Here is a 226,168-nt window from a genome sequence, read left to right as displayed (position 1 = left end):
TGCACACGAACTTGCCGCAGCGCTGCGGCCCGAAGGTCGAGTGGACCGGCCGGGTCCACAACTGTTTTCCGGTACGTGCCTCGCGCGCCATCAGCGTCGCGTTCCACTTGCCCCGCTTGGCCGGGTCGAGCGCGACCACGACGCCCTGATCGGGGGCGGTCTCGACCGTCGCGGGGGCCTGCACCCCCATGCCGGGCAGCCGCCCGGCCATCGTCGCGGGCTGGGCCCAGAGCTTCTTTCCGCTGGTCAGATCGATGGCCACGGTCTCCAGGGCGCCGTCGGCCCGCATCGACGTCAGAGCGGCCACCCCGGCCCCGACGGTGGTTCGGCTGACCAGGTTGACCTGGGTGTTGCTCCAGGTCGGGAAGTTCTCAGGGGCGATGGCCGCGTCACTGCCCGAGCAGGCGGCCAGGGCTCCACAGGTGAGCAGGGCGAGCGCGAGGGCATGGGGCCGTTTCAAGATCACTCCTCCAGGGGGTGACGGCCCGGACGCCGAGGGTGACCGGAATCAGGTGTGCGGAGACACCGCGTCACGCCTGCGGCGGAGCAGCATGGCCCACCGTCCGTGGGGACCGACCGCCCGGCCTGCGACGCGGGTCGCGGTGACCTCGGTTCCGGGTTCCTCAACGGCCATCGCCGCCAGAAGGTATTGCGAGCCTTCGACGCGCTCGGGGGAGGGCTCAGGCCACAAATCGAGCGCGGCGCATACAGAAGGTAGCACTGTGTAAGCAGCCTGTAGGTAGCCTCGGGCACTTGGATGGAATCGATCCGGTCCGAACATTTCTGCCGGATTTGTCATGAACGTGGGTCCGAGCAGGTCGGCGAAGCTGACCGTCCGCCCGCCGGCCTCGATCACCGCGATCGTCTGGGCCGCGGCGAGCTGACGGCTCCACCGGCGCGTCACCCAGCGCAACGGCTGGGCGATCGGCCGGACGGTGCCGAGATCGGGGCAGGTGCCCACCACGACCTGCGCCCCCGATTCGCGCAGGCGCCGCACCGCGTCGGCGAGATGGCCGACCGCCGTGGCCGGGCGGGTCTGGGTGGTGACGTCGTTGGCGCCGATGAAGATGACCGCCAGATCCGGACGGGCCTCGACGGCCCGGTCGACCTGCGCGTCGAGATCGCGGGAGATCGCGCCGGAACGGCCCACGACGGTCAGCCGCACCGGGCGTTCGGCCAGGGACGCCAGGCCCAGGGCGAGGTTCACGCCCGGGGTGTCCTTCGGATCGGTCATGCCGAGCCCGACCGAGGTCGAGTCGCCGAGCACGACCAGGGAAATCGGCTCACCGGGATCGTCGCCGTACGTCCCGTTGGAAGGCGGGCCGTCATCGGAGACCGGGCGGCCGACGATGCGGCGGGCCACCGCGGCCTCGGCCAGCAGGAGCGCGTAGGTCGCCGCGCCCAGGGCGGTCATGCCGCCCCCGCCCAGTGCCGCCGCGGTCGCGATCCGCCTGGCGGCGCGTGCCGCGCCCGGTGTCCAGATCACCGACGTCAAACCCCCTATACGGTGTGAGGTGAAAACTAGCTCAGCCCCGGCCACCCCCTTGGGGCTGTGGCTGCCGTCCGGCCGACAAAGCTTCGGCAAAGAACGCAAGGTGGTTCTCGCTGTGCGCGTACACGACTCGCTGATCGAGCTGATGGGGAACACCCCGCTTGTGAGGCTCCGCAAGGTGACGGCGGGCGCGCCGGCGCAGGTGCTGGCGAAGGTCGAATACTTCAACCCCGGCGGGTCGGTCAAAGACCGCATCGCCGTCCGGATGGTGGAGGCGGCCGAGCGCAGCGGCGCGCTCCAGCCGGGCGGCACGATCGTCGAGCCGACCTCGGGCAACACCGGCGTCGGGCTGGCCATCGTGGCGCAGGAGAAGGGCTACAAGTGCCTCTTCGTCGTGCCCGACAAGGTCGCCAACGACAAGATCGCCGTGCTGCGGGCCTACGGGGCCGAGGTCGTGGTCTGCCCGACGGCCGTCTCGCCCGACCATCCCAACTCCTACTACTCGGTGTCCGACCGGCTGGCGCGGGAGACCCCGAACGCCTGGAAGCCCGACCAGTACACCAACGCGGAGAACCCGGCCAGCCACTACCACTCGACCGGTCCCGAGATCTGGGACCAGACCGAGGGCCGGATCACCCACTTCGTCGCGGGTGTCGGCACCGGCGGCACGATCAGCGGCACCGGTAAGTACCTGAAGGAAGTCTCCGGCGGCCGAGTGAAGATCATCGGCGCCGACCCCGAGGGCTCGGTCTACTCCGGTGGCACCGGCCGTCCCTACCTGGTCGAGGGCGTCGGCGAGGACATCTGGCCGGCCACCTACGACACCACGATCTGCGACGAGATCATCGCCGTCTCCGACCGCGACTCGTTCGGCATGACCCGGCGGCTGGCCCGCGAAGAGGCGCTGCTGGTCGGCGGCTCCTGCGGGATGGCCACGGTCGCGGCCCTGCGGGTGGCCCGCAACGCCGGCCCCGACGACGTCGTGGTGGTGCTGCTGCCCGACAGCGGGCGTGGCTACCTGTCGAAGATCTTCAACGACGAGTGGATGGCCGACTACGGCTTCCTGTCCACGGCGGCCAACGAGCACGCCGTCGGCGAGGTGCTCGTGCGCAAGGGTGGGGTGCTGCCGCAGTTCGTCCATGTGCATCCTCATGAGACTGTGTCCACGGCGATCTCGATCATGCGTGAATACGGTGTCTCGCAGTTGCCCGTGATGAAGGAGGAGCCTCCGGTCATGGCGGCCGAGGTGGTCGGCTCGATCGTGGAGCGCGACCTGCTCGACGGTCTCTACCGGGGCAAGGTCAGCCCCGAAGACCCGCTGGGCGACCACATGTCCGCGCCGCTGCCGATGATCGGCTCCGGCGAGGCGGTGGCCCGTGCGATCGAGGCGCTGGAGAAGGCCGACGCGGCGGTCGTCCTCGACGACGGCAAGCCCGCCGGTCTCGTGACCAGGCAAGACCTGCTGGCGTTCCTAGCCGGCCGGTAGCGGCACCTCGGCGGCCACCTCCCACTGATGCCCGGCCACCGGGCCGGCGATGAGGTGGCCGCCCATGGTCTCCACGCGTTCGGCCATGCCCACCAGGCCGAAGCCGCCGCCGAGCCGGGACAGCCGGGGGTCGGCGGCGGAGAGCGGGTTGGCGACGCGGAGCCTCACCGCGTCGCCGAAGGTGGTCAGCCGCACCTCGACCCACGGCGCGTGCGGCGCGTGGCGGCGCACGTTGGTGAGCGACTCGGTCAGCACCCGGTGCAGTGTGGTCAGCACCTCCGGGGCCAGGGTCAGCGACGAGACGCCCGGACCGAGGTCGAAGGTGGCCGACGGCGAGAACTGGTCGACCATCTTCCGCAGGTCGTCGAGGGTGACGCCGACGTTGCGCGGGGCGTGCTGGTCGGCGCGGAGCACCCCGACGAGGCGGCGCATCGAGGTCAGCGCCTCACTGCCGGCCCCGGCGATGGCGTCGAGGGCCGGGACCACCGCCTCCGGGTGGGTCTCGGCGACGGTCCGGGCTGCCTGGGCCTGCACGACGATGCCGGTGATGTGGTGGGCGACCAGGTCGTGGAGCTCCCTGGCCAGATCGAGGCGCTCGCCCCGCCTGACCCGCTCCTCGCCGATCTTGCGGCGCTCCTGCTGGACCCTCAGGTAACCGCCGATCCCGGCCGCGACGCCCCAGCCGAGGATGAACACGACCGTGGCCCCCGCCGTGGCCGCCGACGAGTAGATGTCGTTCGCGGTATCCGGCCCCTCGAACCGGAATCCCGCGAGCGTGGCGAGCACCACCAGAGTCACGACCGCCAGCACGATCGCGCGCCGGATCGGCTCCACCCGGCGCAGCACGGTGATCGTCAGCACCATGAACGCGCCCGCCTCGGTGAACCCGGTCGCGTGCAAGTTGGAGACGCGGAGCACTGACAACGACAGGGCCACCGACACCACCAGCATCGCGGTGGCGACCATCCAGGTTCTCCGCTTGCGCAGCACCACCGCCAGGATGCCGAGCGCGCCCCCGAACAGGCGGACGGCCAGACCGGGGCCGTTGTCCCCCGCCGGGATCAGGCCGTCGAACAGGAAGCACAGCCCGAGTGTGCCGAGCAGCAGAATCTCGCCCACCCGTTGGGTCCAGGTGCTCAGTCGTTCCCACACGATGGCCGAGGCTACGACGAAAGGGGTAGATCGGGCATCGGCCGATCGGCCGATCCGATCGGTCCGAACCGTTCGCGCGGGCGAGATGGAGAGAGGGGTCTTTCTTGTTCCATAGGTAGTGGAGGTGGTTGTCGTGACCGTCGTCGCGATCGTCCTGGTGGCCTTAGGAATGGTGCTCGTCGCCGCGCTGGCGTTCGCCGACCCGGTCTTCCTCTCGTGGTTCGAGCGGGAGAAGAAAGCCGAGGTCGTGGAGTTGCCCGAGTTCAGGGCGAAGGAAAAGCAGAGGGCGGCCTAGCCGATACCCTCGTCTTCATGACTGAAGGCTTCGAAACCCTGGCCATCCACGCCGGGCAGGAACCCGACTCGCTGACCGGGGCAGTGGTCCCGCCCATCTACGCCGTCTCGACGTACAAGCAAGACGGCGTGGGCGGCCTTCGGGGCGGATATGAATACAGCAGGTCGGCCAATCCGACCCGGACCGCCCTCGAATCGTGCCTGGCCGCCCTCGAAGGAGGGGTGCGCGGGCTGGCGTTCGCCTCCGGCCTCGCCGCCGAGGACACGCTGCTGCGCGCGGTCTGCCGGCCCGGCGACCACGTGATCATCCCGGACGACGCCTACGGCGGCACCTACCGGCTGTTCGCCAAGGTGCTGGAGCGCTGGGGCCTGGCCTACGACCCGGTTCCGCTGGGCGACGCCGACGCGGTGCGCGCGGCCATGCGGCCGGAGACCAAGGTCATCTGGGTGGAGACGCCGACGAACCCGCTGCTCGGCATCGCCGACATCGAGAAGCTCGCGTCGATCGCCCACGACGGCGGCGCGCTGCTCGTGGTCGACAACACCTTCGCCTCGCCCTACCTGCAGCAGCCGCTGGCGCTCGGCGCCGACGTGGTGGTCCACTCGACGACCAAGTATGTCGGCGGCCACTCCGACGTCATCGGGGGTGCGCTGGTCGCCCGCGACACCACGATCGGTGAGGAGCTCACCTACCACCAGAACGCCATGGGCGCGGTGGCCGGTCCGTTCGACGCGTGGCTCACGCTGCGCGGGGTGAAGACCCTCGGGGTGCGCATGGACCGCCACTGCGACAACACCGAGCGCGTCGTCGACCTGCTGGTCTCCCACCCGAAGGTGGTCGAGGTGTTCTACCCGGGGCTGGAGCGTCACCCCGGCCACGAGATCGCCGCCAAGCAGATGAAGCGGTTCGGCGGCATGGTGTCGTTCCGCGTCGCGGGCGGCGAGCAGGCGGCCGTCGACGTGTGCGACCGGGCCCGCCTGTTCACCCTCGGCGAGTCGCTCGGCGGGGTCGAGTCACTGATCGAGCACCCCGGCCGGATGACCCACGCGAGCGCGGCGGGCTCACCGCTCGAGGTGCCGGCCGACCTGGTGCGTCTGTCGGTCGGCATCGAGACCGTCGGGGATCTCCTCGACGATCTCTCCCAGGCCCTCGGCTGACCCCGCTCAGGGGTTGAAGAAGACCATCAGAACGAGGATCACCAGCCAGATCAGGGCGACGATGCCGCCCAGTGCGGCGATCTTGGCGGTCTGGACCTTCCCGTCGTCCGACGGGTCGTCGTTCTCCAGAGCCGTGATCGCCTTCTTCGTGTCGCGGTCGATGATGACGAGCATCACGGCCGCGACTATGAACAGCGTCATGGATACGGTGAGGTAGACCGCTCCGAGCCCGCTGCCCCCGAGCAGCACGCCGAAGAGGAAGACCCCCAGAGTCAGCAGGCCGAACACCCGGCCCATCCGGCTCAGGTAGCGCAGAACGCTCAGATCCTGGTTGCGGATGTAGCGCGGGATCGAGCTCGTGACGACGGTCAGCGGGCCGATCGTGAAGATGGCGAAGGCGATGTGAAGCCAGAGCAGCAGCTTGTCGAGAAACGACATGCGCCGAAGGCTATCGCGATCACGACTCAGACGGTGAGAGTGTCGTCGACCTTCGCGCACGTCCGGCAGGCCTGCTCGGGGTGGATCACACAAGCCGTGTGGTCCACGTTGAGTCCGAGCATGCGCCGCGACATCGACGAAAGGGCACTCTGGGGGCTGAGGGTGAGGCTGCGCCGGCGGTCTTCCCGCTTGATGCTGAGCACCACGAGGGCGAAGCTCGCCACGGCGCCGAAGGCGAGCAGGAGAGAGACGACGAGGATGAGGCTGGACAACATGTGCGCGACTCCAATCGCTGCGGTGAATCGCACACTATGAGTCGCGGCACATGGTCAGATGTGAGGTGCGAGGAAGGCTGCTCTCACCCGTTGTTAGACCGATATCACCCTGTCTATCAGGCAGATTCGCTACGCGAGCCACGACCGGCCTCCGGCCGTCCGCGTCTCGCTTTGTCTATTTTCGCCGCCGTGCTCGCAGGAAATCGCTGACGACGTACTCACCGAGCTTGTCGACGTTGGGGGCGAACACCCGGCCGCCGTTGCGCCGCGCGACCTCGTCGATGAAGGCGCGGAGGCGGTCGTCGGCGGCCAGCATGAAGACGTTCAGTGTCGCCCGGCGCCGGGTCATCTTGTCGACCTCGGCCAATGTCAGTTCGAGGGTCTCCTTCGAGGGGGGCCACTCGAAGCGGGGGCTGCCGTCGCGCATCAGGTGGGCGGTCGGCTCGCCGTCGGTCACTACCAAAACGACCGGCTCGAAGTCGGGGTGCCGGTCGAGGTGGCGGCCCGCGATCAGCAGGGCGTGGTGCAGGTTGGTGCCCTGGACCATGTCCCATTCGAGGCCGGCCAGCTCGTCGGGCTGCAGCACCCGGGCGTAGTTGGAGAAGCCGATGATCTGCACCGCGTCCTGCGGGAACTTCGAGGCCACCAGCGCCTGGAGGGCCAGCGCGGTCTGTTTGGCCGCCGCCCAGGTGCCGCGCAGGGCCATCGAGTAGGACAGGTCGACCAGCAGGCAGACGGCCGCGGCCGAGCGCCTTTCGGTTTCGGCCACCTCGAAATCGTCCACGCTCAATCTCACGGGAGAGCCGCCGCCGCGCTGCACGCCGTTGATCACGGTGCGGACGACGTCGATCGGCTGCTCGTCGCCGAAGCGCCACTGGCGGGTCGAGCCGGTCAGCTCCCCGGCGGCGCCCGCGTCGTGCTGGTCGTGGTCGCCCCGGCGGGTGCTCTCCAGCGAGTTGAAGACCCGGCGCAGCGCGGTCTCGCCGAGGCGGCGGACGGCTTTGGCGGTGAGCTCCAGCTTGCCCCGGTTGCGGCGCAGGTAGCCCTGCTGCTCCAGTTCGCGTTCGATCTGCTTGAGCGACTGCAGGTCGTCGACGGCCGACCGGCCGAGGGCGCGGCGGATCGCCTCCTCGTCGACGTCGGACAGGCGCGCGCCCGGATAGTCCTGGCGCAGCGACGACTCCAGGTCGTTGAGGTCGGCGAGCTCCTGGAGGGCGCTGACCGAGTCGCCCATGCTCATCGGCGACTCGCCGCTAACCCGTTCGGCGGAGTTCCAGGCCAGGTCGGGGCGGCGGGCGTAGAGGGAGTCGCCGAGGCGGCGCATCTGGTCGGCCAGGCCGCTCTGCTGGAGGCTCTGCTCCATCAGTCCGGCGAGCTCGGCGCGCTGCTGCGGGGTCATCGAGGCCAGCATCCGCTGGGCCGCCGCGGCCCTTCGCGCGAGCTGGTCGACGAGTTCGTCGAGGTTGCGCGGGTTCTCGGGGAACATGTCCCCGTATTCGCGCATGAAGTCGTCGAAGTCCTGCTGGGTGTGCTCGCCCCGGGCGTCGCGGTCGAGCATCTCGTTCAGCCCGGCCATCATCTGCCGGACCCGCTCCATCGCGGCCGGGTCGGGGTTGGCCAGGGCGTCTTTCATGCCCTTGAACTGGCTGTCGAGGACTTCCCGCCGCAGCAGGTCGCGCAGCTCCTCGAAGGACTGGCGCGCCTGCGGCGACCGCCAGTCATAGTCCGAGAGTTCCTGTACGGCCCTCGCGGTGTCCCCCGGCAGGTTGTCGAGCTGGGCCTCACGGAACCGGGCGTCGTCGGCCGGGTCGGGGAACAGCGCGGTGCGCTCCTGCTCGACGGCCCGTTCGAGCAGCTCCCTGGCCTGCTCCAGGATCCCGTCGAGCCGGGTGTTCTGCCGCAGGTCCCTTCTGCGCTTGCGGACCTGGCGGAGCAGCTCTTCGAGGCCCCGTCGGTCAGGGGCGTTGGGCAGACCGCGTTTCAGCAGGTCACGCAGCGCGTCGAGGGGCGTCGAGCCCGACAGGATGGCGTCACCCATCTCGTCGAGCGCGCCCCTGACGTCGTAGGGCGCCGCCAGGGGGTCGGGGCCGTCCTGGTATTCGCCGTACCGATAGGAGGTCACGTGCGGTAGACCGCGGCGCCTGCGATGTCGTCCTTCGACAGGCGGCGCATCAGGTAGAGGCCTTCCAGCGCGAACTCCAGCGCGGCGGCGGCGTGGCCGGGGGACTCGTCGCCCTCGCCCATGCCGATCCGCGACATGATCTTGGCCAGCCCCTCGACCCGCCCGATCCGGCGCAGCAGCTCGGTGGCGCCGACCATCTCGCCCGACTCGATCTGGGCACCTTCGGCGAACTTGTCGAGCAGGGGGGCGAGGTCGGCGCCGCCCAGGGTGCCGCGGAAGGTCTCGGCGGTCGCCCTTCTGAGCAGGTGGGAGAGCACCTCGATCTCCCGGCCCTCCTCGCTGACCTCGAACTCGACCTTGCCGCGCAGGGTGTGGACGATGCCCGGCAGGTCGCAGACCCGCGCGACCGGCAGATCTTCCCCGGTCAGGGCGGCCCGGCGAACGGCGGAGGCGGCGGCGGTCTCGGCGGCGGCGATGGAGAACCGGGCCGACACCCCCGAGCGCGTGTCGACGGCGGAGGACTCGCGCACCAGCCGGGTGAACCTGGCGATGATCTCGACCAGGTGGTCGGGCACGTCGGCGCCGATGTCGGCCAGCGCCTCCTGCCGGATCAGCACGAGCTCGTCGTCGATCGACTTCGGATAGTGGGTGCGGACCTCGGCACCGAAGCGGTCTTTCAGGGGCGTGATGATGCGTCCCCGGTTGGTGTAGTCCTCGGGGTTGGCGGAGGCGATGAGCAGGACGTCCAGAGGAAGCCTGAGGTTGTAGCCCCGGACTTGGATGTCACGCTCCTCCAGCACGTTGAGCAGCGCGACCTGGATGCGTTCGGCCAGGTCGGGGAGCTCGTTGACGGAGAAGACGCCCCGGTTGGTGCGGGGCACCAGACCGTAGTGGACGGTCTCGGGGTCGCCGAGGGTGCGGCCTTCGGCGATCTTGATGGGGTCGACGTCGCCGATCAGGTCGCCGACCGAGGTGTCGGGGGTGGCGAGCTTCTCGCCGTAGCGTTCGCTCCGGTGCTTCCAGGCGACGACGATCTCGTCTTCGCCGAGCGCGCGGCAGCGTCCGCAGACGGGGGCGTAGGGGTGGTCGTTGATCTCGCAACCCGCGATGACCGGAGTCCACTCGTCGAGCAGTCCGACGACCGTGCGGATCAGCCGGGTCTTGCCCTGGCCGCGTTCCCCGAGCAGTACGACGTCGTGTCCGGCGATCAGCGCGCGCTCGAGATGGGGCAGCACCGAGTCGTCGAAGCCGACGATGCCCGGGAACCTGGGCTCACCGGCACGCAGCCTGGCCAGCAGATTCTCTCGGATTTCGGCTTTGACTGACCGGTGGACATGTCCGCTCTCGCGCAGTTCGCGCAGAGTGCTCAATGTCGGAGCAGGTGCTGGCGATTTGTGCACGAGATCGAGACTACGTCGCGATTGGAGTTCCGGCACCCGATTGAGGTGTTGGATCTTGACCATCGCGTGACGATCCGTGCGCGTCTGCTACGTGGGTCTGGGGAGAAACGGGGCATGAAGCCTATGCAAGACGTCTACCTGAGATAGCGCGACTTGTCCGTAAAAGAGGGGGCGAGACGATGGCGGTAATCACGAGCCGGTTCGCCGACGGTCTCGCCGTCGGCCCCAATCTCGTCGAGAGTGCGGAGTCGGCCGTCCGGCAGGCGGTCGAAGGCCTCTCCGGGCCCGCCGACCTGGTCTGTTTCTTCATCTGCGGGGAGGACCCCGACGACGTCGCCAGAGCCGGGCAGCGGGCCATGCAGCTCGTGCCCGACGCGGCCGTGATCGGCTGCAGCGCCACCGGCGTGATCGGCGACGCCCAGGGGGTCGAGCTGTCGCCTGCGGTGTCGGCGTGGGCGGCCAGCCTGGGCGAGGCGCGGGTGTCGACGTTCGCCCTGGAGTCGTTGCGGGCCGAAGACAAGTTCGTGGTGATAGGCCTGCCGGAGCGCGACCCGGACGACCGGGTGGCGATCATGCTGGCCGATCCGTACACCTTCCCGACCGACGCCTTCATCGAGCACTCGGGCGAGGTGCTGGGGGCGCTGCCGATCATCGGCGGCCTGGCCAACGGGCTGCGCGGGCGGGGCTCGGTCCGGCTGTTCGCCGACGGCGAGGTCTACAACGAGGGCGCGATCGGGGTGCTGCTGAGCGGCCCCATACAGGTCAGCACGGTGGTCAGCCAGGGTTGCCGGCCCATCGGCCCGACGATGATCGTGACCGCGGCCGAGGACAACCTGCTGCTGGAACTGGCCGGCCAGCCCGCGCTGGCGCGTCTGGAAGACATCGTGAGTTCGCTCGACGAGGACGACCGCGACCTGGTGGCCAGCGGCCTGCAGATCGGCGTGGCCATGGACGAGTACGCCGAACGGCACGAGCGGGGCGACTTCCTCATCAGGGGCGTGCTGGGCATCGACCCCGAACGGGAGGCGGTGGCCATCGGGGACGTCGTGGAGATCGGCCGTACGGTCCGGTTCCAGGTCCGCGACGCGGAGACGGCCGACGAAGACCTCTATGAGCTCCTGGACGCCCACGTCGAGGCCGGCCACCGGGTCGACGGCGCGCTGCTGTTCTCGTGCAACGGGCGGGGCTCGGCGATGTTCGGCACCCCCGACCACGACGCCCTCGCACTCCGCGACACGTTGGGGCCCATCGGGATCGCCGGCTTCTTCGCGGCCGGAGAGGTGGGGCCGGTGGGCGGAGTGAACCACGTACATGGATTCACGGCTTCTGTCCTGGTCTTCTCGTCTTCGTCGTGAGAAAGTCACGCCGTGGCGGTTCTGGCGATCGACATCGGCGGTACGAAGTGCGCGGTCGCCCTGACCGACGCGTCCGGAAAAATCGTGACCTCGGAAGTGGCGCCCACCCCACCTGACGACGACGCCGAGACGCAGTGGCGCGCCCTGCTCTCCTTGATCGACTCCACGGTCGGCGCCGAGCAGGTCGAAGGCGTCGGCGTGGGCTGCGGCGGCCCGATGACCTGGCCCGACGGGGTGGTCGCGCCCCTCAACATGCCGGGTTGGCGTGACGGCTTCCCGGTGGTGGCCAGGCTCCGGGAGAGGTTTCCCGGCGTTCCGGTACGCATCCACAACGACGCCATCGCCCTGGCGGTGGCCGAACACTGGAAGGGCGCCGGCCAGGGCGTCTCGAACATGATCGGGATGGTCGTGTCGACGGGCGTCGGCGGCGGCCTGATCCTGGACGGCCGCCTGATCAACGGCGGAACCGGGAACGCCGGCCACATCGGCCACATCGTCGTCGACCCGAACGGCCCGCCCTGCGGCTGCGGCGGCCACGGCTGCCTGGAGGCCGTCGCCCGAGGTCCAGCGCTCGCGGCTTGGGCGGTCGACCAGGGCTGGGTGCCCGGCACACCCGCCGCCGGCCCCATTGACCCCGAACTCACCGAACGGGAATCGGCTGCCCTCTACCGCGAGAACGCGACGGCGACCGGCCGTCAACTGGCCGTCGACGCGGCCGCGGGCGACCAGATCGCGGTCGCGGCCATGAACCGCGCGGGCTGGGCCCTCGGCCTGGCCATCGCCTCCGCGACCCACCTGTGCGACGTCGACCTGGTGACCATCGGCGGCGGCCTCTCGCAGGCGGGACCCCTGCTCTTCGAGCCCCTGGAAGAGACCTTGCGGGCCCATGCGCGGATGGGGTTCTCGTCGAGGGTGCGGGTCGTCCCGGCGGCGTTGGGACAGGAAGCGGGGTTGATCGGGGCGGCGGGACTGATCCTGGGTGGGGACCGCTACTGGTCACCGTGAGCTCGGCTGGTGTCCCCGGCGGCGATTGAGTATCTGCGGGAGTGGCCCCGCGCTGCGGGTGCCGCGTGTACTTTGGCCATCGCTTGTGCCGGGATTCACGCTGTTTGGGAGGAATATTCGCTCTTTGAGACAAGCTGCACTCGTTCATGGAGTTGGGTGCGCTGCTCGGGATCGCCGTCGTTTCGCTGGGGATGGTGTTGACCCCCGGTCCGAACATGATCTATCTCGCCTCGCGGGCGATCTCCCAGGGCCGTAGGGCCGGGCTGGTCTCCCTGATGGGCACGTTCGTCGGGTTCATCGTCTACCTGACCGCCACCTGCCTGGGCCTGACCGCCATCTTCGCGCTGGTCCCGGCCGCCTACACCGCGATCAAGCTCATCGGGGCCGCCTACCTGCTCTGGCTGGCCTGGAAGACGCTCAAGCCCGGTGGCCAGGCCGTCTTCTCGCCGAAGGAGCTCCCGCAGGACTCCAACGGACGTCTCTTCGTCATGGGCATGGTCACCAACCTGCTCAATCCGAAGGTCGCGATCCTCTACATGTCACTGCTGCCGCAGTTCATCGAGCCCGCCCACGGTCATGTGATCCTGCAGAGTTTCGTGCTGGGCAGCGTTCAGATCAGCATCAGCATCCTGGTCAACGGGATGATCATCATGGGCGCGGGCGCGTTGGCCGCCTATCTCTCGACCCGGCCCGCCGCCGTGCGGGTCCAGCGCTTTGTGACCGGGAGCGTTCTGGGGGCGTTCGCGGTGCATCTGGCCGCCGACCGGTCCAAAGCCGTGCTGGCGACGCCGTAGTGGCAGGATGGCGCGCATGGCTGTAGAGCAGGTGACCTACGACGACGTGCTCGCCGCCCGCGAACTCCTCAAAGGCGTGATCGCGCACACTCCGATGGTGCACTCCCGGGTGCTGTCAGAGACGATCGGCGGGCCCGTCTACCTGAAGGCCGAGAACCTCCAGCGGGCCGGGTCGTTCAAGGTGCGCGGCGCCTACGTGCGCATCGCCCGGCTGACCGAGGAGGAACGAGCCAGGGGCGTCGTCGCGGCCAGCGCGGGCAACCACGCCCAGGGGGTCGCCTTCGGCTCGGGCCTGCTGGGCGCCAAATCGACCGTCTACATGCCCGAGGGCGCGCCGCTGCCCAAGATCGAGGCGACCCGGGGCTACGGCGCCGAGGTCATCTTCGCCGGTCACACCGTCGACCACGCCCTCCACGCCGCCAAGCACCACGCCGACGAGACCGGTGCGATCTTCATCCACCCCTTCGACCACCCCGACGTCATCGCCGGTCAGGCCACGATCGGGCTGGAGATCATCGAACAGCTCCCCGAGACGGGGACCATCGTGGTCGCCATCGGCGGCGGGGGCCTCGCGGCCGGGGTGGCCCTGGCGGCCAAGCACCTCCGTCCGGGTGTACGGGTGGTCGGCGTCCAGGCCGAACGCGCCGCGGCCTATCCCGAGTCGCTCGCGGCGGGCCACCCGGTGATGGTCGAACCCCAGTTCACGATGGCCGACGGAATCGCCGTCGGGCGGCCAGGGGATCTCCCCTTCGAGATGATCCACTACCTGGTCGACCAGGTGGTGACCGTCTCGGAGGAGTCCCTCTCCCGCGCCCTGCTGCTCTGCCTCGAACGCGGCAAGATGGTCGTCGAACCGGCGGGCGTGGCGGGAGTGGCGGCGCTGCTCGACAAGCCGCACGCCTTCGAACCCCCGGTCGTCGCGGTGCTGTCGGGAGGCAACATCGACCCGCTGCTGCTGGCCCGCGTCCTGCGCCACGGCCTGGCCGCCGCCGGACGCTACCTCGCCTTCCGCATCCGCCTCCCCGACCGCCCGGGAGCGCTGGCGGCCCTGCTCAGACGGCTGGCGGAACTGAGGGCCAACATCCTCGACGTCGTCCACGAACGGGTCGGCGCCCGCCTCCACCTCGACGAGGCCGAAGTGCTGCTCCAACTGGAGACCCGAGGCCCCGACCACTGCGACGACCTGCTGGCGGCCCTCAGACGAGACGGCTACAAGCTGATCTTCTCCTGAGCTGTGACAGAGGGGCCGGTCCCAGCACCCTGCGTCGGCGGGTCCGCAGGTCAGGTTGCCGTCTGCGGGCGGCCCTTCTCGAAGAGCCAGGGGTTGAAGAGGTCGCCCAGTTTCTGGCCCGAGGTCTTCTCCGCCAGGGCGATGAACTGTTCGGTGGTGGCGTTGCCGTAGCGGTGATCGCTTGCCCACTGGCGGATCAGCTTGAAGAACGTGTCGTCGCCGACCCGCTTGCGCAGGGCGTGGAGGGCCATCGCGCCACGGGTGTAGACCGAGTTGTTGAACAGGTCGCCCTTCTGCGCCGCGCCCGGCGGGTAGTTCCACATCGGGTCGTTGGCGTTGAGGTAGTGGCGGTCGAAGATCTGCTGGGCGGTGCCCTGGCCCTGGTGCTCGCTCCACAGCCACTCCGCGTAGGTCGCGAAGCCCTCGTTGAGCCACAGGTCCTTCCAGCGGGAGATGCTCACGCTGTCGCCGAACCACTGGTGGGCCAGCTCGTGGGAGATGATGCCCTCGTCGGGCTCGAAGCCGCCGTAGATCGGCTTGGTCTGGTTCTCCAGGGCGTAGCCCGAGGGGAAGTCGTCGACGACCCCGCCGGTCGACTTGAAGGGGTAGGGCCCGAAGACCGACACCCAGTAGTCGGTGATCCGGCCGGACACCTCGTAGAGCCGGTTGAGCTGCGACTGGTAGCGGGGGTCGACGGCGGCGTAGATGGGGATGCCGCCCTCGGAGTCGCCGGTCTTCACGAGGAAGTTCCCGGTCGTCATCGTCGCCAGGTAGGTCGTCATCGGGTGGGTCTCGCGCCACACGAAGGTGGTCTTGCCGCCCGCCGAGGTCGGCTGACCGGCCAGTTCGCCGTTGGCGATGGCGGTCACGCCGTCGGGCACGGTCAGCCGGAAGTCGTAGGTCGCCTTGTCTGCCGGGTGGTCGTTGGCGGGGAACCAGGTCTTGGCCCCGTTGGGCTCCGCCGTCACGAACGAGCCGTCCTTGGTCGGGACGAAGCCGTAGGTGCCCAGGTTGGGTGAGTCGCGCACGGGCTTCGGCTCGCCCTGGTAGGTCACCACCGTCTGGAACGGGGTGCCGCCGGCGAGGCCTGCGGTGACGGTCATCTCGTCGCCCGAGCGGGTGAACGCCGCCGGATGGCCGCCCACGGTCACCGAGCTCACCGTGAAGGCGTGGAGGTCGAGGTTGAAGCTCGACAGGTTCTGGGTCGCGGTGGCGTCGATGGTCGCGGTCCCGGCCAGGTGCCGGGACTGCGGGTCGTAGCCGAGCGTCAGGGCGTAGTGGCTGACGTCGTAGCCGCCGTTGCCGTCGGCGGGGAAGTCGGGGTCGCCGATGCCGGCCGCCCCGGCCGTGCCTGAGCCGGCCGGATCGACCTGATCAGACGCTCCCGACGGTGAACAACCCGCGAGTGTGATGACGACGAGAACGCTGGAAAGCGCCTTGGTCAACATGGGTGCCCCTCCCCGAACCGACCCTGCCGGGACACCTTATGCGAGCCTGCGGACACGCTCAGGCATCAACAACGAGCGTTGATGCCGCTTTGTCGTGCAGTGCCTGCTTTCTTCGGTCGAACAAAATCCAGATCAGGTCGATGAAGCCGAGACAGCAGGTGGCGGTGAGGACGACGAACACGATGGCTCTGACCGCGGCCTGGCCGACACCGATGCGGGCGCCGTTCTCGCGGACCACGCGCATGTGGAAGATCTTCTTGCCGGGCGTCTGGCCGTTCCAGTAGGCGTGGAAGAGCCAGTAGTACAGGAACCCGATGAGGAAACCCCAGAACCAGTGGGTGACCTGCTCGGTGTGCCACACGCCGGTGCGCTCGTCGTACACATCCGTCCACGACGAGTAGGTGAACGGCGTGGACAGGATGCCGACGATGATCGCGTCCACGATGCCGGCGAGAAGTCGCCGCCACCGGCCGGCGAGGGGTTGGCCGGCCGGTGGCGGGGCGCCGTGACCGGGCGTCCCGTACGGGGGACGCCCGCCCGGCGCGGGCGGCGGTGTCCAGGGCTGGGACGGGTCCTGGCCCGGGAGATCACCCGGCGGCGGAGTCGGAGAAGCCATACCGGGAGTGATCACCCGCTGCGGACCAGGACAAATCCGCCGCGATGTAAAGAAAAGGATCTACAGATTGCCGCGCAGCTCCTGCTCGCGCTCGATCGCCTCGAACAGGGCCTTGAAGTTGCCCTTGCCGAAGCCGAGCGAGCCGTGCCGCTCGATGAACTCGAAGAACACCGTCGGGCGGTCCTGCACGGTCTTGGTGAAGATCTGCAGCAGGTAGCCGTCTTCGTCGCGGTCGACCAGGATGCGCCGCTTCTTCAGCTCCTCGACCGGCACCCGCACGTTGCCGATGCGCTCACGCAGGGCGGGGTCGTCGTAGTAGGAGTCGGGCGTGTCCAGGAACTCCACCCCGGCGGCCCGCATGCGGTCGACGGTGTCCAGGATGTCGCCCGTGGCCAGCGCGATGTGCTGCACGCCGGGGCCGCCGTAGAACTCCAGGTACTCGTCGATCTGCGACTTCTTCTTGCCGGCCGCGGGCTCGTTCAGCGGGAACTTGACCTTGCGGGTGCCGTCGGCGACGACCTTGGACATCAGCGCCGAATATTCGGTCGCGATGTCGTCGCCGATGAACTCGGCCATCCGGGTGAAGCCCATGACCCGCTCGTAGAACTCGACCCATTCCTCCATGCGCTCGACGTTGCCGACGCAGTGGTCGACCGCCTGGAACATCCGCTTGCCGGGTTCCACGATGGGCTTGGCCTCGACGTACCCGGGCAGGTAGGGGCCGCTGTAGTTCGACCGGTCGACCAGCGTGTGGCGGGTCTCGCCGTAGGTGGCGATGGCCGCGAGGGTCACCTTGCCGTGATCGTCCTCGATCACGTACGGCTCCTCGATGCCCGTCGCGCCCTGAGCCAGCGCGTGCCGGTAGGCCGCGTCGACGTTCGGCACCTCGATGGCCAGATCGATCACGCCGTCACTGTGCGCGGCCACATGGCGGGCAAGATCGGAGTCGGGCCGGATCGCCCCGCGCAACTCGAACCGGGCACCGCCCGACTTGAGCACATAGGCGACCTCGTCGCGACTGCCGGTTTCAGGACCCTTGTACGCGATCAGGGTCATCCCGTAAGCCGTCGAGTAATAGTGGGCGGCCTGCTTCGCGTTGCCTACCGCGAACACGACCGCGTCCATGCCGTGGACAGGGAACACGTCATCGCTCATGGGGCCACTCTGTGGTGAAGTGTCCAACCTGTGCAACTGTGTCCGAAAACAGTGGACAATGTGTCTAGCCGTGGACGGACCGGGAAGTGAAAAGTTGTGAGCGTTGACCAGCTTGATATCCGACTTGTGGCATTGCTGAATGAGGAGCCCAGAATCGGGGTACTCGAGTGCAGCCGCCGCCTCAACGTCGCCCGGGGCACCGTCCAGGCCCGGCTCGACCGGCTGGTCGCGCGGGGTGTGATCATCGGCTTCGGCCCCGAGATCGACCCGGCCGCCCTCGGCTACGACGTGACGGCCTTCGTGACCCTCCAGATCCGCCAGATCTCCGGCCACGAGCCACTGGCCGACCGGCTCGGCCGCATCCCCGAGGTGCTGGAAGTCCACACGATCACCGGCAGCGGCGACATGCTGTGCCGTATCGTCGCCCGGAGCAACGCCGACCTGCAGCGGGTCATCGACCTGATCGTCGAGCTCCATGGGGTCATGCGCACCGAATCAGTGATCGCTCTGGACACACCCGTCCCTTACCGCACACTTCCGCTGGTCAGGGCGGCACAGCGCTAAGTGCACGGAGCAACGCGACGTATCGTTTACGGTGATGGTTCATCGTCGGCCGGGGGGTACGCGTGGGGATCGGCAGGAAGATCGCGGGGTTGTGGCCGCGTCGGAGGTTCCTGCGCATCGCCCTCATCGGGTTCGGCGTGGTCGCCGTGGCCATGATCGGTGGATTCGCGGTGGTCTGGATACTCACCCCCATCCCCGACACGACCCAGGAGGGGGCCACCGCCCAGGGGTCGGTGATCTACTACCGCGACGGTAAGACCGTCCTGGCCAACCGTGGTGTCGACCGCAAGGCCGTGCCTCTTTCCGCGGTGCCGAAAGAGGTCAGGGAAGCCGTCATCGCCGCCGAGAACCGCACGTTCTACCAGGATCAGGGAGTTTCTCTCTCCGGTACGGCCAGAGCCATGTGGTCGACCCTCACCGGCAGCCAGATCCAGGGCGGCTCGACGATCACCCAGCAGTTGGTGCGCAACTATTACAGCGGCCTCAGCCAGGAACGGTCCATCGGCCGCAAGCTCAAAGAGATCATGATCTCCCTGAAGGTGGATCGCTCCAAGTCGAAAGACTGGGTCCTGGAGCAGTATCTGAACACGATCTACTTCGGCCGGGGCGCCCACGGCATCCAGGCCGCCGCCCAGGCCTACTTCCGGGTGGACGTCGGCAAGCTCACCCCCGCACAGGGCGCCTACCTGGCCGCGGTGATCCAGCAGCCGTCCAACTTCGCCACCCCGACCGGCCCCATGCTCACCGCCGCCCAGGCCCGCTGGAAGTCGGTCGTCGACGGCATGGTCAAGATCAACGCCGTCACCGCCGGGCAGGCCGCCCAGATGACCTTCCCCGAGCTGAAGAAGCAGAAGAAGGCGCTGTCGCTGTCCGGCCAGAACGGTTACATGCTGGCCCAGGTGTCCAACGAGCTGAACCGCATGGGCTACAGCGACGAGGACATCTTCCAAGACGGCCTCAAGGTCACCACGACCTTCGACAAGAAGCTGATGGCCGCCGCCTCCGACGCGGTCACCGACGTGCTGCCCGAGGGCACCCCGAAGAAGGTCCGCGCCGGCCTGGCCGCCGTCGACCCCGCCAACGGCGAGGTGGTCGCCTTCTACGGCGGCCGCAACTGGTCGGAGAGCGAGTGGAACAGCGCCTTCGACGCGAAGGTCCAGGCGGGTTCGACGTTCAAGGCCTACGCTTTGGCCGCCGCCCTGCAAGACGGGCTGCCGCTGACCGACCGCTTCTACGGCAACTCGCCTCTGTACGTGAACGGGGCCGCGATCCCCAACTCGTCCGGCTCGTCCTACGGGTCGGTCAACCTGGTGCAGGCCACCCAGTATTCGGTGAACACCGCCTTCGTCGACCTCGGCCAGAAGATCGGCCTCGACAAGATCGCCGCCGCCGCCGAGGCGGCCGGGATCCCCGCCGCCCAGCTCGCGCAGCACAAGAAGGCGGCCACCTTCCCGCTGGGGGTGGCGTCGGTGAGCGCCGTACAGCAGGCCGGGGCCTACGCGACCTTCGCGTCCGGTGGCGTACACCAAGACCCCCACGTGATCAGGTCGGTGACCGACGCGACCGGCAAGACCCGCAAGACCGACACCACCGGCCGCCGCGTCTTCACCGAAGACACCGCGGCCGACGCCACCTACGCCATGGAACAGGTCGTCACCGCCGGCACCGGCACGGGAGCCCGCCTCTACGACCGCCCGGTGGCCGGCAAGACCGGCACCACCGACGCCTCGGCCGCGGTGTGGTTCAACGGCTACACCCCGCAACTGTCGGTGGCGGTCGACATGTTCCGCGACGACAACCTGCCGGTGACCATCCCCGGCTACGGCGAGCTCTACGGCGGGGCGCTGCCGGCGCAGATCTGGAAGGCGTTCATGACGACCGCCATGGAGGGGAAACCGGTCAAGGAGTTCCCCGACCCGGTGACGTACTACCGCTGGGACAACGACTACTACCGCCCGACCGACGACGAAGAGCGGACGTACGAACCCGACAGGCCGAGCCCCGGCCCGACCCCGACGGGGCCCGGCGACGAGTGGAACTCACCCCCGCCCAGCGACGACGACGGAGGCCCGTCCGACCCGACCCCGCCCCCGTCAGACGGCGGCGGCCCGAACGACGAGCCGCCGGTGACCGAACAACCAGATCAGCAGCCTCCGGACGAACCGGCTGACAACGGCGGCCCACCCGACATCCCGGTGGGCACGCGCTAGACGGAGAGGCCGGCGCTCAGGGCGTTCGGGCTGCTGCAAGTACCTGTTCGCCGGCCGGGTTGGTGCGGGTGACGGCGCCTGATTCGGCGGCGTCGAGGCAGTCGCCCGTCAGGTCGGCGCGGGTGATGGCGCCTGATTCGGCGGTGTCGGGGCGGTCGCCGGTCAGGTCGGTGCGGGTGATGGTGCCCAATTCGGCCGGGCAGTCGGGTGGCCTGGGTTGGCACATAGTGTCCGGGCCGTTAATCGGCCAGGTGGGCGTGTATCGGCGGGATTTGGCATCCGAGTTGGCCGGTGCTGTCTCTATCGGCCAACTCGGTGTGCGGGGCGTTCGGGTTGTTGTCGGCATCGTTTGCTGATCAGGGCAGCCGAAACGACCGGTGTCGCTAACCGGCCAGTTCGGCTCGCAGGTCGGCGGGCGTGGTCACCGGCAGGCGGCAGGTGAAGTTGCGGCATACGTACGCGGCCGGTTCGCCATTCACCAGGCCGCGTTCCGCCATGAGCGGGACGTCGCCTGCGCCCAGGGCGATGACCATGCCGGGGGCGCCGGACATGAGGGCGGCGCGGTGGAGTGCCCTGGTCCGGTCGTCGGAGGGGGAGCCGGTGATGGCCACCTCGATCGGCCCCGCCAGGGCGGCGGTCGCCACGGCCAGGCCCCAGCCGGCGAAGCGGGCGTAGCGGTCGGCCAGGGTGGAGACCGGGCCCAGCGCTCCTTCGGCCGCCTCGCGGTGCCTCGCCGAACCGGAGAGGGCCGCGTAGGACAGCAGCGCTCCGGCGGCCGCGAACTGGCCCGACGGGGTGGCGTTGTCGGTGGGGTCCTGCGGGCGCTGGAAGAGGCGTTCGCCGTCGTCGGCGGTGTCGTAGAAGCCGCCCTCGCCGTCGGGGAAGCGGTCGAGGAGGGTGTCGAGCAGGGCTTCGGCCTGGGTGTACCAGTGCTGGTCGCCGGTGATGCCGTAGAGCGTGAGGAGCCCCTCGGCGACGTCGGCGTAGTCTTCGAGCACGCCGGCGTTGGCCCCCGCGTGGCCGTCGCGGGAGGTCCGCAGCAGGCGTCCGCCGTCGATGTGGACGGAATCGAGGAGCTCCGCGGCCTTCGTCGCCGCCTCGACCAGCGCCGGGCGGTCGAAGAGAGCGCCTGTTTCGGCCAGGGCGGCGATGGCCAGGCCGTTCCAGGCGGCGACCACCTTGTCGTCGCGGCCGGGGCGGACCCGGAGTTCCCGTGCCGTCCGCAACCGGGCGCGGACCGATTCGTAGCGGTCGTGGTCGTCGGGGTCGTCGAGGAGCTGCAGGACCGAGGTGCCGTGCTCGAACGTGCCGGTGACCTCGAAGAGCTCGGCCGCCCAGGCGGCGTCGGCCTGGCCGAGGACCTCCTGGAGCTGGTCGGGCGTCCAGACGTAGAAGCGGCCCTCCTCGCCCTCGCTGTCGGCGTCGAGCGCCGAGGCGAAGCCACCTTCCGGGGTGCGGAGTTCGGCGATCATCCACGCGGCGGTTTCGAGGGCGACGCGCTTGGCCAGCGGGGAGCCCGTGTCGCGCCACCAGTGGGCGTAGACGCGCAGCAGCAGGGCGTTGTCGTAGAGCATCTTCTCGAAGTGGGGGACGATCCAGGAGTCGTCGACGCTGTAGCGGGCGAAACCGCCTGCGAGCTGGTCGTAGAGGCCGCCTCTGGCCATCGACTCCAGGGTCTTGTCGGCCATGGTGCGGGCTTGCTGAGTTCGTACACGCAGCAGGAATTCCAGCACCATCGACGGCGGGAACTTCGGCGCGGTGCCGAACCCGCCGCGCTCCTCGTCGAAGGTGTCCTGGAGGCTGCCGACCGCCGCTTCGACGGTCTCCCTGGTCGGGAGGGGGCCCGACGGAAGGGCGGCCCGCTCGTTGAGGGCCTCGACGACCTTGCTTCCCTGGTCGAGCACGGCATCACGGTCGGTGGTCCAGGCGTCGTGGATGCCCATCAGGAGCCGCTGGAAGTTCTGGCGGGGGAAGTAGGTGCCGGCGTAGAAGGGGTGGCCGTCGGGGGTGGCGAAGACGGTCATCGGCCAGCCGCCCTGGCCGGTCATGGCCTGCGTGGCGGCCATGTAGACGGCGTCGACGTCGGGACGTTCCTCGCGGTCGACCTTGATGTTGACGAAACGGGCGTTCATGATCGCGGCGGTGCCCGTGTCCTCGAAGGACTCATGGGCCATGACGTGACACCAGTGGCAGGCGGAGTAGCCGACGGAGATCAGCAGGGGGACGTCACGCCGCCGGGCCTCGGCGAAGGCGTCGTCACCCCACTCGAACCAGTCGACGGGATTGTCGGCATGCTGCAACAGGTAGGGGCTCGTGGCCCCGGCCAGCCGGTTCATAAGGCCAAGCCTAGGTGAGCAACTCCGACAGCTCGGCCCGCCGCAGGCCGTTGAGGGGAGCCCGGGTCAGGCTGGCCCGTTCTGCCCGGTCGAGCGTCGACTTCGGCCGCCGCCAGCTCACCGGCGCGATGTGGGCGATCTCGTCGGGCTGGGCGGCCTGGGTGAGGTTGCCGTCTTTGAAGAACCGGGCCCGGGCCCGGGGGACGAACGTGCAGATCAGCCCCATGGTGATCAGGACGGCCAGCATGACGTGGATCGAGGTGCGCTGGCCGGCCGACTCGGCCAGGACGCCGCCGACGAGAGGGCCGACGGCGACGGCCCCGAAGCCGAACAGGCGGGTGACGCCGACGACCCGGCCCAGCTTCTCGGGCGCGACGTAGAGGCCGCTGAACTCGCGGATGGTGACGTTGCTGCGGCCTCCCGCCAGGCCCATGATCAGCAGCGCGACCAGGAACGCCCACGACTCCTGGTTGAGCGCCAGGACGACCGTCGCCGCGACCCACATCCACAGGTGCACCAGCAGCATCGAGATCGGCCGGGGGTGCTCACGGCCCGCGTCGAGACGGCGGGCGAGCCGCCGGGAGGGCTCGGTGGCGGCGGAGCCGATCAGACCGCCCACTCCGGTGGCCGCCATGATCACGCCGACGAGGAAGGCGGAGTCGTTCCTGTCGGAGTTGGCCAGAAAGATGATCAGGACCGCGCTGCAGACGATGTTGGTCACCGTGGTCAGCAGCGTCGCGGTGACCAGGTAGCGCAGCCGGCGCAGCTCCCTGACGCCCTCCCGCGTCTCGGCGAAGATGCTCCGGCGGGGTGGTCTCGGGTAGCGCGCCGGCAGTCGTTTCCTGGCCAGGCCGACCGCGACGAGTGAGACGAAGCAGAGCAGGAAGTTGACGATGAACGGGCCGATGATGGTGGCGCCGAAGAGTGCTCCGGCCATCGGCCGGCCGACCATCACGGCGAGGTGCGCGGCGCCTTCGCTGCGGGCCACGGCTTTGGTGAGTGCGGCTTCGCCATGCACCAGTTGTGGTATTCGGGTGGTTTCTGATACGGCATAAAAAACGGACAGACTGCCTTCGATTGCCGCAACCAGCACTAGATGGTGAAATTCAAGGGCATCGAGGCCGAGGGCGATGAATGTCACGGTGATGAGGGCAAATCTCAGTGCCTCGCTTATCACCATGATGCGGCGGTGGTCCCACCGGTCGACAATCGCGCCTGCGGGCAAATGGAACAGAAGATTGGGTAGCAACCACGCGAAGCTCACCCAAGCCACCGAAACCGGCGAATGTCCCATTTGGAGTGCCAGAAGGGGATACGCCACGCCGACCATCTGGATGCCGAACGTCGCGGAGGCCGAGCCGAGCCACGTGTAGGTGAAGACCTGGGGAAGGGCTCGCGGCTTCTCACCCGTCACCGGGCTCGTCGGAGGTTTCGGCTGCTCAAGAGGGGGGTGTACGGGCTCGGGAGCCGTGGGCGCCGGGCTCGGCGAAGGACTCCCATGTACCAGGCGGCGCGCACCGTCTTCCTCCGTTTTTCGATCTCCGGAGTCAGATGCCCGAGGCTCTCGTAGGGAAGACGTCCCTTGCCCAATCGTGTCCAACACTTGAGGAAGCGAACCCTTGCCCGTTTTGCCCTACCGCTAGGCGGGAGTTGATCAGAGGCTGTAGAGCATATCCCGGGCTCGCATAAAGGCGTGTGGGAACAACTGCGGATCGGTGGCGTCTATGGCTTGCCGGGCGAGTTCGGCCATTTGTACCTGATCGCCCATCCGCTTCGCGACTTCGGCCGCGGCAAGGAGGGCGGGGCCATTGTTCGGGCCGGTCGCGACCGCGATCTCCGCCTCTTTCCCGGCGTCTTCGAACCGCCCGAGACCGGCGAGAGCCACCGCTTTCGCCGCTCGTATGTTCGGATTCTCGAGAAGGGAGGGTCTGATTTCGGTTGCGCGCTTCAAGTCATCGAGTGCTGACCGAAAATCCCTTTTCTCGGCGCTGAGCTGACCCCGTCCGGCCAGCGCGGCGGCGTCTCCGGGGCTGACCGCGATCACCGACGTGTAGAGGGCGATGGCCGAGTTGAGCTGACCGTCGGCCCAGAACGCCTCGGCGAGATCCCGCTTCAGGGAGGGCTGGCTGGGATGGCGGGTGATGGCCGACTGCAACTCGGTGATCGCGGACCCGAAGTCGCGCGCCTTGATGAGGAGACGGGCCACCGCCGACAGCAGCCGGGCCACCGCCGTGGGCACCTGGAGCCGTTCGAAGACCATGGCCGCCTGGCGGAACCGGGACAGCGCGGTGTCGCCGTCGTCCTGGTAGAGCGCCAGGTTGCCGAGCAGCGACAGGGCCTCGGCGCGGACCCGCAGGGCGTTGTCACCGGGGTTCTCGCCGGTGGCCCTGAGCGCGTCGTTGGCGTGCCGCTCGGCGGGCACGAACTCGCCGGTGGCCAGGGCGGTCTCGGCGGCGGCCAGATAGTCGGCCGCCGTGGGGGTCGACGGCCGGATTGTCTCCTCGGCCTCCTCGACGTCCAGTTGCGGGGACGACTCGAAGAGGCGGCGGATGGGGTCGATCAGGCGGTCGTGCTGGAGTTCGTACCAGCGGGAGCCGTGGCGGTCTTCGCCGCGCAGGATCCGGCGGTGTTCCAGGGCGCGGGGGATGTCGTTGGGCATGCCCGCGGTCTCGTTGGTGCCCTCATAGGCCATGCCGCGGGTGCCGTGTTCGGTGACGAACTTCTCGTAGATCCACTTGCGCAGGACGTCTTCGGGAACCCCGAAGTCGTCGGCGACGGAGGTGATCATCCGCAGGCAGAACGCGGTGAGGGCCTCCTGCACGTCGCCGAAGTCGCGGAGATGATCGAAGGTGATCTCATCGGTGTCCGGCGGCAGCCGGTCCCAGAGCTGGGTGCAGACCACCTGGATCTGCCACGGTTCGACGTCGTCGAGTTCGATCTTCCGGCGTTCGTGCAGCTTGTCGGTCACCTCGACGGTGCACAGCTCACGGACCAGGGTCTCGGCGACGTCGGGGGCGAAGTGACGCTCGGTCGCGTCGACCGGATCTCGCACCGCGTGCAACGCGTCGGGGGCGCTGAGCGGGGAGAGCCGCACCCGGGCCCGGGAGTGACCGGCGATGTCGGACTCCCTCGGCAGCAGTTCGGCGATGGCGTCTTCGCGGATCGAGACCAGGAGGCGCAGATGCGGGATCTCCTTGGTCGCGTCGCCGAGCTGCCGCAGAAACGCCTCGCGATGAATGCGCCATGGGGGCGGTGAGTTGAGCACCTCTTCAAACTGATCGATCGCCGCGAAAATGGGGACGTCGTCTCCGAAGCGGTCGGTCCGTTTCGGCCTATTGTGCAGGAACTGGGCGACCGTCAGATCGGCGAGCCGGGCCGGCGAATCGGCCGGCGACCACGACGACAGCAGGCAGAAAGTGTAGGGATTGTGGTCGGACGGGGTGGGAAACGGCCCGCCCGCCGAGGCCCGGCCCACCGGCAGCACGTCGAGTTTCTCGTCGTAGAGCAGCGGCACCGCGCCGGCGTGGAGCAGCGACGATTTCCCGATGCCGGACGGCCCGTAAAGCACCACCAGCCGATTGCTCCGCCACAGGTCGGTGACGTTGCGAGACTCCCGGAAGCGACCGAAGAAAAGATCACGGTCGCGGTTCTCGAATGCGCGCAGACCGACGTATGGGTTGTCCCTGACCGGTGTCATGCGCTCCACCCCATACGGGCGCCCAACTCTTGGCAGAAGTCTTCGACTTTACCCCAGTATACGGTTATGTTCCATCGATCAAAGGTTCTGGTCAGGTACTCCTCGGCGATTCTTTCCGATCCTCGCCGGGCGCTGGGCGGTGTCAGTTGAATGCTTATGTGCCGCCGCTGCTGCAACGAGGAGATGGTCTGGAGCAACCCCTGGAACAGGACGGCGAACGACCAGTCCTGGAGGCTGTATCCGATGAACAGCAAAGGCCGTTCCGTGAGCGACGTGAGCAGCGGGCCGGGGATGAAGGAATGGTCGGGGCTCGCGGTGTTCATCGAAAGGTTGATCAGGAACCGGATGTAGTCGCTGCGGCTGAGCACGAGCGAGGCCGGATCGGCGGCCGAACCGTGCAGGTGGAAGACCGCCGGCTGCTCGGGGGTCGGCCGGTTCGGCAGGTCAGGGGCGGTGCCGCCGCCGTCCTCGTACCAGGGGCAGGTGAGCGCGAACGGCTCCTTGCCCGCCTCGGTGAGGGCGCGCACCATGAAGTCGTCGTAGTTGGTGGTGAAGAAGACCGGTAACGGGAACCTGGCCAGCACGTTGTGGGGCTCGTGCACGGAGGAGAAGTCGGGCAGTTTGGGCCTGCCCCTCTTCTTGCCGTTCTTCTTGTAGAGCAGATCTTCGACGACCCGTTCTTTGACGTAGACCGCGTCGTTGCCGTGCATGGTCACCACGAAGTCCATGACGTCGGGCAACGATCGCCCGTTCGTGAACGGATAACCTTCTTTTTGGGCCCAGCGCGAACTCAGCTGTCCGCCGGTCGGGAGCGTGCCTGAACACACCCCCGCGCCGAGAAACGGTGTGCAGTAGCCTGACTCGAGCCCGTAGATGAGACGGTCCCAGTCCTTTTTCTCCATTGTTTCCCCACCGTTCCGGATCACCGGTCCCCGGTGGAGAAATCTAACCCCACGAACCCCGTTCTGCCCAGGAAGGCCCCGGCTAGATGCTGGCCTGGAACCGGGCCAGCGGGGTGTCGATCTCCCACGCCTCGCGCAGGATCTGACCGGCTACCTCGGCCAGAATGTGGTGGTCCATGTTCGCGATATCGGCCAGCGTCTTGTCCCCGATATCCAGGAGCTTTGCCTCGCGGTCGGCGCCCATGCGCAGTCCTCCCCGGATCGTCTTCCTCTTTGATAGATGAGAAAGGTGCCGGAGTCCATACTTTTCTGACCGGTCCTGAGCCAGCCCTATTAACGGTCGTCCGAATCGAATCGGCCTCCCACCACCTCACACTTGGTGCGTTAGCATCACAGAGGTATCGCCTAATCACCCGGAGGCGTTTGTGGTCGATTCCGGTGCACCAGCCAAAGGCGCGGATACTTTCGCTGCTCCGGAGGTCTGGGGAAACGTCCCTCAGCGGTTGACCAACTTCACGGGTCGCACCGAGTTGCTCGACCAGCTGCGCAAACACCTCACCGAACAGAACGACGCGGTCGTTCTCCATGCCCTGCAGGGCACGGGTGGTGTCGGCAAGACCCAGCTCGCGATCGAATACATCTACCGGCACGCGCGCGACTACCAGGTGATCTGGTGGGTGCCGTGTGAGCAGCAGCCGCTGATGCGAAGCGCTCTGGCCGCCCTGGCGCCGCGCCTCGACATCACCGGCCTGCCCCCCGAGAAACTCGACGACGCGATCAACGCGGTCCGCGACGCGCTGCGCCGTGGCCGTCCCTTCGACCGCTGGCTCCTCGTCTTCGACAACGCCGACCAGCCGGAAGACCTCCGCGAGGTCATCCCGCACGGTAACGGCCACGTCCTGGTCACCTCGCGGAACAACCGCTGGGTGCAATACGCCAAGGCGCTCGAGGTCGATGTCTTCCTGCCCGAGGAGAGCCTCGACTTCCTCCGGCGCCGGGTGCCCGGCCTCTCGGCCGGCGAGGCGAATCTGCTGGCCGACGAGCTCGGCCACCTGCCGCTGGCGCTGGAGCAGGCGGGCGCGCTCATGTTCGAGACGGCCATGACCGTCGACACGTACATCAGCCGTCTCCGCGAGGAGGCGAGCAAGGTGCTCGCCCAGGGCACCGTGCTCGACTATCCCGTCCCGATGGCCGCCGCGTGGAGCATCTCGCTCGAACGGGTGCGCCGCCAGATGCCCTCGGCGATGGCGCTGCTCCACCGCATCGCCTACTTCGGCCCGGAGCCCATCTCGCTCGACCTGATCAACAAGGGCCGCCACGTGCTCGGTCCGTCGAATCTCCGCGACACGATCCGTGACCCCTACAAGATGTCCGACGTGGTCCGTGAGATCGGCCGATACGCGCTGGCCCGCCTCGACAACCTGCGCCGCACCCTCCAGATGCACCGCATCATCCAGACCCTCATCCGAGAGGATCTCGATGACGACGAGAAGAGCGCCGCGCGCCACGACGTCCACCTGCTCCTCGGCGGCGCCGACCCCGACCGTCCCGACGACCTCGAGGTATGGCCCATCTACGACGACCTGCTGGCCCACGTCGGCCCGTCGTCGATCATCGATTGCGATGACGGTGACGTGCGGCGGCTGGCCACCAACATGGGCCGCTTCCTCATGCAGAAGGGCGACTTCCAGGCCGCGCAGGAGTGGCTGGCCAGGGGCGCCGACGCGTGGGCCGCGAAGTTCCCCGACAACGACCTCCACCTGCTGATCATGCGACGGCTGCTCTCCAACCACCTGCTCAACGTCGGCAGGATCGACGAGGCCTTCGACCTCGGCAAGGACACGCTGGCCAAACTGCGGGCCGAACACGGTGAAGACCACGACGAGACGTTGCTGATGCTCAACGTGTTCGGCGGCATCCTGCGCGCCCAGGGCAAGTTCGCGGCCGCGCTGGATTCCGACACCGACTCGGTGCCGCGCCACCAGCGGGTCTTCACCAGCGAACACCCGAACACCTTCCGAGCCCGCAACAACCAGGCCATCGACCACGCTCTCGTCGCCGACTACGAAGAGGCGCTGCGCCTCGACCAGTCCAACTACGAAGACCGGCTCAACCACTACGGCAGCGACACCCACCCGCAGGTCCTCTACACCCGTAACGCCATCGCCCGCGACCTGCGTCTGCTCGGCCGCTACCACCAGGCCCGGCAGGAGGGCGAGCGCACCTATCTCGCCTACCAGGACCTGGTGATCCAGCAGAAGCGGCTCATCGCGAACCACACCGACGTGCTGCTCCAGGCGCGTGAGCTGTCGGTGGCCCGGCGCAAGGCCGGTGCGTTTGACGAGGCCTACGAGCTGGCCCGTGACGTGTTCCACCGCCACCGCGACACCTACGGCCGCGAACACCCCGGCACCCTCGCCGCGGGCGTCACGCTGGCCAACGGCCTGCGACTGATCGGCAACCACGTCCAGTCGGCCTCGTTCTCCCGTGACACGGCCTCGCTCTACCGGGCCACTCGCGGCGAGGACTATCCGTTCACCTACGGATGCGCCCTGAACACCGCCATCGCGTTGCGCCTGACCGGAGAGCCGGGTCAGGCGAAGAGCCTTCTCGAGGTCGCGCAGGCCGGCTTGAGCGAGACCCTGGGCGAAGATCACCACTACACCCTGACCTGCGCGACCAACCTGGCCAGCACGGCGGCCGAGCTCGGTGAGCACAAGGTGGCCAGGCGGATCGGTGAGGAGATCCTGGAGCGCTTCCGCGAGGTGCTCGGCCCCGACCACCCCCACACGCTGGCCTGTGCGGCCAACCTCGGCGCCGACATGATCTCCACGGGTGACGTCGCCAAGGGCCAGGCCCTGCGCGCCGACGTCGTCGAGCGGTTCGGCGCCACCCTCGGCGCCGACTACCACGACGTACAGGCGATGGAGGAAGGCCGCCGGATCGACTTCGACTTCGAGCCGCCCGTCGTCTAACTCCGGTCGTACCTCTTCTTGTGGTCGTGGGCCGCTTCCCGGGCCCTCTTGGCCGCCGTGTACGGCACCTCGTCGTCACGCCACCCCGCCAGCGTGCTGGCCATGCCCTCGACGAACGCGTCTCCCGCCTCGGTCAGCATCCCGCACATCCGCAGCGTGTCGATCACCTGGTCGGTCAGCTGCCGCCACCGGGCGTACTCCGCGTGCGCGCGGAGCGCGTCCTCGCCCTGGTCGAGAAACCGCTGCACCCGCCAGAAGGCCGCCACCGCCAAGTGGGCGTAGGCGCCCTGCAGCAGCGCCACCAGCGGGCGCGGGTCCTCGCGCCACGGGGCGTACCAGAGAGGGCGGTCGCCCTCCTTGACCGGCTTGGTGAGCTGGACCAGGTCGAGCAGCGCCCACAGCTTGGCGTGCTGGATCTCGTGGGACATCAGCGAGGCGAGCATCCGGCCGTCGGGCGGCAGCGAGACGGCGAAGGCGCCGAACGAGTTACGACTGGTCGCGCTGGTGGGGCGGCCGTAGGGCCGGGCCATCGGGACGAAGGTCGTGATGCCGCTGACCACCTCGTCGGCGTACCAGGGGTGGTGGTCCTTGAGCAGGACCCAGGCGTCGGCGAAGGCCCGCTGCCACTGCTTGAGCGCGGCCGGGCGCTGGCGGCCGGCGGGCCAGTCCTCCGGGAGGCGGAACGGGTCGACGTCGTCGATCCAGACCTCGAAACGGGTGTCCTGATAGACGGTGGCCAGCCGCCGGAGCGGCAGCCAGCCCTCTGCGAACCGCTCCGGTTCTCTCGGCACGTACGTGGTCATCCCGCCCAGCCGCAGTTCCGCGCCGTCGGCGTGGACACGTACCGGAACCCTCTCCACCGCGTGCCGGGAGGCGCCGAACATCCGGGCCACCCCGAGCGAGGGCAGCGCCATCCGGCCGCCGGGCACGGCCACGTCGAGTTCCACCGGCACCCCCGCCCGGACCGCCGCCGCCACCGCCATCCCCGGCAGGTACGCGAACGCCACCGGCCCCCCGGACTTGTTCGGCAGCACCTTCGACAGCATCCGCATGGCCCAGGTGCCGACCGAGGGCCAGCGCAGCACCGTCTCGACCGCGTCGGGGTGGTCGTGCTGCAGCCCGGCCAGCAGGTCCCACGCCTCGGCGAGTTCCCCGGCCCGCTCGTGGCCGATGCGCCCGGCGGCCGTCACGACCATGCGGATGAGCAGCAGGTTCTTGCTGTGCTGGGTGTCAGCGAGGAAACGCATGGCTCGCTGGCCGCCCGCGCCGGTGGCGAGTTCCGTGAAGACGTCACCGGGAAGGGTGTATCGGCGGGTCAACGTCCTGGCCCCCTCAGGAGATGTCGCGCGTGAGCCGCGCCTGAACGTGGCTGATGAGCCGATAGAGGTCGGTGCAGTACACCGACGGGTTGAGGTGACCGGTCCCCTGCCGGTACCGATGGGCGTAGAGGCCGCCGCCGCACGTCTCGGCGAAGCGGCAGGCGCGGCAGTCGTCCGACAGCCCGGCGAGGCCGAGCTGGCGGGCGGCCACGCCCGGATGGTGCAGCACACGGTCGAAGGGGTGGTCGGCGATCCGCAGGCCCGTCGTCGCCGCCCCGGGCGCGACGACCTTGAGGAAGTCCGACTGTTCGATGGTCCCGTCGGTCTCGACGACGACCAGCGTCGAAGGGGTCAGTCCGACGCTTTCGAAGCCCGACCTCCCGCCCAGCAGTAACCCGATGATCTCCTGAAATATCCGGATCCATGTCGCGGGTCGCCCCGGCTGGTACCAGTGGTCGAACAAGGTGATCAGCCAGTCGGCGTACGCCCCGATCCCCGGCGGCGGTTCCGCCCAGGTCCCGTGGGGGAGCAGCATGTCGATCCGGGGCGGCCGGAAGACCGCCAGCGCCTCATAGGTCTCCACCGGGTCGTTGGCCAGGTCGATGGTGCACAGGATCCCGCCGTAGATCGGCCGGAACTCCTCCCGTCCGAGCAGGTCGAGGGCGCGGGCCACCGACGCATAGGAACCGCGACCGCCCAGGGTCAGGCGGTGGCGGTCGTTGGCCTCCTCGCCCCCGTCCAGGCTCACCCCGATGCGGATCCCGAGTTCGAGGAAGGTCTGGAGAAAGGACTCGGTGAGCAGGACCCCGTTCGTCTGGACGCTGAACGACACCGCCACTTCGGGGGCGCACGCGGCACGTACGGAATGAACGAGGGCGGTCAGCCGGTCGAGCCCGGCAAGCAGCGGTTCACCGCCGTGCAGGATCACCTCGACAGAGGGGAGCGCGTGCGCCCGCGCGTGTTCGGCGATCCGGAACGCCGCCGCGGCGACCACTTCGGGTGACATCACCCGGGGCTGGCTCTCCCAGCTCTGGTCCGCGAGTGTGTAGACATAGCAGTACGTACACGCGAGATTGCATCTGCTGTGTACTTTCAGGATGAATTGCCGGAACGCTTCAGGTCGCCACCCGCCGGCGAGGAGCGCTCCGACGTCGAGCGTGGCCGGCCATTCTGCCTCGGTGCTCACGCTGGGACACTCCCGGACCAGCCTGGCATTCGCTACGACATTGGTAGTTAACCACGAAAAACGTTCGCGCTTATTTCTTTACTGACCATAATTCCTAATTGGGGGCGCATGGCGCTCCATCAGATATTCGTCCCGCCAGGCCCCATCCAGGAAGACGTGGCGGCGGGCGATCCCGATCGTCGAGAAGCCGTTCTTCTCCAGCACCCGCTTCGACCGGGGATTGTCCACCCGCACCGACGCCTCGATCCGGTGTAAGCCCAGTTCGCAGAACGCCACGTCGAGCACGATCCCCAGCGCTCTGGTCGCGACGCCGCGGCCGCCGTCCTTCTCCGCCACCCAGTAACCCACCCTCGCCGACTGCAGCGCGCCCCGGAGAATGGTGTTGAGCGTGATGAAGCCACACGGGCGGTCGCCCAGGTAGATCATGGCGGGCCAGCGGTCGCCGGCGCGCATCGCCGTGACCATCGTGCGGATGTTGTCGCGCTGGCCGCCGGCGGTGAAGAAGGCGTCGGCGCGGACCGGCTCGTAGGGCTGCAGGAAATCGCGGTTCTCCTGGTAGACGGCGGCCAGGTCGGTCGCCATGGTCAGCCCTATCGGCCGTATTTCCAGGTCCATTCAGCGAATGCTACGTAGCCGACGTCGGCAGGTTGAAGACCAGATCGAGTGCGGTGACCTCGAACAGATGGGCTATGTACGGCGTCATCCCCACGAACCGCATCTCCGCCGGATGTTCCTCCGCCGCGTGATAAAGGTGAATCAGCGTCGCCAGCCCCGACGAGTCGATGAAGCTCACCCCCGTCAGGTCGATCTCCAGCGTCCTCAGGTCGCTGTTCATCAACGTGGGTGACAGGGTCGCCAGGTCGCCCGACGTCGTGTAGTCGAAGTCGCCCGACAACGTGAGCCGGGTGGTCCCGGGCTCGGGGTTCTCGATCTCAACCAGGAAAGGCGCGGTGTCCATCAGGCTCCATCTGCGGCGAGCGTGCCCCGGGCCAGCAGGTGGCGGGCGCGCGGGAAATCGTGGAGTTCGTCGTGGAGGAGGCGCAGGGCCAGCGCCACCGATCTCGCGGGCACGCCGCGGGCGCGCAGGAGGTCGCAGGTCCACTGGACGAAGTCGGTGAACAGTCTCGTGTCGTCGATGTAGAGGGCGGCGGCCAGGAAGTCGGCGATGTGGCCGAGGTCGTCGGCGGTGTGGTCGACCTGGGCCTGGGTGTAGTCGGTCATCGGCGGGTAGCGGCGCGGGAGTTCGGCCATCACGCCGGCCAGGATCTCGCCGCGGCGCTTGACGAAGAGGGTGTACTCCTCGTCTGCCAGGTGGGACAGCGTCTCGCCGGCGGGGGTGGGGAACGACGGGAGCCTGCCCTCGTCGAGCAGGTCGGCGGCGGCGTCTGCCGTGGGGGCCCAGCCGTCGGCGCCGAGCTTGACGGCGAAGCGGCCGTCGGCGCCGAAGCCCGCGCCGCCGGCCAGGACCGGGATGCCGACGGCCTGGCAGGCCGTCAGGGTCGCGTGGGCGCGGGGCAGGCGGGTGGCCAGGGCGCAGCCGATCGCGACCGCGTCGGGGCCGGTCTGGTGCAGGTGGGTGATCAGATGAGGGCCCGGCACGTTGGCGCCGAGGAAGTCGACGTGCCAGCCGCGCAGCCGCAGGACCTCGGCCAGCAGGCGGGTCGGCAGGGCGTGATATTCGCCGTCGGTGCAGGCCACGGTGATGCGGCTTCTGGTCGGGCGGGGTCGGACGGTGGTGGCGATGGCGGCCACGGCGCGTTCGCTGATCGCGGTGGCGCCGTGCTCGCGGGCCACCGACCACGAGCCGGCCGCCCACAGTTCGCCGACCCGGCGCTGCGCGGGGGCGATCACGTCGAGGAGCAGCGACTCGGCCGGCATGCCGCCGTCGAGCAGGCCGAGCACCAGGTCGATGGCGCCGAACTCGTCGGCCGAGCCGAGCCGCTCCAGGTAGTCGTCGACCGCGGTCATCGCGACCGCCGGATGGCCAGCAGGGCCCGGTCGTCGAAGACCCCTCCGGCCAGCCAGTCGCTGTTGAGCTGCTCCAGCCGTTCGACGACCGCGGTCGCGGGCAGGCCGGCGCAGGTGGCGAGGGCGGTCTTGAGGCGGGTGGCGCCGTACATCTCGCGGCCGGTGGGGCCGCCGAAGGCCTCGGTGATGCCGTCGCTGTAGAGGAGCAGCAGGTCGCCGGAGTCCAGGTCGATCGTGGCGATGCGCAGGGTGAGCACGCCCGACTTGATCGCGCCGAGCAGGGAGCCGCGCGCGTCGACCTCTTCCACCACGCCGTCGGCGCGCAGCAGCAGCGGGGCCGGGTGGCCCGCGACCGCGATGTCGATCGCGCCCCCCTTGACCGCCGCCAGCACCAGCGTCACGTGGGAACCCGGCGTCGGGGAGCTCAGCAGCGCCCTGTTGAGCAGGCGCATGAGCTGTTCGGGGTCGCGTTCGAGCAGCAGCAGGGCGCGCAGGCTGTGGCGGACCTGACCGGCCAGCACGGCCGCGCGCGGGCCCTTGCCGCACACGTCGCCGAGGGTCACCAGCGGGCCGTCGGGGGTGGGCAGCACGTCGTAGAAGTCGCCGCCGATCAGGGCGGTCTGCTGGGCGGCGCGCAGCGAACCGGCCAGCTCCAGGCCCTCGATCACCGGCAGCGCCGGCGGCAGCAGGTCGCCCGCCAGGATCGCGTTGGTGGCGCTCTGCTCCTGGTAGAGCACCGCCGCCGAGATCGCGGCGCCGGCGCGGGCGGCGAACACCCGGACCAGGGTCTCGGTGTCCTCGTCGTAGCTCGGGCCGCCCTCGCGGCGGGCCAGCACCAGCGCCCCGGCGGGCACGCCGTTGCCGGGCAGCGGGGTCACCAGGAGGTGGCCGACCGGGCCGAAGCCGGCGGGTAGCAGCCAGTCGGGCGCCTGCTGGGGGTCGAGCCAGCGGCTGGGCACCGGCGGGAACCCGGCCAGCGCCTCGGCCAGGCCCGGCACCTGGTCGGCCGCGGTGACCGGGATCTCACCCTCTTCCAGCCCGGCGGCGGAAGTTCGAAGCCATGCGGTACGGCGCATGCCCTGCGGCGGCAGCACGACCATCGCCGCGTCGGCCAGCGGACCGGCCGCGAGTTCGGTGGCGGCGCGGGCGCAGCGCCGCGTGTTGAGCGAGGCCGACAGCCGCCGCCCGGCCTCGACGAGGAACCGGGCGCGCTCGCGCTCGGCCCGCAGCGCGTCGGCGCGGGCCGCCTCGGCCGTGACGTCACGGAGATACCAGGCCTGGTGGACGATCCCGAAGATCTCCCGGCGGACCCGCAGCAGCCGGTCGCCGGCCGCCGTCTCATAGGTCTCCCCGGGCTCGCGGCGCAGGTCGAGAAGGCTGGCCACATCGCCCGGCACCATCTCGCGGGCGGCGGCGTTGACCAGCACGATCGCCCCGTCGGCATCGCACAGCACGACGCCGTCGGAGGCCGCATCGACGATCGCCCGCAGCACTTCTGTGGAGGGGGCATGCGTTACAGCGTCCATCACGGTTCACGATAGTGCCCGGAAAGATGGCAATCATGCGGCTTACGAATTGACCGGCGAGTGCCGGGTAGTTAGCGTGCGACGAGCTATCACAGGGGGACGGAGTGAACACCGACCAGCATCTCCGGTGGGCGATCACCACCGACCTGATCGAGCTGCGCGGCAGGGTCGCCACTCTGGCCACCGAGGCGGGGCTGGGCGGCCACCGTCTCAACGACCTGGTCACGGTGGTCAACGAGGCCGTGATCAACGTGCTCGAACACGGCGGAGGCGAAGGCGTCGTCGAGATCTGGTACGACAGCGAGGGTCTCACCGTCGAGGTCACCGACTCGGCGGGCACCCTCCAGCCACAGGACATCCACCGAAGCCGCCCCTCGGCGACCACGCCGCGCGGGTTCGGCCTGTGGCTGATGGGTCAGCTGTGCGACGAGTTCAGCATCTCCCAGATGGTCGGCCGATCCCGCATCCGATTGCGTATGAGCCTTGCCCAAGCGCCCCGCTAGCCGCGTCAGACCGGCGGGCGTAGGCTCACGACACGTGAGCGAGCGAGACGTCAGGCACAGAAGTCGGAAGCACCTGCCGACGGAGGAGAACGCGTGAGCGTCGATCTGGACTTCGCGGCTCGCCACGCGGGCCGGCCCGCCCAAGCCCTGAGCCGCCGTGACGTGGCCCGCGCGCTGCTGGCCGTCCAGTCGGGGCAGGCCCTGGTGTCGCTGCCCGAGCTGCGCCGCGATCTGATGGCGGCCGGGAACCCGCTGACGGTGGTGTTCTGGGAGTCGGCCAAGTCGACCCTGACCCGCATCGAGTCGGGCGTGGCCACCGTCGGCGACGTGCAGCGCTGGCTGGAGTCGACCGGCACCGAGCCGATCCTGCTGACCCGCAGCTACTTCGTCTGGCCCGACGAGAGCGAGCGCGGCCCGGTGGCCACCGAGATGTACGAACGCCTCGTGGCCCACCTCGAAGAGCTCGTCACGGCCGGGGTCATCGATCCCGACGCCCTCGCCCAGGGGGATGTGACCTCCCGGCAGGCCTACGAGGAACTGCAGGAGCGCTGGCTGACCACGGGACTGCCCGACGGGCGGGTGCCGGGAGTGTCGGTGAGCGAGGAGCAGGACGCCGAGCTCTACGCCGCCTGGGACGAAGAAGAGGCCTACGCGCTCCAGGAGCTCAGAAGGGCCCTCGACGACCTGCCCGAGCCGCCCTTCCCAGCGGCCGACCTGAAGGCGGCGACCGAACGGCTGCGGCGTTCGCTGGTGTCGCCCGGGTTCCCCGGCAACGTGCTGCGCGCCTGCGCCGGCATCGACGAGGCCCTGCTGCCCGACACCGACGAAGATCTGTGGCTCACGGTGGCGGCGGGCCTCGCGGCGCCGATATCCGATCTGCCCGACGAGGCCGACGCGGCCCGCTTCTTCGACCTCGACGGCGAGCTCAGCCACGAGGACTCGGTGCTGGCGTCGCTGTGCGCGATCCACCACGCCGACTGGCTGGCCGCGATCGTCGCGCTGACCCGCTACGGCCCGGGGGTGCTGGCCTCGCCCGAGCGGATCGCCCGGTTCATCGCCGACTCAGAAGACCTGGTGAGCGAGCCCGACGACCCCGAGGAGCTGGAGGCGACCGAGATGCTCTTCACCTCGGTCACCCCGCTCTGGGCCCATCTCGGCATCGTCGACAAGGCCGAGGTGCTCACCCCTCTGGGCTGGTGGGGGCTGCCCAAGGCGCTGGAAAGAGCCTGGTCAGGCGACTAGATCGGCATATTCGGGGTGGCGGTCGATGTAGCCCTTGATGAACGGGCACATCGGCACCACCTCAAGGCCTCGCTCGCGGGCCGAGTCGAGCACCGCCCGCGCGAGCTTCGAGCCGAGGCCCTTGCCCTCGAAGGCCGGATCGATCTCGGTGTGCACGAACACGATCCGGCCGGGACGCGGCAGACGATATTTCACGAAGCCCGCGACGGCGCCGTCGACGCTGATCTCGAAGCGCCCTGATTCGGCGTTGTCGGCGACGTCAGTCACTTTTGGGATTCCCCTCGTGGGGCACCTCGATCTTCGCGATCTGCCGGTTCATCGACTTGATCAGGAAGAACAGGGCCACACCGATGGCGGCGACGACCAGGAAGCCGAGCAGGCCGGGCCCGATTGCCGTCGGGTCGGTGGCGGGAGTGGCGATCGAAATCACGGTATGCAGTCTACGAGCAGGGGGCGGCGCCGGTTCCGGCGGGGACCTGGATGCCCGCGAACAGGTCGTCCTCCGGCAGGGTGACGTCGACCAGGGAACGGCTCAGGTGGTAGTCCTCCGTCGGCCAGATCTCCTGCTGGATCTCGCGCGGGCAGGCGAACCAGAAGCCGTCGGGGTCGACCTGGGTGGCGTGGGCCATCAGGGCCCTGTCACGGGTCTCGAACCAGTCGGCGCAGGGGATGCGGGTGGTCGTCTCCCACTTCTGCGGGCGGTCCTCCCAGCGGGCGATCCAGTCGGCGTAGGGGGAGCCGAGGCCGCGGCTGTTCATGGCCTCGTGGAGCGCCTCGAAGCGGGCCTTGGTGAAGCCCCCGTGGAAGTACATCTTGAGCGGCTGCCAGGGCTCGCCCGTGCCCGGATAGCGGTCGGGGTCGCCGGCCGCCTCGAAGGCCTCCACCGACACCCGGTTGGTCTTGATGTGGTCGGGGTGGGGGTAACCGCCGTCGTCGTCGTAGGTGAGGATCACGTGGGGGCGGAACTCGCGCACGGCCGCCACGAGGGGCGCCGAGGCGACCTCGATCGGCTGCAGGGCGAAGCAGCCCTCGGGCAGGGGCTCGTTCTCGTCTTCGGGCAGGCCCGAGTCGACGAAGCCGAGGAACCGCTGGTCCACGCCGAGGATCTCCCTCGCGCGCTCCATCTCCAGGCGGCGGACCTCGCCCATGTTCTCCAGGATGTCTGGACGGTCCATCTTGGGGTTCAGGATCGAACCACGTTCCCCGCCGGTGCAGGTCACGACGAGGACTTCGACGCCCTCGGCGGCGTATCGGGCCATCGTGGCCGCACCCTTGCTCGACTCGTCGTCGGGGTGCGCGTGCACGGCCATCAGCCTGAGCGCGTTCGTCACGGCTCTCCTTGTCACGTGGATCCAATAGCGTTGAAGAGAATTGTCTCGGACAACGCCGGGGAAGCGCAGGGAGATTCCTTTCATGTCGTCACCAGCTCCTCGACCCATCCTGGGCACCCCCGACGAGTTCCCGCCCAAGCCGCCCCTGGGCAAAAGCCGGTTCCTCGTGTACGTGATCATGGCCGTCGTCGTGGCGATCGTGGCCGGCGGGTGGGGTTATGTGATCCTGTCGGCCCGGGGTAACCCCGATGTGCGGGCGACCGTCGTAACCTTCGACACCAGCCGCCCCGACACCGCCGAGGTCACCTTCGTGGTGAACAAGCCCGGCGACCGCGCGGCGACGTGCCGCCTGCGGGCCGTCGACGTCCACCACGTCGAGGTCGGGACCCGGGAGATCACCATTCCCCCGGGCAGTGGTGACGTCGCCCTCACCGAACAGGTGAGGATCAGCGCGCAAGCCACAAGCGTAGACGTTCAGGGCTGCTCCCTCGTATAGACTGGAATCTTTGGGGAAGCGTTCGAAGGCGTTAACTTGTTAGCCCTTCGATTCACCTAGGGAAGCAAGGAGAACCCGCGTGGCCGTCTCCCACAACGAAAACGTCACCTGGCTGACGCAGGAGGCGTACGACCGCCTCAAAGAGGAGCACGACCGCCTTTCTGGCCCGGGTCGGATCGAGATCGCGAAGAAGATCGAGGCCGCCCGCGAAGAGGGCGACCTGAAGGAGAACGGCGGCTACCACGCCGCCAAAGACGAGCAGGGCAAGATGGAGGCCAGGATCTTCCACCTCCATTCGATCCTCGACTCCGCGAGAGTGGGCGAGGCGCCCCGCACCGAAGGCGTGGTCGGCCCCGGCATGACCGTGACCATCCGGTTCGAGGGTGACGACGAAGAGGTCACCTTCCTGCTCGCCTCGCGCGAGGAGAGCGGTTCGCCGATCGACGTCTACTCGCCGAAGTCGCCGCTGGGGGCTGCGATCAACGGCAAGAAGATCGGGGAGAAGGCGAAGTACTCGATGCCCAACGGCCGCTCGATCACCGTCGAGGTGCTGGAGGCCGTTCCCTACATCGGGAGCTAGACCGACCCACGGATATTCGAATCCGCCGGAGAAGCGCGCTCCGGCGGATTTTGACTTCTCGGATCTCATTGGGCAATCTCGTGGAACGGGACAGCCCAATGAGTCTGCGGAGGGAGTGGTGGCGTGCCCGACGGGCGACTGCGGGTCGGACACCTCCTCAAGGAGGCCCGCCAGGATCTCGCCTTCCGGCCCCGCCTCCGCCGCCCTCAGTTCGCCAGGAGGGCGATCCCGGTCATCGGCGTCGCGCTCGCGGTGGTGCTGATCACCGATTTACTCGTGCTGGCCGGGCTCGACGTGGTGCAGGAACGGGCCGCCCTCGACGTCCGAATCCCGCCTGTCGCCGGTGACTACGTCGCGGCCAGTGGGCAACTTCCCACCAACGCGGTCGCGCCGCTGGGCAAGCTGTCCCGCCCCCACCTCTTCGTCGTCGCCCCCAAGACGCTCACCCCCGGCCAGGTCGGCAAGGTCCGCGGCCAGAAGGGCGTGCGGAGCGTCGAGATCGCCGACGCGGCCGACGTGAACCTGGGCGGCTGGCGGGTGCCGACGATGGGCGTCGACCCCTCGACGTTCCGGAAGTTCACCCCGAAGACCACCGCCGCCTCCGACGAGCTGTGGACCAACGTGGCCGCCGGCGACGTCGTGGTCTCCTACGAACTCGGCCAGGAGGGCGGCCTCAAGCTCGGCGACGACGTCCGCAGCCCCGGGGCGGAGCTGCGGGTGGGCGCCTACGCGACGGTCGGCATGGGGTCGATCCACGCCGTGGTCTCCCACGACACCGCGACCAGGCTCGGCCTGCCCCACGGCAACGCCATGGTGGTGAGCGCGCCCAGCGTCGACTCGGCCAAGCTGCGCAAGGCGCTGCTGAAGGTGCTGCCGGGCAGTCAGATCGCCACCATCAACCCGGTCGTGATCGCGCCGCCGCGGCAGCGCGGCATCGCCCGGCCGCAGCAGGTCGTGCAGTGGCCGGCGTCGGCGCTCATGACGAGCCCGCAGACCCAGACCGCGCTGCAGGCGGCGGCCTCGAAGCTCGGCAGTCCCTATGTATGGGGCGCCGAAGGCCCCAACACGTTCGACTGCTCCGGCCTGGTGCAGTGGGCATTCGCCCAGGCCGGCATCAAGATGCCGCGGGTGACCAACCAGCAGTGGGCGACCGGCCCGCAGGTCTCGCTCGCCCAGGCCCAGCCGGGCGACCTGCTGTTCTGGCGCAGCGACCCGACCAACCCGGGTTACATCTCCCACGTGGCCATCTATTGGGGCGACGGCAAGATGCTCCACTCGCCGCGTACCGGCGACGTCGTGAAGATCGTGCCGATCAACATGCGCAACCTCGCCGGAGTCGTGCGGGTCAGCCCTCAGGTCGCGGCGCGGGTTCGATAGGCAGCCCCGCCTCCAGCAGCGCGAACGCCTCGTCGATCATCTCGGCGAAGCCCAGGTCCTCCTCGGACGTCGCCCAGGTCTGCAGCACCGGGATGATCGTGCCCATGACGGCGCCGATGAGGACGCGCACCTGGAACGAGCCGGGGTCGGCGCCGGTGCGCCGGGCGATGCCCTCGGCGAGCAGGTCCATCGTGTCGAGCATGTTCTGGAAGATCCGGGCGCGGATGGCCGGGATGCTCATCTGGAGGCGGGATCGGGCCCTGATCTGGCCGAGTTCGTTGTCGGGGATGCCCCGCATGGCCTCGCCGAAGGCGTTGCGCAGGGCCCTGACGGGGGGCACCTCCGGCGGCTGGGCGGCCAGCCGGTCGAACAGCAGCGGGTCGTAGTCGTCTTGGATGACGATGTCTTCCTTGGTGGGGAAGTAGCGGAACAGGGTGCTGGGCGAGACCTCGGCGGCGTCGGCGATCTGCTCGATCGTGGTCGCCTCGTAGCCCTGCTCGGCGAACAACCGCAGGGCGTGTTCCTGGATCGTCCGCCGAGTCTTCTCCTTTTTGCGTTCACGCAGTCCCGGCGAGTTCATGGGTCGATTCTCCCGCCGGTTCAGCTGTGGCGGAACGCATGAAGGTGACGATCAGCAGCGCGGCGAGGGCCATCAGGCCGCCGCAGGTCCACAGCACCGCGTCCATGGCGTCGCCGAAGGCCGCGCGCCCGGCCCCGGCCCACTCCGGGACGCGGACCGCCGTCGCCACCGAGTCGCGCACGGCGGCGGGGGCGGTGGCCGGGAGCGCATGGGCGTACACAGAGGAGAGAATGCTGCCCAGCCCCGCCACACCGAAGGCGCCGCCGGTCTGGCGCAGGGCCTGGAGGACGCCGCTGCCCATGCCGGTACGCTCGGGCGGCAGCAGCGCGAGCAGGCCGTCCATGGCTGGGACCATCGTCAGGCCCACTCCTGCGCCGGTGATGACGAGCCAGGTCGCCGTGTACGGATAGTCGCCCGGCAGCACCGCCCCGGCCATCAGGCCCAGCGCCAGCAGGGACAGGCCCGCGCCCATGATGACCCGCAGGCTGAGGCGCTTGATCAGGCGTTCGCCGATCAGGCCGCCGGCCATCAGCCCGGCGACCATGGGCACGATGCGCAGGCCGGTGCCCATGGCGTCGAACCCCTGCACCGCCTGGAGGTAGAGCGGCGCGACGAACAGCACGCCCATCATGCCGAGAGAGACCACGGTCGCGCCGAAGGCGCCCCAGACGAAGGTGCGGTCGCGGAACAGCCCCAGGTCCATCATCGGGGCCTTGGCGCGGGCCTCTACTCGTACGAACAAGAAGAGGAGCAGGAGCCCGGCGGCGATGGTGCCGAGCACCATCGGTGAGCTCCAGCCCCTGGTCGGCGCTTCGATGACGCCGTAGACGAGTGCGGCGAGGCCGGCGACCGACAGCAGCGTGCCGGGCACGTCGGTCCTGCGGGCGGTGGCGTCGCGTGACTCGGGCACCAGGAACACCACCGCGACCAGCGCGATCGCCACCGCGGGCAGGTTTATCAGGAAGATCGAGCCCCACCAGAAGTGGTCGAGCAGGTAGCCGCCGACGATCGGGCCGAGCGGCAGGCCCACGGCCATGCCGCCGGTCCAGACGGCGATGGCCCTGGCCCGTTCGGCGGGCGGGAAGATCGTCGGCAGGATCGACGTGGACAGCGGCATGATCAGCGCGGCCCCGGCGCCCATGAGCGCCCGCCCGGCGATCAGCCAGCCGACCGAGTCGGCCAGCATCGCGATCGCCGACGCGACGCCGAACGCCGCCAGGCCCGCGAGCAGCAGTTTCTTGCGGCCGAGCCGGTCGCCGAAGACCCCGGCGGGCAGCAGCAGGGCGGCGAACACGACGAGGTAGGCGTCGACGATCCACTGGAGATCGCCGGTGGTGGCGCCGAGGTCGACGGCGAGGGTGGGCAGCGCGACGTTGAGCACGGTCGCGTCGAGCCCGATCACGAGGACGGAGAGAACGAGGGCTGAGAGCGCCCACCATCTGGAAGTCACCATAATTTGATAGTAGCTCTCAAAAAGTTGTGACTGTCAATATCGACCTGAGTCGAACGCAACGATGTAATATTGATTACATGACTGCAGAAGCCGAGTGGTTCGCCCACCGCCTCCCCGAGAACTGGTTCACCGAGCGCCCCGAGGTCGTCGTCGACCGCGAGGAGATCACCGTCGTCGGCGCGCTGCCGCCGCTGACCGTCACCGAGGGCCTGCCCGACGCCGAGCGGGCCGCCGCCGAAGACGGCTACGTCGACCGGTTCCGCGAGGAGACCCGCGAGCGCCGCATCGAGATCGCCCGGCAGGCCGAGCACAAGTTCCGGCGCAAGGTGGCCTGGGGCGTGAAGATCGGTGGCGAGACCGTGATGTTCACCACACTTTCCGTTCCGGTCATGACCCGGCTGCGGCAGAGCGAGCGGCAGGTGCTCGACACACTCGTCGCCGCGGGGGTCGCCCGCAGCCGCTCCGACGCCCTCGCGTGGTGCGTCCGGCTGGTTGGCCGCCACACCGACACCTGGCTCGCTGACCTGCGAGATGCCCTCCAGGCCGTCGACCGGGTGCGCGCCGAGGGCCCCGGCGGAGTGGACTGAACCAATTCACCGAATGGTCTGGACCATTCACTTTGGCCTATACCAATGTTTAGTACGACAACGATGGGTTAGGGGTGGTCGGCACAAATTTGAAATGGTTCGTCATGGGTACGCTTCTCTCATCACCCAGCTCGCTGACCTGCGGTTGTGGTGACGAATATCGCGCGTTTAACAGTGCAGAAACGTACTGGTCTACGCCAATTGGATTTACCGGGTATTCGTCGCGGATGATGAATTGGCCCCGACGTACATTAAGGAGCCGCCCTCGTGTCCGTGTCACTGCAGCTTTCGCATCCGACCACTCACTCCGAGCTGGCCGCCTGGGTCAGCGAGATCGCGGAACTCACCGAGCCCGACCGGATCGAATGGTGTGACGGCTCCGAGGCCGAATGGACCCGGCTCACCAACATGCTCGTCAGGAAGGGCACCCTGACCCGGCTCGCGGCCCGGCCGAACAGCTTCCACGCCGCCTCCGACCCGTCGGACGTCGCCCGCGTGGAAGACCGCACCTTCATCTGCTCGGAGCAGGAGGAGGACGCCGGCCCCACCAACAACTGGATCGCGCCCGGCGAGATGCGGCGGACCTTCGGCGAGGTCTTCAAGGGCTCGATGCGCGGCCGGACGATGTACGTCGTCCCGTTCTGCATGGGCCCCCTCGGCGGCTCGATCTCCCAGTTGGGCGTGGAGATCACCGACTCGGCCTACGTGGCCGTCTCGATGAAGGTGATGACCCGCATGGGCGAGGAGGCCCTGCGGCTCATCGAGGAGCGCGGCGACTTCGTGAAGTGCGTCCACTCGGTGGGCGCCCCGCTGTCGTCAGGTCAGCAGGACGTCGCCTGGCCGTGCAGCGACACCAAATACATCAGCCACTTCCCGGAGACCCGCGAGATCTGGTCGTACGGCTCCGGCTACGGCGGCAACGCCCTGCTCGGCAAGAAGTGCTACGCCCTGCGGATCGCCAGCACGATGGCCCGCGACGAGGGCTGGCTGGCCGAGCACATGCTGATCCTCAAGCTCACCCCGCCCAACGGGAAGACCCGCTACATCGCGGCGGCCTTCCCGTCGGCGTGCGGCAAGACCAACCTGGCCATGCTCCAGCCGACCATCCCGGGCTGGAAGGTCGAGACGATCGGCGACGACATCGCCTGGATGCGCTTCGGCGACGACGGACGCCTCTACGCGATCAACCCGGAGGCGGGCTTCTTCGGGGTCGCGCCCGGCACCGGCCAGACCACCAACGCCAACGCGATCAAGACGCTGTGGGGCAACAGCATCTTCACCAACGTCGCGCTGACCGACGACGGCGACGTCTGGTGGGAGGGCCTGACCGACGAGCCGCCCGCCCACCTGACCGACTGGCGCGGCGAGTCCTGGACGCCCGACTCCGGCGAACCAGCGGCCCATCCGAACGCCCGCTTCACCACGCCGGCCCACCAGTGCCCGACGATCGCCCGCGAGTGGCAGGACCCGAAGGGCGTGCCGATCTCGGCGATCCTCTTCGGGGGCCGCCGGGCCACCGCGGTGCCGCTGGTCACCGAGGCCCGCAGCTGGCAGCACGGCGTCTTCATGGGCGCCAACGTCGCCTCGGAGAAGACCGCCGCCGCCGAGGGCAAGGTCGGCGAACTGCGCCGCGACCCGTTCGCGATGCTGCCGTTCTGCGGCTACAACATGGGCGACTACTTCGCCCACTGGCTCGGCGTCGGCGAGACCAAGGGCGCGAAGCTGCCCCGGATCTACTACGTCAACTGGTTCCGCAAGGACGCGGAGGGCCGCTTCGTCTGGCCCGGCTTCGGCGAGAACAGCCGGGTGCTGAAGTGGATCGTCGAACGCCTCAACGGCCAGGCCGAAGCGGTCGACACCCCGATCGGACGGCTGCCCGTCAAGATCGACACCGAGGGCCTGGACATCGCGGAACAGGACATGGAACTGCTGCTCAGCGTCGACCGCGAGGTCTGGCGCGAGGAGGCCGCCCTGATCCCGGGCCACTTCGAGACCTTCGGCGACCACCTGCCCGAAGGACTCTGGGAGGAATACCGGGCCCTGGTCGCCAGACTGGGTTGACCCACGAGCAGGAGTCCCGCCAACGGCGTCGGGATTCCCCCCTTTCACGCGGGCGGCCCGCGCCTCGGCGGAGGTGCGGGCCGTCTCGTGCTGAAGGTGGAGAAAGCCGCCCGTATTTAGGCTGATGCGCGAACCAGGACGCCCGTGGGATCGTCTAATCGGACGAAACTCTGGAGTCTCCCCTGGAGGCGGCATGGGCTCCCTTTTGCTCTTCATCTCCGCGATCCTCGCGACGGTGCTGGTCTCTCGTCAGGCGCGACGGGTGAAGAAGGAACAGCGCCGGGTCAAGTTCGGCGGGCACCCCATTCAGCATTCGCTGGATCCCTACTCCCTGGCCTTCCTGGCGGGCGGCCCGCGCCGGGTCGTGAACACCGCGGTCGCCGTGCTCGTCTCCCAGGGGCGGGTGCGCATCTCCCGCGACGGCACCGTGACGGCGGTCCGGGGAATGTCCGGCGCCCCCGCCGAGCGGGTCGAGCAGGAGGTACTCGACCTGGCCGCCGGGGTCAACGGCCGTCCGCTGGCCGACATCCGGCGGACCGTCGCCGTGGGCCCGGCCCTCACCGGCATCGACTACGGGCTGCGCGGCCAGGGCCTCGTGGTGGCCGACTCGGCGCTCAACTCCGCCCGGCGGGCCAACACCAGGCTGCGCTGGCTGATCGCGATCCCCGGGCTGCTCGTGCCGGTCAGCATCGTGACGATGGCGCTGGGCTGGTTCGACTTCGTGGTCTGGAACGTGCTGACCCTCGTCCTGTCGCTGCTGACCTGGATCATCGCGATGGCGTCGGCGGCCGGCAACGCCAAGGAGAACCGCAGCGTGCTGACCCAGGCCGGGCACGCCGCGCTCAGGGCGGCCCAGGCGCGCCACCCGCGCACCCGTGAGCTCGCCTACGCCCACAACGGCGGGAACGACAGCACCATCGCCCTCTACGGGCTGGCGATCTACACCGGGCCCGGCCACGCCGAGATACAGCATGGCGGTGGCGGCGGCTGCGGCGCGGGCGCCTGCGGCGGCGCGGTGGGCTCCGACTCCGGATGGGGCTCCGGCTCCGACTTCGGCGGCGGCGATTTCGGCGGCGGTGGCGGCAGCGACTCCGGTGGTGGTGGCGGCGACTCCGGCGGCGGGTCGAGCTGCGGCGGCGGAGGCTGTGGTGGTGGCTGCGGTGGCAGCTGATCCTCCGGCCGATCGTCTGGGCGTGGGGATCGGCTGGCGGTCGGAGATCGACCTGACCGTCGAGCACCTGCCCGGGGTCGAGTTCACCGAGGTCGTCGCCGAGCAGGTCAACCCGGAGCGGGTGCCCGAGTCGCTGCGGCTGATGCGTGAGCGGGGGATCCCGGTGATCCCCCACGGGGTCGCGCTCGGTCTCGGCGGCGCCGAACGGCCCGACCTGGCCCGGCTCGACCACCTGGCCGCGGCCGCCCAGGCCCTCGGGTCGCCGCTGGTCAGCGAACATCTCGCGTACGTCAGGTCGGGAGACCTCGAAGCCGGGCACCTGCTGCCGGTGCCGCGCACCCGCGACGCGCTCAGCGTGATCGTGGAGAACGTGCGCATCGCCCTCGACTGCCTGCCGGTGCCGCTGGCCCTGGAGAACGTCGCGGCCCTGTTCGGCTGGCCCGGCGACGAGCTGACCGAGGCCCAGTTCCTCGGCGAGCTGGTCGAACGCACCGGGGTGAAGCTGCTGATCGACGTGGCCAACCTCTACACCAACCAGGTCAACCTGGGGTTCGACGCGGTCAAGGCCCTCGACGCGCTGCCGCTGGAACACGTCGCGTACGTCCACGTCGCCGGCGGCCACGGCCACGGCGACGTGTGGCACGACACCCACACGGCCTCCCCGCCGGAAGAGGTGCTCGACCTGCTGGCCGAGCTCTGCGCCCGGCACCGGCCGCCGGGGGTGCTGCTGGAGTGGGACGCCGACTACCCCAGCGACGCCGTCCTGTCGGAGGAACTCGACCGGATCAGGGCGGCGATGAACCGTGGCTGACACTCACGCCCGACCGGCCGGCCGCACGCCCCGGCCGGCGGGCTTCAAGGCGGCCGTGAACCGTGGCTGACTCCTGCGCGCTGATGTGGAAGCCGCGGTCGACCGGCCTGACCGTGGTGCTGAGTCATGTCTGACCCGCGTGCCCAGCTCGCCGACCAGCAACGGGCCCTGCTGGCCGCCCTCGTGGCCGGGGCCGCGCCGCCCGAGGGGTTCGACGCCGAACGGCTGCGCATCCAGGCGGGCAGTCTGATCGCCAAACGACGCGGGCTGGTCGCCGTCGCCCGGCCCGACGTCGTCCAGGCGCTCGGGTCCTCCTTCGGCCGGGAGTTCCAGGGGTACGCTTCCGGCCGCCCGAAACCCCAGGGCGGTTCGCGAGCCGACGCGGCGGCTTTCGCCGAGTGGGTGCGGTCGAGAGGGCTGCTGCCCGAACCGCCGGAAGCGCCGCAAGAACAAAAGCGGCACTGGTGGCGACTTACCCCAAAGAGGGATCAATCCCGGTAGGACCGGTTTGGCGAGGTGTGCCCGGGATACCCTCTGTGGCGTGGGTGGACTACGGTGCGTTGATGGGTCATACCTGACGGTTGATCCCGTGGCATGCCGCGACAGCGCCGGAGTGCCCTACGAGGTCACGCTGGAGCTGTTCCGCGACGGGGTGGCCTACGGCTCGGTCGGGGAGCGCTGCGGCTGGTTCCTGGCCCGGCTGGCCCGGTCGGTGGCCGAGGCCCGGGAGTCCCAGGTGGCCTGGGACGACCCCGACGACCGGTTCCCCGGTGACGGCGACGAGGGGGAGCTGTTCGGGTTCCGCTATCGCAGCCGTACCGACATCGTGGGCGGCGGAGAACTCCGCTGCCAGGTCAGGCTCATCCCGATCTGGGTGCCCGCCAAGGGCGTCAAAGGACGGTGGCGGCTGATCAGGCGGGCATATGTCGAGGCGTGGGGCGCCTCGGGCGCCGGGTTGCGGGCGATAGTCACTTCGGGAGAACTCCTGATGTTTCTGAGTTCTGTGGTGACTGAGGCAGAAGTCCGGCTTGGCACCCAATATGGGATGGAACGTAACAGCTCCCTCATTTCGGGAGCGGGGACCGCATCGCGCCCCCGATAATTGTTTGACCATGCCTGTCATGCGACAGCGGGCTCAAGCGAATCACCGGGGGGCGTCATGGGCGTGCGGGATCTTGTTTACAAGGTGTACGAACGCCGGCTCGAACGAAAGCTCACCTCGGTACAGGCGCCCCGCCATGTCGGCGTGATCGTCGACGGCAACCGCCGCTGGGCCCGCTCGAACGGCCACGAGGACGTCCGCCACGGCCACCAGAAGGGCGCGGACAAGATTTCCGAGCTCCTCGCCTGGTGCAAGGAGGCCGGCGTCGAATACGTCACCCTCTGGCTGCTCTCCACCGACAACCTCTCCCGGGACAAGGGAGAGCTCGAACCTCTCCTCCAGGTGATCGAGAATCTGGTCGGTGACCTGGTCGAACAGGGTTGGCACGTCAAGCCGATGGGGTCCCTGGACCTGCTGCCCGACCACACCGCCCATGTCCTGAAAAATGCTAAAGAAGCAACATCACACCGACCTGGGCTGATTGTGAACGTTGCCGTTGGGTATGGAGGAAGACGTGAGATCGCTGATGCGGTGCGCTCCCTCCTCCAGGAGCACGCGAGCAAGGGCGCGAGCATCGAAGACCTCGTGGAGGTCCTCGATGTGGAGCACATCGCCGAGCATCTCTACACGCGTGGCCTGCCCGATCCGGATCTCGTCATCCGGACCTCGGGAGAGCAGCGACTCTCTGGATTCCTGCTCTGGCAGAGCGCCCACTCCGAGTTCTACTTCTGCGAGGCCTACTGGCCAGACTTCCGCAGAGTGGACTTTTTGCGGGCACTTCGCGCCTACGCCGCGCGTAACCGTCGGTACGGATTCTGAAACGGCATGTGAACACCCCCTTTCGGCAAGGATTGGAGCGTTGGCGCAGGGGGATTCAGGACGTACCGTAAGGAGTGAGCATCCACGCTCACCTCGGGAGAGGGCCCGTTCTTGCGTCTTGATGACTTCGCAGGTGGGGCCGGTTCCCGGTTCCCCCTTCGGGGCGTCCGGGCCCGGTCCGTTCACCACCAGTCAAGGCAGGGCGCCGACCCCAGGCGCCCGGGGGAGAACGCGTGGCATTGTCCAACCCGTCCAAGTCCGGTCACTCGCCTGGCACCTCCCGGCGCACGTACATCCTGGACACCTCTGTCCTGCTCGCCGATCCGGCCGCACTGAGCCGGTTCGACGAACACGAAGTGGTGCTCCCGGTCGTCGTGATCACAGAGCTGGAAGGCAAGCGAAACCATCCCGAGCTGGGATACTTCGCTCGTAAAGCCTTGCGATTCCTGGACGATCTGCGTGTCCAGCACGGCCGCCTCGATGAGCCGATCCCGATGGGCGAGGGAACCATACGGGTCGAGCTCAACCACAGCGATCCGTCCGGCCTTCCGGCCGGCTTCCGGCTGGGCGACAACGACACGCGCATCCTGACCGTCGCGCAGAATCTGGCCTCCGAGGGCCTTGACGTCGTGCTGGTCTCCAAAGACCTGCCGATGCGGATCAAGGCCGCCTCGATCGGCCTCACCGCCGAGGAATACCGGGCGGAGCTGGTCGCCGAATCCGACGAGACCTGGACCGGCATGGCCGAGCTCCAGGTCACCGCAGAACATGTGGAGGCGCTGTTCGAACACGGCGGCACCGAACTGGAAGAGGCGCGCGAACTACCGACCCACACGGGTCTGCGGCTGCTGACCAGCAAGGGTTCCGCACTCGGACGGGTGCTCCCGGACAAGTCGGTGCGCCTGGTGCGCGGCGACCGCGAGATCTTCGGACTCCACGGCCGCAGCGCCGAGCAGCGCATCGCGCTCGACCTGCTGATGGACCCGGAGATCGGGATCATCTCGCTGGGCGGACGGGCCGGCACGGGCAAGTCGGCGCTGGCGCTCTGCGCGGGCCTTGAGGCCGTTCTCGAACGCCGCCAGCACCGCAAGGTCATCGTCTTCCGCCCGCTCTACGCGGTCGGCGGCCAGGACCTCGGCTACCTGCCCGGCAGCGAGAACGAGAAGATGGGTCCGTGGGCGCAGGCCGTCTACGACACCCTGGGCGCGGTGACCACGCCCGAGGTGATCGAGGAGGTCCTCGACCGGGGCATGCTCGAAGTCCTGCCACTGACCCACATCCGCGGCCGGTCGCTCCACGACGCGTTCGTGATCGTCGACGAGGCGCAGTCGCTGGAACGCGGCGTGCTCCTGACGGTCCTGTCGCGCATCGGCGCCAACTCGCGGGTCGTGCTGACCCACGACGTCGCCCAGCGCGACAACCTGCGGGTCGGCCGGCACGACGGTGTGGTGGCGGTGGTGGAGAAGCTCAAGGGCCACCCGCTGTTCGCCCACGTCACCCTGACGCGTTCGGAACGGTCCCCGATCGCCGCCCTGGTGACCGAGATGCTGGAAGACATCACGCCTTAACGAGGAAGCTGCCGGCCCGGGGCCGCGAGGTTCCAGTACTCGCGGCAGGTGTGCTCACCGTAGGACACCGGGCCGGTGGCGTCCGTTCTGGTGATCTTCACGGCCCAGATGTCCTGCCGCTGCCGCATGGCGGTGCAGGTCATCTGGGCCTGCGCCGTTTTGGTGATCGGCCGTCCGCCGCTGACGAACAGGGACAGCCGGAAGCCGTCGGCGTTGTCGGGGTCGTTGCGCACCGCCCCGAAGCGGGTGAGCTGGCTGGTCTGCCAGGTCAGGCCGTTGAGTTCGCTGGTCAGGCCGAGGGTGGAGCGGGTGCCCGCCTCGAAGAGGGCGGCCATCACGTTGTCCATCGAGTGGGAGGCCACCGCGACGGAGCTGGGCTCCAGCTTCCCGTCGCGCAGCAGGTAGACCGTCGCCACGGCCGCCTTCGGGCTTATCACCGGCGGCGGGCCGCCGTCCTGGACGCCGGTCGAGGTGACGCCGCACGCGGCGACCAGCAGCAACAGACAACACAGCCATCGGGTCATGGGCGCGGTATCCACAACGTGAACTGGGTGCCGGGGTCGGCGAGCTTCACCGTGATCGTGCCCCGGTGCAGTTCGGCGTTGGCCTTGGCTATCGACAGGCCCAAGCCGCTGCCGCCCGAGCGGGCGCGGTTGGCGCCGGTCTTGAAGAAGCGGTCGAAGACGTGGGGCAGGTCCTCGCGGGGGATGCCGGGGCCGTGGTCGCGGACGCGGACCTCCAACCCGCTGGGCAGGACCTTGGCCGACACCGTCACCGGCCGTTTGCCGTGTTTGAGCGCGTTGCCGACCAGGTTGGCGACGATCACGTCGAAGCGGCGCGGGTCGACCTGGTAGGTCAGGCCGTCGGGCACCCGGAGGGTCACCTGGTCGGTCCAGCCGCGGATCTCCAGGCACTCGGTCAGTTCGTCGCCGACGTCGACGATCTCGCGGCGGAGCACGGCCGCGCCGGAGTCGAACCGGCTGACCTCGATCAGGTCGTCGACCAGCGAGCGCAGCCGCTCGATCTCGGCGACCACCAGGTGGACCGCCTGCCCCGCGTCGGCCGGCAGCCGTTCGGCCTCGTCGGAGAGCATGTCGGTGACGGCGGTCATGGTGGTCAGCGGGGTGCGCAGCTCGTGGGAGACGTCGGCGACGAACCGCCGCGACATCGCCTCCAGCGAGGACAGCTCCTGGACGGTCTTCTCCAGCGCCTCGGCCGTCTCGTTGAACGTGGCGGTGAGCTCGGCAAGTTCGTCGCGGCCGTGGACCGGCAGCCGGGTGTCGAGCCGGCCGGCGCCCAGGGCGCGGGCGGCCTCACCGAGGCGGCGTACCGGAAGAAGGACCTGGCGGGCCGACAGCAGCGCGACGGTGAGCGCCAGGACGATGGTGAGCGAGCCGGCCTGGAGCAGGGCGGCGCGCAGGTTGACGAGCACCCGGTCGACGTCGGTCATGGAGACGAACACGAAGACCGACATGCCGGTCGAGCGGACCGCGCCGCTGCCGGTCTCGCGTTTCACGTCGGTGCCGACCACCAGCGCCGGCTGGGCTCGGACCTCCATGGTGCGGTAGGCGATCCGGGTGCGGGCGGCGGCCCGCACGTCGTCGGGGATGTCGGCCGGGGTGACCTGGGCGCCCTCGGAGAACCTGGGTGGCTCCTGGCCGTATTCGACGATCACCTGGCGGTCGGGGCCGCTGAGGCTGGTGACCAGGTCGCGCAGGTCGTCGTCGGTGACGGAGACCTCGTTGGGCCACAGCAGGTCGCTGGTGCCGACGGGCAGGGTCAGCCGGTTCATCGTGTCGCGGACGTCCTCGACCGCGCTCGACTCGGCCCGGCGCAGCAGCTCGCCCCTGACGATCTGGTAGCCGATCCCGGCGACCATGAACGAGGCCGTCACCGCCACGACCGTGAAGGTGACGACGAGCCGCTTGCGCAGACTGCTCATGGGCCGCTGAAGCGGTAACCGAAGCCCCTGACCGTGTGGATGTAGACGGGGTCGCCGGGCGTCGGCTCGATCTTGGCGCGGATGCGCTGCACGCAGGCGTCGACGAGACGCGAGTCGGCCACGTGGGTGTGGTCCCACACCGAGCGCAGCAGGTAGCGCCGGTTGAGCACCTGGCCGGGGTGGCGGACGAGTTCCAGCAGCAGCCGCAGCTCGGTCGGGGTGAGGTGGACCTCGCGGCCCTCCAGGGTGACCTTCAGGGCGCCTCGGTCGATCATGAGTTCGCCGAAGGTGACGCGGTCGGTGGAGGCCGACTCCATGCGGCGCAGGATCGCCCTTATCCGGGCGTCGAGGACGCGGGGCTCGACCGGCTTGATCACGTAGTCGTCGGCGCCGGCCTCCAGGCCGACCACGACGTCGAGGTCGTCGCCGAGGGCGGTCAGCAGGATGATGGGCAGCGAGTCGAGTTTGCGGATCCGGCGGCACACTTCGACGCCGTCGATGCCGGGCAGCATGACGTCGAGGATGACGATCTCCGGCCGCCGCGCCCGGATGTGCTCCAGGGCCTCCTCGCCGGTGCCGAACGCGGTGATCGAGTGTCCCTGGCGGGCGAGTGCGAGCTCGAGTCCCGTGCGGACCGAGGGGTCGTCTTCAACGAGGAGGATGCCTGCCATCCGGTCATTATGCGGCCTGCCCGGACCGGAACAAGCTGGCACAAGGCGACGAAATAGTGTGTGACGAAAATCACAACAGCGAAGAAAGTCCTCGTTAGGGGCCTTTGTCTAAAGAAGTAGTCAAGCGGGTTTCGCGAATCGGTTGCGGACCACCCACCCCTACACGGCAAGCTCATAGGTCGTGAGTTCTGGTCAGCCTGTCAGGGAACGCCGCCCCGGGGCCCGTCGCGCCCGCGGCCCCGCGTCGCCGCCCACGCCCCCGCCGCCGTCCCAGCCGAGCTCGTCGGAGCCCCCGCCGCCACCCAAGCGGCACAAAGGCCCGTTGTTCACCCCCAAGCGCCTGATCGTGACCGGCGTCACGGTGGCCCTGATCGCGGGGTTCACCACCTTTCTCGTCAAAACCGCGGTCGAGAACTCCCAGCGGCCGCAGACGCCGATCGACATCCTCGGGTTCAGCCCCGACATCATCGGCAACGACCCGCGCGCGGACGCGCTGAAGGCCGACGCCGCCTCGGCCATGCAGGAGGCCGAGCTCGCCGGCGGCCGTAAGGGGCGCAAGGCCTTCGGCCCCGACGACAGCGTCGAGATCCCGAAGGAGGCGCCCGGTGGCGGCGGCTTCCTGCCGGCCGACTTCCCGCCGGGATCCAGCCCCGACCCCGGCTCCAACAAGGCCCTCGGCAAGCAGATGAACGCCGCCATGGGCTGGGAGGGCGAGTGGGGCTGCCTGGAGAAGCTCTGGGACAAGGAGAGCCACTGGAACGAGCGGGCGATGAACCGCTCCTCCGGGGCCTACGGCATTCCGCAGTCGCTGCCCGGCAGCAAGATGGCCGCCGCCGGCTCCGACTGGCAGACCAACCCGGCCACCCAGATCAAGTGGGGTCTTGGCTACATCAAGGGTCGTTACGGCTCACCTTGTGGCGCCTGGGGGCACAGCCAGCGAGTGGGTTGGTACTAGGTAAGGAATGGTCAGCCTTCGGCAAGGCTGAACCGCCCTTTGGCGCATTCCCCGCACGCTGAGGGAATGCGCCAAGGGCTGAAAGTCTCCGTCGCGGTCCCTGTCGGAAATGCCGGGCCCGCCGACGACTCGTTCGACGCGTGCGTGCGCTCGCTGCTGGAGCTCCCGCCGGACGACTATGAAGTGATCTTCGCGGACGACGGTTCGACCGACGGCACCCGCAAGCGCCTCGACGCCCTCGCGGCCACCCGGCCCAACGTGCGGGTGCTGCACCTGGACCGCACCGGCGACCCGGCCCACGGCCGCAACGCCGCGCTGTCGGTGGCACTGGGCGAGTACGTCTTCCTGATGAACGCCCACGACCGGCTGGAGCCGGGCGCGCTGGGGCGGTTGTTCGACCGGGCCAGGGAGACCGAGGCCGACGTCCTGGTCGGGCGGCTGACCGGCGACGGGCCGCCCGCCGCCGCGTTCACCCGTGACCGCGACCGGGCCGACCTGCTCCGCGACCGGTTGCTCAGCGCGGTGACCGCGCACAAGCTGTTCCGGCGCGAGTTCATCGAGACCTGCCAGCTCCGGTTCGCCGACCGGGCGCTGTCGGAGCAGGCGTTCGTGCTGCGGGCCTACCTGTCGGCGAAGGTGATCGCGGTGGCGGCCGGGCACGTGGTCTGCCACGTGGCGCCGGCGAACGAGCCCGAGCCGGGCGACTGGGATCTCGTCGCGGGGCTGAGCGCGATCATGGACATCGTCGACGCGCAGACCGAGCCGGGCGTCCAGCGCGACCGCATCGCCGCGCACTGGTTCCGCAGCGTCGCCCTGCACCGCCTCGGCCCCTCGTTCCTCGGCCTTCCGGCCGAGCGTCAGGAGCTTCTGTACGGCCACCTCAAGGCCATCACCGCCGCCCGGTTCCCCGGGACCCTCGACACCCACCTGCCGGTCCACCTGAGGGCCAGGGCGGCGCTGCTGCGTACCGGGGACGCGAAGGGGGTCGCCGACCTGGCCAGGGCGGCGCGCGGGACCCGGCTCGGGGCCGAGCTCGGCGACCTGCGCTGGGAGGGCCACGTGCTGTCGCTCACGCTGACCGCCGAGCTGCTCAACGCCGACGGTTCGCCGATGGTGTTCGCGGCCGAGGGCGACCGGGTCTGGTGGGTGCCGCCGTCGAAGGTCGACCGGCTCGACCCCGCCCTGCGCGAGATCACCGAGGCGGCCCACGAGGTGCGGATGGAGGTGTACGTCCGGCACTCCCAGACGGGCGAGATGCACTTCCTGCCGGTCACCGGCGAGGTCGAGCGGCTCCCCGTCGAGGGGGGCGTGCGGCTGCGCGCCTCGGGCGACGCCCGCTTCGACGTCGGCACCGCCGCCTTCGGACGGCCCCTCGACGCGGGCGTGTGGGAGGTGCACGTGCGGATGCGCGGCGTGAACCCGGCCAGGACCCGCGTCGGGCGTCCCGACCGGATCATCACCTCGGCCGGGATGATGGCGGAGTATCCCCGGCGGCTCGTGGTGCCCTGCTGGTCGGACAAGGGTGAGCTGAGCGTCTGCGTCGAACCCCGCTCGTTCGCCGAGTCGATCGCGCTGGTCTCCCAGGCGGCCACGGTGTCGGCCCACGAGGGCGCGGTGTTCGTGTCGGTCCCGGTGCCCTACGTGCCGCCTAACGGCGGCCCGTCGGCCGAACTGCTGCTGCGCCGGGCCGGCGGCAGGACCGTCGTGGCGCCGGCCCTCATCGAGCCGGGCGAGCCGGGCAAGTTCGCCGGTCAGCTCATCGCCAAGCTCCCCGCCGGACGCGGCGGCCTGACCCGGGGCTTCTGGCGGCCCAGGCTGCGCATGGACGGCAGCCTCGTCGACCTGCGCTTCGTCATCGAGACGCAGCGCGGGAAGGCGGTCGTGCGGACCCTGGAGACCCCACGCCCGCCCACCCGCTGGAAGCGGCTGGTCGCCGACATCAGGCGGCGGTACGGGATGGTCTAGCCGAGGTGCTTCCTCAGCGCGGCCTGGAACTCCGCGGGCTTCTCGATGTGCGGGCTGTGGCCGGCGTCGTCGATGACGACCTCGGTGTAGTCGCCGTACTCGTCCAGGAACGCCCGCGTCTGGGCGATCATCGGCTGCGCCGGGGTGCCGGGGGAGCCCGGGATCGCGCCGATGGCGCCCAGGTGGGCCAGGTCGAACAGCGAGGCGTCCGAGACGATCACGTCGTCGGCGCCCCGGAGCCACAGGATCGGCGGCTTCCGATCGATCCCGCTCAGGTCGATGCGGAAGTGCGCGGGCGACAGGGTGTTCAGCACGCCCCGGGTGCCGGGCCCGACGCCGGGCCAGTTCTCCGAAGGGGCCGCGTCGCCCGGGTAGTGGTCGTCGCCGATGCGCGTGGTCAGCATCGCGGCGACCCAGCGCTCCTCGTCGGGGACGGGGTTCTTCACGTACGTCGTCAGGAACACCCGCCGGGGTGACAGCGGGCCGTTGCCGGTGTCGCCGCCGGCCAGGGCCGCCACGAAGTCGGGGTTCGCGCCACCGGCGCCGCTGCCCGCGTGGTCGGTGTGGGTGACCGTGCCGGCGACGTCGTGGGTGCCGCCGAAGCCGTACGGCGAGACCGGGTTGACCAGCGTCACGCTCGCGACCACCGAGGGGCGGTCCATGAGCGCCTGGAGCACCACGCCGCCGCCCAGGCTCCAGCCGACCAGGTGCACCCGGTCGATCTCCAGCGCGTCGAGCAGCGCCAGCACGTCGTCGCTGTAGTCGCGCACCCCGCGCGAGGCGTCGACCGGCTCGGGGTCGGTGTCGCCGAAGCCGCGCAGGTCCACCGCGAGGGGGCGGCAGGTGTCGGCGAGGGCGTCGAGGGTGTCCTCCCAGAAGGCGCCGGAGGACACGTTGCCGTGCACGAACAGCACCGCTTCGCCCTGGGCGCCGGGCACCGACCGGACGTTCTGCGTCAGCCTCGCGGTACCGATTCGTTCCATGTTCATACTCACAACCTAAGGAGTGACGCCCGTCACGAACCATGGGCGTACGGCACATATCACCGGCGCGGCGGATGGCGGAAGGCACTACCGAGCCGCAACGCGAGCTGGATCTCCAGCGCCCGCTCCGGCTCCTGCCAGTCGTCGCCCAGCAGCCGCCCGATCCGGTCGAGCCGCTGGGTGACCGTGTTGACGTGGATGTGCAGCGCCTCGGCGGTCCGGGTGAGCTGCCCGCCGCACGCGTAGTAGGAGGCCAGCGTGTGGACGAGCTGGGTGCCCTTCCGCTCGTCGTAGTCGCGCACCGGCCCGATCGCGCCGTGCACGAACCCCGCCACGTCACGCCCCTCGCCGATCACCAGCCCGACGAAGCCCAGCTCTGCCGCGCCGGCGCCGTCGCCCGCCCGGCCCAGCGCCAGCAGCGCCGACGCGCACCGGCGGGCCTCCTCATAGGCGGCGGCCACATCGGACTCGGCCCGCGCGGCCCCTGCGGTGGCCGGACGGCCCAGGCTGGCCGACAGCTCGGCCGCCACCCGCTTGGCCGTCACGCCCGGTTTGTCGCCCGGCAGCAGCAGCACCACCTCGTCGCCGCGCGCGGTCGCCAGGCCGCCCGTCAGGGCCGCCTCCGACGACGCCCAGAACGCGGCCCGCTCCCGCTGCCCGTCGTGCCTGGCGGTCACCAGCACGTGAGGCTCTGCCAGGTCGAGCCCCAGGCGGCGGGCCCGCTCGGGCAGCCCGGCCAGGTCCGGCCGGGCGATCAGGTCGTCGAGCAGCTCGCCGCGCACCCGCCCCTCGGCGTCGGCCACGCTGCGGCGGAACAACAGCAGCAGCGCGGTGACCAGGGCGGCCCGCTCCAGGATGCGCCGGTCGGTGTCGGCCACCGGACCGGCCGTGCGCAGCACCAGCGTGCACAGCGGGGCGCTCTCCGAGCCGCCCACGTCGACCGACGCGATCAGGTTCCGGCCCCGCTCCACCGATCTGCCCAGCGCGCGGGAGGCCCGCGCCGCGTCCGGGACGCTCGGGTCGACGTCGGCGGGGTCGCCCACCAGGGGTTCGCCGGAGCCGTCGAGCACGGTCAGCCGGCCGCCGATGACCTCGGTGACCACCGCCGCGACGTCCTCCACGCCGCCGCCGCGCAGCACCAGGCCGGTCATCCGGTCATGGGCGTCGGCGGCCCGCTCGATCGCGGTCGAGTGGTTGCGGATCAGCCGGTTGGCGTCGCTCAGCTCGGTCAGCGCGGCCCTGGTCTCCTCCAGCCGCCGGGCGGTGTCGATGGCGACCGAGGCGTGCGCGGCCAGCGACGACAGCAGCGCGATCTCCTCGCGCGCGAACGGCCTGGCCCCCCGGTCGGCCGCGAACAGCACGCCGATGACCTGGCTGCCCAGCCGCAGCGGCACGCCCAGTATCGCGACCAGCCCCTCTTCTGTGACCGCGTCGTCGATGCTGATCGCGCGGCGGAACCGCTCGTCGGCGAAGTAGTCGGAGGTCGCGTAGCCCTCACCCGTCTGGGCGACCAGGCCGCCGAGGCCGGTGCCGGGAGGAAGTCGTACAGCACGGAACCTGGCGGTGATGACGCCGTCGGTGACCCGCATGTAGGTGTCGCCGCGCTCGGCGTCGTTCAGCGTCAGGTAGGCCACGTCGGTGCCGAGCAGACCGCGCGCCCGGTGCACGATGGCGGCCAGGACGGCGTCGAGGTCACGCAGGCCCGCGAGGTCCTTGGCGGTGTCGAACAGCGCCGACAGCTCCGCCTCCCGGCGGGCCCTCCTGCGCATGACGGCCCTGATCCGCAGCGCGGCGACCTTCTCGCGCTCGAGTTCCTCCAGCGTGGCCGCGTCGGCCCCCGCCGCCCGCGCTTGGAGCACCGGCCCCTCGAACTCCACGGCCGAGGCCTCCCTGGCCAGCAGTTCCAGGAAGACGTTCATTAACGCGCGCTCCAGCCTCCGTCGAGTGGAATGGACACCCCCGTGATGAACGATCCCGCAGGGCCGCACAGATAGGCGACCATCTCGGCCACCTCTTCGGGTTCGACCAGCCGCTTGATGGCGGCCGGTTGCAACATGATGCGCTCGACGACGTCCTCGGGCGAGATCCGGTGCGCCTCCGCCTGCGCGGCGATCTGGTCCTCGACGAGCGGTGTGCGCACATACGCCGGGCAGACACACGTCGAGGTCACGCCGTAGGGAGCCCCTTCGAGGGCGATCACCTTCGACAGCCCTTCGAGCGCGTGCTTGGCCGTCACATAGGCCACTTTGAAGGGCGAGGCCCGCAGCCCGTGCACCGAGGAGATGTTCACCACCCGGCCCCACTTGTTGCCCTTCATGTACGGCAACGCCGCGCGAACCAGCCGGAAAGGCGCCTCCACCTGCACCGACAGGAGCCGGGAGAAGATCTCCGGCGGGAACTCCTCGATGGGCGCGACGTGCTGGAACCCGGCGTTGTTCACGATGATGTCGGCTTGGCCGGCGTAGTCGATGAGCGGCCCTGCTTCGAAGGCGGCGGGATCGGCGAGGTCGGCCGTCACCGCTACGCCTCCGATCATGGCCGCGGTGTCGGCCGCCTCAGGTTCCCGCAGGTCGGCCACGACCACCCGGGCCCCCGCCGCCGCCAGTCTGATCGCGCAGGCGCGGCCGATGCCGCTGCCCGCGCCGGTCACCAGAGCGGTCCGCCCGGCGAGGTCTTCCGTCATGGGGCCCGAATCTACGCGTCTGGGACATTGTCGCCCATGTGGGGCTCCGACATAGCGGGCTTCTCCGATATGTGTCCGGTCATGGGGAGCACGTCGAGAAGCTCGTTGAGCTGTTCCTCGGTGAGCGTCCCGTTGGCGACATGGTCGCGGGCGATGACGACCTCACGGATGGTCTTCTTCTCCGCGAGAGACTGCTTGGCGATGCGGGCGGCCTCCTCGTAACCGAGGTACCTGTTCAGCGGGGTGACGATTGAGGGGGACGACTCGGCGTACTCCCGCAGCCGCTCCTCGTTCGCGGTGATGCCGTCTACGCAGCGGTCGGCGAGCAGCCGGGAGACGTTCCCCAGGAGCCTGACCGACTCCAGCAGGTTCCGCGCGATCACCGGCATCTGGACGTTCAGCTCGAACGACCCCGAAGCCCCCGCCATCGTGATGGTCGCGTCGTTCCCGACGACCTGGGCGGCGACCATCGTGACCGCCTCCGGCACGACCGGGTTGACCTTCCCCGGCATGATCGACGACCCCGGCTGGAGGTCGGGCAGGTTGATCTCGCCCAGCCCCGTCCGAGGCCCGGAACCCATCCAGCGCAGGTCATTGGCGATCTTGTTGAGCGAGACGGCGACGGTCTTCAACACGCCGGAGAGCTCGACGAGGGCGTCTCGGCCGCCCTGGGCCTCGAAGTGGTTCCTGGCCTCGGTGAACGGCAGCCCGGTGGTGCGCGAGATCTCCGCGATCACCTTGCCGGCCCACTCGCGGTCGGGGGTGTTGATGCCGGTGCCGACGGCCGTCCCGCCCAAGGGCAGCTCGGCGACCCGGGGGAGCGCCGACTGGAGCCGCTCGATGCCGAGCTCGATCGCGCCCGCGTAACCGCCGAACTCCTGGCCGAGGGTGACCGGGGTGGCGTCCATGAGATGGGTCCGCCCCGACTTCACGACGTGCGCGAACTCGGTGGCCTTGGTCTGGAGGGCGGTCTCCAGGTGCTCCAGCGCCGGGGTGAGCCGGTGGCAGACCTCGATCACGGCGGCGACGTGGATCGACGAGGGGAACACGTCGTTGGACGACTGGGCGGCGTTCACATGGTCGTTCGGATGCACCGGACGACCCAGCCGTTCCTCCGCGAGGGTCGCGATCACCTCGTTGGCGTTCATGTTCGACGAGGTTCCCGAACCGGTCTGGAAGACGTCCACGGGGAAGTGCTCGTCCCACCGGTTAGCGGCGACCTCACCCGCCGCCTCGGCGATCACGGCCGCCATGTCGGCCTCCAGCAGGCCGTAGGAGGCGTTCACCACGGCGGCGGCGGCCTTGACCGTGCCCAGCGCGGAGATGTGCGCCGGCTCCAGCCCTCTCCCCGAAACGGGGAAGTTCTCCACCGCACGCTGCGTCTGCGCCCGCCACTTGGCCAGGTCGGGGACCTCGACCTCGCCCATGGAGTCATGCTCGATGCGCGTCATACACCCCAGTCTGTCCCCAGACGGACGAATGATTCAGTTGGGGTCGCGCTGGAACCTGAGCGAGGCGAAAACGGTGTCCTTCAGCTTCTTGGCCTTGGCCCACTCGGCCTCGGGGGCCGAGTAGTAGACCGCGAACGCACCGGAGTCGGGCACATCCACCCACCTGGCGATGACGTGGACCAGCCCATCCTTGCCCTCGTAGGCGTACTCCCACTCGGCGGTGTCGGCCCCCGTGTAGGGGGACTCCTCCAGGGGGGCGATCCGGATGAGCGCGTACCCCTCGTAGGGCTGCTTGGCCTCGGCGGCCTCGATCGCCTTCAGCAGGTCTCCGGAGATGTCGACCTTGGCCACCCGAACGCTGGCCTTGCCCCTGGCCGCGAAGGTGACCTGGGTTCCCTTCTCCGTACGACCGAAGCCCGCCGGAACATCGATCGTGAAACCCTCACCCTGCTGCCGCTTCATGCCCTTGGCCGGAGCGGGGGCCGGCGGCTCCGGGGCGTAGGTGGCGGCCGTCGGGCTCGGCGGGATGATCCGGCCGGCGGTAGGCGTCCGGGCGGCACTGTTGGCCCCGAACGCCGAGACGGCGACGATGGCGAGCGCCACGCACGCGACGAATGCCAGCACCAGCAGCAGGACCAGCCTGCTCTTGCTACGAGGCTTGCCGGGGGGCGGCGGGGGCGCGGCGCCCTGCATGGAGAAGATGTCGGTGCCGAGGCCTCGGGGGACGGCCTGGGTGGCGTTCGGGTCGCCCTGGTAGCCGGGCAGGTTCATCGGGTAGTTGCCCTGGGCCTGCGGGGAACCGGGGTTGCCCTGGCCAGGGGGGTAGCCCGGCTGACCCTGGCCCGGAGGGAAGCCGGGCTGACCTTGGCCTGAGGGGAAGCCGGGCTGACCCTGGCCTGGAGCGAAGCCGGGCTGACCTTGGCCAGAGGGGAAGCTAGACGCACCTTGGCCAGGAGCGAAGCCGGGCTGGTTTTGCTGAGGGAAGCCGGGCTGGTTCGGGCCGTGGGGGAGCGGGGGCGGGTAGCCGCCTTGACTCTGACCCGCCGGTGGGGGTGCCCACTGCTGCTGCGGAGGGTGCGGCGGCAGCGGGAGCGCCGAAGGGGGAGTGACATCGGAGTCGATCTCGGAGCGACGGGTGCCCGGGTCGGGCGGGTAGACCCGCCTACCGGGGAGCTGTCCCTGTATGACGGTGACGTCATCAGCCAGCCCGGCAGGATTGTCGGCGTCCGACTTCACGACCACGACGGTCTGATCACCGGGGACGGCAGGCCGACCAATACGAGTGGCGTCGGGGTCCTCGAAGTCATCCGCCCCGGGGCCACTCGCACCGGGGGCACCTGCACCCCAACCACCTGCACCGGGACCGCCAGAACTACTCGCGCCCGGACCGCCCGCACTGGGTCCGCCCGCACTACTTGCGCCCGGACCGCCTGCACCGGGATCGCTTCCCGAACTGCCCGCGCCCGGACCACCTGCACTGGAGCTGCCAACGCCCGGAGCACCTGAGCCCCAAGTGCCCGCGTCCCAACCACTCGCGCCGAGGTCGTCTGCACCGGGATGAGCGGAAGCATCCCCATACGGTTGACCTGTGTGCGGAGGCTGCACGCCAGGCTCCGAAGCGCCTGATCCGGATCCGCGGTCGGCAGAATTTGGACCTGTGCCAGGTCCGGAAATTTCGGCATCTGCTCTTGGACGTGCACCTGCGGAATCCGACCTGAAGGCCGAACCCGCACCACTTGCCGAACCCGCACCACTTGCCGAACCCGCCCCGCCTGCCGAACCCGCCCCGCCTGCCGAGCCTGGCCTGCCTGCCGGACCTGCCCCGCCTGCCGAGCCTGGCCTGCCTGCTGAAGCTGCCCCGCCCGGCGAACTCGGCCCGCCTGCGGAGCCCGGCCCACCCGCGGAGCCCGGCCTGCTTGCCGAGCCTGGTCTGCTTGCCGAGGCTGGTCTGCCTGCTGAACCTGGCCCGCCTGCCGAACCTGCGGTATCGGGCCGTGAGCTCACAAAGCCAGATCCCGAAATATCGGGATCTGCCCACGTGGGATGAACGTCAGCGGGCACATTGCCTGCGCCTCCGCCCGCCCCGCCTGCTCCTGACGCCTTCGATCCAGCCTCAGATCCGGAAATTTCGGTACGCGGGCTGGTCGGCGCGGCATCTGTCCCCGGTGAGGGCACAGGGGTCGTCGTTCGGTTCGGGTCTCGTTCGTTGGTCGTGCTGCCCAGGACCGGTCGGGGGGCGCCGAACGGGCGGTCGACGCTGGGATCGGGGCCGCTGTCCCGGTAGGGCGACACCGCGTCCGGGGCGAAGGCTCCGCCTGTCGGGCGGGCGGAACCGGAAGAGCTTCCGGATCCCGCCGAGGGGAACTGCGTCATCGTCGGAGTGTCGGCGACGGCTCGCAGCAGGACGGAGGCCCGTTCGGCCGTGATGCGCTTGGTGTGGTCCTTCTCCAGCATCGCCTCGAGGACCGGGCGCAGCGGGCCCGCGTTCCGGGGCGGGTCGCAGACCTCGGTCATCAGGGCGGCGAGCGTCTCGGCTATCGATCGCCGCTCGTAGGCGGGGCGGGCCTCCACCGCGTAGTAGAGCGTCGCGCCCAGCGACCAGAGGTCGGATTCGGGGCCGGTGTAGTCGCCGCGGGCGCGTTCGGGAGCCGTGTAGCCGGGCGATCCGATGACCATCCCGGTCTGCGTCAGGGCGGAGTCGCCCTGCGATTTGGCGATGCCGAAGTCGGTCAGGACCACCCGCCCCGAGTGGGTGATCAGCACGTTGCTCGGCTTCACGTCCCGGTGCAGGATGCCGGACGTGTGGGCGGTGCGCAGGGCGCCGAGCAGGTCGGCGCCGATCTCGGCGACCAAACGTGGGGGCAGGGGGCCGTCGTCGTCGACGACCTGTTCCAGCGATCGGCCCTCGACGAGTTCCATGATGATCCACGGGACGCCGCCGACCTCGATCGCGTCGAAGATGGTCGCCACGGAGGGATGGTGCACCCGGGCCGCCGCACGTCCTTCACGGATCATGCGTTCGCGGAGTTCGGTGCGCTGCCCCTGGGTCAGGCCTGGGTCCTGGCGGATCTCTTTGACCGCCACGTCGCGCCCGAGCGTGCGGTCGACTGCACGCCAGACCGTGCCCATCGTGCCGCGCCCGAGGGGGGAGATCAGTTCGTAGCGCTCCGCGAGCAGCCTGCTCTGCATGACTAGAAAGATAGCGTCCTAGGCCTTGAGGAACGCTTTAGGTTCACTTGCGAAATTTCTTCGGCCAGAACCGGCGCGGCAGGACGATCCGAACGAAGTTCCAGAAGCCCCGGGTCAGCGGTCCGATGGGCACCTCGTAGCCGGCCGGCTTCCGGTGTGAGCCTTCGGCCGGCCGTCGCCTTTGTGCCGGTATGGGCACCGCCGTGTAAGCGCCGGTCGGATGGGGTTCGCGGGGGAGGACCTGCTGCTCCTGCGGCCGGGGCACGGCCGGGCGGTTCTCCGCCCGGTGCTGCCCCCGGTGGGCCGGCTTCCGCACGGGCGGAGGCGCGTAGCCGGGGGTGTAGCCGGGTCCAGGTCCGGGGCCGGGGTGCCGGACTGGCGGCCGGTGGGCCGCGATCGGCTCCTCGGCGGTGCCACCGGCGGCGATCCTGGCCAGCATCAACGCCGCCCTGACCCCGTCGAGCCGCACCGCGGGGTCGATCTGCAGCAGGCCGCGGAGCACCGGGGCCAGCGGGCCGGCGTTGTCCATCGGTATGGGGGCGCCGCTGGTCAGCGCGGCCAGCGCGGCGGCGGCCGTACGGCGGCCATGGAGGCCCCGGCCCTCGACGGCGGTGTAGAGAGTCGCCCCGAGCGACCACAGATCGGCGGCGGGGGAGGCCTTGTCGCCCAGGACGCGCTCGGGCGCGATGTAACCGGCCGACCCGAGCACGATGCCGGCCTGGGTAATAGAAACGTCACCTTCGAGTGCGGCCAGACCGAAGTCGGTGAGGACCGCCCGGTCGTCGGTGACGAGCACGTTGCTGGGCTTCACGTCGCGGTGGAGGATGCCCTTCGCGTGGACGGCGCGCAGCGCGCCGAGCACCTGGCGGCCGATCTCGGCGACCCGCACGGGGTGCTGCGGGCCGTGGGTCTTGACCAGTTCCTCGAGCGACTGCGCCTTGAGGAGCTCCATGACGATCCACGGCCGGTCGTCTTCGGTCACGACGTCATACACCGTGATCACCGAGGGGTGGGCGACCATCGCGGTGGCCCGGCCTTCGCGTTCGGTGCGGGCGCAGAGTTCGGCGCGCAGTTCCTCGTCGAGGACGAGCGGCAGCCGCACCTCCTTCACCGCCACATCGCGGTCGAGGAGTTCATCGCGCGCACGCCACACCGTGCCCATGCCGCCGCGGCCTACCGGCTGGACGAGCCGGTAGCGCGCGGCTAACTGGTATCCGGCTGGCGCACGCATGGGTGGCAGCTTACCGATTTGTGCCCTGGTGCCTGTAGAGACCGGGCCGATTCGTTGTCGAGAACTTTTGTCAAACTCCGTCAGGTTCTGCGTCCGATGGACAGAATCGGCCCGGTTGTGTCGGTGAAGAAGTCATTGCCCTTGTCGTCCACCACGATGAAGGCCGGGAAATCGACCACGTCGATCTTCCAGACGGCTTCCATGCCGAGTTCCGGATATTCCAGGACTTCGACCTTCTTGATGCAGTCTTGCGCCAGCCGCGCGGCCGGGCCGCCGATGGAGCCGAGGTAGAACCCGCCGTACGTCTTGCAGGCGTCGGTGACCTGCTTGGACCTGTTGCCCTTGGCCAGCATCACCATCGAGCCTCCGGCCGCCTGGAAGCGCTCGACGTAGGAGTCCATGCGGCCCGCGGTCGTCGGGCCGAAGGAGCCCGAGGCGTAGCCCTCGGGGGTCTTCGCGGGCCCGGCGTAGTAGACGGCGTGGTCTTTCAGGTATTGGGGCATCTCGCCGCCGGCGTCGAGGAGCTCGCCGATCTTGGCGTGAGCGATGTCGCGGGCCACGACGAGCGGGCCGGTCAGCGACAGGCGGGTCTTCACCGGATATTTGGCGAGCTCGGCCAGGACCTCGGGCATCGGGCGGCTGAGGTCGATGCTGACGACGTCGCCGCCGAGGTGCTCCTCGGTGGTCTCGGGCAGGAAACGGGCCGGGTCGGTCTCGAGCTGCTCCAGGAAGACGCCCTCGGCGGTGATCTTCGCCAGCGCCTGGCGGTCGGCCGAGCAGGAGACGGCGATGGCGACCGGGCAGGAGGCGCCGTGGCGCGGCAGCCGGATCACGCGGACGTCGTGGCAGAAGTATTTGCCGCCGAACTGGGCGCCGATGCCGAGCTTCTGGGTGAGCTCGAAGACCTTCTGCTCCATCTCCAGGTCGCGGAAGCCGTGGCCCTCGGCCGAGCCCTCGGTCGGCAGGGCGTCGAGGTAGCGGGCGCTGGCGTATTTGGCGGTCTTCAGGGCGAACTCGGCGGAGGTGCCCCCCACGACGACGGCGAGGTGGTAGGGCGGGCAGGCGGCCGTACCGAGAGAGCGGATCTTCTCTTCCAGGAAGGCCAGCATGCGCTTCTCGTTGAGGACCGCCTTGGTCTCCTGGTAGAGGAACGACTTGTTGGCCGACCCGCCGCCCTTGGCCATGAACAGCAGCTTGTAGGCGTCGTCGCCCTCGGCGTAGAGCTCGATCTGGGCGGGCAGGTTGGAGCCGGTGTTCTTCTCCTCCCACATGGTCACGGGGGCCATCTGGGAGTAGCGGAGGTTCAGTTTCGTGTACGCGTCGTAGACGCCCCTGGAGATGTGCTCGGCGTCCTGCCCGTCGGTCAGCACGTGGCGGCCGCGCTTGCCCATCACGATCGCGGTGCCGGTGTCCTGGCACATCGGCAGCACGCCACCGGCCGAGATCGAGGCGTTCTTCAGCAGGTCGAGCGCCACGAACCGGTCGTTCCCGCTCGACTCGGGATCGTCGATGATCTTCCGGAGCTGGGCCAGGTGGGAGGCGCGCAGGTAGTGGGAGATGTCGTGGATCGCGGTCTCGGTCAGCAACCGCAGCGCCTCGGGCTCGACTTCGAGGAACCGCCGCCCGGCCGCCTCGAGGACCCGGACCCCTTCGGAGGTGATCAGCCGGTATTCGGTCTCATCGGCCCCCAGGGGAAGGAGGTCGGTGTAGCTGAACTCGGGCATGGGGTCGAGCCTCCGTTGATCACGCCGGTGTGAGTCTTCCAGCACTTTACGGCAACCGCCCGGGACCCCCGCCCGAAGGTGTAAATAGTGAGAAACTAGACATTAGACACGAACGCGGGAGGAATCATGGCCTTTATCGCGATCGCCTGCATCGGTGTGGTCGTCATCGTCAGCGCCCTGGTCTTCATGCTCATCAAGACCGTCCGGAAGGACATGAAGGACCCGCACCCGCACTGGCCGGTCGGGTAGCAGCCCGACGACGATGCCGCAGACCACGATCGCGGCACCGGCCAGTTCGGCGCCCGACGGCAGGCCCAGCCCGATGACGGTCCCGGTCACGATCGCACCGACCGGGATCACGCCGGCGAACAGTCCGGCGCGGCCGGGCCCCAGCCGGGGCAGGGCGCTGTACCAGAGGAAGAACGCCCCGCACGTCACCACCGTGGCGAGATAGCCGAGCCCGAGGGCCTCGGGCACCGTCGGCATGCGCAGGAACGCGCCGCCGTCGATCACCAGGCCCGTCACCGCCAGCAGCGGTACGGCCAGGGCCGCCGACCAGGCCGTCACCCCGACCGCGCCCAGTTTCGGCAGCAGCGGCAGCGCCAGCAGCGAGAAGCACACCTCACACCCGACCGCGCCCACCGCCCAGAGCAGCGAGTCGACCCCGCCCCCGCCGAACCCGACCGCCAGCAGCGCGCCCGCCACCACGACGGCCGCCGCCACGATCACGCGGGGCTTCGGTCTGCGGGAGGTCATCGCCGCCATGACCAGGGGCACCGTGGCCAGGAACGTCCCCACGAGCGCCGGTCCGGCTCCCCTCGTCGACTCGATCACGCACACGTTGAACAGCACCAGGCCGGTCGCCGCGAGTGCGACCAGCAGCCCGTAATCCTTTACCGTGAGGTGGACCTCCGGTCGGGGGCGGGCCTTCACGATCACGAACATGATCAGTGCGGCGACGGTGTAACGCACCGTTTGCCCGCCGTAGAGGGGATAGTCCTTGATCAGGCCGCTCACCGCGGCGAGAGTGCCCACGAGGAACATCGCCCCCGCCGCCGCTGCCACCGTCGTGCTTTTCCTCATGACGTTGGATGCTATGAATGTAATGGTTCACATAATTAGTCCAATTTCTCCGGTAAAACGAGGACCAATCGTTGGCCGACCTGCATCTCTCCCTCGACCGCCAGGCCGGCGGCCTGGCCCGCCAGGTGGCCGGTGAGCTCCGCGAGGCGGTGCGCACCGGCCGGTTGCCCGCGGGCACCCGGCTCCCGGCCAGCCGTGATCTCGCCCGCGATCTGGCGGTCTCGCGCGGGGTGGTCGTGGAGGCGTACGAGCAACTCGTCGCCGAAGGCTTCCTCGAGTCCCGGATAGGGGCCGGGACGACCGTCGCGGCCGTCACGATCGAGGAACCCGCCTCTCCCGCCGACGCCTCCGGTGACTTCGGCGGGCGGCCGACCTCGCCGGACCTCGGGGCCTTCCCCCGGCAGGCGTGGAGCGCGGCCTACCGGCACGTGCTCGCCACGCTGCCGCACGACGCGTTCGACTACGGCGATCCCGGCGGGGTGCCGGAGCTGCGGGGCGAGCTGGCGGCCTATCTGAAGCGGGTCAGGGCGGCGCGGGCCGAGCCCGAGAACGTCGTGGTGGTGACCGGGGTCGCGCAGGGGTTGTCGCTGGTCGTCCAGGCGCTCGGGCCGTTGCGGCTGGCCACCGAGCTGCCGACGAGCGAGCGGCAGACGCCGCTGCTGCGGCGCGCGGGGGCCGAGCTGGTCGGGGTGCCGGTCGACGACGAGGGGATCGACGTCGCCGAGCTGGCCCGCAGCGGGGCCCGGGCGGTGCTGCTGACTCCGGCGCACCACTATCCGACCGGGGTGGTGCTGTCGCCGCGCCGCCGGGCCGAGCTGATCTCCTGGGCGGCCAAGACCGGGGCGACCATCCTGGAAGACGACTACGACGCCGAGTTCCGGTTCGACCGTGAACCCGTCGGCTGCCTCCAGGGGCTCGCACCCGCCCGGGTGGTGCTGGCCGGAAGCGTCAGCAAGGCTCTCGCGCCGGGGCTGCGGCTGGGGTGGCTGGTCGCGCCCGCCGCGCTCGCCGCCGAGCTGCGCAAGGTCCGGAGCGAGTTCGACCTGGGGTCACCGGTGCTCGACCAGTACACGCTGGCCCATTTCATCGCCACCGGCGCCTACGACCGGCACCTGCGGCGGATGCGGCGCGAATACCGGGCCCGCCGCGACGCCCTGGTGGGCGCGCTGGCCGAGCGGTTCCCCGAGATGAGGGTCCGCGGGATCTCGGCCGGGCTGCACCTGTTCGCCGAACTGCCGCCCGAGTGGGACGCGCGCGACTTCGCCGCTCAGGCCGTCGCGGCCGGTCTGGCTGCCGAGCCGGTCGCCGGTCCCGCTGTGGTCATGGGGTTCGCCCGATGGCCGGGTCATCGGCTCGCGGCAGCCGTACGGGAGATGCGAAGCCCCGGGCCAGCACCACGATCCCGGCGGCCAGGATGAGCGGCGCGACGAAGGCGGCCTGGAACCCGGCGGCGTCGCCGATGCCGCCGACCAGCGCGGCGCCCACGATGAAGCCGACGTAGTTGAACATGTTGACCCGCGCGATGGCCACGCCGGTCCCGGCCGGGTCGAGCCGCCCGGCCGCCGAGAACGACTGCGGCGCGACGACGGAGAGTCCCACACCGGTGAGCGCGAACCCGGCGATCGCCGTCGCCTCACCCGGCGCGACCACGATCAGCAGGAACCCGAGCGCCGCGACCACCCCGCCGACCCGCACGATCGTGGCGGGCCCGAACCGGCTGACGGCGGCGTCCCCGCCGATCCGGACGATGAAGGTCGCCGCCTGGTAGGCCCCCAGCGCCCACGGCGCCAGCCACGCCTCGGCGCCGAGCGCCTGGTCGAAGTAGACCGACCCGAAGTTGGAGACCGACGCGTCGCCGACGTAGAGGAACGCCATGGCGAGGCAGAGCGGCAGGATCGGCCCCCACGGGATCTTGACCGTCGGCGCTTCCGAAACAGACTCGACGTGTTCTTCGGCCGGGCCGCACAGCCACCGGTTGGCGACCAGCGAGATCACGACCGCCGGGACCATCGCGATCGTGAACACCGGGCCCAGGTCGAGCCCGATCCCCGCCGCGTTCGAGGCCCAGGCCGCGCCGATCACGGCCGCCAGGCTCCACAGCGCGTGGAAGCCGGTCATCACCGGCCGGGCGTAGCGCCGCTCGACGGCGGTGCCCTGCATGTTCATCCCGGCGTCGACGCCGCCCAGGCCCAGCCCGAACAGCACCAGCGCCGCCACCAGGAGTGGCACGTTCGCCGCCCACCCGGTGAGCGCGACCGCGACGCAGGCGACCGGCTGGACATAGAGGATCATGAACCGGCTGCCCCACCGGGCCGCCACCTGCCCCGCGAGCACGCTGCCCACGCCGGCGATGACCGGGACGACCAGCAGCAGGAGGGTCAGTTCACCCTCGGTCAGGCCGTGCTTGTGCTGCAGCGCCGCGACCTGGGTGAGCAGAGTGGAGAAGGCCAGCCCCTGCACGAAGAACACCGCGAAGGTGGCGATCCGGGCCTGCCGGTCACGCGGCACGAGAGCCCCCCGAACATGAGCGTGAGACGCGGACGGCCGGAGGCCGGCCGTGGCTCGCGCCAGGAATCTGCCCCAATGAACAGGCTCAGATTTTCGCTCAGGCTAGGGGCGGGCCGGTTCCAGGTCAACAATCTCTCGTACGGTCATCGAGAAGGCAACCAGGATGATCGCCGCCGAGATCGGCAGCAGGTCGAGATTGATTACCGGGAGCAGGCTCGCCACCAGCACGGCCACCGGGATCCAGTAGGGAACCAGGCGCTTGATCGCGAGGTGGGTCAGCATGGCGAACAGGGCGACGTAGAAGAGCGGCGGACCCGCGATCTGCACGACCACCTCCAGCCCCGGCACGTCGTAGACCTGGCCGAACAGGTCACTCATCTCCGTGCGGTCGGCGGACATGAACCCGACCACGAGGTCGATGAGGAACTGCGCGGCGAACGCGGCCAGGCCGAGGAAACCGAGGACCGTGAAGCCGGTGTGGGTGTGCCGGTCGAGATGGAGCAGTACGACGGCGTAGAGGCCGAGGGCGACCAGGAAGGCGAGATGGCCCGTGGTCCAAGCCAGACCGGGGCCGTGCTCGCTCAGGAGACGGATGGCTCCGTAGGCGAAGGTGAGGAGTGGCGCGCCGATGAAGGCGATGCGCGGATTCATAGGTTCAGCGTCGCGTTCATAACCTTTGCCGGAATCGCCCGGAAAGCTGAACCGGTTCTCCTTCCTGCGCACGAGACCCCCGAGAGGGGAGTCGGGGATGACCCTGGGCCCCTGCCGGCGGAATGTGAGACTTCCGAGGTGCTTGAGGAAGCGCATGTACTGAAATTTCTGTACAGGCGGGGCTGGTAGAAGTCGGAATGCCGAACGTGGACCTCGTTATGGCGGGTGACCGGCGCGGCCGGTTGGCGCCGGTACGGCGCGGGCCGGGGCGATGGGCGGTGCCGACCAGGCGGAGCCGTAACGGAAAAGGCTTGTCGGCTGCGTTTTTGAAGGGGGGAAGTCGCCGTCTTCGAACGGAAAAGGGGTGAGGGAACCCGGAGTCATGGATCCGGGTCTCTCCCGGGTGGGAAATCGGCGCTCACCCCGTAATCTTCGAAGGGTGAGTAACGACTTCCGTGAGTGGATCGCCGCCCTGGTCACCCCCAGGGAGGGTTCCTCCGGTCCACGGCCCGAGGAGTTGCGTGCCTCCGACGCCGATCGTGAGCGGGTCATCTCCGTGCTCACCGACGCCATGGCCGACGGGCGGCTGTCCCGCCTCGAACACGAGGAGCGGATCGACGCCGCCTACAAAGCCCGGACCCTCGGCGACCTGATCGGGCTCACCCGGGATCTGCTGCCGCCCGACCAGCAGCCGATCGCCCTGCACAGCAGGCCCGTCGCGGCCGTGTTCCGGAACGAGTCGCGGGGCGGCCGCTGGGTGGTGCCGTCGACCGTGCCGGTCAGCTCGATCGGGGGCAAGGTCGATCTCGATCTGCGCGACGCGCTGCTGCAGTCGCGCCGGATCGTGGTGCAGCTCGCCGTGGTGGCCGGGACGGTCAACATGACCGTTCCCGAGGGTGTACGCGTCGTCGTCGCCCCCGGCGCCCGGGTCACCCAGTTCAAGGACCACACGCGACCACCCGCCGACCCCGACTGCCCGGTCATCGAACTGGCCGGATACGTCTGGGGCGGGCGCGTGATCGCCAAGTCCCCCAAGCCGCCCAAGAAGGGCTGGCGGCGTTAGAGAGCGGTGTCGAAGTTGATGGCGCTGTAGGCGCCCAGCTTCCAGAGCTGGTGTTCGCTCTCGATCCGCCGGATCGTGCCCGACCGGCCGCGCATGACCAGGGAGTGGGTGTGCGCCACGCCGCCCCGGGTGTGCCGGCCGCCCTGGTAGCGGACACCGTTCATCAGTTCGCCGTCGGTCACGCCGGTGGCGGCGAAGAACACGTCGTCGGAGCTCACCAGGTCGTTGGTGTGGAGCACCCGGTCGAGGTCGAGGCCGGCGTCGAGGGCCCGGCGGCGCTCGGCGTCGTCCTGGGGCCACAGCTTGCCCTGGATGGTGCCGCCCAGGCACTTCATCGCGCAGGCCGCGACGGTGCCCTCGGGGGTGCCGCCGATGCCCAGCATCAGGTCGACGCCGGTGCCCGGCTGGGCCGCCATGATCGCGCCCGCGACGTCGCCGTCGGTGATGAACTTGATCCGGGCGCCGGTCTCCCGGACCTCCTGCACCATCTTCTCGTGGCGGGTCCGGTCGAGGATGACCACGGTCACGTCGGAGGCCTTGCCGCCCTTCGCCTTGGCCACCGCGGCCACGTTGTGGGCCACCGGCGCCTCGATGTCGACGACGTCCGCCGCCTCGGCGCCCGTGACGAGCTTCTCCATGTAGAAGACGGCGCTGGAGTCGTACATGGAACCCCGGGGGCTCACCGCGATCACCGAGATGGCGTTGTTCATGCCCAGGGCGCACAGGCGCGTGCCGTCGATCGGGTCGACCGCGACGTCGCACTGCGGACCGCTGCCGTCGCCGACCTCCTCGCCGTTGAAGAGCATCGGGGCCTGGTCCTTCTCGCCCTCACCGATCACCACCACGCCGCGCATCGACACCGTGTTGATCAACTGGCGCATGGCGCTGACGGCGGCCCCGTCGGCGCCGTTCTTGTCGCCCCGGCCGACCCAGCGGGCGCTGGCCATCGCCGCCGCCTCCGTCACCCGGACCAGCTCAAGGGCCAGGTTGCGGTCAGGGGCACGGTGCTCGGTCGCAAGAGGTGGGGGCACGGACTGATCTGAGTTCATGACACAGCCTTACCCGGTATCGCCGGTTGATTCTGCGTGAGTCGTGCCACACCGCCCGGCTCCATCGATAATCTCGCCTGCATGAGCGGCGACAGCACAAAGGAGACCGTCCGGGGCACCTCGGAGCGTGGCGCGGCGACCCGGGTGGCCCTCCTCGACGCCGCCCGCGACGTCTTCATCACACAGGGGTTCGCCGAAGCTGGGGTCACCGAGGTGGTCCAGCGGGCCGGGGCCAGCGTCGGCAGCCTCTACCACCACTTCTCGGGCAAGGCCGACCTCTACCGGGCGCTGTTCGAGGAGTTCCAGGACCGGCAGGGGCAGCGCACCAAGACCGCCGTCCAGGAGGTCCGCTCCCAGGGGGAGACGGAGCCGATGAAGCTGTTCCTGGCCGGGGCGCGGGCCTACCTCGACGGATGCGTCCAGGAACGCGACCTGGCGGCGCTGTTCCTGCGCGGCGACGGGCCGCCCGGGTTCGAGGTCGTCATCCGCGAACGGCTGCGCACCTGGGCCCGCCGCAACGCCTCACTCTTCGAGCACGAAGACGCGCTGGTGGTGGTGATCACGGGGGCGCTGGCGGCGGTCGTCCAGGAACTGACCCTGTCGGCCGACCTCGACGCGGCCCGGCTGATGGCCGATCAGGCCATCGACATCATCGGCCGGATCAGGAACCCCTGACCGGAGCCGGTAGTCTCGTTGACCGTGCGCAAGTTCACCCAAGGTCTCTACGGCTACGCCTTCGCGCTGCTCGTCTGCTTCGCCGGCGTGGGGCTGTTCCTGCTGGTCACGCCGCAGAGCCGGACCGAGCACATCCCGCGCATCGAGTTCGCCTACGATGCCAAGGTCGCCGCCCGCGTGGCCGGCGAGGCCGGGTTCTCCGTCGAGGTGCCCGAGCCGGTCCAGCCCAACTGGATCCCGACCAGCTCGAACCTCACCAACACCAAGGGTGTGGTGACCTGGCGCCTGGGCTTCGCCACCGGCAAGCGCATGCACGCCATGCTGGCCCAGAGCAACGAACAGCCCCTGGCCGGCTTCGCCAACCGCATGGCCAACACCGAGACCTCGGCCGGCACCGAAGTGATCAACGGCACGACCTGGGAGAAGCGCTTCCGGGAAGACAAGAACCAGAGATCTCTCGTACGCGTCCTCGACGGCCACACGGTCATCGTGACCGGCTCGGCCGACTGGCCGGAGCTCAGCGCCCTCGCGGCCAGCCTGGTCGAGCGGAAGGTCTAGAACGGCGCCTCGTCGGAAGCGGGTTCGGGGCGGCGTTCGGCCATGGCGGCGGCCAGTTTGACCCGGGCGCCCTGGAGCCAGCTCTCGCAGATCGCGGCCAGTTTCTCGCCGCGTTCCCACAGTTCGATCGACTGCTCCAGGGTCAGGCCGCCCGCTTCCAGGCGGCGCACCACCTCGGTCAGCTCCTCGCGCGCCTTCTCGTAGGACGGCGTCTTCTCGTCAGCCACGCTGCCCACCCTAGAGGCCGGTGACCTCGACCCCGACCCGATTGTCGGGGAACCTGACGGTGAGCTCCTCGCCTTCGGAGAGATCGGCGGCCTTCCTGACCACCTCACCCGAAGGCTTCTGCACGATCGCGTAGCCGCGTTCGAGCGTGGCTGCAGGGGACAGCGCCACGAGCTGGGCCCGCAGGTGCTCCAGCCCGTCTGAGCTGCGGTGCAGCGAGTGGTCGAGCACCCGCCTGGCGCGGTCTCTCAGCTGGTCGACCTGCTCGGCGCGGCGTTCGATCTCGCGTACGGGATCGGCCAGCGACGGCCGTGACCGCACCGAGTGCACCCAGGCGAGCTCGCGCTCCAGCCACCCCCCGACGACCCGCCGCCCCCGATCGCGCAGCTGGTGCACGAGGGCGAGCTGCTCGCCCACATCCGGCACGACCTTCTTGGCCGCGTCGGTGGGGGTGGACGCCCGCAGGTCGGCCACCAGGTCGAGCAGCGGCGAGTCCTGCTCGTGCCCGATCGCGCTGACCACGGGGGTGCGGCACGCCGCGACCGCCCGGACCAGCGACTCGTCGGAGAAGGGCAGCAGGTCCTCCAGCGACCCGCCGCCCCGCGCGATGATGATCACGTCGACCTCGCGGTCGGCGTCGAGCCGGTGCAGCGCGTCGGTCACCTCCGCGACCGCCAGCCCGCCCTGCACCGCGACCTGCTCGACCTTGAAGCGGACCGCGGGCCAGCGCCTGCGGGCGTTCTCCAGCACGTCGCGTTCGGCCGCCGAGTCGCGCCCGCAGATCAGCCCGACGGTCCCCGGCAGGAACGGCAACCGCCGCTTGCGGTCGTTGTTGAACACGCCCTCGGCGGCCAGCACCTGCCGCAACCGCTCCAGCCGGGCCAGCAGCTCACCGACCCCGACGGGCCGGATCTCCAGGGCGGTGAACGCGAACGACCCCCGGTTGACCCAGAAGTCGGCCTTGACGTGCACCACCACCCGCGCGCCGTCGACCGGGCGCGGGAGGCTCGACTCGTAGACGTTCCTGGCGCACGTCACCCGGGCCGACACGTTGGCCACCGGGTCTCGCAGCGTCATGAACACCGTGCCGCCCCGGGCGGTCAGCTCGGTGATCTGGCCTTCGATCCAGACCGTGCCGAGCTTCCCGATCCACTGGGCGACCATCTGCAGCACGGACCTGACGGGCAGGGGTGCTTCGGGGGAGGTCTTCGCGCTCACCTGCTCAGCTTTCCAGCTTGGCCAGCCGGTTCTCGAACATTCGGATGACTTCGGCGCGCGCCGTGCTCGCCTTCTCGTAGTCGATCCAGTTCTGGATCTCCTCCTTCGACCGGCCGCGCATCCGCGCCCGGAGGGAGGCGAAGGTGAGGTCGGCGTAGCCGGGGATGGGCTCGGCGGGCAGGTCCCTGGCGGGGGCCTCCTCGACGTGACCGGCGGGGATCTCCTGAACGGCCTCGTCGGTGACGGGGACGCCGGGGGTCTTCCTGGCGGGCTTGGGGGTCGGCGGGATCTTCGACGGAACGGCGGGCTCGCTGGCCAGCGTGGGATCCGACGAGGGCTCGGTGGTGTTCTGGCCCTGGGGCTCGGCGGCCTTCTCGGCCTCCGCGACGCTGGGGGCGGGCTTGTCCTCCTGCTCGGCCTTGGCGCTCTCGGCGGCCTCGGGGGTGGCGTCGGGGTCGGTGGCGGGGTGGGTGGCGGTCTCGGCGACCTCGTCCTCTGCGGAACCCTTCGAGGCTGGCGAGGCGCTGTCGTCGGCCGAGGTCCGCGCGTCGGCGGCGGGCTCGACAGGGGTGGATTCGACAGGGGCGGGTTCGACCGGGTCGGTGGCCCGGTGGGTGGGCGTGGCGGTGTCGGTCACGTTCTCCTCCGCGCGGTTCGCGGGGAGGTCGGTCTCGTTCTCATCCTTGGCCGTTGCCCCGGTGGCGGTCGCCGAACCGTTCGCGTCAGCCGTCGCGCCGGTCACGGGTTCCTTCGTGCCGGAGGCGACCAGGCGGTCGCCCTTGGGGCCGCCGGCGCCGGGCTGGAAGATGACCGGTTCGGGCTTGTCGGCCTTGGGACGGGGAGCGAAGATGACCGGCTCGCGGCGGGGCCGATCTTCTCCCTCGACCACGATGTCTGAGACGGATTTCACACCGGGGCGGGACGAATCCTCGACGGGCTCGCCCGAGGAACCACCGCCGGCGCGCTTCAGGGTGGTGCGGACGCGGTCGCCCAGAAGGAGGGCCTGCCCCACACCACTGAGCGCACCTTGGAGCGCCAGCATGGGGAGGTCTTTCACCTTCTGTGCTATTTCGTCACGGTTGTTATACGCCTCGCGAATGGGTTTGGTGATCGTTCGCAAGAGGGACATGGGCAGCTCCCAGGAGATATTTCGTTGATGTCGCAGTCTGGCAAGACTGTCGCGGGTGGAGGTCAAGCCACTGCAGACCATCCACGTAGCATGAGACCATGACGTCACAGACCCCCGCGACCATTACAGATCGCCGTCGTGTCCTGGTGGCGAAGCCGCGCGGCTACTGCGCCGGCGTCGACCGGGCCGTGGAGGCGGTGGAGCGGGCACTGGCGCAGTACGGCGCGCCGATCTACGTGCGCAAGCAGATCGTCCACAACACGTTCGTCGTCAAGACCCTCGAAGAGCGCGGTGCGATCTTCGTCGACCAGACCGAAGAAGTCCCCGAGGGCGCGATCGTCGTGTTCTCGGCCCACGGCGTCTCGCCGGCCGTCCACCAGGAGGCCGCGCAGCGCAACCTGAAGACCGTCGACGCCACCTGCCCCCTCGTCACCAAGGTCCACAACGAGGCCAAACGCTTCGCCGCCCAGGACTACGACATCCTCCTGATCGGCCACGAGGGCCACGAAGAGGTCGAGGGCACCGCCGGTGAGGCGCCCGACCACGTCCGCCTGGTCGACGGCCTCGAAGGCGTCGAGAAGGTGGAGGTGCGCGACCCGTCGAAGGTCGTGTGGCTGTCCCAGACGACCCTCTCGGTCGACGAGACCACCGAGACGGTCAACCGGCTCAAGAACAAGTTCCCCGGCCTGATCGACCCGCCGAGCGACGACATCTGTTACGCCACGTCCAACCGGCAGACGGCGGTGAAGGAGATCGCCGCCCTGGCCGAGCTCGTGATCGTGGTGGGCTCGGAGAACTCGTCCAACTCCAAGAGGTTGGTCGAGGTGGCCCTCGACTACGGCGCCGACGCCTCCTACCTCGTCGACGACGCCTCGTTCATGGATCCCGCCTGGCTCGACGGGGTCACCACCGTCGGCGTGACGAGCGGCGCGTCGGTGCCGGAGATCCTGGTCGAGGGCGTGCTGGCCAAGCTCGCCGCCGCCGGGTTCGGCGACGTGGAGGAGATCGAGTCGGTCAAGGAGCACATGCGCTTCGCCCTGCCCCACGAACTCCGCAAGGACCTTCGCCCGAAGGCCTGACACTGACACGAGGCCCACCCTGTCCGAATTTTCGGGCGGGTGGGCTTTCTCAAGCCTGGGGGCGCTCTTCCTGCGCGGTCCCGTACACCTTCGGCTCGAAATAGCCTTCGGGTTCGGCGTCGAACTCCTTGCTCTTGCGCGGGGCCGGGACCCGGTTGCGCATGTCCTCGCGGGTGGCCTTCACGCTCTGGGGCAGGCCCCGATACCAGGCCAGGCCCAACGCCAGCGCGCTGCCGGCGAACAGCCACGGCGCGGCGGCCGACAGGGTCGTGAACATGCCCAGGCCCAGCGACTGCAGGGCCGAGTCGGCGCCCAGCGCGCTCAGGGTCTCCACGATGAAAGCCGACACGAAGAAGACCAGTGGCGGGGAGACGACCAGCGTCAGCAGGTCGCGCGGGTTCACCAGCCAGATCGCCGCCAGCACCCCCACGACGAACACCGGCCCGGCGAGGATGAACTGGCCGAGCAGGCAGACGAAGAACAGCAGCGTGATGGCGCCGCGTGCGGTCACCTTCATCTCTCCGGCCCCCCTCCTTGGTGGCTCAAACTACCGTCGAATCCGGGGTCGTCCCCGACGAGCTCGGGCATCGACAGCGGGCGTGGCGACTCCTCCACCAGCTGTGGAGCCGGCAGAGGCGTGTCGACCAGACCGAGGTCGGTCATCCTTCTGGCGCTCACCAGCACGCGGCTCTCGAGAGAGCCGACCGTCCTGTTGTACGCCGTCACGGCCCGCGACAATGATCTTCCCAGGCCGTCGACCTGTCGGCCGAGAACGCCGAGCCGGTCGTACAACTCCTTGCCGAGGTCGAACACGGCCTTGGCGTTCTCACTGAGCGCCGCCTGCTGCCAGGCGTAGCTGGCCGTGCGCAACATGGTGATCAACGTGGTGGGGGTGGCGATGTGGACCCGCCGGTTCATCGCGTATTCGAGCAGTGCGGGGTCGCGCTCCAGCGCGGGCCCCAGGAACGCCTCGCCGGGGATGAACAGCACCATGAACTCGGGCGAGGGGCCGAACGCCTGCCAGTAGGTCTTGGCCGCCAGCCGGTCGACATGTTCCCGCAGATGGCGGGCGTGCGCGTCTAACCGGGCCCCTATCAGGTCGGGGTCACCGGCCTCGGAGGCCTCCAGATAGGCCGCCAGCGACACCTTCGAGTCGACGACGATGTTCTTGCCGCCGCTCAGCCTGACGATCATGTCGGGCCGGACCGGGCCGTCGGGGGTCGCCGCGGTGACCTGCTCGTCGAAGTCGCAGAACCGGGCCATGCCGGCGATCTCGGCGACCCGCCGCAGCTGCATCTCACCCCACCGGCCCCGGGCCTCGGGCCGCTGCAGCGCGCGGACCAGCGCGGTCGTCTGGCTCCTGAGCTGCTCGGAGCTGTGCCGGACGAACTCCATCTGCTGGGTGAGCTCCGCGCGGGCCACGCGGGCGCCCGATTCACTCTCGCGGAGCTGGTCTTCGACCTTGGACAGGGTTTCGCGGAGCGGGGTGACGAGGTTCTCCACGGCTTCGCGCCGCAGGTCGAGATCGCCCGCCGCCTCCGCGCGGGTGGTGTTCAGGCGGTTCTCGGCGAGTTCGAGGAAGCGCAGGTTGTTGACGTCGAGGGCGCGGGCCGACAGAGCCTGGAAGCGTTCGGCGAGTTGCTCCTCGACGTACACCACCTTGGCTTCGGCCGCCCGGGCGCGCGCTTCGGCGTCGGCGAGCTTGACGGCGGCCTCGGCGTTCGCGCCCGCCGACCGGGCGCGCCCGATGACGAACCCGATGGCGAGCCCGGCCGCCAGGCCCACCAGCAATTGGAGAGCGAGAGCCAGGACATCCACGTCCAGGATGATCCCAGGCTTTTCCGTGCGGTAGAGGGAGGCTCGCCCTCCGCATACCCCGCCACGACCCAGAGTTTGCCTGCGAGCGGGTTTGGCGAGCGGCGTACCGGATTCCAATAGACTCGAATTCCGTGAGCCTGAGCATCGGGATCGTCGGCCTCCCCAACGTCGGCAAGAGCACCCTCTTCAACGCGCTGACCAAGAGCGCCAACGCACTCGCGGCCAACTATCCGTTCGCCACGATCGAGCCCAACGTCGGCATCGTGGGCGTGCCCGACGACCGGCTCGCCAAGCTCGCGAAGATCTACGACTCGGCGAAGATCCTGCCCGCCAAGGTCGAGTTCGTCGACATCGCCGGGCTGGTCAAGGGCGCGTCCGAAGGCCAGGGCCGGGGCAACCAGTTCCTCGCCAACATCCGTGAGACCGACGCGATCTGCCAGGTCATCCGGGTGTTCAACGACCCCGACGTGACCCACGTCGACGGCGGCGTCGAGCCCGGCCGCGACATCGAGACGATCAACACCGAGCTGATCCTCGCCGACATGCAGACCATCGAGAAGGCGATCCCGCGTCTCCAGAAGGAGTCCCGCACCCAGAAGGACCGCAAGGCCGTCCTCGACGCCGCCGAGGCCGCTTTCAAGATCCTCGACCAGGGCACGACGCTCTACGCGTCCGGCTTCGACCTGACCGACCTGCGCGAGCTCCACCTGCTGACGGCCAAGCCGTTCCTCTACGTCTTCAACCTCGACGCCGACGAACTCATCGACGACGACCTCCGCGCCCGCCTGTCGGCCATCGTGGCCCCCGCGGAAGCGGTCTTCCTCGACGCGAAGATCGAGTCGGAGCTGGTCGAGCTGTCCGACGAGGAGGCCCTGGAACTGCTCCAGTCGGTCGGCCAGGCCGAGTCGGGCCTGGCCCAGCTCGCGCGCGTGGGCTTCGAGACCCTCGGCCTGCAGACCTACCTGACGGCCGGCCCGAAGGAGACCAGGGCCTGGACCATCAAGAAGGGCGCCACGGCCCCCGAGGCGGCCGGTGTCATCCACACCGACTTCCAGCGCGGCTTCATCAAGGCCGAGGTGATCTCGTTCGCCGACCTGACGGAGGTCGGCTCGGTCGCCGCCGCCCGTTCGGTCGGCAAGGCCCGCATCGAGGGCAAGGAATACGTGATGCGCGACGGCGACGTGGTGGAATTCCGGTTCAACGTCTGATTCATCGGCGCGGGTCGCGTCGTTCTGTATTTCTTTTTCCGTTACGCCTTCGGAGTGGCCGGCCGGAATCCGGAGCAGAAGTCACGCTCCTCCGGCCGGTTCTCAGAAGTGCCGCTCCTTGAGCCAGTCGGCGAAGGTCTGGGTGCCGCGTGGTCCCGGGCCGGTCGGCAGCGGGCCGCCGCTGCTCATTCCGCCGGGGAAGTACACCGGCAGGACGGGACGCTTCCTGGCGCCCCCTGCGGCCATGAGGCGGCGGGCCATGTCGGCCAGCGACTCCAGCTGCGGGCCGGCCAGTTCGGGGGCCATCCGGCCCGGTCCTCCGAGCGCGAGGCCGACGAGGTGGTCGGCCACCTCGCGCGCGGCGACGGGCTGCCCCTGTCCGGAGGGCAGCAGCGCGATCGGGCCGGGCACACCGCTCAGGAACTGGCCCGCGAACTCGTGGAACTGGGTGGCCCGCAGGATCGTCCACGGCACCGCACCCGCCCGGACGATCTCCTCCTGCCGCAGCTTGCCCGTGTAGTAGCCGAGCCTGACCCGGTCGATTCCCACGATCGACAGCGTCACCAGGTGCCGCACCCCGGCCCGCCGCGCCGCCTCGCTGAGGTTGCGCCCGGCCCTGTCGAAGAAGCCGACCGCCACCGACCTGCTGGTCGTGGTGACATTGCTGACGTCGACGACGATCTCGGCCCCGGTCAGCGCGGCGTCCAGGCCCGACCCGCTCAGCAGGTCGACGCCCCGCCCGCGTGACAGCACCACGGGCTCGTGCCCGCGGGCCCGCAGTGTGTCCACCACGTGCCGCCCGACCACCCCGGTACCACCGGCGACTGCGATCTTCATGTCTGCTCCCGTCCGTTTCGGCGTCGTACAGGAGGATGACTGTGGGGACGGGCACGTTCGTGACATGACTTCCGCGTGATCAGGGTCACATCGGCGCATGTCACGAAGCGCGCCGCGCCGTCTGTCATCTGTGCGTGAATCCCATGAAGAAGTGGTTGCGCGGCGGGCTCATCGCCCTGGCCGCACTGCAGACGGTCGTCTCGGTCTGGCAGTACGTCTTTCCCCGGTCCTTCTACGACGACTTCCCGACGGTGAGCCTCGATCCGCCGTACAACGAGCACCTGCTCTCCGACGTCGGCGGGCTCGGGCTCGCGCTGACCGCCATGCTCTTCTACGCCGCCTGGGTGATGGAGGGCAGGGTCGTCCTGTCGGCCCTGACCGGCTATCTCGTCTACGCGGCCACGCACTTCCTCTTCCACGTCCGGCACTTCGGCCACTTCTCGCTGCGCGACGCCGTCGGGGTGGGGACGGGGCTCGGCATCGAGGTGGTGCTCGCCCTCGTGCTCCTGTACGTCGCCTGGCGCCTCACGCCGGGTCGGGGGAACGGCGGGCGGGGTCCCGCCGTACCGTCCGGGCGATGACGAACAGGGCGAACAGGGCGGCGGCCGTCCACACGACCGCCTGGCCGATGTCCTGGACGACCTCGTTGCGACCGGGCGGCAGCACGGCCATCTGCACCGCCGCACCCGCCGGCAGGGTCAGCTTCGCCAGCAGACCGGCCACTCCCGGCAGGTGGACGCAGGCGCCCACGACCCCCAGCGGCGCCCCGAAGACCACGGCGGCGATCCACCAGATGGAGGGCTCGGAGTGGATCCAGTCCGACAGCGGCGCGCCGCTGCGCGCGGTGTCGACGAGCGCGTAGGCCGCGGTGGCGGCGAGCAGCGCGACCGGCCCCACGACGGCGCCCCAGATGATGTCCGCACGAGGCGGCGGCCACGAGCGGCCGGACGGCTTCCCCCGCGGACGCGAACCGGCCGCCGCCGCGTCGGTCGGGAACGGGCTTCCCGGTGTTCCCCGAGTCAGCAGCCAGCCGGCGGTGATGGCCAGTCCGGCCCAGGCCCAGCCCGAGTCGAGGATGACGGCCATGATCTCGGGGACCGACCAGCCGCTGGTGGTGTACTCCCGGCTGCCCAGGTCGGCCGACTCGGCGGAAAGGGCGTTGGCCAGCGACGTCAGCGCGCCGAACCCCGCCCCCAGCGTGAGGGCGACCACTAAGATGATCACAGGCATGGTCGGGTTCTACTACAAGTGCAAGACGCCGGACTGAGTGTCAGAGCCGTTTGGTTACCTCTGGATGGCTCGCGGGTTACATTTTGCCGTAGTGGCCTGCGAAGACATCGTTATGTAGTCATCCATGCCGGTTCGGACACTCTCGGTGTCATGCACACTCGGTTTGGCCGGTTAGGGCGATGCCCGCAGCATGGGCGTGGCTTTCCTGGAACAATTGGCGGGAACGCTAAGGTGATTACTTCAACATGGATAACCGGATCGAGAGTAAGACGACACCGCGCCAGCCGGGGGGATCGGCGCGAGCGGAGGCGTGATGGCTCGCAGGTCAACCGTCCAGCAGGATCCTCGGATCGCTGGCGACCCAGAGTCATACCCTCCTACGGATCCGCCGTTGCCTGAACGGGAGCCGATGCGGCGCAGGGGCTGGAGTGGCGGCGGGGGCCGCTGGCTCGTCTGGACCGGCCGGGCCGTACTTTGGGCACTCATCGTGGTGATCCTCGTCAACGGGATCCGGGCGCCGTTCGAGCGTTTCACGTCCAATCAGGGCGCCACCGGCGCGCCGTCCACACCCGCTGATTCCGGATTCCCGGTGCAGCAGGGAGCGGCGTTCGCGAATCAGTTCGCCGCCGTTTATCTGAATTTCGACGGAACGAATCCGGATCAGCGTGACATCCGGCTGACCGACTTTCTCGCCGACGGGGCGGAAAGGCGATTCGGCTGGAATGGATTCGGCCGCTTCGCCGCCGGCGCCATTCAATTCCAGGCCATCGAGGTCACCGACGCGAACAACGCGCGGGTGACGGTGAGTTTCCAGTCGGGCGCGCGCCGCTGGCTGCTGTCGGTGCCGATCTACCAGGCCGACGGCCGGTTCGTCGTGTCCGGCCTGCCCGCGTTGCTGCCGTCCGGGGGAGCCGCCGGGCTGCCCGCCATCGCCGGTCCCGACCGCGACGCGGGCCTCGAAGACCAGCTGCGCCAGACGCTCGAAGGGTTCTTCCGGGCCTACGCCTCCGGCAACTCCGCCGAACTGAAGCTCTACGCGGCCGACGGCGCCACGATCGAGGGCCTCGGCGGCCAGTTCACCCTGGCCCAGCTCACCAGCGTGGTCGCGCCGCTCGGCGGCGAGACCGCCCGCGAGATCACCGTGACGGTCACCTGGTCGATCGCGGCGGGCGAGGCCGCCGCGGCGCCGACCGCCGACCCAGCCGATCCGGCCGCGCAGCCCGCGCTGCTGGAGCAGGCCTACCAGCTCAGCCTGGAGAAGCAGGGCGAGAAATGGCTCGTCGCGCGGGTCCAGGGCGCGAGCCGGTCCGTGGGGTAGCGCATGAACGACCACGACGTCGCTGATCCACACCCCCGGGAGGGCGAGAATTGATTCTCCAAACGATTGTCGAGACCGTGACCGCACTCGCACCGTCCCCCGCGCCAGGGACGGGCACCGGGCTCAACACCGAAGGACTGGCCGAGTTCCTGCGCCGGTTCTTCGCGCCGCTGTTCCTGGTGATCGTGTCGGTCGTGGCGTTGTTCTTCCTCTTCACCAGGGAGATCACGCGGTTCGTCCAGTTCATCATCCTGGCGATCGCGATCGGTGTGATCTTCTATGTGCCGAACATCATCGAGGTGACGGCTAAGGCCATCGCGGGGGCGCTCGGCATCCAGTGACCTTTGGCACGTTGCGGAGAGGAGGATCGGGTGGACCTGCCTACATACACCAATATCTGGCGAATTGAGAAGCGGCTTTACAAGCTCTACGACCTGCGGCTGCCCATGCCGCTGCCCATCGTCTGGATCGGTGTCTTCGTCGGCGTCTCCGCCTTCTGGTGGGCTCTCCTCTACCTGGTCGGTTTGCCCTTCGACGCGCCCTGGCACGTCATCTATCTGGTTCCGCCCGGAATCGTGACCTGGCTGTCGACTCGTCCGGTCATCGAGAACAAGCGGCTGACCGAACTCATGCAGTCGCAGGCCCGCTACTTCTCCGAGCCCAAGACGTGGTGCCGCCTCGCCCCGTCCGGCGAGCCCGACGTGATCGCCTTCCAGGCCAAGGTCTGGCGGGCCGGCACCGTCCGGGTCAAGAAGCCCAAGACCGTCCCCGAGCCCCAGCGCGCCACGGTCCGCCCCGCAGTGGCCGCCGCCGCTGCGGCCGCGACGCCGCTGGTCGAAGAGATCCCGATACGCGTGAAGCCGCCGCTGACCACCACCGCCCACGCGTCCCAGGAACCCGCCCGCCGCCTGATCGGCCACCCGGACGACAAGCACGCCGCTTTCACCGACTCCCCGGAGCAGCGCCGCCGCCCCGCGTCGTTCGGCCAGCCGCCCCGGCTGATCCGCCCGGTGTCCGACTCGCCCGCCGGTCCGGCCAAGGACCCGTCACGTCCGTTCGCGACCAACCCGCTGCGACCCGCGTTCCTCGCCCACCCGTCGGACAAGCCACAGCAGAAGACCCCGGAGACCCAGCCCCGCCACGAGGCGCCCGATGCTTCCGCGCGTCCGGCTCCGGGGAGCGGGCTGCGGCCACAGGCTCCCGGGATGCCCCTGCGCTCGGCTGCGGAGAGCGGGCCGGGGTCGCCGGTTCCCGATGTGTCCGCGCGTCAGGCTCCCCAGAGCGAGATCCGGCCCGAGGTGCCCGGTCTGCCCGCGTCTTCGGCCGGTGAGAGCGTGACCCGGTTCAGGGCACCGGGCACTTCTCCGCGCCCGGGTGCGGAGGGCGGGCGCAGACGCCGGACTTTCGACACGTCCACTCCTCCGGCTCCCGAGGCGCCCGGCCTGCCCGCGCACCCGGTCCCGAGGAGCGCGCAGCGATCCGAGGTTCCCGCGCGGCCGGTCGCGGAGAGCGGGACCAGGGCTCAAGGGGACGTTCCCGCACATCCGGCTGCGGACGGCAGGTCACATGCCGAAGCGCCTGACGTGCCTGCACGGCCGGTTCCGGAAAGCACGGTCCGGCCGGAGGCGCCCGGTTTGTCTGCACGGCCGGTTCCCGAAAGCACGGCCCGGCCTGAAGTGCCCGGTTTGTCGGCACGGTTGGGAAGCGGCGCTCGGTCTGTGACGCCCGATGATCCTGCGCGCTCCGCTCCGAAGAGCGGGCGTCCGCCGGTTGACGCTGAGACGGTGTCGTCCCAGGTCTCGCGGTCGGTGGTTCCCGAGGTGGAGAACAGGTCTGCCGAGCCTGTTCGTGCCGAGGCGCAGCACCCTGAAGGCGCTGGGCGAGGCGCGCGCGAATCGGGCGTGCCCCAGCCCGTACAGGAAGAGTCTGCGGCGGTCCGACGGGGTAGGCATGCCGCCGCCAAGGAGCCCGATGTCGCGGTGCCGCCCGCGCGGGTGGAGCCGGTCGCGGAAGAGAGTCCGGCCGAATCTGTTCGTGAGGTCGCGGCGGAGCGCCCTGTGCCGGCTCCCGCTCAGGAGCCGGAGCACCCCGTGCCCGCTCCGGCTCCTGAGCAGCCTGCCGGCGAGGAGGTCTCCTCGCCGCCCATTCGGCCCGATGCGTTGCGTCGGTTGCGCAGGCTGGCGGCCTCCGCCGACTCCGCCGTCGAGCCCGAGGCTCCGGCGCCCTCCGGTGACTGGCAGAAGGAGCGGCTGCGCAAGGGGCAGCCGCCCGCGCCGTTCATTCCGGCCGAGCGCGGGTCGGAGGCCACGTGGCGGCGGGTGTCGCAGGTCGTCGCGGGGTCCGATGGCGACAACGACGAGGATCGAGCCAGGACGGCCATCAACGGCAGCCGGCGCATCGTCGTGCTGGGCTGCACCGGTGGCGCGGGGCAGACGACGACCACGCTGCTGCTGGGGCACTCGCTGGCCCGGCTCAGGGAGGACGGCGTCGTCGCCGTCGACGCCAACTCGGGGGGCGACGGGCTCACCGGGCGCATCAACCCGGAGACGACCGAGACGCTGAGTTCGTTCCTGACGGCGGTCGACAGCGTCGGGACCCGCGTGCGCGGCTACACGACCCGGACCGACTCGGGGCTGGACGTGCTGGCCGCCGACGTCGACCCCGGGGCCGAGCAGCGGATCGGCGATCGCGGGTGGTTCTCCGACCAGCGCATCGCGCGGGCCATGCGGCTGCTTGACCAGCAGTACCGGATCATTCTCATGGACCCGGCCGCCGCGCTCGCCGCCAGGCTGCTGCCCTACGCCGACCAGCTCGTGCTGGTCGCGCCGGCCAGCGCCGACGCACCCGACTCGGTCGCCATGACCTACGACTGGCTCGACGGCCACGGCTGCGCCGATCTGCGGCGCCGGGCCGTCGTCGTCATCAACGGTGTGTCGAGAAGGAGCATGGCCGATGTCGAACGGGCCGAGACGGTCGCACGCGGAAGATGCAGGGCGATCGTGAGGGTTCCGTGGGAAGACGAGTTGGCCGAACCAGGACAAGTCGACCTCAATGACCTTCGCAGCGGCGGCCGCAGGGCGTACGTTGCCCTTGCCGGGGTTGTCGCGAGCGGATTGACCACGGCGAGAGGGGAGAGTTTCGTTGGCTAGGGCGTCGCGGGCGCGCAGTCGCCTGGCGGTCCGTTACTTCGACGACCGCATCCTCCTCACCGACTCGGCGGCCTGGGCCTACTTCCGGCTGCCGACGGTCAGCTACGAGTTCCTCACCCCCGAAGAGCGCGAGTCGCTCGCCAACAACATCACGATCGCGCTGGCCGCGATCCGGATGAGCGACGCCGAGGTGCACCTGCGGGTGGCCCACCGCACCTATCCGGCGGCCGAATGGGCGATGGCCCTCAACGCCACCTCCGACGAGGGGCCGGGCTGGCGCGACTACCTCGAGGAGATGTACCGGCACGTCTGGGCCAAGGACTTCTGGTCCAAGGAGGTCTACCTCGGGGTCCGCCTCGGGCAGCGTGGCACCCAGCTCGGCGAGGGGGTGCTCGCGCAGCTCTTCGGCTTCTACCAGAAGACCGAGAAGGGGCTCGGGCTCGACGACGACCACGTACCGGAGAAGGAAGTCGTCAAGTGGACCGACGCGGCCGAACGGCTCGGCCGGGCCCTGGCGTCGGGGTCGCTCTACGCCCGCCACGCCACCAGCGTCGAGGTCGCCTGGCTGTTCCAGCACGCCGCGTCCGGCGCGCTGGGCGATCCGCCGCCGTCGGCGTCCAAGCGGCGCAAGTGGGGGCGGGGCGAGATCGAGGCGCTCGTCGAGGGACAGATCCACAACGGGCACAAGCTGCTGCGGATCGAGCAGCCCGCCGGTGACTCCTACGTCGCCCAGCTGTCGTTCGCCCGGTTCCCCGACCTGATGGCGTTCCCCGACGGCGAGCCGTGGATGCACTTCAGCGACCAGCTGCCGTTCCCCGTCGAGATCTCCTCCCGGATGCGGCTCATCTCTCCCGTCCGCGCGTCCCGAGACGTCGCCCGCAAGCTCGCGCACGCGCGTGACATGGACATACACATCCGCGAGGCCGGGGCCGAGGCGCCGCTGGCGCTGGCCGAGCAGATCGACGCGGCCCGGATGCTCGAACACGGCATCACCAAGGAACGCCTCCCGTTCGTCTACGGCTGGCACCGCATGAGCGTGAGCGCGCCGACCGAGGAGATGTGCGTCCAGCGGGTAGAGGCGGTCATCGAGCACTACCGCGACATGGGCATCGACGTCGTCAACTCCACCGGCGACCAGTTCTCGCTGTTCTGCGAGGCGCTGCCCGGCGAGAAGGTCCGCGTCAACGCCTACGCGCAGCGGCAGCCCCTGCGCACCATCGCGGGCGGCATGGCGACCGCCACGGTCGACCTGGGTGATCGTTCCGACGAGGCGGGCTGGCTGGGGCCCTACATCGGCGAGACCCTCGGCCGGGCACGCTCCATCGTGCACTTCGACCCGCTCGTGGCGGCGACCAAGAACCGGCCGACGGCCATCGCGATCACCGGGGAGCCCGGCGGCGGCAAGACCACGCTGGCGCTGCTGCTGATCTACCAGATGGCGCTGCGGGGGGTCACGATCGCCGTGATCGACCCGAAGGGCGACGCCGAGTCGATGGTGCAGCTGCTACGGCGACGCGGGCGGCAGGCACGGACGATCCCGCTCGGGTCGGCCGCTCCCGGGCTGCTCGACCCGTTCTCGTTCGGCGACGACCTGGCCGCGAAGAAGACGATGGCCACCGAGACGCTGCGGCTGCTGCTGCCGCGCATGTCGGAGGAGCGCGAGTCGGCCATGGTGCAGGCCGTCGCGGCCGTCGCCAACGAGCCCGACCCCTCGCTCGGGAAGGTCATCGACCATCTCGACCGGTCGGAGGACGCCGCGTCGAAGAACCTGGGCGCCGTGCTGCGGTCGATGTCCGAAATGCACCTTGCCCGGCTCTGCTTCGACCCCTCCGGCGGCGATCAGATCGACACCGAGGGATGGACGACCGTGTTCACCCTCGGCGGCCTCACGTTGCCCGACGTGGCGACGGGGCGCGACGACTACTCGTACGAGCAGCGGCTCTCGGTCGCCCTGCTCTACCTGGTCTCCCAGTTCGCCCGGCGGCTGATGAACGGGCTCGACAGACGTACCCCCAAAGCGATCTTCCTGGACGAGGCGTGGGCGATCACCTCCACGCCCGAGGGCGCCAAGCTGGTGCCCGAGGTGTCCCGGATGGGACGGTCGCGCAACACCGCACTCGTGCTGGTGTCCCAGAACGCGGGTGACCTGCTGAACGAGCAGGTCACCAACTGCCTTTCCTCGGTTTTCGCCTTCCGCTCGACCGAACGGGTCGAGGTGGAGCACGTACTGGAGCTCCTGGGAGTTGATCCGAACGAGGAACACAAGGGCGTGCTGCGCTCGCTGCGCAACGGCGAGTGCGTCTTCCGCGACCTCGATGGTCGGGCGGGCCGGATCGGCGTCGACCTGATCTCCGAGGAGCTGCTGCGCTGGCTCGATACCAATCCGACGCACTCCAAGCCGGATGAGATCGAGCAGGACAAGGTGGGTTCGGGCCGTTCGGGGGTCGCGCAGGAGGTGCGCTCGTGAAACGCAGGGTCGCCCTGCTTCTGCTGGTGTTCGTCACGTTCTTCTTGGCGTCGCCGGTCATCGTCGGATCGTCGGTGGCCAACGCCGACGGGATCTGTGACATGTCCTCCACTCTGTCGCCGGAGGTGGTGGGCTCAGGCGTCGACGGACTCGTCAAACCCCCGCCGCCCGACGACGGCGTCACCGGTGGCGGCACCGGCGTCGGGATAGGACTCGGCGCGGATGTCGAGGCGCCCGCCCAGGCGCTGAAGACCAACTACGAGAACTACGGCATGTCGGGCCAGTTCTGGCACACCTACGAACTCGGCTGCTCCGACGTCGCGGCCGTCATCGGCAACGCCTGGGCCAACGCGATCTTCTCGTGGGCCAAGGCGGTCGACCGGCTGACCATCACGACATACGAAGCGGCCGCGACCGAGGGCCCGCTGCTGCCGATCAAGAACGTCGTCGACGACATCGTGACCAACCTGGCCGACGCGATGTACTGGCCGTTCCTGCGGCCGATAGTGATCATCGCGGCGATCTGGCTGGCCTGGTACGGCCTGCTGCGCAAACGCGCCACCACGACAGCCGAGGCGGTCGTCTGGATGGTCCTCGCGGTCACCGTCGCGACCTGGTTCTTCAGCCGTCCCCAGGACCTGACGAACGTCGGCAAGACGATCACCGACAAGACCACCGAGATCGTGAACTCCGCTTTCTCCGGCCTGCCCGGCGCGGGTGGCGCGTCCTGCCTGCCGCCGCCGGCCAGCGCGCTGGGTGCCGCGGCTGGTGCTGCGACGGGAGCCGCGGCGACCCCGGGGGCCGCGCCTCCGGTCACCGGCGGCGGCTACGGCCAGCCGGGCACACCGGGCGTGCAACAGAACGCCGACGCGCTCTGGTCGACTCTGGTCTGCAAGCCGTGGTTGATGGGCAACTTCGGCACCGCCGACCCGGCCTCGCCGATCGTGGCGGCTTATGGCGCCAAGCTGCTCGACACCCAGGCACTCGACGCCACCGAGCAGCAGGCCCAGCAGTCAGCCGGTACCGACGCCCACCAGCGTCGCTACGAGGAGGAGGTCGCCAACCCGCTGCGCACCAGCCCGGCGTTCTACCTGCTCCAGGGCAAAGACTGGACCAGCAGGCTCGGGGTGGCGATCGGTGCGTTCATCGCTGCCATGGTCGCCGGGTTGCTGATCTTCCTGGTGGCGGTGTCGCTGCTGGTGCTGAAGGTCGGCTTCCTGTTGTTGCTGATCATGGGGCCCATCTTCCTGCTCATCGGCGTCCATCCCGGCACCGGGCGGATCATCGCCATGCGCTGGGTGGAGATGCTCGTCGGCACGCTGCTGCGGCAGGCGGTGCTCGCGCTCGTGCTCGGTGTCCTCGTGTACGGCTATGCCCTGATCATCTCCACGCCACTGCCATGGGGCATGCAGATCATGTTCATGGCGCTGATGACGCTGGCGGTGTTCTTCTACCGCAGGCCGTTCCAGCATCTGTTCTCCTCGATGAGCGGCTCCACCCTGGCCACCCGCATGCTCGGCGACGCCACCACGGCGCCGACGTTGCAGCGGGCCGCAGGGGCGCTGCCGCCGGTCGCCGCGGCCCGGATGGGCCGTTGGGGGCTTCGCAAGGCCGAGCCGATGCTCAACGCCGCCATCGCCGGTTCGACCGGTGGGGCGAGCGGGGCGGCCACCGCGGCCGCCGGGGTCGCCCAGGGCAAGGTCCGCGGCGAGGAACGCGTCGGGGCCCGTGCGAACGGTCAACCGGCCCCGCTGGAGAACCCCGAGCAGGCGGCCCGCCGTAAGACCGGCGTCCCGCCGCCCCGCACGGGTGCCGCGCCGCCGCTCAATCTCAGTCGACCACCGGCCACGACCCGGCCGAGCGCGCCGGCACCGGCTCCCGTCCGGGCTTCTTCTTCAGGAGGAGGAGGCGGCGGCGGAGGCGGGTGGTTCAGCGGTCGTTCGGGTGGTTGGGCCTCGCGGCCGTCGGCGTCCAGAGGGAGTTCTTCTGGCGGCGGTGGCGGCATCCTCGGCGGTGGGTTCTTCGGTGGCGGTGGCAGGTCGTCGTCGGGGGGTTCGTCCTCGCGCCGGTCGGCGCCGCAGCAGCGGCCTCGGTCCGAGCCGACGCGGGCACCCCGATCCGAATCGCCCCGTCCGGCCGAGCGGCCGTCCCGATCGTCCGACGCGCCGCCGTTGTGGCTGCCGGGGCGGTCGGACAGCGGTCGTGGTGGCGGCAGTGGCGGAGGTAGCGGCAGTGGAGACGGCGGGGCGCCGTTCTGGCTGCGGCCGCGTGACAAGGACTGATCATGAACGAGGGCCGGAGGAAGGGCCTGTTCATCGCCGCCGTCGTCGTGCTGGCCGCGCTCGGGATCTATTTAACGACCCTGGGCGACGGCAGCGGCGAGGTCGGCGAGTCGGGAGAGGCCGGGCCGACGGGGTCGGCGGCCACGCGTACGGTCACCGCGCCGCCGGTGGCCGTGCCGAGCCAGGTGGCGACCACGCCGTCGGCCGACTTCGACGTCTACTCCTACCTGCCGCTGTCGCGTGAGCAGCTGGGCGCGGCGGCCGATCTGGCCCGCCGGTTCACCGTCGCGTACGGCACCTACACCTACAACGACCCGGTGGGCCGGGCCGACCGGCTGAAGGCGTTCACGACGGTCGAGTTCGGCGACGACCTCACCCGTACGGTCACCTCCCCGGCCGCCGTCGAGCACGACACGGCCGACCAGGTCGTGTCCAAGGGGGCGGCCCGGCTGAGGTCGATCCGCGACATGTCGGCCGATTCGGTCGTCGTGGTCGTCGAGGGCACCCAGCGGATCACCGCGCTCAGCGGCGCCAAGGACCAGGTCGAGGAGTACGCCGTCACCGTCGTCCAGGTCGGCGCCGACTGGCGCGTCTACGACCTGCAACTGGCCGGCAGCGGCCAGGACGGTGACGTCACCCCGTGACCACGACCCGGCTCGCGAACTGGAAATGGCTGGCCGGGCTGCTGGCCGTGCTGGTGCCCCTGGTCATGTTCGGCGCGGTGGTGCTGATGACGCCGCTGCCGAACATCATGACCGGGGGCGCCGCGGCCGCGTGTGAGTCCGTCGACACCTCCGACCTGTCCGACACCGCGCAGGAGGACATCCCGCCGGAGATGCTGGCGCTCTACAAGAAGCACGGCGACGCCGTCGGCGTGCAGTGGAACGTGCTCGCCGCGGTCGGCAAACGCGAGACCGACCACGGCCGGTCGGAGCTGCCGGGCGTGCAGAGCGGCACCAACTACGCGGGCGCCGCCGGGCCGATGCAGTTCCTCATCAGCACGTGGGGCGGCAAGGCGCGGCTCCCGATCCCGTCGGAGTTCAACGGCTACGCCTCCGACGGCGACGACGACGGCGTGGCCGACGTCTACAACCCGGCCGACGCGATCCTCGGCGCCGCCAAGATGCTCAAGCGCAACGGCGCCCCCGACGACCTGCGCAAGGCGCTGTTCGTCTACAACCGGGCCAACTGGTATGTCGACCAGGTGCTGGAGATCGCCAAGAAGTATGCCGAATCGGGTGAGGTCGAGGTGCCGCCGGAGGCCGACCCGGCCTGTGAGGTGGCCTACGACGCGCCGAACGCGGTGGTCGACAAGATCCTCGACTACGCCCTCGCGCAGCGCGGCAAGCCCTACATCTGGGGCGGCACCGGGCCCGCCGGCTACGACTGCTCGGGGATCATCTACATGGCGTACCGGAACGCGGGCCTGAACATCCCCCGCACCACTTTCGGCCAGTGGCCGTTCGGGGTGCGCGTCGACGCGGGCGAGGAGCAGGCCGGGGATCTGGTGTTCTTCAACTCCGGTCCGGGGACCTCGGCCGACAACCCCGGCCACGTGGGGATGATCGTGTCGCCCGGCAAGATGGTCGAGGCGCGCTGCACCCTCTGCGGCCCCATCAAGGTGACCACCTACCGCGAGCGGAGCGGCATCGTCGGCTACACCCGTCCGCTCCAGAATCCCGATGTGCTGGAGCAGCTGAAGCGTCTGGCCCTAACGTAGAGCGGCATGACACAGGTCGTCGTAGGGGCCGCGATCATCGCGGACGGCCGTCTGCTGAGTGCGCAGCGGGCGGAACCGCCGGAACTGCGGGGCGGATGGGAGTTTCCCGGCGGAAAGGTCGATCCGGGCGAGAGTGACCTCGACGCGCTGGTGCGCGAATGCGAGGAGGAGCTCGGGGTCACGGTCGTCCCGGGCGAGAAGGTGGGCGGTGACTGGCCCCTCAGCAACGGATACGTGCTGCGGATCTGGCTGTCCACGATCACCTGCGGGCGCACGCCGGAGGCGCGGGAGCACCTCGCCCTGCGGTGGCTCGAACCGTTCGAGTTCGAGACGGTGCCTTGGCTGCCGGCCGATCTGCCCATCGTCCGGAAGGTCCAAGATCTGCTCAAGGAGGGTTGAGTCGCCTCTCTTCGTGAGATAACGGTTACTGAGCGTAATCGGGGGAGGATTCAGGTGGTCACTGGACGAGTGGTGTCCCTGGTCGGGGCCGGAATCCTGGCGCTGTCGGCAACGCCGGCCGTGGCCGACGGGGATCCGGGCCGATGGATGAGAACGGGCGACGTCTGGCGGTTCCGCCTGGCGGAGACGTGTGGTCACGTCGGGTGCTCGGCTCCTGATGGGATGGACGGCCAGGGGTGGCGCTGCCCCGTCCAGACGAGTCCTGCCGAAGCCGGGCAGACGATGGTCGGCCCGGGGCTGTTCGTGGAGGCTCCGGCGACGATGCGGCTGAGCCTGAACATGGTGGAGCTGGCCCATCGCGTGGCCGTCGTCTGCGCCCGCCTCAGTTCGATGCCGCCGGGGAAGCTCGGCGCGCTGGCCGCGACGGGCGAACTCGCCGACGGCGTGACCCAGTCGGCCGAGACGGCGTCGGTGGCCGAAGCGGAGGCCCGCGCACTCGCCGGGCAGTTCGCGGAGGACGCCGCCGCCCTGGCCCAGCCGCCCACCCGGGTGACGGGCGCCCAACCCCACGTGATGGACGGCCAGGCCGGGCCGCAAACGTACACGGCCGAGAGCCAGGCCCAGTACCCGATCCAGGAGATCGTGGGCCAGGCCCAGCCGCCGATGCAGGTGGCCGAAGACCGTGCGCAGCGGCCGGCTCACGTGACCGGCGGACAGGTTCGCCGGCCTGTGTACGTCGAGGGCCGGTCCCGCCCGCCCAGGCAGATGGCCGAAGGGCACGTCCAGCGGCCCGTGCACCGTGGCGAAGGACGGTCCCGCCCGCCGATGTACATGGCCGGAGGTCACGCTCAGTCGCCGATCCAGATGGTCGAAGGCCCGATCCAGTCGTGGGGCCAAGGCGCGGAAGCGCCCGGTCACCCGCGCAACCGTGGGGCCGAGGAGCAGAACGGCCCGCACATTCTTGGGCCCGAGGGGCCAGACCGGTCCCGAGGCCACAACCGGGTCGAGCCCGTCGCCGAGCCGCAGGCCATGCCCCAGTTCCCGATGTCGGAGATGCCGGCAAACACGCTGGTCAACCCGGGTCAGAGCCCGCTCGTCGACGGCGCTGGCCCGCAGGCGCCTCTTCCCGGCGGGCCGCAGCCCGGCCAGGAACTCCAGGTTCCGCCTGGTCAGATGGCGATCGGGGACGCCGGTGGCCCGGCGGGCGGTCCGCCGCCGATGGCCCAGGGCGTGCCGGCGGAAGTGCCTCAGCCCGCACCCAACGCGGCGCCCGCGCCCGCGCCGGTGGAGATGATGCAGGAGCCGTTGTCAGGGGCGTTGTCGAATCTTCCGCCGCTGCCGCAGCTCCCGCCGGGCCAGCCGCTGCCGCCCGGGATGATCGAGGGCGGGACGCCGCCGGAGCTGCTGATGCCGATGGCGGCGCCCACGCCGAGCGGTCCGCCGCTGACCCGGTCGCTGAACAACACGCAGGCGATCGCGCAGGAGGACTCGGGTCTGGAGCTCATCAAGGGGTGGCCCGGCGTGGTGGCCGCGATCGCGGCCCTGATCGCGGTGCTGGCGCTGCAGATGCGGCTCGGACGGCGCAAGGTCGTTTCCGACCCGCAACCAAAGTGAGGTTTGCCGTTACTTTGCCGGACTAGTATCTGTCTGACGTACGGAGTCAGGCAGAAGCGGCGGAGGAACCCGGTGGTCGGTCGAGCGCCCAGGAGAGCCGCGGCGGTGATCGCCGCGGTGGTCGGTTCGCTCGGCGTGGCCGTGATGGTGGCGGCCGGCGCGAGCGCCGCCAACCCCGTCGACCCCTGTGACACGGGCCAGGCCTGTGACACGGTGACCACGACGATCACCACCACGCCGTCGCCGACCCCGTCGGAGGCCGTGGTCACCGTCACTCAGACGGTGACCCCGACGCCGACGGCGAAGCCGACGAAGCAGCCCACCCAGGAAGAACAGCCCACGCAGGAGCAGCCGGCTCCGACGCAGGACGCCGTGGTGCCCACCAACGACGTGGCGCCGCCGCCGGCGCAGGTCGACCCCCCGGCCGACCAGACGGTCGACCCGCCCGCCGACGACCCCGGCGTCACCCTGGCTCCGGCCGAGCCGACCACGGCCACCCAGCCCACCACGGGCATGAGCCAGCCGGTCCCCGAGACGGCCCAGGTGGAGATCCGCAACGCGACCCCCTACTTCGACGAGGTCACCCTCAGCCGCAAGCTGGCCGTCCCGGCCGCCGTGCTGGTGCTGCTGGCGCTGCTCGCCTGGCTGATCTTCGAAGGGCGCCTGCGCCGCCTGGCCCACGCGGCGGCGGTCCGCAAGGCGGGTCCGCAGATGCCGCCGAACATGGCGATGATGCCTTACCCGGGTTACCCGATGCAGCCCTACGGCCAGCAGTACGGCCAGCCCTATCCCGGCCCCTACCCGGGTCAGCCGTATCCGGGCCAGCCCTACCCGCCGCAGCCGCCTCAGCAGGTCGTCAACTACGTGCCGGTGCCCTACCCGATGCCGTTCCCGACCCCGGCCCCGGCGCCGCAGGACTACACGCAGCCCTACGTCTACCAGCAGCAGCCGCCGCCCCAGGCGCCGCCGCCCGCGCCCCCGTCGCCGACGTACGCCAAGGGTTACGTCCTGGAGAGCTCCAACCACCCGCCGGACGACGACGAGAACCAGACACCCCCTGGCCGCCGCCCCTACTGACCGAAACACCGAACAGCCCTCCTGACCGGAGGGCTGTTTCTTTTTGTGCACAGGACGTCCGACCTGGGCGTGCGTTGCGTGAGGCTGCAACACGCGGTGCCAAAGCGCGCAAGAAAGCGAGAGCGTTACGAAACTATTTCGCAGGACTCTTGTGGAACGGGGCACGGGCGACCTACTGTCACCTCACCCTCAGGTGTTCACCCCCCGACAGAAACGAGCACGAGATGTCACGAAGAGTGGCGTTGGCGGTGGTTACAGCCACGGCCGTGGGCTTGAGCCTGGTGGTGGCCGGCCCGGCCGCCGCGCATCAGACGGCGACGCCGACCGCGGTGACGCGGGCCGCACTCGACCCCGCGTTGGTCGCGGGCCGCGGCGCCAACGTCCCGTTCGTCGAGCAGGAGGCGGAGAACGCGGCGACCAACGGTGTCGTGATCGGCCCCGACAGGAACCCGTACACGCTGCCGGCCGAGGCCTCGGGCCGTAAGGCGGTCAAGCTGACCCCCGGCCAGTGGGTGGAGTTCACCCTGCCGAAGGCCGCCAACGCCCTCACCGTGCGCTACAGCGTCCCCGACGCCCCGAACGGCGGCGGCATCACCGCTCCGCTGAACGTGACCGTCAACGGCGGCAACAAGAAGACGGTGACCCTGACCAGCCAGTTCGCCTGGCTGTACAACCAGTATCCGTTCACCAACGACCCGAACGCCGGCCTGCTCCACTCCGACTGGTGGATCACCGAGTGCCAGTGCGTGCCGGCCGCCACCACTCCGACACCGGAGATCACCAAGCCGTTCCGGCCGATGCACTTCTACGACGAGCAGCGGCTCCTGCTCGGCAAGACCTACAAGGCCGGTGACAAGGTCCGGCTGACCGCACCCGCGAACACCAACGCGGCCTGGACGGTCATCGACCTGCTCGACTCCGAGGTCGTCGGCGCGCCGTTCGTGCGCCTGATCGCCGCCAACGTGCTGCTGTTCGGCGCCGACCCCACCGGCCGCAAGGACTCGGCCCCGGCCATCGAGAAGGCCATCGCCTTCGCCAAGCGCAGCAACCTGAAGGTCTACGTGCCGCCGGGCGTCTACCAGGTCAGCAAGCACATCATCGTCGACGACGTGACGATCGAGGGCGCCGGCTCCTGGTACACGATCATCAAGGGCAAGGAGGTCGCCCTGCCGACCCCCGCCCCCGACGGCTCGGTCCACACCGGCGTCGGCTTCTACGGCAAGGACGCCACCGAGGGCGGCAGCCGCAACGTGCACCTGTCGGGCTTCACCATCGAGGGCGACGTACGGGAGCGGATCGACACCGACCAGGTCAACGGCATCGGCGGCGCGATGAGCGACTCGACGATCAAGGGCCTGTACATCCGCCACACCAAGGTCGGCCTGTGGTTCGACGGCCCGATGAACAACATCAAGGTGACCGACAACATCATCGTCGACCAGATCGCCGACGCCCTGAACTTCCACGGCGGCGTGACGAACTCGGTCGTGTCGGGCAACTTCATCCGCAACACGGGTGACGACGGCCTGGCCATGTGGTCGGAGAAGAACCCCAACGTCAACAACGTCTTCGACCGCAACACCGTCCAGACCCCGACGCTGGCCAACGGCATCGCGATCTACGGCGGCAAGGACAACGTGGTCTCCAACAACCTGGTGGCCGACCCGCTGCGCGAGGGCTCCGGCCTGCACGCCGGTTCCCGCTTCGGCGCCGAGCCCTTCACCGGCACGCTGAAGTTCACTGACAACACCACGGTCCGGGCGGGCACGTTCGACCTGAACTGGCGCATCGGTCTCGGCGCGATCTGGCTCTACGCCCTCGACCGCTCGATCGAGAACGACATCCAGGTCACCGGCGACCACTACCTCGACAGCACCTACAACGCGATCATGATGGTGAGCGAGTGGGGAGTGAAGGACCTCTACTCGATCACCGGCGTGAAGTTCAAGAACCTCCGCATCGACGGCACCGGGACCTCGGTCCTGAGCGCCCGCGTCAAGGGCGGCGCCTCGTTCGAGAACGTCGACGCCCGCAACGTCGGAGCGGTCGGCATCAACAACTGCGGCTCGTTCAACTTCCCCCCGACCGGCTCGGAGTTCTCCGTGACCGACCTGGGCGGCAACGACGGCGGCGGCACGACCGGCCCGTGGGCGGGTTCGTGGCAGCTCCCCAACACCATCACCTGCGACGACCGCCCGGCGGTCGTGGCGCCCCCGGCGCCGTCCCCGTGGTGAATGTCTGAGTGAAAAGAGCCGGCCCGGTTCTCCGGGCCGGCTCTTTCTCTTTGTACGACTATCGGACGAGTGAGAGCGTCTCCGGCAACGCCTCAGGATCGGCGGCGACCACACCGGAGAACCGGCCGGGGGCGAGGTACTCCGCCGCCGCCGCGACCACCTCTTCGGTGGTCGTCGCCCCGATGCGGCGGGTGAAGTCGAACAGCAGCAGCGGGTCGGCCGACTTGGCCGCGAGGTCGAACAGCGCGTTGGCGTAGGCGGCGCGCGAGGCGAGGCGGGTCGCGGACGAGCCGAGGGCGTACGTCCGGGCGGCGTGGACCTCCGCCTCGGTCGGGGGATGGGTGGTGCCCAGCCGGTGGAGCTCCCCGCCCAGCACCTCCAGCGCGGCCGAGGTGGTCGCGGCGGCGGTGTCGGCCTCGATGGCCAGCAGCGGACGGCCGGGCCGCAGGTCGAAATAGGACATGATCCCGTACACATAACCCTTGTCCTCGCGCAGGCTCCTGGCCAGGCGTGAGGAGAGTGCGCCGCCCGTGACGTTGCTCGCCACGAAGAGAGCCGGGTAGCGCTCGTCGTCGACCGGTACGGCGGGGGCGCGCAGGCGGATCCGCGACTGCGAGGTGCCGGGCTGGGGGAGCGCCGTCAGGCGGCCGGTCTCGATCGGGCCGAGCGGGGGCAGCGTGACGGTGCCGCACCCGGTCCAGCCGGTCAGGGCCTTCTCCGCGGCGTCGGCCAGCCTCCCGGGGTCGCCGGGGGCCAGGATGATCAGCACCGCGCCGCGTGGGTCGAAGGGGCGGTGCAGCTCGGTGATCGCGGCCACGTCGTCGGCGCCGGGGACGGGGTGGCTCACCGGGTGGTCGCCGAACAGGTGGCGGGCCAGTGCGGCCCTGGTCGCGATGTCGGGATGGGCGCCGAGCACCCGGAGCTGGGCCACCAGCTGGCCCCGGGCCGGCAGGAGGTCCCCCGGGGTGCCGTCGACGACGTCGGCCAGCGCGGCCAGCAGCACGTCGAGGTCGGTCAGCGCGGCGGAGGCGGTGACGCCGACGCGGTGCACGTCCCCGGTCGCGGACAGTTCCACCCCGTCGCCCGCGTCGTGGCCGAGCGACAGGCAGGTGGCCAGCAGCATCGACGCGGCCAGGTCCGCCGGGGTGAGACAGGGTGCGGGCAGGTGCAGGCGGGCCTCCACCATCGGCATGACGCCGTGGTCGAGGGCCAGGATCCGCAGGCCGTTGGGCAGGGTGCGGTCGACCGGTCTGTTCATCGGGCCGCTCCCGGGATCAGGGTCAGCAGTGCGCGGGAGTCGGCCTGGAGGGAGGACGCCGCCTTGGCCACGTCCTCGGCGGTCACCGCCGCGCACAGGCCGGGCAGCAGGTTGACCGCCCCGGCGTCGCCGAAGAGCAGCTCGAACCGGCCGAGTGCGCGGATGCGCTGGGCGGGTTCGTCCATGGCCCGGTGATGGGCGTTGGTCCAGCTGGTGCGGCGGCGGCCGAGCTCCTCCAGCGTGGGCCCGAACCGGGCGATCGAGTCGAGCTCCGCGTCCACGGCGGCCAGCACCTGCTCGGCGGGCAGCTCCTGGGGATGGATCGCGGTGAGGATCCACATGTCGGGGTCGCGCGCGTCGAGCAAATCGAACAGGCCCATGCGTGCGGAGAACGTCACCGTGTGCCCGGTCTCCCGGCGGAGCCGCTCCCGCAGCCGGGGGCGGTTCCCCCCGGTCAGCACGGCGGCCACCGCCGAGAAGGCGAAGTGCGTGCCGAAACCGGTGGCCGGGTCGGGCACCCGGTGCCCGATGGCGAAGGCGGGCAGGGGGGCCATCGGATCGACGTGTTCGCCCTCCACCCGGCCCACCGGCTCGGGCTCCCACCGGGACACCCGCTCCGGCGCCGGCGAGGCCGGGAGCTGCCCAAACGTCTGTGCCACGACGTCCAGAACCTCGTCGGTCCCGACGTCTCCGGTGATGGTGAGCACCGCGTTGCCGGGCCCGTAGTGGCGGGTGAAGAAGTCGGCGCAGTCGTCCACGGTGACGTCCAGGAGCGCGGTGTGGTCGCCGTAGCCGTCGTGGGCGTTGGCGAAGTCGCGGAACAGCACGGGCGACAGGTGCGGCCAGGGGAAGCCGCCGTACGGCTTGCGGAGCTTGCCGAGGATCTCCTCGCGGATGACCTCGGTCTGCGCCCGGACGGCGCGTTCGGTGATCTTCGGGGCGCGCATGCGGGCGGCCTCCACCGCGATCGCCCGATCCACGGCCTCGGCGGGCACCACCGTGTAGAAGTCGGTGTAGTCCTGCCGCGTGGAGGCGTTGCAGAAGCCGCCGATGCTCTCCACCTGCTGGAAGTGGTCGCCGTCGCGGTCCTGCGAGCCCTGGAACATCAGGTGCTCGAACAGGTGGGCCAGGCCCGACCGTTCTTCGGCGCGGAACCCGACGTCGTAGTGGACGGCGACACTCGCCACGGGCCGGGAACGCTCCTCCTCGACGACCACCCGGAGGCCGTTGGGCAGGGTCAGTCTCTTCATCGGTGGCTCGTCTCCAGCAGCAGTCGGCCGTCGGTGGCCGCGTCGATGACGCCCGCCAAGACGGACAGGTAGTCGTCGAGGGTGTCGTGCCAGCCCATATAGGCCGAGAAGTCGTGGGTGTGGGTGAGGAACCGCAGCAGCGCCACCCGGCCCACGGCGGCGCGGTCCAGCGGGGCGGGGTAGGCGTCGAGCAGGCGGTGGACGAGGGCGTCGTAGTCGGCGCGGCCGAGTGGGCCAGGTTTGACCCCCGCGTGGCCGAACTCCACGAGCTCGCCGATCAGCCAGCCCAGGTCGAACTCGGGCGGTCCGGCGGCCAGATCCTCGCCGATCAGCAGAGCGCCCGCGTCTGCCGGGTCGTCGCCCACCGGCAGCAGGATGCCGTGGCCGGGGGCGCCGTGCAGCAGCACCCGCCGCCCGCCGACGATGGCGCACCAGCTCTCCACCAGGTCCAGCCGGTCCCGGCCGAGCACCACGTGGGCCCTGCGGTGCAGTTCGGCCGCGCCGCGCGGCCCTCTCCCGCCGCGCAGCCAGTTCAGGAGTCTCCGTACGCCCACCGGCACGGCCGCCACTTCCACATCCGGCACCGGGACGGCATGCAGCGCGGCCAGGGTCAGCGCGGTCGCCGCGAGGGTGTCCCCGGCGACCCGCATCAGTTCGGGCACCTCACCGGCCAGCCCGAGGAACAGGGTCGCGACCGGAGGGAACCGCCGGACCCGGTAGGTCACGCCGCCTTCGGCCGGTTCCGGCAGCGTCAGCGCCACCCGGCCCGTCGGCGCCGACGCGACGGCCGCGTGCAGCAGCGGGTGCGGAACGCGGATCTGCCCGTTCCGGTCGGCTCCGGGCCGCCGGGTCCACAGGTAGGTTCCGTCGTCGTCCCGGGTGACCGTGGTCCGCAGGTAGCCGGTGGCGAACGACGTGATGACCCTGCTCATCGCCAGGCCTCCAGCTGTTCGATCAGGACGGGGAGCGGGGGCGGCGAGGCGGCCGTCCACTCCCGTGTGTGCGCGCTGAAGCCCCGGATGGGATCGCCGATGACGACGTTGGGCCGGGCCTGCAGGGCGGTGAGGTTCTGGCGGTAGGCGTGCGACTCGGTCGCGCCCGGCGGCAGGGCCGGGCCGATGCCGATCCGCGCCTTGGTGGTCTGCAGCGCCAGCAGCATCGGGGTGTCCGCGAGACCGCCCGCGAACCGGCTCAGGAAGTTGTACGTCGCCGGATAGACCAGCACGGTGTCCGGCCAGGTGGCGTAGTGGACGTGCGGCGAGCCCGGCACCGGGTCGTCCGGCCAGGCGTCGAGCGGCACGTCCTTGTTCAGCATCACGGCCAGCGCGTGCCGGGTCACGAACCGCTCCGCGCTCCGGGTGACCACGACCTGGATCTCCAGCTTCGGGTACGACAGTTGCAGCCAGTTCACCCAATAGGGCATGAACGTGGCGTTCAACGACCCGGTGATCATCACCAGCAGGCGTTCTGAGCTGAACGCGGGCGCGTTCAGCGCGGCGGCGAGGTCAGTCATCTGCGTCCGCCAGCCCCGCGAGGATCTGCTCGGCATCGGCCAGCCCGGCCTTCAGCCCCTCGATCGCGCCGACTCCACCGGTGTTGACGATGACCTCGTCCACACCCGCGTCCCGGTAGGCCCGCAGCCGCGCCACGACCTCGTCGAGGGTCCCGTACGCGTACACACCCGCCTCGACCATCGCCCGCGCGCCCGCTCCGGGATCGGACGAGTCGGCGGGCACCGCGGCCCGGCGGAGCATGTCGGTGTAGTGGTGTGAGCCCAGATGGCCCCGTGCCACGGAGAGCAGCAGCCTGACCGGGTCTCGCCCGGGGCCGGCCAGCCCCGCGTGCACCACGGTGGCGACCCGGGGCACCTTCCCGCCCGCCGCGCCCTCCGTCAGCGCGGGGATCAGGGTGTCCTTGATGTACGCGGGCGGCGTCATCCAAGTGACGGCGACGTCGGCGACGCCACCGGCGGCCCTGGCCATGCCGGGGCGGAGCACGCCCAGACCGACCTCGACGGTCGGATGGTTCATCTTCGGCAGCTGGCCGGTGGCCACGCACGCCTCACAGTCATGGCCGGAGACCCCCTTCCCGAGCATGCCGCGCACCGCGCCGGCGTAACCGGCGGCGGCGGTGGCGGGCTTGGTGTAGGGCCGCCCACGCAGGCTTCTGACCATCTCGGGAGTCGCGGCACCATAGCCGGCGACGACCGGGCGGCCGGTGAGCGTGGCGACGCTCCGGGCCTGGCCCGCCGCCTCCATCGGGTGGCGCAGCGGCATCAACGTCACGCCGAGGCCGGTCGGCACCTTGTACCCCCGCCCCGCCAGGTAGGCGAACATCTGGTGCGACTCGACCCCGAACGACTGGCCCATCCAGAGACGACCGGCCTGCCCTCGGTTCACGACCTCGGCGAAGGGAACGACCTGCTCGGGATGCTGGGGTTGGAGAGGGAACAACAGCGCGTAGGACATGCTTGACTCCGTCGGGGGGACATGGGCCGGCGGTGTCACGGGCAGTTCGAGTGCCCGTGACACCGCCTCAGACCGCCTTCATCAGGCGCTTTGGAGTTGTGCTGGTCAGCACTCGGAGCCGAGGGTGTACGCGATCGAGATCGTGTAGATGGTGATGGTCACGGTGACGACCGACGCCGCGTCCGGCGTCTCCTGGTCGGCGGCCACCTCGGCGAGGGTGGTGTAGGTGTCGGCGCCGTTCATGAGCAGTTCAGCGGACATGTGATGGTCCCTTCGATTCGTTGTTACGGTTCCCCGGAGGCCGATGGCCCCGGGAGCTTCGGACGTCGGCGATCAGCACTCGAGCAGGTAGGTCAGCGAGATCGAGATCGAGACCGTGGGCGTGGGCAGGGCGTCGAGGGTTTCGGGCTCGGCGGTCGCGACCTCGGCGAGCGAGGTGTAGGCGTCGGCGCCGTTCATGAGCAGTTCGGTGGACATGGGATTTCCTTCCGCGTGGATGAGGTCAGCACTGGAGGTACACCGTGAGGGTGTGCGGCAGGCTGGTGGTGAGGATGGGCGCGGCCTCGGGGCCGCTCTCCGCCGCGAGCTCGGCGAGCGAGACGTACGCGGCGGCACCGTCCATCAGATGGTCGGCGGGCATGAAGGTCACCTCCTCTCGTGCCTTCGTGCGTCCGGCCCCTGGGTCAGAGGCCGGTGGTCTCGAAGGGCAGCGACGGCGAGCCGCTGTTGCGGTGGAGGGCGCCGGGGGCGATCCCGGCCTCGGCGAGGGCGTCATCGACCGTCTGGTCGCGGTCGCCACCTCGTTCGGCGTGGGTCATGAGCCCGGCCGCGATGGCCCGGGACCGGTGTTCGCCGAAGCTCAGGCCGCGCCAGCCCGGCCGGTCGTCCTGGGGTTCCCAGGCCCATCCGGCGCCGGGGCCGAGCGGGGCGACGTAGTCGGACACGTCCGGCCCGGTCAGGCCGGTCGCGATGGCCTTCTCGGCTACGTCGGGGACGACGTGCCAGCCCTGTGCCCCCAGGTAGACGACCACCGCGTCGCGGCGGGGATGGAGATCTCTGGCCGAGAGCACCTTGGCGCGGTAGGGCACGCCCGACGACTCCAGCGCGGTGAGCACCGCCGCCCAGAGCGGCGGAGCGGCGTCGGCGTCGCGGGCGCTCACATACAGCCGCACGTGCCCCGGCGACTGCGTGTCGCCGCCCCGGGAACCGTTCACGAACAGGAATCCGGGGGAGGCGGCCGGCAGTACCGAGGGCAGGTCGACGCGGCGGGCCGGGCCGTTCGGCGTCTCGACCTCCTCACCGAGCCGGTCGTCGGGGACGCGCACGCGCACCGCGCCCAGGCGGACGACACCGGGCAGGCCGGGTTCCGGGCGGGCCAGCAGCGAGGAGGACTCGTGCGGGACCACCGCGCGCAGCTCCCGCTCGAAGGCGGGATCCCTGATCGTCTTGGGGCGGGGGCCGTCCTGGGCGGCCCGGCCGGCGTGCAGAACGTCGTAGAGCGCGTTCGCCAGGGCGGCGCGCAGGCTCTTGGGGTTGTCGGCGGTGACCTCGCGGTCGTCCACCGTCGCGGTGGTCAGGTCGGAGTCGATCCGCACCCGGTCGAGTAACGGCTTCACCGGTTGTCTCCAATGCCCAGCGTGGTGGTGAAGGCGGCGGGGTCGAGCAGGACCTTGCGGCCCACCCCGGCGGCGGCCCGCTCCAGCGGTGTCAGCCGGGGCCGCTCGAATCCGGCGGCGAGGACCCGGTCGAACATGTGCCAGCCGGCGAAACCGGCCGCGCGGGCGGCCAGTTCGTGATCGTCGCGGGCGGCCGGGCGGGCCTCCAGGTAGCCCGTCCAGAACGCCTCGATGTAGGGGCGCAGCGTCTCGAACCTGCGGGCGCCGTTGTTGACCACCTCGCGGTCGCTCACGCCGTCGTCCTTGGTGGCCATCCCGAGCACGCCCCGGTAGAGCCACTCGCCGGCGAAGGCGCCCACGTCGCGGGCGGCGTCGGCCACCCGGGCCTCCTCCCAGTCGACCAGGTGGAGCCGGTCGTCGTGCACGAGGAACTGGTCGAGCCGCAGGTCGCCGTGGGTCAGCACGCGCGGGCCGGTCTTCGCCCACTTGGCGAGCCTCCCGATCGCCTCGGTCACCTCGGCGTCGTTGTGCAGGATCGCCCACGACTCCAGTTCGGCGCCGCTGGCGGCCTGGTACATCTCCATCGAGATCGCGGTCAGGGCCTTGAGCGGCGGCAGCGGCGGCGCCGAGTCGTCCTCGGCCACCGGCGAAGGCGGCGTCAGGCCGTGCAGGGTGCCCAGCTGGACGCCCGCCGACCTGGCCAGCTTCCAGCTGAGGTCGTCGCCGAGCTCCGACGCGCTCCGCGCGTCCTCCAGCAGGGTGAACGCGACCAGGGAGGTCGTCTCGTCGCCGCCGAGGAACCGGGGGACGTTGATGACAGGGTGCGCGTCGAGCAGGTCGCCCATCGCCGCGATCCGGGCCACCCGGCGGCGGACGTCGGCCTCGACGCCGCCCACCCGCTTGACGAAGACCGGAATCCCCACGCTGGTCACGCCGGCCCAGGAGTCGTTGCGCCCCCGGAACGCGGAGACCTCGCCCTCCCGCAGGACGCCGAGACCGAGCCCGGTGAGGAACTCGCCCACCTCGGGGACCCGTTCCAGTGGAACCGGCGCGATGGCCGTCGGTGCCGTCATGGGCGCGCTCCTGATTCTCTGTGCATGTGTCTAACCCCCGTACGAGCCGATGGGTGAGAGCCTGGCGTGCCCGTCTTGTGTCTCAGTTGTGGATCACCTGCCTGCCACTGGCCACCGGGTGGCAAGCAGGTGCAACCGCATGTGACAGCCGTACCGGAAGAGAAAAGAGCCGGCCTGGAGATCCAGGCCGGCTCTTTCCGGTGGGGTCTTACGGCAGCAGGTGCCCGTCGGCGGCCGCGTCGATGGTGACCGCCAGCGCGGGCAGGTGCTGTTCGAGGGACTCGTGCCAGCCCACGTAGGCGGCGAAGTCGTGGGTGTGGGTGAGGAAGCGCAGCGCGGCCACCCTGCCCGTCGCGGCGCGGTCCAGCGGCGCGGGGTAGGCGTCCAGCAGGCGGTGGATGAGGGCGTCGTGGTCGACGTGCGGGAAGGGACTGCCCGGGATCCGGCCGACGTGGGAGAACTCCACGAGTTCGCCGGTGAGCCAGCCCAGGTCGAACTCCGGCGGGCCCGCGCTGAGATCCTCCCCGATCAGCAGAGCGCCGTCGTGGCCGGCGCCGATCGGGAGCAGGATGCCGGACCCGGGAGCGCCGTGCAGCAGCACCCGCCGGTCACCCCCGATGGCGCACCACTCCCGCGCCTTCTCCAGGCGCGCCCGGCCGAGCACCTCGACGGCGCGGCGGTGCAGTCGGGCCGCGCCGCGCGGCCCCCGCCCGGCATCCAGCCAGGCGAGCAGCCGCCGGACGCCGTCCGGCGGTGCCGGCAGGTCCGCCTCGGGCAACGGCGCGGAATGCAGCCGGGCGAGGGTGGCGCCGGCCTCCGCGAGGGTGTCCCCGGCCGTCTGCTCCAGGCCGGGCGTCGCGCCCGCCATTCCGAGGAACAGGAAGGCGACCGTCGTGTACCGCCCGGTCCGGTAGGTCACCCCGTCGTTCTGCGCGGGCTCCGGCAGGGTGAGCGCGACCCGGCCCGCCGGCACCGACGTGATCGCCGCGCGCAGCCGCGGGTGTGGAACGGGGATCTCGCCGCCCCGGTCGGTGCCGGGCCGCCGGATCCATCGGTAGGTTCCGTCGTCGTCCTGGACGATCGTGGTGCGCAGGAAGCCGGTGGCGAACGACGTGACGACCGTGCTCATCGTTTGACTCCATGGGGGCGGGGACCGGCGGTGTCACGGGCAGTTCGAGTGCCCGTGACACCGCCTCACCTCGCCGTGTTCAGACGGCGTGGCGGACTAGCAGCCGATGCCGTAGGTGACGCTGATCGCGCTGATCGTGGTGATGGTGGTGATGGTGATGGTGGGCAGGATCTCCGGAGAGTCGATCTCGGCGGCGATCTCGGCGAGCGAGGTGTAGGCGTCGGCGCCGTCCATCAGCAGTTCAACGGACATGTGACTTTCCTTTTCTTCCGGTTATACGGTTCCCCGGGCGCGGGCCCGGGAGCTGGGGGAGCGGAGCTCAGCAGTGGCCCTGGAGTGTGAGCGTGCAGATACTCCAGGTGATTATGTCGAGAACAATCTCGGGAGCGTCGACCTCGGCGACCTCGGCGAGCGAGGTGTAGGCGTCGGCGCCGTCCATCAGCAGTTCAGCAGGCATCAGCACTCCCAGTAGTAGGTGCCCATCACCGACACGCCGTAGCTGAGGCCGGTGATGAAGGAGACGACGGGAGTCATCTCGGGGGTCTCGATCGGGTCGGCCGTCGCGACCTCGGCGAGCGGGGCGTAGGCGTCGGCGCCGCCCATCATGAGTTCGGCGGACACGGTTCAGCTCCTTGTCTGTGCGGATCCGGGGTTCAGCAGCTGTACCGCATGGTCAGGGTCATGCTGACGGCGCCGCCTAGGACAAAGGAGACGGTCGGCGTCACTTCGGGGGTCTCGATCTCGTGGACCGCGGCGACCTCGGCGAGTGAGGTGTAGGCGTCCGCGCCCTGCATCAGGAGTTCGGTGATGGGAATCACCTCCTCTTGGCTTCCAGTTCCCGGCGCGAGCCTGCCGTCCCCGTCTTGTGACTCAGTTGTGGATCACTGGCCGCCAGCTGTAACAGCACGTGAAAAGGCCGGCCTGGAGTTCCAGACCGGCCTTTTTCCTGTACGGACTAGCGGCGGAAGATCTTGTTGCCCAGCCAGACCAGCGGGTCGTACTTCCGGTCGACCACGCGCTCCTTCATCGGGATCAACGCGTTGTCGGTGATCTTGATGTGCTCGGGGCAGACCTCCGTACAACACTTGGTGATGTTGCAGTAGCCCAGGCCGTGCTCCTCCTGCGCGGAGTCCTTGCGGTCCTCCACGTCATAGGGGTGCATGTCGAGCTCGGCGATCCGCATCAGGAAACGAGGCCCGGCGAAGTGGGTCTTGTTCTCCTCGTGGTCGCGGATCACGTGGCAGACGTTGTTGCACATGAAGCACTCGATGCACTTGCGGAACTCCTGCGAGCGCTCCACGTCGATCTGCTGCATGCGGTATTCGCCGGGCTTCACGTCAGAAGGCGGCGTGAACGACGGGATCTCGCGCGCCTTCTGGTAGTTGAAGGAGACGTCGCAGACCAGGTCCTTGATCACCGGGAAGGTGCGCATCGGGGTGATCGTGATGGTCTCGGACTCTTCGAAGGTCGACATCCGGGTCATGCAGCCCAGGCGCGGCTTGCCGTTGATCTCCATCGAGCAGGAGCCACACTTGCCGGCCTTGCAGTTCCACCGGACGGCCAGGTCGGGAGCCTGGGTGGCCTGCATCCTGTGGATGACGTCGAGGACGACCTCGCCCTCGTTGACCTCGACCGTGAAGTCCTCCAGGCGGCCTTCCCCGCCTTCGCCGCGCCAGACGCGGAACTTGCCCTTGTAACTCATGACAACTCCTTGGCCGCGGCGTCGTACTCCGCGAGTTCTTCCTCGGTGAGGTACTTCGAGAGCTCGGCCCGGTCGAACAGGGTGATCAGGTCGCCGCGCATGGAGATCTGGGTCTTCTCGACGACCTCGACCCCGGAGCCGTCGGGCTCGGCCGAGCAGACCAGCAGCTTGCGGCGCCAGTCGGGCTCCATCGTCGGATAGTCGTCGCGGGTGTGGCCGCCCCGGCTCTCCTGCCGCAGCAGCGCGGCCTTGGCGACGCACTCGCTGACCAGCAGCATGTTGCGCAGGTCGATGGCGAGGTGCCAGCCGGGGTTGTAGATCTTGCCGCCGGGGGCTGTCGTGTTGGTCGCGCGCTCCTTGAGCTTCTCGACGACCCCGAGCGCCTCGGCGACCTCGTTCTCCTTGCGGATGATGCCGACCAGGTCGTTCATCGTGCGCTGGAGCTCGTGGTGGACCTCGTACGGGTTCTCGCCGCCCTTGCGCTCGAGCGGGGCCAGAGCCTCGGCCTGGGCCTCCTCGACGCCGGTGACCTGGGGACGCCTCGCGCCCAGCGAGTCGACGTAGGCAGCCGCGCCCGCGCCCGCCCGGCGGCCGAAGACCAGCAGGTCGGACAGGGAGTTGCCGCCCAGGCGGTTGGAGCCGTGCATGCCGCCGGAGACCTCGCCGGCCGCGAACAGGCCGGGGATCGAGGCCGCGCCGGTGTCGGCGTCGACCTCCACGCCGCCCATCACGTAGTGGCAGGTCGGGCCGACCTGCATCGGCTCGGCGGTGATGTCGACGTCGGCCAGTTCCTTGAACTGGTGGTGCATCGACGGGAGCCGCTTGATGATCTCGGCGGCGGGGAGCCTGCTCGAAACGTCCAGGAAGACGCCGCCCTGGGGTGAGCCACGGCCGGCCTTGACCTCGGAGTTGATCGCGCGGGCGACCTCGTCACGCGGCAGCAGCTCCGGAGGGCGGCGGTTGTTGGCCTGGTCGGTGTACCAGCGGTCGCCCTCCTCCTCGGTCGTCGCGTACTTGTCCTTGAAGACGTCCGGGATGTAGTCGAACATGAACCGGCGGCCCTCGGAGTTCGTGAGCACGCCGCCGTCGCCCCGCACCGACTCGGTCACGAGGATTCCCCTGACCGATGGCGGCCAGACCATGCCCGTCGGGTGGAACTGGATGAACTCCATGTTGATCAGCTTCGCGCCCGCGAGCAGCGCCAGCGCGTGGCCGTCGCCGGTGTACTCCCACGAGTTCGAGGTGACCACGAACGACTTGCCGATGCCGCCGGTGGCCAGGACCACGGCGGGGGCGTCGAAGACCATGAACTTGCCGGTCTCGCGCCAGTAGGCGAAGGCGCCGGAGATCGCGTCGCCGTCCTTCAGCAGGCGGGTGACGGTGCACTCGGCGAAGACCTTGATGTAGGCCTCGTAGTCGCCGTGGACCTCGAAGTCCTCCTGCTGGAGGGCCACCACGCGCTGCTGGAGGGTGCGGATCATCTCCAGGCCGGTGCGGTCGCCGACGTGGGCCAGGCGCGGATATTCGTGCCCGCCGAAGTTGCGCTGGCTGATCTTTCCATCTTTTGTACGGTCGAACAGCGCGCCCCACGCCTCCAGCTCCCAGACCCGGTCGGGAGCCTCCTTCGCGTGCAGCTCGGCCATCCGCCAGTTGTTCAGGAACTTGCCGCCGCGCATGGTGTCGCGGAAGTGGACCATCCAGTTGTCGTCGGAGTTGACGTTGCCCATCGCCGCCGCCGCGCCGCCCTCGGCCATGACGGTGTGCGCCTTGCCGAACAGCGACTTGCAGATGATCGCGGTGCGTTTGCCCTGCTGACGTGCCTCGATCGCCGCCCGGAGCCCGGCTCCGCCGGCTCCGATGACGATGACGTCGTATTCGTGACGTTCCACGGTGAACAGTCCTTACGCGAACGGGAAGGTGATGACGCCCTTGGCGACCAGGCGGACGTAGAAGTCGGCGATCATCACCGAGAACATCGACGCCCAGGCCAGCTGCTGGTGCTTGGCGTTGAGCTTGGAGACGAACGTCCACGCCCGGTAACGCACGGGGTGCTTGCTGAAGTGGTTCAGCCGCCCGGCGGCGATGTGTCGGCACGAGTGGCACGACAGGGTGTAGGCGACGATCAGAACCGCGTTGATCACCAGGATCCAGGTGCCCAGGCCCGCCGGCTTGTGGATCAAAGCCAGGACGGCGTCATAGGTCAGGATGGCGCCGATCAGGATCGCACCGTAGAAGAAGTAGCGGTGGACGTTCTGGATGATCAGCGGGAGCCGGGTCTCACCGGTGTACTTCTTGTGCGGCTCGGCCACGGAGCACGCGGGCGGGCTCAGCCAGAACGACCGGTAGTAGCTCTTCCTGTAGTAGTAGCAGGTCAGCCGGAAACCGGCCGGCAATCCAAGGATGAGGATGCCGGGCGGCAGCGGGAACCAGTCGCCGATCGGGGCCCATCCGAGGAACCGCGCGCCCTCAGGGCACGCCGTCGTCAGGCACGGCGAGGAGAAGGGCGCGATATAGGGCTCGACGAAGTAGCTCGCGTCGAAGATCGCCCAGAAGCCGTAAATCAGAAAGAACGTCAAACCGGCGAATGTCAGCGCCGGGGCGAGCCACCATCGGTCGGTGCGGAGAGTGCGCACCTTCAGCTGAGCGCGTTGTTTTCTGGCCGGGCTCTCGGCCGTCTGCTGGGTCATCGGAGACCTTCCACCGGAACTGACCGCGTGACGCCGTGTTGGGCGGCTCGCGCCGAACCGCCGCGACGCCACGCCGTATTGGTGGGGGCTACGTTACGACCATGTCATGGATACGTGTGAGGAGGGTCACTGACTTCTGGCCTGTGATTCCTGTCACGTTTCCTGATCATGAACCACGATGGTTGTTCCCCGGGAGCTTCACGACGGTGACGAAGAAATCGTCAATCTGCCGAACTACCCTGATGAACTGGTCGAAATCCACGGGCTTGGAGACGTACGCGTTGGCGTGCAGCTTGTAGCTCTTCACGATGTCCTCCTCGGCCTCCGACGTGGTCAGCACCACGACCGGGATCGAGCGCAGCTCCGGGTCGGCCTTTATCTCCTCCAGCACCTCCCGCCCGTCCTTACGCGGCAGGTTGAGGTCGAGCAGGACCAGGTCGGGGCGGGGAGAGTCGGCGTAGTCGCCCTCGCGGCGCAGGAACCGCAGCGCCTGCTCGCCGTCGTTGACGATGTGCAGCTTGTTGCGGACCTTGTTCATCTCGAAGGCCTCCTGCGTGAGCAGGACGTCGCCCGGGTCGTCTTCGACCAGAAGAACGTCGATCCAGCGCAGTTCATTCATCGGTGGCCTCCAGAGTCCAGCGGAACGTGGTGCCCTTGTGGTCGGGATTGTCCTCGAGCCAGATCCGGCCACCGTGGTATTCGACGATCTTGCGGCACAGCGCCAGCCCGATGCCGGTGCCCGGATAGACGTCCCGGGGGTGCAGGCGCTGGAAGATCAGGAAGATGCGGTCGGCGTACTTCGCGTCGACGCCGATGCCGTTGTCGGAGCAGGCGAACTCCCACATGCCGTCTTTGCGTTCGGCGGTGACGGTGATCTGCGGGAGCTCGTCGGAGCGGAACTTGATCGCGTTGCCGACCAGGTTCTGGAAGAGCTGGGTGAGCTGCAGCTTGTTGCCGTTGACGACCGGGAGGTCGGCGTAGGTGACCGTCGCCTCGGTGTCCTCGATGCGGACGGCCAGGTTGTCGAGTGCCACCTTCAGCGCGTCGCCCGTGGACGTGGGCTCACGCTCACCGGTGACCCGGCCGACCCGGCTGAAGTCGAGCAGGTCGTTGATCAGCAGCTGCATGCGCTTGGCGCCGTCGACGGCGAACTTGATGTACTGCTTGGCCCGGTCGTCGAGCTGGTCGCCGTAGCGCTGTTCCAGCATCTGGGTGAAGCTGGCGACCTTGCGCAGGGGCTCCTGGAGGTCGTGGCTGGCGACGTACGCGAACTGTTCCAGCTCGCTGTTCGACCGCTTCAGCTCGGCGGCCTGGTCGACGAGAGCCTGTTCGGCCTGCTGGGTGGCCCGCCACTCGCTCACCACCCGGCGGCGCATCGTGTCGACGTGGGCGGACAGCTCGGCCATCTCGGCCGGGCGGTTCACTCGCAGCTCGCTGTCGAAGTCGCCCGAGGCGACCTGGCGGACCTGGGCCTGGAGGGCGGCGACCGGCCGCAGGACGATGTAGCGGACCAGCAGGGTGAAGGCGATCCCGGCGAGCAGCAGCACGATGGCGAGGGTCGCGAGCGCGCCGTAGAAGGAGTCCCAGCCCCGGTCAAGGCGGGTGGTGGCGTCGCCGTGGAGGTTGGTCAGATGGGCCTGCTGGGTGCCCAGGGCGGTGCGGACCACGTTGAACGCCTCGGTGTTCACCGGGGCCAGCGTGGAGGCGGTGTCCTTGCCGAGCTCGGGCACCCGCCGGACGATCTCCTCGGCGTAGACCTTGCGCCAGTTCTCGACCGCCGCGAACAGGCGATCGCTGTCGGCCCGTATGTCCGGCGCGCGCGGCAGCAGAGCCTCGATCTTGCCCCTGGCGATGGCCGAATCGCGCTTGGCCCCCTCGAAGTCGGTCAGGTAGAAGGACTCGTTGGTGCGGCCGTAGCCGCGCATCGAGGCCTCCTCGTTGGAGACCGAGGTCGACAGCTCCAGCGTGTGGAGGACCAGCGGGTCGATCACCTCGACCAGGGTGGCCCTGGCCTCGCGGGTGTCGTTCATCGTCTTCAGCGTGAACGCGATCGACCCCGCGAACAGCAGCGTCACGATCGCGCCGACCAGCAGAAACCATCGGCCCGCCGGGAGCCGGCCCAGTCCGCTGGCCTGCTCGGGCGGGGCGAGCGGGCTGATGGACCTGCTCATTTCACCTCCGGGAGAGCGCGACCGCGGCGAGATCGTCGGTCAGCGCGTCGGCGTGCATGGTCTTGACCTGCTCGATCAACTGGTCGAGGAAGACGCCGCCCTGTTCGCGCACCAGCCGGATGAGCCCGTCGGTGCCCAGCAGGTCGCGGCCGTCGCCCACGGTGGCCTCGATCAGCCCGTCGGTGAAGAAGAGGAGCGTCCAGGGCCGGTCGAGAGCGATGTCGACCGGGATCCAGTCCATCTCCGGGAAGATCCCGATCGGCGGGCCCGACGGGGTCTCGGTGACCACGTCGACGTCGTCACCGAGGATAACCAGGGGTGGCGGGTGCCCGACCACGTAGAGCCGGGCCGAGTTCAGATCGGGGGCGATCGTCGCGGTGACGAGCGTGGTGAAGATCTCCGGTGAGCCGCGCTCCAGCCGGAGCACCGCGTCCATTGTCCGCAGCACGTCGTTGCCGTCGAGGCCGGCCAGCGTGAGGGTCCGCCAGGCGATGCGCAGCGCCGCGCCCAGCGCGGCCTCGTCGGGGCCGTGCCCGCAGACGTCTCCGACCAGGACGTGGACCGCGCCGTCGGCCGTCTGGAGGGTGTCCCAGAAGTCTCCGGCGAGCAGGCCCTCCTGCCGGCCGGGCAGATAGGTCGACTGGTGGACCAGCGCGTCGGTGCGCAGCACCGGCGTCGGCAGCAGTCCGTGTTCGAGCCGGGCCGTCTCCTCGCGGAGCACGCGCTGCTCGACCAGCTCGCGTTCGGCGAGGTCGCCGCGCTTGCGCTCGATCGCGTAGCGGATCGCGCGGGCCAGCATGTTGCCGTCGACCTCCTGTTTGACCAGGTAGTCTTCGGCGCCGGCGGCGACCGCGTCGACGGCGATCTGCACGTCGTTGAGGCCGGTCAGCACGATCACGGCGGTGTCGGGCGCCATCGCGGTCACCTGGCGGACGGCTTCTAGACCGATCGCGTCGGGCAGCGACAGGTCGACCAGGACACAGGTCACCTCAGTGGTGAAACGGTCGCGTCCTTCGGCGAGGGTGCGGGCCCAGATGATCTTCGGCGGCTTCTGCGAGTCGGCCAGCAGCTCTTCGACAAGGAAGGCGTCCTCGGCGTCGTCCTCGATCAGGAGGAGCGTGACGAGGTCGGGCAGACCGTGTGAGAGAGCGGGCACGAAGGCCTCTTTCCAGAGGAGGGCACCCCAAATAGTAGCGACAGGCAACTAGTGCTGGGGGAGCGCTTCGACCCCTTCTGGGAGCGTGCCCTCGCGGGTCGCCTCGTCCAGGAAACCCAGGAGAACGGCCCGGAAAGCCTGTGCCGCACGGGTCGGCTCAACATCCTTGCGGTGCGCCAGCGCAACGGTTCTGCGCAGGCCCGGCAGCAGGGGGGCACCCACCAGGCCGGGCCTTCCGTCGAGCACCATCGAGGGCACCACGGCGACCCCGAGCCCGGCCTCGACGAACCGCAGCACCGCGTCCATCTCGCCGCCCTCGACGGCGAACCTGGGCTCGAACCCGGCCTGGCGGCACGCGTTCAGGGTGGCCTCGCGCAGGTCGTACCCGCGCCGGAACATCACCAGCGGACGGCGCCGCAGCTCGTCGATGCGCACGTGGGTGCGGCGACCGGTGGTCAGATGGGCGGGCTGCGCGACGACCAGGTGCTCGCTCAGGATCTCCTCGGTGACCAGCGAGGGGTCGTCGCTCTGCAGCGGCAGGATGATCAGCGCCAGGTCGAGCTGGCCCCGGGCCAGCGCCCGCACGAGGTCGCGCGAGCCGCCCTCCTCGACCTGGATCTCCACCCCCGGATAGTCGTGGTGGAACCGGGCCAGGGCGTCGGCCAGCAGCCCCGCGCACAGCGACGGCGTGGCGCCCAGTCTCACCCGGCCGCGCCGCAGCCCGGCGAGTTCGGCGACCTCGCGGCGGGCGGTGTCGGCGTCGGCCAGCATGCGCCGCGCCAGCGGCAGCAGCGCCTCTCCGGCGGGGGTGAGCGTGACGTTGCCGCGCGCCCGGCTGAACAGGGGCGCGCCGAGGTCGGTCTCCAGCGTCTTGATCTGCTTGCTCAGCGACGGCTGGGCCACCCGCATCCGCTCGGCCGCGTGGGTGAAGTGACGCGACTCCGCCACCGCCACGAAGTAGGCGAGCTGCTGCAACTGCACAGCTCATCACCATACGGCTGTGACTTTCGTCGCATGCGATCACCCTGGCGGGAAGGGGTCGCGCGCCAGGCCAGAGCGCATAGCCAGCGGCTATCGAAACCAGAACCGCGATGACTTGGACGGCGAATACGCAGGTACCTAGCGTTTTTGGCGTGACTGCGATTATCGACCGGGGCAGGGCCACCGAACCGGTCACCCCGGTTCCCTCCCGGCGACGCCGCCGGGCTTCCTCGAATTCTCTCAAGGCCGTCATGGCGGTGTCGGGCGCGGTGCTGGTCTTCTTCCTCGTCGCCCACATGGCGGGGAACCTGAAGATCTTCGCCGGCGCCGAGTCGTTCAACGGCTACGCCGCCTGGCTGCGGGAGGTCGGCTACCCGCTGCTCCCGCACCGCGGCCTGCTGACCCTGCTCGAAGCCGGTCTGGTCGTCGCGATCGGGGCGCACATGTGGTCGGCGATCGTGCTGACCCGCCGGGCGGCCCACGCCCGTCCGGTCAAGTACGCCGCCAAGGTGAAGTCCCGCGCCAACGGCTACGCCACCCGGACCATGCGCTGGGGCGGCGTGATCATCTTCTTCTTCGTGATCTACCACCTGCTCGACATGACCTTCGGCGTGACCAACCCCGAGGGCCACGACGCCACCCCCTTCGCCCGGATGGTCGCCGGATTCGAGCCGGCCCGCTGGTACATCACGGTGTTCTACGTGATCTCGGTGGTCATGGTGGGCCTGCACCTGCGGCACGGCCTGTGGAGCGCCCTGCAGACCCTCGGGGTGGCCCGGCGCTACCCGGTGCTGAAGGCTTCGGCCGCCGTCGTCAGCGGGCTGCTGACGATCGGCTTCCTGGTCGTCCCGCTGGCCATCACGTTCGGAGTGGTGAAATGAACTATCGACTCGGTGAGCCGATCAAGGACACCAAGGCCCCGGAAGGTCCCATCGAGGACCGCTGGGAGAAGCGCAAGTTCTCGGCCCGGCTCGTCAACCCGGCCAACAAGCGCAAGATCAACGTCATCGTGGTCGGCACCGGCCTCGCGGGCGGCTCGGCCGCCGCGACCCTCGGTGAGCTGGGCTACAAGGTCAAGTCGTTCTGCTACCAGGACTCCCCCCGCCGGGCCCACTCGATCGCCGCGCAGGGCGGCATCAACGCGGCCAAGAACTACCGCGGCGACGGCGACTCGATCTACCGGCTGTTCTACGACACCGTGAAGGGCGGCGACTTCCGCGCCCGCGAGTCGAACGTCTACCGCCTCGCCCAGGTCTCGGTGAACATCATCGACCAGGCGGTGGCCCAGGGCGTGCCCTTCGCCCGCGAGTACGGCGGCCTCCTCGACACCCGCTCCTTCGGCGGCGCCCAGGTGTCGCGCACCTTCTACGCGCGCGGCCAGACGGGCCAGCAGCTCCTGCTCGGCGCCTACTCGGCGCTGGAGCGCCAGATCGCGGCCGGGACCGTCGAGATGCACACCCGCCACGAGATGCTCGAACTGATCATCAGCGACGGCCGGGCGCGCGGCGTCGTGGTGCGCGACATGGTCAGCGGCGAGGTCGAGACCCACCTCGCCGACGCGGTCGTGCTGGCCACCGGCGGCTACGGCAACGTGTTCTTCCTGTCGACCAACGCCAAGGGCTGCAACACCACCGCGATCTGGCGGGCCCACCAGAAGGGGGCCGTGTTCGCCAACCCCTGCTACACCCAGATCCACCCCACCTGCATCCCGGTCTCCGGCGACTACCAGTCGAAGCTGACCCTGATGTCGGAGTCGCTGCGCAACGACGGCCGCGTCTGGGTGCCGGTCAAGGGCGGCGACACCCGCCCGGTCGCCGAGATCCCCGAGGACGAGCGCGACTACTACCTGGAGCGCATCTACCCGGCGTTCGGCAACCTGGTGCCGCGTGACATCGCCTCCCGCGCCGCCAAGAACATCTGCGACGAGGGCCGCGGCGTCGGCCCTGGCGGCCTGGGCGTCTACCTCGACTTCGCCGACGCGATCGGCCGTCTCGGCCGCGACGCGGTGGAGAAGAAGTACGGCAACCTCTTCGAGATGTACGAGCGCATCACCGGCGAGGACCCGTACACCCAGCCGATGCGCATCTACCCGGCGGTCCACTACACGATGGGCGGGCTGTGGGTCGACTACGACCTCCAGTCGAGCGTCCCGGGCCTGTTCGTGATCGGCGAGGCCAACTTCTCCGACCACGGGGCCAACCGTCTCGGCGCCTCCGCGCTGATGCAGGGCCTGGCCGACGGCTACTTCGTGCTGCCGACGACCATCGGCGACTACCTGGCCGACGCGCACAAGTTCGGCGCCCCCGACGACACGGCGGTCGCCGAGGCCGAGATCGCGGTCCGCAACCGGATCGACAAGCTGCTGTCGGTGAACGGCACCCGCACCGCCGACTCCTTCCACCGCGAGCTCGGCAAGCTCATGTGGGACTACTGCGGCATGGAGCGCACCGAGGAAGGCCTGCGCAAGGCGCTCGAGCGGATCCCCGAGCTGCGCGCCGAGTTCTGGCGCGACGTCAAGGTCAGCGGCGTCAACGAGGAGCTCAACCAGGCCCTCGAACGCGCCGGCCGGGTGGCCGACTTCTTCGACCTGGCCGAACTCATGTGCCTGGACGCCCTGCACCGCACCGAGTCGTGCGGCGGCCACTTCCGCGCCGAGTCGCAGGACGCCGACGGCGAGGCCCTCCGCGACGACGAGGCCTTCGCCTACGTGGCCGCCTGGGAGTCGACCCCCGATGGGCCGGTCCTGCACAAGGAAGACCTCGAGTACGAGTACGTGAAGATGACCCAGCGGAGCTACAAGTGAACCTCACCCTGAAGGTCTGGCGGCAGAGCGGCCCCGACGACGAGGGGAAGCTGGTCCGCTACCAGATCGAGGACGTCTCCCCGGACATGTCGTTCCTGGAGATGCTCGACGTGCTCAACGAGCGGCTCATTCTGGCGGGCGACGACCCGGTCGCGTTCGACCACGACTGCCGCGAGGGCATCTGCGGCATGTGCTCCATGATGATCGACGGTGTGGCGCACGGCCCGCAGAAGAACACCACGACGTGCCAGCTCCACATGCGCCACTACAACGACGGCGACACCATCGTCATCGAGCCGTGGCGGGCCCGCCCGTTCCCGGTGGTGAAGGACCTGGTCGTCGACCGTTCGGCGTTCGACCGCATCATCCAGGCGGGCGGCTTCATCTCCGTCCCGGCCGGTTCGGCCCCCGACGCCCACGCGACGCCGGTGCCCAAACTCGACGCCGACGACGCCTTCGACGCGGCGACCTGCATCGGCTGCGGCGCGTGCGTGGCGGCCTGCCCGAACGGCTCCGCGTCGCTGTTCACCGCCGCCAAGATCACCCACCTGGGTTTGCTGCCGCAGGGCCAGCCCGAACGGGGTTCCCGGGCGCGCGCGATGGTCGAGCAGATGGACGAGGAGGGCTTCGGCGGCTGCACCAACACCGGCGAGTGCACCGCGGTCTGCCCGAAGGGCATCCCGCTCGACACGATCGCGCGCATGAACTCCGACTACTTGAGAGCCTCCCGCAAGTCGGGGTAGGGATAGGGTTCGATGCCCTTGCCAGGACCAAATGGCCGGTCCTGGCAAGGGCATCGTGCATGTCATTTCCGGCCGTTGGCCGGGGTTCCCAGTTCCCGTACGAGATCCTCCCGGACCCGCGACCCCGTGAGACCGGCCTCGGTGATGATCTGCATGGCCAGGCCGCCGCCTTCCCGGATGACGCCGAGCAGGATGTGGCCGTCGCTGATCGACTTGTGCTTGAGCGCGATCGCCTCCCGCAGCGACAGCTCCAGCGTCTTCTTCGCGCGCGGCCCGAACGGGATGTGCCGGCCGCTGCGCAGGTGGCCCTTGTGGTCGCGGACCGGTTCGCGGTCGAGGGCGCCGGGCCCGAAGGCCTCCTCGACCTTCTCCCTGATGGCGTCGAGGTCGATGCCGATGGTGCTGAGGAGCTCGGCGTCGAGCTCGTGCCCGTGCCGCCCGCCGGGCTGGTTGAGGATGTCGCGCAGGCGGGTCTCGGCGCCCCGGTGGTCGAGACCCGGCAGCACCCGGGCGGCCAGGGACTCGGAGTCCTGGAGCATGCCCAGCAACAGGTGTTCGGTGCCGATGCGCGGATGGTTCAGGCGGCGGGCCTCCGCCTGGGCGGCGGCCACGACCCGGCGGGCGTCGTCGGTGAATCGTTCGAACATCGTCAGTCTCCCCGTCTGAGCAGGCCGCGCCCGCCCGCGTACTTCTTGTGGACGGCCTGTCTGGTGACGTCGAGGTGGACCGCGATGTCCTGCCACGACCAGCCTTGGTCCCGGGCGTTCTCCACCTGGAGCGCTTCCAGGCGGTCGACGAGGATCCGCAGCGCCCTCACGGCGCGCAGGCCGATCGAGGGATCACGGCTGCTCGCATCCGAGGCGAGCTGCGCTGTCTCGTTCATGTTGTCAATTAAAGTTGACGCACGCTCAGATGTCAACCTTCGTTGACGTCGGCGCCATAAATGGTTGGACGACTGTTCAGCGGGCCAGCCAGGCTGGGAGGATGCGCGCTCTTCCGGCCGGCGATCCCGGCGAACCAGACACGCGCGGGCCCGGCAGATACCTCTGGTGGATGGCTCGCGAACAGGGCCTGCCCCTCTGGCTGGGCATCATCTATGCCCTCGCCTGGTGGGTGGCCCAGGCACTGATCCCGGCCGCGCTCGGCAGCGGCGTCGACGCCCTGATCGCCAAGGACACCCGCGAGCTCGCGCAGTGGTCGGCCGTGGTCTTCGCGCTCGGCGTGGTGCAGGCCGTCACCGGCGTGCTGCGGCACCGCTGCGCCGTCTACACCTGGCTCAACGCCGCCTACCAGACCGTCCAGCTCACCAGCCGCCAGGCCACCCGCCTCGGCGCGACCCTGCCCAAGCGTCTGTCGACCGGTGAGGTGGTGAGCGTCGGCAACTCCGACATCGCCCACATCGGCAACGCGATGGACATCATCCTGCGCGGCGTCGGGGCGGTCGTCGCCATCGGCGTGGTGACCGTCATCATGCTGTCGGCCTCGCTGCCGCTCGGCCTGCTCGTGCTGATCGGGGTGCCGGTGATGGCGCTGGCCATCACGCCCCTGCTCAAGCCGCTGCACCACCGCCAGCACGCCCAGCGCGACCTCCAGGGCGACCTGGCCACCCGCGCCGGCGACATCGTCTCGGGCCTGCGGGTGCTGCGCGGCATCGGCGGCGAGCAGGTCTTCGCCGACCGCTACCGCGTGGAGTCGCAGCGCACCCGCGCGGCCGGAGTGCGGGTCGCGTCGGTCGAGTCGCTGCTCGAAGGCGCCCAGGTGCTGCTTCCCGGCCTGCTGATCGCGGCGGTGACCTGGCTCGGCGCCCGGTTCGCGCTCGCGGGCGAGCTGTCGCCGGGCGAGCTCGTCTCCTTCTATGGGTACGCCGTCTTTCTGATCGCCCCGCTGCGCACGCTGACCGAGGCGGCCGACAAGCTGACCAAGGGCGCCGTGGCGTCCAAACGGGTCGTCCGCATCCTGTCGCTGGAGCCCGAGATCACCGGCGGCCACACCCAGCTCCGCCACGGCGACCTGCGCGACGAGGAGTCGGGCGTCGTCATCCGCGAGGGCGTGGTCACCGCGCTCGCCGCGGCCACACCCGAAGAGGCGATCTCCATCGCCGACCGCCTGGGCCGCTACTCGGACGGCCGGGTGACGCTCGGCGGCGTACCGGCAGAGGACCTGCCCAAAGCGGCCCTCAGGGCGCACATCCTGGTCGCCGACAACGCCGCCGCGCTGTTCGCCGGGACCCTCCGCGACGAACTCGACGTCAGGGGCCACGGCGACGTCGAGGCGGCCGTCCACGCCGCCTGCGCCGAGGACATCGTCGACGCGCTGCCCGACGGCCTGGACACCCACGTGGCCGAGGCCGGCCGGGAGTTCTCCGGCGGCCAGCAGCAGCGCCTGCGCCTGGCCCGCGCGCTGACCGCCGACCCGGAGATCCTGATCCTGGTCGAGCCGACCAGCGCGGTCGACGCCCACACCGAGGCCCGCATCGCCGAACGCCTCGCCAAGGCCCGCGCCGGCCGGGCCACCCTGGTCGTCACCACGAGCCCGCTCGTGCTCGACCGGGCCGACCACGTCTTCTACGTCGAAGACGGGAAGACAGCCGCCGAGGGCACCCACCGCGAGCTGCTGACCGCCAGCACCGCCTACCGTTCCACCGTCACCCGGGGGGAGGACCGATGAGCCGCCAGATCCTGCCTGTCGCCGACAAGACGCAGGTACGCGCCTACGCCCGGCGCCTGATGGTCAAATATCCGAAGGAACTGTCGATCACGCTGGGCCTCCACGGGCTGGCCGCGCTCTCCGGCCTCGCCGGACCGGCGCTGCTGGGCGGCCTGGTCCAGGACGTCGCCGACGGCGCCAAAGACGTGAACGTCGGCGTGATCGCGCTGGCCATCGCCGGTTTCGTGGCCGCCCAGGCGGTGCTGACCCGGTTCGCGGTCTTCGCGTCGTCCCGGCTGGGTGAGAAGGTGCTCGCCGAGCTGCGCCAGGAGTTCGTCGACCGGGTCCTCGCGCTGCCCCTGTCCACGGTCGAGCGGGCCGGTTCGGGCGACCTGATCACCCGGACCTCCCGTGACGTCGACTCGCTGTCGCGTACGGTCCGCCATGCCGTGCCGGAGATCCTGATCGCGCTGGTCACCGGCGTGTTCATGGTCGGCGCGTTGTTCGTGGTCGGCGGCCCGATCATGGCGCTGCCGTCGCTGGTGGCGGTGCCGCTGATCTGGATCTCCACCCGGTGGTACCTGAACCGGTCGGGGCCCGCCTACCTGCGTGAGGGCGCCGCGTACGCCACCCTCACCGAGGGCCTCGCGCAGACCGTCGAGGGCGCCCGTACGGTCGAGGCTTTGGGCCTGGAAGACCGCCGCCGCGACCGGACCGACGACGACATCCGGGGCTCCTACGCCGCCGAGCGCTACTCGCTGAGCCTGCGGACCGTCTGGTTCCCGGCGGTCGAGATGGGCTACGTCATCCCGGTCGTCGCCACGCTGTTCATCGGCGGCCTGTTCTACACGCGGGACTGGGTGACGATCTCTCAGGTCACGGCAGGAACGCTCTACATCCAGCAGCTCGTCGACCCGCTCGACCGGCTGCTGTCGTGGATCGACGAGCTCCAGGTCGGCAGCGCCTCGATGGCCCGGCTCCTGGGCGTCGCCAACGTGCCCGACGACCGTGTCACCTCCGGGGCGACGCCCGACGGCGACGAGCTGAAGGCCGACGACGTGCGGTACGCGTACAGAGAAGGACACGACGTCCTGCACGGCATCGACCTGGCCGTCCAGCCGGGCGAACGCCTGGCCATGGTCGGACCGTCGGGGGCCGGCAAGTCGACCCTCGGACGGCTGCTCGCCGGCATCCACGGCCCGCGGACCGGCACGGTCACCGTCGGCGGTGCCCCGCTGGTCGAGCTGCCGCTCGCCGAGCTGCGCGGCCAGGTCGCCCTGGTCACCCAGGAGCACCACGTGTTCAAGGGGACGCTGCGCGACAACGTCCTCATCGGCCGTCCCGAGGCCGATGACGACGCCGTGCGCAAGTCACTGGAAGCGGTGGACGCCTGGGAGTGGGCCGAGAAGCTGGGCCTCGACGCCGAGGTGGGCTCCGGCGGCATCACGATCTCCCCGGCGCAGGCGCAGCAGCTCGCGCTGGCCCGGCTGGTGCTGGCCGACCCCCACACGCTGGTGCTCGACGAGGCGACCTCGCTGATCGACCCCCGCCAGGCCCGCCATCTGGAGCGGTCGCTGGCGGCGGTCCTCGACGGGCGCACCGTGATCGCCATCGCGCACCGTCTCTACACGGCCCACGACGCCGACCGGGTGGCCGTCGTCGAGGACGGCCGGATCAGCGAACTCGGCTCCCACGAGGAACTGGTCGAGGCCGGTGGCCCCTACGCCGCCCTGTGGGAGAGCTGGCGCCGTTAGCGCCTGGAATCTGCCTTAAGGGCGTTCTTGAGGAACTCCACCTGGAGCAGCAGGAGGTTCTCGGCGACGACCTCCTGCGGCGTCATGTGGGTGACGCCCGACAGCGGCAGCACGGTGTGCGGCCGACCGGCGGCCAGCAGCGCCGACGACAACCGCAGTGTGTGGGCGGCCACCACGTTGTCGTCGGCCAGGCCGTGGATCAGCATCAGCGGGCGGGTCAGCTTCTCGGCGTCCGCGAGGAGCGAGGAGTGCTCGTAGTGGCCCTCCGCCGGGTGGCCCAGATACCGCTCGGTGTACGCGGTGTCGTAGAGCCGCCAGTCGGTGACCGGCGCGCCCGCGATGGCCGCGTGGAACACGTCGGGCCGCCGCAGCACCGCCAGCGCCGCCAGGTAGCCGCCGAACGACCAGCCCCGGATCGCGACCCTGGTCAGGTCGAGGTCGGGGTGGGGCATCGACTGGAGCACGTCGACCTGGTCGTCGAGGGTGATGGTGAAGTCGCGGTAGACCTCGCGCTCGAAGGCCGGGCCGCGTCCGGGTGTGCCGCGCCCGTCGGCGACGATCACGGCGAAGCCCTGCTCGGCCCACCACTGCGCCTCGAGGAACATCCGGTGCGAGTGGAGCACCCGCTGGGCGTGCGGCCCGCCGTAGGGGTCCATGAGGACCGGCAGCTTCCCCGACCCCTCGACGTGCCACGAGGGCAGCAGCACGGCCGTGGAGAGCTCACGGGAGCCCGCCCGCGACAGTGAGACGCGCAGGTCGAGACCGGGCCGCTCGGCCACGCTCGCGATCGGCGTCGAACTGCCGTCGAGCCTGATGACCCGCGCCGACACGCCCTCGTGGGCGAGCGACTGCGCCACCACGACGGTCACCCCGCCGCGACGACGCCCGGTGAACACGCCCGCGTCGGTCGAGAGGGGGCTGAGGGTTCCCCGCGCGTACGACCAGAGCTGCACCTGCGCCGGGTCGCCGCCGCTGGCCGTGAACAGCACGACGTTCTCGTCGACGTCGACCACGCTGCGGACCTGCAGCGACGGCGGCGTCACCGCGCTCGACCCGACGAACAGGCGCCGCCCGCCCTCGGCGTCGGCCACCCAGACCACGGCGCCGTCGGCGGTGTGCGCCGGGACCCCCTGGGCCGCCTCGACCCACTTCTCGTCGGTGTCCTCGCGGATCAGGGTGGTGCCGCCCGTGGTGGGGTCGACGGAGAGCAGCCGCAGCGACCGCTGGTCGCGGGCCAGCGTCACGATGATCGGCCCGAACGCGTCCCACGACGCGGTGACCAGGTATTCGTGCTCGAACGGCACCTCGGTGCGGATCCCGTCGAGGCCCACGATGTAGAGGTTGACCCGCGCGTTGTTCGTCCCGGCCGCCGGGTAGGAGATCGCCACCGGTTCGCTGCCGGGGTTGGCCGGGTCGGCGATGTGCCAGACCTGCACGGGCGAGTCGTCGACCCGGGCGACCAGCAGCGCCGACGCGTCGGGCGACCACCAGTAGCCGCGCATCCGGTCGAGCTCCTCGGAGGCGATGAACTCGGCCAGCCCCCAGGTCGCGCCGTCCTCCCCGGCCACCTCGAAGTCGGAACCGGTCCCCAGGTCCTGCACCCGCAGCCGCCCGCCGCTGACGTAGGCGACCTTGCCGCCGTCGGGGGACAGGCGCGGGTCGATCACCCCGCCGGGGGTCTTCAGCCAGCGGATCTCGCCGGACTCCCAGACGTACAGGGAACCGGAGAGGTTGAAGACGATCCGGCCGCCCGCGAACGAGTAGGCGACCACGCCACCGGCCGACTCACGCGCGCGCTCACGGCGGGCCCGCTCCTCCGGTGGCAGCTCCTCCTCGGCCGCGCCAAGGATCAGCGGGTCGACGAGCAGCCGCTCCTCGCCTGAGGCGACGTCGAGTTCCCACAGGCAGGTCACGGCGTCGGTACCAGACTTGGTGCGCTGGAAGATCACCTTCTCGCCCGAGGGGGTGAGGGTGAAGCCGCGCGGCACGCCGAGCGTGAACCGGCGGGTCCGGGCATGCAGGCGAGGGAAGCTCTCAGTCATAGCCCCTTATAGTGCCAGCATGCCCGACCGCCGCCTCCTCCTCGTCCACGCCCATCCCGACGACGAGACGATCGGCACCGGCGCCACGATGGCCCGCTACGCCGCCGAGGGCGTCCACGTGACCCTGGTGACGTGCACGCGCGGTGAAGAGGGCGAGATCATCCCCTCCACGCTCTCGCACCTCGGTCCCGATGAGCTGGGGGCGTACCGCGAAAGGGAGCTGGCGGCGGCCTGCCAGGCTCTCGGCGTCGACGACCACCGGTTCCTGGGCTACCGCGACAGCGGAATGATGGGCGGGGCCGCCAACGACGACCCGCGCTGCTTCTGGCGGGCCTCCGTCGACGAGGCCGCCGAGCGGCTGCTGAAGATCATTGATTCCGTACGCCCCCAGGTCATCGTCACCTACGACGACAACGGCCTCTACGGCCATCCCGACCACATCCAGGCCCATCGGGTGGCGTGGCGGGCCTTCTCCCAGGCGACCGGCGTCGTGAAGTTCTACCAGACCGCCCAGCTGCGCTCCGAGATGCTGGAGGCGGCGGCCCGCATGGAGATCTTCCAGCCCGAAGACGTCGACGCCCTGGGCTACGGCCGCGAGACCGTGACCACCTCGATCGACGCGCGCCCCTACCTGAACGTGAAGCTGACCGCCCTGCGCGCCCACGCCACCCAGATCACCGTCGACGCCCCCCGGTTCGCCCTGTCCAACGGCGTCGGCCAGGAGGCCAGGGGAGTGGAACACTTCGTGCGCAAGGCGGGACCCTCCGTAACGGGCCGCGAGGACGATCTGTTCGCCGGCATCGGCTAGCCTCGCCCCATGATGGTGAACGCCGCCCCGGAGACCGCCGAGCCCGATCAGGGTCCGGGCAGCGCCGAGTCGGCCGTCACCGGCGCCGCCTACGGCGTGCTTTTCATGTTGGGCCTGGTCCTGGGCGTCGTCGGCGCGTTCGAACACGAGTGGTACCTGTCCGGCACCCTCCCCATCGGGGGGATCCTGGCGGTCCTGGTCGTCTTCGCCGTCCCCTACGCGATGGGCCGCCTGATGGTCACCCGCCTCGCGGCCGGAGTGGTGGCCGTCGGCTGGGTGATCCCGTCGATGATCCTGGCCGGCCCCCGCCCGGAGGGCGATCTGGCCATCGCGGCGACCCTGGGCGGATACATCTATCTTTACGGCGGTCTGGTGGCCGTAGCCCTCGCCGTCGCGCTCGTCCCCTCTTCTGGAGGGTCCTGGCTGCTCAGGCAGAACGTCCATATACGGTAGCGAGCGTGCTCGCTGACAGGGATCTCTACCGGAAGGTGGCCGGCCGGTTCGCGACCGGAATCGTCATCGTGACGACCGTCGACCCGACCGGCGCCGATCACGCGATGACGGTCAACTCGTTCGCGTCGGTGTCCCTGGACCCACTGCTGGCCCTGTTCTGCGCCGAGAAGATCGCCCGCTTCCACGACACGGTCGTGAGCGCGGGCGTGTGGGGCGTCTCCGTCCTCGGCGACGACGACGAGGAGGTCTCCCGCTACCTCGCCAAACGCGGCCGCCCTCTGGACGGCCAGCTGACCGGCTTCCCCCACCACCGAGGCACCCTGGGCGTCGCCCTGCTCGACCGCGCCATCGCGACCCTGGAGCTGCGGACGGTGGCCGTCCACGACGCGGGCGACCACTCGATCGTCGTCGGCGGCGTCGAGTCCGTCGCGGCCCCCAGAGACGCCACGCCACTCATCTACCACCGGGGTCACTACGCGTTTCTGGCCCAGTGAGCGCATGATGAGCTGATGCGGCCCTACTTCCGCTTCCGGCGCGTCATCAACTGGATCAACCTGTCGACCCCGCTGGGCCTCCTGATCGCCCGCGTGGGCGGCGCCACCACCCGCCGTGGCGAACTCGGCCTGATCTACGCCCACGGCTACCGCTACAACTTCCCCATCGCCCGAGCCTTCACGGTCGGCAACGTCGTGGTGACCAAATACCCCGACGGCTTCCTGCAGGGCCCCCTCCTCCTGCACGAGTCACGCCACGCCAGCCAGTACGCCGCCCTCATCGGCCTCCCGATGCTGCCGATCTACGTGCTGTCGGTGCTGATCTCGGTCCTGGTCTGCGGAAACGTGGGAACCTACAACCTCTTCGAACGCATGGCCAACCTCGACGACGGCGGCTACCCGAGAATCCCCCCACGATGGCGCCGCCGCCGCGCCCGCTACTGAGGCTTGCCGATGTCGATGGCCAGGTCGAGGGCCAGGATCTGGTCGATGTGCATGACGGTCTCGAACTTCGAGCCCGGCAGCGGCTCGGGATCCTTTTCCAGGTCGCGGAGGAGTTTCAGGGCGCGGGGGGTGTCGAGGTCGGCTTCGAACGCGCCGGTCATCGCGTCGGCGTAGGACTTGGCGATGGGGAGGCTCGGGGACTCGGCCCATTTGGCCACCGCGCGGCGCCAGCGTTTGATGGTCCGGTCGGCCTCGTGAAGTGCGTCCCAGGTCAGGTTCATCTGGTCGCGGTAGCGGTGCTCCATGAACGCGAGCCGTACCGACAACGGATCGAGGCCCTTGGAGACCACGTCGCCGAGCAGCACGACGTTCTCGGCCATCTCGCGGCCGTCGAAGAGGAGATGGCCGCCATGGGCCCAGTGGGTCGAGGAGACCTCTGCCGGGTGCTCCGGCGAGCACTGCTCGATCATCAGATCGATCGCCCTGGCCGGGATGGGCTCGGGATCGACGGGCCGCATGTTGAGGGCCAGCATGTCGGAACGCGGTGACTCCGCGCCGTAGTTGGGGCTCTGGTGGGCCGCCACCCGGACGCTCGACCGCCCCAGCACCCGCTGGATCAGATCGGAGAGCAGATAGGAGCGCAGATCGCCGATGTGGGCGGAGCGGTGGACGATCGGGCCGCAGGTGTAGAGGCGCAGTGAGCGCGAACCGGGAGGAAGAAGCGGCTCCACGAGCCGGTGACGAGTGTCATAGAGCCGCAGCATGCCTCTGAGGTTACTTGAGCGTCACCTTTATCGACCCGACGAGGAAGTTGATGCCGACCGGCTTCGACCCCTTCGGCTTCGTGGAGAACTTCAGCGTGGCGCTCTTGCCGGGGGCCAGGCTGTTGATCGCGCACTTGACCGTGGTGGCGGTCCGCTTGCAGGCCTTCGGCGCGTAGGTGAAGCGGTTGTTGCCGAAGGTCTTGCCCGAGATGTTGATCGTCGTGGCCGGCTTGGCGCCGGTGTTGGAGATCTTGAGGACGTACTGCGACCGGCTCTTGGCGCCGCCCGAGATCAGCAGCCGGACCGGCGGGTCGGCCAGCGCGTGAAGCTGCGACAGCGAGCCGTTGAACGCGTCGGAACCGCCCGCGTGGTCGGCCTTCTCGGCCTTCTGCCAGAACGTCCACTTCTTCCACGCCGCCGGCAGTTCGCCCGGGTCGCTGCCCCAGCGGGCGATCCAGAGCGGGTTCCTGGCGAACTTCTTCGTGTCGCCGGTGCAGGTCTTCCACCAGGAGGTGGTCGTGTAGATGATCGCGTCGCGCTTGGTCCACGCCTTGTAGCGGGTCAGCCAGTCGCCGATCCAGGTGACCATCTCGTCCTGGTCGAGGCCGTAGCAGCTGTTCAGGCCGTTGCGGTTGTTGTACGGGTTGTCCTCGACGTCGAGCACCCCGGGCAGCGTGCGGCCGTCTTTGATCCAGTTGCCGCCGTTGCGGACGAAGAAGTCGGCCTGCTCCTTGCCGGACGACTCGTGCGGCTGCGCGAAGTGGTAGGCGCCCCGGTACATCCCCTCGGTCAGTGCGCCGGAGAACTGGGTGCCGAATCGAGGGCTCTTGTAGTTCGGCCCCTCGGTGGCGTGCACGAAGACGAACTCCGCGCCCTTGCCCTTCACGTCAGGCCAGTCGACGTCGCCGGTCCAGTTGCTGACGTCGGCCCCCAGTACGGTCGTGGCGGCGACCAGTAACAAAGCGGCGTACATTCATGATCCTTCCCCGTGTGGAGAACGATCGTCCCACAACCTTCTTTACAGATAGAGAAGAATGTCGCGATCCCCGCGTTCTCTCAGCTTTCCGAGTACATCGTCCTTATTGGCGCCGTCGGGCATGCCGATGCGGGCGCCGATCAGCCGGATCCCCTCGGCCTCTGAGGCGACCGGCGCGGTGTATCCGATCAGGTGGAGGGCCTTGTTCAGCGGCGGCAGCCCGGCCGCGCCCTGCGGCAGGAACCGGGTCAGCAGCTCGCCGCCGTCGGAGACGGTCAGGAAGACGTGGTCGCCCTCGCCGGCGTTGTATTCGGCCAGTATCGGGCGGATCGAGCCCATCGTCGGCTGGTTGTGCCACGAGATCACCACCTCCCCCTGCGGGGTCGACGCGGTGAGCTGGCCGCCGGGCGCCATGCCGAGGTGGGCCGCGAACCCGGTCGGCAGCGGGGAACCCGAGCCGCGCAGGTGTTCGGCGTTCACGTCGACCCGGTGCCACCAGCGGCCGTCGCGGCTGCGGAAGCAGCGGCGGGTGTTCGACACGTCGCGGCGCGGCTGGTAGTCGGCCGGTTCGGCGCCCGCGACGCGGATCCAACCGCGCTGGGTGCGCTCGAAGCCCGGGCCGCCGGCGTAGGCGCGCACCGAGCTCTCGCTCACCTCGTAGCGGGAGGTGAGCGAGGCCACGATCGTGTTGACCGACGCCTCGCCACCGGCCTTCACGATCTCGCGGGCGATCATCTCCCGGATGCCGAGATACTCTTCCCCGCCCCAGCGGGCCAGGCCGTATTTGTTCCGGTCGAGCCGCAGGAACCGCTCGTCGGCGGTGAGCTGGTTGCGGATGCCGACCAGGCTGTAGTCCTCGCCGATGCGAGTCTGGATCTCCTCGGGGGTGAGCGGTGTGCCCGCCACCGCCAGCACGGCCTCGGCCTTGTCGTTCACGCTTCTCGGCCACGGCACGACATGGCCTTCGAGCAGCCGCAACTGCGGCACCGCGCCGAGCCAGCGCTCCCCGACGTCTTCGCGGACCCCCAGTTGCGCGACCATGCCGACCGCCTCGGCCAGTGGCACGGGCCCGTCGGTGAACAGCTGCCGCGTCTTCTCCCGCAGCTCGTCGGCGCCTCCCGCCACCAGCCATCCGTCGACCTGGTCGTAGCCGGTCAGTAACGTGCGGACGAAGCGCCAGGCCGGAATGCCCAGGGTGCCCAGCTCGGTGCGGTGCCAGGGCACCGCCGCGGCCAGGTCGTCGGCCGGGACGGCCGACCCCAGCCGGGTGCGCAGCCAGGTCAGATGGGCGGTGAGCGGGGTCGCCTCCTGCCCGCGCAGCCAGTTGTCGACGTGGTCGCGCAGGTCGCGCTCGATCTGCCGGATGCGCTCGCGGGTGACCGAGAACCGCTGCGCCAGTTCGTCGAGGGTGGCGCGGTGCTCGGCGTAGAGCCGGTCGCGGGCGATCGCGCGCTGGCGGTCGTCGAGCCGCTGGAACAGCTCGTCGATGATCTCGGGCAGCGGCCTTTCCGGAACCGCGGGCGGCACGCTGGCCAGCGGGTTGAGCGGCTCGGTGTCCATGAGCCGGTCGAGCACCCCGGCGAACAGCAGCCGGACGCTGTCACGGCTGCCCGGGGTGCGCTGGCTCTCGGCCGGCGCGGTGAACCGCAGCAGCGGCATGATGTCGCCGAGGATCAGATGCCCCCAGCAGGCGGACGTGAGATCGGCCAGTTTGGCCGCGATCTGGGCCGGCCCGACCGTGGCGCAGGCGCGGTCGATCGGGAGCGCCTGCCACCACGAGTTCGGGAGGCCGGGATCGCTGGCGATCGGCTCCACCTGGCTGGGCGCGGTCCAGCGCAGGGGGGGCACGATGTCGCTCAGGCTCAAATTCATGCAGGTCCAACCGGCAAGGGGAAGTTATCCGCAGTTCAGATTAGGGGATCAGGCAGGAAGGAAGGGACTCGCCCGACCTGAGTAGGACACGTAGAGCAACTCGTTCGCCCGCGTGCACGCGACATACAGCAACCCCCGTTCTCGCTGCAGGTCATGCGCTCTCGCCGTCGGATCCTCCGTGGCGGGAGTGAGCGCGTCGGGCGCCGGGATGATCCCCTCTGCGACACCTATCACGGCCACCCGCCGGAACTCCAGTCCCTTCATACCGTGCAGCATCGTGACTTTCACTTCAATGCCCGCGTCACGCAGGGCCGCCCGTGCCATCCGCACGATCTCGACCGTGCGGGCCGAGACCGCGATCTCCTCGGGGGCCACGCCGTCGGCCAGCCAGTCGCTCACGTGGGCCACCAGACCGCCGATCTCGGCGTCCTGGGAGACGTACTCGCGCACGAGCGGGCGCGGGCCGTGGACGGTGGAGCGGTAGCCGTACATCTCGGCCGCGCCCTCGACCAGGCCGTCGACGGGACCGCCGCCGCGCAGCCGTACACCGAAGGACAGGATCTCGTGCGGCAGCCGGTAGGAGATCTTGAGGTGGAACCGGCGGACCGGGATGCCCATGCCCGCCAGGGCCGCGCGGGTGTCGAACATGCGCTGGTGCGGGTCGCCCACGATGAACATGTCGTTCGGTCCGGGCGGCACCGCCGCCCGCAGCAGGCGCCACTGCGCCGGGTGCAGGTCCTGCGCCTCGTCGATCACCACGTGTTTGTACGGCTCCCGCCTGGGCGCGTCGCTCTCGAGCACGTCGGTCGTGCGTCCCAGTAACTCGGCGCCTTCGGAGGCCAGCTGGAGGAGGGTCCGCCGGCCCTGTTCCCGCAGACGTCCCTCGACGTGTTCCACCGCCCGCCACACGTTGGTGCGGATGTCACGGGACAGCTGCGCGCCCCGGCCGGGGCGTTCGGCCGTCAGGTATTCGTCGAGCGTGCGCAGGTTCTGGGAGAGGATCACCTGTTCCCACTCCCGCAGCAGGAACGCCGCGCCGAAGCGGCTGCCCGCCGCCTCCTCCCACAGCTTGGTCACGTCGCCGACCAGCGTGGGGGCCTTGCCCTCCGCGGCCGAGACGATGCGGTGGGCCAGCCGGTCGACGTTGGTGACCTCGACGCGCTTGCGCACGACCTCGTCGTCGATGATCAGGTCGAGCTTGGCCGACAGCTCGTTGGCGAGCACCTGGGAGAAGGTCGCCAGCAGGATCGGCCCGGTGTTCTCCTTGGCCAGGTAGGCCGCCCGGTGCAGCGAGATCACCGTCTTGCCGGTGCCCGCGCCGCCGGTGACCAGCACGGGGCGGTCGTAGGCGGGCCAGTTGGCGTAGGTGTGCTGCGGCGGGTAGAGGAACGTGCACCAGTGGGGCTTGGTCAGCACCCGGTCGAGCTCGACCCGGTCGCCGGCGAAGGCGGCCTTGCCGGGGGAGCGCAGCAGCGCCCCCTCCAGGTCGTCGACATCGACGTTCTCGACGGAGGTCACCCGGCAGCCGTCGAGCTCGCGCCACGCGTCGGTCAGCGATCCGCCCCGGGCCAGCGCCGCCAGAGGGGCGTACTGGCTCTCCGGCAGCAGCGGTTCCACGGCGGCCAGGTGGGCGTCGGTGGCCATCATCCGGACCATCGGCAGCAGGAGTTCCTGGTCGATGCCGATGTCGATGAGGTCGGTCTCGCAGATGTGGCCGTAGAGGCGCTTCTCCGACCCCGCCGACGACCGGCGGAGGGCGGGCTCGACCCGGGCCAGCGACTCGGCGTCCCAGACCTCGATCACGCCGATCGCGGAGTTCACGGTGAAGCGGTGCCGTTGCGCGTAGGTGTAGGCCTCGGCGTCGGGCAGGATCGTGACCAGCCAGTAGACGTCACGCTGGCGGACGGCCACCGCGCGGTGCCGGTCGGCCAGGCGTAACGTCGTCACGCGGGGGTCGCGCGCGTTGCGCACGCGCTCGGGCACCGGCCCGGCGGGCGAGTTGTGCAGGAACCGTCTGACGGACACCACGGCGTCCCGGCGCACCGGCCGGGCCAGGGTGGCGAGTTCCTGCGTGAAGTCCAGGGAGACGGCGAGGCGGGGCATGGGGGCCTATCCCAGCAGGGACAGCAGGTCTCTGTCCCCACGTTCTCGGAGGCGGGCCCGCAGCTCGTCGGGCGTGGTCGGCCCGGTCAGGCCGATGCGGGTCGCGATCACGCGATCGGCCTGGTCGGAGGTTCCGCCGGGGGCCGTGTAACCGACCAGGCGCAGCGCCCGCGCGATCGTGTCGCCGGCGGTGGCGGCGGGGAGATGGCGGACCCTGAGCATGCCCTCGTCGGAGAGGGTGAGAAAGATGTGGCTGCCCTCCTTGGCCGCGACCTCGCTGAGGATGCGGCCGAGCGAGTCGATGGCGGGAGACTCCCGCCAGGTCATCGTGACGTCTCCGGCGGCGCTGCGCACCGACCTTTCACCACCCGGCGACAACCCCAGATACAGGGCGAAGCCTTCGGGCAGCGCGACCTCGGTCCCGGCCAGATGGCCCGGGTCGACGTCGATCCGCAGCCACCAGCGCCCGTCGGGCTGACGGAAGCAGCGCTGCGTCTGGGACACGTCGGCGGGCCGGGGAGGCGGCGTGAAAGGGGTGGGCGGCGGCGGTGGCCCGCCGTTCGGACTCTGTATCCGCAGCTGCGGTACGTTCTCCAGCCACTCCTTGGCGACCTCGGGATGTATGCCGAGCGTGGAGACGAGTTCGAGGGCCCGCGAGACGGTGGGCGGCCGGTCGGCGTTCACGATCAGACCCCGGGTGCGATCGTGCAGCTCGGCCAGATCGCCCTGGACGATCCAGTCGCCGGAGATCTGGTAGCCGGGCAGCGTGGCCAGCACGAACTGCCAGGCCAGCACGTCGAGGGAGGGCAGCTCCCTGGTATGCCACTCGGCGGCGTTGACCAGCCGTGCCTTCGGCGCGGCGACGCCCAGGAGTTCGGTCAGGTTGAGCAGGTAGGCGCGGTAGCGGGCGGCCGGTGGCGAGGCGAGCCAGTCCCTGAGACGGGCGCGCAGCGCGTTCTCGGACACCTCGATCAGGCTCGCGGGGACTCCGAGCAGCTTGGAGAGGGACTCTAACGAGGTGGGGGAGTCGGTGAAGACCCGGTTCTGCGCGACCATCCAGCTCTGGTCGTCGAGGGCGGCGAAGACCCGGTCGATCACCTCGGCGAGATCCTCGTCGTCCTCGCTGGTGTTGCGCGGCTGAGGGACGACGGGGGCCTGTACGGCGGATGGGGTGGCGGACGGCTCCTCGGGTGCGGCGTCCTCCAGCCATGGCGCCTCGGCCTCTTCGACGGGGGCCTTGGCCTCGAAGGGGGCCCGCGAGGGCACTTTGCCGTTGACCTGCTTGGGCGGGAAGGGGGTTTTCAGCGCGGCCTTGGTCTCGTAGGGCTCCTCGACGGGAGCCTCCGGCTCGGGCTTGAACGGCGCCTTCGGCGGCGTCTCGCCCCCGGCGAGCTTGGTCAGCACGGCCGAATAGAGCGCCGTGATCAACGGCCGGGCGCGCACGAACGGCTGCTCGGTCAGCTCCCGCCCGGTCAGCGCCAGCAGTCCCGCCCACGATCCGGCCCGGTCGAGCGCGATCCCCACCTGAGGGTCGTCCGCGTCTTCGGCGTCGAGCACATGGAGGGCGGGCAGCACGTCGCCCACGGCCGCCGCGGGCCACTGGTCAAGCGTCAGATCAGTCAGCAATTCCGCCAGTTCGTCGACCCCGAGCGCACTCAGCACCCGGCTCATCGGCAGGGACCGCCACCAGGCGTCGGGCAGTCCGTCCCGACCGCTCAGGATGGCGGCAGCGTCACTCCAGCGCAGTGGTGGCACGAGGTCACTCAGGCAGAAGTTCATCGCTATCCCCATCACTTCCGTAAGACCAGACCATAGTCTGGCAAATCCCCTGCCGTGGCGGGAGTTTCATCCGTGACGAACAGCCACAAACGATGGTGTCACCCTTCAGCGGCGCACGGCGGCGAAACGGAGTCTCACGTAGTCGGCCATCCAGCCGGAATCGTGGCGCAGGGCGGGGGCCGCGAGTTCGTTCACCCTCCTGAGCAGCGACTCGACCCGCGCGGGGGACAGGCCGTCGAGCAGCGACCCGGCGAACATGCGCACCCAGTCGGCCGCGCCGTTGGGGCATTCGTCGAGCGGGGTCGGCCGGTCGAAGTGCTCCAGGATGCGGAGGGTGAAACCGGCGCGTTCCAAGCGGACGGCGTACTCGGCCGGGCTGGGGAAATACCAGGGCAGTTCGGGCTCGCGAAGGCCGTGTTCGCGCCAGGCGGTCAGCATGGCGGAGGTCAGGGCGGCGCAGTTGCCTGCCCCGCCGAGCTCGGCCACGAACCGGCCGCCCGGCCGCAGCGCGTTGCGGACGTTGTCGATCACCGCGTCGGGGTCGCGGTGCATCCAGTGGAGGGCCGCGTTGGAGAACACCGCGTCGAACGGCTGGGACACGCTGAAGTCGTGGCCGTCGCCCACGGCGAAGTCGAGCCGGGGAAACTGGGCGATGGCCGCCTCGATCATCGCGTGGGACCCGTCGATCCCCAGGACGTAGGCCCCGCGGATGGCGATCTCACCGCTCAGCACGCCGGTGCCGCAGCCGAGGTCGAGCACGCGCTCACCCGGCTGCGGGTCGAGCAGCTCCACGAGTGGAGCGCCCTGCGCCGAGACATAGCCGAATGAGCTGTCGTAGGCGCGAGCGTTCCACCTCATGAGCGTCGGTGTGTCGTATCGCAAGATGGGCTCACTTCCACGGTTGTCCGGCATTACTGTACGCCAGCCGTGGAATCAGTGTTTTTCAGCTCATTTGCTGAGACCAGTGTTGCTTGAGATACATCTTCGCGGCGTCCTGCTGCGGGATGCTCAGGAACACCGGCGTCCCGTTGAGCTTCGGCAGTTTCCCGGCCGCCTCGTTGTCGAGCGTGCTGCGCATCTGCATGGCCTCCATCCGCGAGGGCCGCGCGTAACCCCTCATCAGGATGTTCTGGCCCTCGTCGGAGAACAGGAACTCGGTCCACAGCCGGGCCGCCGCCGGATGGGGCGCGCTCGCGCTGATCGCCTGCACGTAGGGCGAGGCCAGCACCGAGCCCGCCGGGATGGTCACCTGCCAGTTGGCCGCGTTGGCGGCCGACCTGGCGGCGTTCAGGTAGTCCCAGTCGAGCACCGCCGTGGCCTGCTCGGGCGCGGCCGCCACCGCCCCGGCCTTCTTCAGGGCCGCGAAGGTCTTGACGCCCCGCTTGGCGTCGAACTTGTCGCCCTGCATCGAGGCCGCCATCACGCCGTTGAAGGCGCTGGCGTTCTTCAGCGGGTCACCCGCCAGCGCGACCGTGGTGCCGGCCGTGCGGCCCGTCGGCTTGAGCAGATCCGTGTACGACACCGGCGCCTTCATCTTGCGCGGGTCGTAGCCGATCGACATGTAGCCGCCGTATCCGGCGTACCAGGCCCCGTTGAGGGCCTTGACCTCGTCGGGGATGTCGGTCCAGCCGGTCACCTGGTAGGGCGCGAACGTGGCGGCGTTGGCGAGGGCCACGTCAACGCTGAGGTCGAAGACGTCGGGCTTCTGGGCCGTGGCGACGGCGTCGATCTGCTGCTGGCTGTTGGCCGCAGGGTTGAGCGACTCGATCTTGATGCCGTACTTGTCGGCGAAGACGTCCATCAGCTCGCCGTGGTTGACCCATTCGCGGGGCAGTCCGACGACGGTGAGGTTGCCTTCCTTCTGGGCGGCCTCGACCAGCCGGTCCATGTTGCCGAAGCCCGCCTGGAGGCTGGCGCCCTTCACGTTGACCGGCGGGAGGGCCTTGGTCTCGCCGCCCTGGGACGAACAGGCCGCCAGGGCCAGGAGGGCCGCCAGCGCGGGAGTGGTCACGAGTCTGGTCACGAATCGAATGCTTGGCGTCATGTCCCGCCACGTCGAGGCGGCACGCCTCAGCCGGGGACGACCTTTGCCGCGGCCATGACCTTTTCGGGGAACTCGACGACGGAGCCGTCCCTCTTGCGTACCGAGAGGATGCCGTTCTCCCACGCCTCAAGCACCCCGACGACGTCGCGGAACCCCTCGGGGAGCGCCCTGCGGACCGAGACCCGGCTCCCGACATCGGCCGGCGTGATGGTCACCTTGAGCTGGAAGGCCATGACATTGGCCCCTCCCTGTTCCGGCTACCTGACAGTCACCGCAATACTAGGACGGAGCAACCTGCGGCCCATGTCGTGCCGGAAAGAAGGAGCTAGAGGTGACCTACGTCATCGCGCAGCCTTGCGTGGATGTCCTGGACAAGGCGTGCATCGAAGAGTGCCCTGTCGACTGCATCTACGAGGGCGAGCGCATGCTCTACATCCACCCCGACGAGTGCGTCGACTGTGGGGCGTGCGAACCGGTCTGCCCGGTCGAGGCGATCTTCTACGAAGACGACCTGCCCGAGCAGTGGAAGGACTTCTACAAGGCCAATGTTGACTTCTTCCAGGACCTGGGCTCGCCCGGCGGTGCCTCGAAGGTTGGGAAGATCAACGCTGACCACCCCGTAGTGGCCGCCCTGCCGCCTCAGGCCGAAGACCACTGACGCCTCACCACCTGACGCCCACCACCGGGAGCCCTTTCTCGTGATCGCCCTGCCCGACTTCCCGTGGGACAGCCTGGCCTCGTACAAGACCACTGCCGAGGCTCATGCCGGCGGCATCGCCGACCTTTCGGTCGGCACCCCCGTCGACCCCGTCCCCGAAGTCGTGCGCAGGGCGCTCACCGACGCCGCCGACAGTCCGGGATACCCGCTGACCTACGGCACGGCCCGATTGCGCGAGGCCGCGGCGGGCTGGCTGTCCCGCCGCCACGGCGTGACGGTCGATCCTGCGGGCGTCCTGCCGACGATCGGTTCCAAGGAACTCGTCGCCTGGCTGCCGACCCTGCTCGGCGTGGGCCCCGGCGACAAGGTGATCTTTCCCGAGCTCGCCTATCCGACCTATGACGTGGGCGCCCGGCTGGCCGGGGCCGAGCCCTTCCCGACCGACGGCCTGCTCTCACTCGGCCCGGAGCGGGTGCCCCTCGTCTGGGTCAACTCGCCGAGCAACCCCACCGGCCGGGTGCTCCCGGCCGAACACCTCGCCAAGGTGGTGGCCTGGGCCCGCGAGCGCGGCGCGATCGTCGCCTCCGACGAGTGCTACATCGAACTCGGCTGGGAGAAACGCCCGGTCTCGATCCTCCACCCCGACGTGTGCGGCGGCTCCCACGAGGGCCTGCTGGCCGTCCACTCCCTGTCCAAGCGCTCCAACCTGGCCGGTTACCGCGCCGCCTTCGTCGCGGGTGACCCGGTCCTGGTGAAGCGCCTGCTCGAGGTGCGCAAACACGCTGGCATGATCGTGCCCGAGCCGGTGCAGGCCGCCATGGCCGCCGCCCTCGGCGACGACGCCCACGCCGACGAGCAGCGGGCCCGCTACTCCGCCCGGCGCACCGCCCTGCGGGCCGCCCTGGAGTCGGCCGGCTGGCGCGTCGAGCACTCGGAGGCCGGCCTCTACCTGTGGGCCACCGACGGCACCGGCTGCTGGGACCAGGTCGCCCGCATGGCCAAGCTGGGTGTCCTGGTGGCCCCCGGCAGCTTCTACGGCACCTCCGGAGAGGGCCACATCCGTGTAGCCGTCACCGCCACAGACGAACGAATCGCCGCAGCGGTCGCACGCCTCACAACCGCATAGGTGAGCCGCCCTCATACGGGCTGATATGCCGCGATTGTGTTGATAGGATCGCGCGCCATGACGACAGCGGTGGTGCTCGGTCTGTGCCTCGCAGCGGTGGTCGTCGCGCTGGTCGTGTACCTCGCGTCCCCCCGCAGGGACCGGCGTGGCGGGGACGACGTGGACTCGGAGTTCTTCGACGACTTCGGAGAGCTCGACTTCTTCGATCCCCGCACCCTCCAGGTCGGTGACACCGCCACGGTGGAGGGGACCCGCTTCAAGGCCATCGGCGCCCTCCACCTGATGCGGCAGGGCGACGAGTGGACCGAGCACCTGCTCGACGACGGCAGCCACCGCCTCCACTGGCTCTCGGTTCAGGAGCGGCCCGAGGGCCTCGAGGTCATGCTGTGGACGCCGGTCCGGGCCCAGGGCATGGTCCCGGCCAAGAGCATGCTGATCATGGAGGGCGTCGAGTTCTTCCCCGGCGAGCGCGGCACCGTCGCCTACCGGGCCGAGGGCATGACCGGCCTGCCCGAGCGCGGCCTGCTCGACTTCGCCGACTACCGCGCCCACGACGGGCGGCTGCTGTCGTTCCAGCGGGTGCAGGGCGGCCAGTGGGTCGCCTCCTACGCCTCGCCGCTGACGCCGGGCTCGATCGAGGTCGACCGCAAGGCCTAGCCTTCCTTGACCGGCTTCCAGCCGTCGTGCCCGCTGGCGGCGCTCCACACGTAGCCGTCGTGGATGACCTCGCGCAGCCCGTAGAGCGGGGCGTGGGTGACGTACCAGGTCGCCTTCAGCCAGTCTTCCCTGGTCGCGCCCCTGGCCCGGTTGAACTCCTTCGTGGCGGCGGCCTGCTGCGGCGGGGGCGGCGCCTCCTTCGGCGGATACCAGCAGTGCACCGCCCGGGGCTGGTCGCCGCGGAAGGCGGTGGCCAGGATCTCGGCGTTGCGCTTGTGGTCGGCGTAGGCGCCGCCGTCGGCCGACCGCTGCACCGCCTGGGCGGCGTCGTGGAGGCTCATGTCGAGGTAGCCGTCGACCTTCTCCAGCGCGGCGAAGAAGCGGCGGGTCGAGTAGACCGGGTCCATGATCTGCTTGACCGTGCCCCAGCCCTGTGAGGGCCGCTGCTGGAAGATGCCGACCGAGTCGCGGTCGCCGAAGGAGATGTTGGTCATCTTCGACTCCTGGATCGCCGTGATGTAGGCGATCTCCAGCGCCTGCTTGGGCAGCTTGCGCCGGGCCGCGACGGCGGCGATCGTCGAGGCGACCTGCGACTGCTCCAGATCGAGGTCGAGCGTCCCCGCCGGGACGGTGATCGTGCACCCCTCGCCGAGCACGAAGGGCTCGGCCTTCTTCATCAGCTGATATCCGGCGAAGAAGATCGCTCCCGCCAGGACGACCACGATGGCCACGATGGTCAGTGCTGTTCTGGACGGGCGGCGGCTCACAGCCCAAGAACCTACCTTCTCGCAGGCCTGCCGTAGGCTCGGCTGACATGCGACTTGATCAGGACGTGAGGACGCTGACCGCCGATCTGGTGGACATCGCCTCGGAATCGGGTGAAGAGAAGGCCCTGGCCGACGAGGTCGAGGAGGCGCTGCGGCGGCTGCCCCATCTGACCGTCGACCGCCACGGCAACAACATCGTGGCCCGCACCTTCCTGAACCGGGCCGAGCGGGTCGTCGTGGCGGGCCACCTCGACACCGTGCCGATCGCCGGCAACGTGCCGAGCCGGGTCGAGGGGAACCGCCTCATCGGCTGCGGCGGCACCGACATGAAGGCCGGCGTGGCCGTCCAGCTGAAACTGGCCCTTCTCGAGAACCCCAACCGCGACCTGACCTTGGTCTTCTACGACCTCGAAGAGGTCGAGGCCGCCCGCAACGGCCTCGGCCTGCTGGTGCGCGAACACCCCGACTGGGTGCGCGGCGACTTCGCGGTCCTGATGGAGCCCACCGACGGCGAGATCGAGGGCGGCTGCCAGGGCACCGTCCGGGCCGAGATCCTCTCGACGGGTGTCCGCGCCCACAGCGCCCGCAGCTGGCTCGGCGTCAACGCCATCCACGGCGCCGCCAAGATCATGAGCCGCCTGGCCGACTACACCCCCCGCGAGCCGGTCGTCGACGGGCTGAGATACCACGAGGGCCTCAACGCGGTGCTGATCCGCGGCGGCCACGCGGGCAACGTGATCCCCGACGAGTGCGTGGTGACGGTGAACTACCGCTTCGCCCCCGACCTCACCGAGGAGCAGGCCCAGAACCACATCCGCGAGGTCTTCGACGGCTTCGAGGTGACGATCGCCGACTCGGCCCCCGGCGCCCGCCCGGGTCTGGAGAACCCGGTGGCGGCGGCATTCGCGGAAGTGGTCGGCGGGCAGCCCCGGGCGAAGGTGGCATGGACCGATGTGGCGCGTTTCTCGGCGCTCGGAGTTCCTGCCGTGAACTATGGGCCGGGCGATCCCGCGATGGCTCACAAAGTCGACGAATACGTCGAACTCGACAAGATCGTCGAGGCGGAGCGGGTCATGATCGCCTGGTTGACCTAGACGTTGACCTGGGTGTTCTGCCTGGAGAAAGAAGAAAGTGGCTTTCCTCGCCGGCCATTTGGCGGGGAAAGCCACTTTCCGTCCCGAGCAGCACCCTCGACTGTTAGACGGGCCCTGAGCGAAATCCGGTTCCGTCGTTCCGCAGGGATTCTCAAGATTTTTTCGGCGGCCATCCGGCTGGGCTAGCGTGGCGTCCCATGAACACGATTCGCCGCGAACGTCGCCAGGGCCCGCAGCTGCTCCGAGGCGAGATGGTGCCCGACTCCACCCACGATCAGCGCCTGCTCGACCGGCGCGGACCCGCCGACTGGTTGCACATGGACCCGTGGCGCGTGCTGCGCATCCAGGCCGAGTTCGTCGAGGGCTTCGGCTCTCTGGCCGAGCTTCCGCCGTCCGTCACCGTCTTCGGTTCGGCCCGCACCAAGCCCGACTCGCCCGACTACGCGCTCGGCGTCCGCCTTGGGGGCGCGCTCGCCGACGCCGGTTACGGCGTCATCACCGGCGGCGGTCCGGGCTGCATGGAGGCCGCCAACAAGGGCGCGGTGGAGGCCGGCGGCATCTCCGTGGGCCTCGGCATCGAGCTGCCGCACGAACAGTCGATGAACGAATACGTCAACCTGGGCGTCGAGTTCCGCTACTTCTTCGTCCGCAAGACCATGTTCGTCAAGTACTCCTGCGGCTTCGTCACCCTCCCGGGCGGCTTCGGCACCCTCGACGAACTGTTCGAGGCGCTGACGCTCGTCCAGACCCGGAAGGTCACCTCGTTCCCGGTCGTCCTGATGGGCACGTCGTTCTGGAGCCCGATGGTCGACTGGATCAAGTCGTCGCTGCTCGGCGAGGGCAAGATCTCCCCGCAGGACGTCGACCTGATCAGGGTCACCGACGACGTCGACGAGGCCGTGCAGATCATCGTCGAGGCGGACCGCCGCCTCGAGGAGGAGTCGAGCCTCGTGGGAGACGCCGAATAATGTACGTCTGCGTGTTCTGCGCCTCTTCGCAGAAGATCGACCCGAAATACTTCCAGCTCGCCGCCGACGCGGGCACCGAACTGGCGAAGCGCGGCCACCACCTGGTCAGCGGCGGCGCGATCGTGTCGTGCATGGGCGAGGTCGCCCGCGCCGCACGAGCCGGCGGCGCCCAGACGATCGGGGTCATCCCCCAGGTCCTGGTCGACATCGAGATCGCCGACACCGACTCGACCGAGTTGATCGTCACGACCGGGATGCGCGAGCGCAAGAGCGTCATGGACGCCCGCTCCGACGCCTTCCTGGTCCTCCCGGGCGGCATCGGCACGATGGAGGAGCTCTTCGAGATCTGGACCGCCCGCGTCCTCGGCATCCACCGCAGACCCTTGGTCCTGCTCGACCCGTGGGGCCTCTACGCCCCCCTGAAAGACCTGGTCTCCAACATGTACGACCAGGGCTTCACCCGCCCCGACGTCTTCGACGGCATCTCCTGGGCCACGAGCGTCGAAGAGGCCTTCGACCTGCTGGAGCAGCCGACTCCCCGGATCACCCCCGGGACCGACGAGGCTTAGGCGAGCCCGCGCCGGGCCAGGGCCGGTGGCCTGCGCCCGGCGATCGCCTCGGTCATGACGACGGCCTGGACGATGGATTCGGTGTGCGCCGGATCCTTCACCCGGAAGGCCGCCGAACCGCGCCAGGCCATGACGGCGGCGACGGCGATGGCCTCGTCGAGGTCGGCGGGCAGGTCCACGACGGGCCCCCGGGCCACCTCACCGGGCTGAATGATCTCAAGTGGCACGTCATCGATGCTCTCACGCTCACCACATGTGGCACGATTCGTATGTGCTGGTCGTACTCGTTCTCGCCGCGTTCGCGGTCGTGGGCTGCGTGGTCTGGGTGTCGATGGGCCAGGGCGGGGCGATGGCGGAGTTCCCGCCCGACGTGCCGCCCCTGGAACTACCCGACGCCGCCCAGGTGACCGCCGTCGACCTGGTGACCGTGCAGTTCCCGGTCGGCCTGGTCGGCTACCACACCGGTTCCGTCGACGAGACCCTCCAGCGGGCCGCGACCGCCATCCGCGATCGCGACACCCGCATCGCCGTGCTCGAACAGAAGGTGGCCGAGCTGATGACCGACCGCCTCAAGTCCGTCTACGCCCCTCCCGCAGAACCCCAGGAGCAGAAGCAGGAGCAGGAGGACGCGTGGTAGCCAACCACGGGGTAGAGGTCATCCGCTGCGCCTGGGCCACCAGCGACCCGCTCTACCTCGACTACCACGACAACGAGTGGGGCCGCCCGGTCCACGGCGACGCCAAGATCTACGAACGCGTCACCCTCGAGGCGTTCCAGTCGGGCCTGTCCTGGATCACGATCCTGCGCAAGCGGGAGAACTTCCGGCGCGCCTTCGACGGGTTCGTGATCGAGAAGGTGGCCGCCTACACCGGCGAAGACGTCGAGCGCCTGATGGCCGACGCCGGGATCGTCCGCAACCGGGCCAAGGTCGACGCCGCGATCGGCAACGCCCGAGCCGCGCTGGAGCTCCCGGAAGGGCTCTCCGAGCTGGTCTGGAAGTACGCCGAGCCCGATGCGCCCGTCCGCAAGAGCATGGCCGACATCCCCTCGTCGACGGTGAACTCGCAGGCGCTGGCCAAGGAGCTCAAGAAGAAGGGCTTCCGGTTCGTCGGCCCCACCACCGCCTACGCGCTCATGCAGGCGATCGGCCTGGTCAACGACCACATCGAAGACTGTGTCGCTAGGTCGTGAGGGTCCGCTCCACGAACGCCGCCGCCTTCGGCATCAGCCGGGACGCCTCCTGTTCGAAATAGGCCCGCGCCTTGTCGCCCGGCCAGCCCGAGGGCAGCAGCGCCGCCGGGAGCCCCGGATCGCGGAACAGGAAGTTGCGCCAGGTGTGCACCAGCCGCGATCTGACCGCGAAGACCTCGTCGTCGGCGGCGTCGTCGGGCAGCCCGTCGATCAGCGGCCGGGCCCCGGCGAGCCACTCTTCGTAGGCCCGCCCGATGGCGTCGAGATCCCAGGCCCTGGCCAGCAGGTCGACCGGATCTCCGTCCAGAACCGCTTCGAACCGGTGGGCCGTCAGGTCGAGCTGATCGAGTTCGGCCGAGGCCCTGGGGCCGATCCAGGTGGTCTCCGAGAGGGGGGCGTACCCGAGAAACGACAGGTGGGCCCGCAGACGCTCACGCCGGGTGCGGTCGCGGACGGGTTCGATCACCAGCAGGTGCCAGCGGCCCGGCCAGGTGATCGTGCCGCCTCGATAGACCCGCGCGGCCGCCTCGTCGAGACGTCGCACACATTTCGGCGTGGCCGCGTAACCGGCGCCCTGAGGCAGCCGAACCGGGTCGAGCCAGCCCTGCCGGACCATCCGCGAGATCGCGGTCCGGACGGCGGGCGCGGCGATCTCCAGAGGCGCCAGCAGCCGGACCAGGCAGGCCACCGAGGCCCGCCCGCCGCGGCTGCGCAGATGGTCCCCATAGAGGTCGAAAAGCGCGGCTCGGGCGTTCACCCCACCCAGTGTGGAGTCAGGAACTGTCTCCGACAATCCATAGGCGAACCGCTTTGATCCTCAACCGAGTCCTCTCCCGTTACCTTTTTGAACCCGGAGGCGGGATAATAGGACATCACAGAAGACGTGAATGCGCCGGCCACCCTTCATTGGACGGCCGACAACGCGGGAAGGGATACACGCATGGCGGCGATGAAGCCACGGACTGGTGACGGTCCGCTGGAAGTCACCAAGGAAGGCCGGGGCATCGTCATGCGAGTCCCGCTCGAAGGTGGCGGCCGGCTTGTCGTCGAGCTATCGGCGGATGAGGCCGGCGCCCTCGGCGACGCGCTGAAGAAAGTGGTCGGCTGACTACAGCCGGATATCGAGCGACGTCGGCCCCGCCGCGGACTTCCGCGCCGGGGCCGAGTTATTGGGGCAGATTCCCAGCGCGAGCCACGGTCGGCCTGCGGCCGTCCGCGTCTTGTGTCCTTGAGGGCAGATTCCAGCGCGAGACATTGGCTGGCCTACGGCCGTCCGCGTCTCGCTTCCGTTCCGACGTGGAGAAACCGTGCCCATAGTGACCACCGTGACCACCGTGGCCGATGTGGACGGCGACGCCGAGTTCCTCGCCGTCCCGTTCGGCCCTGACCTGGCCCCCGATGTCGAGCTGCCGATCTCCGTCCCGGCCCTGCTCGCGCACTACGAGGCCAAGGGAGAGCCCGGGGAGGTGGTCGAAATACCCGTCGCCGCAGCTGACGGCGTGCGCCGCGTCCTTCTGTACGGCACCGGCCCGTCGCCGGCCGACCTCCGCAAGGCGGGCGCCGCGCTGGCCGGCCGCGTCCAGGGCCGGGAACGTCTGACCATCGTCGCCCCCTCCGAGGGCGACGTGGCCGAGCTGGTCGCAGGAGCGCTCCTGGGTACCTACAGCTACAAACTGGGCGAACCGAAATCCACCCCCGTTCACGAGATCGTCGTCTCCGGCGCCGACGCCGAGGCGGTCTCCCGGGGCGAGGCACTGGCGAAGGCGACGAGCGACGCCCGCGACCTGACCAACACCCCCAGTTCGATCAAGTCACCGGCGTGGCTGGCCGAACAGGCGATCGCGCTGGCCGGTGAGGGCGTCGAGGTCACCGTCGACACCGAGCTGATCGGCTTCGGCGGCATCCGCGCCGTCGGCCAGGGCTCGGTCAACCCGCCCTGCCTGATCACGATGGCGTACGCCCCCGAGGGCGCCACCCGCCACGTCGTGCTGGTCGGCAAGGGCATCACGTTCGACAGCGGCGGCCTGTCGCTGAAGCCGTCGGCGTCGATGAAGGACATGAAGACCGACATGGCCGGCGGCGCCGCCGTGATCGCGGTCATCTCCGCGCTGCGCGCCTTCAAGGTCCCGGTCAAGGTCACCGGCCTGATCGCCTGCGCCGAGAACTCCTTCGGCGGCAACGCCCAGCGTCCCAGCGACGTCATCACCCAATATGGCGGCCGGACCGTCGAGGTGCTGAACACCGACGCCGAGGGCCGCCTGGTGATGGCCGACGCGATGGCCTACGCCGACCGCCACCTCGACCCCGACATCCTGATCGACATCGCGACGCTGACCGGCGCCGCCAAGGTCGCCCTCGGCAGCGGTTTCGGGGCCCTGTTCGCCACCGACGACGCCCTGGCCGCGGGTCTGCTGGCGGCTTCGGCCCGCACGGGCGACCGGCTCTGGCGGATGCCGCTGCTGGCCGACTCCAGGGCGGCCCTCGACTCCGATGTGGCCGACCTCGCCAACGTCGACGCGAAGGGCGGCGGTGGGGCGGGTTCGGTGCAGGCGGCCCTGTTCCTGCGGGAGTTCAGCGGCGACCGCCGCTGGGCCCATCTCGACATCGCCGGCCCGGCACGCAACGAGAAGGGCGGCACCGGCTTCGGTGTCAGGCTGCTGCTCGACTGGCTCAGTTCGTCAGCTTGACGGCGGCGAGCAGGCCGTCGCCCAGCGGCAGCATCAGCGGGCGCAGCCGCTCATCGCCCCTGACCAGACGGCCGACTTCGCGGACCGCGACCGACTCGGGGTCGCGCTGCGTGGGGTCGGCCACGCGGTCGTGCCACAGGGCGTTGTCGAAGGCCACGATCCCGCCGGGACGCAGCAGCCGCAGCGACTCGGACAGGTAGTCGCCGTATTCCTGCTTGGCGGCGTCGCAGAAGACCAGGTCGTAGCCGCCGTCGGCCAGACGCGGCAGCACGTCGAGAGCCCGCCCCACGATCAGCCGGGTGCGCCCGCTGGCGTAGCCCGCCTCGGCGAAGGCCTGCCGGGCCAGCCGCTGATGCTCCGGCTCGACGTCGACGCTGGTCAGCGTGCCGTCAGAGCGCATTCCCCGCAGCAGCCACAGGCCCGAGACACCACAACCGGTGCCGATCTCGACCACCGACCGCGCGTTGACAGCGGTCGCCAGGAAACAGAGCGCGGCGCCCCCGCCGGACAGGATGGGCGTGGCGCCCACCTCCTCGCCACGCTGCCGCGCGGTACGCAGGACGTCGTCCTCCGGGACGAAGTCCTCCGCATGGGCCAGGCTCGCCGTGTTCATGGTTGGCAAGCGTAGGGGAGTACGCCCCGATCGGGAACTCACGCCGCAACGGGGACGTTGCAGCTTTGAACGGTCTTTGTTCAGTCCGTTCGCCGCTGGTACGCAGGAAGGGGCGAAACCAGGCACTATGGCTGTAGCAACGGTCCTGGAGAAGGGATTGCCGGTGGACGACAGCGACCACCAGGCGGATGCAGAGGCGTCCCCCTGGACACCTCCCACCTGGGAGGAGGTCGTCAGAAACCACTCGGCACGGGTCTATAGGCTCGCCTATCGGCTCACCGGGAACATCCACGACGCGGAAGACCTGACTCAAGAGGTCTTCGTGCGGGTGTTCCGGTCGCTGTCCAGCTACCAGCCGGGCACGTTCGAGGGCTGGTTGCACCGCATCACGACCAACCTGTTCCTCGACGGTGCGCGCCGCAAGCAGCGCATCCGGTTCGAGGGGCTGGCCGACGACGCCGCGGAGCGCATCCACGGCCGTGAGCCGTCCCCCGAGCGGTCCTACGACGACAACCACCTCGACGCCGACATCCAGGCCGCGCTCGACGCGCTGCCGCCGGACTTCCGGGCCGCCGTGGTGCTCTGCGACATCGAGGGCCTCTCTTACGAGGAGATCGCGGCGACACTGGGCGTCAAGCTCGGCACCGTCCGCAGCCGCATCCACCGGGCGCGCTCGCAGCTGCGTGACGCGCTCGATCACCGTGCGCCGCGCGGTGACCAGCTTCCCCCTTCATCTTTCACCCGGGAGGGAGCATGACGCATCTTGGTGAGCGCGTTTCCGCGCTGATCGACGGCGAGCTCGCGCACAACGAGCGCGAGCGCGCCCTCGCCCATCTGACGTTCTGCGCCGACTGCCGCGACGAGGTCGACGGGATGCGTGCCCTGAAAAGCCGCCTTCGTTCCCTCGACCCGCCCGGCATGCCGGCCGATCTGACGATGTCATTGCTGCGGATGGGAGACATGGGCCCCCCGGCCCGCCCCCTACCCCGTCAGCTACCCCGCGAGCTTCCGGGCCCTTTCAGCATCGCCCCCGCCGACACCCGGCCGGCCCGCCGTCCTTTTGGTGCGACCGGCCCCGGCCGTAGCCACCGCCGTCGTGCGGCCGGCTACGTCGCGGTCGGAGTGGCTTCGGCGGCGGTCGCCCTCGGGTCGCTTTTCCTGGTCAACGGCGAACCTCGCCCTGCCCCCGCACCCGAGATGATGTTCCCCCCGCAGGTCACCGCGTCGCCTCACGGCAGGCTGCCTGGCTCCCCGTCACCGGGTCCCTCGCCCAAGCTTGTTCCTTGACGCGACTAACCGGAACCCCGTCTGGGCAGTGAGACGGCATACGATCTGGCTTGACAAGGGTCGTATGCCTGGAGCGAGACGCTGACGGCCGAAGGCCGGCTGTGGCTCGCGCCGGAATCTGCCCGAAGAAGCTGAGACTGGGTCGCGGCCCCGCCACAACCGCTGGGAGTGACTGCACGATGACCGACGACACGCGTGACGACGACGCGTACGGGCGGCCTGAGTTCTATCCGGCGGGCGAGTGGGACGAGGAATACGCCCCCCGCCAGCCGCAGCAGCAGCAGGGCGCGGCCCACCCGCCGCCCCCACTCCCCGGTGGTGAGCCCACCCAGACCTACTTCCCACCGCCGCCACCACCACCGCCCGCCGCCTACGGAATGGGGCAGGGGTGGGCGCCGCCGCCCGGCGGGGCCACCGAATTCCTGCCCCGGCGGGAGCGCCGCACCGGTCCGCGCACCGGCACACTCGCCGCGCTCGGCCTGGTCGTCGCGCTGGTGGCCGGCGGCGCTGCGTCGTGCGGCACCTACCTGCTGACCCGTCCCAGCGCGGGCCTCGACCCCGCCTACGCGATCCCGACGCCGGCCGTCGCGCCGACCGGGCGCGCGCCCGAGTCGGTCGCCGGAGTGGCCGCCAAGGTGCTGCCGAGCGTGGTCTCGCTTGAGGTGCAGGGCAGCGGGCAGGCGGGCACCGGCTCCGGGTTCCTGATCCGGGGCGGTTACATCGTCACCAACAACCACGTCGTGGCCGCCGCCGCGCGGTCGGGCGGGGCGATCCGCATCCGGTTCGCCAACCGCGAGTCGACCACCGCGCAGATCGTGGGGCGCGACCCCAACTCCGACATCGCCGTGGTGAAACCCGACGAGACGTTCGGCGCGCCCGAGGCGACGCTGGGCAACTCCGACTCGATGGTGGTCGGCGACCCGGTCATCGCGATCGGCTCGCCTCTGGGTCTGTCCGGGACCGTCACCACCGGCATCGTCAGCTCGCTCAACCGGCCCGTCGAGGCCGGCGGTGAGAGCGGGCGCGACTCGGCGCTGATCAACGCCATCCAGACCGACGCGGCCATCAACCCCGGCAACTCGGGCGGCCCGCTGGTCAACGGCAAGGGCGAGGTGATCGGCGTCAACTCCGCGATCGCCACCATAGGGGCTGGCCAGCCGCTGGGCGGCCAGCAGTCGGGCAGCATCGGCCTCGGCTTCGCCATCCCGGTCAACCAGGTCCGCCGGATCGCCGAGGAGCTCATCTCCACGGGCTCGGCCCGCACGTCCAGGATCGGGATCACGATCGACCAGAACTACCAGGGTCAGGGTGTCCGCATCGCCGACGCGCCCGACCGGGGAGTGCCGCCGATCACCCCGCAGGGGCCCGCCGACAAGGCCGGGCTCCGGGCCGGTGACGTGATCCTCGAGGTCGACGGGCAGCCGATCAGCGACAGCCGCGAACTGATCGTCACGATCCGCAGCAAGACGCCCGGCGACCGGGTTCCGTTCAAATACACGCGAGCGGGCGCGGAGCGAACGGTCGACGTCGTGATCGGGGCGGCGCCGGCTCCATCGGCCCAGCCCTCGTAGCACGCGTGCCCGGGCAGTAGTGTGTGGCCAACGTCTGATTCACGACGGTTCGGGCAGGGCAAGGGAGATCTACGGTGTTCGGACTCGGCTGGGCGGAGATCCTGGCGCTGGTAGTGATCGCGCTGTTGGTGTTCGGACCGGACAAGCTGCCCGGTGTCGCCTCTCAGGCGGGCCGGACACTGCGGCAGATCCGGCAGATGGCCAACAACGCGCGAACCGACCTTGAGGCCAACCTGGGGCCGGAGTTCAAGAACTTCGACCCTTCCGACCTCAACCCCAAGAACTTCGTCAAGAAGCACCTGCTCGACGACGTCGAAAAGGACTGGAACGCCACGCCGGAGGAGACGGCCTCGGCCGACCCGCCGCCCCCGGCGATGACGGTGGAGCTGTCGGCGGGCGAGATCCCTCCCTACGACAACGAGGCGACCTGAGCGCTGGGGAATCTGGCCAGATAAAACGAAAGGCCCGCTCTATGGAGCGGGCCTTTCGTTTACCCACGTCGTGCCTGGTTCGTCGGGTGCGGAGCAACCGCGGCCGGTTGACGCCGGATGCGGCGCGGACTGAGGCGGTGGGCGGTGCCAGGGTGGGCGGAGCCGTAACGGAAAAAGGGCTTTGTCTGGTTGGCGGAGAGCGTGACTAGCGGGCCGGGCTGAGGTCGAGTTTCATGCCCTTCAGGCCGCCCTTCTTCTTGCTCAGGCCGGCGGCGATGCGGCGCAGTTCGGCGGCGGCCGGGGCGTCGGGGTCGGTGAGGACGAGGGGCTTGCCCTCGTCGCCGCCCTCCCGGAGGCGCATGTCGATCGGGATCTGGCCCAGCAGCGGCACCCGGGAGCCGAGTGTGCGGGTCAGGGCGTCGGCGACGCTCTGGCCGCCGCCCTCGCCGAACACCGCGACGCGCTCGTCGCAGTGGGGGCAGGGCAGCCAGGACATGTTCTCGATCACACCGGCGATCTGCTGGTGGGTCTGTACGGCGATCGACCCGGCCCGCTCGGCCACCTCGGCGGCGGCCTGCTGCGGGGTGGTCACCACGAGGAGTTCGGCCGACGGCATGCGCTGCGCGACCGAGATCGCGATGTCGCCGGTGCCCGGCGGCAGGTCCATCAGCAGGATGTCGAGGTCGCCCCAGTAGACGTCGGCGAGGAACTGGTGCAGCGCCCGGTCGAGCATCGGGCCGCGCCAGACCACCGCGCTGTTGCCTTCGGGCTTGAACATGCCGACCGAGATGACCTTGATGTCATGGGCCATCGGCGGCATGATCATGTCTTCGACCTTGGTCGGCCGTTCGCCGACGCCCAGCATGCGCGGGATGCTGTGGCCGTAGATGTCGGCGTCGACCACGCCGACCTTGAGGCCGGAGGCGGCCATCGCGGCGGCCAGGTTGACCGTCACCGACGACTTGCCGACGCCGCCCTTGCCGCTGGCGACCGCGAAGACGCGGGTCAGCGAGCCGGGCTGGGAGAACGGGATCTCCTTCTCGGGGCCCTTGTTGCCGCGGAGCTTGGTCTGGAGTGTCTTGCGCTGTTCGGCGCTCATCACGTCCATCTCGACCGAGACGCGTGTGACGCCCTCGATCTTGGAGACGGCCGCGGTGATGTCGCGGGTGATCGTGTCTTTCATCGGACAGCCGGAGACCGTGAGGAAGACGCCTACGCGCACCAGCCCGTCAGGGGCGATGTCGATGCTCTTGACCATGTCGAGCTCGGTGATCGGCCGGCGGATCTCAGGGTCGTTGACCGTCGCCAGGGCCGCCGTCACCAATTCTGGGGTCGGTGCCATGTAGTCATGCTACGAACTGCCGACCAGTCCTACGAACGTAGGCCACACGTCTAGGATGGCGCGGGTGAGTCCGACAAGTCCGCCTGTCCTGTCGGCGGACCAAATCGAGGTCTGGCGCATGATGCAGCGCGCCCAGATGCGGATCACCCGGAGCATCGAATCCGACCTCCTGGAGTCCCACGATCTGGCGATGGCCTCCTACGATGTGCTGCTCCAACTGTCCGAGGCGCCCTACCGGCGGCTGCGGATGAACGATCTCGCCGGCCGGGTGCTGCTGTCGCGCAGCGGGCTGACCCGGCTCATCGACCGGCTGCAACGCGACGGCCTGGTCGAACGGCAGGCCTGCCCGAGCGACGCGCGCGGCCTTTACGCCGTGCTGACCGAGAAGGGTGTCATCCGTCTCGGCGAGGCCACACCGACCTACCTGCGGGGGGTTCGGGCCGAATTCGTCGACCGGCTGACCGGCGACGAACTAGGGCAGTGTGCCGCGCTTGCCGTCAAGCTGGTCGACTAGCCAGTCGGCCTCGGCCTTGATGAAGTCGCGGGTGGCGACCTCACCGAGGGCGATCCGCAGCGCGGCGATCTCCCGGGTCAGATATTCGAGCTCGGCCCGGTTCTGCTCCGCCGCGTGGCGGTCCTGCTCGCCCTGAACCCGGTCGCGGTCGTCCTGGCGGTTCTGCGCGAGCAGGATCAGCGGGGCGGCGTACGACGCCTGGAGCGACAACATCAGGGTCAGGAAGATGAACGGGTAGGGGTCGAAGTTCATCGGGGTCAGCGCGTTCCAGCCGATCCAGATGATCACGAACGCGGTCATGTAGACCAGGAAGCTCGCGGTGCCCAGGAACCGGGCGAACTTCTCCGACCATTTGCCGAACGCCTCGGCGTCGTACCGGATGGGCAGTTGCCTGCGCAGTTCGCGTGGTTGGTCGAGACGGCCTTCAGTCATGTCGCTTCCGCCAGTCTTCGGGCAGCAGGTGGTCCAGCACGTCGTCGACGGTCACCGCGCCGATCAGGCGGCCGTCCTCGTCGATCACCGGGGCCGCCACCAGGTTGTAGGTGGCCAGGTAGGAGGCCACCTCGGGGAGGGAGAACTCGGGTCTGATCGGATCGACGCTGCCGTCGACGAGCGAGCCGATCAGGGTGAAGCTGGGTTCGCGGAGCAGCCGCTGGATGTGCGCCATGCCGAGATAGCGGCCGGTGGGGGTCTCGGTGGGCGGGCGGGACACGAAGACCTGGGCGGCGATCGAGGGGGGCTGCTCGCGGTTGCGCAGCCGGGCCAGCGCCTCGGCGACGGTGGCGTTGGGGGGCAGGATGACGGGCTCGGTGGTCATCATGCCGCCAGCGGTGTCCTCGGCGTAGCCGAGGAGGCGGCGTACCGGATCGGCCTCTTCGGGGATCATCAGGGCCAGCAGGGCCTCGGCCTGTTCGGGCGGGAGCTCCTGGAGCAGGTCGGCGGCGTCGTCGGGGCCCATGTGCTCGAGCACGTCGGCGGCCCGTTCCGCGTCGAGGTTCCCCAGGACGGTGACCTGGTCGCGTTCGGGCAGCTCCTCCAGCACGTCGGCCAGCCGGTCGTCGTTGAGCGCGGCGGCGACCTCGGCCATGCGCTTGCCGGGCAGCTCCTGGAGCACTCCGGCCAGGTCGGCCGGGCGCATGGCGTCGAAGGCGGCCAGCAGGCTCAGTGCGCCCTGGTCCTTCTGCGCCACCTCGAAGCCGCTGACCAGGCCCCAGTCGACGACCGTGGTCTCGCCCCTGCGGCGGGTGCCGCTCCGGAAGGCGACCTTGGTGATCAGCCAGTCGGGCGGGTTGGGCTGCTCCATGGCCAGGTCGAGGACGGTGCCGGGCACGTCGTCGACGGTGATCTTCAGGTCGAGGAGCTCGCCGATCGCGAGGGTCTCCGATTCGCGCTGCTCGAAGCGGCGCAGGTTGAGGCGGCCGGTGAAGATCACCGCCCCGGCCTCCACTGAGATCACCCGGGTGATCGGCAGGAACACCCGGCGGCGCGGCTGTACCTCCACGACATAGCCGTGGACGCGCGGAGGCAAGTGGCCGCGCAGTGCGACGACCACGTCCCGGATCCGGCCGATCTTGTCACCGGCGGGATCGAACACCGCGAGCCCGGCCAGCCGGGCCACGAAGATCCGCTCCACGCTTCGCAGGTTATGGGGATGTGCCGGTCAGGTCCGATATGACAGGATCAAAGTAGGTCCACGGTAGTTACAGGGAAGAGTCATGATCAGGTCAGTCAGCCTTGGTATCGCAGTCGTCTCGGCGTTGTGCTTCGGGTTCTCCGGGCCGATGGCGAAGTACCTGGGGGCCGCCGGGCTCGCGCCGCTGGAGTCGGTGTGGGTGCGCATGGCGGGCGCCGGGCTGCTGCTCATGCTCGTGCTGGCTCTGGTGCGGCCCGCCGCGCTGCGCATCCCCCGTTCCCAGTGGCTCTTCTTCGGTCTGTACGCCCTGGTCGCGGTGGCCGGAGTCCAGGCGCTGTTCTTCCTGGCCATCCAGCGGCTGCCCGTCGGTGTCACGTTGCTGATCGAGTACACCTCGCCGGTCCTGGTGGTGCTCTGGGTGCGCTTCGTCCGCAAGATCAGGCTCCCCAAGGCGGCCTACATCGGCGCGGTGATCGCGGTGACCGGACTCGCGGTGGTCGTCGAGGTCTGGGACGGGCTGACGCTCGACCTGCTCGGCCTGCTGATCGCCCTGGTGGCGGCGGCGTGCTGCGCCGGATATTTCCTGATGAGCGACAACCTGCACGTCGACCCGCTCGGCCTGGTGGCCTGGGGCATGCTCGGGGCGGCGGTCGTTCTGCTGCCGTTCGCGCAGCCGTGGTCGATCGACTGGACGGTCTTCGGCGACGCCGTGACCGTGGCGGGCAACACGCTTCCCGTGGCCGGGGCGGCCGGCTGGCTGATCCTGGTGGCGACCGTGGTGGCGTACGTGACGGGCGTGACGGCGGTGCGGCGACTGTCGGCGGCGGTGGGGGCGACGGTGGCCTCGCTGGAGGTCATCACCGGCGCGCTGATCGCGTGGGTCCTGCTGGGTGAGGCGCTGGGCGCCTACCAGATCATCGGTGGCGCGGTCGTGCTGCTCGGCGCGCTGCTGGCGCAGACGGCCACGATGCGGCGGGCCCCGGAAGAGGCGCCCGCCGTGCGTGAACCCGTGCTCAACTCGACGGCCTGAGCCGGACCACCGCCGACCGCTTCGCCCACCGGGCCGGCAGGCCCGCCGCGTCGGGGGCGTTCAGCCGTTCCTTGGCGAGGGCGGCCACCACCTCGGGGCTCGCCTTCTGGTCGACCACCTCGACTGCCGCGGGGAAGCGGACGAGCTGGGCGCCGTTGTCCTTGCTGCGGAGCACGATCTCGATCTCGTGCTGGGCGGTGAGGCCGGGGAGGTTCTGCTCCCCGCCCCCGACCACCAGGTAGATGGCGTCGTCATGCCAGACGTGCCAGGCCAGGCGGGTGCCCTCGGGCAGCACCACCCAGAGCACGCTCGACCGCTTCGCGGCGTCTTCGATCAACGCGGGGCTCATGACCGCCAGTTTCACACAGGTCAAACCTCCTGTCAGGAGGCGATTTTCCATGCTGCGGGGAGCAGCCCGGCGGCCAGCAGGACCTTGATCCCGTCGCCGATGAGGAACGGCACGACGCCCTTCTCGATCGCGGTCGCCAGGCTCATGTCGGCGGCCACGGCCAGCCACGGCACGCCGATCAGGTAGATCAGGACCGTGCCGGCGAGCATCGTGGCGACGGCCCTGCCGACCGTACGGTCACCGCCTCGCCCGGCCAGCGCGCCGACGACCGCGGCGGCCAGGAAGAAGCCGACCACGTAGCCGAGCGTGGCGTCGCCCGCCGCGGTGAACCACGGCACGCCCGCCAGGCCCGCGAGCAGGTAGAGGGCCATACCGGCGGCGGCCCGCCACAGGCCCAGGGTGGCGCCCGACAGCAGCACGGCGAAGGTCTGGAGGGTCACCGGCACGGGGCTGCCCGGGACCGGGAACGCCACCTGGGCGGCCGCACCGGTCAGCGCGGCGGCCGCGATGACGAGGACGACGTCACGGACGATCGTGCCGGGGATGAGGTCGGACAGGACCGCGGGACGGCTCGCGGCGACGGCTCGGGACATCTGCTTGGCTCCTAGAGAAAGCGGCATTACCTCCCTATTAATCACATAGATCACCTCTGGTTCCCCTATGACACCGGGCACAACGTCCGCCTCCCGGGTTTGTAGGGTTAGGCGCATGCGCGCGCGTCGTACGTGTCTGGCGGTACCCGGGAGCAGCCCTCGTTTCCTGGAGAAGGCCCAGGGTCTGCCCGCCGACGAGGTCTTCCTCGACCTGGAGGATTCGGTGGCCCCGCTGGCCAAGGAGCCGGCCCGGGGGAACATCGTCTCGGCCCTGAAGACCGGTGACTGGGGCGCCAAGACGGTCGTCGTGCGGGTCAACGATCTTTCGACCTCGTGGACGTACCGCGACGTCATCGAGGTGGTCGAGGGGGCCGGTGACCGTCTCCACTGCCTGATGCTGCCCAAAGTCGAAGACGCCTCCCACGTGCGCTGGCTCGACCTGCTGCTGACGCAGGTCGAGAAGGCCGTGGGGCTGCCGGCCGGGGCCATCGGGATCGAGGCGCAGATCGAGAGCGCCCGGGGGCTCGTGAACGTCGACGAGATCGCCCAGGCGTCCGCACGGGTCGAGACGCTGGTGTTCGGGCCGGCCGACTTCATGGCGTCGATCGGGATGCGCACGCTCGTGGTGGGGGAGCAGCCGCCCGGTTACGGCGAGGGTGACGCCTACCACTACATCCTGATGCGCATCCTCATGGCGGCCAGGGCTCACGGGCTGCAGGCGATCGACGGGCCGTACCTGCAGATCAAGGACGTCGACGGGTTCCGGCGGGTCGCGGCGCGCGCGGCGGCGCTGGGGTTCGACGGGAAGTGGGTGCTGCACCCGGGGCAGATCGACGCGGGGAACGAGGTGTTCTCACCCGCGCAGGACGACTACGACCACGCCGAGCTCATCCTCGACGCGTACGACTACTACACGACGGTCGAGAGGCGCGGCGCGGTCATGCTCGGCGACGAGATGATCGACGAGGCGTCCCGCAAGATGGCGCTGGTGGTCGCGGCCAAGGGCCGCGCCGCAGGGCTCACCCGAACCAAGCGGTTCGAGCGGCCCTGAGGGGCTTTGAAACCTGGATGACAGACGTTCCTAGAACTGGATGCCGATCGTCGTGAAGAACCAGAACGACGAGGTCAGCCAGAGGCCGATCAGCAGGGTGAAGAGGAGACCGCCGAGGACCGGCAGGCTCCAGCCGGGCAGGCCGCGCTTGGGTAGCGACAGCATCTTCGTGACGAACACGCCGTAGAAGAGGCAGCCGAGGATCGAGTGGAACATGACGCGCGGGTCGTCGTAGCGCGCGCCCACCGAGTAGAGACAGTGGAAGGCGACCGGCACGGTGGCCAGGAACGCCAGGCGTCCCGACCACCGGTGCACCGGACCGGGCCACGACCCCTGGACGGGGATCTTGCCCCAAATGGCGAACGCCGTGAACACCTGGACGATCGCCAGCACGGCGGCGATCGTGGTCAGCCAGACCTTCATCGCCAGCGGGCCGGAGAACCCGGCGATGCCGACGGCGAAACCGGTCGGGGGGTGAAGTTCGCCGTACACCCCGAGCGCGGCGGCGACGAGGCCGCCGGCGAGGACGGGGATGACGAGTAGGGCGACGGCGCCACGGCGCTGGGGGGCGACTTGGGTGTGGGACATCTCAGGCTCTCAGGCTCTCAAGGAGGTCATCAAGGAGTCAGGCCTTGTGGGGCCGGGCGGGAAGGCAGGGGTGGCGGGGGTGGTCAGGACAGGAACGAGTCGATGAAGCCGTCGGGGTCCTGGGGGGTCAGCGGGATGCCGTACCACTTCTGGACGCCGCCGTCGAAGGCCGGGGCGGCCTCGCCGGCGTTCTCGCCGATCATGATGCGGCCGACCGACTGGCCGTTGGGGAGCTTGATCCAGCCGCCGACGACGCGGGCGCCGCGTACCTGGGCGGTGGCTCGGTAGAGGCCTGAGGGCTTCTTGACGGTCGCGGCGGAGAAGCGCCACGACTTGTTCTTGAACTCGATGCGGCCCTGCGCCTTGCCGCCGCGGAGGGCCGCGGTGACCAGGGTGTCTTTCCCTTCGAGGGTGACGGTGTTGTCTTCAGCGGTGCCCTTCAGCCACGCCTCGATCTGGCCGTCGCAGAAGTAGCCGACGACCTTGCCGTTGCGGATCGAGATGGCGATCAGGCCGCCGTTCTGATCCACGACACCGGCGTAGTCGACCTTCTTCGGGGTGGTGTCCTGGTCTTCGGGGGCCGCCACCTCCTCGGGCTCCTGGGTGGAGTCGGGAGTGGCGTCCGCGGTGGCCTCTGGGGTCGCCTCGGTGTTGGCCTGCGGCCCTGCCGCCACGCTGGCGGAGGTTTCCTGGATGGCGGGTGAGGCCGTCGCGCTGGCCACCGTCAGTCCGGCGGTCATCACGGCTCCGACGGCCAATGTGTATATGGGTCCTAGCCGGCTCATGTTCCGTATCTCCTGGGATTGTTTCCGTCCCCAGAGTGAAACGCGGCGGGCCGCGTTTGTCTGTGGACTAATGCGCACTCGTCAGGGCTGAGAATGGGGGCGTGATCGAGCAGCCTTCGCTTCAGCCGTGGATCGTCCCGCCGCCACCGGGCTCGCGGTACGACCAGCTCGCGCGCACCCCGGTGAACCGGTGGTGGCGGCCCCTGCTCGGCACCCTGCTGATCGTGGTCGTCTACGTCGCACTGTCGGCGATGCTGGGGCTGGTCGGGGTGATCCTGGCCGCGGCGGGGGGCCTGCCGACGGCGTTCTCCTCCGGCCGGGTGCTGTTCGAGGATCCGACCCTCGATCTGGCGTTCCAGCTCGTGGCGATCGCGATCCTGATCCCCATCGCGCTGGGGGCGGCCTGGTTGGTTCAGCGGCGCCCACCCGGAACCCTTTCGTCGGTCGCGGGACGGCTGCGGTGGCGGTGGCTCTTCCGATGCGTTCCATTGGCGGTCCTCGCGGTCGTGCTGGGGGAGGCCGCCCAGAGCCTGACTTTGGTGGCTACGGGAGAATCTCCGGGATACGGCTGGGCTGGCTGGTCCAATCTGCTCGTGCCGCTGCTGGTGATCCTGCTCCTCGTGCCGCTCCAAGCGGCTGCAGAGGAATACGCGTTCCGTGGCTGGGTGGTTCAAGCATTCGGTACGTATCTGCGCAATCCGTGGTGGGGGATCATCATCTCGTCGGCCGTGTTCGCAGCCTTTCACGGCTACACCGACTTCGGGATCGCCTATACCTTCGGGTTCGGCGTCCTCATGGGATGGGTTTCGATCCGCACCGGCGGGCTCGAGTCGGCCATCGCGCTGCACGCGGTGAACAACGTGGCGGCGTTCGGGCTCGCGGCGGCGGCCGGTGGTCTGGGATCGGCCCTGGAGCAGGGTTCTCTGCCCTGGCAGACCCTGGTGGGAACGATCGTGCAATTTGGCGTTTTTGGGGTTGGTGTCGTGGTTTTGACACGTAAGTCGGGAATTTCAGTGGAGGGCGGATAAATCTCACTAGAGAGGAGGTGATCGTGGGTTAGGGGAGGGGTATCAGAGGGATTGCGTCCCTCCCAGACATGTGTGGAACGGTCGACAGGAGGAGGTTAAGTGGCCGTGCCCCCCGAAGACGAGGAGCAGCCGGAAGTCCCGCCGAAGCTCCATCACTCGCCACCGGGCCCTGCCACGACCCCCGAGGAGAGTCCCCGCCACCGCACCTCACCCTGGGCCCTGCCCCCCTTCGCCGCCCCGACCCCGGAAGATCCGCCGGTACGAGGCCGACGCCCCTATGACGGCTCGGCCGGCCCCGACGAGCCCGAGCCGGATCCCGCCGACAACCTCGACGCGACCCTGCCCAGGCGGGTGATCGGGTCATTACCGTTCGAGGCCCTGGGCGAACGCCGCCACGGCCCGATCGGCCCACGTCCGGGCGAGCCGCAGGACCAGGTCGTCTGGCCCCTGGCGGGATCGCCGCTACCTCCCGCACCAGGCGACGCGGGCGCTCCCTCTGGCGACCCTGGTGGGCCGCAAGCCGGCGGTACGAGCGGCCGGGCACGGGCCGACAGGTTCGACGAGGCCGAGCGGTCCAGCTTGGGTGGGTCGCGCGGTGCCGATGAGAGCGGGCGGCCTGGTCCATCAGGTGTCCCCGGACGGTCGCGAGGTGCCCATGCGGGCGCCGACGCCGACCGGGTGCGAGAAGCTGACGGATTCGACGAGGCCGGGCGGTTCGATCCGTTAGGCACTCCTGGTCGGTCGCGCGAAACCGATGGATTGGACGATGTCAGGCGGTCAGATCCGTTGGGTGCCCCGGGTGGGGCGCGGAGCGCCGATCCTCTTGGACTCGGTGCGTTCGACGAGGCGGGACGGTCCGGTGACTCCGGGCGGTCGCGAGACGACGCGGCTGAAGACCTCGGTGGGGCGCGGGGCGCTCACCCGTTCGGCGCCACCGGCCGGTCGCGGGAAGCCGCGGGCGATGAGGGCGGCCGGGACTCGGGGTCGTTCGGTGACACCGGCCGGTTGAGCGGGCTCGCCGGGCTCGGCGGGGTGAGAGCCGCGCGGGAGGAGGGCCTGCCGTCCGGCGTGGAGCCCGTCTATCCGGTTGATCCGGGCATTCGGAACCCGGACGCGACGCCTGAGGGGATCTATCCGCCTGATCCGGGTCTCCGGCAGGGGCGGCCCTCTGACTTTCCGCCTCGGCATCATCGGCCCTACTCCACGCCGCAGCCGCCCGGTGACGACGAGCGGCCGACGCGCCGGCCGTATCCCGACCGGCTGGTCGCCTCAGGGCCGCCGCGTGAGCATGGCATCCGGGTCCAGCCGGCGATACCGGCGGAGCCCGAGTTCGTCTCGGAGCCGGAGTTCGGGCCGGGGCGGCGGGAGAATGACGTACAGGCGGGGCCGGTGGTTCGGAAGGCGCCGCCTGAGCGGATCGGGAAGCCGCCTGGCGGGCGGCCGTTGCGGCCTGATGTGCTGGCCACGCTGGGGCCGCCTCGGGGCGGGAAGCACGGGCGGCGTGGGGTGCGGACTCAGCGGCGGCGGCCGCGGGTCGGGTTGCCGCTGCTGGTGATCGTGGCGGTCATCACGGCCGCGGTGTTCGGGCTGTTCGTCGTGCGGTGGGCCACCGCTCCCGCCACTTCGGGTATCCGGCTGGCCGTCGGCGACGGCCAGTCGGGGGACTCGGCGTTCCAGGCGCCGGGGCTGCCGGGGAACGGGTCACGGCAGGTGCTGACGTCGGTCGCGTCGTCGGGGTCGACGATCGTGGCGGTCGGCACCGACACCACCAGCGCCGTCGCGCGGCCCCTGTTCATCGTGTCGGCCAACGACGGCAAGGACTGGACGCTCGGCGAGGTCAACGGGCCCCCCGGCTACGAGACCGCGCCCGGTTCGCCCGGACGGGTCGTCGGGAGCGGCGGCAAGTGGCTGGCGGTCAGCACCGACCCGGCCGGGCCCGAGGGCCGGGGCATGTGGACGTCGGCCGACGGGCGCTCCTGGGCGGCGGTCGATCCGGCCCGGCTCGGGATGTTCCTGGAATCTGACCGGGTGACCGATCTGGCCCGGACCGCGACCGGGTTCGTCGCGGTCGGCAGCACCATGCAGCCCGACGGCACCGCGGGCGCGGTCGCCTGGACCTCCGCCGACGGGCAGGCGTGGAGCCGGGTGGAGACGCCCAGGATCGGCACACCCGACATGATCCGCACGGTCAAGGCGGTCGTGGCCAAGGGGGACAAGGTCGTCGCCCTGGCCGAACCCGGCGCGGGGACGGCCACAGTGATCCTCCGATCGGACGACGGGGGGAAGTCGTGGCTCCGTACGGCGACGGCTCTTCCCGACATCAGGCCCGAGACGGGCGCGCTGGCGGCGTCGGGCGACGGCTTCGTGCTGGTGCCGACCGGGCAGCGGTTCGGCGGGCCCGGCGTGCGGGTGCACTGCTCGCCGGAGGGCCAGAACTGGACCGCCTGCGGGACGATCGGGCCGCTCAGCCCCGCCGGCAGCGGGGTGCGCGGGCTGGCCGCCTCGGGCGCGGGGCTGGCCGCCGTGGTGGAGTCGGCCTGGGAGGAGTACGCGCTCTTCACCAGCGACGACGGCCGCGACTGGCGCAAACGGGCCGACCTCGGCGCCATTCCGGGCACGCTGCGCGGGCTGACCATCACCGACAGCGGGCGTCTGGTCGCCGGTGGCGACAAGCGCGGCGCCGGTGACGTGGAGAACCTGCCCGTGCTGATGACGGCCGAGAAGGGCAAGGCCGCCCAGGCGGTGCCGCTGGAGAGCGTGCCGGGGCTGAACCGGCTGGCGCGCAACACCTCCGGCGTGCTGGCGGCGGGCGGCGCGTTCGTCGCGGTCGGCTCGGCCAACGGCGACGCCGGCATCTGGACCAGCGGGAACAACGGCGCCAACTGGCGGGCGATCAACTCCCAGTGGCTCGGCGGATCAGGACGGCAGGCTCTCTCGGACGTCGCCTACGGACCCAAGGGATGGCTGGCGGTCGGCAGCACGATGGCCGATCTGCTGGTGACCAAGCCGCTGCTCGTGGTGTCCGCCGACGGCAAGGGCTGGCGGCAGGGGCCGGAGATGTCGGCCCCTGAGGGGCACTTCTCGCTGGCGCCGCAGACGGTCGCGGCCGGGGCGAAGGGCTACGTGCTCGCCGGAGAGGACCAGACCGGCGGGGGTGTCGCGCCGGCGCTCTGGTTCACCGATGACCTGAAGAAGTTCACGCGTGTCGGTGAGCTGCCCGCCGGAGCCGCGGAGGTGCGCATCCACGACGTGGCCGCGACCGACGACGGGTTCGTGGCCATCGGCGGATCGGGGCGCGCCGAGCGGGAGAACGGGGTCGTCTGGGTCTCCGACGACGGGCTGAAGTGGCGGGCCAAGAACCGGGTGCTGCCGGACGACGCCCAGTCGGCCGGGCTGCGGCACCTCGTCGCCCGCGACGGCAGGCTGATCGCGACCGGGACGGCGCTGACCGACGACGGGACACGCCCGTTCTCGGCCGTGAGCGGCGACGGCGGCGACAGCTGGGAGTTCGCCTGGCTGCCCGCCGAGGCGCCGGCCGTGGTGCTCGACCTGACCGCCAGCGAGCGCGGCATCGTCGCCGTGGGCGCCCACGGGACGGGGAGCGAGGTCGACAGTTCGGTGTGGGCGTCCGAGGACGGGCTGGTCTGGGTCCGGCACGGGCTCGTCGAAGACGGGCTCGGCGGGCCGGGGGCCCAGTGGCTGGAGGCGGTGACGATCTCGGGCCAGCGGGTGATCGCGGTCGGCCGCTCGACGACGAGCACGACCGACAACATCACCATCTGGCGCAGCACGCTGTCATCGGGAGACGCGTAGGGGCTCAGCTCAGGTCGCCGAGGAAGTCGAGGAGGCCCTTCGTCAGCGGCAGGCGTACGAGATCGTTGGCTGTCGCCCAGGTCGCCGCCGCGGCGTCGTCGCCCGGGGTGAGGTCGCCGCCGGTGACGTGGGCGTAGTAGTCGAAGATCTCGTAGAAGCCGATCACGACGCTGCCGGCCAGGGCGCCGACCTCGATCTCCAGGCCGGTCTCCTCGCGGATCTCGCGGCGCAGGGCGTCGGTGTCGGTCTCCTCCTCCTCGACGCGGCCGCCGGGCAGGGACCACAGGCCCTCCGACGGCGGGTGGCCGCGCTGGATGAGCAGGAGGCGGCCCTCGGTGTCGCGGATGATCGCCCCCACACATCTCATAACGCCAAGATTACGGCTAAAAGCCTCGGGAGACCTTGACGGGTCCCGGTCGGCGGAGCACGGTGAGTAACTGTGGAAGCCGCGCCCACCTGCCCTCGGTGCTTCGGCAAGCTGACCGAACCCGGTGTCCGGACCAGTGCCTGGCGGTGTCTCGTCCATGGCGAGGTGCTGCCGCACCGCACTCATCCGCCGAGCGCCGCCGCCGTCGAACTCATCCGGGGCGCGACCGTGCCCGTCTGGCTGCCGTGGCCGCTTCCCACCGGGTGGCTCGTCACCGGGTTCGCCCAGGCGGGCGACCGGGCCAGCGTGGTCGCGGTCTGCGGGCCCTCGCTCAGTCACGGGCCCGCCGATCTGCTGATCATCTCCGAGGAGCCGGGTGTGGGTCTGGGGTCCGCGTACGCCGGTCTCCCGGGGCCCGATCCCGGTGACATCGTCGCCCGGACGCCGATCACCAAGATCGATGCCAACGGGCATTCGATTCCGCTGTGGGTGGTGCGGAAGGGCGTACCGGCGGATCGGGCCGTCTATGTCGGTGAGGCCGCCGGGCGCTGGCTGTGGGCCGTCGCGTGGCCCGCCGAGGCCGGGAATCTGATCACTCTGATGCAGCTCGCGCTGGCCGATCTCCGAGATCTGGATTGGGACGTGCCCTTCGGGGCGTTCTCTCCCCGTCTGACGGGGGAAGGCGCAGCGGAGACGGGCTAGGGTGTTGTCCGTGACAGCGCGTATCGAGCGAGTGGTGACCTCGGGGGTCGTCGAGATCGACGACGTCGAGCACAAGGTTGAGAACAACACCTGGATCGTGGGTGACGACGAGGAGGTCATCGTCATCGACCCCGCGCGCGACGCGGAGAAGATCCTCGAGAAGGTGGGCGAGCGGCAGGTCCTCGCCGTCATCTGCACCCACGGGTTGCCCGACCACGTCGGCGGCGCCATCGAGGTGGCGGCCCGCGACGAGGCCGTGATCGCCCTTGGCCCCAAAGACAAGCGTCTGTGGCGGCAGACCTGGGAAGACACCTGGCCCGACATCGAGATGGAGGACGAGGGCCTGTTCGCCGTCGCCGACACCGAGCTCGAGGTCATGAGCACCCCGGGTGTGACCGCCGGCGGCGTGTCGCTGCTGGCCGAGTCGCTGGGCGTCGTGTTCACCGGCAAGACCCTGCTGGCCGACGGCCCGGGCAAGCTCGGCGGCGACTACCCGGCCCTGGCCGACCAGCTCACCTCGATCGGCGAGCGGCTCTTCACGCTCCCCGGCGACACCCGGGTGCTGCCCGCCCACGGTGAGGAGACCACGATCGGCGACCTGGAGCCCCTGTTCGACCGGTGGCTCTCCGGTTCGCTGACCGCCGACCCCGAAGACCAGCCGCAGGAGGGGCCGTTGACCGACGGCACCCGCGCGTCGGGCATCCGCCTCAACGTCGACGACAACTGAGCGCGGTGGAGCAGCTCCCCCTGGAAGGCATGCCGCGACGGCTCTTCTCGTGTACGCCGTCGCGGCTCAACTCCTGGCTCGACTGCCGCCGGCGTTATCGGTTCACCTACCTCGACCGGCCCGCGCCCCAGAAGGGGCCGCCGTGGGGGCACAACAGCGTGGGCGCGTCCGTCCACAACGCCCTGGCGGCGTGGTGGCGGGAGCCCTACCAGCGGCGGACTCCTCTGTCCGCCGCGATCCTGGTGTCCAACGGGTGGATCACCGAGGGGTTCCGCGACGCCGAACAGTCGCTGAAGTGGCGTGACCGGGCCCGGGAGATGGTCTCCGGGTACGTCGCCACGCTCGACCCCTCCGACGAGCCGGTGGGCGTGGAACGCACCGTCGCGACCCGGACGTCCGTGATGGCCGTCTCCGGGCGCATCGACCGGCTCGACCGGCGCGGCGACGAGCTGGTCGTGGTCGACTACAAGACCGGGCGCCGCCCTCTGACCAGCGACGACGCGCGCGGCTCCCTCGCTCTGGCGATCTACGCCGTGGCCGCGAGCCGGGTGCTCCGGCGGCCCTGCCACCGGGTCGAGCTGCACCATTTACCGACCGGTGAGGTCGTCGAGTGGGAGCACACCGACGAGTCGCTGGCCCGGCACCTGTCGCGCGCCGACCAGATCGCGGCCGAAGCCCAGGAGGCCGACGAGGCCTACCGCGCGGGCGAGGCGAAGGATGAAACTTTCATGCCGTCGCCCGGCGTGCTGTGCTCCTGGTGCGACTTCCGCCGCCACTGCCCCGAGGGCCAGGCGGCAGGGCCCGACAAAGATCCCTGGGACGGCTTGGCGCCGATCTAGCGCCCGGGCTCCCGCAAGGAGCCGTGGGACGGCTTGGCGCCCATCTGGCGTGCCCGGTCCGGCAGGGAGCCGTGGGAACAGGCTGCGGTATCCGGAACTCCGGCGGGCGCCACCGACGGCGACGCCCGCCCGGAACCTAGCGGGCCAGCATCGTGCTTTCTGCCCCGTTCCAGAACCTCGTCAGCGCCGCCGCCGTCGTCTCCGGGGCCTCCACCGCAGGTGAGTGGACGGCGCCGGGCACCACGACGCACTCGCAGTCGAGGCGGTCGGCCATCTCCGACTGCAGTCGCGGCGGCCAGCCGTCGTCGTGCTCTCCGTAGAGCACCAGGGTGGACAGGCCGGTTTCGGCGAGTTCGTCGACGCGGTCGGCGGCGTCGAGGACCGCGCGGCCCATGGACTCCAGCCCGACCAGTGAATTGGCGAACAGGCGTCGCCGCAGGAATGTCACGATCTCTTCGGGAACGCCGGCGCGCAGCGCGTCGGGCTCCATCTTCTCGGCCCACATCGCTTCGAGGCCGAGCTCCGGCATCTTCGCCAGCATCCGCCGCCCGGTCACCTCACGGGGGCCCACCATCCCGGCGGGGCCGGTGCTCATGAGCGTGTAGGAGGCCAGCTTGGCCGTGCCGTCGAGCACGGTCTCCCGGGTGACGAGGCCGCCGAACGAGTGCCCCAGCAGATGGACGGGCTCTCCGCCCCCCACCACGTTCACCAGGGCGTCGACATCACGCCCCAGGGCCGCGCAGGTGTAGGCGGAGGGATCGTCGGGGCCGGGCGTCTCGTACTGCCCCCGCAGGTCGATGGCGACGACGCGCCGCCCGGCCTGGGCCAGGGTCTGCAGGACCGAGATGAAGTCTTCCTTGCTGCCCGTGTAGCCCGGCACCAGCACCGCCGGCCAACGATCGGGCAGGCCGCTGCCGGGCAGGGCCTCCAGAACGGCGAACTCCCCCTCAGGGGTTTCGATCCGCTTGGGGCTCACCCCGGGCGGCAGGTCGAGGAATCTCGGCGTACTCACGTGAAGCCACGATACTGAAACCCGCAGGGCGCCGCAGATGAGCGGAGCCCTGCGGTATCCGAGGCTAGTTCCGGCGCGGGCGCGGGCGGTTGCCGCCGGAGCCGGTGTGCGGACCTCCGCGACGCATGGCCTTGCGCTCGGTCGCTGCCGAGGGCGCTGGCACGTCGTCTTCGGTGGCCAGGTCGGGCGAGCGGAAGATGATCGCGAACGGGCTGGCCGGGATGATCTTCTCGGGTTCGGCTGTCCTGGTGGTCTCCATGGGAGAGATCTCCACCTCCTCCTCAAATACGTGAATCTCGTCGTGGATCGGATCGAGGATGTCGCCTTCGAACGGCACGGGGGCCTCGAAGGTCTCGATGATGTCGAAGGTCTCGTGGACCTCGACGACCGCCGGAACCTTCCTGGCCCTCGGAGCCCTCACGGCCTTCGGAACCTCGACCGCGGTCGGAACCTCAACCACTGTCGGAACCTCGACGGTTTCGACGGCTTCGACGACCGCAGGGGTCTCGACGGTCTCGGTGACCTCGGTGGCTTCGTCCGACGTGCGCCCGGCTCGGGTGCGGCGGCGGTTGCGGGCCGGGCGCTCCTTGCGCTCGTCCCTCTCCTTGTCGCGATCCCTGTCGGGGCCTCTGTCGGCGCCCCTGTCACTGCCCCGGTCCTTGTCGCGACCGTCCTTGTCGCGGCGGCTGCGGGTGCGGCCGGTCTCGCCGAGGTCTTCGATCGCCTCGGAGTCGATGCCGGCCCGCGAGCGGTTGGCGCGCGGCAGCACGCCCTTGGTGCCCGCCGGGATGTGCAGTTCCTCGAGCAGGTGGGGCGAGCTCGAGTAGGACTCGGAGGGCTCGGGGTTGCCGAGGCCCAGCGCGTTGTTGATGACCTTCCAGCGGGTCATCTCGGTCCATTCGACGAACGTCACCGCGACGCCGGTGCGACCGGCCCGGCCGGTGCGGCCGATGCGGTGGACGTAGGTCTTCTCGTCCTGCGGCAGGTCGTAGTTGACGACGTGGGTGACGTCGTCGATGTCGATGCCGCGGGCGGCCACGTCGGTGGCGACCAGCACGTCGATCTTGCCGTTGCGGAACGCCCGCAGAGCCTGCTCGCGCTGGCCCTGACCGAGGTCGCCGTGGACGGCCGCGGCGGCGAAGCCGCGATCCTTGAGCTGCTCGTGGACCATGTCACAGGCCCGCTTGGTCTCGCAGAAGACCATGGTGAGGCCGCGGCCCTCCGACTGGAGCAGCCGGGCCACGATCTCGATCTTGTCCATCCGGTGGGTGCGGTAGACGAACTGCGTGGTGTTCGAGGGGGCTTCGTTCTCCGCCTCGGTGGTCTCCGCGCGCACGTGGATCGGGCGCGTCAGGTAACGCCGCGACAGGGCCACGATCTCGCCCGGCATGGTGGCCGAGAAGAGCATGGTCTGCCGCTCCTGCGGCACCAGCTTGATGATGCGTTCGATGTCGGGCAGGAAGCCCAGATCAAGCATCCGGTCGGCCTCGTCGAGCACCATCATGGTGATCTGACTGAGGTCGAGGTGCTTCTGCTTGATCAGGTCGAGCATCCGGCCGGGGGTGCCGACGATCACGTCGACACCACTCTTGAGCGCCTCGACCTGGGGCTCGTAGGCGCGACCGCCATAGACGGTCAGGATGCGGGAGCCGAGCTTCCCGGCGGCGAGGACGAGATCCTCGGTCACCTGGAGAGCGAGCTCACGGGTGGGGACCACAACGAGTCCCCGGGGCTTCTTGCGGTTCTTGCGTGGCTTCCCCACGGACTGGAGCATCGCGACGCCGAAGGCGTAGGTCTTTCCGGTTCCGGTGCGGGCCTGGCCGATGACATCTTGGCCGGCCAGCGCGAGGGGGAGAGCCATCTCCTGAATAGGGAAGGGTGAGACGATGCCCTCGGTCTCCAGGGCATCGGCGATCTCTGGGATGACACCCAGGTCTCGGAACGTCGTAATCGTCGCCTGCCTAAGTCGTGTGGCGAAGGCGGCTTCGTGACCAAACGGGCTCGCGTGCCGGGTCCTTACGAAAGGCGCCTTCGACGTCGTACGCGACCGCTCGCAGCAGAGCTCTCTGGGGGTTACCGGGGGATCAATACCCCGGATCAACACAGTGCGGTCGCACTTCTCACAGAGCAGTCTACTCGATACCACAGCTGCTAACCGATTTGCGGCGTGTTTCACATGTTTCTTAACGTCGGCTGTGGCTCGCGCAACGAATCTGCCTCGAAGAAGACGCTGCCCCTACGCTGCTCCCATGACCACTAACCGCCCCGGTGTCGTCGACCTTCTGGGCGTGCTCGCCTACGCCGAGCTCACCGCGTTCCTCCGCATGGCGCAGGACGCCTCCCTGCTGGCCCCCTCGCTGACCGACACCGCCGCGCTCGGCGATGTGGCGGCCACCGAATACGGCCATTTCCGGTTGGTCCGCGACCGCATCAGCGATCTGGGCGCCGACCCTGAGGAGGCGATGGCCCCCTTCGTCGACGCCCTCGACGCCTGGCACGAGCAGACCCAGCCGGGCGACTGGTACGAGGCGTTGGTCAAGGCCTACGTCGGCACCGGCCTGGCGGGCGACTTCTACCGGGTGGCCGCGCGGAGGGTCGACGAGGAGACCCAGAAACTGGTCGACCAGGCGCTGGCCGACGAGGCCCGCTCGGAGCTGGTCGTGGAGCGCGTCAGGAAGGCGATGGAGGAGGACCCGCGCCTGGGCGGCCGGCTGGCCCTGTGGGCGCGCAGGTTGGTGGGCGAGGCGCTGAGCCAGGCGCACCGGGTGGCGACGGCCCGGCCGGAACTGGCCGAACTGCTGGTCGACGACGACGACCTGGCCGCCATAGGGCGGATGTTCGCCCAGCTCACCGAGGAGCACGGCAAGCGCATGTCGGCGCTGGGGCTCACTCCCGGAGGCTGAATCGGGCGCCCCAGAGTGATGATCGAGAGGCGTGAAGGCGCCAAGGGGTTGTACCGTGCGAGTTATGAGGGCCTCGCGCCGCTACGGCAGTTCCTTGACAAGATGTGGACCGAATCGATGGGCCTCCCGCGCAGTGATGCGCAGGGCGAGCTCAGGATGCCCGACCATCAGTAGACGCAGGGACGACGCACATATCCCACGCAGACGTCCGCCGGGCTGTATCCACGGTCCACATTAGAGAAAGCCAATGGGCGCCGCGAAACACTGCGGCGCCCGAAGGCCCTCAAAACCAGGTCAGAGAGTGCCGCCGAAGCCGACGGAACGGCTGGCGCCCTCGCCGATCTCGATGAAGCCGAGTGCCGAGACCGGCACGATCACCCGGTTTCCCTTGACGTCGCTGATGGTGAAGACGCCACGGTCGGCCGCGAGCGCGTTGCGGACTTCCTCTTCGATCTCCTCGACGGTGAGGTCGGTCTCGATGACGAGTTCGCGGTGCACGGACTGCACGCCGATCTTGATTTCCATCTGGGCCCCTTTCGAGAGGTTTCCATCGTGGCCCCGGAAATCGCTCAGGCAGAGCTCTGATCGCGACCGGCGTAACTAGGTCGTGCGGGGGAACCCGCCGATGCCGCGCCAGGCGAGGCGGGCGATGAGCCCGGCCGCCGCGTCCTTCGGGATCGCGCCCTGGCTGGTCAGCCAGTAGCGGGCGCTCACCTCGGCCATGCCGACGAGCCCGACGCCGAGCAGGTGGGCGTCTTCGCTGGAGCAGCCGGTGTCTTCCTGGATCACCACGGCGATCGCGTCGGCGCTCTGGCGCAGCGATCGTTCCATGCGCTCACGCACGGCCGCGACGTTGCGCAGGTCGCTCTCGAAGACCAGGCGGAAGGCCTCGCCCTGGCTGGAGACGAAGTCGAAGAAGGCGCCGATGGCGGCCTGGACCCGCTGCTTGTTGTCGTTCGTGGAGGCCAGCGCGTCGTTGCAGCGCGCCACCATGTCGTCGACGTGGACGTCGAGGAGCGCCAGGTAGAGCTCGAGTTTGCCGGGGAAGTGCTGGTAGAGCACCGGTTTGCTGACACCGGCCCGCTCGGCGATCTCGTCCATGGCGGCCGCGTGGTAGCCGTTCTCCACGAAGACCTCCTGCGCGGCGCTGAGCAGCTGGCGGCGGCGGGCGAGCCGGGGCAGCCGGGTGCCCCGGGGTTTGGCATCCGGGGTTGCGGTCACAGCCACTCCTTGCGCGCGGGTTTCGGCGGCCCCCATCCTACGGCTGGGTCACCAGGTCAGCGATAGTCGTCCTCGTCGTTGTCATATGTCCGGTTCTGGTCGGCGGTATCCGCCAGGTCGGCCTCCAGGGGCGGATCCTCCGGCCAGGGACTCTCTTCGGGTTCGTCGTCGACGGTGCGGTTCTGTTCGGCGACGTCGGCCTCAGGGGCCTCGTTTCCGCTCTTCTCGGACATCGATGTGCCTCCTCCCGGACCACACTACGGGAACAGGTCCCCGTGTGCCCCTACCCGCGCCAGCACGTCTGACGTGGTGAATCTGAGCTGGTCAGGGTGGGTGCAGCCGGCTACCTCGTCCCAGTTCAGCGGGGTGGAGACGGTCGGATGGGGGTTGGCGCGGACGGAGTAGACGGCGACGGTGGTCTTGGCCGGGTTGTTCTGGCTCCAGTCGATGAAGACCTTGCCGGGGCGCTCCCGCCGGGCCATCACGGCGGTGACGAAATCGTGTTTCCGGGCCAGCCGTTCGGCGATCTCCTTCGCGAACGACGAGGTGCTCTCGGCGGAGTCCCATGGCACGTGGAGTTGCATGCCCTTGTTGCCGCTGGTCTTGGCGAAGCATTCGAGGCCCTCCTCGGTGAGAGCCTCGCGGAGCAGCAGCGCCACCTCGCAGCACTCGACGATCGTCGCAGGCGCGCCCGGGTCGAGGTCGAAGACGAGCAGGTCGGGGGGCAGCGGGTCGCCGTCGGCCGACACCCGCCACATGGGCACGTGGAGTTCCAGGGCCGCCAGATTGGCGTAGTAGATCAACGTCGGCAGGTCGTCGACGACGGCGAAGTCGATGGTCTCGCGATCCTTCGTGCTGCCGGGGACGGGCAGACGTACCCGCCGGATCCACGAAGGGGTGTGCCGGGGCGCGTTCTTCTCGAAGAAGAAGGCGCCGCCGACGCCGTTCGGATAGCGCTTCACGGTCAGCGGGCGGCCCCTCAGGTGGGGGAGCAGCACCCCGGAGATCCGCGTGTAGTAGTCGATCACCTCGGCCTTGGTGAAGCCGGCCTCGGGGAACAGGACCTTGTCGAGGTTGCTCAGCACCAGGTCACGGCCCTCGACCTGGACGGGGACCTTGGTCACAGCCGTACCTCCGCCGGGATCTTGTCCGGGCGCAGGCCGCGCCAGGCGGGGGCGCGCAGGCGGCCCTCGGTGGTCTGGTTGGCGTAGGTGACCTCGCCGACGAGCGCCGGGCGCACCCAATGGGCGTCTCTGACGATCTCCCTGGGCAGTTCTCTCGTGTACGCGCTCCGCGCGATCTCCAGCGGTGCGAGCAACGTGAACAGTTCATCGAGGGCGGCGTCGCTGAACCCCGTACCGACATGACCGAGGAAGACGAACCCGTCAGGGCCGAAGGCCCCCATCAGGAGCGATCCGATCCCGCCCGAGCGGCGGCCCCTGCCCGGCCGCCACCCCCCGATCACGACCTCCCGTTCGACCAGGTTCTTCACCTTGATCCACCAGGGTGAGCGGGCGCCGGGCCGGTAACGCGAGTCGACGTGCTTGGCGACCACCCCTTCGAGCCCCTGCTCCCGGGTCGCGGCCAGCACGTCGGGATGGCACGGGAAGGTGGGCGCCACGGTGATCCCCAGCGACTCCAGCAGTTCCCGCCGTTCCCGGTAGGGCCGGTCGAGCAGCGTGGCGCCGTCCAGAGAAAGAAGATCGAAGGGCATGTACGTCACCGGCACCACCCCCAGCAGCCCATGGGCGCCCGGGTCGCCGACGTTCATGCGCCGCTGGATCAGCTCGAACGACGGCTTGCCCTCGTGGTCGAAGGCGACGACCTCCCCGTCGAGCACGACATCACGGGGCACCTTCAGCGAACCGACCTCGGGATAGCGCCGGGTCACCTCGACCCCCTTGCGGCCGAACAGGCGTGGTTCCCCGTCCAGATACGCGACGACCCGGATGCCGTCCCACTTGACCTCGAGCACGTATCGGGAGCCGTCTGACGGCAGTGCGCCGGGGACGGCGAGCATCGGTTCGACCGGGTATGGCAGTGCCACAGAGGGTATGTCCCCCTTAGGTAAGTCCCTTGAATCCCGACATAGCGCGATTCGAACACAGAGACGAGAATGTGGCTATGCGCAGCATCTGGAAGGGCGCCATCTCGTTCGGGCTGGTGACGATCCCGGTCAAGCTCTACTCGGCGACCGAGCAGAAGGACGTCTCCTTCCACCAGGTGCACCGCGAAGACGGCGGGCGCATCCGCTACAAGCGCGTGTGCACGGTCGACGGCGAAGAGGTCGCCTACGCCGACATCGCCAAGGGCTACGAACTGCCCACCGGCGACATGGTGGTGCTGACCGACGACGACTTCGCCGAACTGCCCCTGTCGAGCTCACGCCGCATCGACGTCCTCCAGTTCACCCCCGTCGAGCAGATCGACCCCATCTACTTCGCCAAGTCCTACTTCCTGGAGCCCGACGCCCAGGGCGCGAAACCCTACGTGCTGCTGCGCGACGCCCTGGAGAAGTCCGGCCAGGTCGCGATCGTGAAGGTCGCGCTGCGCCAGCGCGAGTCCCTGGCCACGCTCCGGGTCCGCGACGGGATCTTCGTCCTGGAGACGATGCTCTGGCCCGACGAGGTGCGCACCGCCGACTTCCCCTTCCTCGACGAGGACATCGACCTGCGCCCGCAGGAGCTCAAGATGGCCGAGTCGCTGATCGAGACGATGGTGGGCGACTTCGACCCGGGCGAGTACAAGGACGCCTACCGCGAAGCGCTCCAGGAGGTCATCGACGCCAAGGTGGCCGGGCGCGAGGTCGTGCCGGCCGAGACGCCGTCCGAGGCCGGCCCGGCCGTCGACCTCATGGCCGCCCTGCGGGCCAGCGTCGACGCGGCCAAACGCGAACGCGAGGGCGCCCAGAAGAAGAAGGCGGAGCCCAAGAAGAAGACCCGTAAAAGCGCCTAGTAACCGTCGCTGTACAGGTCGAGCTGGAACTTGTTGCCTCGCTTCAGGTACATCGCCGGGGTGTAGCCCACCCGGCCGTTGCCCACCCCCACGACCCGGCGCCACTTGCCGTCGCCGTAGACCTCGCAGCCGCCGCTGATGAAGTCGCCGAGGTTGTAGAGGTCGTCAATGATCTTGCTCTTGAGGTTCGGGAGCTGATGTACGGGGGCGGCCGCGTTGAACATGTTCTTGGCGCCCCGGATGAGCTGGTACGAGCAGACCGACGCGTCCGCGGGGGCCGCGGCGGCGGTCACGAGGGCGCCGGAGGCGAGGGCGGCCGCGACAGCGACACCGGTCAGACGGGTTATCATCATCACTCCTAGTAATCACTGTGATGCTTTCGGTGATAACCCTGTGTGACCAAAACGAAACGTGCCGCGATGACCGAAGTCATCGCGGCACGATCGTCACAGAGATCTCAGAAGACCACTCAGGTCATCCTGTGATCAGGTCGAACTAGTTGCGGTGCCAGCGCCACTGACGCTGGAGGTGCCAGCCCTCGGTGAAGCCGGAACGCGGGCTCCAGCGGTGACGCTTGAAGTGCGACTTGACCTTGTGGAAGTGGTGGCCGCCGCCCCAGTGACCGTCGCCGCCGCCGTCCCAGCCGCCGTCGCCGCCGCCGTCGCCGTCCCAGCCGCCGCCGCCCCAGCCGCCGTGGTGGCCGCCGCGAACCGGGTGGCACTTACCGATGGTGTAACCACCGGAGTGCAGGTAACCGACGATGCGGCTGCGGTGCGACGGGTGGTGGTGGACCTTGACGTAGTGACGGAAGCGGCCCGCCGGGAAGACGCCGTGGTGAAGCTTGGGGTCAGCGTGGTGGCTGCCGTGCCGCACCTTGAAGACGCAGGTGTGGTTGTGGTGGTGGTGACGGCCGTGGTGGTGGCCGCGCACGTCGTCCCCGCCCCACTCGTAGCCGCCGTAGCCACCGCCGTAGCCGTACCCGTCGCTGGCGGCGGCGGGAGCCGCGAGGGCGAGGATGGCGCCGCCGCCGACGAGGGCGGCGGTAGCCACGGTGCTGGCGAGCTTCTTGAGCTGCATTGATTACTCCTTGTGATTGGCTGGTGCCTGATCGTGTTATGTCCTCACTCAGCGTGACAAAACGGGCAGTATCCGGCTTTTGCAGTTACTTAGCGTAGTCATGGAGTACGATGGGGTGGATTGTCCGTAAACGGCAGGAGGACGAGACGTGACAAACCCGATGTCACAGGGGTTTTCGGGCCCCGTGCCTGACTGGCCCAGCAATCGCGCCGATCTTGGTGACCTGCGGCTCAACTACCGATCCACACCCCCGGGACCGGCCGAAAAAGCCGTGATGATTCACGGGCTCGCCGGATCGAGCACCAACTGGACCGACCTGTCGGACCTGCTGAAGGACGAGGTGCGCACGTTCGCGCCCGATCTACCGGGAGCGGGGTGGTCGCCAGAACCGGGCGACCGCGACTACTCGGTCTCCGGGCACGCGCGCTCGATGATCCGGTTCATCGAGTGGGTGGGCGGCCCGGTCCACCTGTTCGGCAACTCCCTCGGCGGGGCGGTGTCGGTGCGCGTGGCCGCCTGGCGGCCCGACCTGGTGAAGTCGCTGACCCTGGTCTCCCCGGCGATGCCCGACCTGCTGCCCCGCGTGGGCCCGGCGCGGGTGGCGCTGACGGCGGTGCCCGGCCTGGCCGAGTTCGTGGTCCGGCGGCTGTCGGTGACGGTCCCCCCGGAGAAGCGCATCCAGGCGACCATGTCGATGTGTTACGGCGAGGCCGATTGCGTCCACCCCGACCGGCTGGCCGCCGCCATCGAGGAACTGCGCCGCCGCGACGACCTTCCCTACTCCGCCTCGGCCATGATCGGCTCGGCCCGTGGCATCGTCAGCGAGTACTTCCGGCCCGACCTCTGGCGTGAGGCGGCCCGGGTCGAGGCGCCCACCCTGGTCATCCACGGGCGCCGCGACCGCATCGTCGACGCGCGCATGGCCGTCCGGGCCTCGCAGACCTTCCCCGACGTCCGCATCGTGACGCTGCCCTGGGCCGGTCACGTGGCCCAGATGGAATCGCCCCGGATCGTGGCCCGCGAGGCACGCGCCCTGATTCGGGAATGCGCGGACGCGCCGGTTAGGTTGTGATGTGGAGCGTGCCCCTCCGGGGGCGCGAGCCAGACCTTCGATTGCCCTGAAACGGGAGTGGAACTGTGTCGTTGCCACCGCTGGTCGAGCCGGCCCCCGAGCTCACCGTCGACGAGGTGCGCCGCTACTCGCGCCACCTGATCATCCCCGACGTGGGGATGATCGGCCAGAAGCGGCTGAAGAACGCCAAGGTCCTGTGTGTGGGCGCCGGCGGCCTCGGTTCCCCGGCCCTGATGTATCTGGCCGCGGCGGGCGTGGGCACGCTCGGCGTGATCGACTTCGACGTGGTCGACGAGTCGAACCTGCAGCGTCAGATCATCCACGGTCAGTCCGACGTCGGCCGGTTGAAGGCCGAGTCGGCCGCCGCGACCGTGCGCGAGATCAACCCCCTCGTCAACGTGGTGATCCACAATGTGGCCCTCACCACCGACAACGTGATGGACATCTTCTCGGGCTACGACCTGATCGTCGACGGCACCGACAACTTCGCCACCCGCTACATGGTCAACGACGCGGCCGTGCTGCTCGGCAAGCCCTACGTGTGGGGCTCGATCTACCGTTTCGACGGCCAGGCCAGCGTGTTCTGGGCCGAGCACGGCCCCTGCTACCGCTGCCTCTACCCCGAGCCCCCGCCCCCCGGCATGGTCCCTTCGTGCGCCGAGGGCGGCGTGCTCGGCGTGCTGTGCGCCTCGATCGGCTCGATCCAGGTCAACGAGGCCATCAAGCTGCTGACCGGCATCGGCGACCCGCTGGTCGGCCGCCTGATGATCTATGACGCGCTTGAGATGAAGTACCGCGACGTCAAGGTCCGCAAGGACCCCGAGTGCGTCCTGTGCGGCAAGAACCCCACGGTCACCGCCCTGCTCGAAGACTACGAGGCGTTCTGCGGCGCCGTCTCCGACGAGGCGCAGCAGGCCGCCCAGGGCTCGACGATCACCGCCGTCGAGCTCAAGAAGTGGCAGGACGACGGCGAGAACATCTTCGTCATCGACGTGCGCGAGCCCAACGAGTACGACATCGTCAGCATCCCCGGCGCCACCCTGATCCCGAAGGGCGAGTTCCTCAACGGCTCGGCCCTCTCGCGGATGCCGCAGGACAAGAAGATCGTCCTGCACTGCAAGTCGGGCGTGCGCTCGGCCGAAGTGCTGGCGGTGCTGAAGGACGCCGGATTCGCCGACGCGGTCCACGTGGGTGGAGGCGTGCTGAGCTGGGTCAAGACGGTAGACCCGTCTCAGCCGACTTACTGATACGCACCCTGTGCGCCGGTCTACGGCGGTTAAAGTCGGTCCGTGACGGAAAGACGCAGTTGGCCGGCGCTGGTCGTGGCGTCGGCGCTCACGGTGAGCTGCGCGGTCGTCGCGGGGGTGGGGGTCAGTTCGGCCATGACCGAGCTGACCCGGGGCCCCAGCAAGCAGGAACAGCGCGCCGCGGCGGCCGAGGAACTGGCCCGCCGCTGGCGCACCTGGCCGGCCGGGAAGATCTTCCCCGAACGGCTCACCTACACCTCCGAGCAGGGCGGCCGTGAGGTGGCCGGGCGGGTCGGCATCGGCCCCGGCACCGACTGCGCCGCCGCCGTCGACGTCGCTCTGAGGGCCTCGATGGAGGCGGCCGGCTGCCGGGGCGTCATCCGCGCCACCTACCTCGACGCCGTCCAGGGCGTCGTGGTCACCATCGGGGTCGGCGCCTTCCGCGACGCCGCCGCCGTGATGGCCGCCACCACCGCGCTGCCCCACGAACACCGTCCCTCGCCGGGGCTGCGCCCGCTGAGCTTCCCCAAGACGGCCACCGAGCGCTTCACCGCCGCCGGCCGCCAGTACGGCACCTACCACCGGGCCGGGCCCTACCTCGTGATGGTCACCGCCGGGCAGGTCGACGGCCGCCCCGCCAAGGCGCTGGACCGCCCGCTGACCTCGATGTTCACCTTCACCGACGAGCTGTCGGAGCAGATCGCCCGTGCCCTGGTGGCCCCCGGGCCGACGAGTTGCCGGTCGGAGGGCTTCCTGTGCTGAGGCGGGCGCTCGTCGTCCTGATCCTCCTGGCCGGACCGTTCCTCGGCACGGCCGCCGCCGACGGCGTCCGGGGCGGGCAGACCGGCACCCTGGGCACGATCGGCATCAACCAGGCCTGGCGGGTCACCAAGGGCTCTGGCGTCCTGGTGGCGGTGCTCGACTCCGGGGTCGACCCCGCCCACCGCGACCTCGAAGGGGCGGTCCGGGTGGGCCGCGACTTCACCAAGGGCGCCAACCCGGCCGACGTGCAGCCGCAGCGGCTCCACGGCACCTACATGGCCTCCCTGATCGCCGGGCACGGCCACGGCCCCGGCGGCCAGGACGGCGTGATCGGGGTCGCGCCGGAGGCGAAGATCCTCTCGGTCCGGGTGATCCTGGAGGACGACGAGCCGGGCTTCAAGAAGTTCAACATGGACGAGCGCTACGAGAGCGTGATGGCCCGGGGCATCCGCTACGCCGTCGAAGAGGGCGCCGACGTGATCAACCTGTCGATCGCCAAGGGCGCCGCGACGGAGGCCGACCGGGCCGCGGTGGCGTACGCGATCTCCAACAACGTGGTCCTGGTCGCGGCGGCCGGCAACGACGGCGCCGAGGACACCGGCGGCCCCTACTCCTACCCGGCCTCGCTGCCGGGCGTGATCTCGGTCGCGGCGGTGACCGGCACGATGCGGCGGGCCTTCTTCTCCACCCGCAACGCCTCGGTGATGCTGGCCGCGCCCGGGGTCGACATCCTGGGGGCCGGTCCCGGCGACGAATACTGGGTCGGCCGCGGCACGTCCCAGGCGACGGCGCTGGTGTCGGGGGTGGCCGCCCTGATCAAGGCGAAATATCCGAAACTGTCGCCCGCCCTGGTGGCCCAGGCGCTCTCCGGCTCCGCCGTCGCCCCCAAGGGCACCGGCTACAACACCGGCACCGGCTTCGGCGTCGTGAACGCCGGCCGCGCGCTGACCGCCGCCGCCCGGCTCGCCGGGTATAGACCGACCGCCTCGGGGAAGAAGGCCCACGATCCCGACCGGCCCTTCTCCACCGCCACCCCCGAGCCGATCGCGATGGTGAAGCGCGACCGCCGGATGATCGCCTTCTACGGCGGCGCCGGTGTCGCCGGGCTCATCGGGGCAGGTGGCGCGGTCGCGGTGATCGTCGTCGTGGCCCGCAGAGCACGGCGCCGGGAGGCTTCACCAGAAATCGCCACGTAGGAGACCTCTACCGAATCGTTGGCGTATGGAGTCTTCGGCGTAACATTGAGGAATGTCGCCACAGCAGCCGCGGGCCCAGCGGACCCGGGTGCGCTCATGGCCGGCCACGCGCGGGCGTGCGGCGGCGGTCCAGGCCGCCAAGGATCGGCGGGAGCTCGAGAAGGGCGTCCGCCGCCGGGGCATCGTCACCAGCCTGCTGACGGCCGCCGTGCTCGTGGCGGCCGTCAACGCGGTCATCGGCGGCATCGGCGTCGTCCAGGAGACCCGCTCCCGCCCGCTGACCGGCCAGGAGCGCGCCGACTACGTGAAAGAGGACGTCGCCCGCCGCTGGCACGACTGGCCGGCGTCCATGGTCTTCCCCGACGAGCTCGAATACGTCGGCCTGGCCCGCTCGCAGCAGTTCGCCCGCCGGGTCGGCATCGCGCCCGAGATCCCCTGCTGGGCCGGGGTCGACCGGTCGGTCGCCTCGGTCTTCCGCGAGGTGTCGTGCCAATCGCTGCTCCGGGCGACCTACGTCGACCAGTCGGGCGCCTTCGCGATCACCGTCGGCGTGGCCGTGATGGCCGATGAGGCCGCCCGCACCTCGGCGGCCGGCAAGCTGCCCATCGACGACCGGGTCGGGGTGCGCCCCGTGGCCTTCCCGGGCACCGTCACCGACCTGTTCGGCGCGGCCCAGCGGCAGCGGTCGGGCTGGGTCGGGGTGGGGCCGTACATCGTCTTCTACACCGCCGGGTACACCGACGGGCGAACCCGTGACGCGATCCCGCAGGAGGAGCTGTTGCACAGCGAGCTGTGGCCGACCGCACAGGCCCTCGGTGGCCGGGTCGCCCGGTCGCTGGGCGAAGAACCCGAGGTGCCGCGCTGCACCCAGGGGACCGAGTGCTGAGGCCCGCCGCCGTCGCGGTGGCCGCCCTCCTGGCCGTCGCGGCGGCGCCGGCTCCCCTCGACGACCTCAACATCGACGCCGCGTGGGCCCAGACCAAGGGCTCCGGGGTGACCGTCGCGCTGCTCCACGACCGGGTGGGCGAACCCGCCGAGCTCAAGGGCCGGGTCGTCCAGGCGCCCGACATGACGGGCACGTTCTTCGAGGGCGACGAGATGCGCACCAACGACTACTCGACCGTCCTGGCCGGGCTGGTCGCGGGTAACGGCACCGGAGGTGGCCGCCAAGGCACCGCGCCCGAGGCCAAGGTGCTGTCGGTGCCGATCACCTCGATGCCCCTCGACGGCGATCTGGTCGATCCCGAGGGCGCTCAGGGCTCTCCGATCGACAGCCCGATCGCCCGGGGGGTGCGCTACGCCGTCAACCACGGCGCCCAGGTCATCGTGGTGCCGGTGGGCATCTTCGGGGTCGGCCGGGTCGAGCGCGACGCGGTCGCCTACGCCCTGCAGCGCGACGTCGTGATCGTCTCCGGCGCGGGCGACATCGGCCGGTGGCCCTCGTCCACGGCGAACGGCACCTCCTACTGGCAGTTCCCGGCCGGGTTCCCCGGCGTGATCGGGGTGACCGCCGTCGACGACGCCGGGGTGCGCGCCCCCGACAGCTCCGACAACCTCTCGGTACTGGTGGCCGCACCGGGCGTCCGCGTCCCGACCGGCCAGGCGGTCAACGGCACCCAGGCGGCCAGCGCCATGGTGGGCGGGGTGGCCGCGTTGATCCGGTCCAAATATCCCCGGCTGCCCGCCGAACTGGTCGTCCGGTCGATGTCCGACTCGGCCGGGCCGCACCCCAAGAACGGCTACGACGACAAGACCGGCTTCGGCGTGGTGAACGCCGCCGGAGCCCTCACCAGGGCCGGTGAGCTGGTCGGATACCAGCAGGCCGCCCCTGTCGGCGACGACCTCCACTTCGGCGGCGGGCCGAAGTCGGCCGGTCCGCAGCCGCCGGGCCCCGACGCCATCCGGCTCTGGGTCTACGGCGTCGCGTCCGTGCTGAGCCTGGCCGCCTTCGGCCTTCTCGCGGCGCTGCTGGCCCGCAGAAGGAGATGACGACTTAGGGGGAAACTTGCCCTTTCTCATCACAACAAGGGGCAAAGGTTCGCTATCGTCGCGCACCATGGGTTACGAGCTGCGCGTCGAGCGTGTATCACCGCTCGCCTACGCCGAACTCGTCCGCACGCTGTCGGGCCACTCCGACATCGAGGTGCGCGGGTCGGCCGAGGCGGGAGAGGTCGTCGCGCGGCACGGCGACGAAGGGCACCAGGTCGCGGTGTGGTCGGGCCGGCTGTTCGGCTCGCCCGCGTCCGACTGGCACCTCGCGCACCTGGCGCGCGTCGCCGAGTTGCTGGGCGCGCGACTGGTCGGTGAGGACGGCGAGATCTACGGCGTCCGCGACGGAATTCTGGAACAGGGCGACGTCGAATTCGGCAAGGTGGAGGACCTCCTCTACGCCGGACCGACAAGCTGGAGCCAATGAACGATCACCCGCCACCTTTCGCCGACAAGGTCCTGGACCTGGTCGACCGGATCCCGCCCGGGAGGGTCATGTCGTACGGAGACGTGGCCGAATACCTCGGTGAAGGCGGGCCCCGGCAGGTGGGGCGGGTGATGGCCACATGGGGCGGAGCCGTCTCATGGTGGCGCGTGATCCGCACGGATGGGAGCCCGCCACCGGGTCTGGAGGCCGAATGTCTCCGCAGGTGGCGTGTGGAAGGAACACCGGTGAAAGGGGAACGCGCATTGATGCGTGAGGCACGATGGGACGGAATCCCCCTTTAACCGGCATTACCATTTCTGAAACACCGGTCATCCGAAGGGTGGTGCCCCCTTATGACACCCGCTCGCCAGGGCGATTCCGTCGCCGATCGACTGCGGGCTGTCCAGGAGCTCTATGACCGGGGCGAGCCACTCGACGCCCTGGTGGAGCTCGTTCGCGCGGAGGGTCTGAGCAGCGCGGAGCGCGCCCGGCTCGATGCCGAGGTGCTGGCCGGGTGCCTTGGCGCCCGGCTCGACGCCGCCGCCAAGCGCGGCCCCGCCCGCCGGGCCCAGGCCATCGAAGTGCTGCGCCCCTACCTGGCCACGATCGACTCGAAGGTCAAGCGCGAACTGCCGGTCGGCCGCCGGGTGGCCTTCCACCTGGTGGAGACCGCCGACGCCAAGCAACTCGCCGACGGCGACGCGCTGGCCAAGCTGGCCGCCGCGGCCGCCGAGCCGTCCCGCCGCGTCCGCAAGGGCCTGCGCTGGTACGCCGACCTCCCGGTCGAGGTCGACGACCAGTCACTGCTCCGCCTTCGCCCCGCCGACATGGTGCCGGTCACCCAGATCGACGACATCACCTGGGACGGCGGCACCCTGCGCATCACGGGCCACGCCTACCTGGCCGGTCTGTCGGTCCGGTCCCGGCGCTTCAACCGCGCGACCGTCGTCCTCCGGGGGCCGCGCTGGCTGCCGCCGGTCACCATGAAGACCACCCGGGTCTTCCGGCCCGAGGCCACCCACGACGCCAAGGAACCCGGCTGCAACTACGACTGGGCCGGTTTCCAGGCCGAGCTCAACCCGTTCTCGCTGCGCTGGCGGGCCGGGCTGCGGGCCATGGTCCGCGGCGCCAAGCGGATGATCAAGCGGCGCCACATCGTCCAGGACACCACCACGTGGCGGGCCGAGATCGTGATCTGGTCGCGTGCCGCCCGCGCCAAGGGCGTGCTGCGCGGCCCGTCCATCGGCCGGGTCGAGCGGCCCGCCGGGCGCAAGACGCGTGACCGCTGGTGGGTACGGCCCGTCTGGACCTCCGACAAGGCGCTCCAGGTCGTGCTCCAGCCCACCAGGGCCGAGCTGACCGGCGTCAAGATCGACGGCGAGACGGTCGAGCTGACCGGCTTCCTGCCGGGACGCGCCGTCGACAAGGGCAAGGCCCGGGTCGGCGGCCACCGCATGCCGGCCGAGTTCACCCCCGCCGAGGGCGGCAGCGTCTTCTCGATCTCCCTGGGAGTGCAGACCCTGCTGACCGCCGACGCGCGGCGGCTGTGGGTCGAGCCGAAGGGCGACCCGGCGGCCTCGGTCATGCTGGAGGGCACCCCGGAGACCCGGCTGCTGCTGGGCGACCGGGAGATCACCGTCCAGGGTGACCGGCGCGACCGCGTGGTCGTCTCCGGCCACAAGGTGCTGCCGATCATCAAGACCATGGTCTGGCGCGACGGCGTCCTCGCCCTCACGGGCGACTACCCGGCCGAGGCCGGCGAGCGCGACCTGGTGCTGCGGCACCGGGGCGGGCTGACCTACCGGGTGCCGCTGCGCCGCGAGGGCACCGCCTTCGAGGTCGAGTTCGCCCCCGGCGCGATGTCCCGCTTCGCCGACACCACCCCGCTGGTCGAGGGCACCTGGACGATGTCCGTCGCCCCGCCCGGCAAATACGGCCCCGCGATGGTCCCCGTGCGGGTCGACCACGCCGCCCTCGACACCATCGACGAGGAGCAGCGCACGGTCGGTGGCCGGGTCTACCGGTTCGTGGCCACCCGCTACGACGTGCCCGTCCTGGTGGCGGCCGAGGAGCGGCCCGGCGACGAGCGCAGCGCGGCCGGGGTGTGGGCGCTCAGCCGCACCTTCTACCCGGCCGAGAAGGCCAAGCCGATCCGCGAGGCCACCGTCTACGCCTCCTTCGACGGCCGGTCATACTCCGACAACCCGCGCGCCATCTACGAGGAGCGGCTGCGCAGGGGCGACGAGGGCGAGCACATCTGGGTGGTCCGCGACGGCGCCTTCGTCCCTCCCGGTTCCGCCGAACTGGGTCTGGGCGACGGCATCGTGCCGACGGTCGTACGGGAGGGCAGCCGGGAGCACTACGAGGCCCTGGCCCGCGCCCGCTACATCGTGGCCAACCAGTTCCTGCCGCCGTGGTTCCGGGCCCGGGACGAGCAGGTCTACGTCCAGACCTGGCACGGCACCCCGATCAAGCACATCGGCCGCGACCTGCCGCACATGCGGCGCGAGCCGCGCCCGCCGGTGTACGCCCGCCAGACCACCGAGGTGCGTCAGTGGGATCTGCTGATCTCGCAGTCGCCCTGGGCGTCGGGCATCCTGCGCAAGGCGTTCGGCTACGAGGGCGAGATCCTCGAATGCGGAAACCCGCGCAACGACGTGCTGTTCCACCGCGACGCGCTGGCCCCGGCCATCCGCAAGCGGCTGGGCATCCCCGAGGGGAAGCGGGTCGTCCTGTACGCCCCGACCTTCCGCGACTGGGACCGCCGCAACGCGGCCGTCAAGCTCGACCTGGCCGACGCGCAGCGGGCGCTGGGCGACGACCACGTGATCCTGGTGCGCGGGCACCTGATGCAGGCCTTCCCGCACGTCCAGTCGCTGGGCGGGTTCGCGATCGACGTGACCACCTACCCCGACATGGCCGACCTGATGGTCGTCGCCGACGTCCTGGTGACCGACTACTCGTCGTGCGCCTTCGACTTCGTGGCCACCGGACGGCCGGTCGTGCTGTTCACGCCCGACCTCGACAAGTACAAGAGCAACCGGGGGCTCTACCTCGACCTGGAGGCCCAGCGGCCCGGCCCGCGCCTGGCCAGTTCGGCCGAGGTGGTCGAGGTGCTGCGCAGCATCGACTCGGTGTCGGTGCGGCTCGCCGATCGCTATCTGGCCTTCTCTCGTACGTACGCCCCGCACGACTCCGGGAAGTCCGCGGCCCGCCTGGTCGACCACGTCTTCACCGGATAACGTTAAAGAAACTTTCCAGTTGCCGCCGTCACGTGATCCAATGAGGGTCGTGTGGCGGCGGCTTCTTTTGGGACTGGTGATGCTCGTGGTGGCGTGTGGTTCGGGGGCGCAAGAGGAGGAGCCGCAGCTCTCCTTGGTGCCACTACCCGCATCGGTGACCAGGCTGCAGAACGGCTTCACCTTGAAGGCCGGTGACACGGTGACCTCGGCGGAGCCGTCGGTCGCGGCTCAGCTCATCCACGGGATCGAGGCCGACACCGGCCTGGAGCTCAAGCTCGGCGCCAAGGGCCGGATCAGGCTCGACCTGGACGCCCCGCAGGCCGGCACCGAGGGCTACGAGCTCACCGTGGACGCCGACGGCGCCCGCATCAGCGCGGCGACCCCTGAGGGCCTGTTCCGGGGCGCGCAGACGTTCCGGCAGCTCGCCCGGGTCCCGGCGATCCCCGGGGTGCGCGTCAGTGACCGCCCCCGGTTCGCCTGGCGGGGCGCGATGCTCGACGTGGCCCGCCACTTCCGCCCGGTCGCCGACGTGAAGCGGTTCGTCGACCTGATGGCGGCCTACAAGCTGAACGTCCTGCACCTGCACCTGACCGACGACCAGGGCTGGCGGATCGCCATCCCCGGCTGGCCGGGGCTCACGGGGATCGGCGCCGCCACGGAGGTGGGCGGCGGTCCCGGCGGGTTCTACACGGCGGCCGACTACCGCGAGATCGTCAGGTACGCCCAGGAGCGGTTCGTGCGGGTGGTGCCCGAGGTCGACGTGCCCGGCCACACCAACGCCGCGCTGGCCTCCCATCCGGAGCTCAACTGCGACGGGGTGGCGCCCGAACCGTACACGGGCATCAAGGTCGGTTTCTCGGCGCTGTGCCCCGGCAAGGCCGAGACGGCCCGGTTCCTGAACGACGTGCTGAAGGAGCTCGCCGCCCTGACCCCCGGCCACCATCTGCACATCGGCGGCGACGAGGTGGAGAAGCTGTCCGAGCGCGAGTACGCCCAGATCGTGGAACTCGCCGCTCAGGCGGTGACCGCGAACGGCAAGGAGGTCGTCGGCTGGCAGGAGGCCGGGGCGACCGTGCTGCCGGCGGGCTCGCTGGTGCAGTACTGGCAGACCAACGGCGGCCCGGAGGACGTCGAACGCGCGGTGGCCCAGGGCGCGAAGGTCATCATGTCCCCGGCGAGCCGGGTCTACCTCGACATGAAATACGACGACGCCACGAGGGTCGGCCAGACCTGGGCCGGCACGACCGAGATCGACGACGCCTACGACTGGGACCCGGCCACCCTGATCGACGGCATCGGCGAAGACCGGATCGAGGGCGTCGAGATGGCCCTGTGGACCGAGACCGTCGTCACCATGGACGACCTCGAGCACCTGACCTTCCCCCGCCTCCCGGCCATCGCCGAGGTGGCCTGGACCCCGCAGAGCGAGCGCTCCTTCGACGCGTTCGCGGCCCGTCTGGCCCCGATGGCGACCGTCTGGGACCGATGGGGGGTCGACTACCACCGTTCGGCGCGCATCACGTGGCCGTGACGTGATGAAATGACGGGTTATGAACTATCGGCTGGTGCGGCGTGGGGGTGTGGGGCGCGGGCCCGGTCCTGTGCTCGACGAGCATCAGCGTGCTGTCGTGGCGCACGAGAGCGGGCCGATGCTCGTGCTGGCCGGGCCTGGCGCGGGGAAGACGACCACCATCGTCGAGAGCGTCGTGGAGCGGGTCGAGGCGCGCGGCGTCGACCCCGAGCGCATCCTCGTGCTGACCTTCAGCCGCCGGGCGGCCGGCGATCTGCGTGACCGGGTGACCGCGCGGCTGCGCCGCACCACCCGCACGCCGCTCGCGCTGACCTTCCACAGCTACGCCTTCGCCCTGCTGCGCCGCGAGGCGCTGGAAGCAGGTCAGCCGCCGCCTCGGCTGCTCACCGGCCCCGAACAGCTCCTTGAGGTGCGCCGCCTGCTGCACGGCGAACTCGAAGACGGGGCCACGCGGTGGCCCGAGGTGATGCGCGAATGGCTCAAGACGCGCGGGTTCGCCGAGGAGGTCCGCGACTTCCTGGCCCGCGCCCGCGAGCGCGGCCTCGACGGGCGCGCCCTCGTCGATCTCGGCCACACCCACGGGCGGTCCGACTGGGTGGCGGTGGGCCGGTTCGCGGCCCGCTACCAGGAGCGGTTCGACCTCGACCCGATCTGGACGCTCGACTACGCCGAGCTGATCAGGGAGGCCGCCGCGCTGCTGGCCGACGGTCCCGTCCGCGATCGCGAGCGGTCGGCCTACGACATGGTGTTCGTGGACGAATACCAGGACACCGACCCGGCCCAGGAGGCGCTGCTGGCCGGCCTCGCCGGAGACGGCCGCGACCTGATCGTGGTCGGCGACCCCGACCAGGCCATCTACGGCTTCCGGGGCGCCGAGGTGCAGAACATCCTCGAATTCCCGGAACGTTTCCGGACCCTTCACGATCAGCCCGCGCCGGTCGTGGCCCTGCGGACCTGCCGCCGCAGCGGTGAGGACCTGCTGGCCGCCTCCCGCCGGGTCGCCGCCCGGCTGCCGGTGCCGCCCGGCATGCGCGACGCCCCCCACCGGGACATCCACGCCGTCGACGGGCTGGAAGCAGGCGAGGTCCGGGTGGTGATCGCCGACAGCGTGTCCCAGGAGGCCGCCGTGGTCGCCGACACGCTGCGCCGCGCCCACCTGCTCGACGGCGTGCCCTGGCAGCGGATGGCGGTGCTGGTGCGCAGCGCGACCCGGCAGGTGCCGATGCTGCGCCGGGCGCTGCACACGGCCGGGGTCCCGGTCGTCGTCGCGGGCGACGAGGGGCCGCTGGTCACCGAACCCGGGGTGCGGCCGCTCGTCCTGCTGCTCAAGGCGGCCGCCCGGCCCGAGTCGCTCGACGTGGCCACCGCCGAGGAACTGCTGACGGGTCCGCTCGGCGGCACCGACATGATCGGGGTACGCCGCCTGCGGCGCGGGCTGCGGATCGCCGATCACGAAGCCGGGGTCGTCCCGCCGAGATCCAGCGACGAGCTGCTGGTCGCGGCGGTGCAGGACCCGCGCGAGCTGATCCTGCTGGAACCCCATGTCGCCGCTCCCGCGCAGCGACTGGCCGGGCTGCTCGCCATCGCCAGGGAGACCGTCATCGAGGAGCTCTCGGCCGAAGACGCGCTCTGGGAGGTCTGGAAGGCCAGCGGCCTGTCCGACCGCTGGACCCATTCGAGCCTCGGCGGCGGCGCGCGCGGCGGTCAGGCCGACCGCGACCTCGACGCAGTGGTGAACCTGTTCGACTACGTCGCCAAGTTCGTCGACCGGCTGCCGCAGGCCGGGGTCGAGGTGTTCGTCGACGACCTGATGGCCCAGGAGATCCCGGCCGACTCGCTGGCCGCCCAGGCGCCCGACGGCGAGGCGGTCCGCATCCTCACCGCCCACCGCTCCAAGGGCCTCGAATGGGACGTCGTCGTCGCGGCCGGGGTCCAGGAGGGCGTCTGGCCCGACCTGCGGGTGCGCGGGTCGCTGCTCGGGGTCGAGACGCTGGTCGAGGTCTCCGGCGGGGTCGCGCTCGACGGCACCGACCTGGTCAGGGCCGCGCTCGGCTCGAAGATGCTGGCCGAGGAGCGCCGCCTGTTCTACGTCGCGGCCACCCGGGCGCGCACCCGGATCGTCGTCACCGCCGTCGGCGGCGAGGACGCCGAGGAGCGCCCGTCCCGCTTCCTCAACGAGCTCGTCCCCGGCGGCCTGGAGAACGCGACCGTCGACGACCGGGCCCGCTGGCTCAGCATGCCCGCCCTGGTCGCCGACCTGCGCGCAGCCGTCTGCGACCCCACCCGGCCCGAGCCGATGCGCCGCGCCGCCGCCCGCCATCTCGCCCGGCTCGCCGACGAGGGCGTGCCGGGGGCCGACCCCAAGACCTGGTACGCCCTCACCGAGATCTCCGACGACCGCCCCCTCGGCTGGCCCGACGGGGTCGTCCAGATCTCCCCGTCGGCGGTCGAGAAGTTCACCAAGTGCGGCCTGCGGTGGATCCTCGAAACAGCGGTCGGCACGGGCGGCGAGAGCGTCCCCCAGGTCTTCGGCAACGTCATCCACGCCATCGCCGTCCTCGCCGCCGAGGAACACTCCACCGACGAGCTGGCCAAACGCCTCGACGACGTGTGGGACGAACTCGACTTCGGCGGCATCTGGTTCAACCGCAAACAGCGCCACGTCGCCGAGCGGATGGTCGACCGCTTCCTCACCTGGCACCGCGACAACCCCCGCGAGCTGGTCGGCTTCGAGGAGTCGTTCACCCAAGTGGTCTCCGACGGCGTCGTGATCAAGGGCCGGGTCGACCGGGTGGAGCGCGACGGCGACGGCCGGGCGGTCATCATCGACATCAAGACCGGCACCGCCAAACCGCGCGACGACGAACTCGACCGGCACCCGCAGCTCGGCGTCTACCAGCTCGCGACCGTCTTGGGCGCGTTCGAGCGGCACGGCATGACCGAGCCCGGCGGCGCCGCGCTGCTCCAGGTCGGCAAGGCCGCGGGCACCGGCCCGCTGGCCAGGGAGCAGTCGCAGATGCCGCTTCGCGACGACGTCGACCCCGAATGGGCGAACGACCTGGTCACCACGGTCGCGGCCGGGATGGCGGCCAACCTGTTCGTGGCCAAGGTCAACGACGGCTGCCGCACCTGCGCGGCCCGGTTGTCGTGCCCGGTGAACGACGGCGGGGGCCAGGTGTGCTGACCCCGTTCGACCTGGCGGCGACGCTGGGTGTGCCACCGCCCACGCACGAGCAGGCCTCCGTCATCTCCGCCGACCTCGGGCCGATGGTCGTCATCGCCGGAGCGGGGTCGGGCAAGTCCGAGACCATGGCCGGGCGGGTCGTCTGGCTGGTCGCCAACGGGTTCGCCAAGCCCGAGCAGATCCTCGGCCTCACCTTCACCCGCAAGGCGGCGGCCGAACTCGCCGAACGCGTGCACAAGCGGCTGACGACGCTCGCCGAGAAGACCGAGACGCCGATGGACCTGGAGGTCGAGCCGACGATCTCGACTTACCACGCCTACGCCGCCCGCCTGGTCACCGACAACGCCCTGCGCGAGGCGATGGAACCGACGATGCGCCTGGTCACCCCGGCCGTCGCCTGGCAGATGGCGGCCCGCGTCGTCGGCCAATACGACGGCCCGATGGACCAGGTCGACCTCGGCCCCCCGAGCGTCACCGCCGCCGTGCTCGACCTGGCCGGCGAGATGGCCGAACACCTGACCTCCGCCGAGGAGGTCCGCGACTACGGCAAACGCTGGTCCGAACGGCTCGCGCTGCTCCCCGGCAGGGTCACCCAGGCCCAGCGCAAGCCGGTGCAGGTCCAGGCCATGCGGGAGCAGCTGCTGCCGCTCGTGGAGGCCTACCAACGGCTCAAGCGGGCCCGCGAGGTGATCGACTACGGCGACCAGATGGCGCTGGCCGCCCGCATCGCCTCCAAGCACGACGAGGTCGGCGAGGTCGAGCGGGAGCGCTTCACGGTCGTGCTGCTGGACGAATACCAGGACACCAGCCACGCCCAGCTCGTCTTGCTCCGGTCGCTGTTCTGGGGCGGGCATCCCGTCACCGCCGTCGGCGACCCCTGCCAGTCGATCTACGGCTGGCGGGGCGCCTCCGCGGGCAACCTCACCCGGTTCCCGCACGACTTCCCGACCGCCCAGGGCGAGGCGGCCCCGGTCCGCCAGCTCTCGATCAGCTTCCGCAACGGCGAGCGGGTGCTCGACGTCGCCGCCCGGGTCCAGACCGACCTGCGGCGGGAGACCGCCGAGGTGCCCGTGCTGACACCGGGGGAGAACCGGGCCGACCGGGGGCGGGTGGTGTGCGCCTACCACGCGACCGCGCAGGACGAGGCCGAGTGGATCGCGGAGGGCGTACAGAAGAATCTCGGCATCGAGCTCGCGCCCGACGGCCTTCCCTGGGGGGAGGGCGAGCGCGGCAAGCCCAAGCAGGGTCCCGCCGTGCAACCTGGCGACGTGGCGATCCTGGCCAGGAAGCGCTCGCAGTTCCCCACGCTCCGCAAGGCGCTGGAGGCGCGCGGCATCCCGGTCGAGGTGGTCGGGCTCGGCGGGCTCCTCACCGTGCCCGAGGTGGCCGACATCGTCTCCACTCTCCGGGTCATGTACGACCCCACCGCCGGCGACGCCCTGATCAGACTGCTGGCAGGGCCGCGCTGGCGCATCGGTCCGGCCGACCTGAAACAGCTCGGCGACCTGTCCAGAGACCTCAACCGCGAGCGCGACCAGCGCGGCGGCCGGCCCAACGACCCGCTCGACCAGGTGGTCGCCGACCTGGAGTCGCAGCGCGGCAGCATCATCGACGCCCTCGACGAACTGCCCGACCGCCCCGACTGGCTCGACCCGTTCTCCCCGCTGGCCCGCGAACGGCTGCCGGCGCTGGCCCTCGAACTGCGCACCCTGCGCTCGCACGCCGGGCTGCCGCTGCCCGACCTGATCTCCGAGGTCGAACGCCGCACCGGACTCGACGTGGAGGTGGCCTCCCGGGGCGGCAGCCCGCTGGCCGCCCGCGCCGACCTCGACGCCTTCCTCGACGCTGCGTCCCGGTTCGCCGGCGACGCGGAAGACCCCACGCTCGGGGCGTTCCTGGCCTACCTCAAGGCCGCGGAGACCGAGGAGTTCGGCCTCGAAGGCGGCCGGGTCGGCGAGACCAACAGCGTCAAGCTGATGACCGTGCACGCGTCCAAAGGGCTGGAGTGGCCCATCGTGATCGTGCCCGGCCTGTCCGAGGTGACCACGGCGGCCGGTGGGCTGGCCCGGGGGAGCATCTTCCCCGCGACCCCGGTCACCAACTCCCGCTGGACCGACAACCCGCGCAAACTCCCCTACGCGCTGCGCGGTGACGCCCGCGACCTGCCCGCGCTCGAAGGGCTGTCCAAAGAGGAGCTGACCGACTTCGACGACGCCTGCCGGGCACGTGACCTGCGTGAGGAACGCCGGCTGGCCTACGTGGCGGTGACCAGGGCGCACTATCTGCTGATCGCGTCGGGCTACCGGTGGGGGACCGCGTCCCGGCCGCTGGAGCCCTCGCGGTTCCTGCTGGAGGTCCGCGACCAGGCGTCCACCGTCGCGGTCTGGACCGAGGACGACGCGGTGGAGAACCCGCTGCTGGCCGAGCCCGCCTCCGCCGACTGGCCCGCCGTCGCCGTCCGCGACGGGATCGCCGAAGGGGCGCGCTTCATCCGGGAGGCCCTCGAAGGGCTCGACGAGGAGGGCGTCGGCGAGCTGCGCCAATGGGAGCAGGAGCGGATGCAGTCGTGGGCGCGCGACACGACGCTGCTGCTGCGCGAACGCGACCGGCGGCGCGAGGGCAACCTCGTCGAACTGCCGCTGCGCCTGTCCGTCTCGTCGCTGGTCTCGCTGGCCAAGGACCCGAACGCCTACGCCCGGGAGGTCCGCCGCCCGCTGCCGCACAGGCCCGCGCCCCTCGCCCGGCGGGGCACCTCGTTCCACCGCTGGCTGGAGACCCGGTGGGGTCAGCAGCGGCTCATCGACGAACTCGACCTGCCCGGCGCGGCCGACGACGTCAACGAGGCCGACCACCAGCTGCGCGAACTCCAGGACCGGTTCGAGGAGAGCGAGTGGGCCGACCGCACCCCCGTCGACCTGGAGGTCCCGTTCGAGACCGTCATCGCCGACCGGCTCGTCCGGGGGCGGATGGACGCGGTGTTCCCCCGGGGCGACGGCTATGTGGTCGTCGACTGGAAGACCGGTAACCGGCCACGCAACTCAGCCGCCGCCCGGATCCAGGCCATCCAGCTCGCCGCCTACCGGCTGGCCTGGTCGAAGCTGGCCGAGGTGCCGTTGACCCAGGTCAGCGCGGCCTTCCACTACGTGCTGGAGAACCGCACCGTCAGGCCGGTCGACCTCATGGACCTCGACGACCTGACGGCGCTGATCTACGGCATCCCCGAGACGTAATGGAACTCGGGCTTCGGGTGCATCAGGAAGTCGTGGTGGGAGATGTTGTACGCGTAGGCGCCGGCCATGGCGAAGGCGACGACGTCACCTGGTCGCAGGGTCGCACCGACTCGGCGGGCGAAGACGTCCTTCGGCGTGCAGAGCTGCCCGACGAGGGTGATCTCCTCATCGTGGCCCGAGCCTTCGCCGGGCCGGCGGAGAGCCCCCTGGCCGCCCGGCGTGAAGACGGTGAAGGGCTGGTCGTGGCCCTTGGTGACCGGCGTGCGGAGGTGGTGGGTGCCTCCGGTGAGGATGGCGAACAGCTCGCCGTGCACGCGCTTCACATCGAGGACCTTGGTCAGGTACCAGCCGCAGTAGGCGGTCATCGCCCGGCCGGGCTCGATCCTCAGGATGTCCCGGTCGAGTCCCCGCAGGCCTTCGCCGTAGGTCGTCCAGTCGAAGATATTCGCCGGATCGGTGTAGTCGACGGCCATCCCGCCGCCGACACACACCTCCTCGCCTTCGTGGGCGTGGTCTGCGATCGTCTTGGCGAGGCTGATCAGGGCGGGCGCATCCAGGCCGCTGGCGAGGTGGGCGTGAATGCCCCTGACCCGGATATTTCCTGACCCGAGTCGCGTGCGGCATTCGTCGACCATCGCCGGATCCATCCCGAACGGCCCGCTCATCGCCAGAGCGGCACCCTCGACCTCGGTTCTGAGGTTCACCCGGAGGAGCACATCCGCTGACTCCAGCAGATCGAGCTCCCGGGGACTCTCGACATGGAACCGGTAAGGCTTTCTGGTGAGATCCGACGCCGTCTTCCCCGGCCCGCCGAACGCCAGCCGCTTCCCCGGGAACAGCGCCGAGACGTGGTCGAACTCGCCCCCCGACGACACCTCGAACCCGTCGACATAGGGCGCGAGCGTCCGCAGAATCGCCGGGTCGGGGTTGGCCTTCACGGCGTAGTAGACCTCGATCCCGCGCGTCGCCTCCCGGATCCGGGCGGCGTGCGCGTCGAGGGCGGCGAGGTCGTACACATAAGCCGGCACGTCGCCCAGCCGCCCGGCGATCTCGCGGAGCTCGGCGATCACGCCGTCACCAGCGGATTCGCCACCGGCACGTAGGTCGCCGCCCGATCGGCCCGCCGCGCCCACCGCACGGTCAGGTTGGCTTTCGCGGGCAGCGGCACCCCCGACATCAGCTGCTTGAGGGGCTCCGGCCACCCGATCGAGTCGCCGTAGGCGGAGATCTCCTCCGCCGCCACCCCCCACAGCGTGTCCAGCGGGGCCCTCAGGGAGGCCGCGATCTCGGCCAGATGGTTCACAACCAGGCAGTAGACCACCCGATCCCAGCCCTTTTCCGGCGTGTACGTCATCGCCCCCGCCACCTCCGCAGGCACCCCGGCCAGGTCGTGCCCGACCAGCTTGGTCCCTTCGAGGTCCCGGAACACCGCCTGGACCGGCCGGCCCGCAGGGTCGAGCCCGACGAGCACGTTCTGCAGATGCGGCTCCAGCACCACCCCGTGCCTGAGATAGGCCTCCAGCACCGGCAGCGCGACGACCTCGACATACGACCGCCACCACGACACAGGATCGTCGCCGCCGATGTCCCGCAGCGCCAGCGCCCCCGCCAGCACCGGCGTGACCCCCGGCCCGCACCGTCCGTGCGGACTGCACCGCACCAGCACCCCGAGCCCTTCGAGTAGCTCTCCGCCCAGGTCGACCGTCCGGTAGCCGGGCTCGGGCAACCACCGGGTGCCGGGAAACCGCTCGGTGAGCGCCGCGAAGACGGGTGCCAGCCGCCGCGACAGTTCAACGGCCCCGGAGAGTTCGTACCAGGCGTTCTTCCGGACGCAGTTCGTGATCCGCACGTCGAGGGAGAACTTCAGGCACTTGTCGAGCAGCGGGTCGTAGACGGTCCGCACCGACGAGGTCGGCAGCACCTCGTGCTCCGCCCACCCCAGGTCGAGCAGCCCGGAATCGCCCAGCGGCGGCTGGATCAGCTCGTACTGCCACGGATGCACCGGCAGCAGCCGGTAGCCCGGTGGCACGTCGGCCGGGATCCGGTCGAGGGCGCTCACGTCGCCCTCTTCGACGACCAGATCCTCCCGTACCGCCAGCAGCCGCAGCGGGAACCGGGCGTGCGCCTCGGGCGCGTAGTCGATCCAGTCGCCCTTGGCCGCCTCCCGGGCCTTGGGTGCCGGGTGGAACGGATGCCCGAAGACGAGCTCCTGCTCCGAGGCCATCCAGTCGTCCTCGGGGGGCTTGGCGTGCGACCGGGCCGTCAGCAGCCGCTCGATGACCTTCCTGCTCCCGGTCACCTGCTCGGCGAACTCGCCGTTGACCCCGGGGAACTCCCGCCCGATCAGCTCGACCAGTTCGCCCGACGTCAGCCGGGCCCAGGTGGTGCCGGTCAGGCGTTCCGGACCGTCGATCCGGATGGCCGTCCCTCCGCTGGTCAGTGCCCTCAGCCACACCCCGCCGACCCGCACCATCGTGTACGGACCCGCAGGGAACGCCTGGCCGGGCAATTCACGGATGCAGCACCGGAGGAGGGCGGCGACCGTGGCGTGCTCCGCGACGTTCATGTACATGGGCCGGGGGACCCCTTTCGCAGATAGTTGGGCCCGCTGGTCCCGTAGAACTTGTTGATGTCCTTCGCGCCCGACCTGGTCTTGGAGACCAGGCTCCCGGCGGTCACCATGCTCTTGCCGACCAGCCGGGCGGCCTCCAGCGTGCGGTTGCGCAGCAGCCGGGCCATCGGATGATCGCCGTGCTCGTCGAGGGCGCTCGCCAGCGCGGCCCTGACCAGGTCGGGCCGCAGCGTCACCGCGGCGGCGGCCAGGTGCAGGGTGATCGTCACGAACACGTCGGCCAACGCGTGGGGATCGCCGGTGAGCATGCGCTCGTCGGAGAAGCCGGGAACGGTGATCCCGGCGGCGTGGAGGTGGTCGGGGGAGGCCAGCAGCCCGTCGTTGTCCTTGATGAGGAGGCGCATCGGCCCGTCGCCGAACACCAGCGCGAGGTTCTGCTGATGGGCCTCCAACGCGATGCCGTACCGGACGAAGAGCGTGACGTTCCAGGTCAGCAATGCGGTGAGGTAGTCGGCGAGCAGCGCTTCCTGGTCGCCCCGGTAGTGCCGGTCGGCCAGCGCGCCCAGCACTCCGGGCACGCTGAGCGCGGCCACCGAGACGATCTCGCCCTCGGGCAGCCGCCGGGCCATCCAGGCCAGGAACTCGTTGCCCGAATGGGCGTACTCCTGCTCCCCGGCCAGGCACACCCGCATCCCCGGATGCCGGTCGAGCACCTCGGCGAGGAGCCGTTCGGCGCGGGCGCCGTCGTCGAGCACACCCGGTTTGATCGACCGCCGGTTCCGCGCCCCGAGCGTCGCGGTGGCGAGCGGCATCTTCAGGTGGGTCCGCGGTGACACCTCGACCGTGCGCATCGACAGCGTGGGTCGTACCGGAAGGAGATCCAGCGGCGCGACCACGGCGCTGACCTGCGGCAACGACAGGGGGTGTACGGGGAACAGGCGATGGGTCGCGGCCAGGCCGGCCGGCAGGCCGACGGCGGCGAACGACGGGAAGAACTCCGGCACCGGACCGGTCCCGGGGACGGCCGCCCAGCGCAGCGTGAAGCGCGGCGCGAACTCGGGCGCGTAGGCGAGCAGCTGTTCTTCGGTCAGCCCGTGCCGGCAGCGCGCGGTCGGATAGACGGGATGGTCGGTGAACGCGGCCAGCACCTCGTAGCCGATCGGCCCCAGTTCGGGCAGCCTGTCCTCCACCGAGGCGCGGTGCCGGTCGAGCAGTTCGAGCCCGGTCAGCGTCTGGCGGCACTCCTCGCGGAAGGCCGCCACCCCCTCGGCGTCGGCCGGATCGGCGATCTTGCCCAGCGTCGCCAGCACCTCGCGCAGCCGCAGCCGCTCGCCCGCCGCCACCGTGAAGTCCTGGAAGAGCCCTTCGAGACCGCCGGAGGGGAACCCCGGCGCCATCCGCACCCGCCGCGACGCCGACAGCGGCACGTAGGCGCCCGCCTTGTCCCAGCTCAGCCGCCCCGCCAGCCCGCCGACGTCTTCTCTGATCAGGGCGTTGAGCACCCGCGCCGCCAGGTAGGTGTCGCGGCCCACCCGCACCGCCGTGGCGTTCGTCACGCGACCACCCACGGATGGGCGTCCAGGAAGGCCTTGGCGGCCGTGTCGACGGCCTCGCGATCAGGCCCGACGGCCCGCAGCAGCGCCAGGTAGTCGCGGTTGGTGTTGGTCACCGAGACCGGCTGCCCGGCCTCCTTCAGCGGCAGGTGCCAGAGCCGCACGTCCTCATAGGCGCCGGTCAGTTCCTTGGGCGCTTTCATGATCGTGCCGGACCGGGTGGCCAGCACGCTGACCGTCGCCGCGTGCCCTGTGGTGGGTGGCACCTCGGGAGCGGGTTCGCCCGCGTGCACCCGCAGGATCCACTCGAACAGGGGCACGTCGAGGTGGTCGGCCAGCAGGAGGTCACAGTTGTCGCCGATGACCCGGTAGTTGACCTCGACGATCCGGGGGCCTTCGCCGGTCAGGACGTATTCGGTGTGACAGGCGCCGAATCCGATGTTCAGGCCGGCGAGCCGGTTCAGGACTTCGGCGGCCCCCGGGAGGTCCGCCGACCAGTCGAGGCGTTCCTCCACGAAGTGGGGGAGCGGCCCGAGGGTGGTGCGGAACCCGCCCAGGATTCTGGTGGTGGTGCCGTCGCCCAGCGTTTCGAGGGTCATCAGCGGGCCTTCGAGGTACTCCTCCGCGACCAGCACGGTCCCCGGCCGCCGGGTCCAGATGTCGTCGGCGGCCTCCTGGAGGTTCTCCCTGACCAGCACGACGTCTTCGCTCGCCACCCCCTCGCGCGGTTTGACCACGACGGGGAAGGTCACGTCGGGCAGCGGTTCGCCCGGCACCAGCCGGGCCGAGCGCACGTCCCCGAGCGCGTGCCGGGTGAGCGCCTTGTTCTTGGCGGTCAGGCAGGCCCGCCAGTCCTTGCCCGGCAGGCCGAAGTAGTCGGCGGCGAGGGCGGTCTCGACCTGGAGGTGGTCGGAGTTGGAGAAGATCACATCCGGCCGGTGGTGGCGCGCGATCACGTCGATGACGGTCTTGGGGTCGCGTACGTCGGCCTGGATCGTGTCGTGTCCCGGATAAGCCTCTGGGCGATCGGTCAGGACGGTGATCTCCCAGCCGAGGGCCTTCGCGGCGGGCAGGAAGCCCCGCGTGACCGAGTCGGTGGGGTTGAGCGTGGTGAGGTACAGCCGCAAGTGCATCCCCTGAGGTAAGGCTTACCTAACCTCTAGAACTGTAGTGGGGAACAGTCGGCCGCGTGCGGCAATACGCAAGGATATCCCTGTGGACATCACCGAGGGACTCCTGGGGCCCCTGCTGCTCAGCCGTAGCACCGTCGACCGATCCGCCCAGCTCCGGCACGACCCTGCCTGGCTCGACCGGGCGTGGGGTGATCCGTCCACCCGGGTCATGGTCATCAGTGAGGGCCGGACACTGATCAAGCGTAGTGGCGACGAGGCCGAACTCGTCCTGTTCGCCCCCGACCGGGCCCCCGAGGGCCGGCGCCACCTGCTCGGCGTCGACGACGGCGTGGCCTACTTCTCGGTCTCGGCCGAGCTGCCCGACGACGCCGACTCCGCCGGCCTGCGCGAGTCGGGCTCCCTGCTGGGCGACCGCGACGCGGGCCTGTTCGTCTACGCCGTGGCCCTGGAGTCGTGGCACGCCACCCACCGCTTCTGCCCCCAGTGCGGCACGGAGACGACGGTGACCCAGGGCGGCCACGTCCGCGTCTGTCCCAATGACGGCAGCCAGCACTTCCCCCGCGTCGACCCCGCCGTGATCATGATGATCCGCGACCCCGACGACCGCATCCTCCTGGCCCGGGGCCCGCAGTGGCCCGAAGGCCGCATGTCCGTCCTGGCCGGCTTCGTCGAGCCGGGCGAGTCCCTGGAGGCGGCCCTGGCGCGGGAGGTCTTCGAAGAGGTCGGTGTACGAGTCGCCGACCCCCGCTACCTGGGCAGCCAGCCGTGGCCCTTCCCCAGGAGCCTGATGCTGGGCTTCTTCGCCCGCGCCCTCGACAGCGAACTGACCCTCGACCCGAAGGAGATCGCCGAGGCCCGCTGGTACACCCGCGAGGAGATGCGCACCGCCATGGCCACCGGCGACCTCCGCCTCCCGCCCCCGGTCTCGATCGCCCGCAGACTCATCGAAACCTGGTACGGATCAGCGATCGACGACGAAGGCTCCTGGGGCCGCTAACCACCGCCCGAAATTTCGGTATATGGACGGGCTGACGGAGCCGAGCAGCGTTCCTGAGGCCCATCGGCTCACCCGGCTATGGCACGGGCAAGGAGCATCCCGCACACGCCAGCCCCCAGGCCGCCCGCGATGCTCGCCGCCACGTTGGCCGCCGCCGCCAAGCGGGCTCCATCCTGGACGAGCCGCAGGGTCTCGTAGCTGAACGTTGAATACGTCGTGAGGGCTCCGCAGAAGCCCACTCCCGCCAGCGCCATCACCGCGCCGTCGGCGGGCAGGGCGACGAGGAAGCCGAGCAGCGCCGACCCGGCCAGGTTGACCCCGAACGTCCCCCACGGGAAGACGCTGTCGTGGCGCGACTGGATCAGGCGGTCGGTCAGGTAGCGCAGGGGAGCTCCGACGGCCGCCCCGGCCGCCACCAGCAGGGCGGGCAGGAGGCCGGTCACAGGGGCTTGCCTCCGTACCGGTGGACCTCGACCTCGTCCACCATGACCAGGCCCTCGCCGATCAGCCCGTCGAGCTGCGGCAGGAAGGCCCGGATGCGGGCGGGCTCGTCGACGATGACGATCGCCACCGGCAGGTCCTCCGACAGCGACAGGATGCGGGTCGTGTGGATGTGGTTGGAGGCGCCGTAGCCCTCGATGCCCCGGAAGACGCTCGCCCCGGCCAGCCCGGCGGCATGGGCCCGGTGCACGATCTCGTGGTAGAGCGGCTTGTGGTGGCTGGTGTCGGTCTCGCCGACGAAGATGGTCAGCCGCAGCGCCGGTGTCATGTCCGCCTCCCCAACCGCCGGCCCGCCGCCCGGGTGGCCGCCGACCCAATCCATACGGCGGCCAGTGCCAGCAGCGGAGTGGTCACCAGGTAGATCAGGGCGGCCCGGGGCGCGTCACCGTCGAGCAGCAGGCCGATGTCCACGATGTACGTGGAGAACGTGGTGAAACCGCCCAGTACGCCCACCCCCAAAAGGGGACGTACCCAGGCAGGAGCGGCCCGGATCTCGGTGATGGCCACCATCAGGACGCCGATCAGCAGGCATCCGGTGACGTTGATCGCGAGGGTCGTCCACGGGAAGCCGGGGGCGCTCGGGAAGAGCACCCCCAGTCCGTACCGGAGCAGAGAACCCGCGACCCCACCGGCCGAGATCACACCGAACGTCGGCCACGGCACATCACGCATCAGGTCCTCCTACCGGCAGCGGTCATCTGCGGGTAGGGACCGTTGGCAGCCGTCTGCGGTTCTTCGCCCCGAAATCAGGCGGGCGGTGGGCCCCACCACCGCTCACCTGCAACTATATCGACTGACCCATGGTCGCCAGGCGGCGCTTGACCTCGATCACTGAAGGGTTGGTCGCCGCGGTGCCGTCGGGGAACACGACCGTCGGGACGACTCGGTTGCCCTTGTTGACACTCTCCACGAACGACGCCGCCTGGGGATCGGCCTCGACGTCGACCTCCTGGTAGGCGATTCCCTCGCGGGTGAGCTGGCTCTTGAGCCGCTTGCATGGGCCACACCACGTGGTGGTGTATACCGTGAGCGCCATTTTCGTCCCTTTCAGTCGGCAGTCATTGCCAACACAACGGATGACGCTCATCTTCCCATCTAGTACGCCAGATGTCCGATGACCCACGTCTGAATGGTCTCGGCCACGCCCGGCTCCCGGAACAGCGGCGAACTGTGGAAGGTCCCCGGGTATTTCCGGACCGTCATGTTCACGCCGTAGTTGGCCAGCGACTCGCGGAGCAGTTCGCTCTGGTAGGGCGGGACGAACTCCCTGGAGGAGTGGACGCTGAGCATCGGCGCGTCGCCGTAGGAGGCGTGGAACGGCACCTCCATGCTCGACCAGATCCGGGGACACTGGTTGGGGCCACAGCCCCCGGCCAGCGCGACGGCCGCCTGACGGAGCTTGCGCTGCTCGTGGGTGGCGTCGGCACCGCCGTCGGAATAGGCGGTCAGCGGGGAGATCACCGGTGAGACGCCGACGACGGCGCGTAACCCGGGCTGGCCGTGGCCGTAGGTGCCGATGGAGGCGGCGATGTGGCCGCCGGCCGAGAAGCCGATCACGGCGTAGCGGTTCGGGTCGAGGCCGAACTCGCCCGCCATGCGGCGGGTGGTCTCGATCGCCTCAAGCGCGTCGTCACGCTGCGCCGGCCACCGCGCGTCGCCGGACAGACGGTAGTTGACGTTGACGACGACGTAGCCGAGCTCGTAGTAGCTGCGGGTGATGGCCTTCATGTAGGCCTTGTCACCGCCCGACCACCAGCCACCGTGGATCATGAACACCACGGGGCGGACGAGCTGGTCGTTGTCGCGCCAATAGACGTCCATCCGCTGCTTGACGTGCCTGCCGTAGCGGACGGTCGTCTTGCGCTCCTGCACCGGAGGCGGCGTGGACGACGTGCTCGGAGACGGAGACGGCACCGGAGTCGGCGAGACCGTCGCGGTCGGCTGCGGGCTGACGGTTTTCGCGTGAGCGTGCACCGGAGCGCTGAGGACGACGGCGGCGACTGCGAGCGCACCGGCGACGGCCGCTTTCTTCAACGGTCTGAAACCTCCCCGCGCGCGCCCCGTCGTGTCCGCCGGGAACGCTCCCTCTTTACCTTGGGCAGCCCGGCTGTTGAAACGGTCTTGGTCGGGTGCTGCAAGGATGATGCCAGCAGATCACCCTGTCGCGCACGTTGGGAGCCCCATTTGGACGTCCTTTCGGGCCTCGACCCCGAACAGCGCGCGGTGGCCGAGACGCTTCGCGGCCCGGTGTGCGTGCTGGCCGGGGCAGGTACCGGCAAGACGCGGGCGATCACCCACAGAATCGCCCACGCGGTGCAAACGGGTATCGCCGAAGCCAACAGCGTGCTCGCTGTGACGTTCACCACCCGCGCCGCCGGAGAGCTCCGCCACCGGCTGCGCGAGCTCGGCGCGCCCGGCGTCCAGGCGCGCACCTTCCACGCCGCCGCGCTGCGCCAGCTCACCTACTTCTGGCCGCGCGTCATCGGCGGCGACCCGCCCCAGGTGGTCGAGTCGAAGCTGCCGCTGCTGATCGAGGCGGCCCGCATGCTGCGCCGCAACCCCGACCGCGCCGAACTGCGCGACGTCGCCAGCGAGATCGAGTGGGCCAAGGTCACCCAGCACGCCCCCGACGACTACCCGGCCGCCGCGCTGAAGGCCCGCCGCAGCCCGCCGATCCCGGCCGAGGAGCTCGCCCGCGTCTTCGACCAGTACGAGAAGCTCCGCCGCGCCCGCCACCTGGTCGACTTCGAGACCATCCTCGAACTCACGGCGGCCGTGATGACCGAGCACCGCGAGGTCGCCAACCAGATCCGCTCGCAATACCGCTACTTCGTGGTCGACGAATACCAAGACGTCAACCCGCTCCAGAAGCTCCTGCTCGACACCTGGCTGGGCGGCCGCGACGACGTCTGCGTGGTCGGCGACCCCAACCAGACGATCTACAGCTTCACCGGCGCCAGCCCCCACTTCCTGACGAGCTTCGGCGTCGAACACCCCGGCGCGGCGGTGATCAAACTCGTCCGCGACTACCGCTCCACCCCCGAGGTCGTCACGCTCGCCAACCGGGTGATGGCCCGCAGCGCCCACCGCCTCGAACTGGTCGCCCAGCGCGAGCCTGGCCCCGAGCCGGTCTTCACCGAATACGACGACGAGGCCGCAGAAGCGCTGGGCGTGGCGCTGCGCGTCAAGAAGCTCATGGCCGACGGCGTCCCGGCCAGGGAGATCGCCGTCCTGTTCCGGGTGAACGCCCAGTCGGAGGCCTACGAACAGGCCTTCACCCAGGCGGGCGTCCCCTACCTGCTGCGGGGAGCCGAGCGCTTCTTCGAACGCCCCGAGGTCCGCCAGGCCGTCGTCCTGCTGCGCGGCGCGGCCCGCTCGGCCAACGACGAGGAGCCGCTGGCGCCGACCGTCCACACGATCCTGGCCGGCATCGGCCTGACTCCCGAGCGCCCGAGCGGCGGCACCGCCCGCGCGAAGTGGGAGTCCCTCAACGCCATCGCGGAACTCGCCGAAGACGTGGCCGCCAAGGGCGGCGACCTGCCCGCGTTCGTCGCCGACCTGGAACGCCGCGCCGCAGAACAGCACGCCCCGCCGGTCGAGGGCGTCACCCTGGCCTCGCTCCACGCCGCCAAGGGCCTCGAATGGGACGCCGTCTTCCTGATCGGCCTCACCGAGGGCATGCTCCCGATCGTGTACGCCGAGACGCCCGACCAGATAGAGGAGGAGCGCCGCCTTCTCTATGTGGGGATCACCAGAGCCCGCGTCCACCTCAACCTCTCCTGGGCGCTGGCCCGCTCACCGGGCGGCCGCCGATCCCGCCGCCCGTCGCGCTTCGTGGAAACCCTCTCCGGCACCCCGACCGCCGCGCCGCCGCCGTTCTCGCCCCAGCCCGCCCGCAGGCCCGTCGCCGCCCCCGCGACCTGCCGGGTCTGCGCCCGCACCCTGGCCACCGGCCCCGAGCAGAAGCTCGGCCGCTGCGCGACCTGCCCCGCCGAATACGACGAGGCGCTGCTGGAGGAACTGAAGGCGTGGCGCGCCGAGGCGGCCAAAGAGGCCAAGGTGCCGAGCTACGTCGTCTTCACCGACGTCACCCTCCAGGCCATCGCCGAACGCGCCCCCGCGACCGAGGAGGCCCTCCTGGCGATAGCCGGGATCGGCCGCGTCAAACTGGAGCGATACGGTCATGCCGTACTCTCCCTCGTCCGACGCCGCCTGGAGGCCTCGTGAACTCCGCCCTCAAGGAGTTGCTCGACCTGCTCGATCTGGAGCAGATCGAACTCGACATCTTCCGTGGCCGCAGCCCCGAGGAGAGCTTCCAGCGGGTCTTCGGCGGCCAGGTCGCCGCCCAGGCCCTCATGGCGGCGGCTCGCACGGTCGGCCGTGAGCGCCAGGTCCACTCGCTGCACGCCTACTTCATCCGTCCGGGCGACCCGGCCGTCCCGATCGTCTACACGGTCGACCGGGTCCGCGACGGCCGCTCATTCAGCACCCGCCGCGTCGTCGCCGTCCAGCACGGCAAAGTCATCTTCACGATGTCGGCCTCCTTCCACATAGAGGAGGAGGGCGTCCACCACCAGGCGGCGGTCATGCCCCAGGTGCCGGCCCCCGAGACCCTGGCCCCGCTGCACGAGCGGCTGCGCAAGCTCCTCGGCGACGACCCCCAGTGGTCGGCCTGGCTGTCGCGCCCCCGCCCGCTCGACGCCCGCTACGTCACCCCGCTGACGTGGGAGGCCAACCGCGACCCGAGCCTGATCGGCCCGGAGAACCAGGTCTGGTTCCGCTACGACGCCGACCTCCCCGACGACCCCCTGCTCCACGTGGTGCTGGCGGCCTACGCCAGCGACTACACCCTCGTCGACACAGTGTTGTTGGCCCACGGCCTGGCCTGGGGCCCGTCGAACATCTCCGGCGCCTCACTCGACCACGCCATGTGGTTCCACCGCCCGATCCGCGCCGACGACTGGATCCTGTACGCCCAGGAATCCCCCTGGTCCGGGGGCGCCCGGGGCCTCGCCCAGGGCCAGATGTTCACCGCCTCCGGCGAGCTGGCCGTGTCGGTCGTTCAGGAGTGCTTGATCCGGGTTGGCTGAACCTGGAAAATTTCCATGAAATCGCAGGTCGAAAATATGTTGCCCACCCGGCCGCTTGCCGTTTAGGGTCATGCACATGCGAGTCGGACACTACTGTCCGGCCCCCCGAGAAAGTCACCAGGAGGTGAGCCCAGTGCTGAACATCACCGTCTTGATCGCCACGCCGTGGCTCACCGCCGCACGCCCTGCCACCGATGCCGCCTCGTATGGCCCTCAGGCCAAACTGCGCGTCGATGGCACCGACGGCGCCTACGGCGCCTTCGCGCCGAACCAGCTAGTCCGGCGCATGCGTACTGAGCAGACCGTCCACACCGCCAGTAACGGTGGAGTGGGGCGTCCGCGTCCTGCCTGGAGTCGACCAGTCATAACCTGACCGGTCAATCAGCCTCCAGGCCGCGGATCCCCACACCGGATCCGCGGCCTTCTTGTTTCTCCGGCCCCGAATCCCCCCACTGCAGAGGACAACGACCAACACGATTCACAAAGAGGTGACGCAGATGGCGGCCCCGGTCATGGACCTGATCGAAGCCGAGATCCCCTGTCGTACCGACCCTGACCTCTGGTTCGCCGAGTCTCCCGAAGACGTCGAGTTCGCCAAGGCGCTCTGCGGCGGCTGCCCCATCAGGGAGACCTGCCTGACCCGGGCCCTCGAGCGTGAGGAGCCCTGGGGTGTCTGGGGCGGCGAGCTGATCTTGCGAGGCACTGTCGTCCCGCGTAAGCGGCCCCGTGGCCGTCCGCGCAAGACTCCGCTCCCGGTCTGACAACAATCCGACAGCACAACCGACGAACAGCCAAAGAAAAGAGAACTCCAATGACCTTCCATACGACCTCCGCGCCACATCTGTTCCAGGAACTGGTAGATGAGCGAATACGGGGGCTCCAGCGGGAAGCCGCGGAGCACAGCCTCGCGAGCCGCGTGGCCAGCGCGAACAAAGCCCGTAAAAGGGCCGCCCGCGCCACCGCCGCTCTCCAGGCTGCTTTGTCGAGGCTCTAACAGCCACCTGTAGAAAAAGGCCCAGGTGTACCACTACACACCTGGGCCTTTCTGCTGCCCGATTCACCGAATGGCCTTTAGCATGACGGCTCATGACAGAGCCGGACCTTCTCGCCGCCACCCGCGAGGCGTACGACGCCGTCGCCGCCAATTACGCCGTGGACTCCCCGAGCGTTACCGCTCCACCCCGCTCAGCCACGCGATGATCACGGTCTTCGCCGAAACGCTGCAGACCCGGGGCGGCGGCCTGGTGGCCGACGTGGGCTGCGGCCCCGGCCACGTCACCGCCCACCTGTCCTCCTTGGGCCTGCCCGCCTTCGGCGTCGACCTGTCGCCGGAGATGATCGCCCAGGCCTGCAGCAGCTATCCCGACATGCGCTTCGAGATCGGCACGATGGACGCACTCAAGGTCGAGGACGGCACTCTGGCCGGCGTCCTCGCCAACTACTCCATCATCCCGTCGGCGAAGCCGGGGACCCAGTTGAGGACCTCGTCGCGGAAGCGGGCCGTGGTGCCGAGCTGGCACAGGACGCCCACGCCCGCCGCGTGGACCCGGTGGATCAGCACGTAGTTAGCGGGCAGGTTGAGCTGACGGACCACGTTCGTCGAGCGCAGATCGGTCGCGCTGGCGGCCTGGGCCTGGAGCCACCCTCGGCTGAAGGTGAACTCCTCGACCTGGGTCGGTTCCACGTAGGGCGCCAGGAACGCGCGCAGGGAGTCGACGTCGACCTCGATGTGCGGGCGGATGAAGCCCTCCTCGCGCAGGCCGTCGACGACCGTGTCCATGTCGCCCTGGTTGAACAGGCGCACCAGCCGCCCGAACAGCGGCGGGTAGCCCTCGGGCATGCGGTTGACCGCGCCGAAGTCGAGCACGCCGAGCCGGCCGTCGGGCAGCATGCGGAAGTTCCCGGGGTGCGGGTCGGCGTGCAGCATCCCCACCCGGGCGGGGGAGCTGAACAGGAACCGGGTCAGCAGCAGGCCGGCCCGGTCGCGGTCTTCGGGGCTGCCGTCGGTGATCACCTTCGACAGGGGGGTGCCGTCGATCCACTCGGTCACCAGGACGTGTTCGTTGGCCGCGATCACATCGGGGACCCGGAAGTCGGGGTCGTCCTTGTAGGCGACCGCGAACGCGTGTTGCGCCTCGGCCTCCAGGAAGTAGTCGAGTTCCTCGACGATCCGGTCTTTCAGTTCGGCCAGCACCGCCTTGATGTCGAGCCCCGGCAGCAGCGCCCCGAACATCTTCCCCAGCCGCGAGAGCTGGTTGAAGTCGGAGATCAGCGCCTTGCCCGCCCCGGGATACTGGATCTTCACGGCGACCTCGCGGCCGTCGTGCCAGACCGCACGGTGGACCTGCCCGATCGACGCGGCCGCGGCCGGCCGGTCGTCGAACGACAGGAAGTTCTCCCGCCAGTCGGCCCCCAGTTCCTCGGCCAGCACCCGGTGCACGGTCGCGGCGGGGAGCGGGGGCGCGGCGTCCTGAAGTTTGGTCAGGGTGGCCCGATATGGCCCGGCGATCTCGGTCGGCAGGGCCGCCTCGAAGATCGACAACGCCTGGCCGAGCTTCATCGCCCCGCCTTTGAGCTCACCGAGAATCTTGAAAATCTGCGCCGCAGTACGCTCCTGGATCTCCTGGGCGACGATTTCCGCGGGCTTCCCGCCGATCCGTTTCCCCAGGCCGAGAGCAGTGCGCCCAGCGAACCCCAGGGGCAGGGCCGCCAGCTTCGCCGAGCGCGTCACGGCGTTGCGCGGAAGGTCACTCACGCGACCATTGTTAGCCCAGCCTGGTCGTTTCGACTACAACGGCATCGAGGATGACGCGGCCAGACCCTGCGCCGCCACTGTAAATCCGGCAGGATTTCCGCCGTGCCGACCGCGTCGACACCGCGTCCGTCGAGGAATGCGAGCACCTGCCCGGCCGCCTGACCGGCGACCAAACCCGACGTGATGGTGTCACAACCCGTCTGCCCCCGGATGGCGGCCCGGACCGTGGGCCAGCCAGGATCCCGGTCTCGCCGGGTCAACTCGACGCATCCCAGGCACGGCGACTGCCCCGGCACCACCAGCGGCCCCACGGAACCGCATCCCTCGGCGCAGGTCGCGAGCAGGTGCGGGACGCCCAGCGTGGTGAGGTCGTGGGCCAGCAACGGATCGGCCGCGCCGATCGGCGCCAGCACGACCATGTCGGGGGTGGCGGCGCCGTCCATGAGCCCGGCGGCGGCCCGCCCCTCCCATGCGGTGACACTCGGCGCGACCGAGGAGGCCACCGCGACCGCGCCCTCCTCGCGAGGCTTGCCCACGTGTTCCCAGCCGAGGCCGCCCGGGACGACGTCCTCCGGCCGCGCGCACTCGGGATCGAGCACACAGATCCGCCCGACCCCCGCCGCGGCCAGCAGCGCGGCCACACGGGCTCCTACCCGCCCGGCACCATAAATCCGGACATAAGACCCTTGTCTGGCCGTAAAGGCCTTCAGTCCGCCGTCCAGGGCCGGGGGGAGGGACTTCTGGCCGGAGGCGGACTCGGTCAGCTCGTAGACCGTGGGAGGGAGCGACAGCGCCTCCAGGTCGGGCCTGAACCGGTCGCGCTCCTCCCGGCTGAGGGAGGTCAGCGGCGCGGGCCCCGAGACGTCGTCGAGCAGGCCCCGGCCGGCGAGCAGATCGATGATCCGCGTGGCGATCGTCTCGTCGATGCGGGACTCGGCGATGGCCTGCGCCAGAGTCCTGGTGCCGTCGAGGGCTCTCACGAAGCGCCGCCCCCGCTCGTCGAGCCCGGTCAGCAGCACCGCCCGTGCGGGATGCAGCCCGAACTGGAGTGTCTCCTCGTCACGCGCCGCGACCCCGACGGCGGGCTTCACTCTCGGCCGGCTGGCCATACCCAGGAGTTGTGTCATGGCGGGGAAACTGTCACACCCGGTGCTTCCGCCGAGGCGCTTTCCCGCCGCCTGTGGATAACCTTCCCGGCGTATCGATCCGGGGCGGGCGCGGCCGGTTGGCGCCGGTTGCGGGGCGCACCGAGAGCGGTGGGCGGTGCCGGCCGGGCGGAGCCGTAACGGAGAAAGGTTTTGCTTTTCGGCACGTGGTCATATCCGTCCGTTGCCGTACCAACGGGGAAACTGGAGCGCACCGGCCTTTACCGGCACTCTCACCAGCTCTCCTGTGGATGACCACTGAGGCCAGTGTGTCGGCTTAACATGGGGGAAACGTTGATTGACCAGCGGGAACGTCCGTGACCCCCTGTGGAATTCCGCGCGTGTCGAGTACCGTGCATATGTGCCCCCCGAGACAGTCGAGGTTCGTCGGAGCCCACGTCGGCGGCGAACCGTTTCCGCGTACCGCGATGGAGACAAAACCATCGTGCTGCTGCCTGCCGGTCTGAGCACGACCGACGAGGAGCAGTGGGTACGTCGCATGCTCGAACGCCTGGCGGCGAAGGAGCAGCGTAAAAGACCCAGCGACGACGACCTGCTCGATCGCGCGCGGGAACTGTCGGCCCGATACCTCGATGGCAGGGCCGCGCCATCGAGTGTCCGCTGGGTCGAGAACCAGCTCCACCGATGGGGGTCATGCACTCCAGATCATGGCACGATCCGGCTGTCGGTGAGACTGCGGGGTATGCCCGCGTGGGTCGTAGACTACGTGATCATGCATGAGCTGGTGCACCTTCTGGTGCCGAGTCACGGCCCCCGGTTCTGGGCGCTGGTCGAACGTTACCCCAAGGCCGAACGCGCACGCGGTTTCCTGGAGGGTTTCTCCATGGCCGCGAGCGGCACCCCGGAGGAGTGTTGACCGACCGGCTGGTGGCCGTGCTGGTGACCCCGTCGACCGGCGACGCGGCGCCCCCTGGCGTCGACCGTGACGCGTTCCTGCGTGCGGTGGCCGAGGACACCTACGAGATGGTCGCCGGACTCGACCTGGTGACCCCAGTGATCCTAGCGGTTGGAGTCACAGGTCTGGAGGAGATCGCCTGGCCGGGCACGCCGGTGATCTCCCTCGACTCCGCCGGCCAGGCCTTCTCCGCCCTGCCGCCGGCCGACCAGGCGGTCGTGGTCTGCGCCGACGCCCCCGACCTGCCGCCGCTGCTGATCGGCAAGCTCTTCCGCGAACTCGGCCGCGCCGACATCGCCGTCTGCCCGGCCGACGCCGGGGGAGCCGTCGCGGTCGCCGCGCACCTGCCGTTCCCCGAGTGGGCGACCCTCGACGTCGACCACCCCGAGATCGTCAAGGCCCTGCGCGCCCAGGCCCCCGGCCCCCGCAAGATCGCCACCGGGCCGGGCTGGCACCGCCTCCGCACCCCCGCCGACCTCGCCCGCCTCGACCCTGGCCTGGAAGGCTGGGACTCCACCCGTGCCCTGGTGATCGCATGAACCGCGACGACCTCGTCCGCCTGCGCAAGGTCCGCGACATGATGGACCGCGACTACGCCAGCCCCCTCGATGTCCCCGCCCTGGCCCACGCCGCCCTCATGTCGCCCGGTCACTTCTCCCGCAGCTTCCGGGCGGCCTTCGGGGAGACCCCGTACAGCCATCTCATGACCCGCCGGATCGAACGCGCCAAGGCGCTGCTGCGCGCCGGCGTGCTGTCGGTCACCGAGGTCTGCTTCGCGGTCGGCTGTACGTCGCTCGGCTCCTTCAGCACCCGCTTCACCGAGCTGGTCGGGGAGAGCCCCAGCGCCTACCGCGCCCGCTCCCACGACGAGGCCGCCGCCATCCCTCCCTGCATCGCGAAGATCTACACCCGACCGGTCAGGAACGGAGAAGCCAAGTCACCGGCCGCGCCGTAGCGTGAGACGCATGGACATCAAACTTCGCACGTGCTTCATCGCCGTCGACGACCACGACACCGCGCTCGCCTTCTACCGCGACGTGCTCGGTCTGGAAGTCCGCAACGACGTCTCCTACGAGGGCATGCGATGGGTCACCGTCGGCCCCCCGTCGCAGCCCGACGTGGAGATCGTGCTCGAACCGCCGCTGGCCGACCCGGGCGCCTCGGCTGAGGACAAGGAGACCATGTCGGAGCTGCTGGCCAAGGGCCTGCTGCGCGGCCTGATCTTCTCCACCGACGACTGCGACGCCACCTTCGAGAAGATCGCCGCGTCGGGCGCCGAGGTCCTCCAGGAGCCGATCGACCAGTTCTACGGCGTCCGCGACTGCGCCTTCCGCGACCCGTCGGGCAACCTGCTGCGCTTCAACCAGCCGCGCAAGGGCTAGACCGAGGCCGGCAGCCGGAGCACCGTGAAGAACGCCCGGTGGTCGGTTCCGGCCACGTCGTGGATGCTGACGTGGTCGATCGCCACGCGAGGGTCCACCAGCACGTGGTCGATGGTGATGATCGGCGGCAGCCGCCGCTCGGCGGGCCAGGTCGTGATCAGGCCCTTCCCGGTGGCGTCGGCGGCGTCGACCCACCCCTGCCCGACCAGCGCGCGGAACTCCGCGTGGTCGAACGTCGCGTTGTAGTCCCCGGCCAGGATCCGGATCGTGCCCTCCGCCGGCCGGGGCAGCGACCGCAGCCCCTCCCGCCACAGCCCCTGGTCACGCCCGAGCGGCGCCACCGTGTGCACGTCGATCAGCTCGACCGGCGGCCCGCCGGGAACCTCGACCTTCGCGTACGGCATCTGGTGCCCGTCCCCCGGAGCGAACGGAGCCAGCGCGGTGACCGGGAACCGCGAGTAGATCCCCGACCCCGCAGCACTGAAGTGGGGTTCCAGATGGTCGTACGGCATCAGCGCCCCCAGCCCCGCCGCGGCCAGCCCCTCGACCGCCCGAGGGCTCAGCTCCTGCACCGAGATCACATCGGGGCGCGCAGATCGTACGAGAGCCATCAGAGACCCCACGTCGGCGCGCCCGAAGCGCATGTTGACCGACAGCACCCGGAGCGAGGGCCCGTCGACGGAGGGCTGCGCCGAGGGCAGCGCCCGAGGCAGCACGACGACCGACAGCCCGACCACGGACACCAGCGCCGCGACGGTGGCCCAGCGGGCCCGGCACAGCACCGCGACCAGCACCGCCACGACCGCGCCGAGAAGCGCGTAGGGAGTCCCGGTCGACAGCAGCGTCCCGAACCCGGTGATCTCGATCCCGGTCAGCCGGAAGAAGGCCCAGACCACGCTGATCGCGGCGAGCAGCCAGGCGAAGGCCCGCCGCTTGCGTCCGGGTGACCGCTCAGGAGAGCGGATCTTCCCGCCGACCTCGACCTCTGCCTGCGCCTGTGTGTCCACGCCGAAAACCCTAGCCAGCGCTGTGCAGAGGAGGTGTAAGTCAATTGTGAAGGTTGTGCGCGAGCATGGTGCGCGCCCTGCGCGCCAGCCGCCGGGTGGCCATGTCGCTGGGCTCCGGGATCTCGTCGACGGGGAACCAGTCGAGCGCGAGCGACTCGTCGCTGATCACGATCTCGGCCCCGGCGGGCGCCACCGCGCCGAACTCCACGTCGAGGTGCCAGCACTGCGGCGGATGACACCACACCTCGTGCCGGTCGAGCGCCAGCGGCCCGGGAAGCAGGGTCAGGCCGGCGATCCCCGACTCCTCGAACGCCTCACGCAGCGCCGCGTCGGGCAGCGTCTGGTCGCCGGGCTCGCAGTGGCCCCCCATCGGGAGCCACATCTTCGCCTTCGGATGGTGCGTGAGCAGCACCTTCGCGCCGTCGTGGGACAGCACCGCCGTCGTGGCGGTCAGATGCGCCGGTACGCAGGACCGCCACATCCCGTCTTCGTGTTCGGCCAGATGGCGCAGGAACTCGTGGCGGAGCGCCTCTTCCCGCGGGGTCGGGCCGGTCCAGGCCGCGAGCAGCGCCGAGGCTTCGTCACGCAGGGTCACTTGTCGGCGTCCGGCCCGTCTTCGGTCTCTTCCAGGAGCTTCATCAGGCCGAGGTCGAAGTCTTCCTTGCCGGTGACGAACGACTGGGGGTCGTCGAGGTCGGCCGGGGTCGGCATGAGGTCGGGGTGACCCCACAGGTCGTCGCGCTCGTCGATGCCGCGCGCGTCGCCGACCGCCCTCCACAGCGCCGCCGCCTCGCGCAGCCGCCGGGGCCGCAGCTCCAGACCGACCAGCGTGGAGAAGGTGAGCTCGGCCGGCCCGCCGGAGGCCCGGCGACGCCGGACGGTCTCGCCAAGCGCCCCCGAAGACGGCAGCTTGCCCGCCGCGGCGGCGTCGACGACCGTGGCGACCCAGCCCTCGACCAGCGCGAGCGTGGTCTCCAGCCGGTTCAGGGCGACCTTCTGACGTTCGGTCTCGGCGGGCTTGAGCAGGTCGCCGCCCGAGAGGATCTCCTGAAGCCGCGACGGGTCGTTGATGTCGAGCCCCTGGAGCTTCTCCTGCAGGGCGGACACGTCGACGGTGATGCCCCGGGCGTATTCCTCGATCGCCCCGAGCAGGTTGGACTTCAGCCACGGCACGTGCTGGAACAGCCGGTGATGAGCGGCTTCACGAAGGGCCAGGTAGAGCCGGATCTCATCGGTGGGCAGTTCGAGACCCTGGCTGAACGCGGCGATCCCGCCGGGCAGCAGCGCGGCGGACTCGGACAGCGGCAGGCCGATGTCGCTGGTGCCGATCACCTCGCGGGCGAGGGTGCCGAGGGCCTGGCCGATCTGCTGGCCGACCATCATGCCGCCCATCTGCTTCAGCATCCCCATGAGCGGGCCCGCCATGGCCTGGGCCTCGGCGGGGAGACCGGCGGCGCCGAGGCTGCCGCCCATGGTCTCGACCATCTTGGCGGCCACCGGGTCACACAGCTGCGCCCAGATCGGGGCCGTCTTCTCGATCCACTCCGACCGGCTCCAGGCCTGCGGGTTCGACACGCCGCTCGGCAACGATGTGGCCTCGTTGAGCCACAGGTCGGCCAGGTTCAGCGCGTCGATGATCTGACGTTTCTCGCCTTCCATCACACTGGGATCACCGCCGTCGGCGACCACGGCATGGCGGGCGATGTTCTTCGCCATCTCCCAGTTCACCGGGCCTGAGCCGGGTGGAGCCGAGAGCATGTCGGCGAACTGGCGCATCGCCTGGGCCATCTGCTCGGGGTTGCCGAACATGGCGAACGGGTTCTCGTTAGGATCGTTTTCGCGACCTGGCAGGTCAGTCACCGCGCCACCTCGTGCAGGATGGAGGAGTCCACAACCGCCACGTTATCCGTCGTGGGGCGTGTCAGCGCAAAGTGAGGACCGCGTGCCAGTCTCAAAACGCCATCGTCCGCCCGTCGTCGCCGTCACCGGCGCCGCGTCGGGAGTAGGCAGGGCGTTCCTGTCGAAAGTCGCCTCGTCTGCGGATTTCCGCCGTGTGGTGGCGATCGACGAGCAACGCGGCGACGTCACCGACGTGACCTGGCGGGTGCTTGACATCCGCGATCCGCTCTTGGCGAACCGGATCTCCGACGTCGACGTTCTCGTCCACCTGGCCGGCGACTTCACGCTCGACGGCGACGCCACCGAACGCCGGGCCTACAACCTGCGGGCGGCCCAGACCGTCCTCACCGCCTCGGCCGCCGCCCGGGTGCGCAGGGTGGTCCTGGTCACCAGCGCGATGGTCTACGGCGCCGACGCCGACAACCCCGTCCCGCTCCCGGAAGACGCCCCCGTGGCGGCCGAACTCGACACCGGAGTGGTCGGCGACCACCTCGAGATCGAGTCGTTGGTCCGCCGCTCGCTGCGGGCCCACCCCGGCCTGGAGGTCGTGGTGCTGCGCCCGGCCGCCCTGGTCGGCCCCGAGGTCGACACCGTGGTCACCCGCCACTTCGAGGCCCCGCGCCTGCTGGTCGTCAAGGGCTGCCTGCCCCGCTGGCAGTTCTGCCACATCGACGACCTCGTCTCGGCCCTCGAGATGGCCGCGCTCGGCCACGTCAACGGCGTGGTCGCGGTCGGCTCCGAGGGCTGGCTGGAGATGGAGCAGGTCGAGGAGGTCTCCGGCGTCCGCCGCTTCGAACTCCCGGCGGGCCTGACCTTCTCCACGGCCCAGCGCCTCCACCGCCTCGGCATCACCCCGGCCCCCGCCACCGACCTCCACTACGTCGTCTACCCCTGGGTCGTCGACTGCGCGACGCTGCGGGCGGCGGGCTGGAAGCCGACCTGGACGAACGAGGCCGCTCTCCGCGAGCTGATGACCTACCGCGAGGGCAAACACGCCGTCGTCGGCCGCCGCCTGAGCAGCAAGGACGCCACCATCACCGCCGCCGGCGCCACCGTCGCGGTCATCGGCACGGCGGCGATCGTGCGCGCGGCCCGCCGGAAGAAGAAGATTTAGACTGCTGCGGTGGACGTCATCCGCCTGCTGGCCATTCGCGACACCCCCCTCTCCGTCGACGAGGTGTTCGCGGCCGTCGGCGACCACGCGGCCGGGGGCACCGCGCTGTTCGTCGGCACCGTCCGCGACCTCGACGGGGGCAAGGGCGTCTCAGGGCTGTCCTACTCGGCCCACCCGTCCGCCGAAGGCGAGTTGCGGAGGGTCGCCGAGAAGGTGGCCGCCGACTTCCCGGTGACCGCCATGGCGGCCGTCCACCGGGTCGGCGACCTGGAGCTGGGCGACATCGCGGTGATCGTCGCGGTGGCGAGTCCGCACCGCGCCGAGGCGTTCGCGGCGTCCCGGCGGCTGATCGACGACCTCAAGCACGAGGTGCCCATCTGGAAGAACCAGCGCTTCGCCGACGGTTCGGCCGAGTGGGTCGGCGCCTGTTAGCCGCGCCTTATCGCGGAGCCTTTAGAGTTCTGGCATGTCCCGACGTGCCCTCACCCTGCTCGTGGCGGGTTTCCTCACACTCGCGCTGGCGGTGGGCGGTGCCCTGCTCCCCGTCCCCTACGTCGTGTTGTCTCCCGGCCCGACCGAGAACACGATCGGCGACGTGAAGGGCAAGCCGGTGATCACCGTCGCCGGCCACGAGACCTTCCCGACGTCGGGCATGCTCAGCATGGTGACGGTCGCCTACCAGGGCGGCCCCGGCAATCGCATCGGCCTGCTGACCGCGCTGCGCGGCTGGGTCGACGACACGATCGCCGTCGTCCCCGAGGAGACGATCTTCCCCAGGGAGCAGACCGTGGAGGAGGTCGAAGAGGAGAACACCGCCGAGATGGCGACCTCCCAGGAGACCTCCACCGCCGCCGCCCTGCGCGAACTCAAGATCACCTATCAGAACGTGGTCGAGGTCGCCAGCACCGACAAGGGCACCCCCGCCGAGGGCAAGCTCCAGCCCGGCGACGTGATCACCGCCGTCGACGGCACCCCGGCCACCGACATGGACACGGTCGCGGCGGCCGTCCGCAAGCACACCCCCGGCCAGGACGTCACCTTCGGCATCGACCGCAAGAGCGCCAAGCAGGACATCACGGTCAAGACCGTGCAGGGCAGCGACGGCCGGGCCATCGTGGGCGTCCGCATGGGGATGTCGTACAAGTTCCCCTTCACCGTCAACATCAGCGTCGGCGACGTCGGCGGCCCGAGCGCGGGCCTGATGTTCTCCCTGGGCATCTACGACAAGCTCACCCCCGGCCCGCTGACCGGCGGCAAGGCCATCGCCGGCACCGGCACGATCGACGGCGACGGCAACGTCGGCGCCATCGGCGGCATCGAGCAGAAGATGGTCGGCGCGCGCAAAGCCGGCGCGACCGTCTTCCTGACGCCCTCGGCGAACTGCCCCGCCGCCGCCGCGGCCGTGCCCGACGGATTGCGCCTGGTCAAGGTGGACACACTCAACGGCGCCATCAAAGCGATCGACGCGATTCGCACCGGATCGGGATCCGTCCCCGCCTGCACTTCCTGAACACTTTCCTGAGGGGTTTCTGGAAGCGCAGCACTGCCGGGCGCGGTGTAGGTTGCCAGGCACAGACCGTTTGTGCTTTTGACCAAAGGGGTTTGGCGTTGAGCTTCCGGAGCCCCGGAGCCGGTCGGGCGATGCGCGTGCCCCGCCGGCCCCGCCTGCTCATTCCAGTGGGAATCGCGGTCGTCGCGATCGTGATCGTCCTTTACATCTTCGCCGGGTTCTATACCGACTATCTCTGGTATGACTCGGTCGATTTCGGCTCGGTCTTCTCGACCATGCTGATCACCCAGATACTGCTGTTCGTCGTAGGCGCCGCCCTGATGGTCGGCATCGTCGGCGGCAACATGGCACTGGCTTTCCGCGTACGTCCCATGTTCGGCCCCGGCATGTTCGGCAATGCCCAGGGAGCCGACCGCTACCGGCTGGCCGTCGACCCGCACCGGAAGGTCATCTTCCTCATCGGCATGGCGATCCTCGCGCTGTTCGCGGGCTCGTCCACGTCGGGCCAGTGGAAGACGTGGCTGCAGTTCCAGAACGCCACGCCGTTCGGCAAGGTCGACGCCGAGTTTGGGATCGACCTGTCGTTCTTCGTGTTCACCTATCCGTTCCTGCGGATGGTGCTGAACTTCCTGTTCATCGCGGTCGTCCTGTCCGTGATCGCGGCGGCGCTGGTCCACTACCTCTACGGCGGGTTCCGCATCCAGACCCCCGGCGGCGTCCACGCCGCCCGAGGCGCGCGGGTCCACCTGTCGGTGCTGCTGGGCGTGTTCGTGCTGCTGAAGGCGCTGGCCTACTGGCTCGACACGTACGGCCTGGTGTTCTCCGACCGGGGCAAGGTCTTCGGCGCGTCGTTCACCGACGTCAACGCCGTCCTCCCGGCCAAGACCATCCTGGCGTTCGTCGCCCTGATCTGTGCCGCGCTGTTCTTCGCGGGCGTGTTCCGCCCCGGCGGCATGCTGCCCGGCGTGGCCCTCGGCCTGCTCGTCCTGTCGGCGGTCCTGATCGGCGGCGTCTACCCGGCGCTCGTCGAGCAGTTCCAGGTCAGGCCGAACCAGCAGGCCAAGGAGCGCGAATACATCGACCGCAACATCAAGGCGACCAGAGCCGCCTACGGGGTCGACACCTCGAAGGTCACCCAATACGGCGCTGCTACCGAGGCCAAGCCCGAGGTGCTCCAGGCCGAGTCATCGCAGATCCCGGCTCTGCGACTGCTCGACCCGAGCGTGCTCAGCCCGACCTACCAGCAGCGGCAGCAGATCCGCGGCTACTACCAGTTCCCCGAGCAGCTCGACATCGACCGCTACAAGAACCCGACCACGGGCAAGACCCAGGACACGGTCGTGGCGGTTCGAGAGATGGGCGTCCCGCTCGACCAGCGCAACTGGATCAACGACCACCTCGTCTACACCCACGGGTTCGGTTTCGTCGCCGCCCCCGGCAACGCGGTCGACGGCAGCGGCGTGCCCAACTTCAACGAGAAGGACATCCCGCCGACCCAGACGCTCGGCAAGTACGAGCCCCGGATCTACTTCGGCGAGAACTCGCCCGAATACTCGATCGTCGGAGCCCCCGAAGGCGCCCGCGCCGACGAGCTCGACTACCCCGAGCAGGGCACCAACGGGCAGAAGAACAACACCTACGGTGGCAGTGGCGGCGTGCCGATCGGCGGCCTGTTCACGCGGTTCATCTACGCCCTGAAGTACGGCGAGACCAACCTGCTGCTGAACTCCAGCATCAACGACGAGTCGCGGATCATGTACATCCGCAAGCCCATCGAGCGCATCCAGGCGGTGGCCCCGTTCCTCACGCTCGACCGCGACCCCTACCCGGCCATCGTCGACGGCCGCATCAAGTGGATCGTGGACGCGTACACCACCTCCGACGCCTACCCCTACGCCGAGCCGCGCAGCCTCGAGACCCTCACGACCGACGTGACCTCCTCGCTCCAGCCCGGTGTGCCGCAGGTGCCGCGCGACAACATCAACTACATCCGCAACTCGGTGAAGGCCACGGTCGACGCCTACGACGGCACCGTCACCCTCTACGCGTGGGATGACACCGACCCGGTCCTGAAGACCTGGCAGAAGGCCTTCGGCACCATCATCAAGCCCGCGTCGGAGATCTCGGCGCAGCTGCGTGACCACCTGCGCTACCCGGCCGACCTGTTCAAGGCCCAGCGCGAGATCCTCACGCAATACCACGTCACCGACGCCGACGCCTTCTTCGGCGGCCAGGACTTCTGGAAGGTCCCCGAGGACCCGGCGACGAAGAAGAGCAAGCAGCCGCCCTACTACGTGACCATGAAGATGCCGGGCGCCACCGAGGAGAAGTTCTCGCTGACGACCACGTTCGTCCCGAACGGCCGGCAGAACATGGCCGCCTTCATGGGCGTCGACGCCACCGCCGACTCCAAGAACGCGACGCTCCAGATCCTCCAGCTACCCAGCACCACGACGATCCAGGGCCCGCCACAGGCGCAGAACACGTTCCTGACGAACCCCACGGTCTCCCAGGAACTCAACCTCCTGAGAGGCACCGGCGGCGCGACGGAGGTCCTCTACGGCAACCTCCTGACCCTCCCGTTCGGCGGCGGTCTGCTCTACGTGGAGCCCGTATACGTGCAACCGAGGGAAGAGACCTCCGGCCGCTTCCCGACACTCCAGAAGGTCCTGGTCCTCTACGGCCAGAAGGTCGGCTTCGGCGACAACCTCGAAGACGCGCTGACACAGGTCTTCGGCGAGGCCCCGGCGCAACCGACCGAGAACCAGAACCAACCGGAGCAGCCGGAACAGCCCGCGCAGCCCGAGACCCCGGCCCAGCAGGCCTCGGTCACCACGGCTCTCGACAAGGCGCAGAAGGCCTACGACGACGCCCAGGCGGCCCTGTCGGCCAGCCCGCCCGACTGGAACGCCTACGGCACCGCCCAGGCCGCCCTGAAGGCAGCGCTCGACGACCTGGCCAAGGCCCAGGGCGTGGCGGCGACCCCGTCACCCAACCCGTCGACGACCCCGGCCGCGTCCGGATCGGCGGCCCCGACACCGACGCCGACTCCACCCCAAACGCCCTGATCTGAGCTCCGATTTGCTGTGCCACCCCGCACCGGATAGTCTTTAGACACACACCGACGCGGGGTGGAGCAGCTCGGTAGCTCGCTGGGCTCATAACCCAGAGGTCGCAGGTTCAAATCCTGTCCCCGCTACTGAAGTGAAGTGGCCCGGTTCCAGATTCTGGAACCGGGCCACTTTGTTTTGTGGACATGAGGCCGGAGATCACTCTCCGGCCTTTTGATTTGCGTCCCTCGGCATTCCTGATAGTGTTCCCTCATACCGACGCGGGGTGGAGCAGCTCGGTAGCTCGCTGGGCTCATAACCCAGAGGTCGTAGGTTCAAATCCTGCCCCCGCTACAAAGAAAGTGGCTCGGTTCCAGATCTGGAACCGGGCCACTTTGTTTTTCTCCGGTACGACACCACTTACGGGATTCTCTTAGTCGAATTTCTACGGGTGTTCTGGCTGGTCAAATCAGGAAATAGCCGTGATTTTCTGATGGTGTGGACTGGTTGCGTTGGCCTTTGTGAGAAGGCCGAGGCGGGCGAGACCGGTTGTTCGAGACGGAATCCTGCGGGTAGGGCTCATTCGGCGGGGGGCGGCTCATGTTGCCGGCGGGAAGCCGTGCGGCCAGACCGTGAGACTCAGAATGCGCGGTCGACTGGATGCCCCGAAATCTCATAACTCCGTGCCCATCGTGAAGCTGATCGCCGACGCGTCGTGCAAGGTGTTGGAGCACCGACGACTCGGATGCCGTGTAGGAGCCGGGGGCGCCGGAATGGCCGACACGGGACATGGAGCCCGCACCCCGCAGGCACGACGAGCTTCGTGCGAAGTGCAAGGGCCAACGTGTGGCTCGGGGGCGCTCCTCGTGCACAGGCCCAAGACTGTGTGCTTGGGCTGAGAGCACCATCGTGCATGGGCCGGAGCGACGGCGCTTGGTGCAGGTGGTGCGCGGCTGGTCGAGTCACAGGCTGAGGCAAAGGACCTTCGCGCCTTGGGCGCTCATCGTGCCGAAGCATTGCGAGGCGAAGGCTTGGTCCATGGGCATGAGGTCGCCTCGTCTCCGCGGATGGCGATGCGGAGACCGCTGAACGCCACCTGGGCGGCGGCAGCTCGGCCCTGCTCGATCTCCGCTGGATTTCCACTGGGAGCATGAACGTCGTCTCGCCGCATTGAGTCTCGCTCAGGGACAAGGTCGTCGCGTGTGGCCGGTCCCAGGGGCCCGTATCAGTCGCCCGTCTTCGGGAACACGCCGGAAGCGGGGGGTCAGCGCTGACATTTCGCTTACGCGCGTGATGGGCCAGCTGCGCCTTCGAGCTCGTTGACGCCGGGCGGAGGCGTCCGGGGACAGCTCGTGCCGGGGTTCGGGCTGGCCATTGGAAGCCGGAGATGGAAACTCGCCCCGAACGGGGGGAGCGCCGAAATCCAGACGGCTGCTGTGGTCGCGAGGGGCGGCGACTGTCAGATGTGGGGGAGGTCGACTGCGGCTTGTTCGAGTAGTCACTCGATTTGAGTCGTCACTCGGGTAGAGGCGGCGCTCGGCCACAGGTGTGGGGCCCGACTCCGACCCCCCGGAATCGGGCCCCGCTGTTCCCCCTCAGTGGTGCTTGGTTGGCCCGGTTCCGATGGGGATCGGAACCGGGCCGGCCGTACCCCGGGTGTGGGTGGGGTGCGGGCCATCGGCGGAGGGCGGCCGCGGGGTGGCAGCCCCGGTGCGGTCGCCCTCCGCGTATCGCCGCGGTGGCTTCGAGATATACGGCTGTGGTTAGTGCGGCAGGCTGCGGTGCACGCTCACACAGCGGCGCAGTCTGCTGCTCGCCGGGCCCATGCGGCGGGGCTCGCGGACCGGCTGGTCGAGCGCGGCCACCAAAGCCTGGGCGGTCTTGGCGTCGGCCAGCACCCGGGCGGCCTCCTCACCCACGGGCAACTGTCCGTTCTTGGCCAGCTCGTGTTCGAGGAAGGTCAGCGGCTCGGCGTCGCCGGCCTCATTGGCGGCGACGGTCGCGCGACTGGCCGTCAAGAGGGCGAGGTAGTAGTTGCGCAGGGACGCTTCACGCATGCGTGCCTGCTCCAGGTCGTCGAGCAACTCCCGGGCGATCCGGAGAAGATCGCCGGCGTGCCCGGCCTCGGCCGTGATGTGGGCGCGGATGTCATCGAACTCCGACCGCTGCGTCATGATGGCCACCTCCACGGCGGGGGTCCAGGCGCCGGGTTGGCGCCGGTGACCTCCGCATCTCATTTCGTATCCCGGCGGGATTGCGGTCGGCTTGACATCGGCTTGCCTTCACCGAGGTCATGCGACCGCACTCGAACCGGTGCTACTTAGATGCGCGAGTGACCAGGTTGGTTGTCAGGCTGCGGCAGCCGTTTATGACGTGAGTGGTCGACGGAACTGTTAGTCTTCTCGTGTCGGCCTGGTCCGGCAAACCCCACCCACTCGCCTCACGGCGGATCTGGCGTGGGCTGCTTCATCCCCTTGAGCTTCAGGTTCGTGCGGCTGGTTCGCCTTCCGCCCGGATCGCTGGTAAGTTAGAGGGGTTGCTCTGAAACTGGGGCGGCCGAATTTCTCTTCGGTACGAGCTCGGAAGTCAAGTCGCTGGATTTGACACTAACCGGGACTGCTGAAAAGATAAAGGCACAACAGCAAGACAAAAGCTTAAAAGAACTAAATGCAAGTCCGTTTCTTGAGAACTCAACAGTGTGCTAAAAGCCAGTGCATGATGCACAAACCCCGTCATTTATGACGGATTCCTTTGGTTGACATTATGTCAGCCGGGAAAATTCTCTGAAGACATCTTTTGGAGAGTTTGATCCTGGCTCAGGACGAACGCTGGCGGCGTGCTTAACACATGCAAGTCGAGCGGAAAGGCCCTTCGGGGTACTCGAGCGGCGAACGGGTGAGTAACACGTGAGTAACCTGCCCCTGACTCTGGGATAAGCCTGGGAAACTGGGTCTAATACCGGATATGACGTCTTCTCGCATGAGATGGATGTGGAAAGTTTTTCGGTCAGGGATGGACTCGCGGCCTATCAGCTTGTTGGTGGGGTAGTGGCCTACCAAGGCGACGACGGGTAGCCGGCCTGAGAGGGCGACCGGCCACACTGGGACTGAGACACGGCCCAGACTCCTAC

Annotated in this window: 218 protein-coding genes, 2 tRNA genes, 1 rRNA gene and 2 pseudogenes (1 of these 223 cut by a window edge); 105 read left to right on the top strand and 118 right to left on the bottom strand. The window is 69.9% G+C overall.

The features are described 5' to 3' along the window. On the bottom strand, positions 1-466 hold the 5' portion of the coding sequence (locus tag AW272_RS28825) for an outer membrane protein assembly factor BamB family protein (RefSeq protein WP_066371668.1). It extends 881 nt beyond the left edge of the window; 466 of the gene's 1,347 nt are visible here — the first part of the coding sequence; the start codon lies at positions 464-466; its stop codon lies off the left edge, out of view. Positions 467-508: 42 nt separating this feature from the next. Continuing rightward, positions 509-1,486, bottom strand: a complete 978-nt coding sequence (locus AW272_RS28820) for an SGNH/GDSL hydrolase family protein (protein WP_066371968.1) — start codon at positions 1,484-1,486, stop codon at positions 509-511. A 121-nt stretch (positions 1,487-1,607) separates the two neighbouring features. Between AW272_RS28820 and AW272_RS28815 the strand changes: the two genes are divergently transcribed. Further along, on the top strand, positions 1,608-2,978 hold the full coding sequence (locus AW272_RS28815; RefSeq protein ID WP_066371967.1) for a cystathionine beta-synthase: 1,371 nt from the start codon (positions 1,608-1,610) through the stop codon (positions 2,976-2,978). Here AW272_RS28815 and AW272_RS28810 read toward each other — a convergent pair. Then, the gene (locus AW272_RS28810) at positions 2,964-4,130 is read right to left on the bottom strand and encodes a sensor histidine kinase (protein ID WP_066371665.1); all 1,167 of its coding nucleotides are present in this window, start codon (positions 4,128-4,130) and stop codon (positions 2,964-2,966) included. The genes AW272_RS28815 and AW272_RS28810 overlap by 15 nt on opposite strands. Positions 4,131-4,263: 133 nt before the next feature. On the opposite strand from AW272_RS28810, the gene AW272_RS42615 reads away from it, so the two are divergent. Both AW272_RS42615 and AW272_RS28805 read left to right on the top strand, forming a co-directional pair. Beyond that, a complete protein-coding gene (locus tag AW272_RS42615) occupies positions 4,264-4,425 on the top strand; it encodes a hypothetical protein (protein WP_157518855.1) in 162 nt (53 codons plus the stop codon). Between the two features lie 17 nt (positions 4,426-4,442). Beyond that, positions 4,443-5,582 (top strand): cystathionine gamma-synthase, encoded by a 1,140-nt coding sequence (locus AW272_RS28805; RefSeq protein ID WP_066371664.1) that lies wholly within the window; start codon positions 4,443-4,445, stop codon positions 5,580-5,582. 6 nt (positions 5,583-5,588) lie between these two features. On the opposite strand, the gene AW272_RS28800 is transcribed toward AW272_RS28805, so the two are convergent. The 4 genes from AW272_RS28800 to AW272_RS28785 form a co-directional block, all read right to left on the bottom strand. Beyond that, positions 5,589-6,020 carry a hypothetical protein gene (locus tag AW272_RS28800; protein WP_066371662.1) on the bottom strand — a complete coding sequence of 144 codons (432 nt, stop codon included), beginning with the start codon at positions 6,018-6,020 and terminating at the stop codon, positions 5,589-5,591. 26 nt (positions 6,021-6,046) lie between these two features. Next, positions 6,047-6,295, bottom strand: coding sequence for a hypothetical protein (locus AW272_RS28795; RefSeq protein ID WP_066371659.1), 249 nt, complete (start codon positions 6,293-6,295; stop codon positions 6,047-6,049). Positions 6,296-6,470: 175 nt separating this feature from the next. After that, positions 6,471-8,417 (bottom strand): vWA domain-containing protein, encoded by a 1,947-nt coding sequence (locus tag AW272_RS28790; RefSeq protein WP_066371655.1) that lies wholly within the window; start codon positions 8,415-8,417, stop codon positions 6,471-6,473. Continuing rightward, the gene (locus tag AW272_RS28785; protein ID WP_157518854.1) at positions 8,414-9,880 is read right to left on the bottom strand and encodes a sigma 54-interacting transcriptional regulator; all 1,467 of its coding nucleotides are present in this window, start codon (positions 9,878-9,880) and stop codon (positions 8,414-8,416) included. The genes AW272_RS28790 and AW272_RS28785 overlap by 4 nt, the downstream gene beginning before the upstream one ends. A gap of 116 nt (positions 9,881-9,996) precedes the next feature. On the opposite strand from AW272_RS28785, the gene AW272_RS28780 reads away from it, so the two are divergent. The 4 genes from AW272_RS28780 to ilvA all read left to right on the top strand — a co-directional run bounded on the left by AW272_RS28780 (position 9,997) and on the right by ilvA (position 14,202). Continuing rightward, positions 9,997-11,172 carry an FIST signal transduction protein gene (locus tag AW272_RS28780; protein ID WP_066371653.1) on the top strand — a complete coding sequence of 392 codons (1,176 nt, stop codon included), beginning with the start codon at positions 9,997-9,999 and terminating at the stop codon, positions 11,170-11,172. A 12-nt stretch (positions 11,173-11,184) separates the two neighbouring features. Beyond that, a complete protein-coding gene (locus tag AW272_RS28775) occupies positions 11,185-12,177 on the top strand; it encodes an ROK family protein (protein WP_066371652.1) in 993 nt (330 codons plus the stop codon). A 146-nt stretch (positions 12,178-12,323) separates the two neighbouring features. Further along, entirely contained in the window at positions 12,324-12,971 is a 648-nt protein-coding gene (locus AW272_RS28770) for a LysE family translocator (protein WP_066371650.1), read from the top strand. Positions 12,972-12,987: 16 nt separating this feature from the next. After that, positions 12,988-14,202 carry a threonine ammonia-lyase gene (ilvA, locus tag AW272_RS28765; protein WP_083958769.1) on the top strand — a complete coding sequence of 405 codons (1,215 nt, stop codon included), beginning with the start codon at positions 12,988-12,990 and terminating at the stop codon, positions 14,200-14,202. 50 nt (positions 14,203-14,252) lie between these two features. Here ilvA and AW272_RS28760 read toward each other — a convergent pair whose 3' ends face one another. Genes AW272_RS28760 through hppD form a run of 3 tightly spaced genes read right to left on the bottom strand, consistent with a single transcriptional unit; the run spans position 14,253 to position 17,421 of the window. Next, complete coding sequence (locus AW272_RS28760) at positions 14,253-15,650, bottom strand: M1 family metallopeptidase (RefSeq protein WP_066371642.1); 1,398 nt, start codon at positions 15,648-15,650, stop codon at positions 14,253-14,255. Positions 15,651-15,708: 58 nt separating this feature from the next. Beyond that, positions 15,709-16,266, bottom strand: a complete 558-nt coding sequence (locus tag AW272_RS28755; protein ID WP_083958768.1) for an RDD family protein — start codon at positions 16,264-16,266, stop codon at positions 15,709-15,711. A 60-nt stretch (positions 16,267-16,326) separates the two neighbouring features. After that, complete coding sequence (gene hppD, locus AW272_RS28750) at positions 16,327-17,421, bottom strand: 4-hydroxyphenylpyruvate dioxygenase (protein ID WP_066371637.1); 1,095 nt, start codon at positions 17,419-17,421, stop codon at positions 16,327-16,329. Positions 17,422-17,517: 96 nt separating this feature from the next. Between hppD and AW272_RS28745 the strand changes: the two genes are divergently transcribed. Beyond that, positions 17,518-17,985: an Lrp/AsnC family transcriptional regulator gene (locus AW272_RS28745; RefSeq protein WP_066371633.1), complete on the top strand. Its 468-nt coding sequence runs from the start codon at positions 17,518-17,520 to the stop codon at positions 17,983-17,985. A gap of 62 nt (positions 17,986-18,047) precedes the next feature. Then, positions 18,048-20,195 (top strand): transglycosylase domain-containing protein, encoded by a 2,148-nt coding sequence (locus tag AW272_RS28740; RefSeq protein WP_245657768.1) that lies wholly within the window; start codon positions 18,048-18,050, stop codon positions 20,193-20,195. 16 nt (positions 20,196-20,211) lie between these two features. Here the strand turns inward: AW272_RS28740 and AW272_RS42610 are convergent, their stop codons facing one another. The 6 genes from AW272_RS42610 to AW272_RS42605 all read right to left on the bottom strand — a co-directional run bounded on the left by AW272_RS42610 (position 20,212) and on the right by AW272_RS42605 (position 27,374). Then, positions 20,212-20,385 (bottom strand): hypothetical protein, encoded by a 174-nt coding sequence (locus AW272_RS42610; protein WP_218011109.1) that lies wholly within the window; start codon positions 20,383-20,385, stop codon positions 20,212-20,214. A 193-nt stretch (positions 20,386-20,578) separates the two neighbouring features. Then, complete coding sequence (locus tag AW272_RS28735; protein WP_066371630.1) at positions 20,579-22,531, bottom strand: thioredoxin domain-containing protein; 1,953 nt, start codon at positions 22,529-22,531, stop codon at positions 20,579-20,581. Positions 22,532-22,541: 10 nt separating this feature from the next. Continuing rightward, the gene (locus AW272_RS41190; RefSeq protein ID WP_169807650.1) at positions 22,542-23,945 is read right to left on the bottom strand and encodes an MFS transporter; all 1,404 of its coding nucleotides are present in this window, start codon (positions 23,943-23,945) and stop codon (positions 22,542-22,544) included. A gap of 240 nt (positions 23,946-24,185) precedes the next feature. Continuing rightward, a complete protein-coding gene (locus AW272_RS28725) occupies positions 24,186-26,228 on the bottom strand; it encodes a tetratricopeptide repeat protein (protein ID WP_157518852.1) in 2,043 nt (680 codons plus the stop codon). Further along, positions 26,225-27,154, bottom strand: a complete 930-nt coding sequence (locus AW272_RS28720; RefSeq protein WP_157518851.1) for an SIR2 family NAD-dependent protein deacylase — start codon at positions 27,152-27,154, stop codon at positions 26,225-26,227. Before AW272_RS28720 ends, AW272_RS28725 begins: the two co-directional genes overlap by 4 nt. A 58-nt stretch (positions 27,155-27,212) precedes the next feature. Next, entirely contained in the window at positions 27,213-27,374 is a 162-nt protein-coding gene (locus tag AW272_RS42605; protein ID WP_157518850.1) for a hypothetical protein, read from the bottom strand. A 259-nt stretch (positions 27,375-27,633) separates the two neighbouring features. Here AW272_RS42605 and fxsT point away from each other — a divergent pair, with 259 nt between their 5' ends. Further along, a complete protein-coding gene (gene fxsT, locus AW272_RS28715; protein WP_218011108.1) occupies positions 27,634-30,105 on the top strand; it encodes an FxSxx-COOH system tetratricopeptide repeat protein in 2,472 nt (823 codons plus the stop codon). On the opposite strand, the gene AW272_RS28710 is transcribed toward fxsT, so the two are convergent. The 6 genes from AW272_RS28710 to AW272_RS28685 form a co-directional block, all read right to left on the bottom strand. After that, positions 30,102-31,424 carry an HEXXH motif domain-containing protein gene (locus AW272_RS28710; RefSeq protein WP_066371618.1) on the bottom strand — a complete coding sequence of 441 codons (1,323 nt, stop codon included), beginning with the start codon at positions 31,422-31,424 and terminating at the stop codon, positions 30,102-30,104. The genes fxsT and AW272_RS28710 overlap by 4 nt on opposite strands. 13 nt (positions 31,425-31,437) lie before the next feature. Next, the gene (locus AW272_RS28705; RefSeq protein ID WP_066371616.1) at positions 31,438-32,610 is read right to left on the bottom strand and encodes an FxsB family cyclophane-forming radical SAM/SPASM peptide maturase; all 1,173 of its coding nucleotides are present in this window, start codon (positions 32,608-32,610) and stop codon (positions 31,438-31,440) included. A gap of 78 nt (positions 32,611-32,688) precedes the next feature. Continuing rightward, positions 32,689-33,225, bottom strand: coding sequence for a GNAT family N-acetyltransferase (locus AW272_RS28700; RefSeq protein WP_066371614.1), 537 nt, complete (start codon positions 33,223-33,225; stop codon positions 32,689-32,691). A 10-nt stretch (positions 33,226-33,235) separates the two neighbouring features. Next, positions 33,236-33,568 carry an STAS domain-containing protein gene (locus AW272_RS28695; RefSeq protein WP_066371611.1) on the bottom strand — a complete coding sequence of 111 codons (333 nt, stop codon included), beginning with the start codon at positions 33,566-33,568 and terminating at the stop codon, positions 33,236-33,238. Next, positions 33,568-34,578 (bottom strand): cobalamin B12-binding domain-containing protein, encoded by a 1,011-nt coding sequence (locus AW272_RS28690; RefSeq protein WP_066371610.1) that lies wholly within the window; start codon positions 34,576-34,578, stop codon positions 33,568-33,570. The genes AW272_RS28695 and AW272_RS28690 overlap by 1 nt, the downstream gene beginning before the upstream one ends. Beyond that, on the bottom strand, positions 34,575-36,104 hold the full coding sequence (locus AW272_RS28685; protein ID WP_083958765.1) for a SpoIIE family protein phosphatase: 1,530 nt from the start codon (positions 36,102-36,104) through the stop codon (positions 34,575-34,577). The genes AW272_RS28690 and AW272_RS28685 overlap by 4 nt, the downstream gene beginning before the upstream one ends. Before the next feature lie 104 nt (positions 36,105-36,208). On the opposite strand from AW272_RS28685, the gene AW272_RS28680 reads away from it, so the two are divergent. Next, positions 36,209-36,607, top strand: a complete 399-nt coding sequence (locus tag AW272_RS28680) for an ATP-binding protein (protein ID WP_066371607.1) — start codon at positions 36,209-36,211, stop codon at positions 36,605-36,607. Between the two features lie 93 nt (positions 36,608-36,700). Continuing rightward, a complete protein-coding gene (locus AW272_RS28675) occupies positions 36,701-37,849 on the top strand; it encodes a hypothetical protein (protein ID WP_066371605.1) in 1,149 nt (382 codons plus the stop codon). On the opposite strand, the gene AW272_RS28670 is transcribed toward AW272_RS28675, so the two are convergent. The 3 genes from AW272_RS28670 to mca are packed head-to-tail and all read right to left on the bottom strand — an operon-like array spanning position 37,838 to position 39,180. Beyond that, positions 37,838-38,116 (bottom strand): GNAT family N-acetyltransferase, encoded by a 279-nt coding sequence (locus tag AW272_RS28670; RefSeq protein ID WP_066371604.1) that lies wholly within the window; start codon positions 38,114-38,116, stop codon positions 37,838-37,840. The two genes, AW272_RS28675 and AW272_RS28670, sit on opposite strands and share 12 nt — an antisense overlap. Next, on the bottom strand, positions 38,109-38,279 hold the full coding sequence (locus tag AW272_RS28665) for a hypothetical protein (RefSeq protein ID WP_245657767.1): 171 nt from the start codon (positions 38,277-38,279) through the stop codon (positions 38,109-38,111). The genes AW272_RS28670 and AW272_RS28665 overlap by 8 nt, the downstream gene beginning before the upstream one ends. Before the next feature lie 10 nt (positions 38,280-38,289). Then, positions 38,290-39,180, bottom strand: coding sequence for a mycothiol conjugate amidase Mca (gene mca / locus AW272_RS28660; RefSeq protein ID WP_066371601.1), 891 nt, complete (start codon positions 39,178-39,180; stop codon positions 38,290-38,292). Positions 39,181-39,262: 82 nt separating this feature from the next. On the opposite strand from mca, the gene AW272_RS28655 reads away from it, so the two are divergent. The 3 genes from AW272_RS28655 (at position 39,263) to AW272_RS28645 (ending at position 41,633) form a co-directional block, all read left to right on the top strand. Then, positions 39,263-39,676, top strand: a complete 414-nt coding sequence (locus AW272_RS28655; RefSeq protein WP_066371598.1) for a DUF4307 domain-containing protein — start codon at positions 39,263-39,265, stop codon at positions 39,674-39,676. A gap of 79 nt (positions 39,677-39,755) precedes the next feature. Then, complete coding sequence (greA, locus tag AW272_RS28650) at positions 39,756-40,256, top strand: transcription elongation factor GreA (protein WP_066371596.1); 501 nt, start codon at positions 39,756-39,758, stop codon at positions 40,254-40,256. A 123-nt stretch (positions 40,257-40,379) separates the two neighbouring features. After that, entirely contained in the window at positions 40,380-41,633 is a 1,254-nt protein-coding gene (locus tag AW272_RS28645; RefSeq protein ID WP_083958764.1) for a C40 family peptidase, read from the top strand. Here AW272_RS28645 and AW272_RS28640 read toward each other — a convergent pair. Both AW272_RS28640 and AW272_RS28635 read right to left on the bottom strand, forming a co-directional pair. Continuing rightward, positions 41,602-42,213, bottom strand: coding sequence for an acyl-CoA-like ligand-binding transcription factor (locus AW272_RS28640; protein ID WP_066371595.1), 612 nt, complete (start codon positions 42,211-42,213; stop codon positions 41,602-41,604). The genes AW272_RS28645 and AW272_RS28640 overlap by 32 nt on opposite strands. After that, positions 42,191-43,666: an MFS transporter gene (locus AW272_RS28635; protein WP_066371594.1), complete on the bottom strand. Its 1,476-nt coding sequence runs from the start codon at positions 43,664-43,666 to the stop codon at positions 42,191-42,193. Before AW272_RS28635 ends, AW272_RS28640 begins: the two co-directional genes overlap by 23 nt. Before the next feature lie 77 nt (positions 43,667-43,743). On the opposite strand from AW272_RS28635, the gene abmR reads away from it, so the two are divergent. The 8 genes from abmR (at position 43,744) to phoH2 (ending at position 51,785) form a co-directional block, all read left to right on the top strand. Continuing rightward, positions 43,744-44,253, top strand: coding sequence for an ATP-binding transcription factor AbmR (abmR, locus tag AW272_RS28630; protein WP_066371593.1), 510 nt, complete (start codon positions 43,744-43,746; stop codon positions 44,251-44,253). A 273-nt stretch (positions 44,254-44,526) separates the two neighbouring features. Next, positions 44,527-46,314, top strand: a complete 1,788-nt coding sequence (locus AW272_RS28625) for a phosphoenolpyruvate carboxykinase (GTP) (RefSeq protein WP_083958780.1) — start codon at positions 44,527-44,529, stop codon at positions 46,312-46,314. A 193-nt stretch (positions 46,315-46,507) separates the two neighbouring features. Further along, positions 46,508-47,485: a TIGR04222 domain-containing membrane protein gene (locus tag AW272_RS45330; RefSeq protein WP_066371590.1), complete on the top strand. Its 978-nt coding sequence runs from the start codon at positions 46,508-46,510 to the stop codon at positions 47,483-47,485. Next, positions 47,475-48,296: an MbnB/TglH/ChrH family RiPP precursor modification enzyme gene (locus AW272_RS44545; RefSeq protein ID WP_245657766.1), complete on the top strand. Its 822-nt coding sequence runs from the start codon at positions 47,475-47,477 to the stop codon at positions 48,294-48,296. Before AW272_RS45330 ends, AW272_RS44545 begins: the two co-directional genes overlap by 11 nt. 126 nt (positions 48,297-48,422) lie before the next feature. Beyond that, a complete protein-coding gene (locus AW272_RS44540; RefSeq protein WP_066371579.1) occupies positions 48,423-48,797 on the top strand; it encodes an SCO6045 C-terminal-like domain-containing protein in 375 nt (124 codons plus the stop codon). 88 nt (positions 48,798-48,885) lie between these two features. Further along, a complete protein-coding gene (locus tag AW272_RS28605) occupies positions 48,886-49,398 on the top strand; it encodes a hypothetical protein (protein ID WP_245657765.1) in 513 nt (170 codons plus the stop codon). 57 nt (positions 49,399-49,455) lie between these two features. Continuing rightward, entirely contained in the window at positions 49,456-50,217 is a 762-nt protein-coding gene (locus tag AW272_RS28600; RefSeq protein WP_066371575.1) for an isoprenyl transferase, read from the top strand. Positions 50,218-50,510: 293 nt separating this feature from the next. Then, on the top strand, positions 50,511-51,785 hold the full coding sequence (gene phoH2 / locus AW272_RS28595; protein WP_218011113.1) for an RNA 5'-3' helicase PhoH2: 1,275 nt from the start codon (positions 50,511-50,513) through the stop codon (positions 51,783-51,785). On the opposite strand, the gene AW272_RS28590 is transcribed toward phoH2, so the two are convergent. Genes AW272_RS28590 through AW272_RS28580 form a run of 3 tightly spaced genes read right to left on the bottom strand, consistent with a single transcriptional unit; the run spans position 51,782 to position 54,398 of the window. After that, positions 51,782-52,309: a hypothetical protein gene (locus tag AW272_RS28590; RefSeq protein ID WP_157518848.1), complete on the bottom strand. Its 528-nt coding sequence runs from the start codon at positions 52,307-52,309 to the stop codon at positions 51,782-51,784. The two genes, phoH2 and AW272_RS28590, sit on opposite strands and share 4 nt — an antisense overlap. Next, on the bottom strand, positions 52,306-53,727 hold the full coding sequence (locus AW272_RS28585) for an ATP-binding protein (protein WP_066371569.1): 1,422 nt from the start codon (positions 53,725-53,727) through the stop codon (positions 52,306-52,308). Before AW272_RS28585 ends, AW272_RS28590 begins: the two co-directional genes overlap by 4 nt. Next, positions 53,724-54,398 (bottom strand): response regulator, encoded by a 675-nt coding sequence (locus tag AW272_RS28580; protein ID WP_061298466.1) that lies wholly within the window; start codon positions 54,396-54,398, stop codon positions 53,724-53,726. Before AW272_RS28580 ends, AW272_RS28585 begins: the two co-directional genes overlap by 4 nt. Before the next feature lie 322 nt (positions 54,399-54,720). Here AW272_RS28580 and AW272_RS28575 point away from each other — a divergent pair, with 322 nt between their 5' ends. Both AW272_RS28575 and AW272_RS28570 read left to right on the top strand, forming a co-directional pair. Continuing rightward, positions 54,721-55,353, top strand: coding sequence for an aggregation-promoting factor C-terminal-like domain-containing protein (locus AW272_RS28575; RefSeq protein ID WP_245657764.1), 633 nt, complete (start codon positions 54,721-54,723; stop codon positions 55,351-55,353). Positions 55,354-55,419: 66 nt separating this feature from the next. After that, entirely contained in the window at positions 55,420-57,318 is a 1,899-nt protein-coding gene (locus AW272_RS28570; protein WP_066371566.1) for a glycosyltransferase family 2 protein, read from the top strand. Here AW272_RS28570 and AW272_RS28565 read toward each other — a convergent pair. The 9 genes and pseudogenes from AW272_RS28565 to AW272_RS28520 form a co-directional block, all read right to left on the bottom strand. Then, complete coding sequence (locus AW272_RS28565; RefSeq protein ID WP_218011106.1) at positions 57,315-58,301, bottom strand: alpha/beta fold hydrolase; 987 nt, start codon at positions 58,299-58,301, stop codon at positions 57,315-57,317. The two genes, AW272_RS28570 and AW272_RS28565, sit on opposite strands and share 4 nt — an antisense overlap. A 59-nt stretch (positions 58,302-58,360) precedes the next feature. Continuing rightward, positions 58,361-60,220, bottom strand: a complete 1,860-nt coding sequence (locus tag AW272_RS28560) for a helix-turn-helix domain-containing protein (RefSeq protein ID WP_066371563.1) — start codon at positions 60,218-60,220, stop codon at positions 58,361-58,363. Continuing rightward, positions 60,220-60,984, bottom strand: coding sequence for a 3-hydroxybutyrate dehydrogenase (locus AW272_RS28555; protein WP_066371562.1), 765 nt, complete (start codon positions 60,982-60,984; stop codon positions 60,220-60,222). Before AW272_RS28555 ends, AW272_RS28560 begins: the two co-directional genes overlap by 1 nt. Before the next feature lie 11 nt (positions 60,985-60,995). Next, positions 60,996-62,435 (bottom strand): class II fumarate hydratase, encoded by a 1,440-nt coding sequence (locus tag AW272_RS28550; protein WP_066371559.1) that lies wholly within the window; start codon positions 62,433-62,435, stop codon positions 60,996-60,998. A gap of 33 nt (positions 62,436-62,468) precedes the next feature. After that, positions 62,469-63,206, bottom strand: a complete 738-nt coding sequence (locus AW272_RS45325; protein ID WP_066371557.1) for a serine/threonine kinase C-terminal domain-containing protein — start codon at positions 63,204-63,206, stop codon at positions 62,469-62,471. 1,698 nt (positions 63,207-64,904) lie between these two features. Further along, positions 64,905-65,564 (bottom strand): annotated as a pseudogene (locus AW272_RS46130) (serine/threonine-protein kinase); the annotation flags it as partial. 103 nt (positions 65,565-65,667) lie between these two features. Further along, positions 65,668-66,855, bottom strand: a complete 1,188-nt coding sequence (locus AW272_RS28530; protein ID WP_066371552.1) for a serine/threonine-protein kinase — start codon at positions 66,853-66,855, stop codon at positions 65,668-65,670. A gap of 80 nt (positions 66,856-66,935) precedes the next feature. Beyond that, on the bottom strand, positions 66,936-68,579 hold the full coding sequence (locus tag AW272_RS28525) for a fumarate hydratase (protein WP_066371550.1): 1,644 nt from the start codon (positions 68,577-68,579) through the stop codon (positions 66,936-66,938). Between the two features lie 102 nt (positions 68,580-68,681). Further along, positions 68,682-69,662 carry a DMT family transporter gene (locus tag AW272_RS28520; RefSeq protein WP_157518847.1) on the bottom strand — a complete coding sequence of 327 codons (981 nt, stop codon included), beginning with the start codon at positions 69,660-69,662 and terminating at the stop codon, positions 68,682-68,684. A 71-nt stretch (positions 69,663-69,733) separates the two neighbouring features. Here AW272_RS28520 and pdxR point away from each other — a divergent pair, with 71 nt between their 5' ends. Then, positions 69,734-71,080 (top strand): MocR-like pyridoxine biosynthesis transcription factor PdxR, encoded by a 1,347-nt coding sequence (gene pdxR, locus AW272_RS41175; protein ID WP_083958760.1) that lies wholly within the window; start codon positions 69,734-69,736, stop codon positions 71,078-71,080. On the opposite strand, the gene AW272_RS28505 is transcribed toward pdxR, so the two are convergent. Continuing rightward, complete coding sequence (locus AW272_RS28505; RefSeq protein WP_066371533.1) at positions 70,983-72,170, bottom strand: MFS transporter; 1,188 nt, start codon at positions 72,168-72,170, stop codon at positions 70,983-70,985. The genes pdxR and AW272_RS28505 overlap by 98 nt on opposite strands. A 102-nt stretch (positions 72,171-72,272) precedes the next feature. Next, on the bottom strand, positions 72,273-72,821 hold the full coding sequence (locus AW272_RS28500; RefSeq protein WP_066371532.1) for a hypothetical protein: 549 nt from the start codon (positions 72,819-72,821) through the stop codon (positions 72,273-72,275). 439 nt (positions 72,822-73,260) lie between these two features. Between AW272_RS28500 and AW272_RS28495 the strand changes: the two genes are divergently transcribed. Beyond that, on the top strand, positions 73,261-73,884 hold the full coding sequence (locus AW272_RS28495) for a DUF1707 SHOCT-like domain-containing protein (RefSeq protein ID WP_245657762.1): 624 nt from the start codon (positions 73,261-73,263) through the stop codon (positions 73,882-73,884). Here the strand turns inward: AW272_RS28495 and glpX are convergent. Then, positions 73,881-74,933 carry a class II fructose-bisphosphatase gene (gene glpX, locus AW272_RS28490; protein ID WP_066371529.1) on the bottom strand — a complete coding sequence of 351 codons (1,053 nt, stop codon included), beginning with the start codon at positions 74,931-74,933 and terminating at the stop codon, positions 73,881-73,883. The genes AW272_RS28495 and glpX overlap by 4 nt on opposite strands. Positions 74,934-75,014: 81 nt before the next feature. Between glpX and AW272_RS28485 the strand changes: the two genes are divergently transcribed. Both AW272_RS28485 and AW272_RS28480 read left to right on the top strand, forming a co-directional pair. Next, positions 75,015-75,608, top strand: a complete 594-nt coding sequence (locus AW272_RS28485; RefSeq protein ID WP_066371527.1) for a TetR/AcrR family transcriptional regulator — start codon at positions 75,015-75,017, stop codon at positions 75,606-75,608. 24 nt (positions 75,609-75,632) lie between these two features. Then, positions 75,633-76,166 (top strand): DUF4245 domain-containing protein, encoded by a 534-nt coding sequence (locus AW272_RS28480; RefSeq protein ID WP_066371948.1) that lies wholly within the window; start codon positions 75,633-75,635, stop codon positions 76,164-76,166. Here the strand turns inward: AW272_RS28480 and AW272_RS28475 are convergent. The 3 genes from AW272_RS28475 to AW272_RS28465 are packed head-to-tail and all read right to left on the bottom strand — an operon-like array spanning position 76,163 to position 78,738. Then, entirely contained in the window at positions 76,163-76,393 is a 231-nt protein-coding gene (locus AW272_RS28475) for an exodeoxyribonuclease VII small subunit (RefSeq protein WP_062346801.1), read from the bottom strand. The genes AW272_RS28480 and AW272_RS28475 overlap by 4 nt on opposite strands. A 10-nt stretch (positions 76,394-76,403) precedes the next feature. Then, complete coding sequence (gene xseA, locus AW272_RS28470; RefSeq protein WP_083958758.1) at positions 76,404-77,609, bottom strand: exodeoxyribonuclease VII large subunit; 1,206 nt, start codon at positions 77,607-77,609, stop codon at positions 76,404-76,406. Between the two features lie 4 nt (positions 77,610-77,613). Further along, positions 77,614-78,738: a DUF8129 domain-containing protein gene (locus AW272_RS28465; RefSeq protein WP_157518846.1), complete on the bottom strand. Its 1,125-nt coding sequence runs from the start codon at positions 78,736-78,738 to the stop codon at positions 77,614-77,616. A 98-nt stretch (positions 78,739-78,836) separates the two neighbouring features. Between AW272_RS28465 and AW272_RS28460 the strand changes: the two genes are divergently transcribed. Beyond that, positions 78,837-79,817 (top strand): 4-hydroxy-3-methylbut-2-enyl diphosphate reductase, encoded by a 981-nt coding sequence (locus tag AW272_RS28460; RefSeq protein WP_066371524.1) that lies wholly within the window; start codon positions 78,837-78,839, stop codon positions 79,815-79,817. Positions 79,818-79,866: 49 nt separating this feature from the next. On the opposite strand, the gene AW272_RS28455 is transcribed toward AW272_RS28460, so the two are convergent. Together AW272_RS28455 and AW272_RS28450 are read right to left on the bottom strand one after the other, a co-directional pair. Continuing rightward, complete coding sequence (locus tag AW272_RS28455; RefSeq protein ID WP_066371522.1) at positions 79,867-80,334, bottom strand: DUF6542 domain-containing protein; 468 nt, start codon at positions 80,332-80,334, stop codon at positions 79,867-79,869. Then, positions 80,331-81,635, bottom strand: coding sequence for a DNA recombination protein RmuC (locus AW272_RS28450; protein ID WP_083958757.1), 1,305 nt, complete (start codon positions 81,633-81,635; stop codon positions 80,331-80,333). The genes AW272_RS28455 and AW272_RS28450 overlap by 4 nt, the downstream gene beginning before the upstream one ends. Before the next feature lie 131 nt (positions 81,636-81,766). Between AW272_RS28450 and ychF the strand changes: the two genes are divergently transcribed. Then, complete coding sequence (ychF, locus tag AW272_RS28445; protein WP_066371521.1) at positions 81,767-82,843, top strand: redox-regulated ATPase YchF; 1,077 nt, start codon at positions 81,767-81,769, stop codon at positions 82,841-82,843. Between the two features lie 102 nt (positions 82,844-82,945). Here the strand turns inward: ychF and AW272_RS28440 are convergent, their stop codons facing one another. Then, positions 82,946-83,680, bottom strand: coding sequence for an SDR family oxidoreductase (locus AW272_RS28440; RefSeq protein WP_066371518.1), 735 nt, complete (start codon positions 83,678-83,680; stop codon positions 82,946-82,948). Between the two features lie 134 nt (positions 83,681-83,814). Between AW272_RS28440 and AW272_RS28435 the strand changes: the two genes are divergently transcribed. Continuing rightward, a complete protein-coding gene (locus AW272_RS28435; RefSeq protein WP_218011105.1) occupies positions 83,815-84,261 on the top strand; it encodes a hypothetical protein in 447 nt (148 codons plus the stop codon). Here the strand turns inward: AW272_RS28435 and AW272_RS28430 are convergent. Further along, positions 84,206-84,910 carry a hypothetical protein gene (locus AW272_RS28430; RefSeq protein WP_066371516.1) on the bottom strand — a complete coding sequence of 235 codons (705 nt, stop codon included), beginning with the start codon at positions 84,908-84,910 and terminating at the stop codon, positions 84,206-84,208. The genes AW272_RS28435 and AW272_RS28430 overlap by 56 nt on opposite strands. Before the next feature lie 391 nt (positions 84,911-85,301). Here AW272_RS28430 and AW272_RS28425 point away from each other — a divergent pair, with 391 nt between their 5' ends. The 11 genes from AW272_RS28425 to AW272_RS28375 all read left to right on the top strand — a co-directional run bounded on the left by AW272_RS28425 (position 85,302) and on the right by AW272_RS28375 (position 101,170). Continuing rightward, entirely contained in the window at positions 85,302-86,228 is a 927-nt protein-coding gene (locus AW272_RS28425; protein ID WP_245657761.1) for a conjugal transfer protein, read from the top strand. A 77-nt stretch (positions 86,229-86,305) separates the two neighbouring features. Next, the gene (locus AW272_RS28420) at positions 86,306-86,569 is read left to right on the top strand and encodes a hypothetical protein (protein WP_232320587.1); all 264 of its coding nucleotides are present in this window, start codon (positions 86,306-86,308) and stop codon (positions 86,567-86,569) included. Positions 86,570-86,599: 30 nt separating this feature from the next. Further along, complete coding sequence (locus AW272_RS28415) at positions 86,600-89,377, top strand: TcpE family conjugal transfer membrane protein (RefSeq protein WP_066371511.1); 2,778 nt, start codon at positions 86,600-86,602, stop codon at positions 89,375-89,377. Further along, positions 89,370-91,844: an ATP-binding protein gene (locus AW272_RS28410; RefSeq protein WP_066371509.1), complete on the top strand. Its 2,475-nt coding sequence runs from the start codon at positions 89,370-89,372 to the stop codon at positions 91,842-91,844. The genes AW272_RS28415 and AW272_RS28410 overlap by 8 nt, the downstream gene beginning before the upstream one ends. Continuing rightward, the gene (locus tag AW272_RS45740) at positions 91,841-94,126 is read left to right on the top strand and encodes a type IV secretion system protein (RefSeq protein ID WP_066371508.1); all 2,286 of its coding nucleotides are present in this window, start codon (positions 91,841-91,843) and stop codon (positions 94,124-94,126) included. Before AW272_RS28410 ends, AW272_RS45740 begins: the two co-directional genes overlap by 4 nt. Before the next feature lie 2 nt (positions 94,127-94,128). Continuing rightward, complete coding sequence (locus AW272_RS28400) at positions 94,129-94,770, top strand: hypothetical protein (RefSeq protein WP_245657760.1); 642 nt, start codon at positions 94,129-94,131, stop codon at positions 94,768-94,770. Beyond that, positions 94,767-95,846, top strand: a complete 1,080-nt coding sequence (locus AW272_RS28395) for a C40 family peptidase (RefSeq protein ID WP_066371506.1) — start codon at positions 94,767-94,769, stop codon at positions 95,844-95,846. Before AW272_RS28400 ends, AW272_RS28395 begins: the two co-directional genes overlap by 4 nt. Before the next feature lie 6 nt (positions 95,847-95,852). After that, positions 95,853-96,245, top strand: coding sequence for a (deoxy)nucleoside triphosphate pyrophosphohydrolase (locus tag AW272_RS28390; protein ID WP_066371504.1), 393 nt, complete (start codon positions 95,853-95,855; stop codon positions 96,243-96,245). Between the two features lie 54 nt (positions 96,246-96,299). After that, complete coding sequence (locus tag AW272_RS28385; RefSeq protein ID WP_157518845.1) at positions 96,300-97,859, top strand: polyadenylate binding domain-containing protein; 1,560 nt, start codon at positions 96,300-96,302, stop codon at positions 97,857-97,859. A gap of 105 nt (positions 97,860-97,964) precedes the next feature. After that, a complete protein-coding gene (locus tag AW272_RS28380) occupies positions 97,965-98,936 on the top strand; it encodes a hypothetical protein (RefSeq protein WP_066371494.1) in 972 nt (323 codons plus the stop codon). A gap of 266 nt (positions 98,937-99,202) precedes the next feature. Beyond that, positions 99,203-101,170: a glycosyl hydrolase family 28-related protein gene (locus tag AW272_RS28375; protein ID WP_245657759.1), complete on the top strand. Its 1,968-nt coding sequence runs from the start codon at positions 99,203-99,205 to the stop codon at positions 101,168-101,170. A gap of 58 nt (positions 101,171-101,228) precedes the next feature. Here the strand turns inward: AW272_RS28375 and AW272_RS28370 are convergent, their stop codons facing one another. From AW272_RS28370 to AW272_RS28300, 22 genes are all read right to left on the bottom strand, one after another. Beyond that, positions 101,229-102,428: a M16 family metallopeptidase gene (locus AW272_RS28370; RefSeq protein ID WP_066371487.1), complete on the bottom strand. Its 1,200-nt coding sequence runs from the start codon at positions 102,426-102,428 to the stop codon at positions 101,229-101,231. After that, a complete protein-coding gene (locus tag AW272_RS28365; RefSeq protein WP_066371484.1) occupies positions 102,425-103,678 on the bottom strand; it encodes a M16 family metallopeptidase in 1,254 nt (417 codons plus the stop codon). Before AW272_RS28365 ends, AW272_RS28370 begins: the two co-directional genes overlap by 4 nt. Then, positions 103,675-104,610, bottom strand: coding sequence for a hypothetical protein (locus tag AW272_RS28360; RefSeq protein WP_066371478.1), 936 nt, complete (start codon positions 104,608-104,610; stop codon positions 103,675-103,677). Before AW272_RS28360 ends, AW272_RS28365 begins: the two co-directional genes overlap by 4 nt. After that, positions 104,607-105,191 carry a flavoprotein gene (locus AW272_RS28355; RefSeq protein WP_066371476.1) on the bottom strand — a complete coding sequence of 195 codons (585 nt, stop codon included), beginning with the start codon at positions 105,189-105,191 and terminating at the stop codon, positions 104,607-104,609. The genes AW272_RS28360 and AW272_RS28355 overlap by 4 nt, the downstream gene beginning before the upstream one ends. After that, positions 105,184-106,146 carry an LLM class flavin-dependent oxidoreductase gene (locus AW272_RS28350; protein WP_066371473.1) on the bottom strand — a complete coding sequence of 321 codons (963 nt, stop codon included), beginning with the start codon at positions 106,144-106,146 and terminating at the stop codon, positions 105,184-105,186. Before AW272_RS28350 ends, AW272_RS28355 begins: the two co-directional genes overlap by 8 nt. Positions 106,147-106,251: 105 nt before the next feature. Next, positions 106,252-106,407 carry an LxmA leader domain family RiPP gene (locus AW272_RS42600; RefSeq protein ID WP_157518844.1) on the bottom strand — a complete coding sequence of 52 codons (156 nt, stop codon included), beginning with the start codon at positions 106,405-106,407 and terminating at the stop codon, positions 106,252-106,254. 72 nt (positions 106,408-106,479) lie between these two features. Continuing rightward, a complete protein-coding gene (locus tag AW272_RS42595) occupies positions 106,480-106,623 on the bottom strand; it encodes a hypothetical protein (RefSeq protein WP_157518843.1) in 144 nt (47 codons plus the stop codon). Between the two features lie 25 nt (positions 106,624-106,648). After that, positions 106,649-106,786 carry an LxmA leader domain family RiPP gene (locus AW272_RS42590; RefSeq protein WP_157518842.1) on the bottom strand — a complete coding sequence of 46 codons (138 nt, stop codon included), beginning with the start codon at positions 106,784-106,786 and terminating at the stop codon, positions 106,649-106,651. 43 nt (positions 106,787-106,829) lie between these two features. Beyond that, complete coding sequence (locus AW272_RS28345) at positions 106,830-107,762, bottom strand: T3SS effector HopA1 family protein (RefSeq protein ID WP_066371470.1); 933 nt, start codon at positions 107,760-107,762, stop codon at positions 106,830-106,832. After that, positions 107,759-108,835 carry a class V lanthionine synthetase subunit LxmK gene (lxmK, locus tag AW272_RS28340; protein WP_066371468.1) on the bottom strand — a complete coding sequence of 359 codons (1,077 nt, stop codon included), beginning with the start codon at positions 108,833-108,835 and terminating at the stop codon, positions 107,759-107,761. Before lxmK ends, AW272_RS28345 begins: the two co-directional genes overlap by 4 nt. A 208-nt stretch (positions 108,836-109,043) precedes the next feature. Further along, positions 109,044-109,964 carry an aminoglycoside phosphotransferase family protein gene (locus AW272_RS28335; protein ID WP_066371458.1) on the bottom strand — a complete coding sequence of 307 codons (921 nt, stop codon included), beginning with the start codon at positions 109,962-109,964 and terminating at the stop codon, positions 109,044-109,046. Between the two features lie 96 nt (positions 109,965-110,060). Continuing rightward, the gene (locus AW272_RS42585; protein WP_157518841.1) at positions 110,061-110,216 is read right to left on the bottom strand and encodes an LxmA leader domain family RiPP; all 156 of its coding nucleotides are present in this window, start codon (positions 110,214-110,216) and stop codon (positions 110,061-110,063) included. A 67-nt stretch (positions 110,217-110,283) separates the two neighbouring features. Next, positions 110,284-110,421: an LxmA leader domain family RiPP gene (locus AW272_RS42580; RefSeq protein ID WP_157518840.1), complete on the bottom strand. Its 138-nt coding sequence runs from the start codon at positions 110,419-110,421 to the stop codon at positions 110,284-110,286. Next, positions 110,421-110,585 (bottom strand): hypothetical protein, encoded by a 165-nt coding sequence (locus AW272_RS42575; protein ID WP_157518839.1) that lies wholly within the window; start codon positions 110,583-110,585, stop codon positions 110,421-110,423. Before AW272_RS42575 ends, AW272_RS42580 begins: the two co-directional genes overlap by 1 nt. Positions 110,586-110,617: 32 nt before the next feature. Beyond that, positions 110,618-110,782, bottom strand: a complete 165-nt coding sequence (locus AW272_RS42570) for an LxmA leader domain family RiPP (protein WP_157518838.1) — start codon at positions 110,780-110,782, stop codon at positions 110,618-110,620. A gap of 137 nt (positions 110,783-110,919) precedes the next feature. Then, positions 110,920-111,666: a succinate dehydrogenase/fumarate reductase iron-sulfur subunit gene (locus AW272_RS28330; RefSeq protein ID WP_066371456.1), complete on the bottom strand. Its 747-nt coding sequence runs from the start codon at positions 111,664-111,666 to the stop codon at positions 110,920-110,922. Beyond that, positions 111,663-113,564, bottom strand: coding sequence for a fumarate reductase/succinate dehydrogenase flavoprotein subunit (locus AW272_RS28325; protein WP_066371454.1), 1,902 nt, complete (start codon positions 113,562-113,564; stop codon positions 111,663-111,665). Before AW272_RS28325 ends, AW272_RS28330 begins: the two co-directional genes overlap by 4 nt. Before the next feature lie 3 nt (positions 113,565-113,567). Then, complete coding sequence (sdhC, locus tag AW272_RS28320; protein ID WP_066371452.1) at positions 113,568-114,353, bottom strand: succinate dehydrogenase subunit SdhC; 786 nt, start codon at positions 114,351-114,353, stop codon at positions 113,568-113,570. Between the two features lie 166 nt (positions 114,354-114,519). Beyond that, positions 114,520-114,972 (bottom strand): response regulator, encoded by a 453-nt coding sequence (locus AW272_RS28315; protein WP_066371449.1) that lies wholly within the window; start codon positions 114,970-114,972, stop codon positions 114,520-114,522. Beyond that, a complete protein-coding gene (locus AW272_RS28310) occupies positions 114,965-116,524 on the bottom strand; it encodes a sensor histidine kinase (protein WP_083958753.1) in 1,560 nt (519 codons plus the stop codon). The genes AW272_RS28315 and AW272_RS28310 overlap by 8 nt, the downstream gene beginning before the upstream one ends. Before the next feature lies 1 nt (position 116,525). Beyond that, complete coding sequence (locus AW272_RS28305) at positions 116,526-117,680, bottom strand: PP2C family protein-serine/threonine phosphatase (protein WP_066371447.1); 1,155 nt, start codon at positions 117,678-117,680, stop codon at positions 116,526-116,528. Between the two features lie 48 nt (positions 117,681-117,728). Further along, positions 117,729-118,661 carry a LysR family transcriptional regulator gene (locus AW272_RS28300; RefSeq protein WP_066371445.1) on the bottom strand — a complete coding sequence of 311 codons (933 nt, stop codon included), beginning with the start codon at positions 118,659-118,661 and terminating at the stop codon, positions 117,729-117,731. A 152-nt stretch (positions 118,662-118,813) separates the two neighbouring features. Here AW272_RS28300 and AW272_RS28295 point away from each other — a divergent pair, with 152 nt between their 5' ends. Genes AW272_RS28295 through AW272_RS28285 form a run of 3 tightly spaced genes read left to right on the top strand, consistent with a single transcriptional unit; the run spans position 118,814 to position 122,207 of the window. Further along, a complete protein-coding gene (locus AW272_RS28295) occupies positions 118,814-119,542 on the top strand; it encodes a succinate dehydrogenase cytochrome b subunit (protein WP_275527326.1) in 729 nt (242 codons plus the stop codon). Next, positions 119,539-121,464: a fumarate reductase/succinate dehydrogenase flavoprotein subunit gene (locus AW272_RS28290; protein ID WP_066371441.1), complete on the top strand. Its 1,926-nt coding sequence runs from the start codon at positions 119,539-119,541 to the stop codon at positions 121,462-121,464. Before AW272_RS28295 ends, AW272_RS28290 begins: the two co-directional genes overlap by 4 nt. Then, positions 121,461-122,207, top strand: coding sequence for a succinate dehydrogenase/fumarate reductase iron-sulfur subunit (locus AW272_RS28285; protein WP_066371438.1), 747 nt, complete (start codon positions 121,461-121,463; stop codon positions 122,205-122,207). The genes AW272_RS28290 and AW272_RS28285 overlap by 4 nt, the downstream gene beginning before the upstream one ends. Positions 122,208-122,269: 62 nt before the next feature. Here the strand turns inward: AW272_RS28285 and AW272_RS46125 are convergent, their stop codons facing one another. Continuing rightward, on the bottom strand, positions 122,270-122,854 hold the full coding sequence (locus AW272_RS46125; protein ID WP_066371436.1) for a Clp protease N-terminal domain-containing protein: 585 nt from the start codon (positions 122,852-122,854) through the stop codon (positions 122,270-122,272). A 2-nt stretch (positions 122,855-122,856) separates the two neighbouring features. Next, positions 122,857-123,090, bottom strand: coding sequence for an RNA polymerase subunit sigma-70 (locus tag AW272_RS28275; protein ID WP_066371433.1), 234 nt, complete (start codon positions 123,088-123,090; stop codon positions 122,857-122,859). Positions 123,091-123,260: 170 nt separating this feature from the next. On the opposite strand from AW272_RS28275, the gene AW272_RS28270 reads away from it, so the two are divergent. Continuing rightward, positions 123,261-124,874: an ABC transporter ATP-binding protein gene (locus tag AW272_RS28270; RefSeq protein ID WP_245657758.1), complete on the top strand. Its 1,614-nt coding sequence runs from the start codon at positions 123,261-123,263 to the stop codon at positions 124,872-124,874. Next, complete coding sequence (locus tag AW272_RS28265) at positions 124,871-126,607, top strand: ABC transporter ATP-binding protein (protein ID WP_066371423.1); 1,737 nt, start codon at positions 124,871-124,873, stop codon at positions 126,605-126,607. The genes AW272_RS28270 and AW272_RS28265 overlap by 4 nt, the downstream gene beginning before the upstream one ends. Here the strand turns inward: AW272_RS28265 and AW272_RS28260 are convergent. Next, the gene (locus tag AW272_RS28260; RefSeq protein ID WP_066371421.1) at positions 126,604-128,649 is read right to left on the bottom strand and encodes a S9 family peptidase; all 2,046 of its coding nucleotides are present in this window, start codon (positions 128,647-128,649) and stop codon (positions 126,604-126,606) included. The genes AW272_RS28265 and AW272_RS28260 overlap by 4 nt on opposite strands. Positions 128,650-128,668: 19 nt before the next feature. On the opposite strand from AW272_RS28260, the gene mshB reads away from it, so the two are divergent. From mshB to AW272_RS28240, 4 genes are read left to right on the top strand one after another with little or no spacing between them, the layout of a single operon-like run. Continuing rightward, positions 128,669-129,457, top strand: a complete 789-nt coding sequence (gene mshB / locus AW272_RS28255; RefSeq protein ID WP_066371419.1) for an N-acetyl-1-D-myo-inositol-2-amino-2-deoxy-alpha-D-glucopyranoside deacetylase — start codon at positions 128,669-128,671, stop codon at positions 129,455-129,457. Positions 129,458-129,466: 9 nt separating this feature from the next. Then, positions 129,467-129,910 (top strand): DUF6113 family protein, encoded by a 444-nt coding sequence (locus tag AW272_RS42565; RefSeq protein ID WP_066371417.1) that lies wholly within the window; start codon positions 129,467-129,469, stop codon positions 129,908-129,910. 5 nt (positions 129,911-129,915) lie between these two features. After that, the gene (locus tag AW272_RS28245) at positions 129,916-130,404 is read left to right on the top strand and encodes a flavin reductase family protein (protein ID WP_066371414.1); all 489 of its coding nucleotides are present in this window, start codon (positions 129,916-129,918) and stop codon (positions 130,402-130,404) included. Positions 130,405-130,419: 15 nt separating this feature from the next. Next, positions 130,420-130,848, top strand: a complete 429-nt coding sequence (locus tag AW272_RS28240; RefSeq protein ID WP_066371413.1) for a hypothetical protein — start codon at positions 130,420-130,422, stop codon at positions 130,846-130,848. Here AW272_RS28240 and AW272_RS28235 read toward each other — a convergent pair. The 8 genes from AW272_RS28235 to AW272_RS28200 all read right to left on the bottom strand — a co-directional run bounded on the left by AW272_RS28235 (position 130,842) and on the right by AW272_RS28200 (position 140,619). Continuing rightward, positions 130,842-131,612, bottom strand: a complete 771-nt coding sequence (locus AW272_RS28235) for a cysteine--tRNA ligase (protein ID WP_066371412.1) — start codon at positions 131,610-131,612, stop codon at positions 130,842-130,844. The two genes, AW272_RS28240 and AW272_RS28235, sit on opposite strands and share 7 nt — an antisense overlap. Before the next feature lie 10 nt (positions 131,613-131,622). Further along, a complete protein-coding gene (locus AW272_RS28230; RefSeq protein ID WP_066371410.1) occupies positions 131,623-132,585 on the bottom strand; it encodes a GH25 family lysozyme in 963 nt (320 codons plus the stop codon). A gap of 45 nt (positions 132,586-132,630) precedes the next feature. Beyond that, on the bottom strand, positions 132,631-134,460 hold the full coding sequence (locus tag AW272_RS28225) for a sigma factor-like helix-turn-helix DNA-binding protein (protein WP_066371408.1): 1,830 nt from the start codon (positions 134,458-134,460) through the stop codon (positions 132,631-132,633). A gap of 48 nt (positions 134,461-134,508) precedes the next feature. Next, on the bottom strand, positions 134,509-136,563 hold the full coding sequence (locus tag AW272_RS28220; protein WP_066371404.1) for a UvrD-helicase domain-containing protein: 2,055 nt from the start codon (positions 136,561-136,563) through the stop codon (positions 134,509-134,511). A gap of 6 nt (positions 136,564-136,569) precedes the next feature. Then, entirely contained in the window at positions 136,570-138,342 is a 1,773-nt protein-coding gene (locus tag AW272_RS28215) for a hypothetical protein (protein WP_066371402.1), read from the bottom strand. Positions 138,343-138,447: 105 nt separating this feature from the next. Continuing rightward, positions 138,448-139,200 carry a class I SAM-dependent methyltransferase gene (locus AW272_RS28210; RefSeq protein WP_066371936.1) on the bottom strand — a complete coding sequence of 251 codons (753 nt, stop codon included), beginning with the start codon at positions 139,198-139,200 and terminating at the stop codon, positions 138,448-138,450. Positions 139,201-139,285: 85 nt separating this feature from the next. Next, positions 139,286-140,365 carry an ABC transporter substrate-binding protein gene (locus AW272_RS28205; RefSeq protein ID WP_245657757.1) on the bottom strand — a complete coding sequence of 360 codons (1,080 nt, stop codon included), beginning with the start codon at positions 140,363-140,365 and terminating at the stop codon, positions 139,286-139,288. A gap of 47 nt (positions 140,366-140,412) precedes the next feature. Further along, complete coding sequence (locus AW272_RS28200) at positions 140,413-140,619, bottom strand: putative acetyltransferase (protein ID WP_066371396.1); 207 nt, start codon at positions 140,617-140,619, stop codon at positions 140,413-140,415. Positions 140,620-140,717: 98 nt separating this feature from the next. Between AW272_RS28200 and fdxA the strand changes: the two genes are divergently transcribed. Genes fdxA through AW272_RS28185 form a run of 3 tightly spaced genes read left to right on the top strand, consistent with a single transcriptional unit; the run spans position 140,718 to position 142,827 of the window. Next, positions 140,718-141,044, top strand: a complete 327-nt coding sequence (fdxA, locus tag AW272_RS28195) for a ferredoxin (RefSeq protein ID WP_061299825.1) — start codon at positions 140,718-140,720, stop codon at positions 141,042-141,044. A 40-nt stretch (positions 141,045-141,084) separates the two neighbouring features. After that, positions 141,085-142,170 (top strand): succinyldiaminopimelate transaminase, encoded by a 1,086-nt coding sequence (gene dapC / locus AW272_RS28190; protein WP_066371394.1) that lies wholly within the window; start codon positions 141,085-141,087, stop codon positions 142,168-142,170. A 57-nt stretch (positions 142,171-142,227) separates the two neighbouring features. Continuing rightward, the gene (locus AW272_RS28185; protein WP_066371391.1) at positions 142,228-142,827 is read left to right on the top strand and encodes a DUF4178 domain-containing protein; all 600 of its coding nucleotides are present in this window, start codon (positions 142,228-142,230) and stop codon (positions 142,825-142,827) included. Here the strand turns inward: AW272_RS28185 and AW272_RS28180 are convergent. Next, entirely contained in the window at positions 142,824-143,594 is a 771-nt protein-coding gene (locus tag AW272_RS28180) for a hypothetical protein (protein ID WP_157518836.1), read from the bottom strand. The genes AW272_RS28185 and AW272_RS28180 overlap by 4 nt on opposite strands. 47 nt (positions 143,595-143,641) lie before the next feature. Here AW272_RS28180 and dapE point away from each other — a divergent pair, with 47 nt between their 5' ends. The 3 genes from dapE (at position 143,642) to AW272_RS28165 (ending at position 146,225) form a co-directional block, all read left to right on the top strand. Then, complete coding sequence (gene dapE / locus AW272_RS28175; RefSeq protein WP_066371389.1) at positions 143,642-144,688, top strand: succinyl-diaminopimelate desuccinylase; 1,047 nt, start codon at positions 143,642-143,644, stop codon at positions 144,686-144,688. Positions 144,689-144,885: 197 nt separating this feature from the next. After that, the gene (locus AW272_RS28170; protein ID WP_066371386.1) at positions 144,886-145,656 is read left to right on the top strand and encodes an LOG family protein; all 771 of its coding nucleotides are present in this window, start codon (positions 144,886-144,888) and stop codon (positions 145,654-145,656) included. Positions 145,657-145,667: 11 nt separating this feature from the next. After that, positions 145,668-146,225: an LOG family protein gene (locus AW272_RS28165; protein ID WP_439649162.1), complete on the top strand. Its 558-nt coding sequence runs from the start codon at positions 145,668-145,670 to the stop codon at positions 146,223-146,225. Here the strand turns inward: AW272_RS28165 and AW272_RS28160 are convergent. Next, on the bottom strand, positions 146,222-146,452 hold the full coding sequence (locus tag AW272_RS28160) for a hypothetical protein (protein WP_157518835.1): 231 nt from the start codon (positions 146,450-146,452) through the stop codon (positions 146,222-146,224). The two genes, AW272_RS28165 and AW272_RS28160, sit on opposite strands and share 4 nt — an antisense overlap. Positions 146,453-146,478: 26 nt before the next feature. Here AW272_RS28160 and AW272_RS44535 point away from each other — a divergent pair, with 26 nt between their 5' ends. Then, the gene (locus tag AW272_RS44535) at positions 146,479-146,862 is read left to right on the top strand and encodes a hypothetical protein (protein WP_066371373.1); all 384 of its coding nucleotides are present in this window, start codon (positions 146,479-146,481) and stop codon (positions 146,860-146,862) included. Further along, the gene (locus AW272_RS44530; RefSeq protein ID WP_066371371.1) at positions 146,856-147,416 is read left to right on the top strand and encodes a DNA-3-methyladenine glycosylase I; all 561 of its coding nucleotides are present in this window, start codon (positions 146,856-146,858) and stop codon (positions 147,414-147,416) included. Before AW272_RS44535 ends, AW272_RS44530 begins: the two co-directional genes overlap by 7 nt. Here AW272_RS44530 and AW272_RS28145 read toward each other — a convergent pair. Beyond that, positions 147,406-148,173 carry a PaaX family transcriptional regulator gene (locus AW272_RS28145; protein WP_066371367.1) on the bottom strand — a complete coding sequence of 256 codons (768 nt, stop codon included), beginning with the start codon at positions 148,171-148,173 and terminating at the stop codon, positions 147,406-147,408. The two genes, AW272_RS44530 and AW272_RS28145, sit on opposite strands and share 11 nt — an antisense overlap. 183 nt (positions 148,174-148,356) lie before the next feature. On the opposite strand from AW272_RS28145, the gene AW272_RS41165 reads away from it, so the two are divergent. Next, the gene (locus tag AW272_RS41165) at positions 148,357-148,524 is read left to right on the top strand and encodes a DUF3117 domain-containing protein (RefSeq protein ID WP_082777371.1); all 168 of its coding nucleotides are present in this window, start codon (positions 148,357-148,359) and stop codon (positions 148,522-148,524) included. 199 nt (positions 148,525-148,723) lie between these two features. Further along, positions 148,724-150,103, top strand: coding sequence for a leucyl aminopeptidase family protein (locus AW272_RS28140; protein WP_066371365.1), 1,380 nt, complete (start codon positions 148,724-148,726; stop codon positions 150,101-150,103). Here AW272_RS28140 and AW272_RS28135 read toward each other — a convergent pair. Next, a complete protein-coding gene (locus AW272_RS28135) occupies positions 150,087-150,716 on the bottom strand; it encodes an O-methyltransferase (protein WP_066371362.1) in 630 nt (209 codons plus the stop codon). The two genes, AW272_RS28140 and AW272_RS28135, sit on opposite strands and share 17 nt — an antisense overlap. Before the next feature lie 127 nt (positions 150,717-150,843). Here AW272_RS28135 and sigE point away from each other — a divergent pair, with 127 nt between their 5' ends. The 4 genes from sigE (at position 150,844) to AW272_RS28115 (ending at position 154,005) form a co-directional block, all read left to right on the top strand. After that, entirely contained in the window at positions 150,844-151,473 is a 630-nt protein-coding gene (sigE, locus tag AW272_RS28130) for an RNA polymerase sigma factor SigE (RefSeq protein WP_066371346.1), read from the top strand. Beyond that, entirely contained in the window at positions 151,470-152,003 is a 534-nt protein-coding gene (locus tag AW272_RS28125) for an anti-sigma factor family protein (protein WP_066371344.1), read from the top strand. Before sigE ends, AW272_RS28125 begins: the two co-directional genes overlap by 4 nt. A 179-nt stretch (positions 152,004-152,182) precedes the next feature. Beyond that, complete coding sequence (locus AW272_RS28120; RefSeq protein WP_066371342.1) at positions 152,183-153,574, top strand: S1C family serine protease; 1,392 nt, start codon at positions 152,183-152,185, stop codon at positions 153,572-153,574. A 74-nt stretch (positions 153,575-153,648) separates the two neighbouring features. Further along, positions 153,649-154,005, top strand: coding sequence for a sec-independent translocase (locus tag AW272_RS28115; RefSeq protein WP_066371340.1), 357 nt, complete (start codon positions 153,649-153,651; stop codon positions 154,003-154,005). Positions 154,006-154,210: 205 nt separating this feature from the next. On the opposite strand, the gene AW272_RS28110 is transcribed toward AW272_RS28115, so the two are convergent. Continuing rightward, complete coding sequence (locus AW272_RS28110) at positions 154,211-155,347, bottom strand: Mrp/NBP35 family ATP-binding protein (RefSeq protein WP_066371339.1); 1,137 nt, start codon at positions 155,345-155,347, stop codon at positions 154,211-154,213. A 64-nt stretch (positions 155,348-155,411) separates the two neighbouring features. Here AW272_RS28110 and AW272_RS28105 point away from each other — a divergent pair, with 64 nt between their 5' ends. Next, positions 155,412-155,861, top strand: a complete 450-nt coding sequence (locus tag AW272_RS28105) for a MarR family winged helix-turn-helix transcriptional regulator (RefSeq protein ID WP_245657756.1) — start codon at positions 155,412-155,414, stop codon at positions 155,859-155,861. Here the strand turns inward: AW272_RS28105 and AW272_RS28100 are convergent. Together AW272_RS28100 and AW272_RS28095 are read right to left on the bottom strand one after the other, a co-directional pair. Then, positions 155,820-156,293, bottom strand: a complete 474-nt coding sequence (locus AW272_RS28100; RefSeq protein ID WP_066371330.1) for a DUF1003 domain-containing protein — start codon at positions 156,291-156,293, stop codon at positions 155,820-155,822. The genes AW272_RS28105 and AW272_RS28100 overlap by 42 nt on opposite strands. Then, the gene (locus AW272_RS28095; RefSeq protein WP_066371325.1) at positions 156,286-157,494 is read right to left on the bottom strand and encodes a magnesium transporter MgtE N-terminal domain-containing protein; all 1,209 of its coding nucleotides are present in this window, start codon (positions 157,492-157,494) and stop codon (positions 156,286-156,288) included. The genes AW272_RS28100 and AW272_RS28095 overlap by 8 nt, the downstream gene beginning before the upstream one ends. 82 nt (positions 157,495-157,576) lie before the next feature. Between AW272_RS28095 and AW272_RS28090 the strand changes: the two genes are divergently transcribed. Next, positions 157,577-158,524 (top strand): EamA family transporter, encoded by a 948-nt coding sequence (locus tag AW272_RS28090; RefSeq protein WP_066371321.1) that lies wholly within the window; start codon positions 157,577-157,579, stop codon positions 158,522-158,524. Here the strand turns inward: AW272_RS28090 and AW272_RS28085 are convergent. Next, positions 158,508-158,873 carry a hypothetical protein gene (locus tag AW272_RS28085; RefSeq protein ID WP_066371932.1) on the bottom strand — a complete coding sequence of 122 codons (366 nt, stop codon included), beginning with the start codon at positions 158,871-158,873 and terminating at the stop codon, positions 158,508-158,510. The genes AW272_RS28090 and AW272_RS28085 overlap by 17 nt on opposite strands. 32 nt (positions 158,874-158,905) lie before the next feature. Then, positions 158,906-159,466: a biotin transporter BioY gene (locus AW272_RS28080; RefSeq protein WP_066371319.1), complete on the bottom strand. Its 561-nt coding sequence runs from the start codon at positions 159,464-159,466 to the stop codon at positions 158,906-158,908. Positions 159,467-159,581: 115 nt separating this feature from the next. Here AW272_RS28080 and AW272_RS28075 point away from each other — a divergent pair, with 115 nt between their 5' ends. After that, complete coding sequence (locus AW272_RS28075; protein ID WP_174551862.1) at positions 159,582-160,517, top strand: HpcH/HpaI aldolase/citrate lyase family protein; 936 nt, start codon at positions 159,582-159,584, stop codon at positions 160,515-160,517. A 30-nt stretch (positions 160,518-160,547) separates the two neighbouring features. Here the strand turns inward: AW272_RS28075 and AW272_RS28070 are convergent, their stop codons facing one another. Together AW272_RS28070 and AW272_RS28065 are read right to left on the bottom strand one after the other, a co-directional pair. After that, on the bottom strand, positions 160,548-161,105 hold the full coding sequence (locus AW272_RS28070; protein ID WP_066371311.1) for a DUF6529 family protein: 558 nt from the start codon (positions 161,103-161,105) through the stop codon (positions 160,548-160,550). Between the two features lie 83 nt (positions 161,106-161,188). Continuing rightward, positions 161,189-161,845, bottom strand: a complete 657-nt coding sequence (locus AW272_RS28065; protein ID WP_157518834.1) for a hypothetical protein — start codon at positions 161,843-161,845, stop codon at positions 161,189-161,191. A gap of 146 nt (positions 161,846-161,991) precedes the next feature. Between AW272_RS28065 and AW272_RS28060 the strand changes: the two genes are divergently transcribed. Together AW272_RS28060 and AW272_RS42560 are read left to right on the top strand one after the other, a co-directional pair. Further along, positions 161,992-162,918, top strand: a complete 927-nt coding sequence (locus tag AW272_RS28060; RefSeq protein WP_083958749.1) for a CPBP family intramembrane glutamic endopeptidase — start codon at positions 161,992-161,994, stop codon at positions 162,916-162,918. A gap of 99 nt (positions 162,919-163,017) precedes the next feature. After that, positions 163,018-166,731, top strand: coding sequence for a beta propeller repeat protein (locus AW272_RS42560; RefSeq protein ID WP_157518833.1), 3,714 nt, complete (start codon positions 163,018-163,020; stop codon positions 166,729-166,731). A 4-nt stretch (positions 166,732-166,735) separates the two neighbouring features. Here AW272_RS42560 and AW272_RS28050 read toward each other — a convergent pair whose 3' ends face one another. Beyond that, positions 166,736-167,098 (bottom strand): NUDIX domain-containing protein, encoded by a 363-nt coding sequence (locus tag AW272_RS28050; RefSeq protein ID WP_066371308.1) that lies wholly within the window; start codon positions 167,096-167,098, stop codon positions 166,736-166,738. 72 nt (positions 167,099-167,170) lie between these two features. On the opposite strand from AW272_RS28050, the gene AW272_RS28045 reads away from it, so the two are divergent. Genes AW272_RS28045 through AW272_RS28035 form a run of 3 tightly spaced genes read left to right on the top strand, consistent with a single transcriptional unit; the run spans position 167,171 to position 169,366 of the window. Beyond that, a complete protein-coding gene (locus tag AW272_RS28045) occupies positions 167,171-167,800 on the top strand; it encodes a DUF6758 family protein (RefSeq protein WP_066371298.1) in 630 nt (209 codons plus the stop codon). 10 nt (positions 167,801-167,810) lie between these two features. Continuing rightward, the gene (locus AW272_RS28040) at positions 167,811-168,527 is read left to right on the top strand and encodes an MBL fold metallo-hydrolase (RefSeq protein WP_066371927.1); all 717 of its coding nucleotides are present in this window, start codon (positions 167,811-167,813) and stop codon (positions 168,525-168,527) included. 29 nt (positions 168,528-168,556) lie between these two features. Then, the gene (locus tag AW272_RS28035; protein WP_174551861.1) at positions 168,557-169,366 is read left to right on the top strand and encodes a RecB family exonuclease; all 810 of its coding nucleotides are present in this window, start codon (positions 168,557-168,559) and stop codon (positions 169,364-169,366) included. 136 nt (positions 169,367-169,502) lie between these two features. Here the strand turns inward: AW272_RS28035 and AW272_RS28030 are convergent, their stop codons facing one another. Both AW272_RS28030 and AW272_RS28025 read right to left on the bottom strand, forming a co-directional pair. Then, complete coding sequence (locus AW272_RS28030) at positions 169,503-170,378, bottom strand: alpha/beta fold hydrolase (RefSeq protein WP_066371294.1); 876 nt, start codon at positions 170,376-170,378, stop codon at positions 169,503-169,505. Between the two features lie 64 nt (positions 170,379-170,442). After that, positions 170,443-172,239: a DEAD/DEAH box helicase gene (locus AW272_RS28025; RefSeq protein ID WP_066371292.1), complete on the bottom strand. Its 1,797-nt coding sequence runs from the start codon at positions 172,237-172,239 to the stop codon at positions 170,443-170,445. A 388-nt stretch (positions 172,240-172,627) separates the two neighbouring features. Here AW272_RS28025 and AW272_RS28020 point away from each other — a divergent pair, with 388 nt between their 5' ends. Next, positions 172,628-173,281 (top strand): ferritin-like fold-containing protein, encoded by a 654-nt coding sequence (locus AW272_RS28020; RefSeq protein WP_066371290.1) that lies wholly within the window; start codon positions 172,628-172,630, stop codon positions 173,279-173,281. Positions 173,282-173,575: 294 nt separating this feature from the next. On the opposite strand, the gene AW272_RS28015 is transcribed toward AW272_RS28020, so the two are convergent. The 5 genes from AW272_RS28015 to ligD (AW272_RS28000) form a co-directional block, all read right to left on the bottom strand. Next, positions 173,576-173,806 carry a DUF3107 domain-containing protein gene (locus tag AW272_RS28015; RefSeq protein WP_066371288.1) on the bottom strand — a complete coding sequence of 77 codons (231 nt, stop codon included), beginning with the start codon at positions 173,804-173,806 and terminating at the stop codon, positions 173,576-173,578. A gap of 75 nt (positions 173,807-173,881) precedes the next feature. Further along, entirely contained in the window at positions 173,882-174,502 is a 621-nt protein-coding gene (locus AW272_RS28010) for a TetR/AcrR family transcriptional regulator (protein WP_083958748.1), read from the bottom strand. A gap of 56 nt (positions 174,503-174,558) precedes the next feature. Further along, the gene (locus AW272_RS43595) at positions 174,559-174,735 is read right to left on the bottom strand and encodes a hypothetical protein (protein ID WP_169807648.1); all 177 of its coding nucleotides are present in this window, start codon (positions 174,733-174,735) and stop codon (positions 174,559-174,561) included. A 24-nt stretch (positions 174,736-174,759) separates the two neighbouring features. Beyond that, on the bottom strand, positions 174,760-175,626 hold the full coding sequence (ligD, locus tag AW272_RS28005) for a non-homologous end-joining DNA ligase (RefSeq protein WP_066371284.1): 867 nt from the start codon (positions 175,624-175,626) through the stop codon (positions 174,760-174,762). Then, positions 175,623-176,549 carry a non-homologous end-joining DNA ligase gene (gene ligD, locus AW272_RS28000; protein WP_245657755.1) on the bottom strand — a complete coding sequence of 309 codons (927 nt, stop codon included), beginning with the start codon at positions 176,547-176,549 and terminating at the stop codon, positions 175,623-175,625. Before ligD (AW272_RS28000) ends, ligD (AW272_RS28005) begins: the two co-directional genes overlap by 4 nt. A 77-nt stretch (positions 176,550-176,626) precedes the next feature. Here ligD (AW272_RS28000) and ku point away from each other — a divergent pair, with 77 nt between their 5' ends. Further along, positions 176,627-177,457, top strand: a complete 831-nt coding sequence (ku, locus tag AW272_RS27995; RefSeq protein ID WP_066371282.1) for a non-homologous end joining protein Ku — start codon at positions 176,627-176,629, stop codon at positions 177,455-177,457. Here the strand turns inward: ku and AW272_RS27990 are convergent. Next, on the bottom strand, positions 177,454-177,810 hold the full coding sequence (locus AW272_RS27990; protein WP_066371279.1) for a hypothetical protein: 357 nt from the start codon (positions 177,808-177,810) through the stop codon (positions 177,454-177,456). The two genes, ku and AW272_RS27990, sit on opposite strands and share 4 nt — an antisense overlap. 142 nt (positions 177,811-177,952) lie before the next feature. After that, positions 177,953-178,534 carry a hypothetical protein gene (locus AW272_RS27985; protein ID WP_066371276.1) on the bottom strand — a complete coding sequence of 194 codons (582 nt, stop codon included), beginning with the start codon at positions 178,532-178,534 and terminating at the stop codon, positions 177,953-177,955. Between the two features lie 274 nt (positions 178,535-178,808). Here AW272_RS27985 and AW272_RS27980 point away from each other — a divergent pair, with 274 nt between their 5' ends. The 12 genes from AW272_RS27980 (at position 178,809) to AW272_RS27930 (ending at position 196,414) form a co-directional block, all read left to right on the top strand. Then, positions 178,809-179,606 carry an alpha/beta fold hydrolase gene (locus AW272_RS27980; RefSeq protein ID WP_245657754.1) on the top strand — a complete coding sequence of 266 codons (798 nt, stop codon included), beginning with the start codon at positions 178,809-178,811 and terminating at the stop codon, positions 179,604-179,606. 65 nt (positions 179,607-179,671) lie between these two features. Then, positions 179,672-180,853, top strand: coding sequence for an adenylyltransferase/sulfurtransferase MoeZ (gene moeZ, locus AW272_RS27975; RefSeq protein ID WP_066371271.1), 1,182 nt, complete (start codon positions 179,672-179,674; stop codon positions 180,851-180,853). Between the two features lie 42 nt (positions 180,854-180,895). Continuing rightward, on the top strand, positions 180,896-181,615 hold the full coding sequence (locus AW272_RS27970; RefSeq protein WP_245657753.1) for a hypothetical protein: 720 nt from the start codon (positions 180,896-180,898) through the stop codon (positions 181,613-181,615). After that, on the top strand, positions 181,609-182,811 hold the full coding sequence (locus AW272_RS27965) for a S8 family serine peptidase (RefSeq protein WP_083958747.1): 1,203 nt from the start codon (positions 181,609-181,611) through the stop codon (positions 182,809-182,811). Before AW272_RS27970 ends, AW272_RS27965 begins: the two co-directional genes overlap by 7 nt. Positions 182,812-182,863: 52 nt before the next feature. Next, positions 182,864-183,697 (top strand): hypothetical protein, encoded by an 834-nt coding sequence (locus tag AW272_RS27960; RefSeq protein ID WP_066371263.1) that lies wholly within the window; start codon positions 182,864-182,866, stop codon positions 183,695-183,697. After that, a complete protein-coding gene (locus tag AW272_RS27955; protein WP_066371262.1) occupies positions 183,691-184,800 on the top strand; it encodes a S8 family serine peptidase in 1,110 nt (369 codons plus the stop codon). Before AW272_RS27960 ends, AW272_RS27955 begins: the two co-directional genes overlap by 7 nt. A 67-nt stretch (positions 184,801-184,867) precedes the next feature. Then, positions 184,868-185,227, top strand: coding sequence for a hypothetical protein (locus tag AW272_RS27950; protein WP_066371261.1), 360 nt, complete (start codon positions 184,868-184,870; stop codon positions 185,225-185,227). Then, on the top strand, positions 185,224-185,529 hold the full coding sequence (locus tag AW272_RS41160; protein WP_083958746.1) for an MGMT family protein: 306 nt from the start codon (positions 185,224-185,226) through the stop codon (positions 185,527-185,529). Before AW272_RS27950 ends, AW272_RS41160 begins: the two co-directional genes overlap by 4 nt. Positions 185,530-185,580: 51 nt before the next feature. Next, positions 185,581-188,469 carry a CDP-glycerol glycerophosphotransferase family protein gene (locus AW272_RS27945; RefSeq protein WP_066371259.1) on the top strand — a complete coding sequence of 963 codons (2,889 nt, stop codon included), beginning with the start codon at positions 185,581-185,583 and terminating at the stop codon, positions 188,467-188,469. 40 nt (positions 188,470-188,509) lie between these two features. Continuing rightward, the gene (locus AW272_RS27940) at positions 188,510-190,000 is read left to right on the top strand and encodes a beta-N-acetylhexosaminidase (protein WP_066371257.1); all 1,491 of its coding nucleotides are present in this window, start codon (positions 188,510-188,512) and stop codon (positions 189,998-190,000) included. Positions 190,001-190,019: 19 nt separating this feature from the next. Beyond that, on the top strand, positions 190,020-193,184 hold the full coding sequence (locus AW272_RS27935; protein WP_066371249.1) for an ATP-dependent helicase: 3,165 nt from the start codon (positions 190,020-190,022) through the stop codon (positions 193,182-193,184). After that, complete coding sequence (locus AW272_RS27930) at positions 193,178-196,414, top strand: ATP-dependent helicase (protein WP_066371246.1); 3,237 nt, start codon at positions 193,178-193,180, stop codon at positions 196,412-196,414. The genes AW272_RS27935 and AW272_RS27930 overlap by 7 nt, the downstream gene beginning before the upstream one ends. On the opposite strand, the gene AW272_RS42555 is transcribed toward AW272_RS27930, so the two are convergent. Genes AW272_RS42555 through AW272_RS27910 form a run of 4 tightly spaced genes read right to left on the bottom strand, consistent with a single transcriptional unit; the run spans position 196,393 to position 201,672 of the window. Then, positions 196,393-197,484 carry a type III PLP-dependent enzyme domain-containing protein gene (locus tag AW272_RS42555; RefSeq protein WP_066371242.1) on the bottom strand — a complete coding sequence of 364 codons (1,092 nt, stop codon included), beginning with the start codon at positions 197,482-197,484 and terminating at the stop codon, positions 196,393-196,395. The two genes, AW272_RS27930 and AW272_RS42555, sit on opposite strands and share 22 nt — an antisense overlap. Beyond that, positions 197,481-198,986, bottom strand: a complete 1,506-nt coding sequence (locus AW272_RS27920; RefSeq protein WP_066371239.1) for an IucA/IucC family protein — start codon at positions 198,984-198,986, stop codon at positions 197,481-197,483. The genes AW272_RS42555 and AW272_RS27920 overlap by 4 nt, the downstream gene beginning before the upstream one ends. After that, positions 198,977-200,542 (bottom strand): IucA/IucC family protein, encoded by a 1,566-nt coding sequence (locus AW272_RS27915; protein ID WP_066371237.1) that lies wholly within the window; start codon positions 200,540-200,542, stop codon positions 198,977-198,979. The genes AW272_RS27920 and AW272_RS27915 overlap by 10 nt, the downstream gene beginning before the upstream one ends. Then, entirely contained in the window at positions 200,539-201,672 is a 1,134-nt protein-coding gene (locus tag AW272_RS27910; RefSeq protein ID WP_245657752.1) for an ATP-grasp domain-containing protein, read from the bottom strand. Before AW272_RS27910 ends, AW272_RS27915 begins: the two co-directional genes overlap by 4 nt. Before the next feature lie 76 nt (positions 201,673-201,748). Here AW272_RS27910 and nudC point away from each other — a divergent pair, with 76 nt between their 5' ends. Then, on the top strand, positions 201,749-202,669 hold the full coding sequence (gene nudC, locus AW272_RS27905) for an NAD(+) diphosphatase (protein ID WP_439649165.1): 921 nt from the start codon (positions 201,749-201,751) through the stop codon (positions 202,667-202,669). Between the two features lie 68 nt (positions 202,670-202,737). Here the strand turns inward: nudC and AW272_RS27900 are convergent, their stop codons facing one another. The 5 genes from AW272_RS27900 to AW272_RS27880 form a co-directional block, all read right to left on the bottom strand. Beyond that, on the bottom strand, positions 202,738-203,100 hold the full coding sequence (locus AW272_RS27900; protein ID WP_066371913.1) for a fluoride efflux transporter FluC: 363 nt from the start codon (positions 203,098-203,100) through the stop codon (positions 202,738-202,740). An 8-nt stretch (positions 203,101-203,108) separates the two neighbouring features. Continuing rightward, positions 203,109-203,438, bottom strand: a complete 330-nt coding sequence (locus tag AW272_RS27895; protein ID WP_066371234.1) for a DUF190 domain-containing protein — start codon at positions 203,436-203,438, stop codon at positions 203,109-203,111. Next, complete coding sequence (locus AW272_RS27890) at positions 203,435-203,842, bottom strand: fluoride efflux transporter FluC (RefSeq protein WP_066371231.1); 408 nt, start codon at positions 203,840-203,842, stop codon at positions 203,435-203,437. Before AW272_RS27890 ends, AW272_RS27895 begins: the two co-directional genes overlap by 4 nt. A gap of 112 nt (positions 203,843-203,954) precedes the next feature. Continuing rightward, complete coding sequence (locus tag AW272_RS27885) at positions 203,955-204,206, bottom strand: mycoredoxin (protein WP_066371224.1); 252 nt, start codon at positions 204,204-204,206, stop codon at positions 203,955-203,957. Between the two features lie 59 nt (positions 204,207-204,265). Then, positions 204,266-205,204 (bottom strand): alpha/beta hydrolase, encoded by a 939-nt coding sequence (locus AW272_RS27880; RefSeq protein ID WP_066371221.1) that lies wholly within the window; start codon positions 205,202-205,204, stop codon positions 204,266-204,268. A 150-nt stretch (positions 205,205-205,354) separates the two neighbouring features. Between AW272_RS27880 and AW272_RS27875 the strand changes: the two genes are divergently transcribed. The 5 genes and pseudogenes from AW272_RS27875 to AW272_RS46120 form a co-directional block, all read left to right on the top strand. After that, a complete protein-coding gene (locus AW272_RS27875; protein WP_066371220.1) occupies positions 205,355-207,397 on the top strand; it encodes an ATP-dependent DNA helicase UvrD2 in 2,043 nt (680 codons plus the stop codon). Then, complete coding sequence (locus AW272_RS42550) at positions 207,394-208,260, top strand: acyl-CoA thioesterase (RefSeq protein ID WP_066371218.1); 867 nt, start codon at positions 207,394-207,396, stop codon at positions 208,258-208,260. The genes AW272_RS27875 and AW272_RS42550 overlap by 4 nt, the downstream gene beginning before the upstream one ends. A gap of 133 nt (positions 208,261-208,393) precedes the next feature. Next, a complete protein-coding gene (locus AW272_RS42545) occupies positions 208,394-208,633 on the top strand; it encodes a hypothetical protein (RefSeq protein WP_157518830.1) in 240 nt (79 codons plus the stop codon). A gap of 124 nt (positions 208,634-208,757) precedes the next feature. Further along, on the top strand, positions 208,758-209,021 hold the full coding sequence (locus AW272_RS27865; protein WP_066371212.1) for a WhiB family transcriptional regulator: 264 nt from the start codon (positions 208,758-208,760) through the stop codon (positions 209,019-209,021). A 303-nt stretch (positions 209,022-209,324) separates the two neighbouring features. Next, positions 209,325-209,648: pseudogene (locus tag AW272_RS46120) on the top strand (class I SAM-dependent methyltransferase); the annotation flags it as partial. Between the two features lie 50 nt (positions 209,649-209,698). Here the strand turns inward: AW272_RS46120 and AW272_RS27855 are convergent. Further along, positions 209,699-211,015, bottom strand: a complete 1,317-nt coding sequence (locus tag AW272_RS27855) for an ABC1 kinase family protein (RefSeq protein ID WP_066371208.1) — start codon at positions 211,013-211,015, stop codon at positions 209,699-209,701. Then, a complete protein-coding gene (locus AW272_RS27850) occupies positions 211,012-212,142 on the bottom strand; it encodes a ThiF family adenylyltransferase (protein ID WP_245657751.1) in 1,131 nt (376 codons plus the stop codon). Before AW272_RS27850 ends, AW272_RS27855 begins: the two co-directional genes overlap by 4 nt. Before the next feature lie 379 nt (positions 212,143-212,521). Between AW272_RS27850 and AW272_RS27845 the strand changes: the two genes are divergently transcribed. The 4 genes from AW272_RS27845 to AW272_RS27830 are packed head-to-tail and all read left to right on the top strand — an operon-like array spanning position 212,522 to position 214,458. Next, positions 212,522-213,037 carry a M48 metallopeptidase family protein gene (locus AW272_RS27845; protein ID WP_066371206.1) on the top strand — a complete coding sequence of 172 codons (516 nt, stop codon included), beginning with the start codon at positions 212,522-212,524 and terminating at the stop codon, positions 213,035-213,037. Beyond that, positions 213,031-213,615, top strand: coding sequence for a hypothetical protein (locus tag AW272_RS27840; RefSeq protein WP_083958743.1), 585 nt, complete (start codon positions 213,031-213,033; stop codon positions 213,613-213,615). Before AW272_RS27845 ends, AW272_RS27840 begins: the two co-directional genes overlap by 7 nt. Then, entirely contained in the window at positions 213,612-214,031 is a 420-nt protein-coding gene (locus AW272_RS27835) for a helix-turn-helix transcriptional regulator (protein ID WP_066371198.1), read from the top strand. Before AW272_RS27840 ends, AW272_RS27835 begins: the two co-directional genes overlap by 4 nt. A gap of 10 nt (positions 214,032-214,041) precedes the next feature. After that, on the top strand, positions 214,042-214,458 hold the full coding sequence (locus tag AW272_RS27830) for a VOC family protein (RefSeq protein ID WP_061299764.1): 417 nt from the start codon (positions 214,042-214,044) through the stop codon (positions 214,456-214,458). Here the strand turns inward: AW272_RS27830 and AW272_RS27825 are convergent. Genes AW272_RS27825 through AW272_RS27815 form a run of 3 tightly spaced genes read right to left on the bottom strand, consistent with a single transcriptional unit; the run spans position 214,455 to position 217,325 of the window. Then, positions 214,455-215,465 (bottom strand): endonuclease/exonuclease/phosphatase family protein, encoded by a 1,011-nt coding sequence (locus AW272_RS27825; RefSeq protein WP_083958742.1) that lies wholly within the window; start codon positions 215,463-215,465, stop codon positions 214,455-214,457. The genes AW272_RS27830 and AW272_RS27825 overlap by 4 nt on opposite strands. Before the next feature lie 40 nt (positions 215,466-215,505). Beyond that, positions 215,506-216,060 (bottom strand): NUDIX hydrolase, encoded by a 555-nt coding sequence (locus AW272_RS27820; protein ID WP_066371196.1) that lies wholly within the window; start codon positions 216,058-216,060, stop codon positions 215,506-215,508. Next, the gene (locus AW272_RS27815) at positions 216,057-217,325 is read right to left on the bottom strand and encodes a zinc-dependent metalloprotease (RefSeq protein ID WP_066371192.1); all 1,269 of its coding nucleotides are present in this window, start codon (positions 217,323-217,325) and stop codon (positions 216,057-216,059) included. Before AW272_RS27815 ends, AW272_RS27820 begins: the two co-directional genes overlap by 4 nt. An 82-nt stretch (positions 217,326-217,407) precedes the next feature. On the opposite strand from AW272_RS27815, the gene AW272_RS27810 reads away from it, so the two are divergent. The 6 genes from AW272_RS27810 to AW272_RS27785 all read left to right on the top strand — a co-directional run bounded on the left by AW272_RS27810 (position 217,408) and on the right by AW272_RS27785 (position 223,392). Beyond that, positions 217,408-218,478 (top strand): NAD-dependent epimerase/dehydratase family protein, encoded by a 1,071-nt coding sequence (locus tag AW272_RS27810; protein ID WP_245657750.1) that lies wholly within the window; start codon positions 217,408-217,410, stop codon positions 218,476-218,478. Between the two features lie 9 nt (positions 218,479-218,487). Further along, the gene (locus tag AW272_RS27805; RefSeq protein WP_066371190.1) at positions 218,488-218,910 is read left to right on the top strand and encodes a molybdenum cofactor biosynthesis protein MoaE; all 423 of its coding nucleotides are present in this window, start codon (positions 218,488-218,490) and stop codon (positions 218,908-218,910) included. A gap of 34 nt (positions 218,911-218,944) precedes the next feature. Beyond that, positions 218,945-219,988, top strand: a complete 1,044-nt coding sequence (locus AW272_RS27800; RefSeq protein WP_066371188.1) for a YlbL family protein — start codon at positions 218,945-218,947, stop codon at positions 219,986-219,988. A 167-nt stretch (positions 219,989-220,155) separates the two neighbouring features. After that, complete coding sequence (locus AW272_RS27795) at positions 220,156-223,056, top strand: UPF0182 family membrane protein (protein ID WP_369408784.1); 2,901 nt, start codon at positions 220,156-220,158, stop codon at positions 223,054-223,056. A 57-nt stretch (positions 223,057-223,113) separates the two neighbouring features. Beyond that, positions 223,114-223,187 (top strand) — tRNA-Met (locus AW272_RS27790). Between the two features lie 131 nt (positions 223,188-223,318). Further along, positions 223,319-223,392, top strand: a tRNA-Met gene (locus tag AW272_RS27785). Between the two features lie 1,409 nt (positions 223,393-224,801). Here the strand turns inward: AW272_RS27785 and AW272_RS27780 are convergent. Continuing rightward, positions 224,802-225,212 carry a hypothetical protein gene (locus AW272_RS27780; protein ID WP_066371906.1) on the bottom strand — a complete coding sequence of 137 codons (411 nt, stop codon included), beginning with the start codon at positions 225,210-225,212 and terminating at the stop codon, positions 224,802-224,804. Positions 225,213-225,831: 619 nt separating this feature from the next. Here AW272_RS27780 and AW272_RS27775 point away from each other — a divergent pair. Beyond that, positions 225,832-226,168, top strand: a 16S ribosomal RNA gene (locus AW272_RS27775); the annotation flags it as partial.

The organism is Herbidospora mongoliensis (assembly GCF_001570545.1).
Taxonomy (GTDB): domain Bacteria; phylum Actinomycetota; class Actinomycetes; order Streptosporangiales; family Streptosporangiaceae; genus Herbidospora; species Herbidospora mongoliensis.
Note: the sequence above shows the minus strand (reverse complement) of the source record. Positions and strands in the feature narration are given on the sequence as shown.

What these genes read in the sequence shown, in the direction of transcription:
- AW272_RS28805 (WP_066371664.1), top strand. Translation starts at nt 4,443, where the DNA reads ATGACTGAAGGCTTCGAAACCCTGGCCATCCACGCCGGGCAGGAACCC.
- AW272_RS28800 (WP_066371662.1), bottom strand. Translation starts at nt 6,020, where the DNA reads ATGTCGTTTCTCGACAAGCTGCTGCTCTGGCTTCACATCGCCTTCGCC.
- AW272_RS28795 (WP_066371659.1), bottom strand. Translation starts at nt 6,295, where the DNA reads ATGTTGTCCAGCCTCATCCTCGTCGTCTCTCTCCTGCTCGCCTTCGGC.
- AW272_RS28785 (WP_157518854.1), bottom strand. Translation starts at nt 9,880, where the DNA reads ATGGTCAAGATCCAACACCTCAATCGGGTGCCGGAACTCCAATCGCGA.
- AW272_RS28780 (WP_066371653.1), top strand. Translation starts at nt 9,997, where the DNA reads ATGGCGGTAATCACGAGCCGGTTCGCCGACGGTCTCGCCGTCGGCCCC.
- AW272_RS28770 (WP_066371650.1), top strand. Translation starts at nt 12,324, where the DNA reads ATGGAGTTGGGTGCGCTGCTCGGGATCGCCGTCGTTTCGCTGGGGATG.
- ilvA (WP_083958769.1), top strand. Translation starts at nt 12,988, where the DNA reads ATGGCTGTAGAGCAGGTGACCTACGACGACGTGCTCGCCGCCCGCGAA.
- AW272_RS28760 (WP_066371642.1), bottom strand. Translation starts at nt 15,650, where the DNA reads ATGTTGACCAAGGCGCTTTCCAGCGTTCTCGTCGTCATCACACTCGCG.
- AW272_RS28755 (WP_083958768.1), bottom strand. Translation starts at nt 16,266, where the DNA reads ATGGCTTCTCCGACTCCGCCGCCGGGTGATCTCCCGGGCCAGGACCCG.
- hppD (WP_066371637.1), bottom strand. Translation starts at nt 17,421, where the DNA reads ATGAGCGATGACGTGTTCCCTGTCCACGGCATGGACGCGGTCGTGTTC.
- AW272_RS28735 (WP_066371630.1), bottom strand. Translation starts at nt 22,531, where the DNA reads ATGAACCGGCTGGCCGGGGCCACGAGCCCCTACCTGTTGCAGCATGCC.
- AW272_RS28725 (WP_157518852.1), bottom strand. Translation starts at nt 26,228, where the DNA reads ATGACACCGGTCAGGGACAACCCATACGTCGGTCTGCGCGCATTCGAG.
- AW272_RS42605 (WP_157518850.1), bottom strand. Translation starts at nt 27,374, where the DNA reads ATGGGCGCCGACCGCGAGGCAAAGCTCCTGGATATCGGGGACAAGACG.
- AW272_RS28700 (WP_066371614.1), bottom strand. Translation starts at nt 33,225, where the DNA reads ATGGACCTGGAAATACGGCCGATAGGGCTGACCATGGCGACCGACCTG.
- AW272_RS28695 (WP_066371611.1), bottom strand. Translation starts at nt 33,568, where the DNA reads ATGGACACCGCGCCTTTCCTGGTTGAGATCGAGAACCCCGAGCCCGGG.
- AW272_RS28690 (WP_066371610.1), bottom strand. Translation starts at nt 34,578, where the DNA reads ATGACCGCGGTCGACGACTACCTGGAGCGGCTCGGCTCGGCCGACGAG.
- AW272_RS28685 (WP_083958765.1), bottom strand. Translation starts at nt 36,104, where the DNA reads ATGGACGCTGTAACGCATGCCCCCTCCACAGAAGTGCTGCGGGCGATC.
- AW272_RS28655 (WP_066371598.1), top strand. Translation starts at nt 39,263, where the DNA reads ATGTCGTCACCAGCTCCTCGACCCATCCTGGGCACCCCCGACGAGTTC.
- AW272_RS28640 (WP_066371595.1), bottom strand. Translation starts at nt 42,213, where the DNA reads ATGAACTCGCCGGGACTGCGTGAACGCAAAAAGGAGAAGACTCGGCGG.
- AW272_RS28635 (WP_066371594.1), bottom strand. Translation starts at nt 43,666, where the DNA reads ATGGTGACTTCCAGATGGTGGGCGCTCTCAGCCCTCGTTCTCTCCGTC.
- abmR (WP_066371593.1), top strand. Translation starts at nt 43,744, where the DNA reads ATGACTGCAGAAGCCGAGTGGTTCGCCCACCGCCTCCCCGAGAACTGG.
- AW272_RS45330 (WP_066371590.1), top strand. Translation starts at nt 46,508, where the DNA reads ATGGGCTCCCTTTTGCTCTTCATCTCCGCGATCCTCGCGACGGTGCTG.
- AW272_RS44540 (WP_066371579.1), top strand. Translation starts at nt 48,423, where the DNA reads ATGTCTGACCCGCGTGCCCAGCTCGCCGACCAGCAACGGGCCCTGCTG.
- AW272_RS28600 (WP_066371575.1), top strand. Translation starts at nt 49,456, where the DNA reads ATGGGCGTGCGGGATCTTGTTTACAAGGTGTACGAACGCCGGCTCGAA.
- AW272_RS28590 (WP_157518848.1), bottom strand. Translation starts at nt 52,309, where the DNA reads ATGACCCGATGGCTGTGTTGTCTGTTGCTGCTGGTCGCCGCGTGCGGC.
- AW272_RS28585 (WP_066371569.1), bottom strand. Translation starts at nt 53,727, where the DNA reads ATGAGCAGTCTGCGCAAGCGGCTCGTCGTCACCTTCACGGTCGTGGCG.
- AW272_RS28580 (WP_061298466.1), bottom strand. Translation starts at nt 54,398, where the DNA reads ATGGCAGGCATCCTCCTCGTTGAAGACGACCCCTCGGTCCGCACGGGA.
- AW272_RS28570 (WP_066371566.1), top strand. Translation starts at nt 55,420, where the DNA reads ATGCGCCAAGGGCTGAAAGTCTCCGTCGCGGTCCCTGTCGGAAATGCC.
- AW272_RS28565 (WP_218011106.1), bottom strand. Translation starts at nt 58,301, where the DNA reads ATGGAACGAATCGGTACCGCGAGGCTGACGCAGAACGTCCGGTCGGTG.
- AW272_RS28560 (WP_066371563.1), bottom strand. Translation starts at nt 60,220, where the DNA reads ATGAACGTCTTCCTGGAACTGCTGGCCAGGGAGGCCTCGGCCGTGGAG.
- AW272_RS28555 (WP_066371562.1), bottom strand. Translation starts at nt 60,984, where the DNA reads ATGACGGAAGACCTCGCCGGGCGGACCGCTCTGGTGACCGGCGCGGGC.
- AW272_RS28550 (WP_066371559.1), bottom strand. Translation starts at nt 62,435, where the DNA reads ATGACGCGCATCGAGCATGACTCCATGGGCGAGGTCGAGGTCCCCGAC.
- AW272_RS45325 (WP_066371557.1), bottom strand. Translation starts at nt 63,206, where the DNA reads ATGAACCTGCCCGGCTACCAGGGCGACCCGAACGCCACCCAGGCCGTC.
- AW272_RS28530 (WP_066371552.1), bottom strand. Translation starts at nt 66,855, where the DNA reads ATGCGTGCGCCAGCCGGATACCAGTTAGCCGCGCGCTACCGGCTCGTC.
- AW272_RS28525 (WP_066371550.1), bottom strand. Translation starts at nt 68,579, where the DNA reads ATGCCCGAGTTCAGCTACACCGACCTCCTTCCCCTGGGGGCCGATGAG.
- AW272_RS28520 (WP_157518847.1), bottom strand. Translation starts at nt 69,662, where the DNA reads ATGAGGAAAAGCACGACGGTGGCAGCGGCGGCGGGGGCGATGTTCCTC.
- AW272_RS28500 (WP_066371532.1), bottom strand. Translation starts at nt 72,821, where the DNA reads ATGAATCCGCGCATCGCCTTCATCGGCGCGCCACTCCTCACCTTCGCC.
- glpX (WP_066371529.1), bottom strand. Translation starts at nt 74,933, where the DNA reads ATGAACTCAGATCAGTCCGTGCCCCCACCTCTTGCGACCGAGCACCGT.
- AW272_RS28485 (WP_066371527.1), top strand. Translation starts at nt 75,015, where the DNA reads ATGAGCGGCGACAGCACAAAGGAGACCGTCCGGGGCACCTCGGAGCGT.
- AW272_RS28465 (WP_157518846.1), bottom strand. Translation starts at nt 78,738, where the DNA reads ATGTCCCTCTTGCGAACGATCACCAAACCCATTCGCGAGGCGTATAAC.
- AW272_RS28460 (WP_066371524.1), top strand. Translation starts at nt 78,837, where the DNA reads ATGACGTCACAGACCCCCGCGACCATTACAGATCGCCGTCGTGTCCTG.
- AW272_RS28455 (WP_066371522.1), bottom strand. Translation starts at nt 80,334, where the DNA reads ATGAAGGTGACCGCACGCGGCGCCATCACGCTGCTGTTCTTCGTCTGC.
- AW272_RS28440 (WP_066371518.1), bottom strand. Translation starts at nt 83,680, where the DNA reads ATGAAGATCGCAGTCGCCGGTGGTACCGGGGTGGTCGGGCGGCACGTG.
- AW272_RS28430 (WP_066371516.1), bottom strand. Translation starts at nt 84,910, where the DNA reads ATGCCTGTGATCATCTTAGTGGTCGCCCTCACGCTGGGGGCGGGGTTC.
- AW272_RS28400 (WP_245657760.1), top strand. Translation starts at nt 94,129, where the DNA reads ATGAACGAGGGCCGGAGGAAGGGCCTGTTCATCGCCGCCGTCGTCGTG.
- AW272_RS28390 (WP_066371504.1), top strand. Translation starts at nt 95,853, where the DNA reads ATGACACAGGTCGTCGTAGGGGCCGCGATCATCGCGGACGGCCGTCTG.
- AW272_RS28370 (WP_066371487.1), bottom strand. Translation starts at nt 102,428, where the DNA reads ATGAACAGACCGGTCGACCGCACCCTGCCCAACGGCCTGCGGATCCTG.
- AW272_RS28365 (WP_066371484.1), bottom strand. Translation starts at nt 103,678, where the DNA reads ATGAAGAGACTGACCCTGCCCAACGGCCTCCGGGTGGTCGTCGAGGAG.
- AW272_RS28360 (WP_066371478.1), bottom strand. Translation starts at nt 104,610, where the DNA reads ATGAGCAGGGTCATCACGTCGTTCGCCACCGGCTACCTGCGGACCACG.
- AW272_RS28355 (WP_066371476.1), bottom strand. Translation starts at nt 105,191, where the DNA reads ATGACTGACCTCGCCGCCGCGCTGAACGCGCCCGCGTTCAGCTCAGAA.
- AW272_RS28350 (WP_066371473.1), bottom strand. Translation starts at nt 106,146, where the DNA reads ATGTCCTACGCGCTGTTGTTCCCTCTCCAACCCCAGCATCCCGAGCAG.
- AW272_RS42600 (WP_157518844.1), bottom strand. Translation starts at nt 106,407, where the DNA reads ATGTCCGCTGAACTGCTCATGAACGGCGCCGACACCTACACCACCCTC.
- AW272_RS42595 (WP_157518843.1), bottom strand. Translation starts at nt 106,623, where the DNA reads ATGTCCACCGAACTGCTCATGAACGGCGCCGACGCCTACACCTCGCTC.
- AW272_RS42590 (WP_157518842.1), bottom strand. Translation starts at nt 106,786, where the DNA reads ATGCCCGCCGACCATCTGATGGACGGTGCCGCCGCGTACGTCTCGCTC.
- lxmK (WP_066371468.1), bottom strand. Translation starts at nt 108,835, where the DNA reads ATGACGGCACCGACGGCCATCGCGCCGGTTCCACTGGAACGGGTCCCC.
- AW272_RS28335 (WP_066371458.1), bottom strand. Translation starts at nt 109,964, where the DNA reads ATGAGCACGGTCGTCACGTCGTTCGCCACCGGCTTCCTGCGCACCACG.
- AW272_RS42585 (WP_157518841.1), bottom strand. Translation starts at nt 110,216, where the DNA reads ATGTCCGTTGAACTGCTGATGGACGGCGCCGACGCCTACACCTCGCTC.
- AW272_RS42580 (WP_157518840.1), bottom strand. Translation starts at nt 110,421, where the DNA reads ATGCCTGCTGAACTGCTGATGGACGGCGCCGACGCCTACACCTCGCTC.
- AW272_RS28330 (WP_066371456.1), bottom strand. Translation starts at nt 111,666, where the DNA reads ATGAGTTACAAGGGCAAGTTCCGCGTCTGGCGCGGCGAAGGCGGGGAA.
- sdhC (WP_066371452.1), bottom strand. Translation starts at nt 114,353, where the DNA reads ATGACCCAGCAGACGGCCGAGAGCCCGGCCAGAAAACAACGCGCTCAG.
- AW272_RS28315 (WP_066371449.1), bottom strand. Translation starts at nt 114,972, where the DNA reads ATGAATGAACTGCGCTGGATCGACGTTCTTCTGGTCGAAGACGACCCG.
- AW272_RS28310 (WP_083958753.1), bottom strand. Translation starts at nt 116,524, where the DNA reads ATGAGCAGGTCCATCAGCCCGCTCGCCCCGCCCGAGCAGGCCAGCGGA.
- AW272_RS28290 (WP_066371441.1), top strand. Translation starts at nt 119,539, where the DNA reads ATGAACTATCGACTCGGTGAGCCGATCAAGGACACCAAGGCCCCGGAA.
- AW272_RS46125 (WP_066371436.1), bottom strand. Translation starts at nt 122,854, where the DNA reads ATGTTCGAACGATTCACCGACGACGCCCGCCGGGTCGTGGCCGCCGCC.
- AW272_RS28275 (WP_066371433.1), bottom strand. Translation starts at nt 123,090, where the DNA reads ATGAACGAGACAGCGCAGCTCGCCTCGGATGCGAGCAGCCGTGATCCC.
- AW272_RS28270 (WP_245657758.1), top strand. Translation starts at nt 123,261, where the DNA reads ATGGCTCGCGAACAGGGCCTGCCCCTCTGGCTGGGCATCATCTATGCC.
- AW272_RS28265 (WP_066371423.1), top strand. Translation starts at nt 124,871, where the DNA reads ATGAGCCGCCAGATCCTGCCTGTCGCCGACAAGACGCAGGTACGCGCC.
- AW272_RS28260 (WP_066371421.1), bottom strand. Translation starts at nt 128,649, where the DNA reads ATGACTGAGAGCTTCCCTCGCCTGCATGCCCGGACCCGCCGGTTCACG.
- mshB (WP_066371419.1), top strand. Translation starts at nt 128,669, where the DNA reads ATGCCCGACCGCCGCCTCCTCCTCGTCCACGCCCATCCCGACGACGAG.
- AW272_RS42565 (WP_066371417.1), top strand. Translation starts at nt 129,467, where the DNA reads ATGATGGTGAACGCCGCCCCGGAGACCGCCGAGCCCGATCAGGGTCCG.
- AW272_RS28240 (WP_066371413.1), top strand. Translation starts at nt 130,420, where the DNA reads ATGCGGCCCTACTTCCGCTTCCGGCGCGTCATCAACTGGATCAACCTG.
- AW272_RS28235 (WP_066371412.1), bottom strand. Translation starts at nt 131,612, where the DNA reads ATGCTGCGGCTCTATGACACTCGTCACCGGCTCGTGGAGCCGCTTCTT.
- AW272_RS28230 (WP_066371410.1), bottom strand. Translation starts at nt 132,585, where the DNA reads ATGTACGCCGCTTTGTTACTGGTCGCCGCCACGACCGTACTGGGGGCC.
- AW272_RS28225 (WP_066371408.1), bottom strand. Translation starts at nt 134,460, where the DNA reads ATGAATTTGAGCCTGAGCGACATCGTGCCCCCCCTGCGCTGGACCGCG.
- AW272_RS28220 (WP_066371404.1), bottom strand. Translation starts at nt 136,563, where the DNA reads ATGCCCCGCCTCGCCGTCTCCCTGGACTTCACGCAGGAACTCGCCACC.
- AW272_RS28215 (WP_066371402.1), bottom strand. Translation starts at nt 138,342, where the DNA reads ATGAACTTCTGCCTGAGTGACCTCGTGCCACCACTGCGCTGGAGTGAC.
- AW272_RS28210 (WP_066371936.1), bottom strand. Translation starts at nt 139,200, where the DNA reads ATGAGGTGGAACGCTCGCGCCTACGACAGCTCATTCGGCTATGTCTCG.
- AW272_RS28200 (WP_066371396.1), bottom strand. Translation starts at nt 140,619, where the DNA reads ATGGCCTTCCAGCTCAAGGTGACCATCACGCCGGCCGATGTCGGGAGC.
- AW272_RS28185 (WP_066371391.1), top strand. Translation starts at nt 142,228, where the DNA reads ATGACGACAGCGGTGGTGCTCGGTCTGTGCCTCGCAGCGGTGGTCGTC.
- dapE (WP_066371389.1), top strand. Translation starts at nt 143,642, where the DNA reads ATGCGACTTGATCAGGACGTGAGGACGCTGACCGCCGATCTGGTGGAC.
- AW272_RS28170 (WP_066371386.1), top strand. Translation starts at nt 144,886, where the DNA reads ATGAACACGATTCGCCGCGAACGTCGCCAGGGCCCGCAGCTGCTCCGA.
- AW272_RS44535 (WP_066371373.1), top strand. Translation starts at nt 146,479, where the DNA reads ATGTGGCACGATTCGTATGTGCTGGTCGTACTCGTTCTCGCCGCGTTC.
- AW272_RS41165 (WP_082777371.1), top strand. Translation starts at nt 148,357, where the DNA reads ATGGCGGCGATGAAGCCACGGACTGGTGACGGTCCGCTGGAAGTCACC.
- AW272_RS28135 (WP_066371362.1), bottom strand. Translation starts at nt 150,716, where the DNA reads ATGAACACGGCGAGCCTGGCCCATGCGGAGGACTTCGTCCCGGAGGAC.
- sigE (WP_066371346.1), top strand. Translation starts at nt 150,844, where the DNA reads ATGGCTGTAGCAACGGTCCTGGAGAAGGGATTGCCGGTGGACGACAGC.
- AW272_RS28125 (WP_066371344.1), top strand. Translation starts at nt 151,470, where the DNA reads ATGACGCATCTTGGTGAGCGCGTTTCCGCGCTGATCGACGGCGAGCTC.
- AW272_RS28120 (WP_066371342.1), top strand. Translation starts at nt 152,183, where the DNA reads ATGACCGACGACACGCGTGACGACGACGCGTACGGGCGGCCTGAGTTC.
- AW272_RS28110 (WP_066371339.1), bottom strand. Translation starts at nt 155,347, where the DNA reads ATGGCACCGACCCCAGAATTGGTGACGGCGGCCCTGGCGACGGTCAAC.
- AW272_RS28100 (WP_066371330.1), bottom strand. Translation starts at nt 156,293, where the DNA reads ATGACTGAAGGCCGTCTCGACCAACCACGCGAACTGCGCAGGCAACTG.
- AW272_RS28090 (WP_066371321.1), top strand. Translation starts at nt 157,577, where the DNA reads ATGATCAGGTCAGTCAGCCTTGGTATCGCAGTCGTCTCGGCGTTGTGC.
- AW272_RS28085 (WP_066371932.1), bottom strand. Translation starts at nt 158,873, where the DNA reads ATGAGCCCCGCGTTGATCGAAGACGCCGCGAAGCGGTCGAGCGTGCTC.
- AW272_RS28080 (WP_066371319.1), bottom strand. Translation starts at nt 159,466, where the DNA reads ATGTCCCGAGCCGTCGCCGCGAGCCGTCCCGCGGTCCTGTCCGACCTC.
- AW272_RS28075 (WP_174551862.1), top strand. Translation starts at nt 159,582, where the DNA reads ATGCGCGCGCGTCGTACGTGTCTGGCGGTACCCGGGAGCAGCCCTCGT.
- AW272_RS28070 (WP_066371311.1), bottom strand. Translation starts at nt 161,105, where the DNA reads ATGTCCCACACCCAAGTCGCCCCCCAGCGCCGTGGCGCCGTCGCCCTA.
- AW272_RS28065 (WP_157518834.1), bottom strand. Translation starts at nt 161,845, where the DNA reads ATGACCGCCGGACTGACGGTGGCCAGCGCGACGGCCTCACCCGCCATC.
- AW272_RS28050 (WP_066371308.1), bottom strand. Translation starts at nt 167,098, where the DNA reads ATGAGATGTGTGGGGGCGATCATCCGCGACACCGAGGGCCGCCTCCTG.
- AW272_RS28035 (WP_174551861.1), top strand. Translation starts at nt 168,557, where the DNA reads ATGCCGCGACGGCTCTTCTCGTGTACGCCGTCGCGGCTCAACTCCTGG.
- AW272_RS28025 (WP_066371292.1), bottom strand. Translation starts at nt 172,239, where the DNA reads ATGGCTCTCCCCCTCGCGCTGGCCGGCCAAGATGTCATCGGCCAGGCC.
- AW272_RS28020 (WP_066371290.1), top strand. Translation starts at nt 172,628, where the DNA reads ATGACCACTAACCGCCCCGGTGTCGTCGACCTTCTGGGCGTGCTCGCC.
- AW272_RS28015 (WP_066371288.1), bottom strand. Translation starts at nt 173,806, where the DNA reads ATGGAAATCAAGATCGGCGTGCAGTCCGTGCACCGCGAACTCGTCATC.
- AW272_RS43595 (WP_169807648.1), bottom strand. Translation starts at nt 174,735, where the DNA reads ATGTCCGAGAAGAGCGGAAACGAGGCCCCTGAGGCCGACGTCGCCGAA.
- ku (WP_066371282.1), top strand. Translation starts at nt 176,627, where the DNA reads ATGCGCAGCATCTGGAAGGGCGCCATCTCGTTCGGGCTGGTGACGATC.
- AW272_RS27990 (WP_066371279.1), bottom strand. Translation starts at nt 177,810, where the DNA reads ATGATGATAACCCGTCTGACCGGTGTCGCTGTCGCGGCCGCCCTCGCC.
- AW272_RS27985 (WP_066371276.1), bottom strand. Translation starts at nt 178,534, where the DNA reads ATGCAGCTCAAGAAGCTCGCCAGCACCGTGGCTACCGCCGCCCTCGTC.
- AW272_RS27980 (WP_245657754.1), top strand. Translation starts at nt 178,809, where the DNA reads ATGATTCACGGGCTCGCCGGATCGAGCACCAACTGGACCGACCTGTCG.
- AW272_RS27960 (WP_066371263.1), top strand. Translation starts at nt 182,864, where the DNA reads ATGTCGCCACAGCAGCCGCGGGCCCAGCGGACCCGGGTGCGCTCATGG.
- AW272_RS27950 (WP_066371261.1), top strand. Translation starts at nt 184,868, where the DNA reads ATGGGTTACGAGCTGCGCGTCGAGCGTGTATCACCGCTCGCCTACGCC.
- AW272_RS41160 (WP_083958746.1), top strand. Translation starts at nt 185,224, where the DNA reads ATGAACGATCACCCGCCACCTTTCGCCGACAAGGTCCTGGACCTGGTC.
- AW272_RS27945 (WP_066371259.1), top strand. Translation starts at nt 185,581, where the DNA reads ATGACACCCGCTCGCCAGGGCGATTCCGTCGCCGATCGACTGCGGGCT.
- AW272_RS27940 (WP_066371257.1), top strand. Translation starts at nt 188,510, where the DNA reads ATGAGGGTCGTGTGGCGGCGGCTTCTTTTGGGACTGGTGATGCTCGTG.
- AW272_RS27935 (WP_066371249.1), top strand. Translation starts at nt 190,020, where the DNA reads ATGAACTATCGGCTGGTGCGGCGTGGGGGTGTGGGGCGCGGGCCCGGT.
- AW272_RS27920 (WP_066371239.1), bottom strand. Translation starts at nt 198,986, where the DNA reads ATGTACATGAACGTCGCGGAGCACGCCACGGTCGCCGCCCTCCTCCGG.
- AW272_RS27910 (WP_245657752.1), bottom strand. Translation starts at nt 201,672, where the DNA reads ATGCACTTGCGGCTGTACCTCACCACGCTCAACCCCACCGACTCGGTC.
- AW272_RS27895 (WP_066371234.1), bottom strand. Translation starts at nt 203,438, where the DNA reads ATGACACCGGCGCTGCGGCTGACCATCTTCGTCGGCGAGACCGACACC.
- AW272_RS27890 (WP_066371231.1), bottom strand. Translation starts at nt 203,842, where the DNA reads ATGCGTGATGTGCCGTGGCCGACGTTCGGTGTGATCTCGGCCGGTGGG.
- AW272_RS27885 (WP_066371224.1), bottom strand. Translation starts at nt 204,206, where the DNA reads ATGGCGCTCACGGTATACACCACCACGTGGTGTGGCCCATGCAAGCGG.
- AW272_RS27865 (WP_066371212.1), top strand. Translation starts at nt 208,758, where the DNA reads ATGGCGGCCCCGGTCATGGACCTGATCGAAGCCGAGATCCCCTGTCGT.
- AW272_RS27850 (WP_245657751.1), bottom strand. Translation starts at nt 212,142, where the DNA reads ATGACACAACTCCTGGGTATGGCCAGCCGGCCGAGAGTGAAGCCCGCC.
- AW272_RS27835 (WP_066371198.1), top strand. Translation starts at nt 213,612, where the DNA reads ATGAACCGCGACGACCTCGTCCGCCTGCGCAAGGTCCGCGACATGATG.
- AW272_RS27830 (WP_061299764.1), top strand. Translation starts at nt 214,042, where the DNA reads ATGGACATCAAACTTCGCACGTGCTTCATCGCCGTCGACGACCACGAC.
- AW272_RS27800 (WP_066371188.1), top strand. Translation starts at nt 218,945, where the DNA reads ATGTCCCGACGTGCCCTCACCCTGCTCGTGGCGGGTTTCCTCACACTC.
- AW272_RS27780 (WP_066371906.1), bottom strand. Translation starts at nt 225,212, where the DNA reads ATGACGCAGCGGTCGGAGTTCGATGACATCCGCGCCCACATCACGGCC.